Origin of the sequence: Geomonas edaphica, from assembly GCF_004917075.1 — a bacterium.
GTDB classification, from domain to species: Bacteria; Desulfobacterota; Desulfuromonadia; order Geobacterales; family Geobacteraceae; genus Geomonas; species Geomonas edaphica.
Genome location: NZ_SSYB01000004.1, coordinates 166,797 through 397,482, shown reverse-complemented (window position 1 = coordinate 397,482; position 230,686 = coordinate 166,797). Strand labels below are relative to the sequence as shown.

The 230,686-nt window shown below is 62.3% G+C and carries 191 protein-coding genes, 1 pseudogene and 3 riboswitches (2 of these 195 only partly in view); of the genes and pseudogenes, 116 read left to right on the top strand and 76 right to left on the bottom strand.

The window, feature by feature from the left end:
* Window positions 1–82, top strand: the 3' portion of a protein-coding gene (locus E8K79_RS12505; RefSeq protein ID WP_136515030.1) for a sigma 54-interacting transcriptional regulator. It extends 2,201 nt beyond the left edge of the window; the window shows 82 of its 2,283 coding nt (coding positions 2,202–2,283); the start codon falls outside the window, past its left edge; it ends in the stop codon at window positions 80–82.
* A 252-nt stretch (window positions 83–334) separates the two neighbouring features.
* A complete protein-coding gene (locus tag E8K79_RS12500; protein ID WP_135869231.1) occupies window positions 335–514 on the top strand; it encodes a ribbon-helix-helix protein, CopG family in 180 nt (59 codons plus the stop codon).
* Between the two features lie 98 nt (window positions 515–612).
* On the opposite strand, the gene cysS is transcribed toward E8K79_RS12500, so the two are convergent.
* From cysS to E8K79_RS12470, 6 genes are all read right to left on the bottom strand, one after another.
* Window positions 613–2,055 (bottom strand): cysteine--tRNA ligase, encoded by a 1,443-nt coding sequence (gene cysS / locus E8K79_RS12495; RefSeq protein ID WP_136515029.1) that lies wholly within the window; start codon window positions 2,053–2,055, stop codon window positions 613–615.
* Between the two features lie 209 nt (window positions 2,056–2,264).
* Entirely contained in the window at window positions 2,265–3,953 is a 1,689-nt protein-coding gene (locus tag E8K79_RS12490) for a glutamine--tRNA ligase/YqeY domain fusion protein (RefSeq protein ID WP_136515028.1), read from the bottom strand.
* A 55-nt stretch (window positions 3,954–4,008) separates the two neighbouring features.
* On the bottom strand, window positions 4,009–4,482 hold the full coding sequence (ispF, locus tag E8K79_RS12485; protein WP_136515548.1) for a 2-C-methyl-D-erythritol 2,4-cyclodiphosphate synthase: 474 nt from the start codon (window positions 4,480–4,482) through the stop codon (window positions 4,009–4,011).
* A gap of 4 nt (window positions 4,483–4,486) precedes the next feature.
* Window positions 4,487–5,182, bottom strand: a complete 696-nt coding sequence (ispD, locus tag E8K79_RS12480) for a 2-C-methyl-D-erythritol 4-phosphate cytidylyltransferase (protein ID WP_136515027.1) — start codon at window positions 5,180–5,182, stop codon at window positions 4,487–4,489.
* Window positions 5,183–5,407: 225 nt separating this feature from the next.
* A complete protein-coding gene (gene selA / locus E8K79_RS12475) occupies window positions 5,408–6,796 on the bottom strand; it encodes an L-seryl-tRNA(Sec) selenium transferase (protein ID WP_136515026.1) in 1,389 nt (462 codons plus the stop codon).
* Between the two features lie 222 nt (window positions 6,797–7,018).
* A complete protein-coding gene (locus E8K79_RS12470) occupies window positions 7,019–7,708 on the bottom strand; it encodes a GntR family transcriptional regulator (RefSeq protein WP_135869235.1) in 690 nt (229 codons plus the stop codon).
* A 145-nt stretch (window positions 7,709–7,853) separates the two neighbouring features.
* Between E8K79_RS12470 and E8K79_RS12465 the strand changes: the two genes are divergently transcribed.
* Together E8K79_RS12465 and E8K79_RS12460 are read left to right on the top strand one after the other, a co-directional pair.
* Complete coding sequence (locus E8K79_RS12465; protein ID WP_135869236.1) at window positions 7,854–8,906, top strand: potassium channel family protein; 1,053 nt, start codon at window positions 7,854–7,856, stop codon at window positions 8,904–8,906.
* Entirely contained in the window at window positions 8,899–9,669 is a 771-nt protein-coding gene (locus E8K79_RS12460; RefSeq protein WP_136515025.1) for a sugar phosphate isomerase/epimerase family protein, read from the top strand. Before E8K79_RS12465 ends, E8K79_RS12460 begins: the two co-directional genes overlap by 8 nt.
* Here E8K79_RS12460 and E8K79_RS12455 read toward each other — a convergent pair.
* Genes E8K79_RS12455 through E8K79_RS12445 form a run of 3 tightly spaced genes read right to left on the bottom strand, consistent with a single transcriptional unit; the run spans window position 9,666 to window position 10,810 of the window.
* Window positions 9,666–10,145: a DUF2127 domain-containing protein gene (locus E8K79_RS12455; protein ID WP_135869238.1), complete on the bottom strand. Its 480-nt coding sequence runs from the start codon at window positions 10,143–10,145 to the stop codon at window positions 9,666–9,668. The two genes, E8K79_RS12460 and E8K79_RS12455, sit on opposite strands and share 4 nt — an antisense overlap.
* Before the next feature lie 14 nt (window positions 10,146–10,159).
* Window positions 10,160–10,465 carry a putative quinol monooxygenase gene (locus E8K79_RS12450; RefSeq protein ID WP_136515024.1) on the bottom strand — a complete coding sequence of 102 codons (306 nt, stop codon included), beginning with the start codon at window positions 10,463–10,465 and terminating at the stop codon, window positions 10,160–10,162.
* 15 nt (window positions 10,466–10,480) lie between these two features.
* On the bottom strand, window positions 10,481–10,810 hold the full coding sequence (locus E8K79_RS12445) for a DMT family protein (protein WP_135869240.1): 330 nt from the start codon (window positions 10,808–10,810) through the stop codon (window positions 10,481–10,483).
* Window positions 10,811–11,242: 432 nt separating this feature from the next.
* On the opposite strand from E8K79_RS12445, the gene E8K79_RS12440 reads away from it, so the two are divergent.
* The 3 genes from E8K79_RS12440 (at window position 11,243) to E8K79_RS12430 (ending at window position 17,144) form a co-directional block, all read left to right on the top strand.
* On the top strand, window positions 11,243–12,688 hold the full coding sequence (locus E8K79_RS12440; RefSeq protein ID WP_136515023.1) for a glyceraldehyde-3-phosphate dehydrogenase: 1,446 nt from the start codon (window positions 11,243–11,245) through the stop codon (window positions 12,686–12,688).
* A gap of 186 nt (window positions 12,689–12,874) precedes the next feature.
* Window positions 12,875–16,432 carry an AsmA family protein gene (locus E8K79_RS12435; protein ID WP_136515022.1) on the top strand — a complete coding sequence of 1,186 codons (3,558 nt, stop codon included), beginning with the start codon at window positions 12,875–12,877 and terminating at the stop codon, window positions 16,430–16,432.
* Window positions 16,433–16,481: 49 nt separating this feature from the next.
* Window positions 16,482–17,144 carry a DUF1318 domain-containing protein gene (locus E8K79_RS12430; protein WP_136515021.1) on the top strand — a complete coding sequence of 221 codons (663 nt, stop codon included), beginning with the start codon at window positions 16,482–16,484 and terminating at the stop codon, window positions 17,142–17,144.
* Window positions 17,145–17,602: 458 nt separating this feature from the next.
* Here E8K79_RS12430 and E8K79_RS12425 read toward each other — a convergent pair whose 3' ends face one another.
* Genes E8K79_RS12425 through radC form a run of 3 tightly spaced genes read right to left on the bottom strand, consistent with a single transcriptional unit; the run spans window position 17,603 to window position 19,193 of the window.
* Window positions 17,603–18,073 (bottom strand): hypothetical protein, encoded by a 471-nt coding sequence (locus E8K79_RS12425; RefSeq protein WP_136515020.1) that lies wholly within the window; start codon window positions 18,071–18,073, stop codon window positions 17,603–17,605.
* 57 nt (window positions 18,074–18,130) lie between these two features.
* Entirely contained in the window at window positions 18,131–18,478 is a 348-nt protein-coding gene (locus tag E8K79_RS12420; protein WP_136515019.1) for a hypothetical protein, read from the bottom strand.
* A 13-nt stretch (window positions 18,479–18,491) separates the two neighbouring features.
* Window positions 18,492–19,193 carry a RadC family protein gene (gene radC / locus E8K79_RS12415; protein WP_136515018.1) on the bottom strand — a complete coding sequence of 234 codons (702 nt, stop codon included), beginning with the start codon at window positions 19,191–19,193 and terminating at the stop codon, window positions 18,492–18,494.
* A 217-nt stretch (window positions 19,194–19,410) separates the two neighbouring features.
* On the opposite strand from radC, the gene E8K79_RS12410 reads away from it, so the two are divergent.
* Window positions 19,411–20,028 (top strand): DUF47 domain-containing protein, encoded by a 618-nt coding sequence (locus E8K79_RS12410; RefSeq protein WP_129124801.1) that lies wholly within the window; start codon window positions 19,411–19,413, stop codon window positions 20,026–20,028.
* Entirely contained in the window at window positions 20,021–21,022 is a 1,002-nt protein-coding gene (locus tag E8K79_RS12405) for an inorganic phosphate transporter (RefSeq protein ID WP_136515017.1), read from the top strand. The genes E8K79_RS12410 and E8K79_RS12405 overlap by 8 nt, the downstream gene beginning before the upstream one ends.
* Window positions 21,023–21,085: 63 nt before the next feature.
* On the opposite strand, the gene E8K79_RS12400 is transcribed toward E8K79_RS12405, so the two are convergent.
* A complete protein-coding gene (locus tag E8K79_RS12400; RefSeq protein WP_135869247.1) occupies window positions 21,086–21,571 on the bottom strand; it encodes a DUF2062 domain-containing protein in 486 nt (161 codons plus the stop codon).
* A gap of 145 nt (window positions 21,572–21,716) precedes the next feature.
* Here E8K79_RS12400 and proB point away from each other — a divergent pair, with 145 nt between their 5' ends.
* From proB to E8K79_RS12355, 9 genes are all read left to right on the top strand, one after another.
* Window positions 21,717–22,838, top strand: coding sequence for a glutamate 5-kinase (gene proB / locus E8K79_RS12395; RefSeq protein ID WP_135869248.1), 1,122 nt, complete (start codon window positions 21,717–21,719; stop codon window positions 22,836–22,838).
* Between the two features lie 138 nt (window positions 22,839–22,976).
* The gene (locus E8K79_RS12390; protein WP_136515016.1) at window positions 22,977–24,233 is read left to right on the top strand and encodes a glutamate-5-semialdehyde dehydrogenase; all 1,257 of its coding nucleotides are present in this window, start codon (window positions 22,977–22,979) and stop codon (window positions 24,231–24,233) included.
* Window positions 24,234–24,368: 135 nt separating this feature from the next.
* Window positions 24,369–25,019 (top strand): nicotinate-nucleotide adenylyltransferase, encoded by a 651-nt coding sequence (nadD, locus tag E8K79_RS12385; protein ID WP_136515015.1) that lies wholly within the window; start codon window positions 24,369–24,371, stop codon window positions 25,017–25,019.
* Window positions 25,009–25,395, top strand: a complete 387-nt coding sequence (gene rsfS, locus E8K79_RS12380; protein ID WP_135869251.1) for a ribosome silencing factor — start codon at window positions 25,009–25,011, stop codon at window positions 25,393–25,395. The genes nadD and rsfS overlap by 11 nt, the downstream gene beginning before the upstream one ends.
* A complete protein-coding gene (locus E8K79_RS12375) occupies window positions 25,392–25,856 on the top strand; it encodes a 23S rRNA (pseudouridine(1915)-N(3))-methyltransferase RlmH (protein WP_135869252.1) in 465 nt (154 codons plus the stop codon). The genes rsfS and E8K79_RS12375 overlap by 4 nt, the downstream gene beginning before the upstream one ends.
* Window positions 25,857–25,938: 82 nt before the next feature.
* On the top strand, window positions 25,939–27,477 hold the full coding sequence (gene gpmI, locus E8K79_RS12370) for a 2,3-bisphosphoglycerate-independent phosphoglycerate mutase (RefSeq protein WP_136515014.1): 1,539 nt from the start codon (window positions 25,939–25,941) through the stop codon (window positions 27,475–27,477).
* Window positions 27,478–27,610: 133 nt separating this feature from the next.
* Window positions 27,611–28,273, top strand: coding sequence for a flavodoxin family protein (locus E8K79_RS12365; RefSeq protein ID WP_136515013.1), 663 nt, complete (start codon window positions 27,611–27,613; stop codon window positions 28,271–28,273).
* Window positions 28,274–28,370: 97 nt separating this feature from the next.
* Complete coding sequence (locus E8K79_RS12360; RefSeq protein WP_136515012.1) at window positions 28,371–29,024, top strand: lactate utilization protein; 654 nt, start codon at window positions 28,371–28,373, stop codon at window positions 29,022–29,024.
* A gap of 139 nt (window positions 29,025–29,163) precedes the next feature.
* On the top strand, window positions 29,164–29,901 hold the full coding sequence (locus E8K79_RS12355) for a ComF family protein (RefSeq protein WP_136515011.1): 738 nt from the start codon (window positions 29,164–29,166) through the stop codon (window positions 29,899–29,901).
* Between the two features lie 20 nt (window positions 29,902–29,921).
* Here the strand turns inward: E8K79_RS12355 and E8K79_RS12350 are convergent, their stop codons facing one another.
* Entirely contained in the window at window positions 29,922–30,521 is a 600-nt protein-coding gene (locus E8K79_RS12350; protein ID WP_136515010.1) for a DUF2845 domain-containing protein, read from the bottom strand.
* Window positions 30,522–31,111: 590 nt separating this feature from the next.
* On the opposite strand from E8K79_RS12350, the gene E8K79_RS12345 reads away from it, so the two are divergent.
* The 3 genes from E8K79_RS12345 to E8K79_RS12335 all read left to right on the top strand — a co-directional run bounded on the left by E8K79_RS12345 (window position 31,112) and on the right by E8K79_RS12335 (window position 34,663).
* The gene (locus E8K79_RS12345; protein WP_136515009.1) at window positions 31,112–32,605 is read left to right on the top strand and encodes a hypothetical protein; all 1,494 of its coding nucleotides are present in this window, start codon (window positions 31,112–31,114) and stop codon (window positions 32,603–32,605) included.
* A gap of 106 nt (window positions 32,606–32,711) precedes the next feature.
* Window positions 32,712–33,680 carry a prenyltransferase/squalene oxidase repeat-containing protein gene (locus E8K79_RS12340; protein WP_136515008.1) on the top strand — a complete coding sequence of 323 codons (969 nt, stop codon included), beginning with the start codon at window positions 32,712–32,714 and terminating at the stop codon, window positions 33,678–33,680.
* An 11-nt stretch (window positions 33,681–33,691) separates the two neighbouring features.
* Window positions 33,692–34,663 (top strand): peptidylprolyl isomerase, encoded by a 972-nt coding sequence (locus E8K79_RS12335; protein WP_136515007.1) that lies wholly within the window; start codon window positions 33,692–33,694, stop codon window positions 34,661–34,663.
* Between the two features lie 101 nt (window positions 34,664–34,764).
* Here the strand turns inward: E8K79_RS12335 and E8K79_RS12330 are convergent, their stop codons facing one another.
* Window positions 34,765–37,257 carry a helicase C-terminal domain-containing protein gene (locus tag E8K79_RS12330; protein ID WP_136515006.1) on the bottom strand — a complete coding sequence of 831 codons (2,493 nt, stop codon included), beginning with the start codon at window positions 37,255–37,257 and terminating at the stop codon, window positions 34,765–34,767.
* Window positions 37,258–37,512: 255 nt separating this feature from the next.
* Here E8K79_RS12330 and E8K79_RS12325 point away from each other — a divergent pair, with 255 nt between their 5' ends.
* Complete coding sequence (locus E8K79_RS12325; RefSeq protein ID WP_136515005.1) at window positions 37,513–38,451, top strand: TIGR01212 family radical SAM protein; 939 nt, start codon at window positions 37,513–37,515, stop codon at window positions 38,449–38,451.
* An 82-nt stretch (window positions 38,452–38,533) separates the two neighbouring features.
* On the opposite strand, the gene E8K79_RS12320 is transcribed toward E8K79_RS12325, so the two are convergent.
* Window positions 38,534–39,211, bottom strand: coding sequence for a hypothetical protein (locus E8K79_RS12320; protein ID WP_136515004.1), 678 nt, complete (start codon window positions 39,209–39,211; stop codon window positions 38,534–38,536).
* A gap of 191 nt (window positions 39,212–39,402) precedes the next feature.
* Between E8K79_RS12320 and pdxR the strand changes: the two genes are divergently transcribed.
* On the top strand, window positions 39,403–40,839 hold the full coding sequence (gene pdxR / locus E8K79_RS12315; protein ID WP_136515003.1) for a MocR-like pyridoxine biosynthesis transcription factor PdxR: 1,437 nt from the start codon (window positions 39,403–39,405) through the stop codon (window positions 40,837–40,839).
* Between the two features lie 69 nt (window positions 40,840–40,908).
* Complete coding sequence (locus tag E8K79_RS12310) at window positions 40,909–41,706, top strand: FRG domain-containing protein (protein ID WP_136515002.1); 798 nt, start codon at window positions 40,909–40,911, stop codon at window positions 41,704–41,706.
* 46 nt (window positions 41,707–41,752) lie between these two features.
* Here the strand turns inward: E8K79_RS12310 and E8K79_RS12305 are convergent, their stop codons facing one another.
* Complete coding sequence (locus E8K79_RS12305) at window positions 41,753–42,985, bottom strand: BamA/TamA family outer membrane protein (RefSeq protein WP_136515001.1); 1,233 nt, start codon at window positions 42,983–42,985, stop codon at window positions 41,753–41,755.
* Between the two features lie 403 nt (window positions 42,986–43,388).
* On the opposite strand from E8K79_RS12305, the gene flhA reads away from it, so the two are divergent.
* The 24 genes from flhA to flaF all read left to right on the top strand — a co-directional run bounded on the left by flhA (window position 43,389) and on the right by flaF (window position 69,596).
* Window positions 43,389–45,467 (top strand): flagellar biosynthesis protein FlhA, encoded by a 2,079-nt coding sequence (gene flhA, locus E8K79_RS12300; protein ID WP_136515000.1) that lies wholly within the window; start codon window positions 43,389–43,391, stop codon window positions 45,465–45,467.
* Entirely contained in the window at window positions 45,457–46,872 is a 1,416-nt protein-coding gene (locus E8K79_RS12295; protein WP_136514999.1) for a flagellar biosynthesis protein FlhF, read from the top strand. Before flhA ends, E8K79_RS12295 begins: the two co-directional genes overlap by 11 nt.
* Window positions 46,869–47,792, top strand: coding sequence for a MinD/ParA family protein (locus E8K79_RS12290; protein ID WP_136514998.1), 924 nt, complete (start codon window positions 46,869–46,871; stop codon window positions 47,790–47,792). Before E8K79_RS12295 ends, E8K79_RS12290 begins: the two co-directional genes overlap by 4 nt.
* Window positions 47,776–48,528 carry a FliA/WhiG family RNA polymerase sigma factor gene (locus tag E8K79_RS12285; protein ID WP_129124775.1) on the top strand — a complete coding sequence of 251 codons (753 nt, stop codon included), beginning with the start codon at window positions 47,776–47,778 and terminating at the stop codon, window positions 48,526–48,528. The genes E8K79_RS12290 and E8K79_RS12285 overlap by 17 nt, the downstream gene beginning before the upstream one ends.
* A 12-nt stretch (window positions 48,529–48,540) precedes the next feature.
* A complete protein-coding gene (flgF, locus tag E8K79_RS12280; RefSeq protein WP_135869270.1) occupies window positions 48,541–49,272 on the top strand; it encodes a flagellar basal-body rod protein FlgF in 732 nt (243 codons plus the stop codon).
* Between the two features lie 168 nt (window positions 49,273–49,440).
* Complete coding sequence (flgG, locus tag E8K79_RS12275; protein ID WP_135869271.1) at window positions 49,441–50,229, top strand: flagellar basal-body rod protein FlgG; 789 nt, start codon at window positions 49,441–49,443, stop codon at window positions 50,227–50,229.
* 6 nt (window positions 50,230–50,235) lie between these two features.
* Window positions 50,236–50,955, top strand: a complete 720-nt coding sequence (flgA, locus tag E8K79_RS12270; RefSeq protein WP_136514997.1) for a flagellar basal body P-ring formation chaperone FlgA — start codon at window positions 50,236–50,238, stop codon at window positions 50,953–50,955.
* The gene (locus E8K79_RS12265; protein ID WP_136514996.1) at window positions 50,955–51,656 is read left to right on the top strand and encodes a flagellar basal body L-ring protein FlgH; all 702 of its coding nucleotides are present in this window, start codon (window positions 50,955–50,957) and stop codon (window positions 51,654–51,656) included. Before flgA ends, E8K79_RS12265 begins: the two co-directional genes overlap by 1 nt.
* 83 nt (window positions 51,657–51,739) lie before the next feature.
* Window positions 51,740–52,840 (top strand): flagellar basal body P-ring protein FlgI, encoded by a 1,101-nt coding sequence (locus E8K79_RS12260; RefSeq protein ID WP_136515547.1) that lies wholly within the window; start codon window positions 51,740–51,742, stop codon window positions 52,838–52,840.
* A 9-nt stretch (window positions 52,841–52,849) separates the two neighbouring features.
* Complete coding sequence (locus tag E8K79_RS12255) at window positions 52,850–53,191, top strand: rod-binding protein (RefSeq protein WP_136514995.1); 342 nt, start codon at window positions 52,850–52,852, stop codon at window positions 53,189–53,191.
* Window positions 53,181–53,486 (top strand): flagellar biosynthesis anti-sigma factor FlgM, encoded by a 306-nt coding sequence (gene flgM, locus E8K79_RS12250; RefSeq protein WP_136514994.1) that lies wholly within the window; start codon window positions 53,181–53,183, stop codon window positions 53,484–53,486. The genes E8K79_RS12255 and flgM overlap by 11 nt, the downstream gene beginning before the upstream one ends.
* 10 nt (window positions 53,487–53,496) lie before the next feature.
* Complete coding sequence (locus E8K79_RS12245; RefSeq protein ID WP_136514993.1) at window positions 53,497–53,997, top strand: flagellar protein FlgN; 501 nt, start codon at window positions 53,497–53,499, stop codon at window positions 53,995–53,997.
* 1 nt (window position 53,998) lies between these two features.
* Window positions 53,999–55,444 carry a flagellar hook-associated protein FlgK gene (gene flgK, locus E8K79_RS12240; RefSeq protein ID WP_136514992.1) on the top strand — a complete coding sequence of 482 codons (1,446 nt, stop codon included), beginning with the start codon at window positions 53,999–54,001 and terminating at the stop codon, window positions 55,442–55,444.
* 9 nt (window positions 55,445–55,453) lie between these two features.
* The gene (gene flgL, locus E8K79_RS12235; protein ID WP_136514991.1) at window positions 55,454–56,374 is read left to right on the top strand and encodes a flagellar hook-associated protein FlgL; all 921 of its coding nucleotides are present in this window, start codon (window positions 55,454–55,456) and stop codon (window positions 56,372–56,374) included.
* Between the two features lie 166 nt (window positions 56,375–56,540).
* Window positions 56,541–56,798: a flagellar FlbD family protein gene (locus E8K79_RS12230; RefSeq protein WP_136514990.1), complete on the top strand. Its 258-nt coding sequence runs from the start codon at window positions 56,541–56,543 to the stop codon at window positions 56,796–56,798.
* A gap of 41 nt (window positions 56,799–56,839) precedes the next feature.
* On the top strand, window positions 56,840–57,604 hold the full coding sequence (locus E8K79_RS12225; protein ID WP_135869280.1) for a flagellar motor protein: 765 nt from the start codon (window positions 56,840–56,842) through the stop codon (window positions 57,602–57,604).
* Window positions 57,605–58,366 carry an OmpA/MotB family protein gene (locus E8K79_RS12220; protein WP_136514989.1) on the top strand — a complete coding sequence of 254 codons (762 nt, stop codon included), beginning with the start codon at window positions 57,605–57,607 and terminating at the stop codon, window positions 58,364–58,366.
* Between the two features lie 262 nt (window positions 58,367–58,628).
* The gene (locus E8K79_RS12215) at window positions 58,629–59,681 is read left to right on the top strand and encodes a glycosyltransferase family 4 protein (RefSeq protein WP_136514988.1); all 1,053 of its coding nucleotides are present in this window, start codon (window positions 58,629–58,631) and stop codon (window positions 59,679–59,681) included.
* Between the two features lie 4 nt (window positions 59,682–59,685).
* On the top strand, window positions 59,686–64,032 hold the full coding sequence (locus E8K79_RS12210; RefSeq protein WP_136514987.1) for a tetratricopeptide repeat protein: 4,347 nt from the start codon (window positions 59,686–59,688) through the stop codon (window positions 64,030–64,032).
* Window positions 64,029–66,986, top strand: coding sequence for a tetratricopeptide repeat protein (locus tag E8K79_RS12205; protein ID WP_136514986.1), 2,958 nt, complete (start codon window positions 64,029–64,031; stop codon window positions 66,984–66,986). The genes E8K79_RS12210 and E8K79_RS12205 overlap by 4 nt, the downstream gene beginning before the upstream one ends.
* A gap of 208 nt (window positions 66,987–67,194) precedes the next feature.
* Window positions 67,195–68,013, top strand: coding sequence for a flagellin N-terminal helical domain-containing protein (locus E8K79_RS12200; RefSeq protein ID WP_136514985.1), 819 nt, complete (start codon window positions 67,195–67,197; stop codon window positions 68,011–68,013).
* 59 nt (window positions 68,014–68,072) lie between these two features.
* A complete protein-coding gene (locus E8K79_RS12195) occupies window positions 68,073–68,822 on the top strand; it encodes a hypothetical protein (protein ID WP_136514984.1) in 750 nt (249 codons plus the stop codon).
* Window positions 68,823–68,827: 5 nt separating this feature from the next.
* A complete protein-coding gene (locus E8K79_RS12190; RefSeq protein ID WP_136514983.1) occupies window positions 68,828–69,217 on the top strand; it encodes a flagellar biosynthesis repressor FlbT in 390 nt (129 codons plus the stop codon).
* Window positions 69,207–69,596, top strand: coding sequence for a flagellar biosynthesis regulator FlaF (gene flaF / locus E8K79_RS12185; protein ID WP_136514982.1), 390 nt, complete (start codon window positions 69,207–69,209; stop codon window positions 69,594–69,596). Before E8K79_RS12190 ends, flaF begins: the two co-directional genes overlap by 11 nt.
* Window positions 69,597–69,761: 165 nt before the next feature.
* Here flaF and E8K79_RS12180 read toward each other — a convergent pair whose 3' ends face one another.
* The 17 genes from E8K79_RS12180 to E8K79_RS12100 form a co-directional block, all read right to left on the bottom strand.
* Complete coding sequence (locus tag E8K79_RS12180) at window positions 69,762–71,657, bottom strand: O-linked N-acetylglucosamine transferase, SPINDLY family protein (RefSeq protein WP_136514981.1); 1,896 nt, start codon at window positions 71,655–71,657, stop codon at window positions 69,762–69,764.
* Complete coding sequence (locus tag E8K79_RS12175) at window positions 71,654–80,770, bottom strand: glycosyltransferase (RefSeq protein ID WP_136514980.1); 9,117 nt, start codon at window positions 80,768–80,770, stop codon at window positions 71,654–71,656. The genes E8K79_RS12180 and E8K79_RS12175 overlap by 4 nt, the downstream gene beginning before the upstream one ends.
* A gap of 271 nt (window positions 80,771–81,041) precedes the next feature.
* Window positions 81,042–81,797, bottom strand: coding sequence for a DUF268 domain-containing protein (locus E8K79_RS12170; protein WP_136514979.1), 756 nt, complete (start codon window positions 81,795–81,797; stop codon window positions 81,042–81,044).
* Between the two features lie 162 nt (window positions 81,798–81,959).
* On the bottom strand, window positions 81,960–83,843 hold the full coding sequence (locus E8K79_RS21285) for a methyltransferase domain-containing protein (protein WP_136514978.1): 1,884 nt from the start codon (window positions 83,841–83,843) through the stop codon (window positions 81,960–81,962).
* A 30-nt stretch (window positions 83,844–83,873) separates the two neighbouring features.
* The gene (locus E8K79_RS12160; protein ID WP_136514977.1) at window positions 83,874–84,383 is read right to left on the bottom strand and encodes a dTDP-4-dehydrorhamnose 3,5-epimerase family protein; all 510 of its coding nucleotides are present in this window, start codon (window positions 84,381–84,383) and stop codon (window positions 83,874–83,876) included.
* Window positions 84,384–84,396: 13 nt separating this feature from the next.
* Entirely contained in the window at window positions 84,397–85,350 is a 954-nt protein-coding gene (locus E8K79_RS12155; RefSeq protein ID WP_162604656.1) for a class I SAM-dependent methyltransferase, read from the bottom strand.
* A gap of 79 nt (window positions 85,351–85,429) precedes the next feature.
* Window positions 85,430–86,401: an aldo/keto reductase gene (locus tag E8K79_RS12150; protein ID WP_136514975.1), complete on the bottom strand. Its 972-nt coding sequence runs from the start codon at window positions 86,399–86,401 to the stop codon at window positions 85,430–85,432.
* A 1-nt stretch (window position 86,402) separates the two neighbouring features.
* Window positions 86,403–87,392: an NAD-dependent epimerase/dehydratase family protein gene (locus tag E8K79_RS12145; RefSeq protein WP_136514974.1), complete on the bottom strand. Its 990-nt coding sequence runs from the start codon at window positions 87,390–87,392 to the stop codon at window positions 86,403–86,405.
* 5 nt (window positions 87,393–87,397) lie between these two features.
* Window positions 87,398–88,315 (bottom strand): transketolase family protein, encoded by a 918-nt coding sequence (locus E8K79_RS12140; protein WP_136514973.1) that lies wholly within the window; start codon window positions 88,313–88,315, stop codon window positions 87,398–87,400.
* Window positions 88,312–89,151, bottom strand: a complete 840-nt coding sequence (locus E8K79_RS12135) for a transketolase (protein ID WP_136514972.1) — start codon at window positions 89,149–89,151, stop codon at window positions 88,312–88,314. The genes E8K79_RS12140 and E8K79_RS12135 overlap by 4 nt, the downstream gene beginning before the upstream one ends.
* Complete coding sequence (locus E8K79_RS12130; RefSeq protein WP_136514971.1) at window positions 89,132–90,253, bottom strand: GHMP family kinase ATP-binding protein; 1,122 nt, start codon at window positions 90,251–90,253, stop codon at window positions 89,132–89,134. The genes E8K79_RS12135 and E8K79_RS12130 overlap by 20 nt, the downstream gene beginning before the upstream one ends.
* Window positions 90,250–90,963 (bottom strand): nucleotidyltransferase family protein, encoded by a 714-nt coding sequence (locus E8K79_RS12125; protein WP_136514970.1) that lies wholly within the window; start codon window positions 90,961–90,963, stop codon window positions 90,250–90,252. Before E8K79_RS12125 ends, E8K79_RS12130 begins: the two co-directional genes overlap by 4 nt.
* A 1-nt stretch (window position 90,964) precedes the next feature.
* The gene (locus E8K79_RS12120) at window positions 90,965–91,900 is read right to left on the bottom strand and encodes an NAD-dependent epimerase/dehydratase family protein (RefSeq protein ID WP_136514969.1); all 936 of its coding nucleotides are present in this window, start codon (window positions 91,898–91,900) and stop codon (window positions 90,965–90,967) included.
* Between the two features lie 300 nt (window positions 91,901–92,200).
* Window positions 92,201–94,249 (bottom strand): methyltransferase domain-containing protein, encoded by a 2,049-nt coding sequence (locus tag E8K79_RS12115; protein WP_162604655.1) that lies wholly within the window; start codon window positions 94,247–94,249, stop codon window positions 92,201–92,203.
* 255 nt (window positions 94,250–94,504) lie between these two features.
* Window positions 94,505–95,698: a tetratricopeptide repeat protein gene (locus tag E8K79_RS12110; protein ID WP_136514967.1), complete on the bottom strand. Its 1,194-nt coding sequence runs from the start codon at window positions 95,696–95,698 to the stop codon at window positions 94,505–94,507.
* A gap of 162 nt (window positions 95,699–95,860) precedes the next feature.
* A complete protein-coding gene (locus E8K79_RS12105; RefSeq protein WP_136515546.1) occupies window positions 95,861–97,654 on the bottom strand; it encodes a tetratricopeptide repeat protein in 1,794 nt (597 codons plus the stop codon).
* Between the two features lie 299 nt (window positions 97,655–97,953).
* Window positions 97,954–98,823, bottom strand: coding sequence for an EamA family transporter (locus tag E8K79_RS12100; RefSeq protein WP_246043816.1), 870 nt, complete (start codon window positions 98,821–98,823; stop codon window positions 97,954–97,956).
* 148 nt (window positions 98,824–98,971) lie between these two features.
* On the opposite strand from E8K79_RS12100, the gene E8K79_RS12095 reads away from it, so the two are divergent.
* From E8K79_RS12095 to recQ, 25 genes are all read left to right on the top strand, one after another.
* Window positions 98,972–99,682, top strand: coding sequence for a cytidylate kinase-like family protein (locus tag E8K79_RS12095; RefSeq protein WP_136514965.1), 711 nt, complete (start codon window positions 98,972–98,974; stop codon window positions 99,680–99,682).
* Window positions 99,683–99,847: 165 nt separating this feature from the next.
* Window positions 99,848–100,270 (top strand): peptide chain release factor family protein, encoded by a 423-nt coding sequence (locus E8K79_RS12090; protein ID WP_136514964.1) that lies wholly within the window; start codon window positions 99,848–99,850, stop codon window positions 100,268–100,270.
* Window positions 100,271–100,627: 357 nt separating this feature from the next.
* Window positions 100,628–101,875 carry a transcription termination factor Rho gene (gene rho / locus E8K79_RS12085; RefSeq protein WP_135869296.1) on the top strand — a complete coding sequence of 416 codons (1,248 nt, stop codon included), beginning with the start codon at window positions 100,628–100,630 and terminating at the stop codon, window positions 101,873–101,875.
* Between the two features lie 101 nt (window positions 101,876–101,976).
* On the top strand, window positions 101,977–102,180 hold the full coding sequence (gene rpmE / locus E8K79_RS12080) for a 50S ribosomal protein L31 (protein WP_136514963.1): 204 nt from the start codon (window positions 101,977–101,979) through the stop codon (window positions 102,178–102,180).
* 112 nt (window positions 102,181–102,292) lie between these two features.
* Window positions 102,293–102,982: an FAD-dependent thymidylate synthase gene (gene thyX / locus E8K79_RS12075; RefSeq protein ID WP_136514962.1), complete on the top strand. Its 690-nt coding sequence runs from the start codon at window positions 102,293–102,295 to the stop codon at window positions 102,980–102,982.
* A 31-nt stretch (window positions 102,983–103,013) separates the two neighbouring features.
* Window positions 103,014–103,919, top strand: coding sequence for a DUF1385 domain-containing protein (locus E8K79_RS12070; protein ID WP_136514961.1), 906 nt, complete (start codon window positions 103,014–103,016; stop codon window positions 103,917–103,919).
* A gap of 105 nt (window positions 103,920–104,024) precedes the next feature.
* Window positions 104,025–105,098 (top strand): peptide chain release factor 1, encoded by a 1,074-nt coding sequence (gene prfA / locus E8K79_RS12065; RefSeq protein WP_136515545.1) that lies wholly within the window; start codon window positions 104,025–104,027, stop codon window positions 105,096–105,098.
* A gap of 76 nt (window positions 105,099–105,174) precedes the next feature.
* Window positions 105,175–106,044 carry a peptide chain release factor N(5)-glutamine methyltransferase gene (prmC, locus tag E8K79_RS12060; RefSeq protein ID WP_136514960.1) on the top strand — a complete coding sequence of 290 codons (870 nt, stop codon included), beginning with the start codon at window positions 105,175–105,177 and terminating at the stop codon, window positions 106,042–106,044.
* Between the two features lie 27 nt (window positions 106,045–106,071).
* Entirely contained in the window at window positions 106,072–107,337 is a 1,266-nt protein-coding gene (gene murA / locus E8K79_RS12055) for a UDP-N-acetylglucosamine 1-carboxyvinyltransferase (protein WP_136514959.1), read from the top strand.
* A gap of 105 nt (window positions 107,338–107,442) precedes the next feature.
* Window positions 107,443–108,081: an ATP phosphoribosyltransferase gene (gene hisG / locus E8K79_RS12050; protein ID WP_136514958.1), complete on the top strand. Its 639-nt coding sequence runs from the start codon at window positions 107,443–107,445 to the stop codon at window positions 108,079–108,081.
* A 208-nt stretch (window positions 108,082–108,289) separates the two neighbouring features.
* Window positions 108,290–109,579 carry a histidinol dehydrogenase gene (gene hisD, locus E8K79_RS12045; RefSeq protein WP_136514957.1) on the top strand — a complete coding sequence of 430 codons (1,290 nt, stop codon included), beginning with the start codon at window positions 108,290–108,292 and terminating at the stop codon, window positions 109,577–109,579.
* Window positions 109,580–109,622: 43 nt separating this feature from the next.
* A complete protein-coding gene (gene hisB, locus E8K79_RS12040; protein ID WP_135869302.1) occupies window positions 109,623–110,210 on the top strand; it encodes an imidazoleglycerol-phosphate dehydratase HisB in 588 nt (195 codons plus the stop codon).
* Window positions 110,211–110,222: 12 nt separating this feature from the next.
* Window positions 110,223–110,846 carry an imidazole glycerol phosphate synthase subunit HisH gene (gene hisH, locus E8K79_RS12035; protein ID WP_136514956.1) on the top strand — a complete coding sequence of 208 codons (624 nt, stop codon included), beginning with the start codon at window positions 110,223–110,225 and terminating at the stop codon, window positions 110,844–110,846.
* Between the two features lie 52 nt (window positions 110,847–110,898).
* Window positions 110,899–111,627, top strand: coding sequence for a 1-(5-phosphoribosyl)-5-[(5-phosphoribosylamino)methylideneamino]imidazole-4-carboxamide isomerase (gene hisA / locus E8K79_RS12030; protein WP_136514955.1), 729 nt, complete (start codon window positions 110,899–110,901; stop codon window positions 111,625–111,627).
* Window positions 111,628–111,681: 54 nt separating this feature from the next.
* Window positions 111,682–112,440, top strand: coding sequence for an imidazole glycerol phosphate synthase subunit HisF (gene hisF / locus E8K79_RS12025; RefSeq protein WP_135869305.1), 759 nt, complete (start codon window positions 111,682–111,684; stop codon window positions 112,438–112,440).
* A 55-nt stretch (window positions 112,441–112,495) separates the two neighbouring features.
* The gene (locus E8K79_RS12020; protein ID WP_135869306.1) at window positions 112,496–112,822 is read left to right on the top strand and encodes a phosphoribosyl-ATP diphosphatase; all 327 of its coding nucleotides are present in this window, start codon (window positions 112,496–112,498) and stop codon (window positions 112,820–112,822) included.
* Window positions 112,823–112,952: 130 nt separating this feature from the next.
* Entirely contained in the window at window positions 112,953–113,150 is a 198-nt protein-coding gene (gene rpsU, locus E8K79_RS12015) for a 30S ribosomal protein S21 (protein WP_011940832.1), read from the top strand.
* 9 nt (window positions 113,151–113,159) lie between these two features.
* The gene (locus tag E8K79_RS12010; protein WP_129124734.1) at window positions 113,160–113,603 is read left to right on the top strand and encodes a GatB/YqeY domain-containing protein; all 444 of its coding nucleotides are present in this window, start codon (window positions 113,160–113,162) and stop codon (window positions 113,601–113,603) included.
* A gap of 117 nt (window positions 113,604–113,720) precedes the next feature.
* Complete coding sequence (locus tag E8K79_RS12005; protein WP_246043815.1) at window positions 113,721–114,281, top strand: CvpA family protein; 561 nt, start codon at window positions 113,721–113,723, stop codon at window positions 114,279–114,281.
* A 13-nt stretch (window positions 114,282–114,294) separates the two neighbouring features.
* Window positions 114,295–116,049: a DNA primase gene (gene dnaG, locus E8K79_RS12000; protein WP_136514954.1), complete on the top strand. Its 1,755-nt coding sequence runs from the start codon at window positions 114,295–114,297 to the stop codon at window positions 116,047–116,049.
* A 52-nt stretch (window positions 116,050–116,101) separates the two neighbouring features.
* Complete coding sequence (rpoD, locus tag E8K79_RS11995) at window positions 116,102–117,853, top strand: RNA polymerase sigma factor RpoD (RefSeq protein WP_136514953.1); 1,752 nt, start codon at window positions 116,102–116,104, stop codon at window positions 117,851–117,853.
* A 65-nt stretch (window positions 117,854–117,918) separates the two neighbouring features.
* A complete protein-coding gene (gene queC, locus E8K79_RS11990; RefSeq protein WP_135869309.1) occupies window positions 117,919–118,596 on the top strand; it encodes a 7-cyano-7-deazaguanine synthase QueC in 678 nt (225 codons plus the stop codon).
* Window positions 118,597–118,606: 10 nt separating this feature from the next.
* The gene (gene folE2, locus E8K79_RS11985; protein WP_135869310.1) at window positions 118,607–119,416 is read left to right on the top strand and encodes a GTP cyclohydrolase FolE2; all 810 of its coding nucleotides are present in this window, start codon (window positions 118,607–118,609) and stop codon (window positions 119,414–119,416) included.
* A 125-nt stretch (window positions 119,417–119,541) separates the two neighbouring features.
* Window positions 119,542–120,213 carry a TIGR04282 family arsenosugar biosynthesis glycosyltransferase gene (locus tag E8K79_RS11980; protein WP_136514952.1) on the top strand — a complete coding sequence of 224 codons (672 nt, stop codon included), beginning with the start codon at window positions 119,542–119,544 and terminating at the stop codon, window positions 120,211–120,213.
* 82 nt (window positions 120,214–120,295) lie between these two features.
* The gene (recQ, locus tag E8K79_RS11975; protein ID WP_136514951.1) at window positions 120,296–122,107 is read left to right on the top strand and encodes a DNA helicase RecQ; all 1,812 of its coding nucleotides are present in this window, start codon (window positions 120,296–120,298) and stop codon (window positions 122,105–122,107) included.
* A gap of 42 nt (window positions 122,108–122,149) precedes the next feature.
* On the opposite strand, the gene ilvA is transcribed toward recQ, so the two are convergent.
* The 3 genes from ilvA to E8K79_RS11960 are packed head-to-tail and all read right to left on the bottom strand — an operon-like array spanning window position 122,150 to window position 125,112.
* Complete coding sequence (ilvA, locus tag E8K79_RS11970) at window positions 122,150–123,358, bottom strand: threonine ammonia-lyase (RefSeq protein WP_136514950.1); 1,209 nt, start codon at window positions 123,356–123,358, stop codon at window positions 122,150–122,152.
* 16 nt (window positions 123,359–123,374) lie between these two features.
* A complete protein-coding gene (locus tag E8K79_RS11965; RefSeq protein ID WP_136514949.1) occupies window positions 123,375–124,376 on the bottom strand; it encodes a cation diffusion facilitator family transporter in 1,002 nt (333 codons plus the stop codon).
* A gap of 46 nt (window positions 124,377–124,422) precedes the next feature.
* On the bottom strand, window positions 124,423–125,112 hold the full coding sequence (locus E8K79_RS11960; protein WP_246037926.1) for a hypothetical protein: 690 nt from the start codon (window positions 125,110–125,112) through the stop codon (window positions 124,423–124,425).
* A gap of 208 nt (window positions 125,113–125,320) precedes the next feature.
* Here E8K79_RS11960 and trxB point away from each other — a divergent pair, with 208 nt between their 5' ends.
* The 5 genes from trxB to E8K79_RS11935 all read left to right on the top strand — a co-directional run bounded on the left by trxB (window position 125,321) and on the right by E8K79_RS11935 (window position 132,413).
* A complete protein-coding gene (trxB, locus tag E8K79_RS11955) occupies window positions 125,321–126,274 on the top strand; it encodes a thioredoxin-disulfide reductase (protein WP_136514947.1) in 954 nt (317 codons plus the stop codon).
* Window positions 126,275–126,397: 123 nt separating this feature from the next.
* Window positions 126,398–127,924, top strand: a complete 1,527-nt coding sequence (locus E8K79_RS11950; protein WP_136514946.1) for a YifB family Mg chelatase-like AAA ATPase — start codon at window positions 126,398–126,400, stop codon at window positions 127,922–127,924.
* Between the two features lie 273 nt (window positions 127,925–128,197).
* Window positions 128,198–129,478 carry a GGDEF domain-containing protein gene (locus tag E8K79_RS11945; protein WP_136514945.1) on the top strand — a complete coding sequence of 427 codons (1,281 nt, stop codon included), beginning with the start codon at window positions 128,198–128,200 and terminating at the stop codon, window positions 129,476–129,478.
* A gap of 205 nt (window positions 129,479–129,683) precedes the next feature.
* Complete coding sequence (locus E8K79_RS11940) at window positions 129,684–130,682, top strand: YhdH/YhfP family quinone oxidoreductase (protein ID WP_136514944.1); 999 nt, start codon at window positions 129,684–129,686, stop codon at window positions 130,680–130,682.
* Between the two features lie 102 nt (window positions 130,683–130,784).
* Complete coding sequence (locus tag E8K79_RS11935; RefSeq protein WP_136514943.1) at window positions 130,785–132,413, top strand: methyl-accepting chemotaxis protein; 1,629 nt, start codon at window positions 130,785–130,787, stop codon at window positions 132,411–132,413.
* A 94-nt stretch (window positions 132,414–132,507) separates the two neighbouring features.
* Here the strand turns inward: E8K79_RS11935 and E8K79_RS11930 are convergent, their stop codons facing one another.
* Both E8K79_RS11930 and E8K79_RS11925 read right to left on the bottom strand, forming a co-directional pair.
* Window positions 132,508–132,906: an Hsp20/alpha crystallin family protein gene (locus E8K79_RS11930; RefSeq protein WP_136514942.1), complete on the bottom strand. Its 399-nt coding sequence runs from the start codon at window positions 132,904–132,906 to the stop codon at window positions 132,508–132,510.
* Between the two features lie 31 nt (window positions 132,907–132,937).
* On the bottom strand, window positions 132,938–133,384 hold the full coding sequence (locus tag E8K79_RS11925; protein WP_136514941.1) for an Hsp20/alpha crystallin family protein: 447 nt from the start codon (window positions 133,382–133,384) through the stop codon (window positions 132,938–132,940).
* A gap of 177 nt (window positions 133,385–133,561) precedes the next feature.
* Here E8K79_RS11925 and E8K79_RS11920 point away from each other — a divergent pair, with 177 nt between their 5' ends.
* From E8K79_RS11920 to E8K79_RS11890, 7 genes are all read left to right on the top strand, one after another.
* A complete protein-coding gene (locus E8K79_RS11920; protein WP_136514940.1) occupies window positions 133,562–134,011 on the top strand; it encodes a DNA-processing protein DprA in 450 nt (149 codons plus the stop codon).
* A 262-nt stretch (window positions 134,012–134,273) separates the two neighbouring features.
* Window positions 134,274–134,723: a Fur family transcriptional regulator gene (locus E8K79_RS11915; RefSeq protein ID WP_136514939.1), complete on the top strand. Its 450-nt coding sequence runs from the start codon at window positions 134,274–134,276 to the stop codon at window positions 134,721–134,723.
* 264 nt (window positions 134,724–134,987) lie between these two features.
* On the top strand, window positions 134,988–136,421 hold the full coding sequence (locus E8K79_RS11910) for a carbohydrate porin (RefSeq protein WP_136514938.1): 1,434 nt from the start codon (window positions 134,988–134,990) through the stop codon (window positions 136,419–136,421).
* Between the two features lie 44 nt (window positions 136,422–136,465).
* The gene (locus E8K79_RS11905; protein ID WP_136514937.1) at window positions 136,466–136,714 is read left to right on the top strand and encodes a FeoA family protein; all 249 of its coding nucleotides are present in this window, start codon (window positions 136,466–136,468) and stop codon (window positions 136,712–136,714) included.
* Window positions 136,715–136,718: 4 nt separating this feature from the next.
* Window positions 136,719–136,946, top strand: a complete 228-nt coding sequence (locus E8K79_RS11900) for a FeoA family protein (RefSeq protein WP_136514936.1) — start codon at window positions 136,719–136,721, stop codon at window positions 136,944–136,946.
* The gene (gene feoB / locus E8K79_RS11895) at window positions 136,943–139,153 is read left to right on the top strand and encodes a ferrous iron transport protein B (RefSeq protein ID WP_136514935.1); all 2,211 of its coding nucleotides are present in this window, start codon (window positions 136,943–136,945) and stop codon (window positions 139,151–139,153) included. The genes E8K79_RS11900 and feoB overlap by 4 nt, the downstream gene beginning before the upstream one ends.
* Before the next feature lies 1 nt (window position 139,154).
* Complete coding sequence (locus E8K79_RS11890) at window positions 139,155–139,280, top strand: FeoB-associated Cys-rich membrane protein (protein ID WP_136514934.1); 126 nt, start codon at window positions 139,155–139,157, stop codon at window positions 139,278–139,280.
* 70 nt (window positions 139,281–139,350) lie between these two features.
* On the opposite strand, the gene E8K79_RS21280 is transcribed toward E8K79_RS11890, so the two are convergent.
* Together E8K79_RS21280 and E8K79_RS11885 are read right to left on the bottom strand one after the other, a co-directional pair.
* Window positions 139,351–139,527, bottom strand: coding sequence for a hypothetical protein (locus E8K79_RS21280; protein ID WP_198419388.1), 177 nt, complete (start codon window positions 139,525–139,527; stop codon window positions 139,351–139,353).
* A 115-nt stretch (window positions 139,528–139,642) separates the two neighbouring features.
* The gene (locus E8K79_RS11885) at window positions 139,643–140,872 is read right to left on the bottom strand and encodes a bifunctional alpha/beta hydrolase/OsmC family protein (protein WP_136514933.1); all 1,230 of its coding nucleotides are present in this window, start codon (window positions 140,870–140,872) and stop codon (window positions 139,643–139,645) included.
* A gap of 248 nt (window positions 140,873–141,120) precedes the next feature.
* Here E8K79_RS11885 and E8K79_RS11880 point away from each other — a divergent pair, with 248 nt between their 5' ends.
* The 3 genes from E8K79_RS11880 to E8K79_RS11870 all read left to right on the top strand — a co-directional run bounded on the left by E8K79_RS11880 (window position 141,121) and on the right by E8K79_RS11870 (window position 145,596).
* On the top strand, window positions 141,121–143,583 hold the full coding sequence (locus E8K79_RS11880; RefSeq protein WP_136514932.1) for a methyl-accepting chemotaxis protein: 2,463 nt from the start codon (window positions 141,121–141,123) through the stop codon (window positions 143,581–143,583).
* Window positions 143,584–144,378: 795 nt separating this feature from the next.
* Window positions 144,379–145,155, top strand: a complete 777-nt coding sequence (locus E8K79_RS11875; RefSeq protein ID WP_136514931.1) for an endonuclease/exonuclease/phosphatase family protein — start codon at window positions 144,379–144,381, stop codon at window positions 145,153–145,155.
* 99 nt (window positions 145,156–145,254) lie between these two features.
* Window positions 145,255–145,596, top strand: a complete 342-nt coding sequence (locus E8K79_RS11870; protein ID WP_136514930.1) for a hypothetical protein — start codon at window positions 145,255–145,257, stop codon at window positions 145,594–145,596.
* 101 nt (window positions 145,597–145,697) lie between these two features.
* On the opposite strand, the gene E8K79_RS11865 is transcribed toward E8K79_RS11870, so the two are convergent.
* Window positions 145,698–147,515, bottom strand: a complete 1,818-nt coding sequence (locus E8K79_RS11865) for a KUP/HAK/KT family potassium transporter (RefSeq protein ID WP_136514929.1) — start codon at window positions 147,513–147,515, stop codon at window positions 145,698–145,700.
* A 322-nt stretch (window positions 147,516–147,837) separates the two neighbouring features.
* On the opposite strand from E8K79_RS11865, the gene ileS reads away from it, so the two are divergent.
* Window positions 147,838–150,615, top strand: coding sequence for an isoleucine--tRNA ligase (ileS, locus tag E8K79_RS11860; RefSeq protein ID WP_136514928.1), 2,778 nt, complete (start codon window positions 147,838–147,840; stop codon window positions 150,613–150,615).
* 112 nt (window positions 150,616–150,727) lie between these two features.
* Window positions 150,728–151,228, top strand: coding sequence for a signal peptidase II (gene lspA, locus E8K79_RS11855; RefSeq protein ID WP_136514927.1), 501 nt, complete (start codon window positions 150,728–150,730; stop codon window positions 151,226–151,228).
* 349 nt (window positions 151,229–151,577) lie between these two features.
* On the opposite strand, the gene ybgC is transcribed toward lspA, so the two are convergent.
* The 26 genes and pseudogenes from ybgC to E8K79_RS11725 form a co-directional block, all read right to left on the bottom strand.
* Entirely contained in the window at window positions 151,578–151,988 is a 411-nt protein-coding gene (gene ybgC, locus E8K79_RS11850) for a tol-pal system-associated acyl-CoA thioesterase (RefSeq protein WP_136514926.1), read from the bottom strand.
* A 163-nt stretch (window positions 151,989–152,151) separates the two neighbouring features.
* Window positions 152,152–155,334 carry a bifunctional [glutamate--ammonia ligase]-adenylyl-L-tyrosine phosphorylase/[glutamate--ammonia-ligase] adenylyltransferase gene (gene glnE / locus E8K79_RS11845; protein WP_136514925.1) on the bottom strand — a complete coding sequence of 1,061 codons (3,183 nt, stop codon included), beginning with the start codon at window positions 155,332–155,334 and terminating at the stop codon, window positions 152,152–152,154.
* On the bottom strand, window positions 155,331–156,371 hold the full coding sequence (gene mtnA, locus E8K79_RS11840; protein WP_135869339.1) for an S-methyl-5-thioribose-1-phosphate isomerase: 1,041 nt from the start codon (window positions 156,369–156,371) through the stop codon (window positions 155,331–155,333). The genes glnE and mtnA overlap by 4 nt, the downstream gene beginning before the upstream one ends.
* A gap of 153 nt (window positions 156,372–156,524) precedes the next feature.
* Window positions 156,525–157,970 (bottom strand): annotated as a pseudogene (gene gatB / locus E8K79_RS11835) (Asp-tRNA(Asn)/Glu-tRNA(Gln) amidotransferase subunit GatB); the annotation flags it as partial.
* A 24-nt stretch (window positions 157,971–157,994) separates the two neighbouring features.
* On the bottom strand, window positions 157,995–159,452 hold the full coding sequence (gene gatA, locus E8K79_RS11830; RefSeq protein WP_136514923.1) for an Asp-tRNA(Asn)/Glu-tRNA(Gln) amidotransferase subunit GatA: 1,458 nt from the start codon (window positions 159,450–159,452) through the stop codon (window positions 157,995–157,997).
* A 68-nt stretch (window positions 159,453–159,520) separates the two neighbouring features.
* A complete protein-coding gene (gatC, locus tag E8K79_RS11825; RefSeq protein ID WP_136514922.1) occupies window positions 159,521–159,808 on the bottom strand; it encodes an Asp-tRNA(Asn)/Glu-tRNA(Gln) amidotransferase subunit GatC in 288 nt (95 codons plus the stop codon).
* Between the two features lie 89 nt (window positions 159,809–159,897).
* Entirely contained in the window at window positions 159,898–160,668 is a 771-nt protein-coding gene (gene lptM / locus E8K79_RS11820; RefSeq protein ID WP_136514921.1) for an LPS translocon maturation chaperone LptM, read from the bottom strand.
* Window positions 160,669–160,670: 2 nt separating this feature from the next.
* Window positions 160,671–162,047: an argininosuccinate lyase gene (argH, locus tag E8K79_RS11815; protein WP_136514920.1), complete on the bottom strand. Its 1,377-nt coding sequence runs from the start codon at window positions 162,045–162,047 to the stop codon at window positions 160,671–160,673.
* Window positions 162,048–162,352: 305 nt separating this feature from the next.
* Window positions 162,353–163,495, bottom strand: coding sequence for a hypothetical protein (locus tag E8K79_RS11810; protein WP_136514919.1), 1,143 nt, complete (start codon window positions 163,493–163,495; stop codon window positions 162,353–162,355).
* Window positions 163,496–163,642: 147 nt separating this feature from the next.
* Window positions 163,643–164,071 carry an NUDIX domain-containing protein gene (locus E8K79_RS11805; protein WP_136514918.1) on the bottom strand — a complete coding sequence of 143 codons (429 nt, stop codon included), beginning with the start codon at window positions 164,069–164,071 and terminating at the stop codon, window positions 163,643–163,645.
* Between the two features lie 61 nt (window positions 164,072–164,132).
* A complete protein-coding gene (locus tag E8K79_RS11800) occupies window positions 164,133–165,350 on the bottom strand; it encodes an argininosuccinate synthase (RefSeq protein ID WP_135869346.1) in 1,218 nt (405 codons plus the stop codon).
* A 57-nt stretch (window positions 165,351–165,407) separates the two neighbouring features.
* Window positions 165,408–166,319, bottom strand: coding sequence for an ornithine carbamoyltransferase (argF, locus tag E8K79_RS11795; RefSeq protein ID WP_136514917.1), 912 nt, complete (start codon window positions 166,317–166,319; stop codon window positions 165,408–165,410).
* A 255-nt stretch (window positions 166,320–166,574) separates the two neighbouring features.
* Entirely contained in the window at window positions 166,575–167,768 is a 1,194-nt protein-coding gene (locus E8K79_RS11790) for an acetylornithine transaminase (RefSeq protein ID WP_135869348.1), read from the bottom strand.
* A 233-nt stretch (window positions 167,769–168,001) separates the two neighbouring features.
* Entirely contained in the window at window positions 168,002–168,880 is an 879-nt protein-coding gene (gene argB, locus E8K79_RS11785; protein WP_136514916.1) for an acetylglutamate kinase, read from the bottom strand.
* A 97-nt stretch (window positions 168,881–168,977) separates the two neighbouring features.
* Complete coding sequence (locus tag E8K79_RS11780) at window positions 168,978–170,111, bottom strand: hybrid sensor histidine kinase/response regulator (protein ID WP_136515544.1); 1,134 nt, start codon at window positions 170,109–170,111, stop codon at window positions 168,978–168,980.
* A 116-nt stretch (window positions 170,112–170,227) separates the two neighbouring features.
* Window positions 170,228–172,855, bottom strand: coding sequence for an alanine--tRNA ligase (gene alaS / locus E8K79_RS11775; RefSeq protein ID WP_135869351.1), 2,628 nt, complete (start codon window positions 172,853–172,855; stop codon window positions 170,228–170,230).
* Between the two features lie 277 nt (window positions 172,856–173,132).
* Entirely contained in the window at window positions 173,133–173,594 is a 462-nt protein-coding gene (locus E8K79_RS11770) for a regulatory protein RecX (RefSeq protein WP_136514915.1), read from the bottom strand.
* Window positions 173,595–174,752: a type IV pilus twitching motility protein PilT gene (locus tag E8K79_RS11765; protein ID WP_136514914.1), complete on the bottom strand. Its 1,158-nt coding sequence runs from the start codon at window positions 174,750–174,752 to the stop codon at window positions 173,595–173,597.
* Between the two features lie 3 nt (window positions 174,753–174,755).
* The gene (gene recA, locus E8K79_RS11760; RefSeq protein WP_135869354.1) at window positions 174,756–175,769 is read right to left on the bottom strand and encodes a recombinase RecA; all 1,014 of its coding nucleotides are present in this window, start codon (window positions 175,767–175,769) and stop codon (window positions 174,756–174,758) included.
* Window positions 175,770–176,075: 306 nt separating this feature from the next.
* Entirely contained in the window at window positions 176,076–178,049 is a 1,974-nt protein-coding gene (locus E8K79_RS11755) for a sensor histidine kinase (protein WP_136514913.1), read from the bottom strand.
* Between the two features lie 58 nt (window positions 178,050–178,107).
* The gene (locus tag E8K79_RS11750; RefSeq protein WP_136514912.1) at window positions 178,108–179,334 is read right to left on the bottom strand and encodes a competence/damage-inducible protein A; all 1,227 of its coding nucleotides are present in this window, start codon (window positions 179,332–179,334) and stop codon (window positions 178,108–178,110) included.
* A complete protein-coding gene (locus E8K79_RS11745) occupies window positions 179,331–179,783 on the bottom strand; it encodes a phosphatidylglycerophosphatase A family protein (protein WP_136514911.1) in 453 nt (150 codons plus the stop codon). The genes E8K79_RS11750 and E8K79_RS11745 overlap by 4 nt, the downstream gene beginning before the upstream one ends.
* Window positions 179,780–180,937 (bottom strand): nickel pincer cofactor biosynthesis protein LarC, encoded by a 1,158-nt coding sequence (gene larC, locus E8K79_RS11740; protein WP_136514910.1) that lies wholly within the window; start codon window positions 180,935–180,937, stop codon window positions 179,780–179,782. Before larC ends, E8K79_RS11745 begins: the two co-directional genes overlap by 4 nt.
* Window positions 180,934–181,689 carry a nickel pincer cofactor biosynthesis protein LarB gene (gene larB / locus E8K79_RS11735; protein WP_136514909.1) on the bottom strand — a complete coding sequence of 252 codons (756 nt, stop codon included), beginning with the start codon at window positions 181,687–181,689 and terminating at the stop codon, window positions 180,934–180,936. Before larB ends, larC begins: the two co-directional genes overlap by 4 nt.
* A 196-nt stretch (window positions 181,690–181,885) precedes the next feature.
* Window positions 181,886–182,191, bottom strand: a complete 306-nt coding sequence (locus E8K79_RS11730; protein ID WP_246043814.1) for a BrnA antitoxin family protein — start codon at window positions 182,189–182,191, stop codon at window positions 181,886–181,888.
* The gene (locus E8K79_RS11725; protein WP_136514908.1) at window positions 182,139–182,432 is read right to left on the bottom strand and encodes a BrnT family toxin; all 294 of its coding nucleotides are present in this window, start codon (window positions 182,430–182,432) and stop codon (window positions 182,139–182,141) included. The genes E8K79_RS11730 and E8K79_RS11725 overlap by 53 nt, the downstream gene beginning before the upstream one ends.
* 143 nt (window positions 182,433–182,575) lie before the next feature.
* Between E8K79_RS11725 and E8K79_RS11720 the strand changes: the two genes are divergently transcribed.
* A complete protein-coding gene (locus E8K79_RS11720; protein ID WP_136514907.1) occupies window positions 182,576–183,328 on the top strand; it encodes a glucose 1-dehydrogenase in 753 nt (250 codons plus the stop codon).
* A 185-nt stretch (window positions 183,329–183,513) separates the two neighbouring features.
* On the opposite strand, the gene E8K79_RS11715 is transcribed toward E8K79_RS11720, so the two are convergent.
* The 6 genes from E8K79_RS11715 to E8K79_RS11690 form a co-directional block, all read right to left on the bottom strand.
* A complete protein-coding gene (locus E8K79_RS11715) occupies window positions 183,514–185,415 on the bottom strand; it encodes an LTA synthase family protein (protein WP_136514906.1) in 1,902 nt (633 codons plus the stop codon).
* Window positions 185,416–185,539: 124 nt separating this feature from the next.
* Window positions 185,540–187,762 carry a hybrid sensor histidine kinase/response regulator gene (locus E8K79_RS11710; RefSeq protein ID WP_136515542.1) on the bottom strand — a complete coding sequence of 741 codons (2,223 nt, stop codon included), beginning with the start codon at window positions 187,760–187,762 and terminating at the stop codon, window positions 185,540–185,542.
* Entirely contained in the window at window positions 187,762–189,219 is a 1,458-nt protein-coding gene (locus tag E8K79_RS11705; protein WP_136514905.1) for a heavy metal sensor histidine kinase, read from the bottom strand. Before E8K79_RS11705 ends, E8K79_RS11710 begins: the two co-directional genes overlap by 1 nt.
* Window positions 189,194–189,871, bottom strand: a complete 678-nt coding sequence (locus tag E8K79_RS11700; protein WP_136514904.1) for a heavy metal response regulator transcription factor — start codon at window positions 189,869–189,871, stop codon at window positions 189,194–189,196. Before E8K79_RS11700 ends, E8K79_RS11705 begins: the two co-directional genes overlap by 26 nt.
* A 69-nt stretch (window positions 189,872–189,940) precedes the next feature.
* A complete protein-coding gene (locus E8K79_RS11695) occupies window positions 189,941–192,391 on the bottom strand; it encodes a methyl-accepting chemotaxis protein (protein ID WP_136514903.1) in 2,451 nt (816 codons plus the stop codon).
* 46 nt (window positions 192,392–192,437) lie between these two features.
* Entirely contained in the window at window positions 192,438–193,196 is a 759-nt protein-coding gene (locus tag E8K79_RS11690) for a substrate-binding domain-containing protein (protein WP_136514902.1), read from the bottom strand.
* A gap of 533 nt (window positions 193,197–193,729) precedes the next feature.
* On the opposite strand from E8K79_RS11690, the gene E8K79_RS11685 reads away from it, so the two are divergent.
* Together E8K79_RS11685 and E8K79_RS11680 are read left to right on the top strand one after the other, a co-directional pair.
* On the top strand, window positions 193,730–194,128 hold the full coding sequence (locus tag E8K79_RS11685) for a hypothetical protein (RefSeq protein WP_136514901.1): 399 nt from the start codon (window positions 193,730–193,732) through the stop codon (window positions 194,126–194,128).
* A gap of 234 nt (window positions 194,129–194,362) precedes the next feature.
* Window positions 194,363–195,619, top strand: coding sequence for a glycerate kinase type-2 family protein (locus E8K79_RS11680; protein ID WP_136514900.1), 1,257 nt, complete (start codon window positions 194,363–194,365; stop codon window positions 195,617–195,619).
* A gap of 4 nt (window positions 195,620–195,623) precedes the next feature.
* On the opposite strand, the gene E8K79_RS11675 is transcribed toward E8K79_RS11680, so the two are convergent.
* Together E8K79_RS11675 and E8K79_RS11670 are read right to left on the bottom strand one after the other, a co-directional pair.
* Window positions 195,624–195,953, bottom strand: coding sequence for a hypothetical protein (locus E8K79_RS11675; protein WP_136514899.1), 330 nt, complete (start codon window positions 195,951–195,953; stop codon window positions 195,624–195,626).
* Between the two features lie 125 nt (window positions 195,954–196,078).
* A complete protein-coding gene (locus E8K79_RS11670; protein ID WP_129124663.1) occupies window positions 196,079–196,321 on the bottom strand; it encodes a hypothetical protein in 243 nt (80 codons plus the stop codon).
* A gap of 329 nt (window positions 196,322–196,650) precedes the next feature.
* On the opposite strand from E8K79_RS11670, the gene E8K79_RS11665 reads away from it, so the two are divergent.
* The 23 genes from E8K79_RS11665 to E8K79_RS11560 form a co-directional block, all read left to right on the top strand.
* Window positions 196,651–196,938: a hypothetical protein gene (locus tag E8K79_RS11665; RefSeq protein ID WP_136514897.1), complete on the top strand. Its 288-nt coding sequence runs from the start codon at window positions 196,651–196,653 to the stop codon at window positions 196,936–196,938.
* 107 nt (window positions 196,939–197,045) lie between these two features.
* Window positions 197,046–197,122: riboswitch (cyclic di-GMP riboswitch) on the top strand.
* Between the two features lie 117 nt (window positions 197,123–197,239).
* Window positions 197,240–197,659: a bacteriohemerythrin gene (locus E8K79_RS11660; RefSeq protein ID WP_162604653.1), complete on the top strand. Its 420-nt coding sequence runs from the start codon at window positions 197,240–197,242 to the stop codon at window positions 197,657–197,659.
* Window positions 197,660–197,801: 142 nt separating this feature from the next.
* Window positions 197,802–197,880: riboswitch (cyclic di-GMP riboswitch) on the top strand.
* 127 nt (window positions 197,881–198,007) lie between these two features.
* Window positions 198,008–198,085: riboswitch (cyclic di-GMP riboswitch) on the top strand.
* A 116-nt stretch (window positions 198,086–198,201) separates the two neighbouring features.
* Window positions 198,202–198,363, top strand: a complete 162-nt coding sequence (locus tag E8K79_RS21275) for a hypothetical protein (RefSeq protein WP_198419389.1) — start codon at window positions 198,202–198,204, stop codon at window positions 198,361–198,363.
* Between the two features lie 149 nt (window positions 198,364–198,512).
* Window positions 198,513–207,143, top strand: coding sequence for a DUF11 domain-containing protein (locus tag E8K79_RS11655; RefSeq protein WP_136514893.1), 8,631 nt, complete (start codon window positions 198,513–198,515; stop codon window positions 207,141–207,143).
* A 65-nt stretch (window positions 207,144–207,208) separates the two neighbouring features.
* Complete coding sequence (locus E8K79_RS11650; protein WP_136514892.1) at window positions 207,209–212,338, top strand: OmpA family protein; 5,130 nt, start codon at window positions 207,209–207,211, stop codon at window positions 212,336–212,338.
* Between the two features lie 29 nt (window positions 212,339–212,367).
* Entirely contained in the window at window positions 212,368–213,132 is a 765-nt protein-coding gene (locus E8K79_RS11645; RefSeq protein WP_246043813.1) for a hypothetical protein, read from the top strand.
* A 3-nt stretch (window positions 213,133–213,135) separates the two neighbouring features.
* Window positions 213,136–214,824, top strand: a complete 1,689-nt coding sequence (locus tag E8K79_RS11640) for a tetratricopeptide repeat protein (protein ID WP_136514890.1) — start codon at window positions 213,136–213,138, stop codon at window positions 214,822–214,824.
* Window positions 214,782–215,273: a hypothetical protein gene (locus E8K79_RS11635; RefSeq protein ID WP_246043812.1), complete on the top strand. Its 492-nt coding sequence runs from the start codon at window positions 214,782–214,784 to the stop codon at window positions 215,271–215,273. The genes E8K79_RS11640 and E8K79_RS11635 overlap by 43 nt, the downstream gene beginning before the upstream one ends.
* Entirely contained in the window at window positions 215,270–218,482 is a 3,213-nt protein-coding gene (locus E8K79_RS11630; RefSeq protein ID WP_136514889.1) for a tetratricopeptide repeat protein, read from the top strand. The genes E8K79_RS11635 and E8K79_RS11630 overlap by 4 nt, the downstream gene beginning before the upstream one ends.
* Entirely contained in the window at window positions 218,479–219,228 is a 750-nt protein-coding gene (locus E8K79_RS11625; RefSeq protein WP_136514887.1) for a tetratricopeptide repeat protein, read from the top strand. The genes E8K79_RS11630 and E8K79_RS11625 overlap by 4 nt, the downstream gene beginning before the upstream one ends.
* A gap of 2 nt (window positions 219,229–219,230) precedes the next feature.
* A complete protein-coding gene (locus tag E8K79_RS11620; protein WP_246043811.1) occupies window positions 219,231–219,752 on the top strand; it encodes a hypothetical protein in 522 nt (173 codons plus the stop codon).
* A 63-nt stretch (window positions 219,753–219,815) separates the two neighbouring features.
* Window positions 219,816–220,451 carry a MotA/TolQ/ExbB proton channel family protein gene (locus E8K79_RS11615; protein WP_136514886.1) on the top strand — a complete coding sequence of 212 codons (636 nt, stop codon included), beginning with the start codon at window positions 219,816–219,818 and terminating at the stop codon, window positions 220,449–220,451.
* A gap of 35 nt (window positions 220,452–220,486) precedes the next feature.
* Window positions 220,487–220,987, top strand: a complete 501-nt coding sequence (locus E8K79_RS11610; RefSeq protein ID WP_136514885.1) for an ExbD/TolR family protein — start codon at window positions 220,487–220,489, stop codon at window positions 220,985–220,987.
* Complete coding sequence (locus E8K79_RS11605) at window positions 220,984–221,478, top strand: ExbD/TolR family protein (RefSeq protein WP_136514884.1); 495 nt, start codon at window positions 220,984–220,986, stop codon at window positions 221,476–221,478. The genes E8K79_RS11610 and E8K79_RS11605 overlap by 4 nt, the downstream gene beginning before the upstream one ends.
* A 10-nt stretch (window positions 221,479–221,488) precedes the next feature.
* Window positions 221,489–222,964 (top strand): AgmX/PglI C-terminal domain-containing protein, encoded by a 1,476-nt coding sequence (locus tag E8K79_RS11600; RefSeq protein WP_246043810.1) that lies wholly within the window; start codon window positions 221,489–221,491, stop codon window positions 222,962–222,964.
* Between the two features lie 187 nt (window positions 222,965–223,151).
* Entirely contained in the window at window positions 223,152–223,442 is a 291-nt protein-coding gene (locus tag E8K79_RS11595; protein WP_135869382.1) for a hypothetical protein, read from the top strand.
* The gene (locus tag E8K79_RS11590) at window positions 223,439–223,702 is read left to right on the top strand and encodes a hypothetical protein (protein ID WP_135869383.1); all 264 of its coding nucleotides are present in this window, start codon (window positions 223,439–223,441) and stop codon (window positions 223,700–223,702) included. Before E8K79_RS11595 ends, E8K79_RS11590 begins: the two co-directional genes overlap by 4 nt.
* A 241-nt stretch (window positions 223,703–223,943) precedes the next feature.
* On the top strand, window positions 223,944–224,543 hold the full coding sequence (locus tag E8K79_RS11585) for a porin family protein (RefSeq protein WP_136515540.1): 600 nt from the start codon (window positions 223,944–223,946) through the stop codon (window positions 224,541–224,543).
* 94 nt (window positions 224,544–224,637) lie between these two features.
* The gene (locus E8K79_RS11580) at window positions 224,638–225,147 is read left to right on the top strand and encodes a hypothetical protein (protein ID WP_136514881.1); all 510 of its coding nucleotides are present in this window, start codon (window positions 224,638–224,640) and stop codon (window positions 225,145–225,147) included.
* A 54-nt stretch (window positions 225,148–225,201) separates the two neighbouring features.
* A complete protein-coding gene (locus E8K79_RS11575) occupies window positions 225,202–225,384 on the top strand; it encodes a hypothetical protein (protein ID WP_136524614.1) in 183 nt (60 codons plus the stop codon).
* 345 nt (window positions 225,385–225,729) lie between these two features.
* Window positions 225,730–226,551: a mechanosensitive ion channel family protein gene (locus E8K79_RS11570; protein WP_136514879.1), complete on the top strand. Its 822-nt coding sequence runs from the start codon at window positions 225,730–225,732 to the stop codon at window positions 226,549–226,551.
* A gap of 236 nt (window positions 226,552–226,787) precedes the next feature.
* Window positions 226,788–230,033 carry a formate dehydrogenase-N subunit alpha gene (gene fdnG, locus E8K79_RS11565; RefSeq protein ID WP_136514878.1) on the top strand — a complete coding sequence of 1,082 codons (3,246 nt, stop codon included), beginning with the start codon at window positions 226,788–226,790 and terminating at the stop codon, window positions 230,031–230,033.
* Window positions 230,033–230,686 carry the 5' portion of a 4Fe-4S dicluster domain-containing protein gene (locus E8K79_RS11560; RefSeq protein ID WP_136514877.1) on the top strand. Its footprint extends 168 nt past the window's final position, so the window shows 654 of its 822 coding nt (coding positions 1–654); it begins with the start codon at window positions 230,033–230,035; the stop codon falls past the right edge of the window. Before fdnG ends, E8K79_RS11560 begins: the two co-directional genes overlap by 1 nt.

The following is a 230,686-nucleotide window of genomic DNA, read 5'->3' as shown; positions in this document are numbered from 1 at the left end:
GAGACGCACCTTTTATCGTCTTTTGGCCAAGCATGGGTTGAAAGGACGCACCATTCGCGCCAGAGAGGGCGAAGAAGAGTGATTTCACGCAGGGGCGCCGTTGCGCCGGTAGTCAAAATGATACAAATGGGCACAATTACGCATCGTGTGCCAAAATTGGCGCACTTTGTATACACTGTAACGTAACAGGGCTCTAATCCTAAAAATTCGGTATACGTGAAAACAATGACTTAGGCTGGCTGAGTGCTTTTTTTCCGCATTGGCACGCATGTAGCAATAGTGTAGACATCGTGTCACCAAATTTGAGCACTAACCAGAACAAGGAGAATACAAGATGGGCAGAATGAGAGAGAACCCTAGGTACAACGTTATTTCCATGAGGATCAGCGACGCAGAGCGTGAGACCCTTGAGATGATCATGGACACCACCAAGAAGAGCGTTTCCGAAATCATGAGGGAAGCGATGGAACTGGTAAAGGCCAGAAGCGTTGAGATGGGCCAGAAGGCGGCTTAGGCCGCCTCGTACCCTACCCGTACCATAAAAAACGGCCGCGAAAGCGGCCTTTTTTTATTCCTGCGTCAGTGCCGCCGTAAGAGCGGCACCCCCGTCTCCTATTTCACCTTCCAAGTGGTCCCCTGCGGGCTGTCCAGAAGGACGATGTCCTTTTCCAGCAGCATGTCCCTGATTTCGTCGCTGCGCTTGAAGTTCTTAGCCTTCCTCGCCTCGGTGCGCTCTGCGATGAGCGCCTCGATCTCCTCGACCGGGATCTCCATCTCCGAGGTCTTGCGGTCCTTCATCCGCTGCATGAATTCCGCGGGAACCGAGTCGCACACGCCGAGCGTCACCGCTATCCGCCCTATCTCTTCCTTCACGGCCGCGAGGAGCGCGAGCGGTGCGACGGGGAGGGCGCGGTTCACGCTGCGTACCAGGTCGAAGATGTGGCCGAGCGCCATCGCGGTGTTGAAGTCGTCGTCCATCGCCTCGGTGAAGCGCGCCGCGATCGTGCCGCACTTCTCCTCGAGCTCGGCGCTCTCAGCCGTGGGGGCGTGATCGGTGTCTGCGGCGAGGCGTTCGTCGATGCCGGCCAGCGCCTTGTAGATCCTCTCCAGACCGAGTTCCGCCTCTTTCAGGTTCTGGTCCGAGAAGTCGATCGGCGAGCGGTAATGTGCGGAGAGGAGGAAGAAGCGGAGCACCTCGGCGTCGTAGCGCTCGAGCACCTGCTTGATGGTGAAGAAGTTACCAAGCGACTTCGACATCTTCTCCGAGTTGATGTTCACGAAGCCGTTGTGCAGCCAGTACTTCACGAAGGGCTTGCCGGAGGCGGCCTCCGACTGCGCGATCTCGTTCTCGTGGTGCGGGAAGACGAGGTCTTTGCCGCCGCCGTGGATGTCGAAGGTGTCACCTAGGAACTTGGAGCTCATGGCGGAACACTCGATGTGCCACCCCGGACGCCCCTGTCCCCACGGCGACTCCCAGTACGGCTCGCCCGGCTTCGCGCCCTTCCAGAGGGCGAAGTCCATCGGGTTTTCCTTCTTGTCGTCCACCTCGATCCTGGCACCGGCCTGCATGTCGTCGAGGTTCCTCTTGGAAAGCTTCAGGTATCCCGCAAAACGCTCGACGCGGAAGAAGACGTCGCCGCCGGACTGGTAGGCGTAACCTTTCTCGATGAGGCGCTCGACGAGCGAGATGATCTCGGGGATGTGCTCGGTGGCCTTCGGCTGGAAGGTCGGGAGCTGCAGCATGAGCCGCGCCATGTCCTTGTCGAACTCCTCGATGAAGCGCTCGGAGATCTCGTTGTAGGGGACGCCGTCGCGGTTGGCGCGGTTGATGATCTTGTCGTCAATGTCGGTGTAGTTACGGACGTAGGTGACCTCGAGCCCCTTTGCCTGCAGGTAGCGGTAGATCATGTCGAAGACTACGTTGGCGCGCGCGTGCCCGATGTGGCAGTGGTCGTAAACCGTTACGCCGCAGACATACATGCCGACCTTGCCGGGGTTGATCGGTACGAACTCTTCCTTGCTGCCGGTAAGGGTGTTGTAGACGCGTAAAGGCATGTGTCGGTTCCTCTTTGTAATAGTGATAAGGCCTCTGGGTGGCCATATTGGCAAATTTGCTAAAAAAGCGCTTTTAAGGGAGTCCTGAGAGCGTGGACCGCTCCCCACGCAGCGCTGCATGAGCTCAAGTGTTCCCCCCTTTGCAAAGGGGGAGGCGTTTGGCCGGGCTCACCGCTTCGTGGAAGCAGGCACCTGGTTTCACCGAATCGTTAACGCTTCTGCTCGCTCCAGGAGTCCCTTAAGGTGGCGGTCCTGTTGAAGACCGGCGCCTCGGGACGGGAGTCCTTCATGTCGGGGCAGAAGTATCCAAGCCGCTCGAACTGGAAGCGGTCTTCGATGGTGGCCGAGGCGAGGGACGGCTCGAGCTTGCAACCCTTCAGCACTTCGATGGACTTCGGGTTCAGCGAGGTGCGGTAGTCCGGCTCGTTCTTGCCGCCGGGGTTCGGCGTGCTGAACAGGCGGTCGTAGAGGCGGACTTCGGCGTCGACGGCGTGATCAGCACTCACCCAGTGGATGGTTCCCTTGATCTTTCTGCCGTCCGGCGCGCTCCCCCCGCGGGAGGCCGGGTCGTAGCTGCAGCGGACCTCGACGATCTCGCCGTTTTCGTCCTTCACCACCGACTCGCACTTCACGATGTAGGCGTAGCGCAGGCGTACTTCCTTGCCCGGCGCCATCCTGAAGAACCCTTTGACAGGCTCCTCCTGGAAATCGTCGCGCTCTATGTAGACCGTGCCGCTGAAGGGAACCATGCGGGTTCCCATCTCCGGGTTGTTCGGGTGGTTTGCCGCCTCGAATTCTTCGCTCTCACCCTCCGGGTACCCCTCGATGACCACCTTAAGGGGGCGCAGCACCGACATGGCGCGCGGGGCGCGGACGTTCAGGTCCTCGCGCACCGCGTCCTCGAGGATGCTCATGTCGATGAGGCTGTCGCTCTTGCCTACGCCGATGGTCTCGCAGAAGGCGCGGATCGACTCCGGGGTGAAGCCGCGGCGCCTGATCCCCACCAGGGTCGGCATGCGCGGGTCGTCCCAGCCGTCCACGAGTTTCTCCTGCACCAGTTCGAGGAGCTTTCTCTTGCTCATCACCGTGTAGTTCAGGTTCAGGCGGGAGAACTCGATCTGCTGCGGATGGCTCGGCACCGGGAGCTGGTCGAGCACCCAGTCGTAAAGCGGGCGGTGATCCTCGAACTCCAGGGTGCAGATGGAGTGCGTGATCCCCTCGATGGCGTCCGAGATGCAGTGCGCGTAGTCGTACATCGGGTAGATGCACCAGGCGTCGCCGGTCCTGTGGTGATCGACCTTCTTGATGCGGTAGATGACCGGGTCGCGCAGGTTGATGTTCGGGGAGGCCATGTCGATCTTCAGGCGGAGCACCTGGCTCCCGTCCTCGAATTCGCCTGCACGCATGCGGGCGAAGAGGTCGAGATTTTCGGCGACGCTGCGGCTGCGGTACGGGCTCTCCTTGCCCGGCTCGTTCAGGGTGCCGCGCATGGCGCGGATCTCGTCGGCGCTGCTGCTGTCCACGTAGGCGAGCCCCTTCTCGATGAGAACCTGCGCGTACTGGTAGAACTTCTCGAAGTAGTCCGAAGCGTAGTACATGTGCTCGCCCCAGTCGAAGCCGAGCCACTTCACGTTCTCCTTGATGGAGTCTTCGTACTCGATGTCCTCTTTGGCGGGGTTCGTGTCGTCGAAGCGCAGGTGGCAACGGCCGCCGAAATCGCGGGCGAGGCCGAAGTTGAGGCAGATGGACTTGGCGTGGCCGATGTGCAGGTAACCGTTTGGCTCCGGCGGGAAGCGTGTCACGATGCTCTTGTGCTTGCCGTTTTTGAGATCGTCGGTGACGATGTTGCGGATGAAGTTGGCCGCTTTTTCGACCACGGGTGTTTCTTCTGTTGTCATATGTGTTGTCCTGTCCGCTCCGGTTTCAACCGGCGTGCGTAGAGTTATATATTTATTATTTCTTTACCAATAACGCCACGGAATAAGCGGCAATCCCTTCGCCTCTCCCTGCGAAGCCGAGCTCCTCGGTGGTGGTCGCCTTGACGTTCACCCGGTCTTCCTCGGTGCCGAGCGTCGCCGCGATGTTGATTCTCATCTGCGCGATGAAGGGGGCCAATTTCGGGCGCTGCGCAACCACGGTGGCATCGACATTGCCGATCCTATATCCCTTGTTCTCCGCGAGATCCATGACATGGCGCAGGAGTTTCAGGCTATCCGCACCTTTGTAGGCCGGGTCGGTGTCAGGGAAGTGCTTGCCGATGTCCCCTTCGCCGATGGCGCCCAGGATCGCGTCGGAGATGGCATGCAGGAGCACGTCGGCGTCGGAATGCCCGAGGAGCCCCTTAACGTATGGGACGTCCACCCCCCCGAGGATCAGTTTGCGCCCCTCCACCAGTCTGTGTACGTCGTAGCCGTGTCCGATGCGCATCATTTCACTTCTTCTCCTTCAGAAAAGCCTCGGCGAGGATCATGTCCTCGGGAGTCGTGATCTTTATGTTCGTGTAGTCGCCTCTCACGACCTGAACCGGTTTTCCTTGGCGCTCCATAAGGGAGGCGTCGTCGGTTCCGAGAAAATCATCGGCGGCGGCCTCGTCGTGGGCGGCGCGGATCAGGCCATAGCGAAAGGCCTGCGGCGTCTGGGCAAGCCAGAGCTGCTCCCGCGCCGGCGTCTCGGCGATGACCCCATCGCGCACCACTTTTACCGTGTCCTTGACCGGGACCGCGACGATGGCGGCCCCTGAAGCTTGCGCTGCGGCAACGGACGCTTCGAGCATGGCGGCGGTGACGAAGGGGCGCACCCCGTCGTGGATCAGCACCAGATCGTCCGGGGCGATTCCCTCTATGGCGCGCAGGCCGTTATGGACCGAGTGCTGACGCTCAGCACCTCCCGCGACGATGGCGCGCACCTTCGTGAAGCCGTAGCGTTCGACCACCTCGCTGCGACAGAAGGGGATCTCCTGCTCGGGCGAGACGAGGTAGATGGCGTCGATGCAGGCGGCCTCCTGAAAGACCCGCACGGTGTGCGCGACGATCGGCATGCCGTCCAGCGCGAGGTACTGCTTGTTGTACCCCGCTCCCATCCTCTTTCCCATGCCCGCGGCGGGAATAAGCGCGAAAACCCTGGCCAAAAATAACCTCGATCGTGAGAGCAGCTTCCCCGGAGGGGAAAACGCCGAATTATTACAGTTTGGCTGTGAAAAAACCAGTTAAATATCACCAAAGTAAGCGTCGGTACGCTACTTGATAAGACCGCAAGTCTTCCCCCTCCCCGCCCCTCCCCCTCCGGGGGCGGGAGAGTTGGCAGCCCCCCCTGTGCAGATAGACTGGGAACGCCTTTGTGAGTCGGCTGCTGTTTAGCCGACCAAGGCGGTCAGGGCGGCGGCCAGATCCTGCAGGTCGTCGTCCTGAATGGTGCGCGGGTCTAGCAGGAAGGCGTTCTTGCTGATCCGGCCGATGACCGGAATCTCCATCCCCCTGAGCCTCGATTCGATGTCGTTCGGCGAAAGGCCCTCCACGGCGACCTCGATGAGCATGGTGGGGAGGTTCAGAAGCGGCAGGGTGCCGCCACCGGCCTGCGAGAACCCGTCGGTCAGCTTGAAGCTGACCGCGTCCGGCGTGCGGCGGCGCAGCTGCCCGGCGATCTTCCTGGCGCGGGCGGTGAGCTCGGGGAGGGTGGCCGTCAGCATGCGCAGCGTCGGCACCTCCTTGAAGGCCACCATCTCGTCGTGGTAAAGGGCGAGGGTCGCTTCGAGGCTCGCGAGCGTCAGCTTGTCCATCCTGAGCGCGCGCAAGAGCTGGTGCTTCTTCATCGCCTCGATGAAGTGCTTCTTGCCGACGATGATGCCGGCCTGCGGTCCGCCCAGGAGTTTATCGCCGCTGAAGGTGATGACGTCGACGCCGGCGCGCACGAAGTCCTGCACCGTCGGTTCGGGGCAGGGTAGTTTGCCGGAGAGGTCGACGAGGTTCCCGCTACCCATGTCGGCGAGGACCGGGACGCCGGCCTGCTTGCCGAGCTCCACCATCTCCTCCGCGGTCACCTCTTTGGTGAAGCCAAGAACCGCGAAGTTGCTGCAGTGTACTTTCAAAAAGACCGCGGTGTTCTCGTTCACCGCGTTCTGGTAGTCCTTCGGATGGGTCCGGTTCGTGGTGCCGACTTCCCTGAGTGTTACGCCGGAAAGCCGCATGACCTCCGGAATCCGGAACGAACCGCCGATCTCGACAAGCTCACCGCGGGAGACCACCGCCTCGCGTCCCGCCGCCATGGCGCTCAAGGTCAGCAGCACCGCCGCGGCGTTGTTGTTCACCACGATGGCGGCCTCGGCACCGGTTAGCTCGCACAAGAGGGCCTCAACGTGGCTGTAGCGGCTTCCCCGCACCCCCTCGTCGAGGTCGAACTCGAGGTTCGAGTAAGAAAAGGCGATGGTGTTGAGGGCGTCGCGGGCGGCCTCGGGGAGGATGGAGCGCCCGAGGTTCGTGTGGATGACGATGCCGGAGCCGTTGATGACCCGCCGCAGGCTCGGGCGGGTCAGAAGGCGCAGCTCGCGCGAAACCGCGGTGCAGACCGCTTGCTCGGCGAAGGCCGCATCGTCGAGGGAGCCGGCACGGGCTCCGGCACGAAGCAGATCCAGCACCTGGCGTACCGCCTTCAGCACGAGTCCCCTCGGCTGTTCGGAGAGAAGCCGGCGCACACCCTCCCATTCGAGAACCCGGTCCACTTTAGGGATCAATTTCAGCTGCTGCACAAAGCCCCTCCACTCATTGAAATGGCAACGGGCTAATTTAACCCAAAGCGATGAATGAGGCAAAGAAAATCCACTGGTTCGGGGGGGAATGAGCTAATTGACCGTGGGATTGAAGGATGAGGAGAGATATTGGCGGTGAGAGCGTGACGGCGGAGCCCTGGCCCCAGTACAGGCAAAAGAAAACCCGCGGGGCTTAAGGGCGCCGCGGGCTGGTAGGGTGGGTTAGAGGTCGAGTCCTTTGGTGGTCCACATCTCGGGGGAGTCTTCCTCCTCGATGAGGACCTTGCCGCCGTACTCGGCGTTTTTCTGCACGAGCATCTCGGCCATTACCGGATCGCGCTTGCGGAACGCCTCGATGATCTTCTCGTGCTCCTCCACCGAAAGCTGCATCCTCCCGGGCTTCATGAGCGACGCCATGCGCAGACGCTGAAACTTCTTCAGCAGCTGGGAGATCATGTCGTGCAGTTTGTCGTTGCCGGCCCCTTTGATGAAGAGCTCGTGAAAACTGTTGTGCACCTTGAAGAAGTGGCGCACGTCGCCTTCCTCGGCAATCTCCCGCAGCTTCTCGTTTATCGCCTCAAGCTTGTTTATCTCGCGCGTGCTGAGCTGCGCGCAGGCCTTGCGGGCGGCGTAACCTTCCAGAATGCTCTTTATGGCGTAAAACTCTTCGACGTCCTTGGCGGAGAAGCTGGCGACCAGCGCTCCCTTGCGTGGGATGACGGAAAGATATCCTTCGGATTCCAACTGACGGAAGGCTTCCCGGATCGGTGTGCGGCTGATTCCGAAGCGGGCGGCAAGTTCGGGTTCGGCGACCTTTTCTCCAGGCTTGAGAGCGCCCGACATGATGGCGTCGCGGATCGTCTCAAGTATGCGTTCTCTGAGGGTAAGGTGCTTTTCTACGCTCTTCTTCATGCGGCCCCCTTGAATGATCGCCGTATTGTATACAGTATCCAAAGATTGTCAAGAACTTCCCTCTGCAGTTTAGGGGGATGCACATGAAAATGCTTGAAATGTCATGTCGCGGTCTGTATGTTGCGACGCTGAGGGAGTTTCGGCTATGGATCCGGTCCGGCATTTCAAAATTTCCATAGGGGTGTTGCTGCTCCTCCTTACCGTTGGCACCTGCGGGTACATGACGCTGGAAGGGTGGAGTCTTTTGGACGCCCTGTACATGACGGTGATCACCCTCGGTACGGTCGGCTTCCGGGAGGTTCACGACCTGAGCCACGTGGGGAAGATGTTCACCATGATGCTGATTTTCTTCGGGGTCGGCGTCATCGGCTACATCGTGGGCAGTCTCGCCCAGATCATGTTCGAGGGGCAGTTCCAGAGGATCCTCGGGAGGAAAAAGGTGGAAAAGGCGATAGCGGCCCTCGACGGGCACTACATCATCTGCGGGTTCGGGCGCATCGGCTCCCTCATCTGCAAGGAATTCGCAGCCAAACCGCTTCCCTTCGTGGTGGTGGAAAAGGACATCGACATGATCGCCCAGATGGAGAAGGACGGCAACGGCTACCTCTTCCTGCCGGGCGACGCCACCATCGACGACGTGCTCCTGAAGGCGGGGATACGGAAGGCGAGGGGGCTCATCTCGGTGGTCACCTCCGATACCGAGAACGTGTACATCACGCTCACCGCGCGCGGCCTCAACCCGGATCTCTTCATCCTCGCCCGGGCCGGCGAAGAGGGGTCGGAGATCAAGCTGAAGCGCGCCGGGGCGAACAAGGTCGTTTCCCCCTACCTGATCGGCGGCTCAAGGATGGCGCAGGCGATCCTGCGGCCGACGGTGGTCGACTTCATCGAAATCGCCACCGGGCGCGAGCACATGGAGCTGCAGATGGAAGAGATCCTGATTCCGGCACAGTCAGGCTTCATCGGGGAAAGTCTTGCTAGCTCGGGGTTTCGCAAGGAGACCGGCGTAATCATCGTCGGGGTGAAGAAGCAAAGCGGCAAGATGGTCTTCAACCCCGAGTCGCACACGAAGATCGAGGCGCACGACACGCTCATCGTGCTGGGGGAGCCTGCGGCGATAGAAAAGCTCGACCAGTTGGTGCGCTGCGATGGCTGCGCCGAAGAAATGATCAAAAAGCACAGGAAAAAAGATGAATAAGAGAATCTTCGCCCACGTCCCGTTCGCCCAGATCCGTGAGCATCTCCCCTTTGTCATGGAGCGCCGTCTGAGTCCCGAGATTTATCTCTCGGCCGACGCGCTCGACGCGGCCACCCCCGCGCAGCTCGCGGAGACCGCGCGGACGCTTCAGGGTGAGGGGCTTTCCTGCACCATCCACGCGCCGTTCATGGACCTGAACCCGGGCTCGCTGGAGCGACTGCTGCGCGACGCCACCATGCACCGTTTCCGGCAGGTGCTCGATGCCGCCGAGATCCTGCGTCCCGAGGTCATGGTGTTCCACCCAGGCTTCGACCGATGGCGTTACGGCGAGGCAAGGGGGCAGTGGCTTGAGCTGAGCGTCGCGGCCTGGCAAAGCGTGCTGCAGCGGACGAAGGACATCGGGACGGCGGTCGCGGTGGAAAATATCTTCGAGGAGGAGCCTTCTACCCTGCAGGCGTTGTTCGAGGCTGTGGAGGATGAGTCTTTCGGGCATTGCTTCGACGTGGGGCACTGGAACCTTTTCAAGCAGGTTTCCATGGAGAGGTGGTTCGAGGCGCTGGGCGCTCGGATCAAGGAAGTGCACATCCATGACAATGGCGGGACGAAGGACGACCATGCACCTCCGGGAGAAGGGGCCGTCGATTTCGGATTGTTCTTTCAGCTGATGGAAAGGTACTCGCCGGAAGCCGCCTACACCATCGAGTCGCACAGCAAGCCGCACTTGGAGCGTTCTCTCGAGGTTTTACGCCCGTACTTAGCTTAGCCGCGGCGGGAGCTTCTCGAGCGTTTGAGGGCGGTGGCGAGGTAGCCGACGACGCCGAGGTTGACCAGGAATACGGCGACGCGCAGGCCGTCGGGCTTGCGGAAGATCTCGAACATCTCGACGGGAAGGTAAACCGCTCCGGAGAGAAAACCGAACCATTCCGCCCATCTCCTTTCGTGCCACAGCCCGTACGCCTCGATGAGGCGTACCGAGGAGTAGGCGAGCGCGGAGAGCGCGAGCATCCAGAGCTGAAAGTCGGTGACGCGGTTCGCGGCGTCGATGAAGATGCTGGGATAGTGCCGCGCCGGGTTCATGTGCAAAAGCTGCACGAGCCGCACCGCGATATGGTGCAGGTCCTTGTGGACCAGCGACAGTACCCCGCATCCCGCAAGAAGGACCGCCGCTCCCTTCAGGGCCTCGAAGACCGCCACCACGCGCAGTCCGCGCCCCTTCGCACTTCTCCCCTTTGCCGCCATACCCGATCCCTCTTCTAAACCGGCTGCAGCACCTTGAGCGTCACATCTTCCACGAGGTCCTGTACCCGTTCCTTGTAATCGAGCATGTGCGGCGAGGCAAGGTGCGCATGAAGCGCCTCCACGCTCTGCCACTTCTCGATGATGGTCACCACCCGCTCGTCGCGCACCTGCACGGGGAGGGCGGCGTCGATGTCGAGGGCAGGGAAATATTCGATGCATCCCGCCTCGCCCTTCACCTTGGGGACCTTCTCGTTGAAGATTTTGAGGAACGCCTCGCGCGCCCCCTCCTTGACTCGTATCGAAGCCAGTACGCAGATCATGGTTTGCTCCTTTTTTTACCCGCGGAAGATGAAGAAGACCGCCCCGGCCATGCAGAGCCCGGCCCAGAGGTAGTCAAGTTTGAGCGGCTGCCCCATGTAGAAGACGGCGAACGGGACGAAGACGGACAGGGTGATGACTTCCTGCATTATCTTTAATTGTCCCAGGCTAAAGGTCCCAAACCCGGCGCGGTTCGCGGGGACCTGCAGCATGTACTCGAAAAGGGCGATGCCCCAACTGGCGAGGATGGCGACGTAGACCGGCGCGCTGCGCAGGTCCTTTAGGTGGGCGTACCAGGCGAAGGTCATGAACACGTTGGAAAGGATCAGCAGTACGATGGTTCTCATTGCGTTTTCCGGGTCGATGAATTTGGGCGGATCGGCCGTGGCCGCCGCGGCGCCGAGCCTGCCGGCAATCAGATGAGCCGGGAGGGCACAAGGCGAAAGGATAGCACGACAGAGGCGGCAAGTGCAAAGATTAGCGTGGCGCGAAGGATGCCGATGGTCATAGCATGGTTAAAATGTGGCATGAATAATTAACAAAAACATTACTTAAATATCTCTTTGAACTTTCAATTGTTTACATCACGAAAATGCTGTAGTATGCGGGAGTTTTGGCCGTTCCAGCTCCTGTCGTTCTGTCAACCGCGAAGTGATTCAGTGTACTTAGGCGATGCCCTTGGTGGCAGTTGACAGTGGTGCGTCGGGCCTGTGACACTGAGTTTTGCGCCGGGAGCCTCTCGGTCTTCCCCGGCATTATCTTCCGCGAAGGGACGAACTATGAAGATTGAGAAACAGGAAGCTTATTTGAAGGAATGGCAGGGCCATGAGGAGCTTGCCGAGCGCATGCTCCCGATCATCGGTCATCTTTACCGCGACAACAACATCGTCACGACGGTGTACGGCCGCTCACTGGTGAACAGCCCGACCATCGAGATCCTCAAGGCGCATCGTTTCGCTCGTCAGATCCTCGACGGCGAGCTGACCGTTCAGGAGACGTTCCCCGTTCTCGAGGCCGCCAGCAGACTGGACCTCGCGCCGGCGCGCATCGACCTCGGTAGGCTGGCGGTCCGCTACCAGTCGCTGCAGGGCAAGGTCTCCGTCGACGATTTCGTCGCGAGCGAACTCGCCTCGGTCAACACCGGCCGCACCTCGATTCTGGACGAGCCGCAGGACATCGTGCTCTACGGCTTCGGCCGCATCGGCCGCCTGCTCGCCCGCATCCTCGTGGAGAAATCCGGTAGCGGCGAGAAGCTCCGCCTGCGCGCCGCCGTGGTGCGCAAGGGGGGGGCGGACGACCTCGTGAAGCGTGCGAGCCTGCTGCGCCGCGACTCCGTGCACGGCCAGTTCAACGGCATCATCACCATCGACGAGGAAGAGAACGCGATCATCGCCAACGGCAACATGATCCGCATCATCTACTCCGATGCCCCTGAAACCGTCGATTACACCCAGTACGGCATCCGCAACGCCATCGTCATCGACAACACCGGCAAGTGGCGCGACCGCGAAGGCCTCGGCCGTCACCTGAAGGCGCCGGGCGTCTCCCAGGTGCTCCTCACCGCGCCGGGCAAGGGGGACATCCCAAACGTGGTCTCCGGCATCAACAACGAGCTCATCGTGCCGGAAGAGACCATCTTCTCCGCGGCCAGCTGCACCACCAACGCCATCGTTCCCGTGCTGAAGGCGGTGAGCGACAAGTTCGGCATCGTGAGCGGCCACGTCGAAACCTGCCACTCCTACACCAACGACCAGAACCTGATCGACAACTACCACAAGGCGGACCGCCGCGGGCGGAGCGCCCCGCTCAACATGGTCATCACCGAGACCGGCGCAGCCAAGGCCGTCGCCAAGGTGCTTCCGGAGCTGACCGGCAAGCTGACCGGCAACGCGATCCGCGTCCCGACCCCGAATGTCTCGCTGGCGATCCTCAACCTGCAGTTGAAGCAGGAGACCGACGTGGAGACGCTGAACAGCTACCTGCGCGCCATCTCCCTCGACTCGCCGCTGCAAAACCAGATCGACTACACGAACTCCCCGGACGTCGTCTCCAGCGACTTCGTCGGTTCGCGTCACGCAGGCGTGGTCGACTCGCTCGCCACCATCGTGCAGGGTAACCGCTGCGTGCTCTACGTCTGGTACGACAACGAGTTCGGCTACAGCTGCCAGGTCGTGCGCATGGTCCAGAAGATGGCAGGCCTCGAGCTCCCCGCACTGCCGGCCTAAGTGCGTCAGAAATAGTTGGAAAAGGAAGGGGCGTCCGGAAAGCGGGCGCCCCTTTTTTTCGTCCGGAAAACCGGTTGCCGTGCGTCCTGCCATGGACTCTCTCGAAGCCTCCTCCCGCTCCTGAAGCCTCTCCTTGCCCATCTTGTCGATCCAAGGTAAAGTTCACCCTGCGAAGAAAGGGGTCACATGGGCAACGACGTCGGCAGAAAATTCACTTTAGAAGGGCCGGGAAGGCTCGTAGCTTTTTGCGCTGCCGCGCTAATCGCCCTTATTCTACTTATCTTCCTCGCACTGGAGATCTATCTCGCCACCCCGCTTCCCGCCCGTCAGTTGTCTCGGTTCATCACCTCCACGCTCCACCAGGAATTCACCGTGGCGAAGGTAGGGCTCTCGGGGCGCAGCGTCGTCCTGCGCGGGATCCGGTTGCACTCCCCGAAGGGGTTTGCCGGGCCCGACCTCGTCGCCGCCGAGTCGGTCACCGTGACGCCCAAATGGTTGGACCTCTTGCGTGGGCGCCGCAACTTCGAGCTCATCTCCATCGAGAAGGGTAGCGTCGACCTGCAGAAGAACCCGGCCGGCGCCTGGAACTTCTCGGAACTGCAGCGAATACTTGCCGCGCGAAAGCTGCCGGCGCGTCCCGCTCCCGAGACGGTAATCGGGAAGCTCGTGGTGGTGAACGGGGCGCTGTCGGTGCAGGGCGAGGGTGTGCAGGGGATGAACCTGAAGCTTTTCAACCTTGCCACTGGTGGCTCGCGTAGCGCGCAGCTCGACCTCGTCTTCCAGGACCCCGCCGGGAACACCTACCACTTGGGCGGAACGGCACGCCCGGGCGCCGAGGCCGCACTCGACCTATCCCTGAGCGCCCCCACTCTCTCACTGCAGCGGGCCGCAGCTCTCTTCAAGCTGAAGACCCCTGAACCGTTCCAGAAGGCGGGCGGCTCTCTTGCCGTTGCCGCGGTCCTCGCCAAAGGGGAACTCCGCTTCTCCGGGGCTTTCCGTTTCCGCGACATCCAGCTCCCTGCAGCCCGCGGCAGCTATCCCGTGGCCGGTTCCCTGAGTTTCACCGGGACCTATGGTCTGGAGGAGGACCGTGCCGATCTCGCCGACGCGACTCTCGAGATAAAAAACGTGGCGCAACTGCACGGCGAAGGGAGCGTATCCGGGGTAAGAAAGGAACGCGAGTTCGCCCTCCTTTTCGCCGTGGACCGCGTGGACCTCGCCCTTTTGAATGCCCTGGTGGTGGACAAAGCCCGTGGCGGACTTCTCTACAGCGGACAACTGCGCTGCGAGTCGCTACGCGTCGAGGGAAGTGCCCGTCGCGGGGTGGAAAGTGCTGCAGGTGTTCTTGTCCTCGAGGAGGGGAGCCTTGCCAGGGGAGGGGATACCTTGGTGGGCGGACTCTCAGGAAAGGCGAACATCGCCCGCAAGGAAGGGGGCGTCGCGCTGGCTGGGAGGCTCTCGGCGCCTCAGGCAACCGGCAAGGCCCTGGTCGACGCCCTCGACCTCCCCTTCGCTCTCGCCCTTTCCCCGAAGCTTAAGCCGGTGCACTTTGAAAGCAGCAAAGCGAGCGCGCGCCTGATGGGCGTCCCCGCAACGGGCGATCTTTCCTTTGATGCCGCGCGTCCGGAGCCCATCTCTGCGTCCCTGAAGATCGGCGCGGCAAAGGTTTCATCGCTCAACCCGCTGTTGAAGCGCTATGGCGTCGAGGCCGGTACCGGAGTCCTTTCCGGGACGCTCGCCGCAAGCGGCAAGGGAGGGAGTGACTTCACAGCCACCGCAAGACTGCTCCTCTCCGGCGTCTCCGCAAAAAGAGGGAAGACGTCGGCCGCCATCAGGGACGGCGCGGTTACCGCGCAGCTCGGCCGCCGCGCCGGACGGCTGGTAGCCTCCGGTGACGCACGTCTTACCGGTCTCACCCTGGACGGCAAGGGTGGAGATGCCCGCCTTGCCTATCGGGTTGACGGAGCCAAGCTCACCCTCGAGAGGGTGCAGGGACGGCTGGGGGACGCTCGTCTTGCCATCGCACGTCTGAGCGGGGAGCTCCCTCCCAAGGGGGCAACTGGACCCACCCCGTTGGCTTGGGATCTGGAGGGGGGGGCGCTGAGGCAGGGAGAGCTCGACCTTGCCGGTGTGGCGGGGCGCTTCAGGGGACAGATGGTGCGCTCCGGGGAGGAGCGCTGGCTGGAAGGAAAAGCCCAGGTCTCGACCCGGGCGGTAACACTCAAGGGGAATGGGATCGGCGCCCCAGCTTTGCAGGCAGTCTTCTCCAGGGAAGGGGGGAAAGCAGAGGTAAGCGGTTCGCTCCTGGGAGGAAAAGTCACGGGTCAGGCTAAGTTCCACCCCTTCATCCCGGACACGGTCCAGTTCTCTCTCTCCCTTGCCGGTGCTGCGGCAGTCCAGGCGGCCGGTTTTCTAAAGAAAGACGCGGCGACAAGGCCCAGCGGCGGCGAGCTCGACCTGCATGCAAGCGGCAGCTACGTGGGGAAAAAGGGACTCGACTGCCGCTTCGATGCCAAAGGACGCAACCTCTCGGCGTCCAAGGACGGCAAGCGCGCCCTTTCCGGGGGATCGCTTTTTCTCTCGGGGAGCTACGCGTCGGGGAAACTGTCCATAGGAGAGGGGCTCCTCTCTCCGGGTAAAGGGGTCGCCTTGCGGGTGCGGGGCGAGGTGGCGCGTGCAGCGTCGCCGGGTCGGGAGGGCACCCTCGCCTTTTCCCTTCCCGAGACCCCGGTCGATGCCATCGTCGACACCGCCATCAACCTGATGCCGCAAGCCATACAGGAGGCTACCCTTGAGGGAACGCTCTCGGGTGGCGGGAAGCTCGAGCTGCGGGGCGGACGGCAGCTCCTCGAGGGTCGGGTGGAGGTCCATGGCGGCGGCATTGATGCTCCCTCCCAGAAGCTCACTATTTCAGGCCTCGACGGAACCCTCCCGGTTTCCATGGATTTCTCGGCGAAGACCGCACCCAGGCCCCGCGACAGCAGGGAGTTCAGCCGTGGCAACTACCGGCGCGTCTTAGAGGAACTCAAAGGGATGTCCGCAGGAGGCAACGCGCTAAACATCGACCGCATCTCCTACGGAACGCTGCAGCTCGAAAAGCTCGCCCTGCAGTTGCGTGCGTCCAACGGAGTGATGGAAGTGCTCCCCCTGCGTGCGACGCTCTACAAGGGCGCCATCCTCGGGACCGGTTATCTTGCCATGGGGGCCAAGGCGGTTTACCGGGCCGACCTCTTGGTGAACGGGGTGAGCCTGAAACAGCTCTGCGGCAGCATCCCGAGTGTCCAGGGGTACATCTCGGGGAAGGTGGACGGCGTCATCAGCTTCCGCGGCACCGGGGGGGGCATCGACGGCACCGCGGGTTTTGTGGAACTGTGGGCCCGCGAAGGGAAGGACGAGAAGATGCTGGTCAGCAAGGAGTTCCTGCAGCGGCTGGCGAAGCAGAAACTGAGCGGGTTCTTTTTAAGCCGCGATCGCCCCTATGACGCGGCGGAGATCAAGGCGACCCTGCAGGACGGCGACCTCACCTTCAATACCTTGAGGATCGTCAACACCAACTTCGTCGGGGTGAAGGACCTGAACGTCAACATAGCGCCGACCCAGAACCGCATCGGCCTTGGCCATCTCCTGGAGTCGATCAGGGAGGCTGCGGTGCGCGGCAAGCCGGCGACCGGAGAGCCGGAGCAGAAGAAGGGCGCGGCAACGCCACCGCCGGAAGCAGCGCCTGAGTTCAAGTGGGAAGAGTGAAGACGCTGTGCTATATTCATGAACGACAATACTAACGCCGGAGGCTTATATGAAAACGAAACTGATCAAGCTGCTGTTCTCTGTCTCCTGTATTTTCCTTGCCGCCTGTGCGGTGATCACGGTGAACGTCTATTTCCCGGAGAAGGCGGCCAAGGAGGCGTACAAGTCTCTTGACGACATGCTGCTGAAAACCGGTGAGGCTCCCGGCGGCCAGAAGGTTCCTCCCGGTGGGGCGCCCGCCGCGCCGCAGGACAAGCCGCAGAGCCGGGTTTTTGATTTCTCCCTGGTCACCGCGGCGTATGCGGCCGACACCGATGCCGACGCCGATGCCCTGGCGGTGGAGCTCTCGAGCATGCCCGAGGTGCTGAAGGCCTACGACGACATGAGCAAGCGGCTCCCGCGGCTTAACACGCTTTTTGCCAGTGGCGCCGTCGGTCTCTCCAAGCAGGGTCTCGTTGTGATACCTCCTTCGGCCAAGGCGAAGCTCGCCCCGCAGGACGAGGCGCTGGTCTCTTCGGAAAACCAGAGCCGCAAGGTCGTCGTGACGAGCATGGCGAAGGCGATTCTCAAGCTGCAAAAGCAGAAGGAGAGCAAGGAGGCGATGAACCAGGTATTGGGGAAAGCGGCCACGACCTTCGCCGAGACGAAGCGTGAAGCGGCCCAACCTGGATGGTGGATGCAACTGCAAAACGACCGCTGGGTGCAGAAGTAGCGGCAAACTGTGCGAAAAAAGAGAAATCAGACTGAGGAGGCCACGTGCGATCACGTGGCCTCCTTTTATTTCTGCCTTCTAGGTGAGACGGGAAGCCGGTTTGTGGGGAGGGATCCAGGTGGCGCAACGTGGTGTGCAAGTTTTGAACGCCTGTTCAAAAGCTGCAAAACCTCAAAGTTACAAGGGCTTAGCGTGGATGGGCGGCGCTGCCCAACCTTTGCTGTGCAGAAGTTGAACTTTGTCTGTTGGCTGACCGTTCGATGCACGTTAGATTTTTTGCTTTATAAATCAGCAGCTTTCGAGAAAATTTGCCTGTCGGCATATTTGGCATCGCTCTTGTAATAAGAAAGGCAAGAGCGGACGAAACGAGCCGCTCGACCAAACAAAACCCAACTTTTGCGCCGACGGTGGAGTCCTCCTTTCGCTTCGGCGCTTTTTTTTTGTCCGGATTTCGCCTTTCAGGCGAAAAGCAGCCTTCCAAGCTTCGCTTTCGCCGTTCCTCCGGAAAGATCGGGGACGATTTCCAGCTCGAGCGCCGTCACCCCGGCCAGTTCCACCTGGTATTCCTCCTGTTCGACCGTGGTGCCGGGAGGGGCGAAGGTGAACTGCTGCCGCACGATCTCACGGAAGGTATCGCCTCCGTCCTGCGCGTAGCGCAACACGAACTCCTGGGTCCTGGCGGCCTCTTCATCGCTGATTAGCAGGTAGATCCGGGAAATCCTCTGGGGGTGGTCGAAAAGCACGCGGATCCGCTGGAGCCCTGGTGCGTCGGCACACCAACCTGGGGCGCCGATGGGCTGCAACGCCGACTCGATCGGCTGCAGCGGGTCCTCTGAAGTGATCTCGACCCGCGCGATGCTCTCGAGATCCAACCAGTCGATGCCCTTTCTGGCGTCCGGGCTTTCCTGCGTAACGATGGATTTGCGCATGTCTTCTCCTTTTAATGTTCAAATCAGCGCCTGGTTATTTGCTGCGGGCTCTACAGTCTACAGAAAAAGTGCAAAGTTCCACCAGACGATCAAGACGCCCTCCAGCACTGCGTCGAGCAGGTACACCGGTGCTATCACCTTTTTGACCGCGTAGATGATGTCGATGGCGGCAAGGGCGCCCGCGCCGCCGATGGCTAGAACTACCACCGGGAGTGTGACTTCTGAGCCTGCCCCGGCTATGAGCAGCACGAAGCCGATCACCGCCAGCACTAGGCCGACCGTCTTCACGAGCCAGAGGTCCGTCTTCGGGCCGGTGACCGCCATGAAGCTGCGGATGCTGAAGATGGGCCAGAGCCCAGTGATGAGGAAGTACCCGCCTTGAGACAGTGCGATCGTGTCCAGCATGGAGCCTCCCGTGTCACAACTGGAGCTGCCCGTGGTCGGCAAAACTGTAGAACTCGTTTTCCCCGATGATGATGTGGTCGAGCACGCGGATCCCCATGAGCTGTCCCGCCTCGCAGAGACGACGGGTAACCTCGAGATCCTCGGGGCTGGGCGTTGGGTCGCCGGTCGGGTGGTTGTGCAGAAGGATCATCGCCGCCGCGGACTGGCGCACTGCAGCGTTGAACACCTCGCGGGGGTGCACGATGCTTTGGTTCAGCGATCCCTCCGAGATCTGCGCACGGGTGATGATGCGGTTTTTGCCGTCGAGCAGAAGCACCATGAAATGTTCCGTGTGGCGGTCCCGGAACTCGTGGTTCAGCTGTTCGAAGACCTGGGAGGCGGAGGTGAAGCGGACGAAGGACTCGATGGGGCGCCCCTCCTTTTCGCGGATGCGCCTTGAGAGGTCGAGGGCGGCGAGGATGCAGGTGGCCTTGGCCGGACCGATCCCCTTCACCTGCTGGATCTCCCGACACGAGGCGTCAGCAAGGGCACGCAGCGATTTGAACTGGAGCATGAGCTCCCGGCCAAGGTCGAGGGCGCTGCGGCCACTGGCGGCGTCCCCGCTGCCGAGGATCAGCGCAAGCAGTTCGGCTTCGGACAGGGCCGAGGCACCTTTCCGCATCAGCTTTTCCCGGGGGCGTTCCGCCTCGGGCCACGATTTGATACCGCCGCTCATGTGTCCTCCGGGACCACGGTGTCAAAAAATTAAGGATAAATAATACACAGGCGTCGGCGTGGCGCCAGTCCCTCTGGGCGCCCAATGGTAAACGCCGAGTCGCTAATTAACGTGGTTGCATTACGTAATTCATTGTTTAATATTTGTCGCGGATGTGCTATATCTCCCCAGTTTGCAACTAGATTCGGCCTGGGGCCGACACCGATCGGAGGATTAAATGTTTGGGTTGATACCGAAAGATGAAAAGTTTTTCGCCATGTTCAGGGATATGTCTCACAACATCATCGAGGGGGCGCAACTCCTTAAGGACATGCTGGACAACTTTGACGATCCGGTGGCCAGCCAGCGCAAGATCAAAGAGGTCGAGCACAAGGGCGACACCATCACCCATGACATCATCAAGAAGCTGAACAAGAGCTTCATCACCCCCTTCGACCGCGAGGACATCTACGCTCTCTCCTCCGCCCTTGACGACATCCTCGACCTGATCGATGCCTCTGCGCAGCGCTTCGTCATGTACAACGTCACCAAGCCGACTCCCGAGTCGAAAGAACTCGCCTTCCTGATCCTCAAATCCTGCCAGACCATCGACAAGACTGTCGCCCTGCTTGGCGGCAAGCTCGAGCCGATCAGCGCTTACTGCATCGAGGTCAACGCCCTGGAGAACGAGGCGGACCGCGTCTGCCGTGAGGCTATCAGCCGCCTGTTCGCCGAGGAAAAGGATCCGATCCAGCTCATCAAGTGGAAGGAGATCTACGAGACCCTCGAGACCGCGACGGACAAGTGCGAGGATGCCGCGAACATCCTGGAAAGCGTGGTGGTAAAAAATGCCTGAGGTTACCCTGGTCCTGCTGGTCGCGGTCATCGGCGCGGCCTTGTTGTTCGACTACATCAACGGCTTCCACGATACCGCCAACGCCATCGCGACCTGCGTCTCCACGCGGGCCCTCACCGTAAGGACCGCCATCTTCATGGCCGCGGGGTTGAACTTCGTCGGGGCGATGATCTCGACCAAGGTGGCCGCGACCATCGGCAAGGGGATAGTGGACGCCAACAACATCACCCAGGTGGTGGTCTTGGCCGGCATCTTCGGGGCGATCGTCTGGAACCTGATCACCTGGTACTACGGCCTTCCCTCCTCTTCCTCCCACGCCATCATCGGCGGACTGGCGGGGTCGGTGGTGGCCCATGCGGGGACTTCCGCGCTGCACTGGGCGGGACTCAAGAAGATCATCACCGTCCTCATCGCATCCCCGATCGTCGGCGCCTTCTTCGGCTTCATGTTCATGGTGGGGATGATGTGGGTCTTCAGGAACAAGGCTCCCTACAACCTGAACAAGGTGTTCCGCAAACTGCAGATCTTCTCCGCCGCGGTGATGGCCTTCTCGCACGGCACCGCCGACGCCCAGAAGTCCATGGGGGTCATCACCATGGCCCTCGTGAGCTACGGCTCCCTCGCCACCTTCGAGGTCCCCAACTGGGTCAAGATCTCCTGCGCCGTGGCCATGGGCCTTGGCACCGCCGCGGGCGGCTGGAGGATCATCAAGACGGTAGGACACGACTTCGTGAAGCTGCAGCCCGTGCACGGCTTCTGCGTGGAGACCGCTTCCGCCGGGGTCATCCTGGGCGCCTCCGCCATGGGGCTTCCCACCTCGACCACGCACGTCATCACCTCTTCAATTCTCGGCGTGGGGCTCTCGAAAAGGATCTCCGCGGTGAACTGGGCGGTCGCCTACCGCATCGTCCTGGCATGGATCATCACCATACCAGCATCGGCCTCGGTCGGCTTTGTCAGCTACACCGTTTTCTCGCCGTTTCTGGGTAAGTAAAGCAGGAAGGAAATCGGGATGTGAATCGGGGGTGGCTGCGAGGCTGCTCCCGATTTTTTTTGGCTATTCCAGCTCTTCGCCGACCTTGTCCATCTCTTCGGCCTGCTCGGCCTGGGTGGCGTCCTTGGCGCGGAATCGGAGCACCAGGTAATAGCAGAGGAAGTAGGCAACGACGGCGGCGACGAAACCGAGGATGGAGGAGCCGAGGACCAGCGACTTCGCGTAGCGCTCCAGGTTGTGCCACTCGAGCGCGCCGGAAACGGGTAGTTCCTTGATGGGGCGGCCACGCAGGAAGGCCCCCAGCTTGTAACTGACGCCGAGAACGGGAACCATCGTGATGGGGGTGTTGACCCAGGCGCCGGTGATGCAAGTGAGCTTGTTAAGTCGGAAGAGAAAGGCGGCGGCTACGGCGAGTGCGGTGTGGAGGCCGAAGAACGGGGTGAAGCTGATGAAGACGCCGACAGCGAACCCGGCGGCGATGTGCCCCGGATGGTTGTCTAGCGAAAGAATGCTGTAAATTCGTTTTTTCCACAGCTCTTTGTTCAGCAACAGTCACCTCGAGAATGTCGCACAGTCTAAAGACCGCCCCGGTCTTTGTCAATGAGTTTGAACCGTGGCTTTCCTTAAGAAAATTGCCACGGAGTATGAATCGTGTTAGTATCCTGGCCTTTACTAAACATTATCGGAACCCGGAATGCGTAAAGAACTGCTCAAAAAAGTTAAGAGAATAGTAGTGAAGATCGGCTCCGGTGTCTTGACCTGTGAGGATAACGGGGTCGATCCCGTATTCCTGAACGGTCTCGCCTCACAGATCGCGGGGCTGCGCGCGAAGGGGATCGAGGTAGTCGTGGTCTCCTCCGGTGCGGTGGCGGCAGGGCGTCCCGCCCTCGGGCTGCCGGATCGGCCGCGCACCCTTCCGCAGAAGCAGGCCGCAGCAGCCGTCGGGCAGTCCCGCCTGATGCGTGCCTACGAGGAGGCCTTCTCTGGCTACGACCTGAAGGTCGCCCAGATCCTCTTGACCCGGGACGACCTGGCCAACCGGCGCCGCTTCCAGAATGCGCGCGGCACGCTCGACACGCTGCTTTCCTGCGGCATCATCCCGGTCATCAACGAGAACGACACGGTCGTCGTCGATGAGCTGAAGTTCGGCGACAACGACAACCTCTCCGCCCTCGTCACGAACCTCGTGGAGGCGCAGCTCCTCCTGATCATGACCGACATCGACGGTCTCTACACCGCCGACCCGCGTACCGACCCGGCGGCGACCCTCATCCACCAGGTGGGGGCGGTGACCCGGGAAATGGAGCGCGGCGCGGGGGGGAGCGGCACGAGCGTCGGGACCGGCGGCATGGCCACCAAACTCGCGGCGGCCAAGAAGGTGGTGAAGTCGGGCGTCGCCGCCATCATCTTCGCGGGGAAGGGTGAGGGGAACCTCGCCCGCGTCATGAGCGGGGAGCTTGTCGGTACGCTGTTTCTGCCGGCAGGAGAAGCGCTGAACCGCCGCAAGCACTGGATCGCCTTCACCATCAAGCCCGCGGGTAACCTCGTCGTCGACGCCGGCGCCAAGGGGGCCCTCGCTACCCACGGCAGGAGCCTACTCCCGTCCGGGATCGTGAAGGTCGAGGGGCGCTTCGCCCGTGGGGCCTGCGTCAGGGTCCTCGACGTAGAGGGGAATGAGTTCGCCCGCGGCATCGTTGATTACTCGAGCCAGGAGATCGAAAAGATCTGCCGGCACAAGAGCGGCGAGATCGAGGAGATCCTGGGCTTCCGGTACGGGGACGACGTCATCCACCGGGACAACCTGGTCATTCTTTAGAAAACGTTCTACGTTCTAGGTTCTACGTTCTGGGTTGGAAGCTGAGCCACGTCGTCCTCTCCACCGAATGACTTCGGGCCGCGGGAAAAGGGCGGGGTGAGAGGTTGGGTTTCAGCCTTACAAAAGTTGGAGGTACACATGTCAGTCGCCGAACAGATCCGCACCATCGCCGCCAAGGCCAGGCAGGCTTCCTTCGCCATGGCGAAACTCTCTTCCGCCGTCAAAAACGAGCTCCTGCTCGACATGGCGCACGGTCTGGTGAATAACTGCGAGCAGATCATCGCCGAAAACAAGAAGGACCTTGAAGCCGGCAAGGAGCGCGGTCTTTCCACTGCCATGTTGGACCGCCTCATGCTGAACGAGGTGCGCATCAAGGGTATGGCGGACGCCATCCGCGAGGTCGCCGCTCTCCCCGACCCGGTGGGGGAGGTGACCGGCATGTGGAAGCGCCCCAACGACCTCATGGTCGGCAAGATGCGCATCCCGCTCGGGGTAATCGGCATCATCTACGAGTCCCGGCCGAACGTTACTTCCGACGCCGCGGTGCTCTGCCTTAAAAGCGGCAACGCCGTGGTGCTGCGCGGCGGTTCCGAGGCGATCCATTCGAACCTCGCCATAGCTGAGATCCTGAAGGCCGAACTCGCCAAGTGCAATATCCCCGCGGCAGCCCTGTCGCTCATCCCTTTCACCGAGCGCGAGGGGGTGACCGAGATGCTCAAACAGGAGGAATTCATCGATGTGATCATCCCGAGGGGGGGCGAGAGCCTGATCCGCTTCGTGGTCGAGAACTCGAAGATCCCGGTAATCAAGCACTACAAGGGGGTCTGCCACATCTTCGTCGACGCCACCGCCGACTTCGACATGGCGCGCGACATCATCATCAACGCGAAGGTACAGCGCCCCGGTGTCTGCAACGCCCTGGAGACCCTGCTCATCCACAAGGACGTCGCGGAGCGCTTCGTCCCCTTCATTTTCCAGGCGCTTTCCGAACAGAAGGTGGAAGTAAGGGGAGACGAGGAATTCCGCAGGTTTGCGCCGCAGGCTGGGGCGGCAACCGAGGATGACTGGTACGCCGAATACCTGGAGCTGATCCTGGCGGCGCGGGTGGTGGACGATATGGATGCCGCCATCGACCACATCAACCGTTATTGCTCGCTGCACACCGAGTCCATCATCACCGGCGACTACGGGAACGCCCAGCGCTTCATCCGCGAGGTGAACTCGGGGGTGGTCATGGTGAACGCATCGACCCGCTTCTCGGACGGCAACCAGCTTGGCCTGGGGGCGGAGATCGGCATCTCAACTACGAAGCTTCATTCCTTCGGCCCGATGGGGCTCACCGACCTCACCACCACGAAGTTCATCGTGTACGGCTCGGGGCAGGTGCGACCGTAAAAGCCTCAACGCAAAGACGCAGAGCCGCAAAGACGCAAAGTTGAAAAGCAACAAGAAGTTGTTTTCTTAGCGACTCCGCGCCTTGGCGCCTTTGCGTTAAAGCCTTGGTCTTCCTCCACTACTGGAGCCATGACAATGAAAATTGGGATACTGGGCGGCACGTTCAACCCGATCCATAACGCGCACCTGCGCATCGCCGAGGAGGTGCGCGACCTGTTCCAACTGGATCGGGTCGTCTTCATCCCGGCGGGCACCCCGCCGCATAAGCCACAGGTGGGGGAGCTTTCCTTCGCCAGCCGCCTCGAGATGGTGCGCCTGGCGGTCGCCGACAACCCGAGCTTCGAGGTGTCGGACATGGAGGCGGTGCGCGGCGGTCGCTCCTACTCGGTGGACACCCTGCGCCAGTTGCACACCGAGCGCCCGGAGGACGAGCTCTTCTTCATCATCGGTGCCGACTCTTTCAACGATATCGCCACATGGCACAAATACGACGAGATCTTCACGCTTTGCAACGTGGTGAGCGTACAGCGTCCCGGCTCCACCATCACAAGTCTCGCCAAGGCCCTCCCTGTTGCCATAGCTGGTGAGTTCTGCTATGATTCGGCGGCTAAACGCCTGAATCACAGCTCAGGGCACTGTGTTTATGCATTGGATGGCGTACTGCTGGACATCTCTTCAAGTCACATCCGCCAGCTAGTCAAGGCGGGCCGCTCGATCAGGTACCTCCTTCCGGAGGCCGTCGAGCACTACATAAAGGAACAAGGGTTATATGTTGATGCAAGATAAAGTGGTAATTCCGGCCGTAGAACGCGCCGTGAAATGTGCGGCATTCGCGCTGGACAAGAAGGCGCTCAACGTCAAGGTACTAGAGATCAAGAACATCTCCAGCATCGCTGACTACCTGGTGCTCGCCACCGGGCGCTCGGACCGCCAGGTGCAGGCCATGGCCGAATCGGTCAAGCAGGGGCTCAAGCCGATCGACCGGGCGATCGACACCGAAGGGTACGACGAAGGGCGCTGGATCATCGTCGATTTCGGGGACGTCATCGTGCACCTCTTCCAGGAGGAAGTGCGCGCCATCTACAACCTGGACGAACTCTGGTCGAGGGCGCCCAAGGTAGAGATCCCCGAGGAGTACCTCTGGGAGCACAAGGAAAAATGAGACTTAAGCTCCTTTGGGTCGGCAAGACCCAGGAGAGCTGGGTCCGCACCGGCATCGATGAGTACGCGGGAAGGGTGAGGCGTTACGCGCCCCTGGAGATCCTGGAAGCACGCGAGGAAAAGGGGGCACAGGCTGCCGCCATGCGCGAGCGCGAATGCGAGCGTCTCACCAAGCTCCTCCCTAAGGGGGGGAGGCTGGTGCTCCTCGACGAGCGGGGCGAGCAGATGAGCTCCCCCGAGTTCGCCTCCTTTCTCTCCAAAAACCGCGACCAGGGGACCCAGGACCTCGTCTTTGCCATCGGTGGCGCCTACGGCTTCACCGAAGGCTTCCGCAAGGAGGCCTTCAAGTCGATCTCGCTCTCCAGGATGACCTTTACGCACCAGATGGTCCGGGTGTTCCTGCTGGAGCAGATCTACCGCGGCTTCACCATAATGAACGGTGAGCCGTACCATCATGAGTAATGCAAGCTGTTGATCAAAGGTGAAGACGTTCTGCTTCACCTTTTTTAATTGTATCTAATATTCCTAATGAGGGAGAAATGCCATGCCGAAGAAGCCTCTGCTCTTGATGATCCTTGACGGCTGGGGGATCAACGCCGAAACGGAAGCCAACGCCGTCGCCCAGGCCGCTACCCCCAACATGAACCGCCTGGCCGCGGAGTATCCCTCCGGCCAGATCGACGGCTCCGGCCTCGCGGTCGGGCTTCCCGCCGGGCAGATGGGGAACTCCGAGGTTGGCCACACCAACATCGGTGCCGGCCGCGTCGTGTACCAGGATCTGACCAGGATCAGCAAGTCGATCATCGACGGCGACTTCTTCACCAACCCGGCTCTCATCGCCTGCATGGAAAAGGCGAAAGCGGGAACCGGTCGGCTGCACCTAGCCGGTCTTCTCTCCGACGGCGGCGTGCACTCCCACGACACTCATCTTTACGCACTCATCGAGATGGCGAAGCGCCATGGCGTTTCCGAGGTCTTCGTGCACTGCCTGCTGGACGGGCGCGATACCCCGCCTCAAAGCGGCGCCGATTACCTGCGTAACCTGGAGAACGAGATCGCGCGCCTTGGCTGCGGCAGAATCGCCACGGTGATCGGCCGTTATTACGCCATGGACCGCGACAACCGCTGGGACCGCGTCGAGAAGGCGTACCGCGCCATGGTCTCCGGGGAGGGGAATCCTTTCCCCAGTGCCGAGGCCGCCATCAGGCAGAGCTACGCCGACGGGGTCACCGACGAGTTCGTGTTGCCCAGCGTGATCATGAACGGGGGCATTCCGGTGGGCAGGATGCAGGACGGCGACGGCTTCATCTTCTTCAACTTCCGCTCCGACCGTGCCCGCGAGATCACCCGCGCCTTCACCGATCCCGCTTTCAGCGGCTTTACCCGCGATGTCTGGCCGAGGCTTGCCTCCTACGTCTGCATGACCAGCTATGACGAGACCTTCGACCTTCCCGTAGCCTTCGGGCCGGAGGAACTGGTCAACATCTTCCCGGAGGTGATCAGCAACGCCGGGCTAACCCAGCTGAGGATCGCGGAGACCGAGAAGTACGCCCACGTCACCTTCTTCTTCAACGGCGGCAGGGAGGAGGCGTTTCCCGGTGAGGACCGCGCCCTGATTCCTTCCCCGAAAGAGGTAGCGACCTACGACCAGAAGCCGGAGATGAGCGCGTATCTTGTGGCCGATGAGCTCATGAAACGGCTTGACGAGGACAAGTACGACGTCATCATCCTGAACTTCGCGAATGCAGACATGGTCGGGCACACCGGCATCTTCGCCGCGGCGGTGAAGGCCGTCGAGGCGGTCGACGGGTGCGTCGGCAAGCTGGTGCAGAAGGTGCGTGAGAAGGGTGGCATCACCATAATCACCGCCGACCACGGCAACGCGGAGATGATGCAGGACGAGCAGGGGGGACCGCACACCGCCCACACCTGCGACATGGCGCCGGTAGTGCTGATCGACGACGCAAGGAAGGACGTGAAGCTGCGTACCGGCGTGCTCGCCGACCTCGCGCCCACCATGCTGGAACTTCTCGGCCTGCCGCAGCCCAAGGAGATGACCGGGAAGAGTTTGCTCGCGCACTAGACGAGTTGGACCGGTCGGACCAGTCGGACGGGTCAGACCAGTCGGACAGGCCGGACTAGCTGGACTGGCTGGACTAGCTGGACTGGCTGGACTGGCTGGGAAAATGCTGCAAAAGCTTGAAAGGAGAAACCGCATGAAGATCGTTGCCATTAACGGCAGCCCCCGGGGGATGAACGGCACCACCGGCAGGCTTTTGGAAGAGGTGCTGGCGGGCGCGGCCCAGGCCGGCGCCGACATCGAGGTGGTCTCGCTTTCTGAGACCCCGATCAAGCCGTGTGTCGCCTGCGACGCCTGCCACAAGGTCGGCATCTGCCCGGTGAAGGACGACTACGAAATCGTCAAGGACAAACTCATAGCGGCGGACGCCTTCATCCTTGCGACGCCTAACTACCTCCTGAGCATCACGGCCCAGTTGAAGGCGTTTCTGGACCGCTGCAACGGCCTCATCCACCTGACCGCCCTGGAAGGGAAGTACTCGGCGCTGGTGGAGACTTCCGGCGGCGGAGGGGACGAGGAGCCACTCGAGTACATGCAGCGTATCGTCAACGCCATGGGTGCCCAGAACGTCGGGAGCATCGGCTCCCCCGGCATGGGGCCGCGTATGTTCCCCGACCAGGAAGCGCTGTTCCTGAAGGCACGTGCCCTCGGCAAGGAGCTCTGCGACAGCGTGCGCGAGAAACGCTCCTTCCCCGAGCAGGACGGCTTCCGCCTCGGCTTCAAGGAGCGCATGAGCCACCTCATCGGTTTCATGGGGGAATGCTGGCCCTACGAGAAGGAATACCTGGCGAAGAGATAGGTCACTCATAGGGGCCCGGCCCCTGAACGTACATCTCCTCCCCCTCCGGGGGAGGGGACTTGGCGTGTTCAATTATCCATTGCTATTGGAGAAAAACATGAGCAATACCGAAGAACTGAACAACTGGGCCTACGCGCAGAAGTGCAAGAAGGCGGTGGAGAACCTGAAGAAAAACGGCTTCGACGCGCTCTACTGCCATAACGGCGAAGAGGTCTTCCATTACATCGTGAACGAGTCCGAGCAGGCCAAAAGCGTGGGCTTCGGCGGCTCCCTCTCCATCGCGGACTTGAAGCTTGCCGACAAGCTGAAGGGGATGGGGAAGGAGATCCTGAACCACGGTGCGCCCGGTCTCTCTCCGGAGGAGAAGCTCGCCATCACCAGGCGGCAGCTTACCTGCGACCTTTTCCTGACCGGGAGTAACGCGGTCACCCTTTCCGGCGTGTTGGTGAACATCGACGGCAACGGCAACCGTGCTGCCGCCATGTTCTTCGGGCCGCAGAAAGTGATCGTCGTGGTGGGGCGCAACAAGCTGGTGGACGGCAGCATAGAGGATGCGGTGCAGCGGGTGAGGACCTACGCTTCGCCCCCCAACGCGAAGCGGCTGAATCTCTCCACCCCCTGCACCACCACCGGCTTCTGCTCGGACTGCAACTCACCGCAGCGCATCTGCCGCGTGACCACCATCATCGAAAAAAAGCCGCGCAACACCGACATCAAGGTGCTCGTGGTGAACGAGGACATGGGGCTCTAAACTAAAAGACGTTCTACGTTCTGCGTTCTACGTTCTACGTAAAACCCACAACAGACTCCATGGCCGCTTTCCTACGGGTTTTGCCTTTGAACGTAGAACGTAGAACCTAGAACGTAGAACCTGTTCTTTGGGGGGTTCCATGTTCTTGCGCCCTCTGCTGGACCTCTTTTTCCCGCCGCTGTGCCATGTGTGCAGGGCGTACCTTCCACCGGGCGGTGAGGAGCATGATCTCCCCCGCCCGTTCATCTGCCAAGACTGCCTCGCCAAGATCGACTTCCTCGAAGCACCCATATGCACCACCTGCGGCATCCCCTTCGCCACTGAAGGCGGTGCATCCCATACCTGCGGTGCCTGCCTGCAACACCCCCCTTTTCATACCTGCCGTTCGGCTGCGGCCCTGGACGGGCCGGTCCGCGAACTGATCCATCGTTTCAAGTACCACGACAGGCCGCACCTTAGCGAACCGCTCGGTCTCCTCGCCTTCCCCAGACTGGAGGTATTCCTGAAGGATTTCGCACCGGAGTGCGTGGTGCCGGTGCCGCTGCACCGCAAAAGACTCAGGCAGCGCGGCTACAACCAGTCGCAGTTGATCGCTGAGGTGCTAGCGAGGACGCTTGGCGCGCCGCAGCAGGTGGGGAATTTGTGCCGATGGCGCTGGACGGAACCACAGACGGGGCTTGATGCAATGGACAGGGTGACTAACGTGAGGGGGGCCTTCGGCGTGCGCGACCCCGAGAACCTGGCTGGGAAGAGGGTGCTGCTGGTGGACGACGTCCTTACCACCGGCAGCACCATGCGTGCCTGTGTGGATGCGCTGCGGGAAGCGGAAGTCGCGGCGGTCGCCGCGGTGACCGTGGCGCGAGGACTTCAACCCTAGCGCCATCCGCTTTGCCCTTGCTATTTGCCGAACTCGCGCTGGCGGATATCGGTGACCCGGCCGTCTTCGAAGCGTATCGTGTAGCCGGGGAGATCCCGCCCATAGCGGTAGGTCCAATCCGTCACGGCTACGGAAGTACGCCGGGTGATCTCGCCGTCGGTACTCTCCACCACCTTGTCCGCCTGCTTCTCACGTGCAAGCGGCTCCCCACATTTCAGATAGGCATCCACCATGGTGTCGCCCACGGCAAATCCCTCGCCGTTGCGGCAGTTGGGCATCATCGGGTCGCGCATGCTGCCGTACCCCAAAAGGCGCGTTTCGGCCACTTTCCCGTTGAGAAAGGTGATGCTCTGCATGAACTCCTGCGCGCCGGTGTCGAAGATCCATTCCTCGTAGGTCGTCGTCTTCCGCTTCTTAGTTTTGCCGTCGGACTCCTCTTCCCAAAGATCACGCTTGTCCTTGAGGGTAGGGACCTGACACAGGGCCGCCACCTCGTCCATCGGCTGTCCCACCAGGATTTCCTGGTTGCATGGAGCTGCCTCCCCACCAGCGGGGAAGGTCAGAACCGCCGCGACTGCCGCGGCGATTACCACAGTGCACCACGTACTACGACTCCTCATGTTCGCACCTCTTTTCGTAGTCAGCCGCAGGGCGCGGCCACTTGTCCGCCACCTAATAGCACAACAAAATCGAAAGCGCCATCAACAATGTACAAACAACGGCTGTGCAAGCCTGCCCTTTGGGCGGTAGTGAGGCGACCGCCCAAAGTGGGAAGTCCTGAGCCGGTCCGTTTTGCGAACACACTCCTATCGTGCTGATTTGCCGTGGAATACTGTGATCTGGATCACAAGGGCGAGTGGCTCAATGGACCAGTCATTTTAGTACGTTAGGGCGATGTACCTATGCTGCTGGGGCCTTCCCCTCTGCGTAAAATAACCCCGGTTGGGTGTCGGTATTTGTCTTATGGGGATTTTGCCCCTCATTAATAGAGAAAACCCTATGTTTTTGGTCGCCTTCTTTTAATGAGTTAGTGGCTTTTAGACCACTGGCATGTTCCCTGCTATTAGAAGCCCCGTCCGCATACCGGGTGCGGACAGAAGCAGTAGCCGGTTCCGTCGGGTGAGGTACCCACCCTAGGCGGACCGAAGGGGTCTCCCCCCCCTGCCAAAGGGGAGAATGGTTCCACATCAAAAAGGAGGTAACACAAGGCATGAAATTGAAGAAACTCGTACCTGCGCTGGCCTTGACCGCAGCGGCCCTGACCGCCGTTGCCGCTCCGGCTCTTGCCGGCAGAACCACCACCCCCAGCTCCTACAAGGTGGTGGCTTGGAATGACCTTGGTATGCATTGCGCCTGCCCGACCTTCGCTGGGTTCCTGCTCCTTCCCCCGTTCAACACGGTCAGGGCTCAGGTCCTGGGATACGGCAGCAACGACCCCGTCATCATCGATTCGACCAATGCCGGCACCTACGGCGTATCCGTCAGCTATGCAATGGCCGACAACACCGAAGCCACCCTGCAGGCTGACCCCTACTTCCAGCAGTGGATCACCTACGCTCCGAAACTCTTCCCGGGCTTTGCACCGGTTTCCGGCGGCAAGGTCCAGGGCCTGGCCGGCAACGGCATCTCCGGCAACATGACCTACGACAGCACCCTGAAGGACTGGACCGCCGTAGGCATCCCGGCGTACCCGCTGGTTGACGCGAACTCCTCGAAGAACGTCATGACCGATCCGCTGGGCGGCGCGAACCGCAACCCGTACCCGATGACCAACGTGTACGTGAAAAACGCCTCCGGCACCATCCTGGCACAGACCAGCACCGTGACTCCGGTCGCCTTCGGCGGCTGCTGCTCCTGCCACCTTTCGCTCGCCGCAGCCAACGGCTATCCGGCGACCGCTTCCGGCTCCTTCGCCTACCTCGGCAAGATGCACGGGATGAACTCCAGCAAGATCGACTTCAACTACCTCGATCCGACCGGCGACGGCACTTCCGGCCCGATCCGCTGCTCCTGGTGTCACTGGGATCCGGCGATGGGCGAGACCGCAGCCCCGGGCCTTGCCAACGTCTGGCCGAACTACGTGATCATGGCCGGCGCAGGCTTCACCAAGGCTGACATCAAGGTTTCCCAGTACTCCTTCTCCGACGTGCTGCACCGCTTCCACAGCCAGAGCACCAAGGTCCTCACCCAGTACGACGCCAACGTTGCCACCAACTGCTACGACTGCCACCCGGGCAACAACGTCAACTGCTACCGTGGTTCCCACAAGGCTAAGACCGCCCTCTGGTGCGTCGACTGCCACGGCAACCTGAACCAGCGCACCGCTGCCGGCCAGCTGGCACAGCCGTGGAAAGCTTCCACCCTGCCGTCCTGCACCGCGGCCAGCGCAGGCGCCAACCCGGCCTTCGCCTGCCACGCCACCAACATCGTGGGCGGCACCGTGTACCCGACGAACCCGAGCCTGTTCGGCAAGTTCATCAACGGCCGCGGTCACAAGGGGAGCATCAAGTGCCAGACCTGCCACGGCTCCGCACACGCCGAGGCTCCGTCGACCATGACCCTTGACAACACCCAGCTGTCCAACCTGCAGGGTAGCACCAGCTACAGCTTCCCGGCCGGTAAGGACAAAACCTACGCTCTCGGCGTCTGCGTCTTCTGCCACCCGACCAAGACCTCGACCTGGGGCGTTCCGCCGCACCTCTAATTTCATGTAATGCAGTGCTGCCGGGGGGGAGGATTTTCTCCCCCCCTTCTAAACCCATTCAAAAGTCCGCTGCACACGGAGTGATGTCATGTTTATGAAAAGCCGCATGTTTCAAGTGATTGCCACCGTTGTCCTCATAGCCTCCCTGGCCGCCCCCGCGCTCGCCAAGGAGAAGGCGAAAGGGAAAGCCAACGGCGGAGAGTTCGATTTCAAGAAGACCAGCCAGTTCATTCGCGAGATGGAAGGCCGCCCCGATTTCCCGGTGGCCACCGTGATCGCCAACGACTACGTCTACACGCTCCTCGCCATGGGGGAAAAGATAGATGCCGGGAGGCAGAACGCCATCATCGTCAACGTGAAGCTCGGCCAGCAGAAAAACGGCGGGTTCACCCCGGATAAGACCAACAAGAACGCCTCCATCCTCTATACCGATATCGCGCTGGAGACCCTGTCGCTCCTCGATGCCGGCAACGCCATCGATCGCACCAAGGTGAAGAGCTTCGCCGCTTCCCTTAAAAACGCCGACGGCGGGTTTGGCTTCAGCCAGCAGGCCAAAAAGTCCTCGCTCGCCACCACCTACTACGCGGTGCATGTGCTGAAGGCGGTGAATGGTATCGATGCCGTGGAAAAGGCGAAGACCGTCGAGTACGTGAAAGCCTTTGCCAAGAAGGACGGAGGTTTCGGTCCGGAAAAAGGGACGGGCGTCGCGAACGCACGCAGCACCTACATGGCGGCCTATGTCCTGAACGCCCTCGGAGCACTCGATGAGGCGACCGCCAAAAAAGCGGTGCAGTTCCTGGAAAAGACCCCTTATCTCGACAAGAAGAGCAAGGAGCGTCCCGACCTCGACGAGCAGCTATACGCCATCCGCGCCCTCAGGGAAGTCGGTGCCGGCAACCGGGTCGACAAGACCATCGCCCTCAATTTCATGAAGCGGCTGTACATCAAGGTGAACGGCGGCTTCGGCCCCCTCGAGGGGTACGGTTCCACCCCGGACTCCACCACCACTGCGCTGCGCATCCTGAGCGAAATCGGGAAGGCGAAAGGTGCGGTTCCGCTGGTGGCTAAAAGGTAAAGGAGATGCAGATGTTTTCGTTCAACAAGATGACACGATCGGCTGCCGCCGTTTCCCTCTTGGCACTGACGGCCTGCGCGGCTGGGCCGGCTAAAGATTCCCCCCAGGCGACGGTGGAGAAGGTGAACGGCGCCCCCATCACCCGAGCCCAGCTCGACCGGACCATAAAGGCCCTTGTCGGGCAGCGCGATCTGAAGCAGTTGCCGCCGGACATGCTCAAGAAGGCGACCGACGCGGCGCTCAACCAGTTGACCGCGGCGGAGCTCCTCTACCAGGACGGCATGAAGCTTGGTGTGAAGGACCTGGACAAGCAGGTGACCGAGCGCATCACGCAGAGCAAGTACCAGTACCCCTCCCAGGCGGAGTTCGACAAGGCTTTGAAGTCGGTCGACATGACCCAGAAAGACCTGGAGGAGGCGGCGCGCAAGGATATCGTGATTAACAACCTGATCGTGCAGCGTTTCGCCGACAAGGCCGATGTCTCAGAGGCGGAGGTGCGTAAGTACTATGAGGAGAACAAGCTGAAGCAGTTCACCCAGGGGGAAAGGCTCAAGGTGAGCCACATCCTGATCGGCGTGGCCAAGGATGCGTCCATCGATGCCAAGCGGCAGGCAATGGAGAAGGCCCTCGCCGTGCTTAAGCGGGTCAAGGGTGGGGAGCCCTTCGCCGACGTGGCGAAGAAAGAGTCGACATCGCCGACCAAGAATCAGGGCGGGAGCATAGGCATCATCGGCAAGGGGCAGACCATGCCGCCCTTCGAGAAGGCGGCCTTCGCCCTCAAGCCGGGTGAGATCAGCAACGTCGTGGAGACCGCGCTCGGTTACCACATCATCAAGGTCGAGCAGAAGCTGCCGCCGGCGACCGAGCGTTATGAGGACGTGAAGAACCAGATCGCCGGGAACATCAAGCGCGAGAAGATCCGCCAGCTGCTCGCCACATACGTGGAACAGCTGCGCGGCAAGGCGAAGATAGAAAAGGTTTAGTTTCCGCCGCAGCGGAAATGCAATGCGGGACGAGCTGAATGGGTCGGCGTCCCGCCCATGAAATGGAAAGGGCCAACTGTGCAGTTGGCCCTATTTTTTGATCAGCGCAAAGCGAAGAAGGCGTCCAGCCTGCGGCAGATCTCCTCTTCCGGCGCCTTCATGACCGAGACGCCGTGCAGCGCGGTCAAAAATATCTTCCCGTAGTTCTTGGTGAGCACGCGGGAGTCGAGGATCAGGACGGCGCCCCGGTCTTCCTTGCTTCGTATCAGCCTTCCGAATCCCTGCTTGAACTTGATCACCGCCTGCGGGACGGTGTACCCCATGAAGGGGTCGCCTCCCTTGGCGGTGATGTGCTCGCTGCGCGCCTCCAGGATCGGCTCGGTGGGAACCCGGAAGGGGAGCCGGGTGATCACGACGAGTTCCAGTCCGCGCCCCTGCACGTCCACACCCTCCCAGAAAGAGTCGGTACCGAAGAGAACCGGGTTAGTCGCGCTGCGGAACCTGGACAGGAGCATGTGCCGGTTAGTCTCCCCCTGGCGCATCGGGGTGAGCCCCGACGATTTGAGCGCCTCGGAAAGCCGGTTGTAGACCCGGACCAGGAGATCGTACGAGGTGAAGAGCACGAAGGCCCGCCCCTGCGAGATCCTGAGTGCGTCCAGGAGGTGGCTGCAAAGGCGCGCCTCGAACATGGGGGAGGTCGGTTCCGGCATGTCGGAGGGGACGGCGACCAGCGCCTGGTGCTCGTAGTCGAAGGGGGAGGGTAAAAGGAGCTCGCTCACCCGCTCCTTGGCGAGGAGCTCGATGCCGGTGCGGTGCTTCAGGAAGTCGAACTTCTCCCCGATGGCAAGGGTCGCCGAGGTGAGCACCACGGTCTTGAAGCGATCGAGGATCGCCTTCTTGATGGACTCGGCCACCTCAAGTGGCGAGCAGCAGAGCTTCACCAGGGGGCCTTTCCTTAGTTCGAACCAGCGGCAGAACTCCTCCTCCTGAGCCATGAAGAACCTGAGCGCATCCACCGTGCATTCGATCCTTCCCTTTACGCCGCGCAGGTCGGTGAGCGGCCCGGCGAGCTTGTCCAGCACCTTGTCGGAGAGTTTCTCGCACCCCTTCAAAAAGCTCTGCATGGCGAGGGCGTACTCGGAGAGTTCCTTGCACATCGCCTCTATCTGCGGTGTGACCTCCTGCCAAAGCGGCGTCTGGTAGAGAGCCGGCGTCACCCTGAGCTTCTGCTCGGCGCCGTTTTTGTTCAGCTTCTGGAAAAGCGCCTCGCCGATGGCGTCCATGCCGCGCGTGCAGGCGTCGAGGACGGCGACCCGGCGCGGGATGAGTTTCCCTTCCAGGACCTCGGCGATCTCGAGGTAAAGGTCGTCCTGCGACTCAGGGACCGCGGCGGAGAGCTGGGTCGAGAGTTGCGGGAGGACACCCCGGTGCGCCTTTCTCGGGTGCTGCAGCTTCCCCATCAGCTTCACGAGCCCGAGCCGTGAGACCTGGCTGGAGAGGAAGTTCGTGGCCACGTCCTCCAGGTGGTGCCCCTCGTCGAAGACGAGCCGGGTGAAGGGGGGGAGGATTGCGGTGGCGTCATAACCGGTTTCCTGGCGCACCGACAGATCGGCCAGGAGCAGGGCGTGGTTCACCACGAGGAGGTCGGCGCCGGCCGCCTCGCGTCTTGCCTTGTAGAAGAAGCAGCGCGGGTAGTCCGGGCACTTGACCCGGCCGCACTGGTCCGACTCGCAGCAGAGCTCCTCCCAAACCTCGTCCTTCGGGATAAAGGCCAGGTCGCCACGGCAGCCGTCATCGGTCTTCTTGCTCCAGGCGACGATGGCGTCGAGTTCCCGGGCGGTGTCGTCCTTGAAGAGCGAGCCGTCCGCCGCGTTCACCTGCAGCTTTCTGAGGCAGAGGTAATTGCTCCGTCCCTTGACCAGCACGGCCCGGAACTGCACACCGGCGTGCTTTTGCAGGAAGGGGATGTCCTTCTGTATCAGCTGCTCCTGGAGGTTGATGGTGTTCGTCGAGATCACCACCCGCTCCTTGTTGCGCACCGACCAGAGCGCGGAAGGGAGGAGGTAAGCGAGCGACTTCCCCGTGCCGGTCCCCGCCTCGACGATGGCGACCTTCTCCTCGTTAAAGGCCTCCGCGAGGTTCAGGGCCATCCTGGTCTGCTCGGGGCGGTGCTCGTAGCCGGAAAGCGCCTGGGCCAAAACGCCGTCCGGGGCGTAGAAGTGCTCGACCTCTGGGTAGGAGATGCGCTCGACCACCTTCCTCGCGAAGGGTGCTACCACCTGGTTCGCGCGGGAGGCGTCGTTGTTGACGATGTAGAAGCCGACCCCCTGGTTCCCCAGGAGGGACGCGATCTCGATGTCGGGCTGCGAGGGGGTGAGGTTGCCGGAGGGGTGGTTGTGGATCACGACGTCGCCGAAGGAACAGGCGATCATGATAGCGGGAACGGCGTCCTTGTTGCCGCGGGCGAGCGGTTCGACCTGGACGACGATGCGTGCCTCGTCGGTGCGGCCGAGGAAGAAGACCTCGTTGCCGCCTGCTTCCTGTATGGCGTTTCTGAGCTGCTCGCTGGCGAGCGAGGAAAAGTACTTTTGCATGGCCCGGTTGAAGATACAGGGTTTGGGTGGGGGAGGCAACTGAAAAGCAGGCGGGATTTTCTACCCCCTCCCTTGACGGGAGGGGCAGGGGTGGGTGACGTCGCAATCATGGTAGAAGGTGGCGCCTTCCCCCACCCCCCAACCCCCTCCCGCAAGGGGAGGGGGAGGCATCAGTTGGCTGAGTGACCGAAGCGGAGAGCACCGCCGTTGATCCGGTGCCGCCATATATGTTAGAAGAGAGGCCGAGGAGATTTCATGCAGCGCTACAACGCATTTTCGGAAGAGCTGAAGCGGGTGTTCGGCTGCAAGGTGCAGCGCCTCTCGGTGGACGCGGGCTTCACCTGCCCGAACCGCGACGGCGCCGTCGGGACGGACGGTTGCATCTTCTGCGGCGGCAAGGGGTCGGGCTCCTACGGCATCCTGCAGGGGGTGGGGGTCGTGGAGCAGCTCGAGCACGCCAAGGAGGTCATGGTCAGAAAGTACAAGGCCTCCCGCTTCATCGCCTACTTCCAGTCCTACTCAAACACCTACGCTCCGGTGGAACAGCTGCGCCGGCTCTACGATGAGGCGCTTTCCGTGCCGGACGTCGTCGGGCTCATCGTCGGCACCCGGCCCGACTGCCTTCCGGCCGAAACCCTGGACCTCCTCGCCGAGTACGCCCGGCGCTGCTATTTCTGGCTCGAACTCGGCCTGCAGTCGCCGCTGGAGCGGACCCTCGCCGCGATCAACCGCGGTCACGATCTCGCCTCTTTCAGTACCGCCGTAGCAGAGTGTCAAAAACGCGGCATCCGCGTCTGCGCCCACATCATCCTGGGGCTCCCCGGCGAAAGCCGCGAAGAGATGCTCTCCGGCGCGGAGTTTCTGAACCGCTGCGGCGTCGACGGTGTAAAGATCCACCTCTTGCACGTGATGCGCGGCACCCGGCTCGCCGAGATGTACCGGGAAGGGCAAGTGCCGCTACTGGACCGGGACAGCTATGTCGGGCTTGTCTGCGATTTCCTGGAGCGGCTCGACCCCAGGATCGTGGTGCAGCGCCTGACCGGCGACGGCAACCGCAAAGACCTCATCGCGCCGCTTTGGTCACTGGCAAAGTTTGAGGTGCTAAACTGCATCGATCACGAGCTGGAGCGGAGAAAGACCAGGCAGGGTGTGCGCTTTGTCGGCCCCGGCGTCGCCCTGCCTGACCTGGATTAGTTGATGCTTGGTCCCCCCTCCCGTCAAGGGAGGGGGAGGTGTGAGTCTCATTCTCACTTGTCGAAGGAACTGGGTCCTTCATCTAATTCCACGCATGAAGCTTGGTCGCTTGGCGGCGGCCGCCTTCGTTCCGCGCCAGCATCTTCGGAGCTTCCATCCTTTTCGCAAAGGCCGGGCGCCAGAAATAGGAGTCGGCCGCTTCTGCGCCGCCATCCTTTTTGATCCTCAGCAGCACGCCGGTTTCAGCCTCGGGTGCATAACAGAACTTGGTCAGCAGCCGCGCCGGTCTTTTCACCTCGAGGCTGTAGCTGCCGTTTCCTTCCTCAGTCAGGCGGTCCTTCGTCCCCAGTTCGCCCACGCCCCGGTTCCGCTCGATGCCCTGTCCGTCGCGGCGTTTCTCCAGGTAACTAAGCCAGATTTTGTTCGGCTGGCCGACCACCGTTCTCAGCCCTACCTCGTCCTCGTAACCGTATCGCCCGAAGGAAACCGCCGCTATGTCGTCCCGGGTCAGACCGGTGACCGGCTTGCCGTTGCCGTCCTGCGCGGTGAAGTCGATGTGCAGGGAGCCGTCGTTGGCGACGGCCACCCACCCTATTTTCAGTTCGATCCGTTCAGCCTGTTCTTTTGCCGTGGTTTTATGGGTAACCTTTCCTGCCGCGCCGGCACGTTCTCCTGCCGCGGCGGTCATGGGAGACGCCACCAGCAGCGCGGTGGCGATGATGGTCATGACGGTGAGGAAGTTCAGTTTTGCAGCTTTCATAGTGTCCTCCTGGGGTGGGGCGGCCCCGGTTCGGCCGGAGATATCGCCCCGCGATATTTACAACGCTGTAAATCTGGTGTAAGGATAGGGCGCAAACAGTATCCCTGTGAAGGGCCACATTTCATAAATTTTATGGATACACTTCGTTTACGGTTAGCGGCAGTGCCGACAGCGAAGCGGGAGAACGCGCGATGATCTACCTGAACCCGGAGTCGAAAAAGCCTTTGTATCAGCAGCTTTACGAACAGCTGAAGCAGAACATCGTCACCGGGGAATACGAGAAGGGGAGCCGGCTGATCTCGACCAGGGATCTCGCCAAAAATCTGTCCATCGCGCGCAACACGGTGGAGGCGGCTTACGACCAGCTCTGCATCGAGGGGTACGTGGAGGGAAGGCACGGGTCGGGATACGTGGTGCAGGACCTTCAGGAAGACCTGCTGCATTTTCCCGGCATGACGTCAGACGAGGATGAGGCGCCGCACCTCCCGGCGGGGGGCGCGGAACCGGATGAGTCGGTGCCCGCACAGTCCCGGCCGGTGAAGTACAACTTCTCCTACGGGGACTTCGACCCGCACTCCTTCCCGCACGCGCTCTGGCGCCGCCTTAACAACGAGGTGCTGACCTCGATGAAGGTCGACTCCATCGCCTATTACGGGGACAAGCAGGGGGAGCTGCAACTGCGGCGGGAGCTGGCGAAGTACCTGCGCCAGTCGCGCGGTGTCAAATGTTCGCCGGAGCAGATCGTGGTCGGCGCGGGGCTCCAGGACCTGGCCATGATGATCTGCCTGCTGTTTCCGCTTAAGGAGCGGATCCTCGGCATGGAGGAACCCGGGTACGACTTCACAAGGGTCATTTTCGGGAACCACGGCTACCAGGTGCTTCCCATTCCGGTCGGCGAATCGGGCATCGACCCTGCTGCGTTGAAAACGAGCGGGGCTCGGCTCGCCTACGTGACCCCTTCGCACCAGCTTCCCACCGGGGTGGTAATGCCGATCCAGCACCGCATGAGGTTGCTGCAATGGGCCGAGCAAACCGGCGGGGTCATCATCGAGGACGACTACGACAGCGAGTTCCGCTACCGCACCCGGCCGATCCCGGCCCTGCAGTCGATCGATCGCCAGGAGCGCGTCATCTACCTCGGCACCTTTTCCAAGGCGTTCGCGCCGGGGCTGCGCATGGGGTACATGGTGCTGCCGCAATGGCTTTTGTCGAGGTACCACACCGTCTTCGAGCGCTACAAGTGCACCGTGCCGAGGCTGCAGCAGTACGTGGCGGCAAGCCTGTTGTCGGGGGGGCACTGGGACCGGCACCTGAGGAAGGTCTGTCTGGTCAACAAAAAGAAGCACGAAGTGCTGGTGCAGTCGATTCAGCGGGAGATGGGGGACCGGGTGCGGATATACGGGCAGAACGCGGGGTTGCACGTGCTGCTCGAGCATTTCACCGGAGAGAGCCAGGAGGCGATGGTGGAGCGGGCGGCGGCGTACCGGGTTAAGGTGTCGCCGACGCGCCAGTTCTGGCAGAACCCGGAGTCCGCCCCGGAGAACCTGATCATGATAGGGTTTGGCGGCCTCTCCGCGGAAGAGATCGCCGAAGGGATCAAGCTCTTAAGCCGGGCCTGGTTCGGCTGAGGCTGCCGGAAAGATTATTTATGGTTAACTCTTGTGGTGCCGCGCGGCAGCACAGTCAGGGAGGGCGCCATGGACATCTCAGGGGAGATCACATCGTTCGAGGACTTCCGCAAGCTCATCATCAAGACAGCCCCGGGCTCCTGGAACTTCTTCCGAGGCGAGAGCCGCGATTTTTACACGCTGATACCAAAGATAGGGCGTTTGACATCGGACCCCGGTGCTGCGGGTGGGCGTCCAGCCGGCGAGGTGATGCCGGCCGACATTTACGGTGAGTTTCAGGCGCTGCAGGAGTTCAAGAAGTCAGGACGTCACCTGGTCGAAGTGCAGCCGGCGACGGAATGGGAGTGGCTCGCGCTGGCGCAGCACCACGGGCTTCCGACGCGTCTTCTGGACTGGTCGGTCAACCCGCTGATCGCCCTCTACTTCGCCGTCGCCGAGCCCTACGTCGAACTGAACCTGCGCCGGGACCGGCTGAACAACCCCTGCTACAGCGGCGGTGCCGCCTTCTACATCGCGCACACCATGTACGGCCTTTCCGAGATCGACGAGAAGGCGAACCCGTTCGAGGCGGAGACCTGTTTCTTCATGGCGCCGGTAATCGCCTCCCGGATCAAGGCCCAAAGCGGCGTCTTCTCATTGCTGCGCAACCCGTGGCGGGCGTTGGAGGAGCAGCTAACGCCGCGCGAGCACATCAGGAAGTACCGCATCCCCTTTGAGAACCGCGCTTTTCTGGCCCAGGAGCTGAAGCTTCTCGGCATCAACCACGCCTTCGTCTTCGCCGATCTGGACGGTCTTGCCCGTTACATCCAGGAGAAGGTCTCCGACCGGATCGACACCCAGCAGTCCCTCGCCCACCGGCATACCTAAACATTAATCACTTAAGTAACGTAGAACGTTGAACGTTGAACGGCCGTCAGAACGGGTACCCAAGTCCCACGAAGACCGCGGCGCCGTCCTTGCCGAAGCCTACGTCGATGCGCCCGAGAATGTTGGGGCGGACCACGGCGCGGAAGCCGATCCCCGGGTTCACCTCAAGGTTCCCGAGGTGCAGGTCGCTGAAGGAATCCATCACCCCCCCGATGTCGACAAAAGGCGCCAATTCCCAGTCCGCCCGCACGTCGAAGACCTCCCACCTGAAGAGCCGGATGCGCTCCTCCACGTTGCAAAGAACGTAGGAGTTGTCGATGAAGCGGTTCTTGCCGAACCCCCTGAGGGTGTTCTCCCCACCCAGGATGCTCCGCTCCAGAAACGGTATCGAGCCACCGCGCGTCTGGCCGAAGGCGACACGCCCGGCGCTTATGAAACGGGAGTCAGGCACCGGGAAGAACCCCTTTACCTCCCCCTCGTACCTGCCGAAGCGGGCGGTGCTCCCGAGCCCAGCGAGGCTTCCCTCCAGCGAGAGGCGCGCGCGGACTCCCGAGGCCGCCATGGCCGGTGCGTCCAGGGTGCTGTAGACCACGGAGACGGACTGGGCGTGGGTGGTGAAGCCGTCGCTGCCGGGGATCTCGTCTATGGTGAAACGGTCGCGCATGTAAGGAAGCTTCTTAACCGCTCCTTCGTCGACGGTCAGTTTTCTCACGCGATCACCTAGGAAGAGAACGGTATTGGGAAGAATGGGATAGCCGGCTGATGCGGTGAAGCCGTATTCAATGTCGGCGAAGTTGGTCTCGGCGTCGGCCTTGCTGTCCGGGCCGAAGCCGAAGAAGCGGGCAGAGCCGTCGGTGAAGCTGAACAAAAAGGCGTTCAGCTCGAGCTTTTGCTCCATGAGGTGCTGGTCGCGGATACGGACCTCGTAGTCCTCGTTCACCTTGGTCGACTTGGAGATGTTGAACTCGATGCTGCGCAAAGGCGATGGATACATCGCGCCGTAGAGGGTGCCGGTGGTGCCGAAGTTCTCGTTCTGATTCACCTGAGGGGCGAACAGTGCCGAGACCTCGTCCTTCTCGTTGTGCAGCAACAATGCGGTCAGCGCTCCGTAGGTGACTCCCTCATTAGGGCTCGTGGCGATAACCGGCAGCGGTATGGTGACCATCTTCGTGTAGGGTTGCGCCGGTGAGGAGGTTGGCAGGACCGTGGAGGGAATATAGCTGGTGCACCCAGCAAGGAGCGAGAAAAGGATCAGAAGTGCAATGGATAACGCGCGCATAAGGGTCCGTTTGGCGTGGCTCTCGGGTGAGCATCTTTATTGGCTTTTGGGGAAGCTCCCCTCCCGCCTGCGTGAACCGGAGCACTGCGGCAGGCCGGTCAAGGGGAGCGTGGGTCCCGAAAAGGCTCGGAAACCTTAACGGCTACGGCGGATTTTGACAAGAAAAAAAGAGAACGTTAACCGGGAGGCGGGGGTAATGGTCAAAAAGTTGACCGGCTGCTCTCTTTAAAAATGACGTTCCTTGCTCCCCCCGGCAGCCCCGCTTTTACCATGAAAAAGCTTCCCGCCTCCCGGATTCATTCCTGTTTTTGCTCCCTAATGGGCGTCGCCTGGAAATGGCATGACGGTTGCACAAACTGCGTGGGCACGGTGCCCCCACCGATAAAAACAGAGGAAATGACGCATGGCAAACCCCTCGACGGACGCCCTGGCGCTCCCGGGACCAAAAAGCAATTCGGACATCTACATGGCGGTCGCCCTGATCGGCGTGCTCGCCCTCATGGTGATCCCGCTGCCGGCGTTCATGCTCGACATCTTCCTGGCGACCAACATCACCGTCGCCCTGGTCATCTTGCTCGTCTGCCTCTACACGGTGCAACCCCTCGACTTCTCAGTCTTCCCCTCCATCCTGCTGGTCACGACGCTCTTCCGACTCGCCCTGAACATCGCCTCCACCCGACTCATCCTCCTGCACGGCAGCGAAGGGGTCGAGGCCGCGGGTGGGGTGATCAAGGCATTCGGGCAGTTCGTGGTCGGCGGCAATTACGTGGTAGGGGCGGTCATCTTCCTGATCCTCGTCATCATCAACTTCGTTGTCATCACCAAGGGCGCCGGGCGCGTCGCCGAGGTGGCGGCGAGGTTCACCCTAGACGCCATGCCGGGCAAGCAGATGGCCATCGATGCCGACCTCTCGAACGGCATCCTGACCGACAAAGAGGCGAAGGCCAGGCGCAGGAAGATCGCCCGCGAGGCTGACTTCTACGGTTCCATGGACGGTGCCTCCAAGTTTGTGCGCGGGGACGCCGTGGCCGGCATCATGATCGTCCTCGTCAACATCTGCGGCGGCTTCGTCATCGGCGTCTGGCAAAAGGGGATGCCGCTCGACGTGGCGCTGCAGAACTACACCCTGCTCACCATCGGCGAGGGGCTCGTGGCCCAGATCCCCGCCCTTATCATCTCCACCGCGGCGGGCGTCATCGTGACCCGCTCCGCCGACGAGAACAACTTCGGACATGAGATCGCGGGCCAGCTCCTCAACTACCCGAAGGCCTTCCAGGTCTCCTCCGGCGTGCTCTTCCTCTTCGCGATGATCCCGGGGCTGCCGCACTTCGCCTTCTTCCTCCTTTCCGGCGTCGCCTACCTGGTGAGCAAGATGGCGGTGGAGAAGAAGGCCGAGGTCGAGGACGTGGTGGAAACCCAGACCTCCGCCGAAGAGAGCGACCAGATCAGTAGCATCCGCCCGCTCGACATGCTGGAGCTCGAGGTGGGATACGGCCTCGTTCCGATGGTTGACGCGAGCCAGCAGGGAGAGCTCCTCGACCGCATCCGCTCCATCAGGAAGCAGGTGGCGGACCGCATGGGCTTCATCGTCCCTCCGATCCATATTCACGACAACCTGCAGTTGAAACCCTACGAGTACAACATCCTCATCAACGGCGCCAAGGTTGGCGGCGGCGAGCTCTCCGGGCAGTACCTCGCCATGGACTCCGGCGGCGCCATGGGCGGCCTTGACGGGATCAAGACCACTGAGCCGGTCTTCGGCCTTCCCGCAGTCTGGATCAAAGGGAAGGAGCGGGAGAAGGCGCAGGTCTCCGGCTACACCGTGGTGGACAACACCACTATCCTCGCAACCCACATCAGCGAAACCATCAAGAAGCACGCCCACGAACTGGTGGGACGCCAGGAGCTGCAGCAGCTACTCGATTCCATCGCGGCGACGCTTCCCAAGGTGGTCGAGGAACTGGTGCCGTCGCTCCTCTCCCTGGGGACCGTGCTGCGCGTCGTGAAGAACCTTTTGAAGGAGAACGTCTCGATCCGCGACCTGCGCTCCATCCTGGAAACCCTCGCCGACTACGGCGGGATGACCAAGGACCCGGAGATGCTCACCGAGTTCGTGCGGCAGAGCCTCGGGCGCTACATCGTGGAGCAGTACAAGCGAGACGACGACACCCTCTGCGTGATCACCCTCGATCACGACATCGAGGAGGCGATCGTCGACTCGGTGCAGCTCTCCGAGCAGGGGAGCTACCTCGCCATCGACCCGCATCTTGCGCAGCGCATTCTGGCCGCGATCAGGAGAAACGCGGAGCAGTTCGATGCCATAGGCGCGCTGCCGGTGCTCATGGCCTCGCCGACCATCCGCCGTCACGTGAAGAAACTGACCGAGCGGTTCATGCCCAATCTGGCGGTCATCTCGCACAACGAGATCCCGCCCAATATAAAAATCCAATCCTTAGGGGTGGTGGTGACCAATGCTAGTTAAAACTTTCCAAGCAGGCGAGATGTCGGAAGCTCTCAGGATGGTTAAGGCCGAGATGGGTCTGGACGCGATGATCCTTTCCTCGAAGAAGGAGCGCAAGAAGGGGATCTTCGGCTTCTTCTCCAAGCCCTATTACGAGGTGACCGCGGCCCTGGACCCGAGGCCGGCGCCGAAGGCGAACCCGTACCGCGAAGAGCCCCCGGCGCCCCCGGAGCGCGAGCTTTCCACCCGTGAGGAGTTCCAGAACTCCATGCTGGGCCCCCTGGCCCGCGAGGTGCGCGAGCTGAAGCAGCGCATTGAGGCGCTCACCAAAAAAGAGGCGCAGCAGGCGGCCCCGCCGGCTCCCCAGGCGGCGGAAGCGCTGGCGGAGGCCCCCGCGGCACCGAGGACCTTCGGCAAGGAGGAGCTCGAGGAGATCAAGCAGCTTCTCTACAACGCCGTCTCCGGCGGAAAAGAGAAGGGGGCGAAGCCGGTGACCTTCCCGCTCGCGGGGATGAACCTCGAGCAGGTGGTGAAGAGCGCAGTGCAGCCCGAGGCCGTGGCCGAGGCACCGGCACCGGCCGAGGAGAGGCCCCGTCCGACCCTCGAACTGGTCAGGGAAAGGGTTTCCGTAAGCGAAGAGGACGAGCTCCTGCATCGCCTGGCCGAGGAATTAAGGGGAGAGGACGTGGGTGCGGCAGCGGTCCAGCGTCTCACGGAATCGGTGCGCGGCGCGGCCGAGGATGGGGCGTCCCTCGAGGAGCTGAGAGGCCTCATGGCCGACAACCTGGCCGGCATGGTGAAGTGCTCCGGCTCGCTGCGCATCAAGAAGAACGGACCGCGCATCGTCGCCGTGGTCGGCCCGACCGGCGTCGGCAAGACCACCACCATCGCGAAGATCGCCGCCATGTACGCCCTTAACCGCCGCGTCTCCGTCGCCATGGTCACCATGGACAACTTCAGGGTGGGCGCGGTCGAGCAACTGAAGACCTACGCGAAGATCATGGACCTGCCGCTCGAGGTGGCGGGGAACTCCCAGGAACTCTCCAAGGCGCTCGCAAGGCACTCGGACAAGGACCTGATCCTGATCGACACCGCCGGCAGAAGCCCGAAAGACGTCGATCGCCTCGACGAACTGAAGGGTTTCCTGGAGACCCAGACCGGCATCGACGTTTACCTTTGCCTCTCGGCAACGACGAGGAGCCGCGAGATCGACGAGATCATCGCCACCTTCGGGACGCTCCCGCTTACGAAGCTCCTCTTCACCAAGCTCGACGAAAGCCGGACCTTCGGCAGCATCGTCGACACCTGTTTGAAACACAAGATCCCTCTTTCCTATTTCAGCACCGGCCAGAAGGTGCCCGAGGACATCGAGGTTGCCACCTCGAGAAAGCTCGTCGCCATGGTGGTGCAGGAGTCCAACAGATGACTATGTCTTGCCTAGCAACAACAGACCAGGCCGAGTCCCTCAGAAGGCTTGCGGGACGGACAAAAAGCGAGGCGCCGGCGCCGGACCTCTTGCAGGTGCGTGAGGGGCTCCGGGTGATCTCGGTGACCAGCGGCAAGGGGGGGGTCGGCAAGACCTCCGTGGTGGTGAACCTGGCCGCTTCCCTCGCCGCGGCAGGGGAGCGGGTGCTCATCGTCGATTCCAACCCGGGGGTGGGCGACATCTGCCTGCGCCTCGGCAAGGATGCGCCGTACCGGATGGGGCAGGTCCTAGCCGGGGAGATCACCCTGAAGGATACCGTGGTCGACATCGGGGGGGGCATCAGCGTGCTCCCCGCAGGAATGGACGTGCAGCAGTACAGCTCGCTTTCGCCGCGTGAGCGCAGCGCCCTTTTGCAGGCGATGCTCAGGCTGCAAAACGACTACGACTACTTCCTGATCGACACCGGGGCCGGCATCGCCGCGAACCTGACTGGCTTCGCCTCCCTCGCCCGCGAAATCATGCTGGTGGTGACCCCAGAGCCGACCTCGATCACCGACGCCTACGCCCTCATCAAGATGCTCTCCGGGCGTGACAGCTCCTTCCGTTTCCGGCTCCTGATAAACATGTGCCGCGACAATCAGGAGGGGGATACGCTCTTTTCAAAATTATCCGCAATTACGGGCCGCTTTTTGCAAGTACAGTTTGACCACGCGGGATCGATCCTGCACGACGAGCTCCTGGTGGAAAGTGTGAGGCGGCGCGGGGCTTTATGCCGCCTCTTCCCGGAAGCCAAGGCGTCGACAGGTTTCAAAATTTTGGCACAGAAAATCAATAAGGAGACGCCGGCGGTCACAGAGGCCATGTCGGCGGCTTCTATGGCATCCAGCACGATGTGGAGGAACCATGAACTGTCTTCTTAAGGCGTACGAGCATGAGGCGCAACGCGGGGTCCCGATGAGCCGGGACGAGCTGGTGGTGAACCACCTCCCGCTGGTGAAGTTCATTGTTGACCGGATCGCCTCGTCACTCCCCCCGCACCTCGACCGTGACGATCTGAGGAGCGCGGCGGTGATAGGGCTGATCTCGGCCGCCGAGCGCTTCGACCCAAGCCGTGGGGTACAGTTCAAGACCTTCGCGGAGCAGCGCATCCGTGGCACCATCATGGACGAACTGCGGGCCCAGGACTGGCTCACCAGGAGCCTCAGGGACAAGTTCAAGAAGCTGGAGAAGGAGTTCTCCCAGCTCGAGCAGCGCCTGGGGAGGAACCCTTCCAGCGACGAGGTGGCCACTGCCATGGGGCTCGAGCTGAAGGACTACTTCCGGCTCCTTGAGGAGATCCACCTTCTCTCCTTCGTGTCGCTCGACGACGCGTGGCACGACGAGGACGGCGCACCGTTTGGCCTGCTTGACGTCCTGGAGGACAAGGGGACCGAAAGCCCGCAGAGTCAGCTCATCGCGCGTCAGACCGTGGAGCGCCTCGCCGAGGCGATCGACGCCCTCCCCGAGAAGGAGCGTATCGTGATCACGCTCTACTACTACGAGGAACTGAACCTGAAGGAGATCGGCGCGGTGCTCGATCTTACTGAGTCGCGCATCTCCCAGCTGCACAGCCAGGCCATCATCAGGCTGCGCGGCAAGATGAAGCGGATGGGCTAGGGGAGAGACAAGATGAACAGCGGCATGTACGCAGCCCTCACCGGCAACCTTTCCGCCCAGCGCAGGCTTGACGTGGTCTCCAACAACCTCGCCAACGCGAACACCACCGGTTTCAAGGCAGACCGCATCCAGTTCGAGAGTGTCCTCGCCAATGTCAAAAATTCGACAGACGGGCCGATCTTCAGTAACGACCGCTACTCCACAGACTTCTCCTCCGGTAGCCTGCAGCAGACCGGCAACGCGCTCGACGTGGCGCTCGAGGGTGACGGCTTCTTCGTGGTGAATACGCCGCAGGGGACCGCCTACACGAGGCAGGGGAGTTTCCACCGCAGCGCGACGGGGCGGCTCGTCACCGCGGACGGCTACGAGGTGCAGGGGGCGGGCGGTCCCATCACGGTGAACGGCGGCAAGGTCCAGATCGGGGACGACGGCACGGTATCGGTACAGCAGCCGGGGCAGACCACGGCCGACACGGTCGGCACCATCGCCACGGTCGACTTCCCGAAGCCTTACGCCATGGAGAAGCTCGGCAACGGCCTGTTCCGGCCGAGCGACCCGCAGGCCGCGACCGTCGCCTCGACCGCCGGGGTCAAGCAGGGGTACCTGGAGACCTCCAACGTGAAGGCGGTGGTGGAGATGTCGCGTCTCATCGAGGCGAGCCGCTACTTCGAGATCTGCGCCAAGGCGGTGAAGACCTACGACGACATGAACAACCGCGCGGCTAACGATCTCGGGAAGGTCTAAAACCCGTTCAACGTTCGACGTTCAGCGTTCGACGCGGGCACGGCTTCGCCCCGCTTCAGCACGGCGGCAAGATCTCACAAGTCACGATAAGGATGGAAGGAAGGTTCAGTGGTCGAACGTTGAACGCTGAACGTTGAACGGCCGTTAAAGCCGTTAAGGAGATTCATCATGATAAGAGCACTTTGGACCGCCGCATCAGGGATGCAGGCTCAGCAGCTGAACATAGACGTGGTGGCCAACAACCTGGCCAACTCCAGTACCACCGGCTTCAAGAAAAGCCGCGCCGACTTCCAGGACCTCATGTACCAGACCGAGAAGACCACCGGCGCACCGGCCACCAACACCACCACCATCCCGACCGGCATCCAGGTTGGCCTCGGTGTCCGCCCCGGCTCGGTCTCCAAGATCTTCACCACCGGGACCATCGTCCACACCGGCAACGAACTTGACGTCGCCATCGAGGGGGACGGCTTCATCCAGGTGCAGCAGTCGGACGGCACCACCGCCTATACCCGCGCCGGTTCCCTCAAGAAGGACGGCCAGGGACGCGTGGTCACCTCGGACGGACAGCCGATCGTCCCGGAGATCGTCATCCCCAGTAACGCCACCAGCATCAACATAGGGAACGACGGCACCGTCTCGGTGCAGCAGGCGGGACAGACCGCGGCGACCACGGTCGGCACCATCCAGCTCGCTTCCTTCACCAACCCCGCGGGCCTGAACGCCATCGGCAAGAACCTCTTCCTCCCCACCGACTCCTCGGGTAACGCGACCACCGGCACCGCCGGGCAGAACGGCCTCGGCACCCTAGACCAGGGGTACATCGAGCAGAGCAACGTGAGCGTCATGGAGGAGATGGTGAGCATGATCGTCTCCCAGCGCGCCTACGAGATCAACTCGAAGGCGATTCAGGCCTCTGACGACATGCTGCAGCAGGCCGCAGCACTCAAGAGGTAACCTCTGATGCGCGCGTTCCTGTTCGCACTCGCGCTCCTCGCACTCCCCATTTCGGGGATCGCCCGCGCCGCTGTACCGGCCCCCGTGAACCTCGTCACCGAGGCGACGGTGAAAGGGGCGATCACCGACTACCTGATGCAGAAAGCCGCCCCGCTGAACGCCCAGGTCACCGTGAAGAAGATCAACTACCAGGGGAACCTGAAGCTCCCCGCCGGAAAGGTGACCTTCGACGTGGTGGCCCCGGAGCGCTGGGAAGGGTACGGAACGGCCTCGGTGGCCCTCGTGGTGCGGGTCGACGACCAGGTGAAGCGGAACCAGACTGTGCTCGTCGACGTCGAGGCGCTGGCCGACATGGTGGTAGCATCGCGCACCCTGGAGCGGGGCGAGGTGCTTGCCTTCTCCGACCTCGCCGTCGCAAAGCGTGACCTGGCCCAGGTGCAGGGGCGTTATTTCAACAACATCGACGAGGCGGTAGGTCTCAGGGTGAAGAGCACCATGAGGGCCAATGCCCCGGTAAGAAAGGACAACCTAGAGAAGGTGCCCGTCGTCAAAAGCGGTCAGGTGGTGACCATCGTGGCCGAGAACGACGTGGTGCGCATCACCGCGACGGGACGGGCCAAGGGGCCGGGCGCCCCGGGCGACCTGATTACGGTGCAGAACCTCTCCTCGCAGAAGGAGATCGCGGCGCGGGTGGTTGACGCGACCACGGTGAAGGTGGATTTCTGATGGACCGCAAGAAGAGCACAGGCTCTCAAATATTTAAGGCGGCGGCACTGTGCCTGCCGCTTTTGTGGCTTGCCGGGTGCGCCCACGAGAGCGCTGAGGTGACCACACCGAGCTTCGACCAGCAGATCCCGGCGCCGCAGATGAACTACGCCTCCGGATCGCTCTGGCAGGCCTCCTCTACGGGGCTCGCCGAGGACGTGAAGGCGAGAAGGCGCGGCGACATCGTCACCGTGGTCATCTCGGAAAACGCGAGCGCCAGCAAGAAGGCGGCCACCGGCACCTCGCGTGACTCCTCGATCAGCGCCGGCATCCCGAAGCTCTTGGGCCTCGAGAAGACGCCGATCAAGTCCTGGGCCGACCTCGCGAACCTTCTGAGCGCTAGTAACAGCTCCAAGTTCGACGGCGCGGGCTCCACCTCGCGCCAGGAGACCCTGCAGGCGACCATCTCGGCCAAAGTGGTCGACGTGATCCCCAACGGCAACCTCCTCATCGAGGGGAGGCGTAACGTCAAGGTGAACAACGAGGACCAGGTGATCGTGCTGAGCGGCACGGTGCGCGGGCGCGACATCAGCGCCGACAACACGGTGAATTCGGCCCTGATCGCCGATGCCAGGATTTCCTACTCCGGCAAGGGGGTCATCTCGGACCGGCAGAAACCGGGGTGGCTCATGAACGTGCTGGATAAGGTGTGGCCGTTCTAGGGGGGCGGCGTGCGCGGGAATTGACGTTTTGTGTCAAGTTTCCGACACGGCGCACCGAAAAGGGTTAGGTGAACCGCTTGAAAATTAACCTTTTATCAAAATACTGCTTAGCGCTCCTCGTCTTTTTGCTCCTTCCCGGGGTCGCCCTCGGGGCGCGCATCAAGGACATCGCCGCCTTCGACGGCGTGCGTCAGAACCAGCTCATCGGCTACGGCCTGGTGGTCGGCCTGAACGGCTCCGGCGACTCGGACCAGACCAAGTTCCCGGTGCAGTCGCTGGTGGGCGCCCTGGAGCGGTTGGGGCTCACGGTGAACCGCGGCGACATCACGGTGAAAAACGTGGCGGCCGTCATGGTGACCGCCGATCTCCCCCCCTTCGCCAAGCAGGGAAACCGGCTCGACGTGCTGGTCTCCTCGATGGGTGACGCGAAAAGCCTCGCCGGCGGCACGCTCATGATGGCGCCCCTGAAGGGGGCCGACGGGCAGGTCTACGCGGTCGCCCAGGGACCGGTGCTCACCAACTCGTTCTCCTACGGCGGCCAGGCGGCCAGCGCGGTGAAGAACCATCCCACCGCCGGCACGGTCCCAGAAGGGGCCCTCGTGGAGCGCGAACTCCCGAACGTGCTCGCCAACCGTTCGGTGCTGAAGCTGAACCTGCACCAGTCCGATTTCACCACGGCAAGCCGCATCGCCTCCGCCATCAACGGTCGCTTCCAGGGGGCGGCCTCGCTCACCGATCCCGGCAGCGTCCAGGTCGCGATCCCCGCAGACTACCAAAACCGCGTCGTCGAGTTCGTGGCCGACCTCGAGCGCCTTGACGTGAACCCCGACGTGACCGCGAAGGTGGTCATGAACGAGCGGACCGGCACCATCGTCATGGGCGAGAACGTCCGCATCTCGACGGTGGCGGTCTCCCACGGCAACCTGACCGTCGTGGTGAAGGAGACCCCGAAGGTCTCCCAGCCCGCACCCTTGTCGAAGGGGGGCACCACCGTCGTGGTGCCGAGGACCGACCTGAAGGTGGCCGAGGAGAAGGTGAACCTCTCCCTCGTCAGGGAGGGGGCGAACCTGGGCGATGTGGTACGGGGCTTGAATACCCTGGGGGTCACCCCGCGTGATCTCTTGGGGATCATGCAGGCGATCAAGGCGGCCGGCGCCCTCAACGCCGAGCTGAGCGTGATGTAGGAGAGCGGCATGGAGCTTAAGTCGATACCGGACAACACGCTGCCGGTCGCAGACCTGAGGGCGCAAAAGGGGAAGCAGGAGCAAAACCCCGAGCAGATCCGCAAGGTGGCGCGCGACTTCGAGGCGATGTTCGTCTCCATGATGCTCAAATCGATGCGGGAAACGGTGGGGAAAGACACCCTTACCGGCGGCGGCAAGGGGGAAGAGACCTTCCGCTCCCTGCTCGACCAGGAGTACGCCAATGCCGCGGTGCAGGGAGGCGGCATAGGACTGGCAAAGACCATAGAGAGGGAACTCTCTCGCGCTTACGGCGCACCGGCTCCGGCTAAGGGGGTGCACGATGCGGATTGAAGGCTCTGCCTACATAGTCGACCTTAACCGCTCCCAGCAGGTCCGAAACGACAACCAGCAGGCCCAGGCGGTCCAAGGCTCCCGTCCCGCCGGGCGGGTCATCAGCATCGACCGTGTTGAGATCTCCCAGAAGGCGAGGGAGCTGCAGACGCTCAAGGAAGAGGTGGCGGCCATGCCGGACGTGAGGCTCGACCGGGTGGCGCTCGCCAAACAGAACCTGCAAAACGGAGGGTACCGCGTGGACCCCTCCGTTTTGGCGCAGAAGATGATGGACGCGTACGGAAAGTCGCGTTAAGGGGGAAGTGATGGATCGCAGCATAGCGGAACTGATAGCGGCCCTGTGCGAGAAGGGGATACTCCTGGACCAACTGCAGGCCCTCCTCAAGGAGGAGGAGAACTGCATGATCTCGCTGGACCTCGCTAGGATGGAGGAGAACCAGCAGGAGATCGCGGCGGGGATGGAGCGCCTGGCGAAGCTCTCGGAGCAGTGCCGGCTCATGATCACCTCGATCGGCGCCGAGCTCGGCATGCCGGGGAACCAGACGCTCTCGCCGATCATCGAGCGCCTGGGGGCCGCGCAGAAGCGGGCGCTTACCGAGGCGCAGCAGTCGGTTTCCGGCAACGCACGCGCACTGCAGGGGGCGCTTGCCCTGCACCGGCGCCTCATCGAGGACTCCCTGAACGTGGTGGGGAATTCGGTGAACTTCTTCAACCGCATCTTCAACCCCGGCCACACGTACGGCGTCGCGGGCGCCTTCGTGAACGGCGGACGCGGCACCTCCGGATTCGTCAGCAAGGAGATCTAGCATGGGCCTCAACACCATCTTCGACATAGCCTCCTCCGGGATTACGGCGCAGCGTCTCGCCCTGGAGGTCACCGGCGAGAACATCGCCAACGTCAACACCGAGGGGTACTCCAGGCAGCGGGTGATCATGGAAAACAAGCCGGTCACCACGGCGAACGGCTTCCCGCTCGGGACCGGGGTAGAGGTCGCGTCGGTGCAGCGCTCCTACGACAGCATGCTCCAGTTGCAGCTTGTGAACGCGAACAGCGGCTATCAGGAGAGCCTCGCCCAGCAGTCGTCCCTCGAGCAGATCGAGGCGAGCTTCAACTCGCTCACCTCCGACGGGCTCGGCGCCGCGGTGACCAACTTATTCGGCGCCTTCCAGGACCTCTCGGTGAACCCCTCCGGGGCGGCCGAAAGGCAGGCGGTGCTGACCCGGGGCCAGATCATGGTGGACAGCTTCCACCAGGCCGACACGAGCCTCACCTCTATCGCCTCCACCGCGGACCAGAACCTGGTCGGCATCACCGCCGAGGTGACCGACAACGCGAGGAACCTCTCCCTGGTGAACCAGCAGATCCTCGCCACCAACGCGGTAGGGGGGAACGCCAACGAGCTCTTCGACCAGCGCGACCTCCTGCTCAGAAAGCTCTCCGAGCAGACCGGTATCACGTCGAGCATCGGCAACGACGGCACCGCCTCGGTCACCCTGGCCGGGGGCGCCCAGTTGGTCGCCGGCACCAAATACGCCACCCTCTACACCAACGCGACCGGTACGCCCGCCGCGAACGACATCATGATCTCGGGGCTTGGCAATCCGCCTCCCGCCAACGCGCCGGGGACCGACACCGTCGTCGCAACGGTCGGTGACGGCGCAGCGATCGGCGGAAAGCTCGGCGGCACCATGCAGGTCAGGGACAGCATCGTTCCCAAGTACCGCTCCATGCTCGACGAGATGGCGAACCAGGTGGTCACCCAGGTGAACACGCTGCACGCAGCGGGTTACGCCCTGGACGGGACAACCGGCAACAACTTCTTTGACCCCGCCGGGGTGACCGCAGCCGGGATCGGGCTCGCCTCCGGGATCTCCGCGGTGAAGATCGCCGCCGCGCTGCCGACCACGAGCGATCCGGTCCCGACCAGCAGCGGCAACAACGTGAACGCCCTCAAGCTCGCCAACCTCTCGAGCACGAGCTTAGCCTTCAGCACCGGCAACGCGACCTTCGGCAACTTCTACAACTCCATGGTCTCCCAGGTGGGGGTGGATACCGAGGGGGTGCAGAACGTGACTACGCAGAACGCCGCCTTTTTGAAACAGCTGAACGCCCTGCGCGCTTCGAACTCGGAGGTCTCGCTCGACGAGGAACTTCTGAACCTCACCAAGTACCAGCGCGCCTTCCAGGGGGCCGCCAAGGTGGTCAACGCGGGAAGCGACATGCTCGACACCATCCTCGGCATGGTGCGATAGGAGACCGTCATGAGAATCACGCCCGGCATGAGCGCCGATAACGCGATCTACAACCTGCAGCAGGGGCGCACCACCATCGACCAGCTTCAGGAACAGCTCGCCTCCGGCTACAACATCAACCGCCCAAGCGACGATCCGCTCTCGACGCGGCAACTGCTCGACCTGCAGGAACAGATCGACGCCGGCAGCCAGTACAGCTCCAACATCACGAAGACCGAGACCCTGCTGAACGTCTCCAACACCGCCCTCTCCAGCATGGCGGACCTGATGCAGCAGGTGAAGAAGATCTCCGGTGACATGGTGACCGGGACCCTCGACGCGACCAGCACGGCGAGCGCGATCACCAACCTCACCCAGTTGAAGAGCCAGTTGATCGACATGGGGAACACGAGCCTCGGGAACCAGTACGTCTTTGGCGGCTACTCGACCAGCCAGCCTTTCAGCGCCACGGGCGCCTTCAGCGGCACCACCGATATCCTGAAGGTCGAGGTCGCGCCGAACAGCTACGTGGGGGCCACCGTGGACGGTGCGGCCCTCTTGCGCGGCGGCAATCCGCCGGCGACGGTTGGGAGCGGTGCAACCGCGGGGCAGGGGCCGATCGACATCCTGGGCTCCATTGACGCCCTCATCACCGCGATCGGCAACAAGGACAGTGCAGGGATCCTCGACGGAGTTAAGAACCTGAAGGCGGGGGCGGACCAGGTCAACGTGGCGCTTTCCGACGTGGGGGGAAGGCTCGTGCGCCTGGACAACATGAAGAACATGATCACCAACAACCAGAACACGTTGAAGACCGTCTTCGGCGACATCCAAAACGTGGACTACGCGAAGGCCGGAGTGCTTTTGTCGCAGCAGACCACCGCCTTCAACGCGGCGCTTTCCGCAACGGCAAAGCTTAGCCAGCTTTCGCTTCTGGACTATATGAGCTAGGGGTGGGACGCACCCCTGCGCCGTCATGGGCCGGGCGAGCAGAGGGCTCGCCCGGCCCTTTTCGTTCCTTTTTTCGACGTGGCGGCGGTTAGCGCTAAAGCTTTCCGCGGCACGTCCGAATAAAACACTATCGGCTGTATTAGGAACTTCGCCCGTGGGGGAGCGCATGATCAAGGTGACAACACGCGACGGCACCGAGATGTACCTGAACCCGGACCTGATCGAGATCATCACAGAGACCCCGGACACGCACATCACCCTTTCCAACGGCAACCGCTACCTCGTGCTGGAACCGGCACGAGTGGTGATCGACCGGATCGTGGCCTTCAAGGCGCACGTGTTCCGGCAGGCTTCGTCGAGCGTTGCCCGCCGCTACCTGCGCAGAAGGGACGCGGAGCGCTACCACCCGAACTGCAAGATCTAACCTCCCGGATGACGGGAGCGCAAGGTTGATCCGGAACCACTATGGATTTATCGACCATAATCGGAATCACGCTGGGGCTTTTCGCGGTCTTCGGCGGTGCGGCCCTTGAGGGTCTGCACATGTCGGCTCTCATACAGCCGACCGCGGCCATCATCGTGCTCGGCGGCACCGCGGCGGCGACCATCGTCAGCTTCCCGCTACCGATCCTGCTCGCCGCGGTGAAGGACCTGAAGAAGGTCTTCATGCCCCCGAAAGAAGACCCCGAAGGTGTGATCAAGAACATCATCAACTACGCCGCCAAGGCGCGCAGAAACGGCCTCATCTCCCTGGAACAGGAAGCCCAGACGGTGAAGGATTCCTTCACCAAGAAGGGGATCTCGCTCGTCGTCGACGGCATCGACCCGCAGAAGCTCAGGGAGACCATGGAGATCGAGCTAGGCTCCTTCGAGTCGCACGGCAAGCACAGCGCTGAGGTCTTCGAGGCGGCGGGGGGCTTCGCCCCGACCATCGGCATCATCGGCGCCGTGCTCGGCTTGATCCACGTCATGAGCAACCTCTCCGACCCCTCCAAACTCGGCGGCGGTATCGCCGTTGCCTTCGTGGCCACCATCTACGGTCTCATGACCGCCAACATCTTCTGCATCCCCTTCGGCACCAAGCTGAAGATCCGCCTGAAGGAGGAGCTGTTGCAGAAAGAGATGGTCATCGAGGGGCTCATCGCCATCCAAAACGGTGAGAACCCCCACTTCATCGAGCAGAAGCTCAGGGCCTACCTGCACGAGGGGCCCGAGAAGAAGGGGAAGTAGATGGCTAAGAAGAAGGAACACGAAAAGGAACCGAACCACGAGCGGTGGCTCGTTTCCTATGCCGACTTCATCACCCTGCTCTTCGCGGTGTTCGTGACGCTCTACGCCATGAGCCAGACCGACAAGAAAAAGGCGGAAGAGGTGCTCGCCTCGATGCGGGAATCCTTCGGTTACAGCACCACCAGTGCCGGCGCAAAGCCGACCGTGATCGACACCGGCTCCATGAGCGTTATCCCCTCGATGCACAAGATGACCCAGGCCCCCAAGCGCGGCAAGAGCCGCGGCAGCGAGCAGGATTTCCGGGCCACCAAGGCCTCGATCGAGGCCTATCTGATGAAGGTGGGGGCGCAGAACAAGGTCTCCGTGTCGGTGACCCAGCGCGGGCTCGTAGTGAGTCTCAAGGAGGCGGGATTCTTCGATTCCGGGAGTGCCACCCTGAAGTCCGGTTCCTACGCCCTCTTAAACGACGTGGTTGCCTCGCTCGCCAGTTATTCCAACGGTGTGCGGGTCGAGGGGCACACCGACAACGTTCCCATCAGTTCCGCCGCTTTCCCGTCGAACTGGGAGCTTTCCACGGCGCGCGCCACCAACGTGCTGCGCTACCTGGTGAAGCAGGAGGATTTCGATCCCGCCAACATATCCGCCGCGGGGTATGGTGAGTACCGCCCGGTAGCCGAAAACAGCGATGAAGACGGGCGGGCTAAGAACCGCCGCGTCGACATTGTCCTTCTCAACGAGCAAAGCGAACGCAACGAACCGTAGCCCCCCTGCGTCCAGCAAACCGCCCCCTCCGCCATCCTCTACCCCCCTCCGCCATCCTCTACCCCCATCCGCCATCCTCTACCCCCGTCCGACTGGTCCGACTGGCGGCGCCACCCTTGACTTCCACTGTCAAAGAAATGACCCGCGTTCCCGCTCTTGGAATTAAACCTGCATTTTCAGACTCTTACCCTTGTGCCGCGCCCTCTGGTACGGTAGTTGCTGCCGTCTTGTGGCAGTCCTATCACCACCGAGAGGTCCATTCATGAAAGTATCGATGCCCAGCGGCTCCATGCACGGCTGGGGAGTTGCCGGAACCTACCTGGAACGAGAAATCGCCAAGCTCCCCCCGGTCCCCGGGGTCACACTGCACTGCATGTCGAGGTCTCTGGCTCCCCGCACGCCGGAGGACTGGAACGCCATCAACATCGGCTACTGCTTCTTCGAGGACAGCATTGAGATCCTGAACTTCACGCGCGAGGCGGCTAGGCGGTGGGACTACATCGTCGCTGGCTCCAAATGGTGCGAGTACCAGCTGAGGATCGGCGGCGTGAAGAACTGCTGCACTATTCTCCAGGGGGTCGACCCGGAACACTTCTTCCCGGTGCCCTTCCCCCCTGATGACCGCTTCGTCGTCTTCTCCGGCGGCAAGTTCGAACTGAGAAAGGGACAGGACATCGTCATCGCGGCCATGAAGGTCATGATGCAGCGGCACCCCGACGTCTACCTTTCCTGCAGTTGGACCAACCAGTGGCCCTTTTCTCTTGCTACCATGGCGGCATCGCGACTGATCAACTACCGTCACGACGAGGTTGATTTCCTCAACCTGCCGGGGCGCTGCGCCCTCGAGAACGGCCTCGATCCTGCGCGCACCCTGGTGCACCCCCTGGTGGACAACAGGATGATGCGCCGTCTCTTCGCCGAAAGCCACGTCGGGCTTTTCCCGAACCGCTGCGAGGGTGGGAACAACATGGTGATGTGCGAATACATGGCGTGTGGCCGGAGCGTCATCGCCTCGGATTCATCAGGTCATGCCGACGTGATCAACCCTTTCATTGCCTATCCCCTCACCCGTTACCTTCCGATGGTGGTGGGGAATGGCGGCGTGCAGAGCGCGGTGTGGGAAGAACCGGTCCTGGAAGAGGTAATTGAGACGCTAGAGCGGGTCTACCGCAACCGAAGCGAGCTACCCGGGAAGGGGGTGCTGGCGGCAGAGGACATGAAGCGGCTTACCTGGGACGGCGCCGCGCGCCAGTTCCACTACATCGCGACCAAGCTCGCCAACCGCGCCGAGCTCGCCCGCATGCAGGGGGCCTGATCCCATGGCCGGTGCTACCGACCCCGCAAGGGACTTCGCTCGCGCCATGGAACTGCAGCGCGCCGGCCGCCTGGCCGAGGCGGAGGAGATCTATCGCCCGCTTATCGCCGCAGGAGGGGCGCTCGCCGTGGACGCGCGCATCAACCTGGGCGTGATCCTCGACGAAACGGGTCGCCCGGAAGAGGCGCTTCAGGAGTACCGCTTAGCGCTCGCTGCTCGGGAAGGAGACCCGATCGCCCTGAACAACATGGGTTCGACCCTCTTTAGGCTTGGGCGCTTCGCCGATGCGGCGGGGCAATTCCGCCTGGCGCTTCAACGGATGCCGGACGCGCCGGAGGTTACCATCGCGCTTGGTGGAGCCCTGCAGCGCTCGGGCGACCTCGCAGGTGCGCTCGCCTGTTTCCGCAATCTGGTGCGGCGCCACCCAGACGACGCCGACGCGCACTGGAATCTGGCCCTCGCCCTGCTGCTTGCCGGCGCCTTCAAAGAGGGGTGGTCCGAGTACCAGTGGCGCTGGAAGCGCGACAGCTTCACCTCCCCCACGCGTGCTTTCGACGCACCCGCCTGGGACGGTGCACCGCTCCATGGAAAGCGGATCCTGGTGCATGGCGAACAGGGGTACGGTGACACAATCCAGTTCGCTCGTTATCTCCCCATGGTGGCGCAGCGTGGTGGCGTCGTCATCGCCGAGTGCCAGTCCGCCGCCCTCATACCCCTCATGGAGACCATCCCCGGCGTGAGCGAGGTCTGCGTTATGGGGGCGGAGCTTCCCCCCTTTGACCTCGAGGCGCCGCTTCTCTCGCTCCCCCACCTCTTCGGCACCGAGCTTGATACCGTTCCGGACCGTGTCCCTTACCTCGCCCCCCCTCAGGATCGGCTCGTACACTGGCGCCAAAAGCTCGCAGGGGATCCAGGCTTCAAGGTCGGGCTCGTCTGGGCGGGCAAGCCACTTCCCGACCCCTTCCGCAGCTGCCCCATTGCAGACCTCACCCCCCTGATTGAGGTTCCCGGGGTGACGCTCTACTCCCTGCAGGTGGGGGATGAGGGGGCAAAAGCCCATGAGTGCCCGGGGCTCGTCGACTTGACTGCAGGCATCCGCGACTTCGGGGACACCGCCGCGCTCATCGCCGGGCTTGACCTCGTCATCTCCGTCGACACCTCTGTGGCACACCTGGCTGGGGCACTCGCCAAACCGGTCTGGCTTCTCCTCCCGATGGCCGGGGACTACCGCTGGCTCGTGGCGCGCGAGGACTCTCCGTGGTACCCGACCATGCGTCTTTTCCGACAGAAGCGCCAGGGTGAGTGGGGCGAAGTGGTGCAAAGGGTGCGCGCGGCGCTTGGCGACGCGGCGCTCTCCTTCTGGGAAATGGGCCTCGCCAGGCGTCCACTCGACGGGACCGCCCACTACTTCTGCGGCGCCCTTCTCGCCGCTACCGGAAAGCCGCGCGAGGCAACGGTGCGCCTCACCAAGGCGGCCGAGCTTCTGCCCGGGCGCTGGGAGCCGCATTACGCCCTTGCCAGTGCGCTGCAACAGATGGGGAGGATGACCGAGACGCGCGAGGCGTTGGAGGCGGCTCTTAACTTCGGGAAGGAAGTCCCCCTGCTGCACGAGGCCATAGGGATCGCGCGGCAGATGGTGGGAGATCTCTTGGGCGCCGCGGAGAGCTACCGGGAGGCGCTGCGCCTCGATCCCTCCCTCGTGAAGGCACGCTACAACCTCGCCACCGCGTGCAAGGAGCTGGGTCGCTTTGAGGAGGCGCTGGAAGAGTTACGGGAGATGGTGCGCCGCGCCCCGGAGCATGGCGATGCCCACTGGAACCTGGCGGTGCTTCTGCTCCTGTGCGGCGACCTCGCCGACGGGTGGCGCGAGTTCCCCTGGCGCTTCAAAAAAAGCAGCGGCGCGCCGGTGCGGCGCTTCGAGGATGTTCTTGCCTGGGACGGTGCTCCCCTTGCTGGACGGACCATTCTTTTGTGGGGCGAGCAGGGGGCGGGGGACACGCTGCAGTTTCTGCGCTACGCGCCGCTTGCCGCCGGGCACGGCGGACGTGTGCTCGTCGAGGTGCAGTCACCAGCGCTCGTCGAGATCGCTCGCGGCGTGGCCGGGGTGGCGGGAGCCTTTGCCTGCGGTGACGAACTGCCACCCTTCGACCTGCAGGCCTCGCTCATGGACCTCCCAGGCATCTTCGGCACTAAGCTCGGCAACATCCCGAATTGGGTGCCTTACCTGCAGGTGGACCCGGTACGCCTTGAGCACTGCCGCTCCCTGGTCCGGGAGGACGGGACGCTCAGGGTCGGCCTCGTCTGGCGCGGCAACCCGGCCCACAATAACGACCTGAACCGCTCGCTCCCATCGTCTGCGCTCGCAGCACTCGCCGCTCTTTCCCGCGTGAGCTTCTATTCCTTGCAGGTGGGGGGGGACGGGGACCTCCCTCTTCAGGTGACCGACCTCACCCCGGCCATCCGTGACTATGCCGACACCGCAGCGCTTTTGAGCCTACTTGACCTCGTCATCTCCGTCGACACCTCTGTCGCCCACCTGGCCGGCGCGCTCGGCGTCCCGGTCTGGCTCCTGGTCCCCTTCGTACCCGACTGGCGTTGGATGGTCGGCCGTGAGGACTCCCCCTGGTACCCGACCATGCGTCTCTTCCGGCAGGAGCGGGCCGGCGACTGGGATGGGGTACTCTCGCGCTTACGTGCGGAGCTAGCCGCGCTCGCGGCGGGAACCGGTCCCGAGGCTCCCACTGTCCACCTCCCCAAAGCGACGGCCGCCCAAAGCTCCCAAGCGGAGCTCCTCAACAACGAAGGGTGCGCGCTCGACGAGGCGGGGAGGCCGGAGGAGGCGGTTGAACGTTATCGGGAGGCGATTCGGCTCGCCCCGGAGTTCATCGCATCCCACTACAACATGGGGAACAGCCTCTACACGCTCGGGCGTAACGGCGAGGCGATCGACTGCTACCAGCGCGCCCTCGCCCTCGACCCGGCGTTGCCCCAGGCCTGGCACAACCTAGCGCTTGCCCTGAAGGCGCAAGGGAAGCTAGAAGAGGCGCTGCACGCACTCAAAAGGGCGATCGCGGCGGCCCCGGATTACCTCGCTGCCCGACACAACCTGGGTGAGCTGTACCACGAGACGGGGGCTTTGGAGCGCGCCGAGGAGACCTTCCGCGCCATCCTGGCGGGTGACCCCGGTTATCTCCCCTCATGGAACGCGCTCGGTATCACCCTGCAGGTCCAGGGACGCCTGGAGGAGGCCGTGGAATGCTACCGCACCGCGCTCTCCCGCGACCCCGATTATCTGCACGCCCTCAACAACTTAGGCTCGGCGAGCCGCGCCCTTGGCTGCGTGGATGAGGCTATCGCTTGTTACCACAGGGTGCTGGAGCTCGATCCCTCCTACGCCGATGCCCGCTGGAACCTCTCTCTGGTCGAACTGCAGCTCGGGCGCTACCGCGAAGGGTGGCTGGGCTACGAGGCACGCTTTGAGAAGGTCGATCCCATCCCGCGCCTAGAGTTCCCGGCACCCGCGTGGGACGGCTCCCCCCTTGCGGGGCGGACCATACTGCTTCATGCCGAGCAGGGCTTCGGGGACACCTTCCAGTTCGTGCGCTACGCGCCGCTTCTCGCGGCACAGGGGGGGCGCGTGCTGGTGCAGTGCCAGGGGGCGCCAATCGCGGCGGTGCTTGCCACCGTCCCCGGTGTGGAGCGGGTGCTCCTGCGCGAAGACCCCTTACCCCGCTTCGACTGCCACGCCTCGCTCATGAGCCTTCCTTTCCTGTGTGGCACCGAGCTCGCCACGGTGCCGGCGCACATACCCTACCTCTTCGCGGATCCGCTCCTCGTCGAGCGCTGGCGTCCCCGCATCCCGGACGGCGGCTTCCGCGTCGGGCTTGTCTGGGCAGGGAGGAAGAGCTACAAGGACGACCTGAAGCGCTCGCTGTCGCTGCAGCTCTTCGCGCCGCTCGCCACAGTTTCCGGCTTGAGCCTTTGCGCGCTACAGGTGGGGGACGGCGCCGAACAAGCGGCCCACCCGCCGCCGGGGATGGAGATTGCCGACCTCGGAGGCGCCATCAAAAGCTTCGCCGACACCGCCGCCATCGTGTCCCAACTCGACCTGGTCATCTCCGCCGATACCGCGGTGGCGCACCTGGCGGGGGGAATGGGGGTGCCGGTCTGGGTGCTTTTACCCTTGGCCTGCGACTGGCGCTGGCTCATGGAGCGGGAGGACTCACCCTGGTACCCGACGGCGCGCCTTTTCCGGCAGAGGCGGCGCAGCGACTGGGGGGAGGTGCTCGAGCAGGTGGCGCGTGAGCTGGCAACCTTCACCGGTAAAGGCGATAAGGAGGGCGTTCGGTGACCGACCGTTTTACCGAATTGAACCAGGCGCTGTCGGAAAACCGCGTCGAGCGTGCGGGCGAACTTTGCGCCGCGCTTTTGCGTGAGGAGCCCAACAACGTCGAGCTTTTAACCCTCTCCGGCGCCCTCGCCCGACAGCGGGGGGACCTGGGGGAAGCCTGCGAGCTCTTCTCCCGCGCCGCCTTGCTCGCTCCGGGCCTACCCGAGGCGCATAACAACCTGGGGGTGATCCTGGAGGAGATGGGGCGACCGGATGAGGCGGCCGCATCGTACCGGCGCGCGCTCGGGTTGCGCCCGGAGTACCCGGAGGCGCAGGGGAACCTGGGCAACGCACTCCTGAAGCTTGGCCACATCGACGAGGCGGTTGAGCGTTACTGTGACGCCATAGCGCTCGATTCGAACTACGTCGATGCCTACTATCACCTGGGGCACGCCCTGCGCCGCAAGGCGGAGTGGGAGGGGGCGGTGCAGTGCTATCGCAAGGTCGTGGAGCTGCAACCGGGCCACGTGAAGGGATGGGTGAACCTGGGGGGCGCGCTCCTCGCGCTGAACCGCTTCGAGGAGGCGATCGACGCGCAGCGCGCGGCGCTTTCTATCGATCCGCAAAACGTGGATGCACACTGGAATCTGGCCCTCGTCCTCCTGGTTACCGGCGACTACCCCGAGGGGTGGCGCGAGTATGAATGGCGCCTGAAGGACCCGCGCGCCGGACTGGCCGAAGGAGGGTGGGACGGCTCACCGCTTGCCGGGCGCATCCTCCTGGTGCGCGCCGAGCAGGGGTTCGGCGACGCCATCCAGTTCTTCCGCTACGCCCAGCTCCTCGCCCGGCGCGGCGAGCGGGTACTGCTCGAGTGCCGCCGCGAGCTCCTGCCGCTCTTCGCCGCACAAGGTGACGGCATCACTCTCGTCGCCGCGGGTGACGAACCCCCACGCTTTGACACCTGGTGCTATCTGATGAGCCTGCCGCATCTCATGGGGACGACGCTTTCGAGCATCCCAGCGCAGTCCCCTCCCATCTCAGCGGACCGGGAGCGCGTCGCATCCTGGCGCGACAGGATCGCGCCCGAGGAGGGGTTCAGGATCGGCCTCGTGTGGGCCGGGAGCGCCGGCTACAAAAACGACCGTTTCCGGTCGCTGCAGGTGCGGGAGCTCCTCCCGCTCGCCCGCATCCCGGGGGTGACGCTCTACAACCTGCAGTTGGGCGCCTCTCCCGAAGACCTCGCCCTGCTTTGCTCCTGCGGGGCGCTGCGCGATTATAGCGCCGACCTGAAGGACTTCGCCGACACCGCCGCCCTCATCGACCAGCTCGATGCCGTAGTTTCGGTGGACACGGCGGTAGCGCATCTGGCTGCGGCGATGGGTAAACCCGTGCACCTCATGCTCCCCTTCTCCTGCGACTGGCGCTGGCTCGTCGGACGCGCCGACTCACCCTGGTACCCGAGCGTGACCCTCTATCGGCAGGAGGCACCGGGGGAGTGGGGGGCGGTGCTTGCAGCGCTGACCGAACAGCTTTTGCTCGCCCCCCGTCCGGATCTCGACCCGAACCTCATCTTCCAGGAGGCGAACCGCCTGCGGGGTGCAGGCAACCTCGACGGCGCCGTGCGCGCCTACCGCGCGCTGCTTGCTCGGTGCCCCGACCTGGCCGAGGTGCACAACAACCTGGGGCTCGCTCTGCAGGACCAGGGGGCCGGCGCCGAGGCGGAGGCGAGCTATCGGCGCGCCCTGGAACTGAACCCCGGGCTTGCCGATGCCTACAACAACCTCGGGGCGCTATTTGTGCTGCGCGACGCGCACCAGGCCGCCCTCCCGCTGTTTCGGCGCGCCCTGGAGCTTAACCCGGGATACCTTCCCGCCTACGTGAATCTGGGCTCTTGCCTCCAGGTCCTCGAGGAGCCGGGGCAGGCGGTTGCACTGTACCGCGAGGCGATCGCCCGGGACCCCCATTATCTGGAGGCACGCATCAACCTTGGGACCGCCTACCAGGACCTGATGCAGCCCCACGATGCCATCGCCACCTACGAGGAGCTCCTCGCCATGGTGCCGGGACATCCGGAAGGGCACTGGAACCTGGCGCTTAGCCTCCTCTCCACAGGTGCATTCGAACGTGGCTGGCGCGAGTACGAGTGGCGCCTCGCGGGGAAAGATCCCGAGCTTTCGCTCCCCGTCTGGCGCGGCGAGGAGCTTCGCGGGCTCACCATCCTATTGCAGTGCGAGCAGGGGCTTGGCGATACGCTCCAGTTCGTGCGCTACGCCCCGCTCGTGGCGGAGCGTGGGGGGAGGGTGGTGGTGCGCTGCCAGCTTCCATCTCTTAAGCCGCTTATCGCCCGTGTTCCTGGGGTGAGCGCCGTCTGCGCCAAGGGTGAGGCGATCCCTGTCTGCGACCTCCAGGCGCAGCTTGCGAGCCTCCCCCACCTCTTCGGCACCACGCTCGAGACGATGCCGCCGTGGCGCCCCTATCTCATCCCGCACCCCCGGCGCGCGGCGCTCTGGGACCTCGTCCTCGAAGATGAGGGGCGCCTCAGGGTCGGCCTCGTCTGGCGCGGCGGTCCCCTGCCGAGAAACCGCGCCTGCCCCTTTAAGGAGTTTGCCCTTCTCGCCGATATGGTGGGGGTGACCTTCTACTCGCTGCAGCTTGGCGAGGCGCCCGACCCGGCGGTGCTCCCTGCCGCCGACCTCTCGCCCCGGATCGCGGACTTCGACGACAGCGCGGCGATCGTCGCCGGCCTCGACATCCTGGTAACCGTCGACACTGCGGCGGCCCACCTGGCGGGGGGGATGGGGGCGCCGGTATGGCTCATGCTCCCTTACTCCTGCGATTGGCGTTGGTTCGCCGACCGGGACGACTCCCCCTGGTACCCGTCCATGCGCATCTTCCGGCAGGAGCGTCCGGGCGACTGGCAGGGGGTGCTGCGCCGTATCCGCGCGGCTTTGGAGGAAAAACTGAGACGTCGATAATTTGACAAAAATAATCGCAACGGGGCGATTTTTCGTTAAAGTTCCCGCCTACGAGTGTCGATATTTCTTACAAAAGCGCAGGACGCGCCGGCGAGTTTCGCCGCAGGGCAGGATGCCCCGGAAATCAGACCTCGTCGGAAAACAACCATCAACCAGGTTTCACAAGCCGGCAAGAATGCCGGTAAAAACCCAGAAAAGGAGAAACACCATGAGCACCAGCGACATCTCTCTCACCGCAGGCATGAGGACCAACCTTCTTAACCTCCAACAGACCAGCAAGCTGCTGAACAGGACCCAGGAAAGGCTTTCCTCCGGCAAGCAGGTCAACAGCGCGCTCGACAACCCGACCAACTACTTCGCGGCTCAGAACGCGACCCAGCGCGCCAGCGACCTCGCCGACCGTAAGGACGGTATGGCAGAAGCGGTACAGACCGTTTCCGCAGCCAACGCCGGCATCACCGCCATCACCGGCCTGATCAACGCGGCAAAAGGTATCGCACAATCCGCCCTCTCCACCAGCGACACCACGACCAGGTCCACCTTGGGGGCACAGTACAGCACCATCCAGTCCCAGATCGACAACATCTCTTCGGACTCCGGGTACCGCGGCCTCAACCTGCTGAGCTCCACCAACACCCTGACCGTTAACTTCAACGAGAACGCAAGTTCCAGCCTCAACGTTGTGGGCTTCCTCGCCAACTCCACCGGCTTGAGCCTCGGCGGCGTCTCCAGCAACTGGCAGACCAACGCCAACATCACTACCGACACGGCGAAGATGGATACCGCGATCTCGACCCTCAGGACCAACACCCAGACCCTGGCTGCGAACCTGAACGTCATCACCATCCGTCAGAACTTCACGGACTCGATGATCAATACCCTGCAGACCGGTGCTGACAACCTGACCCTGGCGGATATGAACCAGGAAGGCGCCAACATGCTGATGCTGCAGACCCGTCAGAGCTTGGGCACCACCTCGCTCTCGATGTCTTCCCAGGCAGCTCAGGCCGTCCTCAGGCTGTTCTAACCCTAGCTTTGCGGAGCGGGGAAACCCGCTCCGCAATCCCTCTTCACCGGGGGTAGCATATGTTAATCGACCGGCTGCAACCAGAGAGCGTTCCACTCGCTTCCGCTTCTCTTCCCGCCTCACCCACTTCACCCTCCAGCTACGCCCAGACTCCCCAGACCGAAAAACAAAAGCCGTCTGACCCAGTAATCGCCGACCAGGTGCTCGTTTCCGAGCAAAGCGACCCCCGTATCGGCGACATCATCAGGGAAAACGAACGGAAAAACTCCGCGGCGGCCGCTATCCATAAGACGGACCAGGCGGCGCGGGAGCTGGGTCAAGGGATTGACAAGCTGAAGGAACCTCTCGCAACGATAGTGAAGAATTTCCCTCCCTTCGCACCGCAAGACAAGGAAAGGGTAAAGCTGCTGAGAACCTACAACGCGATCCGTAAAGAGATCGACCAGCTCACCATCCCTCCGCCACCTGCTGTCGTCGAGGCTCGCAAGCTGACGGAGCTTCCCGAGCCGCTCTCCATGAATGCGGACGACAGTCAAATTGCTGACCACGTGGACAAACTTGACGCAGCGGCCAGTTCGCTGCAGGCGATGCGCGGCGATATCGCCGCCGGCACCGCGTCTCTTTTACGCGACGGGCGCTTTGCGGACATGTTCTCTGCGCCTAAGGGGTCGGAATCCTTGGATTTCGTTCCGATCGTCTCTGACGCAGGTGCCGCGCAAAAAAGTGTCGAGGTTGGCCAGCAATTTGCAGATTCGGTTACTCAGGGGGTGACGCTACAACGCCCTCAATTCCTGAAAGGGTTGAGCTAACCGACATGTCCCTGAAAATCACTCTGAAGAGCAACGAACGGCTGATTGTGGGCGGCGCAGTGGTCAGAAATGGCGGCAAGGGTACCGTCTTGTTCATCGAGAACACGGTTCCCATCCTGCGCGAAAAGGACATCCTGGGCGAGAAGGACATCACCACGCCCTGCAGGCGCGTCTATTTCACCATCCAGCTCATGTACATCGACGAGCCGAACGTTCCGTCCTACGTAAAAACGTATGCGGAACTGGCCGGCGAGATACTGAAGGCGGCGCCGAGCACGCAGCCACTCATCGAGCAGTTGAACGAACGGATCGAGGCTGGCAGCTACTACCAGGCCCTCAAAATTGCGAAGAATCTCATCGAGTACGAAGAGGAGCTACTGAAAAATGCAAACTAACAACGCGATCAAGGAGTACGTCGGTATCCAGAAGGAGAGCATGTCGGGACGCGAACTCGAGGCCTCCGTGCTGACCAAGGCTGGGCTGATGCTGAAGGCCGTCCAGGATAACTGGGATGCCCCGGACCGCGAGGCGAAGATGCTCGAGGCGATTAAGTACAACCAGAAGGTCTGGAGTTTCTTTCAGGCCGAGCTCACCGAGCCGAACCACCCGATGCCTAAAAAGCTGAGGGAAGATATCCTCAACCTGAGCCTGTTTGTGGACAAGAGGTTGTTCGAGGTGATGGCCTACCCAACCCCGGACAAACTCTCCATCGTCGTCGACATCAACTTCAACATCGCCGCCGGCCTGAGGACCACTCCCGCGACCGAAGGTTAGCTGCACGGCTGCGCTTCGGGGGGAGGAAGGACGAGGTTCCTTTCTCCCCTGCGAGGGGCCTCGCATCGCTCCCGCCTGAACCCCTTTTCACGCCCGATAATCTCATCGTCATCATGGCTGCTGCCTGCCTGCACCGGCCTATACTCCCCCGGCAGTGCCTTCTCCTTACGCGCGCTCTCCGCGACACCACTTATCCCACGCTGATACCAGAGCCTGTTCGAGGGTACGGGTGAAACCGGCCCCGTCGGTGAGAGGGGAGGCGGCCATCCGGTCGCGGAGCGTCTTTCTGATAGAGGCGAGTCGCGGCAGGTCCGAGGCCAGCGTCCGGGTGATTTCCACAAAGCGGCAGGCGTCACCGGCCACCAGTTCAGGGAGCCCCACCGCGGTAAGGAGCGAGGCCCCGACCCGAGCGCGGTGTACCCCCCCAGAGAGGGTAACTACGGGCACCCCCATCCAGAGCGCTTCACAGGTGGTCGTGGTGCCGTTGTAGGGGAAGGTGTCTAGTGCGATGTCGACCTCCCCGTAAAGGGCCAGGTGATCGCGGTAGGAGGGGGTGTTACCGGTGAGAGTCACCCTGCCCCTGTCGATCCCGTGCGCGGCGAAGGCGTCCATGAAGCGCCGGCTCGTTTCGGCGCAGGCGAGGGAATAACCCTTCAGCAAAAGGCGCGCGTCCGGGACGGCGCGCAGCACCTCCGACCAGAGCGCCACCGTTTCCGGGGTGATCTTCGCCGGGTTGTTGAAGGAGCCGAAGGTGACGTGCCGTGCCGCAAGCGCCGGCAGTTCGGCGACCTCGGGTGCCTCCTTGGGTGGGGTGAAGCAGGAGAAAGGACCGGGAAGTCGCAGCAGTTCCTCGGTGTGAAAGCGTTCGGTCGCCCCGGGTGGATCACAGATGGCGTCGGTGATGCGGTAATCGATGGCGGCAAGTCCGGTGGAAAAGGGGTAGCCGATCCAGGTCATCTGCACCGGAGCGGGCTTGTGCGCGAAGAGGGTCAGGCGGTTTCCCGCCGAGTGCCCTGAGAGGTCGATGAGGATGTCGATCCCGTCTCGGCGTATAAGCTCGAAGGCCTGCGCGTCGGAAAGCCCCGCGATGCTGACGAAGCGGTCGCACAGGGTGGCGATCCGAGCGCTCCTGCCGTCCGGAACGGTGACGTTCGCATAGCAAAAGACCTGGAAACGCGTCCGGTCGTGGTTTTTCAACACCGGCTCGATGAAGCGCGCTACGGCGTGTTCCCTGAAATCGGCAGAAACGTACCCAAGCTTCAGGATCCGACCGTTTGTCGGGGCGTTTTCGTGTGGCGGGGGCGCAAAGCGGTGTGCGGCGCCGAAGGTTGCATGTTCGGCGAAAATGGCCTCTTCCCTGATGTGTGCTGGGTAAAGCAGGGTGAACAGGAGGCTGCTTAGTGCATCTTCATAACCCGGCCTCAAGCGGAGCGCTTCGCGGTGCTGGGCTATCGCCTCCGCGTGCCTTCCCTGCGCCTTGAGCGCCGTACCAAGGTTGTGGTGCGCCTCGGGTAAATCCGGTTGCAGCCTGAGCGCCTCCAGGCAGGAGCGGATGGCGGCCGCGACGTGGCCGAAACGCTCCAGCAGCACGGCGATGTTCGTGTGTGGGCCGGGGGATAGCGGGTCGAGGCGGATCGCCTCCTTGAAGGCGGCATGGGCCTCTTCGCCGTGTCCGAGGGCGTTCAGCGCGAGACCGAGGTCGTTTTGGTAGTCAGCCCGGTCCGGCGCAAGTGCACTTGCCCTTCGCAGTTCCTCGGCTGCTTCGGCCATGCGTCCCGACCGCGCGAGGGCCAAACCGTACATGCCGTGCGCGTCGCTCCACTCAGGCTCAAGCCTCGCCGCGCACTCGAAATGCGGTAAGGCATCAGCCGGCCCCGAGAGCCGTTGCAAGGCGCACCCGAGGTTGTAGTGCGCCGGCGCGAGGTCAGAGGTTAGCCGCAGGGCGGCACGGTAGCATGCGACGGCGCCTTGCACATCTCCGGCGGTGTAACGTTCGTTTCCCCAGTCTAGGTAAGCCTTTGCGTCGATGGCGGCGGAAGTTGTCTTAGTGGCGTCCGTCATATCGCCGAAGTCCTTTTCTCCAACCGCTCCGCCAGTTCCTGCACCGGGACGGCAAGATCCCCGCGCTCACCCCGGGCAAGCCCCACCGCGTATTCTGTCAGAAAGTCGACGCAGTCATACCCCATTTGTGCCAGCCTGCGCGCGATCGCCTCCGACTCGCCCGTCTCGCCAGCTAGGAGCCGGCAGACGCAGAGCAGGGAGAGTGCAGGAGGATACTCGGGCCATCTGAGCAGCATGTCGTCGGAGAGTGCTGACGCGCGCTCCGTATTCCCAAGGAAGAGCTCGCTCTTGGCGAGGTTGAACGCGGCTTCCTTCATGTCGGGTGCGAGCTGCACCCCCTTCAGGGCGTAGTCGCGGGCCTTCCCGTAATTGGCGAGGCGTAGGTGCAGGTATCCGAGGTTGAAGTACGGCTCCGCCGCTTCCGGGGTGAGTTCGAGCACCCTGCGCCAAAGTTCCTCCGCCTCGACAAAACGCTCGAGCTCGGTGGCCTGGATCGCCAGTTCGGTGAGCGCCTCGACGGTGGCGCCCCCCTCGGACAGTTTCTTCATCCCCAGGAGGTAATAGTGCTCCTGCTTCTCGGCGCACTTGACGTTGTCGAGCTTTCCGTAATGGTGCACCGGGATAGCACAGGATAAGACCGGGATGCCGCAGCGGGCGAGCGAGCCTTCCACCAGCTCGTGCACGGCCCCCTGGAAACGGACCCGTGCGTCGTTGGGGAAGAGCCGCACCTTGCGGCTCGGGGTCCAGCCGAGCCCCCGCTCCTCTGCCGGGTATTCCCCTGCGTTCGCCGTCCAGTTCTTCCGGGTCACTTCGGTGGTGTAGTTTCTGGTGGTGACCGAGAAGGCGGCAGAACCCGCACGGGAGAGTAGCTCCTTCAGTAGTGGCAGGTCGCGTGCCGCCAATACCTCGTCCGCGTCCAGCACCAGGACCCAATCCCCGCTCGCCTTGGAGAGTGAGAAGTTGCGCGCCTCGGAGAAGTCGCCGGTCCATGGGAAGGAGAAAACGCGTGCCCCGAACAGACGAGCCAGATCGTCGCTTCGATCGGTGGAACCGGTGTCGACGACAACCAGTTCGGCGGCGAGCGGCTTTACTGAAGCCAGGGCCGCGGCGAGATGCCGCCTCTCATCCTTCACGATGATGCAGACGGAAACGGCGGCGCGGCAGGGTGACTCGGAAAAGGCCGGTCCTGCGAGCCTTCTGATTTCTAGCGCCGCGTCGAGCCCCGCGTCGTCGAGGCCGAAACCGACCGCCGCACGCTCGATCTCGTCCATCGCCTGCAGGTAGTGTCCCTGCCGGATCAGCACCTCGACCAGTCCGAAAGAGAGACCCTTGTGTTCAGGGTAGATAAGGCACGCCTCGCGCACCCTTTCTTCCTCGCGCGGCAGGGCTTCCATTTCCTCGGCCAGGCTGTGGAACAGAGCAAGGGTTGAGAGCTGCAGCGGAGCAAGGACAAAACCCTTTTCGGCAAGATCGAGCGCCTCGCGACGCTCACCCCGTTCCCGATGCATGATGGCGAGATCAACCCAAGGGGGGGCGAAACCCGGGTCCGCCTGGCAGGAGCTACGAAACAGCGCCTCCGCGTTTTTTGCGTCTCCCCTGGCGGCCGCCGCTTTTCCCTGCAGGTAAAGGGAGACCGCGCTCTTAGGTGCAAGCCCCGCGACCTCGTTGGCCAGTGCCAGAGCCTCCCGCTCCTGTCCCAGCGCCATGCGGCAGCGCCAACTGAGGTACAGGCGCTGCAACTCCTGACCTTTTGGGACCTGCCCCAGCACATCGAGGGCGTTTTGGAAACTCCCCGCGTCGAGGAGCGCCTCGGCGAGAAAGAGGTACGGCACCGGTTCGCCCGGTGCTAGGGCGATCCCCTGCTGCAAGAAGAGATCGACCGCTTCCTGAAGCCTCCCCTGCCTGGCGAGCTCCTGCGCCCGATAGAGCGCCTGGCGGCAGGCCACTCGCTTTGCCAGTGCTTCGTCCAACCCGCCAAGCGTCCATTTCTCGCGCAAGGAGAGTTGCCCGGTTTCAGGAGTTTTAGCCACCGTGCAAGGCGTGTGGTGGAGGAAGACATCTCCTGCGATCACGCAGCCGAAGCCGGCCAGGGCGGCGCGCAGGCAGAGGTCCTCGCCTCGGTCGCCACGCTTCAGCCGGGCGTCCAGTTCTCCCACGGCCTCGAGCGTCTTGCGGGTCAAGAGGAAACAGAATGGGTCGACGGCCTGGGCCGACATGCGGCGCCGGGCGTGTCGTGCCGCGAAGGAACGGGCGAATTCTTCCAGCGCTGCCTCGATCTCGTCCCCGGGACCCTGGGCTTTTTGCAGACCTGTCGCGCCGTCTCCCATTGGCCCGACGATGCCGGCGCCGTCTTCCAGGTCCAGGCAGGCGAGCATGTAGGCAAGCCACCCGGGAGTCACCAGCACGCTTTGCTCCATCAGCACGATCACGTCGCCACGCGACTGCGCAAGGCCTGCGTTGTACAGGTCGGAGTCACCGGTCCGGGAGCTGCCGTCCACCAGGCGGCCGCCTCCGTGCCTGGCGAGCTGCTCTAGGTGGGCGAGATCCTGTGTGCCGTCATGGACCAGGAGCACCTCGTGCGCTTGCGGCGTGTGCCACGCGATGCTATCGAGGCAGCGCTCCAAACCTTCCAGGGTTCCGGCTGCCGCGATGACGATGGAGCAGAGGGGCTCCTCCGCGTGCACCGGGACCTCCTCGTGGCAAGGCAGCTTTTCTGCGCTTTCTTCGCTTAGGGCCGCCAGCCGCGCACGTACGTAAGCGGCTGCCTTCTCCCAGGTGAAGTTCCGGGCGATGTGCTGGGCCGCCGCCCTTCCTCTTTGCCGCGCCTCATCTGGATGCTTTGCCACGTGCCGCATGAGGTCGGTGAGGGCTGTGGCATCGGGCTCTGCGAGCCAGGGATAATCCACCGTTTCCAGTTCCCCCACCTGTTTCATTGGCAGCTTTACTTCGTGCGCCGGTATCAGGTACGCCGTCTCATCGGAGCAGAAATCGAGGGCGGCGCCATAACCGGTCACGATCGCGGGGAGGCCGCAGGCCATCGCCTCAGCCATGGGGAGCCCGAACCCCTCGCCGCGGTACGGGTGGACCAGGCAGTCGCAGGCGGTGTAAAGCCCGGCAAGCTCGCGGTCCGGGAGGAACCGGTCCAGGTACTCGACCTCGGGGAGCTCCGGGTTTTGCCGGTAGCGCGCTATCAGCTCCTGCGCGGTGCGCCCCTGGTAGAAGGACCCCCCTCCCATGTCCTTGATGACCAGGCAGACGTCGTCGCTGCTGGTGAAGGCGGCGGAGTAAGCCTGGAGCAGGATGTCGATCCCCTTGCGCGCGATGGTCCCGCCGACGAAGAGGAACTTGAACCTCTTACGCGTCTTGAGGGGGATTGGGGTAACTTCCGGGTTGAAAAGCGCGGTGTTGACGCCGTTAGGTACGGTGAAGACCCGCTCCGGCCGAATGCCGCTGCGCAGGTAACAGTCGCGCACGTAGGAGGAGGGAACCCACACCTCGTCGACCTTCTCGTTCATCACCTCTACCCACCGGACCGGAAGGCTGCCGAACTCCCACGGCTGAATCATGACCCAGCGGCCCTTGGGAGGCGGGGTGAAATCGGGTGGCCACTGATGCCGCACGTGCACCGCCGGTGCCGTGGGGAGCGGGCGCCTAGTGGCTTCGGCGAGCAGATGAAAGCGTGGATCGGCCTCGGCCCCGAACTCGTCCTCCTCGTATGGGATGATGCTCAGCGGGTAGCCGTCCCCGATCAGCTGCAGGCAGAGCTCCCGGTTCACCAGCGCGAGGGAGTGCCCGACGAATTGCGACCCCTCCCACACCACGGCGGGAAGGGGGGCGGGGGCCTGCTTTGCTCCGAGCCGGACGCGAAGCTCCAGCTCCGGCAAAAGGAGCGGCTTTTGTTCCCGCAACAAGCGGTAGATCTCCTGGAGGTGCTCCACGTAGCGGTTGAATGAGTGGGGGGAGGCGAGCCGTCCCCGCATTTCGGCAATCAGGGTGGGGTCGGCGGCGCAGCGCTTAAGACATGCGACGAGCTCCGCCAGAGAGTCGTACCGGTACAAAAAGCCGTTCACCCCTTCTTCGACGAAATCAGGTATGCCGCCGATCTTCGCCCCGATGATCGGGAGCCTGAGAGCCATGAGTTCCAGAAGGACGAGAGGCGCGCAGTCCTCCCAAACGCTCGGCACCACGGCGACGTCGATTCCGGCGGCGATGGCGGGGAGATCCGCTTCACCGTATGCGCCGTGAAAGACGACCATGCCGCGCCGGTCGAGCGCCTGTAGCTCCTCCAGGTACCCCTGGGAGACGAAGCCGTACACGTGGAATTCCGCCTCGCCGGGTTGGAAGAGCTGAGCCGCCCCGACCAGCATGTGCACCCCTTTGTGCGGCATGACCCCGCCGATGAAGCCAAAGCGCAGCGGCTTTTCGAGCATTCTCGCGCCGAGGGGGGCGAGCGACGGGTCCTGCCACAGGAGATCGGTGGAGCGGCTTGCCTGGTGCACCACCGCGATTCTTTCGGGCGAGGCACCGAAGTCGACGAGTAGCTCCTTCTGACGCGTCGATACCGCCAGGGTGACGTCGACCCACTCGTTGAGCAGGCGCCGCGCGGTCTCACTCCGCAAACGGTATTGCGGTGCCTTTTCCGGGTTGCGCGCCACAGCCTCAGAGTTCGCGATCAGGTCGGTCCCGTTCCAGAGCGAGAGGTCGCTGTTGAAAAGGTAGAGGTCGGGATCGATCATGTGGTAGTTGTGCGGTGTGTAGGCGCTCGGGATGCCGGCGCGGCGCGTCTCCTGCGCCATCGCGAGAGTGAGGCCGTGGAAGTTGTGGAAATGCACCACGTCTGGAGCGCTCTCCTTGAGCACCTGGCGGAAGGCCTGGAGCACCCCCTCGTCGAGCATCTCGCGCTCCGGGTGGTCGGGGTCGGTGAAGCGCGCCGGCCGGTTGTAAAGGGCGAAGAGACGGACCCCTTCCTCCATGGAACTCTCCAGCGCGTATTCCGGCCGGGTGGGGTCGGTGGCAAGGGAAGCGTAGAAGACGGTGACGCGGTGCCCCTGCCGGGCCAGCTCCAGCGCCACCGATCTCGGGAAGGTCGTGCCGCCGCCGGTCTCGTTCCAGCCGTACATGGTGAAAAGGATGCTGAGACCGTGGGCGGCAGGGGGGACGGGGGCGCGCTCGCCCGCTCCGGCTAGCACGCCGCCATCGATCTGCAGCTTTTCCCGCCACCGATCCAGGAAGCGCCGCCTGCCGCGCCCCTCCTCGTTGTCGACACCTTTCTCGTAGTGGAACTGTTCCAGGCCGATGAGCCGCTTGGTGCGGGACTCGAGGTGCGTGACCACGCTGGACGGGCAGTACATCACCTTGGCGCCCGCCTCTCTCGCCTTCATGCAGAGATCCAGATCCTCGTGGCCGTTCACGTAGGCCTCGTCGAACCCGCCCAACCGCCGAAAGAGCCCGCTTCTGATCATGAGGCACGCGCCGGTGACCATCTGGTATTCGCGCGGGACGTTGACGAGCGGGCTGTCAGACGGCTCGCACAGGTGCACATGGTAGGGGTAGGGCTCACCGTCGCGCAGCCCGACCACCACACCGGCATGCTGGACGCTGTCGTCGGGGTAAAGGAGCTTGCTGCCGACGATGCCGATTGTCGCTTCCGCCCGTGCCATCGCGACAAGCTGCTCAAGCCATCCGGGGTGCGGCAGCGTGTCGTTGTTGAGAAAGAGGATGAACTCGCCCCCGGCCGCCTGAGCCCCCTGGTTGCATGCCTTCGCAAACCCGAGGTTCTCGGCGTTGCTGATCACGGTGATCTCCGGCGCGCGGAGTCTCTTTAGCAGCGCCGCCGTCCCGTCCTTTGAGCCGTTGTCGACGATTACCACCTGGTACATGCCTTTGGGCGTGTTCGCAGTGATGGCGCGCAGGCAGTTTTCGGTGAGCTCGGCGCCGTTGAACACCGGGATCACGATGGTCACCTCAGGCGGCGCCACGGCGGGTTGGCCCGGGACTTCGGGACGGGCCGCCTTTCCCTTCAGCACCATGCTCCATTTCTCCACGAATTTCTCTCTGTCGACTGAGCACGGCTTATCCGCTCCGTTCACCGGGTTGAACCCGGCGCTTGCCTGCTCGTGGTGGATCACTTCGGACTGCGGTGAGTAGACCACGTAGTAGCCGAGTTTGGCGATTGCCAAGCAGAGGTCGGCAGCATCGTAGCAGGTAGCGGCGTAGCGCTCGTCGAAACCGCCGGCTTCCCTGAATAGGTCGCGGCGGACCATGAGGCAGGCATCAGTGCAGTAGTCGACCACGCTAGGGGAGTTAAACCTTGGATCCTTGGGGTCCTCGCCTTTGCCGATGGAACGGATGCTGCCGTCGCTGAAAATGAGCCCCCCCGCCTCGTCAAGTCGGCCGTCGGAGGAGAGGAGCTTCGGACCGACGGCGCCGATACGCAGGTCGTGCCCGGCCATAAGTACCAGGTGGTGCAGCCATCCTTTTCCAGGTTCGGCGCCGTTAAGAAATACCAGAAACTCTCCTCTTGCCTCGGCCGCGCCTTGGTTGCACGCGGCTGTGTACCCTACGTTCCGGTGGTTGGAGATTATTTTCACCTTGGGCCCTTTCAGGGTCGCCAGGTATTCAGCGGTGCCGTCCTCCGAGGCGTCGTCGATTATGATCAGCTCGAAGACCTCGTGTGGGGTGTTTGCGTAGAGAGTCTCTATGCACAGCCTGGTGCATTCCACCTTGTTGCACACGGGCATGATGATGGAGCAGAGCACGTCGGGATGGAAGCCCTGCAGGTCGTAGCGCCTGATTCTCAGCTGCGTCTCCTGCCTGTTGATGATCTGCTGGGGGAGTTCCATGCTCCGCCTGGTCTTTTCATAAAGCAGCCTCGCCGTGCGATAGTAGTCGTCCTGCTTGCTGCTGGTCGCGGTGCTGCCGTCTTCCCGCCACCGGTACTCGCTGGTGACCTTGGCGATGTGGTCCATACGGCAGCGCCGCGAGATGCGGACCCAGAGGTCCCAGTCCTCATGGGAGGTGAGCTCCTCGTCGAAGAACCCCACCTCGTCCATTATGGAGCGCTCGTGCATGAAGCAGAGTACCGGGATGAAGTTCCTCACAAGGATCAGGTCGTAGTCGAAGTCTTGGGAATAGACGAGGTCCCTCTTGACCACACGGTAAGACCCGTCGATCAGTTCCTGTGTCGCCTGCAGGGAATCGCTGTAGGCGATCCGGCAGTCGCTAGCTTCCAGGTGGGATAAGAGGGTCTCCAGGTGGTCGGGGTAGAAGATGTCGTCGTCGTCGAGATAAGCGATGTACTTGCCGCGGGCGGCCTTGATCCCTGTGTTACGCGCAGCAGCGAGCCCTCGGTTCCTGTCGTGGGTGAGGCAAGTGATGCGCGGGGAGCCGAACCCGGCGACGAGGTGCGAGACGTCTTCTCCCGCGTCGTTCACGACGATCACCTCGAAGTCCTTCATGGTCTGGTCGAGTATGCTCTGGATTGCCTCCTTGAGCATATCCGGCCGGTTGTGCGTCGGTACGATGACCGAGACCAAGGGTGATTTCGCGCGCTTAGAACGGAGCTCGCCTTCAGCCCATTTCCTCTCGTTCTCGCTATAGAGACGCGGGTGGTTCATTACGATCTGCGCCTTGAGTTCGGCGTCGTGCTCCAGCGCTTGTGTGAACATGCTGCTCTCTTTCACTCGGTAGCGGAGTAGCGGTTCGGGAAGGTGGCGGCCGTAGAACCCCCTCTCTCCGCAGCCAATCCAGAAATCCCAGTCTTCGTACCCCCATGTCATGTTGGTGTTGTATCCACCCACCGCCTCCCAGACGGTGCGGCGGTAGAGGGAACAGTAATTGAGCTGGTTCCAGTAGCGTAGGTTCGCGAAGTCGTATTCACCCGCTTCCACCAATTTGTTGACGGCCCCGAAGTGGACGAGATCGGTGTAGACGATCGAGGTCTCCGGGTGCTCTTCCAGAAAATCGACCGTCTTGGAGAGCATATCCGGGTGCAGGAGGTCGTCCGAGTCAAGCGGCAGTATATACATCCCCTTGGCGTTGGCGATCCCGTGGTTTCTGGCACTGGCGAGACCGCCGTTTTCTTTCTCGAGAAGGTAAATACGCCGCCCGGGATTCTTTGCGATTAGAGCACGCGCCACCTCCGAGGTGTTGTCGGGGCTACCGTCGTTTACGATCAGGCACTCCCAGTTCGAATAGGACTGGGCCAGCACGCTCGCCACCGCCTCCTCCAGAAAGTGCGCCTGTTTGTAGCACGGGATAATGACCGAAACCAGCGGACGCTCGACCGGAAGCTCCTTTTGCACGAACGTAAGCTCCTTTTCCTGGTGGCAGGCGTTCGGGACGAAACCGTGGAAGCATTCGCTGTCGATGCGGTAGCCGGTCAGGAAGCGTTGCGCCAGTTGCTCGGCAGACAACTCGTCTTTGCTGCCGGCGCGGTTGTCGGCGCAGATCGATTGGACCTTATTCACGGGATTGCAGAATGTGACTGACCTCTTGAAGCAGAAGAGGTGAGGGTGGCTGGCGCGGAAATGGGCGGTCCGCTCGGCCATGCGGGACTCGAGCGCGTTCGGGCCGGAAAAAGGGAATGACCGGAGGAACGGGAGGATGTCGCTGGTCCGGTAGACGGAGCTCGAAACCTCCAGTGGGTAGCCGAAATCATGCTCGGCTTCCCTCCAGTCGTAGAGGCAGATCCCCTCCTGCGGCTCAGAAAACTCCGGAAGTCGCTGTGCTTTGTCGAGTGAGTAGCAGTAGGTGGTGTTTTCTCCAAGCCGGAGCGAGAAGCCTAGGGCCGAAGGGGTGGAGGCGAGAGCGGCAACGATTGGCTCAATGGAGAAGTCCCGGACGAAGATATTGTCGTCCACCAGCCAGAGGACGTACTCTCCCTGCTCGAGTAAAGAGATGACCTCGCCGCGGAAGTCCCTCTCCGCTATCCAGGCGACGTTCCGGAACCCTCCTTGCTGCAGCACCCGATACCCGGCATCGAAAAGCTCCGAGGTAGACTTGAAAATTACTCGCACGTCCAGCCGGTCGAACTCCCTGCAGCGGGCGGAAAGGGAGCGCAGCGTTGCCTCGAGCTGCAGGGGACGGTCTTTGCTGAAGATGATTACTAACATATTGCTCCTTGACGAGGTCACCGGGCGGCCGTTGGTTTTTTGAACTTATAGTCCTCGGGCCTGGGCAGATGCCGTCCGGCCTTGCCTCCTTTAGCTTTTCGTGCAGGTCTAGAGCAGGCTTGACCAGCACCGCAGCATCCGGATTGTTCGATCAGGCGGTTTCGTTCAGACGGCTCGCGTGATCGGCCCTTATGTCGAGGTAGCCCGGCCTGGTCATTACAAGCCGGGCTACCAGATGCCGGATGATTTCTGAGGGGGAGGCGATGGGCTGCTATGACATTGAAGAATAGTCGCCATCTCGCAAGGGTTTACGGAACCAGAAGCAGCCGCAGGCGTATTCTTGGCGGTCCGCCATGGCCGGCGAGCACTGGCGGATCAGCCCCTTCCCCAGGAAGTCGTCCGGGATCAGGCTGAAGTCGCGCAGCTCAAGCCCGGAAAACATCTCTAGCACGTGCCGCGTGCTGTAGATGCGGTGGGCGTTGAACTTGATGCGCGGCCGCCCCACCGGGACCGCAATCAGCAGGTCCCCTCCATGCGCCAGCACCCGTTTAAGTTCGCTGGCCGCTTTCAGGTCGCCGTCATAGTCCAGTTCATCGCCGTAGCGGCCGAGGCCTATGTGCTCAATGGTGTGCATGCAGGAAAGGCTGGCCACCGAGTTGGAGGGGATGTCCAGTCGCTTGAGATCGGCGGCTCCGGAGCGGTAGTTCTCGAGACCCTTGAGCTCCATCGGGCGGTAGTCGAGGAAGGTGGTCGGTACGAAGCCTGACAGCACCAGCGAGAAGTAATGGTAAGAGCCTATGTCGACATGATGGGCCGGGCGCTGCTTGCCGAGCACCTCGGCGGCCCATGCGATATGGTAGACGTAGTGCCCGTCAAATTCTAAGCTCGCTGTGCGGTCCTCCAGCATCGGCTGGATGTCCTGCGGCAAGAGCGGCAGTCGCGGGTGCTCCCCGGACTGTTCCCCAAGCTGCCTGAACTGATATTCGAACTCCTCCGTGGAGATGGGCCCTTGCGAAACGTTGCTCATTATTGACTCCCTTGCGGGCGGACTCTGCCTGCCCCATCTCGGCCTCAAGAGGGAAAGTAGCAGAGTTGATGTGTCGGGGCTGTCATTTCTTTGACTTGGCGCCACCGCCGGCGGCCTGCCGGCATTTTTTATCGCAATAACTGTACCGAGGCGCCGTTCGCGTCAGCGGGCGCTTACCTCCGCATCTTTGACCAGCTCCACGTGGTATCCCACGGTGAACTGGTCGATGAAGTGCCTGTCTTCATAGCCAAACAGCAGGCGCGGCAGCTCCTCCACGAGCAGTTGGATCAAGTTGCCCGGAATCTCAGCCGCCGGGAATTGCTGGGAGATGAAGTGTCCGGCCCGCACGCACTCTTGGGCTAACAGGCGGTAGAACCCGCCGTTGGGGGTAATCTCGACGACCCTTAGCCCGAACTTTTCGGCGTAATACTGATACCAGGCCGGGGAGAAGCCGCCGTAGTAGTGGTAGGGGAGCTGGTGGAGCCCCGAGCCGAGCGGAGCGGTCAGCAACAACCTTCCTCCTGGCTTTAGCACCCGCTGCATCTCCCTGAGCGCACCTGCGGGGTCGGGGACGTGCTCCAGGACCTCCGTGCAGAGCAACACGTCGAAAGTCTGGTCCGCAATCGGCAGCTCGGTGATCTCGGAGACGTAGTCGATCTGGCCGTACTCGCAGGTGCCTCCGAGCTTCTCCCCCGTGTACCCCTTGAAGTCATGAGTCTTATAACTGCAGTGTGAGAAAAGGGGACGGTAGGGGCAGGTGCCGGCCCCGACGTCGAGCACCAGGGAGCCGGCCGGGACTGAAGTGGCCTTCTCGCTCACCCACCGGTCGCGGCTGCGCTGGTTGAAGTCGTGAATTTCTTCGAGCGGAAGGTGGGCGCTCCCCCCCGGCCGCTGCGACGGGGTGGCCGTCTCGCTTCCTGGTCGGACCTGCGGTCGGGTGGCGGCGGGTGCTCCTTTCGTCCACTTTAGCACCTGGGAGACCAGTTCCTCGGTCGTGTGCCGCTCCCGGATGCGCCGTCTGGCCGCCTCCGCCACCGCCTCGCCGAAACCAGGTTCCCGCCTGAGGCGCATGAGGATTTCGGCCAGTTCCTCGGGGGAGTCCCTGTCGTAAAGCAGAATCTCCCGCTCCGGCTCGAAAAGAGCCATGGTTCTTGGGCGGTCGGGCATCCGGTAGGTCACCACCGGCCGTCCTGCCGCCATCCCCTCTATGACCCGGCTTGCGTACGCCTTGCCGAACTGCGGCAGGTTGACCACCGCGATGCCGTCACGGAGCCCCTCGAGCCAGAGGTCGAACCCACGCCGGCGGAGTTCCCTGATCTGCCTCATGTAGTTGTCGTATATCTTCCCGGGCTGCTCCCCACGTTCGACCATGGTCAGCGTCACCAGGTGCAGTTCGTCCCAAAGACGCGGGATGTCCGTGCCGTACTCGAGCGAGGTCTCTGGGCGCAGCAGCAGTCCCCGCAGCCGGGGGTGCTCGAGCCACTGCTTCCTCTCGCCGTAGAGGGCACCGTAGAAGAGCGCTTCGGGGCGGATCGGCTTCGAAGGGGCGGGACCACTCGCGAAGCGGCCCGGTATGAACCCCGCATCCCATATCCACTTCGCCTGCACCCTGCCGGCCGCGTTGTAGTGCTCCTCGTCCTTCTCGTCGACCACCAGCAGGTGGGTGAGACATTCCATGTTGCGGGCGATATTGCGCTCGCGGTTTCGCGCCCCTTCGGGATTGCCGATGAGTTCTAGGGGATCCATCGCGCAGCTTTCCCACATGATGCCGATCCTGACCGGAGCGACCTCCCTCAGCCACTCAAGCACGTCATCAGGATAGCTGGTGTGGACGGCCTCCAGCCAGATCTGATCGAAGCTCAATCTGGCGCAGAGGGACCGGGCGTGGTCAAGCCAGAGCGCGGGGGTCTTGAAGCAGGCGGGGATGGTGACGAATTCGAGGTCATTGGCGGCGAATCCCTCCTCGAAGGCGAGGTTGCTCGAGTAGGGGAAGTGGCTCGCGTCACGCCAGGTCATGAACTCGAGTGGAATGTGGAGGATGCGCATTTGGTCTCCTATGGTGCCGCGGCGCCGGTGCTACTCGAGCCCCAGGTCGCGCCGTGAGAGGATGGGGTCCTGGACGGGCCACCAGAGGCCGAGCTCGGGTGCGTTCCAGAGCAGGGTGAACTGGCCGGGACGGTCGTAGTAAGTCGATTGCTTGTAGTGGAAGATGGCCTGATCGCTCAAAACCAAGTGGCCAAGGCCGTGTTTGGGGGGGATCAGCACCTGCTTCCTGTTGTGCTCGGAGAGGACGAACGAGTCCCACTGGCGATACTGAGGGGAAGCCTCGTCCCAGTTGATTACCACCATGTAGAACTTGCCGATCAGGCAGGAGATGAGCTTCCAGGTCACAGCGTCGCCGTGGATCCCACGCAGCACATGCCTGGTTGAGACCGAGATGTCATCCTGGACGAAATCTGCAGTGATGCCGTGCGCCTTGTAGAGGTCCCTGTTGTAGGTCTCGACGTAATGGCCGCGGAAGTCCTCGAAGATGGTGGGGGGGGTTATCTGAAGCACCCCTTCTAGCTTGCTGGCCTGTATCTGCATAAATCCTCCGGTGTTAGAGCGGTCGCCAGACGACGTAGGAGTTGGAGTCGTCGTACATGTTCCCGAAGCGCTGGTGGTGACTGGCGAGGATCTCGATCCGTCCCCGAGCTTCCAGCTCCTTGAGCCTTGTCAGGTATCCGTCCAGGTACTTCTTTCTTCTGTGGTAGCGCAGGGCGAGGTAATCAGAAAGCCTGGATGCGTCGTAGTACTCGCAGAGGCACTCGACGTTGACGCAGATGGCCGGCTTCTCCCTGAGCAGAAAGTCGAGGAACTCACCGTGCCGCCCCCCTACCTGTTCGAGTGCCCCGAAGGTGTAAACGGCGCTTCGGGGCGCGAGCCTTAGCGTCGGGTCGGGATGGAAGAAGTCAAAGTGCCTCCCCTCGATGTCCCAGCCGCGGTGCTGCGCCAAAAGTGAGATGATCTCTTGGGAAGGGCGGGCCCAGTCCAGCCCCACGAGCTTCTTGCCAGGGTAGTTTTGCGCGAGAAAGGCCAGGTGGGTGGCGGGACCGCAGCCGAACTCGTAGATGGTGTCGTACGGCGCGAGGTAACGGCCGAAGATCCAGCGGCGGAACATCCTGGTGCAGACAAGCACGAACTGGGGATCGATCGGGAGGATGTACTCCCCCATGAAGCGTGCCGGCACGTTCTTCTTGAAGTACTTGGGTACCAGCTTCTCGATGTCATACCCCGACCGGACGAACTCGTCGAGGTTTTCCCCCCACCCCCGTTCCCAATCGGGGAGGCGGCTCGTGCCGGACTCCGGGGTTCCCGGGTCGTCAATCTTGGCAAGCACCTGCAGGAGTACCTGGTCACGCTCGTCCCCCGCGAGGACGCGGTAGTGCGGGTCGAGGCTGGCAAGTTCTTCGCTGCAGCATTCAAGCACCTCCGAGGAGGACGTGCCGAAGAGTTTCGCGAAGTCATCGACGTTCATGATGCTAAACGTCTCCGGGGGGGATGTTTTCTCCATTGCTATGCTCCGTTTGCGGCTGTTCCCGAAAGATGACCCGGATTTGTGGCGCCTGGCTCTCTGCCGGGACCTGTGGTGGCTACAGCCCCTCTTTTGCTTTGGGATCGTAAAAACTCGTGCTGTTGTAGACCGTGCGCACCCGTTCCATTTCATCTTCGCTCAGCGGGGGAAGCTCCGTCGCGGCGATGTTCTCGTCGATCTCGCCCCGGCTCATCATCCCCGGGATGACCGTGGAGACCTCGGGATGATCCAGGCAGTAGCGAAGGGCGGCTTGGGCCGGGGTGCGTCCCGTTCCTTCGGTCAGGAAGGAGAAGAGCCCCGGGGCCGATGCCCAACGCTTCAACTGCCCTTTCGGCCAGTTGGCGCGGTGGTCGATGCCGGCAAAAGACTCTTCACCGGTCAACTTGCCAGTAAGATACCCGAAGCAAAAAGGGGTACGCGCGACGAGGCCGATCCCTTCTTCCCCGGCCAATGAGAGCAGGCCATCATCAATCACCCGCTGGTCGATCAGGTTGAAGTTGACCTGCATGGCCCGAAGCCCGAATTCCTTGTAGGAGAGATAGGCATCGGCAGGCGAGCGGGCCGAGATGCCATAGGCTCTTATCTGGCCCTGCCTCTTCAACTCCTCCATGGTCTCGACAATCCTTCCGTCGTCTCTGAGTGCCTGCAAAGTGGGGCTGTGCAGCAGGTAGAGGTCGAGGTAGTCGGTCTGCAACCTCCTGAGGCTCGCGGCGAGCCCCGTCCGGATGTGCTCAGGAGAGAAGTCGCACGGCATCTCAAATCCGCTGTGCGGGAGAAGCCCCACCTTCGAGCAGATCACGACTTTGTCGCGCACCCTTTTGAGAGCGCACCCGAGGATGTCCTCGCTGTGCCCGTTTCCGTAGAGGTCGGAGGTGTCGAAGAAAGTGATGCCCCGTTCGTAAGCGTAGCGTAGAGCATCGACGGAGACCGCGTCGTCCACCGGTCCATAGGAGTTACCCCCCAGCCCCCAGGTGCCAAAGCCGATCTCGGAGACTTCTAGTCCGGTCCTCCCGAGTTGCCGGTACCTCATGCTACCCTCGGGGGGCGCCCTTGAGGGCGGTGGACTTGGCGGCGGTCCGGATCAGGTGGGGAGCCGACTCCATGGTTTCTCTGAACCAGCGGACCGTTTCCCTGAGCCCATCCTTGAAAGGGGTATAGCGGAAGCCAGAGAGGGAGACAAACCGGGAGTTGTCACTGTTCTTGCGGTAAATGCCGTTGGACTTACTGGTGTCGAAGACGATCCTGGAACTATCCACGCCGGTAAACTCGGCGATCAAAAGCGCCATGTCTTTGACTGAGAGTTCCTCTGTGGTGCCGGTGTGGAGGATACTGTCCTCGTCGTAGTTGTCGAGGCACCACATGAACGCGCGGGCGACATCCTTGGCGTAGGTGTACTCACGCAACGGTGAGCCGTCGCCCCAGAGCGTGATAGGCGCGTCCGTATCGCGGTTCTCGTAGAAGCGGCGGATCAGGGTCGGAACCATGGGCGCGTCGTCCTCGTTGAAATTGTCGTTTTCCCCGAAGATGCCGTTGGGCACCAGGCCGATGACGTTCATGCCGTACTCCTCCCGGTATGCCCTGACCATCGGCTCCACCAGTCTTTTCGCGAACGAGGAGCCGTAGTTGGAGCCGTGGGGAGGGCCGTCATGGATGCAGGATTCCTTCAGCGGGAGCGGCGCATCGGGGGGGTACATGCCGGTAGTGAGGGTCATCACCGTCTTTTTCACCCCGTACAGCCGGGCTGCCTCAATAACGTTGAAGTTCAACAACACGTTGTCGCGCAATATGCTGGCCGGGTGCTTTATGCTGAGCCCAATGCCGCCGCTGATGGCGGCAAAGTGGATTATGGCGTCCGGTTTGACCTGTCTGATGAAATCAAGCGTCGCCCCGCTGTCGAGCAGGTTGCAATCTCTCGACCCGATGAAGACGAAATCTCGGTCGGGATACTCAGAGGTATGTATGGATTTGAGGGCGCTGCCGGCTACGGCGGTGCCGCCTGTTACCAGTATTTTTCTGTACATCGTGGTCATCTCCTCCAAGCGGTACGGCATGCGTCGGCGATGGCCGTTGCATCGAATTTCCAGCGCTTGCGCAGTTCGTTCTGTTTAAGGTTTCCGAGGGCGAAGCTGTCGGGTGGGCCAAGCCGCAAAAGCCGGCACGGGAGTCCCTCCCGCACGCCCCAGTCGGCCACCGCGGACCACATCCCCCCGTAGGGCACGTGCTCCTCGACGACGATGAGTGTCTCCACCTTCTGCGAGAGCTCGCCGAGCGTGGCGGTGTCCAGTGGCTTCACCGTGTGCATCTGATAGACAAAGGGGGTGATCCCTTCGGCGGTGAGGACATCATAGGCCTTCAGGATCTCGTTCGCGATCTCGCCGGTACCGATTATCGCCACCTTTTCCCCTTTTCTCAGGAGCCTCGCCTTACCGAGGACGGCCGGTTCTTCTGCCAGGTACGACGGCTCTCCGAACCGCCCGACTGTGCAGTAGGCGGGGCCGTTCAAGGCGAAAAGTTGCGGCAGAAGCTGCTCTATCTCGCATGGGTCGCCGGGGGCGACCACGGTCATGTTGGGGAGTGCGCTCATAAGCGCCAGGTCGTCGGCTGCGTGATGGGAGACCCCGCTGGTGGAGTAGAGGTAACCGCGTCCCGCACCCACCAGGATCACCGGCAGGTTTGGGTAGGCGACGCAGTAGCGTATCTGCTCGAACGGGCGGGCCGTTGCGAAGGAGGCGATGGAATAGGCCACCGTCTTCCACCCCTCGCTTGCCATGCCTGCGGCGGTGTATATCATCTGTGCTTCGGCGACGCCTGCGTTTATATAACGTCCCGGGAAGCTGTTTTCGAACTCGTCGAAGACCTGAAAACCGAGGTCGCCGGTCACAAAGGCGATGCGCGGGTCGGCTGCCGCCAGGCGGGTCAGGGTCTCTGAAAATGCCTTTCTCACGGGTTGCTCCTTTTGTGCAGAGGGGTTGCCCCCAGTTCCTGGAGTGCCCTTTGAAGGTCGTCATCGGAGGGGACGCGGTAGTGCCAGAGTACCTGGTCCTGCATGAAGCTCACTCCGGCGCCCGCGGTGGTCTTTGCGACGATCACCGATGGTTTCCCCTTTACAAAGGGAACCTCGGAGAGCGCCATTTTCACTGCTGCAGTGGTGTTCCCCTCGACCGTGCGTGCTGCCCAGCCGAAGGAGGTGAACTTTTCTTCCAGGGAGGTGCCCCCCATGAGATCATCCGAGCGCCCAACCGACTGCACGCCGTTGTTGTCTACGATCAGAAGCAGGTTGTCCAACTTGTGGCTCGCGGCAAACGTCGCCGACTCCCAGGTGCTCCCTTCGTTGCATTCCCCGTCGCTGATTAGGGCGACGGTCCTTGAACTGTTGCCGTCCAGGCGCAGCCCGTACGCCTTGCCGGTGGCCATGCCGAGCCCATGTCCCAGGCTCCCGGCGGAGCAGTCAAGCAGGGGGAGGGCGTGTATGCAGGGGTGGCTCGGCAGCGGCGAGTCATCTGTCGCGTACCGATCGAGCCAGGAAACCGGGAAGTATCCCCTTTCCGCCAGCACCGCGTAGAGTGACGCACAGGCATGCCCCTTGCTGAAAATGAAACGGTCCCGCTCCGGCGCTTTCTCCTGTTCCCGCGGTATCCTGAGCCAGCCGTCAAATAGGCATAGAAGCAGCTCGACGCAGCTAAGAGCGCCGTTTAAGTGCCCCTCCCTCCCGTCGTGGGCCATCTGGATGGTGGTGGCCCTTATCGTTCTGGCCCTTTCATCAAGCGCAGTCGCGTACATATGTTGGCGTGTCCTTTTTTTTGCTGGTCGTTTTGCTGATGGGGGTGAGGCTGCTCAACTCCCTGGCGGTATCGATGACCTGCTTCTCTCGTTCCTGTTCGATGCCCGAGTAGTCCTCTTCTAGTTGATAGTAGATGATCTGGCTCCCGGTGAAGTCGAATTTGAACGGGACGTTGATCATGTTGCCCAGTGCGCTCTTGATCTTCTGGTGGCGCTCGGGGGGCGCGAACAGCAGCATGAATCCGCCGCCTCCCGCTCCGGCTATCTTCCCGCCGATGGCACCTGCTTTGCGCGCCTTCTCATAGATGAGATCGACATGCTCGTTGGAGATGCTTGCACTGAGGCTCCGTTTTGCCTGCCACGACTCATGCAGCAGATCGCCGAAGCCCTTGATGTCCTGCGAGCTATTAAGCAGTGAGATTCCCTCGTCCACGAGGTCTTTCATTATGCGGAGCTGCCTCTTCTTGTCATCCAGGTCGTTCACGTACGTGCTGGCGACGTCCGCCGCTGTCCTTTTGATCCCGGAATAGAACAGCATCAGGTGGGAGTTCAGCTCCTGCACCCTGTCCGAGGTTAGCACCACGGGACGGACGGAGATCTCTCCATTTCTGTGGAAGATCAGCTGGTTGAATCCGCCGTATGCGGCTAAAACCTGGTCCTGCGACCCAACGGTTTCCTTGATCAACTCCTGCTCTATTTCGATGCTTTCCATCGCGAGCTGGTGCTTGGTCGGCATGTACCCTCGTAGTGCGTAGAGCGCGTGCAACAGCCCCACGGTGAAAGTGGAGCTCGACCCCATACCGCTGCGGGCGGGAAGATCTCCGACGTGATGAATCTCGACGCCACGGCTCATTTTCATAAAGCGGAGGATCTCGCGGATCGCCGGGTGCTCGATCTCAGCAATCTGCTGGCAGTTCTCGATCTTCGACCAGACGGCCCGGTATTTATGCTCGAAGAAGGGGGGAAGATAGCGGCAGGTGAGGTAACAGTATTTATCAATAGCCGTAGCCAGGACCGTTCCCCCATGTTTCAGATACCAGGCGGGGTAATCGGTACCTCCTCCAAAAAAAGAGATGCGATAGGGCGTCCTGCTGATTATCATAACTCTCCTTTCATGCGGTCCCCCAGGAGAGTCTGGCTGCGCACCAGATCCTCTGGTATTCCAATGTCGATAAATGGACCAGTACAACGGTAGCCGTATAAGCCTTGGGCTACGATTCGGGGAAATATCTCTCTTTCTAGTGAGACACTGTGCCCCCGAGGGATCACGTCCAGCACTGTTCTCGGGAGAAGGTAGATCCCGGCGTTGATCCACCCAGGGCCGCCATCCCCACCCTTCTCTGTGAAGCTTTTTACCAAGAAGTCGGAGCCGGTGATGACGGCACCGTAGCGTCCGACATCTTCAACGCGAGCAAGCGCCATCCCGGCTGGGGCCTTACTTTGTTTCTGTCGCATAGCGAATTCTTCGATAGGGCAGTGGCAGTAGGAATCACCGTTGAGGACCAAGAGCATATCTCCGGATAGAAGGGGTGCTGCGTTGGCCAGGGCTCCGCCGGTCCCGAGCGGCGACGTTTCGACTGAATACGTGAGCGATATGCCGCGGTAGCGGTCGCCGAACTCGTCGCTGATCATTCCCGCCATATAGCCGGTGCAAAGGACTGCCCTTGTCACGCCGGCTTCATAGAGTTGGTCGAGTAGGTGTGCCAGGAATGGTTGCCCTGCCACCTGGGCTAACACCTTGGGGCGGTCGCTTACCACTGAGCGCAGCCGCGTCCCGAGTCCCCCTGCCAGTATTGCCGCGCAAAGGTCCACGCTAGATGTTCCTGCCCTGCATGCGTCCAATGAGGCGGAAGCCTTTTATCAGCTCAGTGATACCGTCGTCCAGGGAGCGCTTTGCTTCAAAACCAGCCTCGCGCAGGCGCTGGCTAGAAACCACATAGTTCCTCTTGTCGGGATCGCTTCCCACTTCTGAGAAGTGGATGTAGAACTGGGGGAGGTATTCCTTGATCTTGAGTGCCAATTCCTCTTTGGAGAGGTTAGCGGCGTCCAGTCCTACGTTGTAGGGCCCGGTCATCTTGTCTGAGTTGCGCATGCAATGGATGAAGCAATCGGCGACGTCGCGGATGTGGATATAGTTGCGTTTGAAGTCTTTTTCGAAGATGACGATGTAGCCGTCGAAGAAGGCGGTGTAGGTGAAGTGGTTAACCAGGAGGTCGAGTCTCGGACGGGGAGACATGCCGAAAACGGTGGCGAGTCGCAAGGTGATAGAGTTTCCCGCAGAAAGTACTAACTCCTCAGCTTCAACCTTGGTGCGGCCGTAGAGAGAGATCGGATCGAGGGAAGACTCCTCAGTGCAGAAGACGTCGCCGGTTTTTGTGCCGTAGCCACTGTTAGTGGTGGGGTACACGATGAATTGCTCCTTCCCCCGCAGCTCTAGAAGAAGCGAAACCGCATCGCGGTTGGTCGAGGTGGCGAGGGAAGGGTCGCGGTCACATGCCGGAGCCCCCACGATTGCTGCCAGCGGGATGATGACATCGGCATTTTTAACTAGCGGCTTAAGCACATCTTTACTACGTGCATCACCCCTGATGAAATCAAAGTCTGGATTGGCGCAAAGATGGTTAAGGTTCTGTTCGCCGTAGATGAGTGAATCGAGTGCGGTAACGCGGTAATCGGCGTCAAGCAAGTGTTCGCAGATGATGGAGCCGAGGTACCCGGCGGCGCCGGTCACTAGGACGTTTTGTTTCATGAAGTTGCTCCAGAAAAAATTTTAATTCTGCTACATTTTGCAAAGGGCATGCCGAGGGTCGTGGCTCGTCTTGAAGCGAAAAAACTAAATAATACGCGCTGTTGTGTTGAGTCAAAGTTTTGATTCGATGGATCGGGTGCCTGGATCTTTGACGCACATGAATGAGAAGGGCGGGATAAGCGGTGCCGGCTTGGTGCTGGCCATCCTGGTGACATTGAAGTGTCTGGCTTCAAGTTTCTGTGCAGCAGGAGGTTAAAGCGGCGTCTGTGCCGCCCCGTCGTGCGGGCCCACAATTCCAAGTCAGCTGCCAGAGAAAAGGTTCTGCCGATGTCTGTGCTGCTGCGCTCCCAAAGTGCGCTGCATCCCTTCGACTCGCGTTGCGTCGTTCGATGCCCAAGGTATTGTCGGGGTGGTTTCAGCAACGGTGATGACCTCGATAGGTTGTCCGTCAACTATGTCCCCCAACCCCCGCCAGGCTGGCTCATTGGAGAGCGGAAGCCACATGCTCCGGTCCTGGCAGAACATTCTGATCGTTTCCGTGGTCTCCGTGAGGGCCGATTTGATCGCCGCGGTGAGCACCGCCGGGTTTAGGCTCTTGACGCAGTGGGCTTTGGTATAGGGGCAGCGCCAGTTGCAGCGGTAGCAGGCAAGCGGCAGGCAGGCAACCGTGGTGAGCGTTGTGTACGGGACGAAGCGGCCGAAATGCCCCCCTCCTAGGAGAATCACGTTTGGTGTGCCTACTGCGCAGGCGATGTGGGCGGTCCCCGTTTCCGCTCCGACGGCAAGGCGGCAGCGGCCGATAATCGCGGCGACCTGGCGCAGGGTTAGTTTCCCGCACATGTTTATTCCTGCCGCCCCGCTCTCGTCGAGGTTTCGTCGTCCCAACTCATGTTCGGAGGCAGAGCCGACGGCGATGAGGGAAAGGCCTTCCTCGCGGCAGACGGGGGCAAGCGCCTTCCCAAAATGTTCGTAGTTGCGCTGTGGGGACTGGGCGCCGGAGAAAAGCGTGACGCAGTTTCGCGGCTCTAGCCCGTGCTCCGTGAAGAAGTCGTCCGCGAAGCGGTGGTCCTCCTCGGTAAGCCACACGGTCGCCCGGAGTGGACCGGGATCGATGCCAAGAGCGAACAGGAAGTCGCGGTGCCTATCTAACTCCGGCTTCCACTCCCCATCGGACTCGACCAACTGCGTGAAGTGCGGGTTGTTCTCATCCCTTATCTCGCGAGGCATGTTGCAGAGGTTGCCATGCATTGCGATCCTCTCTGTTGCGCCGCTGCAGATTGCGAAGAAGTCGTGCAGCAGGTCCCGCGAGTAAACGGAGTAGAGGGCGACATCCGCGCGTAGCGCGGCTATCCGCTGCACCAAGAGATTGCGGTACTGTTCGTTGAAGATGGCCCTCCCCCTGTCGAACCCGATCACCGCGTCGACGTGGGGGGAAGATTCGTACAATTCGGCCACATGAGAGAGGCAGAGGACGGTGAGGCGCGCATCAGGGTAGCGTGTCTTTATATGTGGCAGCATAGAGGAGGCGAGGACGCTGTCACCGATGGAGTCAGGCCGCACGAACAGCACTTGCTTTACCTTAGGGGCCTTGCGACCGATGACGAACATGTCGTCCTTGAAGAAGCCGGGCATGACCTGTGTTATGGAAAGCCCGCAGAGATCGAAGAGGCGCTTCACGCTCCGCTCGTTGTAAAGGAACAGGTGTTCCTTCGGCTTGAACTGGGCCCAGGTGGAAGACTCTCCCCTGTAGCAGGGGGTCTGGAAGACGAAGATCCCGTCATCGGTTAGGTGATCGGCTACCGCTCGGAGCCCCTTAAGTGGGTCCCTGAAATGTTCGATTACATCGAACCCGGTAATGGCGTCGAACTTCTGGAAGGGGAGCTCGACATCCGGAAATAGTCCGCTCACGACGTGCGGCAGATTGAATCTGCTTCGTGCGAAGGAACAAGTATTCTCGTCTACCTCGACACCCACGACCTCCTTCGCGCCATGGTCTCGACAGTAGGAGAGAAACCCGCCATGCGCGCAGCCGATCTCCAGGAGTCGCTCTGGGGCGGCCTTGATTCCCGAGAGTATCTGGTGCCACACCGGTATGCGGTCATGGAAATCGTTAAAAGAGCGCTGTTCTATGCTTGGGAAGTTCACGACTTCGCTCATGTACTCGTGCCAGTAACCTCCCATGGTGTAGAACCGCTGCAGATCCTCCTCGGTGAGCATTTCCCTGACAACATGGGTGCCGCAGGAAGTACATTCCGCGTAGAGAGGGTGCACCGAACGCCGTAGCGTCCCCCCGCACCAGCATGATGAGGCGGTGACGACCACATCCGCAGTGCAGGTGGAGTTAGTCATGCCTGAGTCGTTCCTATAAGGTTCTTGCATCTGATTTTCATCCTTTCGTGCACCCGAATTCTTCGACGCTCCCGTGGGCACTGCCATATCCCTACATAGTAGAGCAATGCATGTGCCAGTTTCTGGAGTGGTTTTTTTTATGAGTATGTCAAAAAAATGAATCGGTACGGCAAGAGGGGCTTAATGGTGGGTGGGCGGCAAGTGACTGGCCACTCCAGTCACTTATCACGGATGAGTGGATGTGTTGAATCTGTTTTAGAAGGGGGTTTGTGCTGCGCCGTCGAACTCGTCTGCTGTCGGATCCATGATCTTACCGCGGGAGTCGGTACCGGAGAACTTGAAGACCATGTGGGACGGGTCGATGGTCGCGTTATTGGTGGAGTTCTGGCTCAGCAGGAAGGTGATGGTGGCGGATTGCTTCTCCTGGTCGTAGACCACGCTAATCGGGTTCTGCGGGATGTACGCCTCGGTCGGGAGCACTGGCAGAAGGTTGTTGTAATAACCGGCGGCGCCGCCGCTCGCCTTCGTGATAGTCCAGTTGCTCGTGTCCTGCACCGATTTCGGGTCCATCGCCGAATCGAAATAAAAGGTGAGACTGAAGGCCTTGGACTGGAGCGGCTGTCCAGTGGTGCTGTCGACCCCGAGAAGGCCGACGAGCGCCGTTCCGGACTCGAGTGCCGGAAAGAAGGTGTCGGTATCGCCGCCGCCGGCCGCCACCATCTGCGGCTGGGCGATGGTCGCCTTCAAAAGCGCCCCCTGCGACGCGTCCAGTATGGTCAGTTTGTTCACTTCCTGCTGGGCGTTGGTGCTGTCGCCGAGTTCGGAGTAGGCAACGCCCAGTTCGAAGTGGGCCGCTGCCATCTTCGGCCGGATCTTCACAGCCTTGGTCAGCTCCTTCACCGCCTCCTCGTACTTCCCCTGTTTGTTGTAGGTGACACCTAAGCTGTAGTAGGGGTTCGGGTCGTTGGGGGCCATCTTGGCGACCTTCTTAAACTGCGCCTCCGCTTCGCTCAGGCGGTCGGTCTGCAGGTATAGCTGTCCGAGTGTGTAGGGCGCGAGGGTGTCGCTGGGGTTAAGACGCGCGGCCTCTTTGAACTCCTTCTCCGCCAGGTTGTACTTCTTCTGTTGCAGGTAGATGTTCCCGAGGTTGGTGTGCACCGAGTCCTGGGTGGGGTCGAGGGCGAGGGAGCTTTTGTAGGTCTTGATGGCCTCATCGGTCTTGTTCTGCGCGAGATATGCGTTGGCGAGGAGGTTGTACGGCTGCGCGGTGGTGGGATCGAGCGAAATGGCGCGTTTGAACTCGTTGGCCGCGCGGGTGTAGTCCTTCTTCTGGAAGAAGGTCGCACCCGAGGCCATGGCGCCGGTCGCTGCCTGTGCCCTCATGGTGTCCTGCGACGTAAGCGTATCGAACATGTCGCTCACGTAATCCCATGCTGTTTTCATTGCCATAACGTCCTCCGCCTCGGGCTTGCCACCCGCTGTACGTATCGGCGCAAGCCGGGCGAAACTTTAATAAAAAGTTGCCCCGTCCCCAGTAAGACGGGGCACGACCAGTAGGTGTTGGTTGTTAACGTAGAACCTAGAACCTAGAACGTAGAACCCGTTTTTCAGTTACCCGTTCACCGCCTGCTTTAGCGAGTTCAGGCTTTCGCGGGCTTCACGGTTCCAGGGCTCCAGGTTGATCACCTTGCCATAGAAGCTTTCCGCCTCCGCAGGGCGGTCCAAAAGGGCGCAGATCTTACCCAGACCCATAAGCGTCTCGATGTTCTTCGGTTCCTTTTCGAGCTCTTCCAGGTAGATGTTGATGGCACCGTCCACGTCGTACCCCTCCACGAAGTAGAAGTCGGCGAGGTTCTTCCTGAAGGTGCCGTTACCCGGCCTCAACTGCGCCGCTTTTTCGTAGTGGATGCGGGCGGTCTCCGTGTCCCCGTGCTCGTAGGCGAGTACGGCCAGATCGTTGTGTGCCGGGGCGAAGTCGGGGTAAATCTCGATAAGTTTGTGCAGTTTGGTCTCGGCGCCTGAGCGGTCGCCGCTTTGCACCATCTGCTGCGAGACCTCGTAGAGCTCCTCCGCGGTCAGTTCGTCATCCTCGCAAGCCGGGACGGGTGCCGCTGACGTGATGCTTGCTTGTGCCGGGGTGGCCGCTGCCTCTCTAAGTGCTTTCAGGCGCTCGCGCGCCGCCTGGTTCCAAGGCTCGATCTCGAGCACCCTCTGGAGGAACGATTCCGCCTCGGCCGGCTGCCCAACCCCCTCGCAGATGATGCCCAGGTTCAGCAGGGTCTCCACGTCGCGCGGGGACTTCTCGTGGAGCTTCAGGTAGATGGAGATCGCTTCTTCGGTCCCGTCCGTCTCGACGTAGAGGAGGTCGGCCAGATTCTTCAGGTAGACATCCTCGTCCGGCTGCAGGCGGACCGCCTCGCGGTAGTGCTTCAGAGCCTGCTCGCAATTGCCGAGCTGGTAGCTCACCGCGGCCAGATCGTTGTGCGCCACGGCGTGGTTCGGGTAGCGCAGCAGATGCTCCTTGAGCGCCCTTTCCACCTTGTCCATGTCGCCCCCGGAAAGGATCGGTTTGAGGTCCGTGTAGGCCTCGTCCGGGCCGAGCGTGGCGGGGGCAGGTCGTGCTGTCTGCGCCGGGGCGGCTTGCTCGAAGCTCTGCAGCGGCTGCGAAGAAAACTGTTCCTGTACCGGTGCCGCCGCGTGGGGCTCGGACCTGACAGTCTGGCTGCTCGCGGCGATCAGCTTGAGCCCGGTGAACTCTTCGATGTGCTGGATACGGAAGCGCTCCACCGTCTTCAGCAGGAACTCGCGCATGCCGTGGTTCGGGTACCCCTCCGGGATGAAACCGATGCTGTCATGCAGCTCCCTGCGCCAGAGCGGGTGCGGTGCCACCTCGGAGAGCTGGGAGAGCTGCTGTACCGTGTAGTCGGGCCAGATCACCTTGCCGTAGCTGGTATGGTTTGCGAAGTTTTCGTGGGGGATGGCGGTAAAGCAGGTGTCGCCGTAGGCGAGCATCGCGGTCGGGTTGGTTTCCAGCGCCGCGGCCAACTGCTCGTAGGCGTCGCGCCTCATGCGGTCGGTGGCGTCGAGTATGGTGAGGTACCTGCCCGACGCCATCTTGAGCGCCATGTTCACCGCTTTAACCGCGGATGCGGCGGGGACCTTAAGCGTGATGAGGTTTCCGTACCGCCTTTGCAGGTCAGCCGCCACGGCCCATTCGCATTCGTCGGAGCCCTGGTCCACCAGGATGACCTCCATCCTGTCGGCGATGCTCTGCTCCATAAGTCCGCTAAGGCACTCCCTGAGGTGGGATTCGCGGTTGCGGGTGACGACGATGGCTGAAACGAGCGTGCCGTTCTCAACCACGGCGACCGGGCCGCCGTTCGGGCGGGTAACTAGCTGGCTCATGAGTATCTCCATTACGATTTGGTCGAAAGCGTGCCCGCTTCGGGTCTCCGCCAGGGTGCGGGCGATGCTGATCAGGTTGATCGAAAGCAACTGCCATGCCAGAGGCCGGAGCGCTCGGCGGTCGGGCTGATAATCCTTCGGGGTGGGAAAGGCGGAGCGCGGCTTCACGCGCCCGACAGAAGTAAGGTGTGTAAGAGCGGTGGGTCCCGGTGACATCCCCGTCAACATTTTGAAAAGATCATATGCTGCGGTTTTGTCAATTTCCCGACGGCTCGCGGCGTGCCGTTGCGGGCGACCGATCATCCGCCGAGCACGATGAGGAAGACGCCCGCCAGCATGATGAGGGTGGGGACGATGCCGCCGCGTTCCTTGAAAAGGTAATGGCCGTACAGGACGCCGAAGAGAAGGCTCAGGCGTTTCACCGCGATCATGTAGGCCACGTTGGTCAGGTTGACCGCGTAGACGTGGGTGAGCGCCTGCAGCGCGTAGCAGACGCCGGGGAGCAGGGCTGACTTCACCGTGCCGTTGCGCGCGGCATGTCCCAGTTCGCCGCGCCCCTTGTAGAGGGTGATCGGGGTGACGGCGAGAACCAGGAGCGGCAGGTAGACCGCGGCGAAGAAAAGGGGAGAGGAGGCGGCGATGGCGCGCTTGCCGAGCGTCGAGGTGACGCTGTAGATCGCCGCGACGCCGAGCATGCAGAGGGCGCCCTTTTCCCGCACGATCGCTTTCAGAGGGGCGAGGAACCCGCTCTCCCCCTGGCCCGATTTCAGCTGGTAGCCACCAAGCGCGATGAGGAGGATCCCGGCCCCCCCCATGGGGGAGATCCGTTCGCCCAAGAGCAGAAACGGCACCACCAAAAGGAGTAGCGGTGTAAGCGACAGAAGCGGCAGGGTGAGCGACAGTGGCGAGAGCTTGAGCGCCTTTGTGTAGAGGATGATGGCGATGGTTTCCAAGGGCAGCGCGGTGAAGACGCAAAAATAGAAGTCGTCACCGATTTCCGGCACCGGGATGAAGGGGAGCGGAATCAGAAAGAGCGGCAAGGTGGGGACGATGCGCAGCCAGGTAACGAGGTATTCGTTGCGCCCCTCGAGGGCGCGCTTCGTCGTCGCGTCGCTGGTGGCGAGGAAGAAAGCGGAGATCACGGTGAGAGGAAACCATAGGGGCATCATGTCGGAAATGATAACGGAAAAAAGCGGCGCCGCAGCAGTAACCTCGCGTATGCGCTTGAAAGAATGGCGCCGGGCGGTTGACTGTCGCGCAAAAAGGGGCCTAATTAGACGTGTGGGGCCAGGGAATTAACCTGTACAGGAGGGTGCCATGTCCAAGAGCATTTTGATCCCTTCCATCGAGCAGAGGCTGCGCGGGCTGATGGAGGTGGGCCGGAGGAACCTGCATGAGCACGGCTTCGTGAACGTGGAGCGGGGCAACCCGACGGTCACCATCACCCGCGAGTTCGGCTGCGAGGGGTATCCGGTGGCGGAAAGGCTGCAAGCGCTTTTGGAGAGCCGCAGCGGCAAGCCCTGGCTGGTGATGGACCGCGCCCTGCTCGATGCGGTAGCGAAGGACCATAACCTCAACCAGGAGATCCTGGAGAACCTGGGGATGAAGAACCGCTTCCTCGACGACATGCTCTCGACCTTCTCGCCGCGCTGGAAGAGCGACAAGGACTATTACCGCCTGCTCTGCCGCCAGATCTTGGCGCTTGCCACCGAAGGAAACGTGATCCTGGTGGGGCGGGGTGCCTCGATCCTCACCCAGAACACCGGCAACTGTTACCACTTCCGGATCGTCGCGCCGATGAGCTACAAGGTGAAATCGGTCGCCGCCCGCTGCGGCATTTCCGCGGACGAGGCCCAGGACAAGGTCCGGGATAAACAGCGCCAGCGCGATGCCTTCCTAAAGGATTTCCTCGGGCGGGACATTACCGATCCGACCCTCTATCACCTTATCTTCAACAACAACCGGTTCACGGCGACGCAGATCGCCACCCTGATGGCCGACGTGGTGCTGCCGTCATCCGGCCGCTAAAGTTCGCCCACCCCCTACAACGTGACCCTGTGTCCATCCCCCTCTCCTGGAAGGAGAGGGGATAGGCGTCGCGACCTGCGCATCCTTCCCATAAGACACCATAAGTCATCTTTGACTTCCCCATTGTCGGACGCTATCATGGCCGGCGACTCAAAGGGGGGCAATATGGCCGATTTTGCGGTGAGCGAGGAGAAAAACCGCTGGCTCAAGGAAAAGATGGAGCAGTTCGGGGTCGCCGAGAAGGATCTGGAAGAGCGCTTCGTGCACGCTTCCGGGCGTGGCGGGCAGCACGTGAACAAGAGCTCCTCGTGCGTGTATATAAAGCATCTCCCCACCGGGATCGAGGTCAAATGCATGGAGTCGCGCAGCCAGTCGCTGAACCGCTTCCTGGCCCGGCGTCTGCTTTTGGAGAAGCTGGAAGGGGCCGGTGGCGGCAAGACTAGGAAGGAGATGGCGGCGGAAAAGCTGAAACGGCAGAAGTCGCGCAGAAAACGTCGAGGCACCGTAAAATATGGCACCGTTGCTGCAGATGGGGAGGAGATGGAGCCGGAAAGCGGGGAAGATGCGGCAACCGGTCAGGATCTGTGACAATATATTGACCGCTTAAGGTGACAGAACACGCTGTTGTTTCTTGCCACGTGCGTCTGATTTACTCCGTAAAGCTTCTAAAAATAAAGTTGACAAGGTTATGAGGACAAGGGTATAAATTTCCATTATCCTCAATAAGACCTTTAGCAGACACCTTAAATACCCCAAACTTTCTCATACCGAACCGGCTCGACACCTCTAGAGTAAACCAGGGTTAATAATTCACAGATCCTTTACACGTTAGCGCTCATCAGGCACACCTCGCATGTACATCCATGCCGTTCGGTGCGACATCCCCGTGCTTTCCATTCAGGCGAACGCCGTTAGCTCTACATTTGCGTCATATCAGGAGAACAGATGAACCTACAGGAACTTAAAGAAAAGAAAATCAACGATCTCACGGCCATTGCCAAGGCGTTGAACATCGAGGGGGCTTCGAGTCTCAGGAAGCAGGACCTGATCTTCGCCATCCTCAACGCCCAGACCGAGAAGAACGGCATGATCTTCGGCGAGGGGGTCCTCGAGACCCTGCCTGACGGGTTCGGTTTCCTGAGGGCGCCGGATTACAACTACCTGCCGGGGCCGGACGACATCTACGTTTCGCCGTCCCAGATCCGTCGTTTCAACCTGCACACCGGCGACACCGTTGCCGGCCAGATCAGGCCGCCGAAAGAAGGCGAGCGCTACTTCGCGCTCCTCAAGGTCGAGACCGTCAACCACGAGTCTCCCGAGGTCGCCCGCGACAAGATCCTCTTCGACAACCTGACCCCGCTCTACCCGGAAGAGAAGCTCATCCTCGAGACCACCCCGGACAACATGTCGAGCCGCGTCATGGAACTGGTCGCGCCGATCGGCAAGGGGCAGAGGGGCCTCATCGTCGCTCCGCCGCGCACCGGCAAGACGATGCTCATCCAGAACATCGCAAACTCCATCGCGCTGAACCACCCCGAGGTGTTCCTGATCGTCCTCTTGATCGACGAGCGCCCGGAAGAGGTCACCGACATGCAGCGCTCCGTTAAGGGCGAGGTCATCTCCTCCACCTTCGACGAGCCGGCCTCCCGTCACATCCAGGTTGCCGAGATGGTCATCGAGAAGGCGAAGCGTCTCGTCGAGCACAAGCGCGACGTCGTCATCCTGCTCGACTCGATCACCCGTCTGGCACGCGCCTACAACACCGTGATCCCGCCGTCCGGCAAGATCCTCTCCGGTGGTGTCGACTCGAACGCACTGCATAAGCCGAAGCGCTTCTTCGGCGCCGCCCGCAACATCGAGGAAGGTGGCTCGCTCACCATCATCGCGACGGCCCTGGTCGATACCGGCTCCAAGATGGACGAGGTCATTTTCGAGGAGTTCAAGGGCACCGGCAACATGGAACTCCACCTGGACAGAAAGCTCGTCGAGAAGAGGACCTTCCCCGCCATCGATATCAACAAATCGGGGACCAGGAAGGAAGAACTCCTCATCCCGCAGGCATCCCTGAACCGGATCTGGATCCTCAGGAAGGTGCTCCACCCGATGAACGTGGTCGACTCCATGGAGTTCCTGATCTCGAAGCTGCAGGGGACCAAGACGAACCAGGCCTTCCTCGATTCCATGAGCAAGTAAAAAACTGTTGAAATTTTGCGGGGGAGGTGCTATTTATGGCTACTTTCCGGCAATACCTATCAAGTTAGATAACGGGGTGCGTCCCCGCGAGGAGGAAGATAATGAAAGAAGGGATCCACCCCAAGTACGAAGAAATTACCGTGAAGTGCCTGTGCGGTAACGAGTTCCAGACCCGTTCCACCAAGGCGGAGATCAGCACCGAGATTTGCTCGCAGTGCCATCCGTTCTACACCGGCAAGCAGAAGCTGATCGACACCGCCGGCCGCGTCGAGCGCTTCCGCAGGAGATACAACCTGGAGAAGTAGCTGCTTTCGCGTTTGCGAATCCGTTCGGAGGGGATTTTGTCACATGGCGAAATCCCCTTGTTTCGTTTTCTATGACACGATCGCACAACATGTTGTCTTTTGAAGGATCTTCATGAAGGTTGCCCTTCTGCAACACACCCCCGAGCCCGAGTTGACCATCGCCTTGGCGGCCCGACTCTGCTATTCGTCGGCAGATATCGAGGCGCTCAAGGAGAAGCTTTCCGGCGCCGACGTTAAAAAATTCCTGGACAAGATCATGTCGCTTGGGCACCAGTCGGTGCTTGAGCACGCCTCGTTCACCTTCGGCGTGGACGGGATCTCGCGCGTCACCAGCCATCAGCTGGTGCGGCACCGGGTAGCCTCCTTTTCCCAGCAGTCCCAGCGCTACGTCTCCCACAAGGAGCGTTTCGCGGTCGTGACCCCCGATTCCATCGCCGGCAACCCCGAGCACCTGAGGCTTTTCGAAGCGCAGGTGGCGGCTGTGCATGCTGCCTATGCCGCGCTGGTAGAGGCGGGTGTCCCGGCTGAGGATGCGCGTTACCTGCTCCCGAACGCGACCGAGACCAAGATCATCATCACCATGAACGCAAGGGAGCTTCTGCACTTCTTCGCGGTGCGCTGCTGCGAAAGGGCGCAGTGGGAGATCCGCGCCATGGCGATCGAGATGCTCCGGCTGGTGAAGTCGGTGGCGCCTACCGTCTTCGAGAAGGCCGGTCCCGGCTGCCTTGGTGGCCCCTGCCCCGAAGGCGCCATGTGCTGTGGGAAGATGGTGCAAGTCAGAGATTTTTTCCGCGAAATGTAGTTTCCCTTCGTTTCAACACACGAGGTAACACGTGTCAAAGATCAACATTGGCGGTCAGGCGGTTTTGGAAGGTGTCATGATGCGGGCTCCGCGCTCGCTGGCCATTGCGGTACGGCGCCCCGACGGCGACATATCCGTTAAGAGCGAAACGGTGATCCCGCTCTCCGAGCGGTACCCCATCACCAAGCTCCCCATCGTGCGCGGCGCGGTGGCGCTCTTCTCGTCGCTGGCTACCGGTATCAAGGCGCTCAACTTCTCTGCGAACGAGGCGCTTGCCGAGGGCGAGGAGAAGGAAGAGATCAACAACTGGGCCATCGCCGGCACCATGGGTGCGGCCTTCGGCTTCGGCATCCTGCTTTTCTTCATCCTCCCGCTCTACCTCACCAAGCTGCTCGTTCCGGTCATCGGCGACTCGAACATCGTCTTCAACCTGGTTGACGGCGTGATCCGCGTTGCTGTGTTCCTCATCTACATCGTCGGTATCTCGAGGATGAAGGACATCCAGCGGGTGTTCCAGTACCACGGCGCCGAGCACAAATCGATCTTCACCTTCGAGGCGGGCGAGGAACTCATCGTCGAGAACGTGCGCAAGTACAGCTGCCTCCACCCGCGTTGCGGCACGAGTTTTCTTCTCATCGTCATGCTGGTCAGCATCGTAGTGTTCTCCCTGATCCCGAAGCTCTGGCCGTTTTATTTCAAGGCCGGTTCGAGGATCGTCCTGCTGCCGATGATCGCCGGGCTTTCCTACGAGGTCCTCAGGTGGACCGCGAAGCACGATAACCACCCGCTGGTGAAGATGATCATCGCGCCGGGGCTTGCCCTGCAGCGCCTGACCACCCGCGAGCCGGACGACAGCCAGATCGAGGTTGCCATCAAGTCCATGCAGGTGGCGCTCGAGCTGAACGGCGGCCACAAGGACGACCGGCTGGTGGTGTAACTAAAAACACGTTCAACGTTCCGCGTTAAGAGACTTTGGGCCTGCCCTGTTTGCTTTTAACGTTGAACGTTGAACGTTGAACGTATTGAGGTGTTTTAGATGTCCATCTTTGACAAAATCGCAGATCTTGAAGTCCGTTTCGAGGAGCTCGAGTCGCTCCTTTCCGACCCTGAGGTGCTGGCGAACCAGACCGAGTTCCGCAAGCTCTCCAAGGAGCACTCCGGCCTCGCCGAGCTGATCACCGCCTACCGCGAGTACAAGAAGGTGCTTGCCGACATCGAGGGGAACAAGGAACTCCTTAAGGAGCCGGACCAGGAGATGCGCGAGATGGCTCAGGCCGAACTGGAGAGCCTCGAAGAGCGCCGCGAGCAACTGGAAAGCGAGATCAAGGTCCTGCTGCTTCCGAAAGACCCCAACGACGACAAGAGTGTCGTTCTCGAGATCCGTGCCGGTACCGGCGGTGACGAGTCCGCCCTCTTTGCCGGCGACCTCTTCCGCATGTACAGCCGCTTCGCCGAAACCAACCGCTGGAAAGTCGAGATCATCTCCGCCTCCGAGTCCGAGCGTGGGGGCTTCAAAGAGGTCATCGCGCTCGTCGAGGGGGATGGCGTCTTCGCAAAACTGAAATACGAGTCCGGCACCCACCGCGTACAGCGCGTTCCCGAGACCGAGGCGCAGGGGCGCATCCACACGAGCGCCTGCACCGTCGCGGTCATGCCCGAGGCCGAGGACATCGATATCGACATCAACCCCACCGATCTGAAGATCGACGTGTACCGCTCCTCCGGAGCCGGTGGGCAGCACGTCAACACGACGGACTCTGCGGTCAGGATCACCCACCTCCCGACCGGCACCGTGGTTGCCTGCCAGGAAGAGCGCAGCCAGATCAAGAACCGCGCGAAGGCCATGAAGGTATTGAAGTCCAGGATACTGGACAACATCGTGATGGAGCAAAACGCGAAGCTTGCCGCCGACAGGAAGAGCCAGGTAGGCAGCGGCGACCGCAGCGAACGTATCAGGACCTACAACTTCCCGCAGGGGCGCATGACCGATCATCGCATCGGACTCACCCTTTACCGTCTCGACTCCATCATGGCTGGTGACATCACCGAGATCGCCAATGCCCTGCGTGCCCATTACCAGATGGAAGCCCTGCAAGCGCAGAGCGAAGGGATGTAACTAAGCCGTTCGCGGCCCCCTTGAGTCCGCCGGCCTCACCGGCCCACCAGGTCCACAACGTCCAAAGCAGGTTGCCATGACCACCAACCCCGAAAAATGGGATGTCCTCAAGGTTCTCAACTGGACCAAGGGGTACCTTGCCGAAAAAGGCGTTGAGAACCCGCGCCTTGAAGCGGAGTGGATGCTCTGCGACGCACTTTCCCTGGACCGGGTCGGCCTCTACCTCAACTTCGACAAGCCCCTGTCCGATGCCGAGCTCACCGCCTACCGCGGCATGGTGGCGCGGCGCGGCAAGCGCGAGCCCCTGCAGTACATCCTCGGGACCCAGGAGTTCATGGGCCTCGAGTTCCGCGTCACCCCGGCAGTACTGATCCCGCGCCACGACACCGAAGTCCTGGTGACCGAGGCGATCGCGAGGGGAGGAGCCGCTGCAAGCATCCTCGACATCGGCACCGGGAGCGGCTGCGTTGCCGTCGCGCTCGCGAAAGCGCTGCCGCAATGCGAGGTGAACAGCGTCGACGTCTCCGGCGAGGCCCTTACCGTCGCTCGTGGCAACGCCGAGGCCAACGGCGCCGCAGTGCAATTTTTTCACGGTTCCCTGTTTGAACCGTTTGCCGGACGCCGCTTCGACATGGTAGTATCCAACCCGCCTTACATCCCCAACCATGAAATGGCGACTTTGCAGCCCGAGGTGCGCGGCTTCGAACCGGCCGGAGCACTCGACGGAGGGGCCGACGGCCTCGACTTCTACCGCAGCATCGTCGATGCGGCTCCCGAGCACTTGAACGCCGGCGGCTGGCTCATCTTCGAGGTGGGTGCCGGTCAGGCTCCCCAGGTTCTTGGCCTTTTGAAGGCAGCAGGCTTCACCGAGGAGACTTTCACGCAGACCGATCCCGCCGGAATCGAGCGGGTTGTCGGCGGCAGGCTGACAGGCCGCACCGCCTAATAAACGAAGAAACAGACAGAGGTAACAGTGGAAAAACTGGTAATCAAAGGTGGCAACAAACTCTCCGGAGAAGTGACCGTCAGCGGGTCGAAGAACGCCGCCCTCCCCATATTCATCTCGACCATCCTGGCACCCGGGTGCCACACCATCAGCAACGTCCCCTTCCTGAGGGATATCAACACCACCATCAAGGTGCTCGAGAAACTGGGTGCCAAGGTCGACGGCCGCGGCAACGTCGTGAAGATCGACACCACCGACCTGAACAGCTGGGAGGCCACCTACGACCTGGTGCGCACCATGCGCGCCTCCGTCCTGGTGCTCGGACCGCTCCTCGCCCGTTTCGGCCAGGCCCGCGTGTCGCTCCCCGGCGGCTGCGCCATCGGCGCCCGCCCGATCAACCTGCACCTGAAAGGGCTCGCCGCGCTTGGTGCCGAGATCACCCTTGAGCACGGCTACGTCGAGGCGAAGGCCAAGAAGCTCAAAGGTGCCCGCATCAACTTCGACATCTCCACCGTCGGCGGCACCGAGCAGCTCTTGATGGCCGCCGCCACCGCGCAGGGTGAGACCATCCTCGAGAACGCCGCGCGCGAGCCGGAGATCGTCGATCTCGCCGAAATTCTCACCAAGATGGGCGCCAACATCGAGGGTGCCGGCACCGACACGATCAGGATCAAGGGTGTCGAGCAGTTGACCGCGGCCGAGCATGCCGTGATGCCGGACCGCATCGAGGCCGGGACCTTCATGATCGCCTCGGCCATCACCGGCGGCGACATCAAGATCAAGAACATGCGTCTGGAGCATCTGGACGCCCTGACCTTCAAGCTGCAGGACGCCGGCGTCGAGATCACCAACAAGGACAACGTGGTTCGCGTCAAAGGGCCCAAGAAGATCAGGAACGTCAACATCAAGACCCGTCCGTACCCGGGCTTCCCGACCGACATGCAGGCCCAGTTCATGGCCCTCATGTGTATCGCCGAAGGCGCCAGCGTGATCTCGGAGAACATCTTCGAGAACCGCTTCATGCACGTCTCCGAGCTGCTGCGTTTCGGCGCCGATATCATCTGCGAGGGGAACAGCGCCACCGTGAAAGGCGTCAAGAAGCTTTCCGGCGCGCCCGTCATGGCGACCGACCTGAGGGCATCCGCCTCGTTGATCCTGGCCGCCCTTGCCGCCGACAACACCAGCGAGATCTCGAGGATCTACCATCTGGATCGCGGTTACGAGAACATCGAGAAGAAGCTCGCCGCCCTCGGCGCCGACATCGTCCGCGTCCCGGACACCGAAGGTCCCTAGTTCGGAAGGGGGCCTCCGCCCCCAAGCCTCAAGGCCCCCGTGCCGCCGGTTCAAGGTTCACCAGGTCCACAGTTTTAAATGCCATGCTCCACCGGAGTTTTTAAAATGACCGATTACGTCACCATAGCCATCCCCAAAGGCCGCATCCTTCAGGACTCCGTTGCCCTCTTCAAGAAGATCGGCATCGACTGCGAAGAGCTTCTCTCCGACACCCGCAAACTCGTCTTCGTGAACCACGAGCAGAAGATGCGTTACATGATCGTCCGCGCGACCGACGTTCCCACCTACGTCGAGTACGGCTGCGCCGATCTCGGCATCGTCGGCAAGGACACCCTGATGGAGGCTGAAAAGGATCTGTACGAACCGCTCGACCTGAAGTTCGGCTACTGCCGCCTGATGGTCGCCGAGCCGGTGGAACTCTCCAGCAAGGACGATCCGGCCGCCTGGAACAACATCAGGATCGCCACCAAGTACCCGAACGTCACCGAGAAGTATTTCGCGGCGAAGGGTGTGCAGGTCGAGCTGATCAAGCTCTACGGCTCCATCGAGCTGGCCCCGCTCGTCGGGCTTTCCGAGCGCATCGTCGACCTCGTTTCCACCGGAGAGACGCTGAAGCAAAACGGCCTGGCTGAGATCGAGACCATCGCCGAGATCACCTGCCGTCTCATCGTCAACCGGGCGAGCCTCAAGACCAAGCACGACAGGATCTCCAAGATCATCGAAGGGCTCGAACAGCACATATAAGAGAATAGGTGCGGAGGGTTCGCCAACCTTTTTCAGGCCCAATCCAGCTTCCCCCTTTTGCAAAGGGGGATACAGGGGGATTTGACATTAGTTGCAAGCCAGGATGCTGCGGCTACGTCGGCTAAATCCCCCCTTGCCCCCCTTCGCAAAGGGGGGTAAATGCGAGTCTATACAGAGTTTATTGCCACCATTCGCGAGGTTTAAACAGATGCAGTTCCTCGACATTAGGGAAGCAGGTTTTCAGGCGAAGTTCGACGCCATCGTCGAGCGCGGCGAGGAGTCGGGCCGCGAGGTGGAAGAGGTGGTGCTCGGCATCATCTCGGACGTGCGCAAGCGCGGCGACGAGGCGCTCCTTGAGTACACGCATCGCTTCGACCGCCTGGAGTGCGACGCCGCCGGTCTCGAGATCACCGATGCCGAGTTCGAAAAGGCCTTCGCCCAGGTCGACGAGCGAGACCTCGCGGCGCTGAAGGTCGCTGTCGAGCGGGTCGCCCGCTTCCACGAGAAGCAGAAGCAGCAGACCTGGCTTTCCACCGAGGAAACCGACATCATGCTCGGGCAGAAGGTGACCCCGCTCGCCAAGGTCGGCATCTACGTGCCGGGCGGCAAGGCCTGCTACCCCTCCAGCGTCATCATGAATGCGGTTCCCGCGAAGGTCGCCGGTGTCGGCGAGATCGTCATGGTCGTCCCGACTCCGGGGGGCGAAACGAACCCGCACGTCCTGGTGGCTGCCAAACTCGCCGGCGTCGACCGCGTCTTCCGCATCGGCGGCGCACAGGCCGTCGCGGCTCTCGCCTACGGCACCGCCACCGTCCCCAGGGTCGACAAGATCACCGGTCCGGGCAACATCTACGTCGCCACCGCCAAGAAGCTCGTCTTCGGGCAGGTCGGCATCGACATGATCGCGGGCCCGAGCGAGATCCTCGTCATCAACGACGGCAGCGGCAACCCGGTCCACATTGCCGCCGACCTCCTTTCCCAGGCCGAGCACGACGAGCTCGCCTCATCGGTGCTCATCACCACGGACCGCTCCTTCGGTGAGAAGGTGGCCGCCGAGGTGGAGCGCCAGTTGAAGGAACTCTCACGCGAGGCGATCGCCCGCAAGTCTTGGGAGTCCTTCGGCGTCATCATCGTGGCCGGCAACCTCGAGGAGGCCGTCGCCTTCTCCAACCGCATCGCGCCCGAGCACCTGGAACTCGCCGTGGAGAACCCCTTCGAGGTGATGCCGCTCATCACCAACGCGGGCGCCATCTTCATGGGGCACTACACCCCTGAGGCCTCGGGCGATTACCTTGCCGGACCGAACCACACCCTCCCCACCGGCGGCACCGCGCGCTTCTTCTCGCCCCTTTCCGTGGACGACTTCGTGAAGAAAAGCTCCCTCATCTACTTCACCAAGGGTGGCTTGAAACGGGTCGGCGAGGACGTGGTCAGGATCGCCAAGCTGGAAGGGCTCGACGCCCACGGCAGGTCGGTCAGCTTCAGGCTCGAAGACTGATTTTCAATTCATTGCAGCTTTGACATTCATGCAAGGAGGCGGCATGGCTAGATCGGCAAGTATCGAACGGATCACCAGGGAGACACAGATCAAGCTCTCCCTCGAAATCGACGGCAAGGGCGAGGCGCAGGTCTGCACTTCGGTCCCCTTCCTGGATCACATGCTGGACCTCTTCGCCAGGCACGGCCTCTTCAACCTGAAGGTCGAAGCCCACGGCGACATCGACATCGACTTCCACCACACCGTCGAGGATATCGGCATCGTGCTCGGCAGCGCCTTCAAGGAGGCGCTCGGCGACAAGTGCGGCATCCGCCGTTACGGCCAGGCCACCGTTCCGATGGACGAGACCCTTGCGAGCGTCGCCACCGACCTCTCCGGCCGTCCCTACCTGGTCTACAACGTCGACCTTCCCAAGGTGAAGATCGGCGACTTCGACGTCGAGCTGGTACGCGAGTTCTTCCAGGCCTTCGTGAACCACTGCGGCGCGAACCTCCACTTGAACGTGATGTACGGCGACAACGTGCACCACATCGTCGAGGCCTGCTTCAAGGCCGCCGCCCGCGCCCTCGATATGGCCACCCAGATGGACTCCCGTATTGAAGGGGTCATGTCCACCAAGGGCAAGCTTTAAGGAAGGAACGAGATGATCGCGATCATAGATTACGGCATGGGGAATCTCCGCTCCGTGCAGAAGGGGTTCGAGAAGGTCGGCTGCGAGGCCATCGTCACCTCCGACCCCAAAGTGCTCCTGGACGCCGAGCGCGTCGTGCTACCGGGTGTGGGCGCATTCCGCGACTGCATCAGGAACCTCGAGGAGGGGGGCTTCGTCGAGCCGATCCTCAAGGTCATCAAGGAAGGAAAGCCCTTCCTCGGCATCTGCCTTGGGCTGCAGCTTCTCTTCACCGAGAGCGAGGAGTTCGGCATCCACAGGGGGCTGAACGTCATCCCCGGCAAGGTGCTCCGCTTCCCGGAAGGGATGCAGGAGGCCGGCGAGGAGTTGAAGGTCCCGCACATGGGGTGGAACCAGCTCGACGTCAAGCGTCCCTCCCCGCTCTTCAACGGGATCGACAGCGGCTCCAACGTCTACTTCGTGCACTCTTACTACGTAAAGCCCGAGGATGAGAGCGTCGTCGCGGCGACCACAAATTACGGCATCGACTTCTGCGCCGCCATCTGGCGCGACAACGTCGTCGCCGCCCAGTTCCACCCCGAGAAGTCGCAGGATAAGGGGCTCGCGATGTTGAAGAACTTCGCGGCGATGAAGTAGGTCCCGGAGCGTGGATGGCGAGTGAATATTGAAATATCGATGAGGAATTGAAATGATCATTATTCCGGCAATAGATCTGAAAAACGGCTGCTGCGTGCGCCTTGAGCAGGGGCTGATGGAGAAGGACACCGTTTTCAACGACGATCCGGGTGCGCAGGCGGCCGAGTGGCAGCGCCAGGGCGGCGAGATCCTCCACATCGTCGACCTGGACGGCGCCTTCGCCGGCGAGCCGAAGAACCGCACCGCCATCGAGTCCATCGTCAAATCCGTCACCATCCCGACCCAACTGGGCGGCGGCATCCGCGACATAGCCACCATCGAAGCCTATCTTTCCCTCGGCATCGGCCGGGTCATCATCGGCACCGCGGCGCAGCGCAATCCCGCCTTCGTAAAAGAGGCGTGCGCCAAGTTCCCCGGCAAGATCGTGGTCGGCATCGACGCCAAGAACGGCATGGTAGCGGTGCAGGGGTGGGCCGAGGTAACCGGCATCACCGCAACCGAGCTCGCGAGGCAGTTCGAGGGTGACGGCGTCTCCGCCATCATCTACACCGACATCAGCCGCGACGGCATGATGCAGGGACCGAACATCGAGGCGACCAAGGCACTGGCCGAGTCGATCAACATCCCGGTGATCGCGTCCGGCGGCCTTTCCTCGCTTAAGGACATCGAGAACCTCATCGCCATCGAGTCCTCCGGCGTCACCGGCGTCATCACCGGCAAGGCCATCTATTCCGGCGCCATCAACCTCGCGGAAGCCATCGCGCTGACCAAGAGGCGGTAACCACCCCTACCCCCGCCCGCAAGGGGAGGGGGAATAAGTTATCCGGAGTTCCAGATGCTGACTAAGAGAATCATCCCCTGCCTTGACGTGAAGGGTGGGCGGGTAGTGAAAGGGGTCCAGTTCCTCGGCCTGCGCGACGCGGGGGATCCGGTCGAGATCGCCGAGCTTTACGACCAGCAGGGCGCCGACGAACTCACCTTCCTCGACATCACCGCTTCCTCGGACGAGCGCGACATCATCATCGACGTTGTGCGCCGCACCGCGGAGCGCGTCTTCATGCCGCTCACCGTCGGCGGCGGGGTGCGCACCGTGGACGACATCCGGCGCCTTCTGAACGCCGGGGCGGACAAGGTCTCCATCAACACGGCGGCGGTACACCGTCCCGAGTTCGTGAACGAGGCGGCGGAGAAGTTCGGTTCGCAGTGCACCGTGGTCGCCATCGACGCGCGCTCCAAGGCCAACGGCGGCTGGGAAGTCTACACCCACGGAGGCCGCAACCCGACCGGTATCGACGCGGTCGAGTGGGCGCAGCGCATGGAAGAGCTCGGTGCCGGAGAGATCCTCCTCACCAGCATGGATCGCGACGGCACGAAGGACGGCTACGACCTGCCGCTCACCCGCGCCGTGGTCGATGCGGTCAGCATCCCGGTGATCGCATCCGGCGGTGTCGGCGGGCTTTCGCATCTCTACGACGGCTTCACCGAAGCGGGTGCTAGCGCCTGCCTCGCCGCCTCCATCTTCCACTACCGCGAGTACACCATCGAAGAGGCGAAGACCTACCTCCGCGGCCGCGGCGTCCCGGTAAGGCTCTAGATTCTCTCTCCCCCTCCCGCAAGGGGCGGGGGGGCTGTTACCATAGGAGTAAATGATGCAAGATCCTAAAGACGACATCATCGCCGCGGTCTACCGCGTCATCCAGGAGAGGAAGGCTAACCCGAGCGAGAACTCCTACACGGCGAGCCTCATGGCCAAGGGAATCGACAAGATCCTCAAGAAGCTGGGCGAGGAAGCGACCGAGGTGGTCATCGCAGGCAAGGGGGGCAAGCGCGAGGAGATCGTCTATGAGACCGCCGACCTTATCTTCCACAGCCTCGTTCTGCTCGGCTTCTATGACATAGATCCGGAAGAGGTGTACTCAGAGCTGAGGCGTCGCTTCGGCATGTCCGGCATAGAAGAGAAAAACTCCCGCGGATAACTGTTCCACCCTGGCACAATTGCCTTGACAAAAAAGACGGCAATGGTATATTGCTGGTTCCTTGAATATTGTCTGCCGGCCCGTACCCACAAAGTTTGTAAATCTTGCTAGAGAAGGGGGGGGAATATGAATGCCGGGAGTAAAGGTAAAAGAAGCTGAACCGTTTGAGCTTGCACTGAAGAAATTCAAAAAGCAGTGTGAAAAAGCCGGGATCCTTTCTGAGGTCCGTAAAAGAGAGCACTACGAGAAGCCGAGCATCAAGAAGAAGAAAAAGGCTATCGCTGCTCGCAAACGCGCTCTGAAAAAACAGCGCAAGATGGTCGACTAAGAGGGTTTCATGCAACTGAGGGAGAGACTTAACGCGGAACTGAAGGAGGCGATGAAAAGTCGCGACACCCTGCGTTTATCAACGATCCGCATGGTACTCTCCTCGGTGAAAAACCGCGACATCGAACTCAGGCGTGAACTGAACGATAGCGAGATCACCGAAACCATCGTTACCCTCTGCAAGCAGCGCAGGGAATCCATCCGACTCTTTAAGGAAGCAGGCAGGCAGGAGTTGGTGGATAAAGAGGAAGCGGAGCTCGCGCTCCTTATGGGCTACCTCCCCCAGCAGCTGACACGGGAAGAGCTGGAAGCCCTGGTGATGAAAGTCATCGCGGAAGTCGGCGCTACCGGCGGCAAGGATATGGGCAAGGTCATGAAGACCATCCAGCCCCAGGTCGCCGGCCGTGCAGATGGTAAATTGGTGAGCGAAGTTGTGAAGGAAAAACTCGCGTGAAAAGAATCCCCGGGACTCGTTCCCGGGGGAACTTCAGCGGGTTCGGATGTCATGAGTAGGGGCGAATCGCAGCGATTCCCCCTTCTTTTGCTTTGTGGCTGCTGACCAGGTGTTTGCATGATCCTTCTCGACATCCTTATCTGGGTCGTACTGATTTTCTTCGTGGCAAAGGGATTCTCTAAGGGGCTGGTCCGCGAGGCCTGTTCCCTGTTGGGGCTCGTCACGGGCGGCTGGGCCGCCTTCCGATACTATTCCTCTCTCAGTCTGGGGATCAGGCATTTCATCAACCTCCCCCCGCAGGTGGCGCAGCCGCTGGCGTTCCTCCTCATCTTCATGCTGCTCGGCATGCTCTTCTATTTCCTCGGGCATCTGCTAACCGTCGTCCTCAAGGTCATGCTCCTGGGCGGGATCAACCGGGCCGGCGGCATCGTGTTCGGCTTCCTGCAGGGAGGCTTCATCCTCTGCGTGATCCTGTACCTCGCCACGACGAAGCCGATGCCGGAGAAGGTGAAGGTGTGGATCGGAAGTTCGAAGACCGCGGCCGCCTTCGCCACGACGGGAGCGGACATAGCGGCAGGCTGGGAAGGTGCCGTGGCGAGAAGTGCCGCGGATAAGGCTAAAGAAAACGGGAGCGCGACACCCGGAGCGCAGGCCTCGCACGGAGCGCATAAGAAATAAAGGATCCGCAGCAGTGTCGATGATACCGGACGACAAGGTCAGGGAGGTACGCGAGAGGGCTCCCATCCTCCAGGTAATCTCCGACTACATGAGCCTCAAGAAGTCCGGGGCGAACTATCAGGGGATGTGTCCCTTCCATGGCGAGAAGACTGCGTCGTTCAACGTGAACCCGGCGCGCGGCATCTTCCATTGCTTTGGTTGCGGCGTGGGCGGAAATGCCTTCGACTTCGTCATGCGCATCGAGGGACTTTCCTTCCCGCAGGCGGTCAAGTTCCTCGCCAAGAGGGTCGGCGTCGAGATTCCGGAACGCCCCCTGACGAGGGAAGAGAAGCGCAAGGTCGACGAGCAGGAACAGGCCTACCGGATCAACGAGCTGGCCTGCGAGTTTTACCGCGGCGTGCTGGAATCGGACGAGGCGGGGGCTGCCGGAAGGGCTTACCTGGAGAAACGCGGGGTGAGCCCGGAGATTGCCGCCGTCTACCGCATGGGGTTCGCCCCCGCAGGGTGGGACAGCCTCACGCGCTATCTGCAGAGAAAGGGAATAGCCGCGGCGGATGCGGAGAAGTTGGGACTACTGAGGAAGCGGGAAGGGAAGGACGGCTACTACGACACCTTCCGAAACCGTCTCCTCTTCACCATAGCCGATCTGCACGGACGCCCGATCGGTTTCGGGGGGAGGGTCATGGACGACGCGCTCCCCAAGTACATCAACTCGCCCGAATCCATCATCTACCGCAAAAGCGAGGTCCTCTTCGGGGTCGACCTGGCCAAGAAGGGGATGCGGGAAAAGGGAAGCGCCATCGTCGTCGAGGGGTATTTCGACCACCTGGCGCTGTACAAGGCGGGGTTCACCAACGTGGTCGCCACCTGCGGCACCGCGCTGACCCAGCCGCACGTAAAGCTTTTGCGCCGCTACGCCGACCGCACCTTCATGCTCTTTGACGGCGACGAGGCCGGGCGCAAGGCGACGGTCCGCTCCATGGAACTCTTCCTGGAGGAGGCGTTCCCGGCACGGGTGGTCGAGGTTCCCTCGGGAGACGACCCTGACACCTTCATCAACCGCGAGGGGGGCGAGGCGTTCCAGCCGCTTCTGGACAAGGCGCTTCCCATCTTCGAGTCGTTCTACAAGGGGCTTTTAAAGCGCCTGGACGTGAGAAGCGTGGAGGGGAAGGTCGCCTTCGTGAACGAGGTCTCCCCGAGGCTGCAAAAGATCGTTGATCCGGTGGAGCGCGGGCTTTACGAGAAGGAGATCTGCCGGGCCCTCGGCATAGACCGGGCCATGCTGCTCAAGAAGGTCGGCATCCCCGCGCGGCAGGCCCCGCGTCCCCCGCAGAAGGGGGCGCCGCAGAAAATCGGCACCGAAGAGGTGCTTTTGACCCTGATGGTGAAGTACCCCGAAGTAGTGTCAAAAGTTCGGGAGCACGGCGCCGATAAGCTCTTCAGCGCCAGCCACCTAAAGCTCGCCGAGTCCATCCTGGCGCAGCCTGAGGACGGGGAACTCGATCTCCCCCTGTTGTTGGAACAGATCGAATCGCACGAGGAAAGAAGCCGTCTCTACTCACTGTTCGTGGAGGACGCGCACCTCGAGGACCTTGACCCGGTCAAGGCCTTCGAGCAGTGCCGCCAGGCTCTGGAACGGAGGGCGCTCAAGGGGGACGGCAAGGCCCTGGCGAGGGAGCTTGCCACGGTCGATCCGGATTCTCCGCGCTACCTGGAGATCCTGGCTGAACTTGAGCGGTTGCGTAATAAAAAATCGAAATTACTATAGTAGGATTCAAGCGGTAGCGGAGCTGGATTCAAGCTGTAGCGGAGCGTGGTAAATGGCCAAGAAAAGCATGGACGAAGTGAAACAGCTCATCGACCTGGGCAAGGAAAAAGGCTTCCTCACCTATGAGGAAGTGAACGACCTGCTTCCGCCCGACATCGTCTCTTCCGACCAGATCGACGACGTGATGAGCATGTTCGGCGATATGGACATCGAGATCGTGGACTCCGCCCAGAAGGTGAAGATCCCGAAGATCAAGATGGACCTCGAGGAAGAGGAAGAGCACGAAGGTAACGAAGAGGAAGTCGAGTTCGAGCCCGGCACCCTCGGCCGCACCAGCGATCCCGTGCGCATGTACCTGCGCGAGATGGGTTCCGTTTCCCTGCTTACCCGCGAGGGCGAAGTCGAGATCGCCAAGAGGATCGAGGTGGGCGAGCGCGACGTCGCCAGCGTCATCCTGAACACCCCCATCACCGTGCGCGAGGTCATCAACCTGGGCGAGCGTCTGCGCAAGCTGCAGATCGGCGCCATCGAGATCTCCAAGGACGTCGAGGAAGAGGTCCTCGAAGAGGGTGAAGAGGATCTTCAGGCCCTGCGCGTGCTCGGCATCATCGACGAGATCAGCGAGATGTCCCAGCGCATGGAGCAGATCCAGACCACGCTCGAAGGGAAGGTTTCCGCCAAGGAGAGCGAGGCGCTCAACGCAGAGCACGGCGAGCTGAAGGTGAAGATGGCCGAGACCCTCAAGTCGCTGCGCCTGAAAGACCGCCACATCGAGAAGATCGCCCAGCGTCTGAAGGAGCTTTCCTGCAAGGTCGACACCGTGATGCAGGAGATCGCCGAGCTCGAGAAGGAAACAAGCACCGTCAAGGACGTCTTCCTCCCCGCGTTCGAGAGCCTCAAGGGGGCTTCCGAGGCCGACTTCTCCAAGAAGATGAACATGACCCTCGAGGAGGGGCAGAAGCTCGAGAAGCGCTACCGCTCCAGCGAGGCGAAGCTCAAGAAGATCGAGCAGGAGTCGGGCTTCAAGGCGAGCGAACTCGCCAACGCCCTCCTCGCCATCGAGGAAGGGGAGCACAAGGCGAAGCTTGCGAAGAGCGAGCTCGTCGAGGCGAACCTCCGCCTGGTCGTTTCCATCGCCAAGAAGTACACGAACCGCGGTCTGCAGTTCCTCGACCTGATCCAGGAAGGGAACATCGGCCTCATGAAGGCGGTGGACAAGTTCGAGTACCAGCGCGGCTACAAGTTCTCCACCTACGCCACCTGGTGGATCCGTCAGGCCATCACCCGCGCCATCGCGGACCAGGCCCGCACCATCCGTATCCCGGTGCACATGATCGAGACCATCAACAAGCTGATCCGCACCAGCCGCCAGTTGGTCCAGGAGATCGGCCGCGAGCCCTCCCCGGAGGAGATCGCCGAGCGCATGGCGCTGCCGCTGGACAAGGTGAGAAAGGTCCTGAAGATCGCCAAGGAGCCGATCTCCCTGGAGACCCCGATCGGCGAGGAGGAGGATTCCCATCTTGGCGACTTCATCGAGGACAAGGGTGTCGTATCCCCCCTCGAGGCGGTCATCAAGGCGAACCTCTCCGAGCAGACCTCCCGCGTGCTCTCAACCCTGACGCCGCGTGAGGAGAAGGTCCTCAGGATGCGTTTCGGGATCGGCGAGAAGAGCGACCACACCCTGGAAGAGGTGGGTCAGGACTTCGAAGTCACCCGCGAGAGGATCCGGCAGATCGAGGCCAAGGCGCTCAGGAAGCTCAGGCACCCGAGCCGGGCGAAGAAGCTGAAGAGCTTCGTGGAGTAGTCGACAAGGCCGCACCGGAATCGCCGGCGCGGCCTTTCTTTTTGAAAAGAACACAGAGGTACGTGATGAAGAAAAAAGCAGTAATCCTTTACAGCGGCGGACTTGATTCAACGACCTGCATGGCCATCGCCAGGCACCAGGGCTTCGAGCCCTACGCCATGAGCTTCAGCTACGGCCAGCGCCACCAGCACGAACTGGCGGTATGCAAGCAGAACGCGCGCCCCATGGGGGCCGTGGACCACATGCTGGTCGAGTTCGACCTGAGGATGATGGGCGGCAGCGCCCTCACCTCCGACATCGCGGTCCCGAAGGAAGGGGTGGGTGAAGAGATCCCGGTCACCTACGTACCGGCGAGGAACACCATCTTCCTCTCCTTCGCACTCGGCTGGGCTGAGACGTTGGGTGCCTTCGACATCTTCATCGGCGTGAATGCGCTCGACTACTCGGGCTACCCCGACTGCCGCCCGGAATACATCGCGGCGTACGAGACGATGGCGAACCTCGCCACCAAGGCGGGCGTGGAAGGAAAGAAGATGACCATCCACACCCCTCTCATCAGTTTAAGCAAGGCCGAGATCATCAGGACCGGGCTCACCCTGGGCGTCGATTACGGCAAGACCCATTCCTGCTACGATCCGACCGAGGACGGCGCCTCCTGCGGCCTGTGCGACTCCTGCCGCCTGCGCCTGAAAGGGTTCGCGGAATTGGGCGTGACCGACCCGGTCCGCTACGCGAAGCGCTGAGGAAAAAGGCATGAGCAAAGTGACCGATCAGAATAAAGAAGCGCAACCACTCACCGACGTGCAGCTGACCCGCGACACCCGCAACATCCCGATCAGCAAGGTTGGCGTGAAGGACGTCTCCTATCCCATCGTGGTGATGGACAAGAACAAGAAGTTCCAGAACACCATCGCCCGCATCAACATGTACGTCGACCTGCCGCACCACTTCAAGGGCACCCACATGAGCCGTTTCGTGGAGATCCTGAACAAGTACCGGGAGGAGATCGCCCTCGACAAGCTCGAACTGATCCTCGCCACCATGAAGGAGAAGCTCGGCGCATCGAACGCGCACCTGGAGATGGAGTTCCCCTATTTCGTAGAGAAAAAGGCACCGGTGTCCAAGGCGAAGAGCCTCATGGAGTACACCTGCACCTTCAGCGCGTCCCTTTCCGACACGTTCGACTTCGTGCTCGGGATCAAGGTGCCGGTCACCTCGCTTTGCCCCTGCAGCAAGGAACTCTCGAGCTACGGCGCCCACAACCAGCGCTCCATCATGACGGTGCAGGTGCGCTACAGCGAGTTCATCTGGATCGAGGACCTGATCGAGGTGATCGAGGAGTGCGGTTCCTCGCCGGTTTACTCCCTGTTGAAAAGGGAGGACGAGAAGTTCGTCACCGAGCGGGCCTACGAGAATCCGCGTTTCGTCGAGGATATGGTGCGCGAGGCGACGGTGCGGTTGCTATCTATGGAAAACATCACGTGGTTTTCCATAGAGGCAGAAAACTTCGAGTCGATCCACAAGCACTCCGCCTACGCCGCCATCGAACGCGACAAGCGATAATCCTCGGCGGGCAAGTCAACGACTTGACTTGCCATGCTGTGGATAACTTTGTTGATAAGCCGGAAAACTGTGGACAACCCTAGCTTTTAATCCTTCATTTAACCTGCTTAAGGTTTACGCATCTAATGAAACGCGCGCTCGCCATCTTCGCCAAAACTCCACTCCCCGGAAAGGTCAAGACACGTCTGTCTCCGTCCCTGTCGCCACAGCAGGCCGCCGACCTTTACCGCTGCATGCTCCTGGACACCCTGGAGCGGGTGGCGGCGCTTGACGCCGAAAAGATCCTCTTTCACGACGGGGAATCCGCATTCTTCAGGGAGACGGCGCCGGGAGTGACGTTGGTTGCCCAGGCAGCCGGCGGTCTCGGCACGAGGCTTGAGCATGCCTGCGATACGCTCAGGTCGATGGGTTACGGGCCTTGCGTGGTGATCGGCACCGATGCCCCGGACCTTCCCGTCTCTTACATCGAGGAGGCCTTCAGGGCGCTGGAGCAGGGGAGTGATGCGGTGTTCGGCCCGGCGGGGGACGGCGGTTACTACCTGGTCGGCTTGCGGGGAGGGTACAGTTCCCTGTTTCGGGACATCCCCTGGTCCACCGAGAAGGTGCTTGAGAAGAGCCTCGTGCAGGCGAAGTCCTCCGGGTTCTCCGCCCCGCTGCTTCCCCCCTGGCATGACCTGGACTGCTACGAGGACCTGCTGCGCCCGGACCTCATGGACCCGGCCAACGGGGCCGTCAGGACTCAGGCCTTTATCGCCGGACTCGACCTCGCCCCTCCGACGGCGGCCGGCGCCCTCTGACCGGCCACGGCTTGACAAGGTCCCCATACCTGTTTTCATCTATGCGGCCGGCAAAACTTCCCCGCCTGCAAAAGGCTTGACCATGCCACTCTCCCCCATACAGATCCTGAACGATATCTTCGGCTACAAGGCCTTTCGTCCCCGGCAGCAGGAGATCGTGGATACGGTGATCTCCGGCAGGGACGCCTTCGTGCTCATGCCGACCGGCGGTGGCAAGTCGCTTTGCTTCCAGGTCCCCGCCCTCTGCCTTCCCGGCACGGCCATCGTGGTATCCCCCCTGATCTCGCTGATGAAGGACCAGGTCGACGCGCTGCGGGAAAACGGCATCGCCGCCGCCTGCTACAACTCCTCACTTGGCGAGGCCGAGGCGCGCCGCGTCCTGGCCGAGCTGCACGCGGGCGAGCTGAAGCTCCTCTACGTGGCACCCGAGCGGCTTCTTTCCGACGGTTTCATCGAGCGGATCAAGAGCCTCGACATCTCCCTCTTCGCCATAGACGAGGCGCACTGCGTCTCCCAGTGGGGGCACGACTTCCGGCCCGAGTACGCCCAGCTCGGCATCCTGCGCGAGATCTTCCCGCAGATCCCGATGGTTGCACTCACCGCGACCGCCGACGCGCAGACCCGCGGCGACATCCTCTCGCGCCTGGGGCTGAAGGACGCCACCTGTTTCTTCACTGGCTTTGATCGCCCGAACATCCGCTACACCGTCGTGGAAAAGAACAAGCCCTTCAGCCAGTTGATGGGTTTTCTCGCCAGCCGCAAGGACGAGGCGGGAATCGTCTACGCCCTCTCGAGGAAAAGGGTCGAGGAGGTGGCGAGGAAACTCTGCGAGGCCGGCGTCAAGGCAGCGGCGTACCATGCGGGGCTGCCGGACCGCGAGCGCCACGAGGTCCAGGAGGCCTTCCTGCGCGACGACGTCAAGGTCGTGGTGGCGACCGTCGCATTCGGGATGGGGATCGACAAGTCCAATGTCCGCTTCGTCGTGCACTACGACATGCCGAAGAGCATCGAGAGTTACTACCAGGAGACCGGCCGTGCCGGACGCGACGGACTTCCCGCCGACGCGCTCCTGCTCTTTGGCTACGGCGACATCGCGGTCGCCCGCGGGCTGATCGGCAACGGCGGCAACGAGGAGCAGAACCGAATCGAGCTGCACAAGCTGAACTGCATGGTGGGGTTCGCCGAGGCGCAGACCTGCCGTCGCCGCGTTCTGCTAGGCTACTTCGGGGACAAGCTGGAGCACGACTGCGGCAACTGCGACATTTGCGAGAGTCCCCCCCAGCGCTTCGACGCCACCGAGGACGCGCAAAAGGCGCTTTCCTGCGTCTACCGGGTGGGGCAGCGCTTCGGCATGGGGCACGTCATCGACGTGCTGCGCGGCTCGCAGAACCAGAGGATCCTGGAGCTGAAGCACGACCACCTTTCCACCTTCGGAATAGGGAAGCACCATGCACAGGATGTCTGGGGGAGCCTTCTGCGCCAGCTGATACACCTTGGCTACCTGGAGCAGGACATGGCGAATTTTTCGGTGCTGAAGCTGACGGAATCGGCGCGTCCCCTGTTGCGGGGTGAGGTCAGGCTTGAGCTCGCGAAGCCCAGGGACACGAGGGTGGTCGAGAAGAAGAGCGCGGCGAAGAAGCCGAGCTACGATGGCGCGCTCTTCCAGGAGCTGCGGGAGCTGCGCAAGCATATCGCGGACGAGCAGCAGGTGCCCCCATACGTCGTCTTCCCCGATGCGACCCTTGCCGAGATGGCGGCGCAGATGCCCAGGGACAAGTGGGAGCTCTTGAAGATAACCGGCGTGGGGCAGCACAAGCTGGCGCGCTACGGCGATGCGTTTTTACGGGTGGTAAAGGAACACGGACAGGCGGGGGAGTCGCAGGGCGACGATTGAGTAAACGGCCGCCGCAACTGGCATTGCGGCAGCCGGAGCAGGTTACCTCATGACCTCGATCTGGTATCCGCACTTGCCCAGGTGACGGGTCACCTCCTGGATGTGCTCGGCACCGCGCGTTTCCAGTTCAACCAGCACCTCGGTCTTTCCGATCGGTAACGATTCGGAGCGCCGGTCATGGGTGATGATGGAGATGTTGGCCCGCGCCTCGGCGATCTCCGAGGCGAGCCGCGCCAGGGCGCCCGGCACGTCGTCCAGTTCTACCTTCAGCTTCAGGTAGCGCCCCGCCGCCAATAGACCGCGCTCGACCACCACCGCGATGGTCTTCACGTCGATGTTCCCTCCCGAAAGAAGCGCCACCGTCTTCCCGGAAAGCTTCTTCACCTTACCGTTCAGAAGTGCCGCAAGGCCCACCGCACCGGCCCCCTCCACCATCAGCTTGTTCCGCTCCATGAGCGAGACGATGGCAAGGGCGATCTCCTCCTCGTCCACCAGCACGATCTCGTCGACGTACTCCTTCACAACGGGAAAGGCATCGCTCCCTGCCGTCTTCACCGCGATGCCGTCGGCAAGGCTCGCCCTGATCGGGATGGTGACGACTTCGCCCGCCTTCACGGCATGACGCATCGAAGGGGCCGCTGCCGATTCCACGCCGATCACCCTGACATGGGGATGCGTCTCCTTGATGGCACGCGCGACCCCCGCGATCAAACCGCCCCCACCGATCGGTACCAGCACGTTCGCCACGTCCGGTATATCCTCGAGGATCTCGAGAGCGATGGTCCCCTGACCCGCCATGACCAGGGGATCGTTGAAGGGGTGCACGAAGAGGGCCCCGGTCTTTTCCGCCTGCCTTAGCGCTGCGGCACACGCGTCGTCGAAATTCTTCCCCTCCAGCACGACTTCCGCGCCGTAATCGCGGGTGGCGAAGACCTTCTGGGGCGGCGTGCTCTCCGGCATGTAGACCACCGCCTTCACGCCGAGCAGATCGGCGGAGAAGGCGACACCCTGGGCGTGGTTACCTGCCGAGGCGGTGATCACGCCGCCGGCTAAAGCCTCGCGCGGCTGTGCCGTCATGAAGTTGAGCGCGCCGCGTATCTTGAAGGCGCCGGTGCGCTGCAGGTTTTCGCATTTGAAATAGAGGGGGAAGCCGAGCCGCTCGCTGAAGTGGTGGGCGTGGATCAGTTCCGTGCGACGCACCCTTTTCTTGAGCCGCTGGGCCGCGTCGAGGATCAATTCGTAATCAAGCATCTAGTCTACCGTCCAATCAATGTGTATGGTCGTGATGGTGCCCCGAGCAGCTACCGTGCGGGTGCTGGTGCGGGTGAGCATGGGCGTGCGCTACCGCGGAGGCGCGCGGCCGGTGCCGGAACTGTTTCGCACCCTGCACCTCGGTGCAGCGGGTCTTTTCCAGTTGCAGCGTCGTGTGGGAGATGTGGAAGTGCTGGAAGAGCTTCTCCTCGATCTTGCCGATGATCTTGTCGTGTTCGTCCTGGTACTGCTCCGGAACCACCACGTGCGCGGAGAGCGCGATGATGTGGGAGCAGATGGTCCAGATGTTCAGGTGATGCACCTCTTCGACCCCATCCACCTCGCTGATGGCGACAGCCACCTGGTTCACGTCTATCCCGCGCGGCACCCCTTCCAGCAGGATGTGCACCGATTCCCGCATGACGCGCCACGAGCCCCAAAAGATGATGAAGCCGATGCCCATGGAGATGATGGCGTCGAGAAGGTACCAGTTGGTGAAGTACATGACGATGCCGCCGACGATGACGCCGACTGAGGCCGCCGCGTCCCCGATCACGTGCAAAAATGCGCTGTGCACGTTGAGGTCGTCGTGGGAATGCGAGTGAAGGGCGCTGGCGGCGAGCAGATTCGCAACCAGGCCCACTGCCGCGATGATCAGCATCTCCAGGCTCTTCACCGCCTCGGGATGCATGAAACGGCCGACCGCCTCGTAGCAGATGATGCCGGCGATGATGAAGACGGTGCTGCCGTTGATGAAGGAGGCGAAGACCTCGGTGCGGTGCCAGCCGAAGGTGCGGGTGTCGCTGACCGGGTAGGAGGCGAGTTTGATGGCACCCAAGGAGAGGAGCAGGGCGAAGAGATCGAGGAACACGTGCGCCGCGTCGGAGAGGAGTGCGAGCGAGTTGGTCCAGATGCCTCCGACCAGTTCCGCCACCAGGGTCAGCGAGGTGAGGACTATGGCGTACTTGAAGCGTCCGGTGATGCTCTGGTCGAGATGGGTGTCGGCGTGGGCGTGCATGGTGTACCCCGGCGGGAGGGGCTAAAGCCCCCCCCTGGTGCAGTAGTTAGAAGCTAATGGCTCCCTTCAGCGAGTAGATGGGGCGCTCCTGGTATTCGACCTCGGCGGTAATGCCGAGAAGCGGGAACGGAGTGATCTTTACGCCGCCGAAGATGCGCGGCTGGAACACATTTTCCGTGTCGAGCGGGGCACCCGCGGCGGCCGCCATGGCCTTCAGGTCACCCTTTGCCTCGCTGTTCACCCATACCCCGCCCACGCCGGCGTACGGCGTGAGGAACAGGAACCCTTTGCTGATGGAGGCGTCGATCCCCGTGGTCTGCAGGTCGAGATCGCTGACGCCGGAGAGCCTGGTGTAGGTGGCGCGTACGCCGAGCGCCGGCGTCGCAGCGGTCCCTTCCAGAATCGCCTTGCTCACCTCGATGCCCCAGAGCTTGATGTTGGAGTCGGGAACATAAGAGTACATGGCGCCGACATCGATGCCGAAGGGAAGCCCCTTCCTTGCGCGCAGTTTCGGAATAACGAGGTACGACGGTGCATCGTTGCCGAAGGCTGCTTCCCAGTAGCCGCTGCCGCTGATGTCGATTGCCGAAACCTCTATCCCGGCGTCGAAACCGGTGATGCCGAGCGGCTCCGCGGGTGCGGTATTACGGTAGGAGAGGGCGGCACCCGCCTCCCTGGTAAGGTCCTTGAAGGCTTTCTGGGAGATGGCGCTGGAGAAGTTTATATCTCTGGCCATGGCCTGGGTGCCCCCAAAAATGGACAGGGATAATGCAAGTAAAGCTACGATTTTTTTCACAATTCGCCTCCTTTTCATTATACGGAACAATGCCCTGAATCTTAACAGAGCTGACTATGCGGGTCAATGCGTTAGCGGTGTGGTACCTTGCAATTTTGAATATATACTGCTATCTTTCGGGCTAAATTTCAGTCGGAGGTTTTTACAAATGGAACCGATGCACCATCGTCTCATCATCTTAGGATCAGGTCCCGCGGGCTACACCGCAGCGATCTACGCGGCGCGTGCGAACCTGAACCCCGTCCTCATTACCGGGCTGCAGGCGGGGGGGCAGTTGATGACGACGACTGATGTGGATAACTGGCCGGGCGATGCTGCAGGGGTCATGGGCCCCGATCTCATGGAGCGGATGCGCCAGCACGCCGAGCGCTTCGGTACCCAGTTCATCTTCGACCACATCAACAAGGCACAGGTGATGAAGCCTCCCTTCGTCCTCGAAGGGGACAGCGGCGTGTACACCTGCGACGCCCTGATCATCGCCACGGGCGCCTCGGCGAAATACCTGGGGCTTCCGACTGAACACGCCTTTAAAGGTAAGGGCGTTTCCGCCTGCGCCACTTGTGACGGCTTCTTTTACCGCAATAAGCCGGTCGCCGTAATCGGCGGCGGCAGCACCGCGGTCGAGGAGGCGCTCTACCTCTCCAACATCGCAAGCCATGTGACCGTTGTGCACAGAAGGGACAAGTTCCGCGCCGAGAAGATCCTCGCCGACCGGCTGATCGAGAAGACCAAGAACGGCGGCAACGTCACCATCGAGTGGAACCATCAGCTGGAAGAGGTGCTGGGGGACGCGTCCGGCGTGACCGGAGTTCGCCTGCGCCACAAGAGCGGTTCGGACAAGGTGATTGACGTGCATGGCTGCTTCATCGCCATCGGACACCAGCCGAACACCCATCTTTTCGAGGGGCAGCTCGACATGGACGAGGGTTACATCCGCACCGCCTGCGGTTACGAAGGTAACTCCACCGCGACCAGCACCCCGGGGGTCTTCGCCGCCGGTGACGTGCAGGACAGAAACTACAAGCAGGCGATCACCTCGGCCGGCACAGGCTGCATGGCAGCTCTCGACGCCGACCGCTACCTCGAAATGCTGAAAGCCTAATTACCCTTCCTTTTCCCTCCCCTTCCGGGGGGAGGGAGAAGGCAAGAGGGTCGCCGAACCAGAAGCAGCGCACCACCGCAGCCACCGCAGGAACTCACCCTTCACCTTCAGTTGGGGGTTCTCATGCTTGCCAAGGTCTTTTCCAGCGCGCTTGTGGGTATAGATGCCATTCTCGTCGACGTCGAGGTGGACATCGCCCAGGGGCTTCCCCAACTCTCCACCGTCGGCCTACCCGACGGCGCGGTCAAAGAAAGCAAGGACCGCGTCAAGGCCGCCCTCAAGAACTCCGGCTACGATTTCCCCAACCGCAAGATCACCGTCAACCTCGCCCCCGCAGACGTAAGGAAGGAGGGAGCCTCCTTCGACCTCCCCATTTCCATCGGCATCCTCGCCGCCACCGGCGTCATCAAGGAAGGGCTTTTGAAGCGCTACATCCTCTTGGGCGAGCTGTCGCTAGACGGCGGCGTGAAGCCGGTCCGGGGCTGTCTATCCGTCGCCGTCGCCGCACGTGAGGCGGGGCTCGCCGGGATCATCATCCCCGCCGAGAACGTTGCCGAGGGAGGTGTCGTCGAGGGGGTCGATGTGATCGGCGTGACGGAACTCGCCGAGGTGGTGGAGTTTCTGAACGGCAACCGGGACATCGTCCCTTACCGCGCCGACATCGACGCCCTCTTCGGCCAGGGAGGTGACCCCGGCGACGATTTCAGCGAAGTGCGCGGTCAGGAGCACGCGAAGCGCGCCCTCGAGGTGGCCGCGGCCGGAAGTCATAACCTCCTGATGATCGGCCCGCCCGGCTCCGGCAAGACCATGCTGGCGCGGCGCATCCCCTCCATCCTCCCCCCCATGCTTTTCGAGGAGGCGATCGAGACGACCAAGGTCTACAGCGTCATGGGGCTTTTGGAGCGGGACCACGCGCTCATTTCCACCCGTCCCTTCCGCTCCCCGCACCACACCATCTCCGACGTGGGGCTGATCGGCGGCAGCAACACCCCGAAGCCCGGCGAGGTGTCGCTTTCCCACAACGGGGTGCTCTTTCTGGATGAGCTCCCCGAGTTTAAGCAGCACGTCCTCGAGGTGCTGCGCCAGCCCATGGAGGACGGCCGGGTCACCATCTCCCGCGCGCTCTCCTCGGTCACCTATCCCTCCCGCATCATGCTTGTCGCCGCCATGAACCCATGCCCCTGCGGCTACCTCTCCGACCCTGTGCATCAGTGTTCGTGCACGCCGCTCATGATCCACCGTTATCGTTCCAGGGTTTCCGGGCCGCTCCTGGACCGGATCGACATCCACATCGAGGTGCCCGCCGTCAAGTACCGCGACCTGGCGGACCGTGGCGAGACCGAGAGTTCGGCGGCGATCGCCCTGCGCGTGTTGAGGTCGCGGGAAGTCCAGAAGGAGCGCTTCAAAGGAACACGCGTCAGGAGCAATGCGCAGATGACCGCCAGGATGATCCGCAAGTTCTGCGAGCCGGATGAGGCGGGAAACCGCATGCTGGAAGTGGTTACCGATCGCCTCGGCCTTAGTGCCAGGAGCTACACGAGGATCCTCAAGGTGGCAAGGACGATAGCCGACCTCGAGGGCGTCGAGAATATCCAGGAGCACCACATCTCCGAGGCGATCCAGTACCGCAGCCTGGACCGGAAGACCTGAACGCTGACTGCCGTGAGACGGAAAAGGGGGACTGGCACCTACGGAGCCAGTCCCCTTCTGCGATCGGGCGTGAAAATCTTTGGGATGGGAAAATGCCCCAAAGAGCTCTTTAGGTCGTGTATTTGCTGATTTCACGTATTTATGTGACTGAACTCACACGATGTGAATGCATCAATGGTTGCGTATGGGGGGCGGCTGGTATACTGTTAGCTGTCGTTTATGACAGTTCATTGCAATTTTGGTACTTTCCTAAGCTGCGCCTGTGAGTGAGCTATGCATAACATAGACATAAACGTGCACATGGTCGAACCGAATCCTGAAATGGAGATGGTTGCCGCAGCGAAGAAAGCGCTGGGAGAGGGGGGACTCCGCTCCGCGCGCTTCCCGGAACCGCTGGAGTCCACCTTCGACAGGTACTACTGCGAAAAAACACTGAAGCACGTGCGGGTCGCCCTCCTCACGGGCCTCATGCTCTACGCGGTGTTCGGGGTCGTCGACCTTATGCTTTTGCCCGCCGACCGGGCGCACATGTGGACCATCAGGTACGCCATCGTCTGCCCCACTGTCCTTGCCGGTCTCGCCTTCACCTATTCTGCCCACCTGAGACGCTTCACCCAGCCGGTCCTCTGGCTGGTGATGCTGGTGGGAAGCCTCGGCATCGTCGGGATGGTCTACTTCGACCCGACCCCCGCCAAGAACTACTACTACTCCGGCCTCTTGCTCCTCATCATGGGCGCCTTCACCTTCGTGAGTCTCAGGCTCCGCTACGCTGTCAGCTGGGCGGTGGCGACCACGCTCGCTTACGAGGCGGTGGCGATCTTCATCAACAAGACCGATGAAACCATCCTGATCCAGAACAGCTTCAGCATCGTGGCAACCATCATCATCGGCGCCTTCTCGAACTCCCTCATGGAGAACTACCTGCGCCGCGACTTCCTGAACGCCAACCTCTTGGAGCACGAAAACCGCCAGCTCCAGAAGGCGACCCTCGAGCTGCGACGCCTGTCGATTTCCGATGCCCTGACGAACCTCGGCAACCGCAGGCACTTCGAGGTCATGCTCGACCAGGAGTGGGCGCGCGCTATGCGTACCGAGATGCCGATCTCACTCATCCTCCTCGACATCGACTTCTTCAAGAACTTCAACGACAACTACGGACATCAGGCCGGAGACAACTGTCTGAAGGCGGTGGCCGACGCCATCGGCGCCCATGCCCGGCGCTCGGCCGATACCGCTGCACGTTACGGCGGTGAGGAGTTCGTGCTGCTTCTGCCTGGGCTCGCACTGGAGGAGGCGGCAGCCGTCGCCGAAGATTGCCGGCGCGCGGTCGAGGCGCTCAACACCACCCACGGCCATTCCGAGGCCGCGGAGGTGGTGACCATCAGCGCAGGAGTGGCGTCCATGGCGCCGCTGCGGGAAGCCAACAGGCTGGATCTTGTCGAGGCGGCGGACAAGGCACTGTACCGTGCCAAAACGAAGGGTAGAAACCGTGTCGTCTGCTGGGAGGGTGAAGAGCATTGCTCCCCCAAGGCCTATTCCCATGCTGCCGTATAAAGACAATTAGCCTTCCTTCCTCCTTCTGGGTGCGTCCTTGTCGCCCCTGCTTTTTCCCTTCCCAGCTTCTTTCCCACTCGCTTGACCTTGCCGCCTGAACCATTATCATTCATGAGTCTAAAAGGGGACGACAATTCATCTTCGCAGACGAGCGCTCAGTCGTTACCAACCGGCAGGCGGAGCGGCGGTCGGATAGGAGGCAGGCATGGATTCGGAGGTACGGTTCAAGGCGCTGGTGGTCGAGAAGGCGCCGGACGGCTCTTTTACCAGGAGCATCGCGCAACGCCGTGTGGACGATCTCCCCGAGGGGGAACTCCTCGTGCGGGTGCGCTACTCCTCGCTCAACTACAAGGACGCCCTGTCGGCCACGGGGCATCCGGGGGTGACCAGGCAGTTCCCGCACACCCCTGGGATCGATGCCGTGGGGGAGGTTGTTTCCTGCAGCGATGACGCCTTCGCGCCGGGAGACGAGGTGATCGTTACCGGGTACGACCTCGGGATGGAGACCGATGGCGGCTGGGGGGAGTACATAAGGGTTCCGTCGAAGTGGGCGGTGCACCTCCCGCAGGGGCTTTCCCTGCGCCGGAGCATGATGCTTGGGACTGCGGGGTTCACCGCGGGACTCTCGGTATTGAAGCTCGAGTGGGCGGGGGTGAGGCCGGAAAGCGGCGAGATCCTCGTCACCGGGGCGACCGGCGGCGTCGGGAGCATCGCGGTCAGCATCCTCGCCAAGGCGGGTTACCGGGTGGTGGCGGCTACCGGCAAGGCGGCTGACGAGGCGTTTCTCAAGGAGTTGGGTGCGGCACAGGTCATTTCCCGCGAGGAGGTGACCGCGGGAGTGGAGCGCGCCCTGATGAAGGAGCGCTGGGCCGGGGCGGTGGACGTGGTGGGGGGAGAGACCCTCTCCGCGGTGCTTAAGTCGACGCGCTACGGGGGGACCGTCACCTGCTGCGGCCTGGTAGGCTCGGCCGAGCTCCCGGTGAACGTTCATCCCTTCATCCTTCGCGCCGTGACACTCATCGGCATCGACTCTTCGCATTGCCCTTCGGTCCCGAGGCAGGAGGTGTGGCGCCGCTTGGCCGGGCCCTGGGAGCCGCAAATGCTCGATAGCATGGCGACCGAGGTGACGCTGGACGGACTAGAGGAGAAGATCGGGCTGATCCTGCAAGGAGGTGTCAGGGGGAGGGTCGTGGTGAGGTTGTGAACGGATTTTCCTCTCAAGCAGCTCCGGAGTCTGTCGATAAATCAGGCATCTAGTCAAGACTTGGTCCCGGGCGACGCCGCGGTGACGCAAAAGTGAGGCCGTATGCAGTGGTTCAGAGATTCCTCCATTCGCACGAAGCTTGTTTTATCGTTCCTCATCCTCCTGTTTCTCACCGCCATCCTGGGGGGATTCACCATCTTCAGGCTCGGGTCCATCGGCAACTACGCCGGCAATCTCGCACAGCGTCAGATGCCGAGCCTGCTTTCGATCTCGAAGATCAAGGACTACTTCGGGAGCTATCGGCGCGGTGAACTGCTCCAGATCGTGTCGGATGACGCGAAGGATGTGCAGAAGTACGTCAAGAGAAACGCCGAAATGCAGGAGAAACTGAAAGGCGAGATGGTGAGCTTCGGCAAGCTCATGGACAGCGCCGATGAAAAGCGGCTCTTTGACAAGTTTTCCGAGGAGTTGACGCTTTACCTCGCGGAGGATCCGAAGATCAGCGCACTGGCCCAGGCGAACAAGGACGTCGAGGCCGGCACCCTGATCCGCGGCGCCTCAAGCACCCATTTCAATGCCGCGCTGAAGGCGCTCGACGAGCTCATGGAGGTGCAGGTCAAGCAGACCGTTGCTGAGACCGCGACCATGGACCAAAGCAGTTCCGGGGCGCGCAAATGGGTGATCGTTGCCCTGGCGGCCTGCCTCGTGATCGGCATGGGCATGGCGTACGTCATCGCCTACCTGATGAGCACGCCTCTGCGCGATCTCGCGGTGAAGGCTGAGCAGATCGCACAGGGTGATCTGAACGTCGACGTCGAGTGCTCCTCCGACGACGAGATCGGTCATCTGGGCGGGGCTTTCGCCACTATGACGAAGAGTCTCAAGGGGGTGATCGGGCGCCTGTCCGAAACGGCGCAGCGCCTCTTCGATGCCTCAAACGTGCTGAGGGGGAGCGCGGAACGGATCTCCGTGGGGACGGAAGAGGTCGCAGCCCAGGCGACCACCGTCTCCGTGGCCAGCGAGCAGATGGCTGCGACGTCTGCGGACATAGCTCACAACTGCCACCTTGCCGCCACCAGCGCCCGCGACGCGGCGGCAACCACCGAGGAAGGTTTCCAGGTGGTGCAGCGTACCGTTCAGGGGATCCGGCAGCGTGGTGAAGAGGCGCGGGCGAACTCGAAGAACATCGAGTCGCTTGCCGAGCGTTCCGACCAGATCGGCGCCATCGTGGCGACAATCGAGGATATCGCCGATCAGACCAACCTCCTCGCCCTCAATGCCGCCATCGAAGCGGCGCGGGCCGGCGAGCAGGGTAGGGGCTTCGCCGTCGTGGCCGACGAGGTGCGCGCGCTTGCCGAGCGGACCACCCGCGCCACCAAGGAGATCGGCGACATGATCAAGGCGATACAGAACGAGACCAAGACCGCCATCGTGCTCATGGAAAACGGCGTGCGCGGCGCCGAGCAGGAAGCAACGGCGGCGGCCCAGCTCGAGGCGTCGCTGCAGATGATCCTCGCCCAGGTGGACGCCGTGAGCACCCAGGTGAGCCACATCGCCACCGCGGCAGAGGAGCAGATGGCGACCACCGGGGAGATCTCGAGCAACATCCAGCAGATCACCACAGTAGTGAACGAGACCTCGCGGGGCGCGCAGGAATCGGTTTCCGCGGCTTCCGGCCTGGCGCAGCAGGCGGAGGAACTGCTCGGCCTGATGCGGCAGTTCCGCACCTGAGGCACCTGCAGCGGGCCTTCGCATCAAGGGAAAACTCGAAACGAAAAGGGCCGCGTGAGCGGCCCTCTTTGCATCTTTTGTCTCCTACCTTTTCTCAGCTCACCTGCACCTCGATGCGCCGCGGCTTCGCGATCTCGGCCTTCGGTATGCGCAGGGTCAGGATGCCATTAACGAAATCGGCCTTCGCCTTGCCGTGGTCGAGGGTTTCCGGGATGGTGAACTGCCGGAAGTAGCTGCCCAGCTCGAACTCGCGGTAGGCCGGGGTCCCTGGCATGGAGGCTTCCGCGGGTGCGCTGATGGTGAGCACCCCTTTCTCCACGTTCACGTCGATGCTGTCCTTCGCCGCACCGGGGAGGTCGGCGGTGACGAAAAGGCCTTCCTCCGTTTCGATGATGTTGACTGCGGGGCGTATGAACCTCTCGTTGGACCTCGTCTCCTCACGGGGCTGTACGTTCATTGCGTCGTTTCTTTCCGTCAAGCTGTTGGGTGCCATAGTCATGACCTCCTTCGTCATTGATTTATCGTTACGATAGCTTGATCTCGATTTTCTTTGGTTTCGCGTGTTCCGCCTTGGCCATGGTGACGGTCATGATGCCGTCCTTGCACTGAGCGGTGATCCTGTTCGGGTCGATGTCGACCGGGAGCTCGAGCGTGCGGCTGAACTTGCCGGAGCCTAGCTCGGTGCGGTGGATGATCCCCTTCACTTCCGCGAAGGGCTGGCGCTCGCCGCTGATGGTCAACGTGTTCCTGAGCACGGAGAGATCGACGTCTTTCGGGTCGACGCCCGGGATCAACGCCTGCACGTACACGCTCCCCTCATCCTCGCTGAAATTCACCATAGGGAAGCGACGGGCGGTCGTCGGGGAAAGGAACGTCGGTCCAAACGGCCGGCTGAAGCCTACGCCACGGAACGCTTCGTCAATCTCTCTCCTAAGGTTGTCCAGCTCTCTGAAAACATCCCAACTTGCCATGTGGAATACCTCCTTTCGTGATCGGTGTGATCCGTTTCTGCGCCTAAAATAATCATCAATTTTGCGGTGTCAAGGGGGTGCCCGGCACGGAAAATGACGCTCGTCCGGCTGCTTGCGGAGGGGCGCGCCCATGCGGGGTGCGGTATACTCACCGCATCAAGCCAAAGGGGGTGGCACATGCACTCGGTGGGTAACGCGGAATTACTGAAACTGCACAAGATCGCTTTTCTGTGTTCACGGCGCTTTCCCCGGGAGGCGGCGGAGAGGGCTTATCGGTGGGCGGACGAGCAGCGCGAGGCGGGGACCTGCGTAATCTCGGGGTATCACTCCCCGGTGGAGAAGGAGGTGCTCTGCAGGCTGTTGCAGGGCGCCCAGCCCGTCATCATCGCGATGGCGCGGGGGCTTAACAGGCTGGCCCCGGAATGGGAGGGGGCGATCGACGCCGGACGCCTGCTGGTCATCTCCCGCTACGCGCAGAGCGTCAGCCATTCCTGCGAGTCGAAATGCTATCAGCGCAACCTGTTGATGGCTGACCTGGCCGACTCTATTGTCATAGCGCATGTCGCGTCCGGCGGGAGCCTGGAGCGGCTGTGTATGGATTATCCCGACAAGATCGTCCTGCTCTAGCAGCGCACCCTCTGAGAATTCTAAAAATAAAAATATTGACAACTCTGACTCCCTCCTTTATAAACGAATTCAATTTTCAAAACCAACGCATGATCCCACCCGAGCATCGCATCAAATAACCGATTTACAGTCAGGTTTTGCCTGTAGCTGAGCGGTCGTGATGGAAGACGTTCCAGCTCTGTGAGCTTTTGCGTCTTCAATGAAAGTGGATGTCATTGTATTTGAATGCCGGGAGGGAAGCCTCCTTTAAACCGAGGCGGTAGTGACGCAGAAAAAACAGAAGGTGAAAGAGCAGTTCCACCTTTTTCTCACCAAGAAAAGGCTCAAGGCGACCCTGCAACGCAACCTGATCTTGGATGCGTTCGTGGACCTTGATCGCCCCACTCATATGGACGAGCTGTACCTTATCTTGCGCAGCAAGCACTCCCACATAGGGCATGCGACCGTTTACCGGGCGCTGCGGCTCTTCGCCGCCGCGGGGATCGCCCGGGAATTCAGCCTGGGCGACGGGCTCACCCGCTACGAACTCGCGGGGCACGGCAAACGGCATGACTACCTGGTCTGCAGCGACTGCGGCACTGTCACCGAATTCGACAACAGCTCCATCGAGGAGCGTCAGTTGGCGGTCGCCCGCAGCATGGGCTTTACGGTGGAGGCGCTGAAGATCGAACTGCGCGGTGTGTGCAGCCGCTGCCTGACACAGTCGGGCTGAAAGTCCGGCCATACGGTCATAGCATAACCGTCATCCCTGTTTCACCGCACATATGCAGTGTCACGGTCTCTTCTTTTGGAAGACCGTGACAGTGATAAAGGGACAACTGTTTTTTTATTTCACTAATGAAATTGGCATTCAGTTTTAGAAACTGTGTCCGATAACTGAAAAATGGCATACGTCACAAGCTGATCCAGTAATTATCGTGCTTGCTCTATGTTTGATGCAGCAGCGTGAGTAACAAAGAGAAAGAGGAGGGAATCTATGTTTCAGATGAAGAAGATGAGTGTCGCCGCCGCGTTCCTTTTGGGGAACCTGTTCCTAAGCTCCGGGGCTGCCTTCGCCCTGCACCCGGACCTCGTCGTTCCGGAAAAGGTGGAGTGCAAACATAAGGCATGCCAGGAGATCCTGCGTCTCGGGAACAAGTACCAGGTCGAGGGTCTCTTCTCCAAGGAGTTCCAGGAGGGGAAGGCGGAATGCAGCCGCATGGATGTGGCGCTCGCTGTGCATCTTCTGACTGAGAAAATGGCGGAGAAGGTGCTGAAGGAAGGGAACCAGGCGGTGGACAAGGAGGACCTGGTGCTGCTTAGTGACCTCAAGGAAGAGCTGCGCGCCGAGATGCTGCTGGTCAACACGAGAACCTTCCAGAACCGCCACGAGGATCTCGGCACCAAGTTCACCGCCCTCACCAGGAACATAGCCCTTTCCGGCGGCATGGTCGGTGTGCTGCAGGGCTCCATCGGCAACAGGCCCAAGGACAGCACCGATGTCGTGGGGCGTGCCGACCTCGTCTTCAACTTCAAGGTGGGGGACAACACGATCGCCGTGATCGACGTGGAAGCCACCGGCGGCGACGGCATCGATGCCAAGGTCCCCTCCTTCTCGGGGCTGAACGGCGTTGCCGGTTCCACCGGAGACCGGGTCCGCTTCCGCGAGGCCTGGATCGAGCACTCCGCGCTGAACGACCACCTGCTGCTGACCGCCGGTAAGGTGGACCTCTCCAACTATTTCGACTCGAACGCGGTGGCCAACGACGAGAACAGCCAGTTCCTCTCTCCCGCCTTCGTCCACTCCGCCGTGCTACCGTTCCCGGCCAATGGCCCCGGCGCGAGAATCCTGGCGAAGCTCGCCGAGCCGCTCACCCTCGGGATAGGCTACGGCAGCGGAGACGCAGACAGTGCGGACAACTCAGACAGCGCCAACATCTTCGACCACGGCTTCGGCATTGCCGAGCTTTCCTACAAGCACAAGGTGGGGGAGCTCGAGGGGAACTACCGCGTCTATGCCGCAGTGGACGGCGCCGAGCCGGACGGTGCAAGCAAGCTGACCAAAAAGAACGCCTACAGCTTCGGCGTGAGCTTCGATCAGCAGGTTACCGACAAGCTGACCCTGTTCGCCCGCTACGGCGAGCGTGACCGGGACGTCTACGCCGTCAACCAGACATGGAGCGTGGGTGGACAGTACCAGGGGGCGATTCCCGGACGCAAGGACGACATACTCGGCTTCGCCTACGGACAGGTGAAGGGGGCAAGAGCGGTGGCGGACACCCAGGAAAGGCTCGCCGAGCTTTACTACAACTACAAGGTGAGCGAGCAGATCCAGATCTCGCCGGTGGTGCAGTACCTGGCGAACCCTGCGGGGATCAGGGCAAACGACGATGTGGTGGCGCTGGCCCTTCGCACGAAGATCAGCTTCTAAAAGAGACCGGTTACCGGCTCAAGCATAAAGGAAAAGGAGCAGTCATGATTCCACTGGGACTTTTGAGCGCAGGAGAAAACGGCGAGATCGTCGAGATCATGCTCGGCAAGGGAGAAGGCGTGAGCGGCGCCGGGCAGGATAAGACCTCGGTCCGCGTGGAGGAAATGGGGCTGCGCATAGGCAAGAACGTGGAAATGCTGACCAACGGGGGCAACACCATCCTGCTCAGGGTGGACGAGGCGCGGATCGCCCTGGCCCGCCGCATGGCGATGAAAATCATGGTGAGGAGATAATGCGATGAATCTGGCAAAGCTTAAGCCGGGACAGAAGGGGAGAATCACCTCGATCGGGTCGATAGGCCCCCTGAAGCGGCGGCTCATGGACATGGGCGTGTTGGTCGGGGAAGACGTGAAGGTACTGAAGGTCGCCCCCATGGGGGACCCTATCGAGGTCAGCATCAAGAGCTACAACCTTTCCCTCAGGAAAAAAGAGGCGGAAGGGATCGCGGTGGAGGTGGCAGGGTGAGTACGCAGCTCAAGTACAAGGAAGAAGAGGAAACGGCAGGCAGCGCCCCGGCGACGGCACGTACCATCACGGTGGCGGTGGCCGGAAACCCCAACTCCGGGAAGTCAACCCTCATCAACGCCATAGCGGGGACAAGGCTTCACGTCGGCAACTGGGCGGGCGTGACCGTCGAGAAAAAGGAGGCACTCTTCGAGTTCGGCGGCAGGAAGATCCGTCTCGTCGACCTCCCCGGCACCTATTCGCTCTCTCCCTACTCCCAGGAGGAGATCGTCGCACGGGATTACCTGGTGCACGAGCGTCCCGACCTGATCGTGAACGTGGTTGACGCCACCAACCTGGAGCGCAACCTCTACCTCACCGTGCAGATCATGGAACTCGGCATCCCGGTGGTGATGGCGCTCAACATCTACGACGAGGCGCAGGAAAAGGGGTACCGGATCGACGTAAAGGGGATCGAGGAGATGCTAGGGATCGCCGTGGTTCCCACCTCTGCCACCAAGAAGACCGGCCTGGACGAGCTCCTCAGCAGGGCGCTTGCCGTGGCGGACTCCCCGACCGGCAGCGCACCGAGAAAGCTCAATTACGGCGAGGACGTCGAGACCGCCGTCGATTACGTCGCCGAGGCGCTCGAGCGGAACTACCCATCTCTTCTGGAGCGTTACCCGAAGCGCTGGCTCCTTTTGAAGATCATGGAGCAGGACAGCCAGGTGCTGGAAAAGGTGAACCTTGCCGACCAGGGCTTCCTGGACGAGGCGCTGCACCACTTAAAGCGCGCCCACGGCGAGGACATCGAGTCCATCATGGCCGACGTCCGCTACTCGCTCGCCTCCGGGCTCACGCGGGAGATCCTGGAGAAACCGGAGCTGCGCCAGACCGAACTCACCGAGAAGATCGACCGCATCGTGCTGAACCGCTTCCTCGGCATCCCGATCTTCATGCTCGCCATGTGGCTGTTGTTCAAGCTCACCTTCGACCTCTCCGCCCCCTATGGGGACTGGCTCCGCGCGATGACGGAGGGGCCCTTCAAGCGCTGGGCCTCCGCCATCCTCACGCCGCTGGGCGCGCCGGACTGGACCGTGTCGCTCGTGAACGACGGCGTCATCGCCGGGGTCGGCTCCGTCATCGTCTTCGTGCCGGTGATCTTCGCGATGATGTTCTTCATCACCTTCCTGGAAGGAAGCGGCTACATGGCGCGCGCCGCCTTCGTGATGGACCGCACCATGCACTCCATCGGCCTGCACGGCAAGTCCTTCATCCCGATGCTGCTCGGGTTCGGGTGCAACGTGCCGGGGATCTACGCGACGCGCACCCTGGAGAACCCGAAGGACAAGGTGCTGACCGCGCTTCTCGTGCCGCTCATGTCCTGCGGGGCGCGCCTGCCGGTGTACGTGCTCTTCGTCGGGATCTTCTTCCCGAACAACTCGGGCACGGTGATCTGGTCCCTGTATATCATAGGGATCCTGCTCGCCGTGTTCATGGGGCTCATCTTCAAGAGGACCCTGTTTCGCGGCGAGGCGCCCATGTTCATCATGGAGCTCCCCCCGTACCGCATGCCGTCCTTCAGCAGCCTGTGCGTACACACCTGGGAGAAGGGGAAACACTTCCTTTTCAAGGCCGGTACCTACATATTCGCCGTCTCGGTCCTCGTCTGGTTCCTTTTGAACCTCCCCTGGGGGGTCGAGCACAAGCGCGACTCCTACCTCGGGCAGGCGGGTGCGGCGGTGGCTCCCATCTTCCAGCCGGTCGGCTTCGGCACCTGGGAGGCGGCGTCCTCCCTCATCACCGGCGTCATCGCGAAGGAGATCGTCGTCGGTACCATGGGCGAGATCTACGCGCCCAAGCACGGCGAGGAAAAGAAGGAGATCCCCACTCTGAAGGAGGATCTCAAGGAGATAGTTACCTCCTTCGGGGAGGCTTCGGTTAAGGCAATGAAGACGCTTCTCTATCTCCCGCAGCCGGAAGAGAAGGAGGAGGATCAAGGTGGGTTGAAGCTCGCCATCGGCGGGGCCTTCACGCCGCTCACCGCCTATGCCTTCATGGTGTTCGTTCTCCTCTACATGCCGTGCGTGGTAGCCATCGCGGCGATGCGGCAGGAGTTCGGTACCTGGAAATGGGCTGCGGTGGGGCTTTTATACCAAACGGCGCTCGCCTGGGGTGCGGCGCTCATCGTCTACCAGGGGGGACGTCTCCTGGGATTGGGAGGTTGATATGGGAGTTGCCGACGTTGTCATCGCGGCCGTCATCGTGGCCGGGGCATGCTACATCCTTTACGCGACGCTTTGGAAGAAGAAGGGGTGCTGCGGTTGCGAGGGTGGAAGCTGCTGCAAGAAATGATCAGGTGAAAAGGCTACGGGCCGGAGGGGTTTCCCTTCGGCCCGTGCTGTTTCGGGTGGCTGCTGCGGGATTAGGCGTAGGTGGAAAAGCCTTCCTGCGGGTTCACCGTCGCCGCCTGCTGGGCGAGTATGTTGGCCATCTGCATCTGTGCTGCGGCTGCGTTTTTGACCAGTTCCATGGAAATTGACTGCTGCATGAGTGATGCGGCGCCTGCTACCTGGGCGGCTGCTATGGTACTGACATCCATGATTCTTACCTCCTGCCTCGTCTACCTCGGCCGTTGCAACACTTATCGGCCCGGCATGCCGAAACTTTAGGGGAACATGGTCCTCCGTGGCTCTCCGCGTCCCTCTCCCCCCTTGCTATTCCTTCAACGTGGTATCGACGCGGATTTCGCCGGTCAGGGTGCGGTGCACCGGGCACTTCTCCGCGATCTCCAGGAGCTTTTGCCGCTGATCCTGGTCCAGGTCGCCGATGAGCTCGAGCTCGCGGGTGAACTTGTCGATGCGCGCGTCCTGCGATTCGCAGTCGCGGCAGTCCTCGGCGTGGATCTTGTGATGGGACAGGCGCACAGTGGCGTAAGTGAGCGGCCACCCCTTGCGCCGGGCGTACATTTGCACCGTCATGGTGGTGCACGCCCCGAGGGCGGACATGAGGAATTCGTACGGGGACGGTCCCTCGTTGGTGCCGCCGTAACTCACCGGTTCGTCCGCCACCAGGCTGAACCCGTTGGCGGAGAGCTCGGTGCGGAACCCTTCTTCACCGGTGCGGGCGGTTACCCGGTTGTCGGCGGCCTGGAATTCGGGCTGGGCCAAGGGGGCCTTGTCGACGACGTCTAGATAGCGCGCGGCCCAACTGGCGATGACCTCGCCCGCGTACCGCGAGTCCGCGGCGTCGGACAAAAGATGGTCGGCCTCGCCGAGGGAGATGAAGCTCTTCGGGTGTCGCGCGGCCTGGAAGATCTGCGTGGCGTTTTCAATCTGCACGATGCTGTCGGCAGGCGAGTGCATGACGAGGAGCGCTCCCTGGAGCTGGGCCAGCGTTTCCGCCGGGCGTTGCGTCTCCAGGTCTTCCAGGAGCTCCTTCCTGATGGTGAAGTAGTTCTCGCCAAGGTGCACGGTTGCCTCGCCATGGCGCTCGATCTGGTGGGCCGAGTCTCCGAGCAGCCTGCGCAGATGGGCCGGGTTGTAAGGGGCGGCGATGGTGACGATAGCGACCGCCGAAGGTATCTCCGCTGCTGCAACAAGAACGGCGGAGCCTCCCAGGGAGTGCCCCACCAGAAGGCTCGGTGCCTGGTACTCGCGCTCCAGGAACTGCGCCGCCGCGACCAGGTCGCTCACCTGCGTTGTGAACGTGGTGCTGGAAAAATCGCCCTCGCTCTCCCCAAGGCCGGTGAAGTCGAAACGTAGCACGGCGATGCGCCGGCTGCTCATGGCGCGGCTTATGTTCACTGCCGCTTTTATGTTCTTTGAGCAGGTGAAGCAGTGGGCGAATATGGCATATGCGACAGGCGGCTCCCCATCCGGCAGTTCCAGACGCGCGGCAAGCTGTAGTCCGCTGCTGTTGGTAAAAGTAACCTTCCTGGTATCCATGCTGAACTCCTTTCGTTGGTTGTGACCCATAGGTAACAATCATAGTATCCGCCGGTGACACGTCAACAAATGCGATCCGCTGTGAAGGCATTTGGCCGCGGTGTCTGCTTGAGTGTTTACAAATACAGATAAAGGAATTTAAATCACAAATGCTTGTGCTTTACCTCTTTTCTCTTTCCGGTGAATAGGATATATAACAGGTTCTTGTAGGAATATTATGAAATGCAATGCCATCCTGGGAGTTATAGATGTTTGCCATGTGGTCCATCAAGAAGCGTGTTGTAGTATCCGTCCTCACTCTCTGTCTCGCCAGTATCACCATCCTCGGAATCTTCGCCTACCAATATCAGATGCACCAGATGCGTGAGGGGCTAAAAGATGAGGCCAGCAACAACGGCCGCCTCTTTGAAGCGATCCTCAAGGGGGACGCCGAGGGGCTTGCAAGGGCCCATACGGGACTGGACCGGCTTGACATCCTGCTCGCCCCGTTCGCCGCGGGCAAGAAGGACGCACTGCTCGCCGTCGCGAAGCCCATCTTCGGCGAGATCAAGCAGAACAACAACATAACGCACATGTACTTCATACAGCCCGACGGCAAGGTGCTTTTGCGGGCGCACAAGCCCGAACAGGACGGTGACATCCTGAAGCGAGAGACCTTTCTGAAGGCGCAGGCGACCAAGCAGATGGCGTGGGGCTTGGAGATGGGCAAAAACTTCTTCTCCTTGCGCTGCGTGAAACCCGTCTCCTACCAGGGGAGGGCGCTTGGTTACATGGAGGTCGCAGAAGAGATCGACCACGTCTTCCAGCAGATGAAGCAGATCACCGGGAAAGAGATGAGCCTCTTTCTCACCAACGATTTCCTGAAGAGCAAGGGGACCGACGTCAAGACCGAGCAGGCAGGGAACTTCCGCATCCTTTACCCGACGCAGAAGGCGGTGGCCTTGGGGCTCGCCGCAGGGCTCGCCTCAGAAATGAACCAGGCACTCAAGGAACCGCAGCTCGCCATCGTTTCCTTCAAGGGGGGCAAGTACCTGGTAGGCATCGGGCCGGTCAAGGACGCGTCCGGTGAAACTGTGGGGGTTCTCTTCTCCCACAAGGAGATCGGGCCCCTGTTCGCCACCATGTGGAAAGGGGTGGCGGCCCAGATGGGCATCTTCATCGCCATCCTCCTGGCCGGTGTCACCTTGCTTTACCTGTCGCTCAAGCCGAGCCTCGCTCTCTTCGAGACCCTCAAGAAGCACATCGTTTCCGTCACTACGGACTGGGATCTCAACAAGCGCCTTCAGGTGGACACCCGGGATGAGATCGGCGAGCTTGCCGCAGACTTCAATACCATGACCGAGAAGCTTGCGCTTATGGTGCGGCAGGTGAACGTCTCCAGCGACGAGCTTGGATCCGTCTCCGGAAACCTGGTGCAGGTCTCCAGCACGGTCATGGGAGCGGCAGAGCAGCAGTCTTCCTCGGTGCACGAGGCCTCGAGCGCCATGACCCAGATTACCGGCTCTATCAAGGGGGTGGCGAAGGCCGTCGAGGGGCTGTCCCAGTCGGCCTCGGAGAGCTCATCGTCGATCCTCGAGATGGCCTCGAGTGTCGAGGAAGTGGCCCTGAACGCCGAGGCGCTCGCCCACCAGGTGGACGAGGTGGGTTCGGCCATCATCGAAATGGCTGCTTCCATAAAGCAGGTTGGGAGAAACGCGGATCTCCTGCTCCAAGAGGCGAGCATCAACTCCTCCTCCATCGTCGAGATGGACAGCACCATCAAAGAGGTGGAGAAGAACGCACTGAACACGGTGAAGATCTCCGAGTCGGTGAAGCAGGACGCCGAGTTCGGCAAGGGAGCGGTGGAATCGACCATTCTGGGCATCAACGCGATCAGGCAATCATCGCGCATCACCTCCGAGGTGATAGCGAACCTCTCCCAGCGCGCAGGCGACATCGGGGCGATCCTCTCCGTCATCGACGACGTCGCGGAGCAGACCAACCTTCTGGCGCTGAACGCAGCTATTATCGCTGCCCAGGCCGGGGAGCACGGCAAGGGCTTTGCGGTCGTGGCAGGGGAGATCAAGCAACTCGCCGAACGGACCAGCGCCTCGACCCGTAAGATAGCCGACGTCGTGAACGGGGTTCTCTCGGAGACCGACCGCGCGGTGGTCGCGATTTCACAGGCGGAACAGAACATCGCCCAAGGGGAAGAGCTGTCCAGGAAATCCGGCGAGGCGCTCGAGAAGATCGTGAGCGGGGTGCAGATGGCGACCGAGCAGGTGAACGGCATCGCCCGCGCCACCGCCGAGCAGGCGCGCGGCAGCATGATGATCCGGGACACGACGGAAAAGGTTACCACCATGGTGCGTCAGATCGCCACCGCCACGCGCGAGCAGGGAGAGGGAAGCAGTCTGGTTCTTTCCGCGGTGGAGAAGATGAGGACCCTGACCGAACAGGTGAAGAATTCGACGCGCGAACAGAGCAACGTGGGGAACTTCATCGCGAATTCAACGGAGAACATCACCGGCATGATCCGCCACATCCAGAAGGCTTGCGACGAGCAGAGCAGGGGGGCGGACTTGGTGCTGCCCGCAGTGGAGAACATCAAGAGCGCCACCGAGAGCAACCTCGGGGCGGTCAAGGTGCTGGGCGAGAGCATGTCGGCGCTGGCGGCCCAGATCGAGGTCCTGCAACAGGAGATCGACCGCTTCGACGTTTCATCCTCTTAAGGTGGTTCATCCGGAACCTGGGATCCTGGTGCGTGTTCCCACGAAGCGCCGCAGGTGACCTCGCGCTCCCCCCTTTGCGAAGGGGGGGACGGGGGGGATTTGCTTTTGTTCCCGGTACTCACCAGGGATCTCGCCTATGATCACGCTGCGTGTATGATGGACTCTTCAGTTGGTGTTTGTTTGGAATGACAAGGCTAAATCCCCCCTAGCCCCCCTTCGCAAAGGGGGGGACCTGATGCCATGAGCATTCTTCGAAACTCACACACACATGCTTCCCCGGTATTTCCTGAAGAACCTTAACGGTGAACGCCCCCTCGCGGGGCGTGTCCCTCTTGCACACTGCAGAAGACCCTTTGCACACTGCGGAAGACCTCTTGCACACTGCGGAAGACCTCTTGCACACTGCGGAAGACCCCTTGCACACTGCGGAAGACCTCTTGCACACTGCGGAAGACCCCTTGCACACTGCGGAAGACCTCTTGCACACTGTGGAAGACCCCTTGCACACTGCGGAAGACCCCTTGCACACTGCGGAAGACCCCTTGCACACTGCGGAAGACCCCTTGCGCACTGCGGGAGACCCCTTGCGCACTGCGGAAGACCTCTTGCGCACTGCGCGAGACCCTTTCAGCACTGCAGCCACTCTTTCATAGGCTTGCCCCTCTCGTCTGCCGCTGCTTTTTCCAAAGCGAAAAGTTCCCGCCCCTCTTGCCTGCACCTCCCGGAAAACCGGGTATAATTCCTGTCGTTGTTTTTCCTATGGCTCCCTCGTGGCTAGAAAGGGCGGCAGTCCGTATGACCCAAAACAATGACACCTTCACCGTCATGACCTACAACGTGCACCGGCTGACCGGCAATGATCGCCACACTTCAGCCGCGCGTATCGCACAGGTCATCGAAATGTACCAGCCCGACATAGTCGCTCTTCAGGAACTCCCCGGGGCGCGTTTCCGCCCTGAAATCGGTGGTGCTTGCCAGGATTTGGCGCACGAATTGGCGCTGGTGGTAAGAAGGGACGTCCACTACAACCTTGAGCGTGAGCGCTGGGGTAACGTGGTCTTCAGCCGGTTTCCCATGCGGCTGGTTCGGGCGGGGGGGCTGCACCCGGAGAACCGGTACCGGACCATGGTGCCGCGGGGCGCGATGTGGGTGGAGATCGACGTCAACGGGCAGAAGCTGCAGTTGGTGAACACCCACCTCGGGCTCACCCCGCAGGAGCGCAGCTACCAGGCGAAGGTGCTTACCGGGGCGGACTGGCTCGCCCATCCCGATTGCCGTCCGCCGGTGGTCTTGTGCGGCGACTTCAACGCCATGCCGAGCTGGAGCATCCACAAGCGCCTCAGGAACGCGCTGCAGGATGAGCAGGAGCGGCTGAAGTTTGGGCACACCCAGTTCACTTTCCCGAGCAACATGCCCATCGTCAGGTTCGACCACATCTTCATCTCGCCGGACCTGAGCGTGGAAAACGAACTGATCCCTCGCACCAAGCTGACTGCAGTCGCTTCAGACCACCTGCCCCTGATTGTGACGCTTCGCTTTGGCGCCAATGGGAAAAACGGCGGTGGGAGATAATTGCGTCGAGGGGGGCAAAAGACCTAAAGTCGGAACCGTGATCGACCGATGAGGAGTAAGAATAGGAACAACGTCGAACACTGGGAATGGAGAGGTGCCATGAGCGAATACACCGAGATGCCGGAAGATATGGAAGTACAGGAAATGATCATCGATCGGGTCCTGCAGAACACGGGGGCTTTGCTGGAAATCTGCCTGGTCAAACACGGCAAACAGTATGAAGCGGCCATTTTCGTAGACAAGAAGTACAAACCGGGCCCCCCGCTGCCCCGTCCGCTGGAGTCCCCCTCCGGCCAGGCCACCCACTGGATGGGGGTCCGTCCCAAGGTTGGGCTCTCGCAGGAGGAGACCGAGAAAATCATCTACGAGGTCCAGGGTGTGAACGCTCTGCACCGCATCACGATGAAGGATACCTGGGGAAGTCTGCTGGACGCCGTCTAGTCAGGCATCGAATCCCCAACTGACGTGAAAAGGGCCGCTCCCGTGAGGGAAGCGGCCCTTTTTGTGTTTCCTGATGGACGGCTGGGTGAGGGGGGGGACAGTTACATCTCTACCCGGGTCAGGACGCCCTGCAGTTTGCTTGCGGGAAGCTGGTTGAACTGCACGAAGTTCGGGCTCAGCTTCTTGATGGCGTTGAAGATCTTCCAGATCGGGTTGGGGGTCGTGATGTCCTCCACACCGTAGAAGATGACCTTTTCATTGATGTTGTTCTTCTTGAGCAGCGCCTCGATGTCGATCACCTCCATATAACCCGCGAAGATCTCGAAGGAATCAAGACCGCTGCCGCGTTTTTCGGTCAGCTTGTGGGAAACTCCGAACGGCTCATCGGTCCTGATGATGGAGATGAAGACGTTGCGCTCGTAGATGATGTTGCTCCGGATGATGCAGTGCACTACGTATGGGGGGACCACCGCCCACTCACGGGTGAAAAAGAGCCCGGTGCCGGGGATGGTGCGCCCCTTGGAGAAGATCTGCTCGTAGGAGAGGAGGAAGGTCTCCACGTCCAGCGGCTTGAGCGCCTTGTAAAGCGCCCGCTGTCCCTTGGTCCAGATCAGAATGGTCACGAAGGGAACCGAGGCGAGGATGAGGGACCAGTAACCGCCGTGGGGCAACTTGTTCAGGTTCGCGATCAGGAAGACGGCGTCGATGAGGGTGACCGCAAGGGCGATGGGCGCCTTCCACTTCTTGGTGGTGTTGGCGAAGATCCAGGTCATCATGATGCCGGTGATGGTCATGGTCCCGGTGACGGCAAGGCCGTATGCGGCTGCCAAGTTCTCCGACTTGCCGAACAGCAGCATGATGAAGATGACCAGCACCATGAGCGACCAGTTCACCGAGCTGATGTAGATCTGTGACTTGAGATGGCTCGAGGTGTAATCGACCTTCATGAGCGGCATGATGCGCGTGGTGATTCCCTGATAAACGATCGAGAACACCCCGCTGATGAGGGCCTGTGACGCGATGACGGTCGCGAGGATGGTGAGGATCAGGAACGGGATGTAGAGGAACTGCGATTCCCCCTGCACCATCCCGAAAAGGGTGTTCTTCTCATGCGGGTGCTCCAGCAGGAACGCGCCCTGGCCAAGGTAGTTGATCACCAATGCCACGAAGACGAAGTACCAGGCCCTGACGATCGGCTTTCTGCCCAGATGTCCCATGTCGGCGTAAAGAGCTTCACCGCCGGTGGCACACAGGATGACTTCCGAGAGGACGAAGAAACCTGAGAGGCCGTTGTCCAGGAAGAACTTTATGGCATACCAGGGGGAGATCGCCTTGACGACCTCCGGGTGCCCGGCGATGGCGATGAGACCTGTTATGGTGAGTGATGCGAACCAGAGCACCATGAGCGGACCGAACGCACCCGCCACCTTGTCCGTTCCCAGTGATTGGAAGATGAAAAGGGTGATGGCAATGACCGCGGCGATGAAGATCAGGACGCCCTGCGACAGGCCGGAGAACGTCGGGATCAGCACGAGACCTTCAACTGCGGAGAGTATCGAGATGGCCGGGGTGATGACGCCGTCGCCCAGGAGCAGCGAAACGCCGATGAAGGAGAGCAGGCCGATGAAGCCCATGGCTCGCCCCCCCCTGAGCAGACGGACCAGGATCTCCTTCAAAACGATGGTGCCGCCTTCCCCCTTTCTCCCGAGGCTCATGGCAAGCCAGGCGTACTCGACGGTGACCAGGATGATCAGGGTCCAGACGATAAGAGACAGGATGCCGAAGATGTTCTCAGGCTTCGGAGGGGTGATGGCGAAGATGACGGTGAGGGTATAGATGGGGCTCGTGCCGATGTCGCCAAAGACGAGGCCCATCGATTTGACTATCCCGCCCCAGTATGATTGTTCGTGCTTTTGCATGGAGAGGCCTCCAGTTATTCTAGCGGCGCAACTTATAGCACCGCTCTCAGCCTGACACAAGAAAAACCGAAAAAATTGCCGTTGTATCTACACGTCTAGGAGTGTCCCACTCGCCCCCATGTGTGTAGAACACATTTTCTTTGAGCGGGTTCGGAGCGGTCGGCCCCCTGGGCTGGATGAAACGCTGGACATCGCCGGATAAAGAGTGCGCAGCGCTGTCTAAACAGCGGAAATCCCTGTTTGCGCTTGACATTACTCGTTATAGCTTGTAGCTTAAGTCGTTTCTCTCATGGCTTAATCAGACAGCTTGGAGGCCGTTTACATGGATTACAAGGATACTCTCAATCTCCCCAGTACCAATTTCCCTATGAAGGGCAATCTTCCCCAGCGCGAGCCCGAGATGCTCAAGCACTGGAACGAGATCGACATAAACCAGAAGATCGAAGAGGCGGGAGCGAACCGCCCGCGTTACATTCTGCACGACGGTCCTCCGTACGCCAACGGTCACATTCATATCGGCCACGCGCTGAACAAGATTCTCAAGGACATCGTCCTCAAGAGCAAGCGTATGGAAGGCTTCGCCGCTCCTTACGTGCCGGGGTGGGATTGCCACGGCCTCCCCATCGAGTTGCAGGTCGAGAAGAACCTGGGCTCGAAGAAGCACGAGATCTCCAAGCTCGAGATGCGCAAGCTCTGCCGCGAGTACGCCGCCAAGTTCGTCGGCATCCAGCGCGAGGAGTTCGAGCGGCTCGGGATCTTCGGCGACTGGGACGAGCCCTACCTGACCATGAACGCGAGCTACGAAGGGGCAACCGCCCGCGAACTGGCGCGCTTCGCCGAGAACGGCGGTCTCTACAAGGGGAAGAAGCCGGTACACTGGTGTTCCTCCTGCGGCACGGCACTCGCCGAGGCAGAGGTCGAGTACGCCGACCACAAGTCCCCCTCCGTGTTCGTCAAGTTCGCCTTAAAGGAAGACCTGGGGAACGCGGTGCCCGCGCTTTCCGGCAAAAAGGCCTCCATGGTGATCTGGACCACCACCCCCTGGACCCTTCCCGCGAACCTCGCCATCGCGCTGCACCCGGAACTCGACTACGTGGCGCTTGCGCTTAACAGCGGTGACGTGGTCATCGTGGCCGACGGCCTGAAGGAGAGCTTCCTGAAGGAGATCGGCGCGGAAGGCGAGGTGCTGGCCAAGTTCCCCTCCAAGATCCTGGAGAAAAAGCTGGCCCGCCACCCGTTCTACGACCAGGACTCCATCATCCTGCTGGGTGAGCACGTTACTCTCGAAGCCGGTACCGGCTGCGTCCACACCGCGCCGGGCCACGGCCAGGAAGACTACGAACTCGGCCTGCAGGCGGGGCTCGACATCTACAACCCGGTCGACAACCGCGGCCGTTTCTACGAGAACATAGAGTTCTTCGCTGGCCAGTTTGTCTTCGACGCCAACAAGAACGTGATCGAGAAGCTGATCGAGGTCGGCGCGCTCCTGGGCTCCAAGGAGATTTCCCACTCCTACCCGCACTGCTGGCGCTGCAAGAAGCCGGTCATCTTCCGCGCTACCGAGCAGTGGTTCATCTCCATGGAGAAGAACGATCTGCGCGGCAAGGCGCTCTCCGAGATCAACAACGTGAACTGGATCCCGAAATGGGGCCGTGAGCGTATCTACGGCATGATCGAGAACCGTCCCGACTGGTGCGTTTCCCGCCAGCGCTCCTGGGGCGTCCCCATCGCCGCCTTCTACTGCAAGAGCTGCGGCAACGTGATGGCCGACGGCAAGGTCATGCACCACGTGGCGGACCTCTTCGCCGAGCACACCTCCGACATCTGGTACGACTGGGATGCCGCGAAATTCCTGCCGGAAGGGACCACCTGCCCCTCCTGCGGCAAGGACGAGTTCGAGAAGGAAGGCGATATCCTCGACGTCTGGTTCGACTCCGGCACCTCGCACGCCGCCGTCCTTGAGCTGCGCGAGAACCTGGGCTCCCCGGCCGACATGTACCTTGAAGGTAGCGACCAGCACCGCGGCTGGTTCCACTCCTCGCTGCTTGCGAGCGTCGGCACCCGCGGCCGCGCCCCCTACAAGAACGTACTCACCCACGGCTTCGTCATGGACGGCGCCGGTCGCAAGATGAGCAAGTCGGTGGGCAACGTCGTCGCCCCCGAGGACGTCATCAAGAAGTTCGGCGGCGACGTGCTCCGCCTCTGGGTGGCGGCACAGGACTACCGCGACGACCTGCGCATCTCCCAGGAGATCCTGACCCGTCTCTCCGAGAGCTACCGCCGCATCAGGAACACCTGCCGCTACATCCTGGGCAGCATCAACGACTTCAACCCGGAAACGGATTGCGTGGCGTACGTCGACATGCCGGAGCTCGATCGTTGGGCCATGCACCAGTTGGAGCTTCTGAAGGAGAAGGTGCTCGCCTCCTACAACGACAGCGAGTTCCACATCCTCTACCACGCGGTGAACGGCTTCTGCACCGTCGAGATGAGCGCCTTCTACCTCGACATCCTGAAGGACCGTGTCTACACCTCGAAGAAGGATTCGGTGGCAAGGAGAAGCGGCCAGACCGTGATGTACAAGGTGCTCGACGCCCTGGTGCGCATGGTGGCACCGGTGCTCTCCTTCACCGCCGAAGAGGTCTGGGCGGAGATGCCCGGCAATCGCGAGTCGAGCGTGCACCTGGCGCTCTTCCCGGCTCTCACCCCCGAGGTCAAGGACGATGCGCTTGCCGTCCGCTGGGAGAAGATCATCAAGATCCGCTCCGAGGTCTCCAAGGCGCTTGAGCTTGCCCGCGTGAAGAAGGTAATCGGGCATTCGCTCGACGCCGCCGTCTCGCTGAAGGCAAGCGGCGACACCGAGGCGTTCCTCAAGGAGTACGCGGCGCAGCTTCCCGAGATCTTCATCGTCTCGAAGGCTGAGCTTTGCGACGGGCTTTCCGGCGAGGTGTACCAGGCGGAGGGGATCGAAGGGCTCGAGGTGGCGGTTTCCGCCGCCCCCGGCGAGAAGTGCGAGCGCTGCTGGTGCTACAGCGAAGAGCTGGGCAAGGACGCCGAGCATGCGGCCATATGCCCGAAGTGCCTTGCGGCGGTGAAATAAATTGGGCGGGTGAGGGGGCTACTCCCTCACCCTGTCCCTCTTCCCACCTGCGGACTGAAGCCTTGGCGAAGGTCCGGAAGTCGAAGAGGGGATATCAGACCTAAAGGACCCTATGAAACTCAAATACATCATCCTCGCGGCGATCTCTGCGCTGGTGCTGGTGCTGGACCAGGTGAGCAAGGTCTACATCGACAAGTCCATGACCCTGCACAGCTCCTTCCCCGTCATCGAGGGGCTCTTCAACATCACCTATCTGCGCAACAAGGGGGCGGCCTTCGGCATACTCTCCTCGTCGGCCTACCGGCTTCCCTTCTTCCTGCTGGTGTCCACCGTTGCCGTCGTGGTCATCCTGGTGGCGGTCAGCAAGCTGCGCGAGGACCAGAAGCTGAACGTGGCCTCGTTGTCGCTCATCTTCTCCGGCGCGCTCGGCAACATGATCGACCGCGTCCGTCTGGGTGAGGTGATCGACTTCCTCGACGTGCACTGGAAGGGGCACCACTGGCCCGCCTTCAATATCGCCGATTCCGCCATCTGCGTCGGCGTTTTCATCCTTGCCATCGACATGCTCCTCGAGGAGCGCCGGGAAAAACAGAAGACGCCCCCCGCCAACTAACGCACACTCACTCCCTTCTAAGCGCAGCTGTCCGTAAATACATGCCTGACCACGAAGTACCATAGTCGGCCTTGCGTCCCCCCCTTTGCGAAGGGGGGATTTGCCTTGGTTGGTAAATGGCGGTCCAGGATCATATCGTTAGATTCGAGACAGACAGGGAGCTGGACGAGGCTGCGGTTTGAAGAGATAGTTTGATGTGTCGAGGAAAAGCAAATCCCCCCCGTCCCCCCTTCGCAAAGGGGGGAGCATGAAGGCTTCTTTTTCCAGAAAGAGGGGCTGAGTCGCTAGCTTCCCCTGAATTACTGCTGTACATTCCGCAGAGGGTGAGTGCACGGCTGTCATCGATGCCTCAACCTTCCTGCGGGTTCTCCTCCAGAAGCCTCGTGAACAGCTCCCTGATCTCGTTCGGCAGACGCTTTGCCTTCATCTCGGGACTGACACACGCAAGCGTCACCTTCGCCTCCACGAGCAGTTTTTCGTCATCCTTCCGAACCACCTGCTGCGCCACCGTGAAAGAGCTGTTCTTCAATACCGCGATCTGGGTGCGCACCACGAGCAGGTCGTCCAGTCGCGCCGGTGCACGGAAATTGGCGTCGATGTGCACCACGGGGAAGATGATCCCCTTGTCGTGCATCTCTCTCACCGAAAGCCCGTGCGTCCTGAGAAATTCGGTCCTCGCCCGCTCCATGTAGCTTATGTAATTGGAGTGATACACCACCCCGCCCGCATCGGTATCCTCATAATAGATCCTTACTTCCATGTTGCCTCCTAAAAAAAAAAGTCCCGATGAGGGGACGCGTTTCGTCAATGTCTAACGGTAGGTGCGATAATCATTCGCCCTGAATGCAACAACAGCAACGGTCCAGCCTGCCGTTCAGCACCTTGGCAGGTCGCGGCTTTATTGGGCGAATAATTATTCGCCCCTACGGGTCCGGCTGCGCCACTCCTTCGCCGCCTAAAATCCTGCCGTACACCTCGCGCACCGCCTCGGTGACCCGTTCGTAATCGGCCATGAGCGCTTGTCCCGGATTCTTGAGCATCGGATCGTAACCAAGGCGTCTCGCCAGTTTGTTCAGGTACTTGAGCGGTCCGCCCAGATCGTTCATCGAGTAGTCGTGGATGATCCTCAGCCGGTTCTCCAGGCGACGCAGGAAACGGTACCCCTCGGCAAGGGCCTGGTAATCCGGCTCGGAGAGAAGCCCTTGCATGCGCATCGCGTCCATCGCTTCAAGCGTGTTGGGACAGCGGATCTCACCGTGCTTGCAGCCGTATTTGAGCTGCATGAATTGGATGATGAACTCAACGTCCACCATGCCGCCGCGCCCGGTCTTGATGTTGTAGCTGCCGGTCGACTCCTTGGCGAGCTCGTTCTCCATGCGCATCCTGAGCCGGTGGATCTCCGCGCGCACCCCGTCGTCGGCGCTGGCACCGTAGACCGTCTGCTCGATGACCCGCTCGATGGCAGCCTTGAGACGCGGATCGCCGTAGGTCACCCGCGCCTTGGTGAGCGCCTGGCGCTCCCATATCTGCGCCTCGGTGGCATGGTAGCTCTGGAAGGACTCCAACGAGGTGACGAGAGGTCCTGCGTTGCCGGACGGGCGCAACCGCGTGTCGATCTTGTAGGCGTACCCCTCGCGGGTCTGCGTGGTGAGTACCAGGATGATCTTCTGCCCGAGTTTGGCGAAGTACTCGCGGTTGGTGATGCTCTTCTCGCCGTCGGTGAACCCCTGCCCGTCGTAGATATAGATGATATCGAGGTCGGAGTGGTAGTTGAGCTCGAAGCCCCCAAGTTTCCCCATGGCGACGATGGCGAAGGAGGCTTCATGCTTCGTGCCGTCCTCCTCGACCACCATCGGACGCCCGAAACGGGCGAGCTCTCCGGTCGCCATGCAGCAGGCGGCGGCGAGGGTCACGTCGGCAAGATCGGTCAGCTGCTGCGCCACTTCCGGCTGTTTCATCTTGCCGTAGATGTCGTTCATGCCGATGCGCAGGAACTCCTCGTGACGGTAGCTTCGCATGGCGTCCAACTGCTCCTCGAAACCGTCCGCCTGGGTGAGGAAGGTATCCAGCTCCTTCGCCATGGCGGCGCGTTCCTTTTGCAGGTAGGCGTACTCGTGCGAGGCCATGCTGTCGAGCAGTTCCGGGTGCCCGATGAAGATCTTCGAGAGGAACTCGGACATCCCGAAAAGCGAGGTGAGGAGCTTCAGGATGTCCCGGTTCTCGGCCAGCAGGGCGTAGATGGAAGACCTGGTCCGCTGCGAGGAGAGGAAACGCTCCAGATTGGTGAGGGCGAGGTCGGGGTCGGGAGCCGAGAAGACCTCCTGCAAAAAGAGGGGCGCGATCTTCTCCAGGGTGCGGCGCCCCTGTTCGGTGAGGTTCACCTTGGCCGGGCCGTCGCGCAGCACGAGGAGGTTCTCGTAGCCGGCGTCTGGGTGCTCGAAGCGGCGCTCTTCCAGCATGTCCTTGATGAGGTCGGGGTCGGCGTTGTGGTCGAAGAAGAAGTGTACCTCGGGGAGTACCTCCTCCTTGATCTTCTCGTCGCGCGACAGGAAGAGGTCGCCGTAGATGGCGGAGACGGCGCGACGGTGCCGCTCCAGCGTCTCGCTGAAACGCTGCTGCCCGTCCTTTCTGAGGTAGCCGCAGCGCCGCGCCAGGGCCGAGAGCTCCTCGTCCTTGCGGGGCAGGGCGTGGGTCTGGCGCTCCTGCACTACCTGGATGCGGTGCTCGACGGTGCGCAGGAAGCGGTAGGCGTCGGAGAGCGAGGCGCAATCGATCTCCTTGATGAGGCGTGCCTGGTACAGGGTCTTCAGGGCCTTGAGCGAGTTGCGCTCCCTCAACTGCGGGTTCTTCCCGGCGTAGACCAGTTGCAGGGCCTGGATGAAGAACTCGATCTCGCGGATGCCGCCGCGCCCGAGCTTGATGTTGACCTCACCCTCCTGCTTCCTGGCGAGCGAGGCGTCGATCTTCTTCTTCATCGCCATCATGTCCTCGATCAGGTTGTAATCGAGGTAGCGGCGGTAGACGAAGGGGGTGAGCGCGGCGAGCAGGCGCTCCCCGAGATCGATGGAACCGGCCACGGGACGCGCCTTCATCATGGCGGCGCGCTCCCACGACTGTCCCCAAGCCTCGTAGTAGACCTCGGCGGAGCGCATCGAGGTGGCGAGGTCTCCCCCCTTTCCGTCGGGTCTCAAACCCATGTCGACACGGAAGACGAAGCCGTCCTCGGTGACCTGGGAGATGGCGCGGCTCACCATCTCGGAGAGTTTCACGAAGAAGGCGTGCAGGGACAGCTTGTTCCTGAAGCCGCCGCGTCCGTCGGGGACGCCGGTGCATTCCCCCTTGTCGGACGAGTAGAAGTAGATGAGATCGATGTCCGAGGAGAAGTTGAGTTCCCGCCCGCCGAACTTCCCCATGCCGATGATGGTGAACTCCGCCGGCACCGGTCCGTCGGGCCCCTCTTCCATCGGGGTGCCGTGTTCGCGCACGAGCTCGCGGTAGGCGGTCTCGTAGGCGATCTGCAGCGCCGCGGCGGCAAGGGAGGAAAGTTCCGCGGTGACTTCCTCCAGCGGGGCGAGGCCGTTCAGGTCGCGGGCGGCGATGCGCAGCATCTCGGTGTACTTGAAACGGCGCAGGTGGGAGAAGATCTCGGCGTACCCGGTCCCTTCCGGGATGCGCTGGCGCAGGGCCTCCAGCATCTCCTCTTCGCTGCGCCGGATCATGATCTCGCGGTCCATGAAGAGGCGCTGCAGTGCCGAGGGGTCGCGGCAGATAATTGTGGTGAGGAAGGGGGAGGAACCGCAGATGTTCATGAGCTGCGCGGTGAGCGCGCGGCGTGAGCAGAGGTTGACGAGCATGTCACGCGGAACGATGGTGCTGATGCGCTCGAGGCCGTTCAGCGCCATGTCCGGCATGGGAGCGGCGAGCGAGGCGATGGCCACCTCGACCAGCCGCTCGCCCGGCAGCACTTCGGAAAGAAGCCTCAGGTTCTCGACCGTGCGTGCACCGTAGCTGAAGCCCCCCTGCTCCAGGAGATGGGGGAGGTCACCCTTGTCCGGCTGCGACAGGGCGGACAGCAGCAGTGCGGCGAGGTCGGAAAGGCGGCTCATAGTCCGACCAGTGCTCTCAGTTCCTTCTCGTAATCGCCGCGCACCACACCTTTTTCGGTGATGATGCCGGTGATGTAGCGGGCGGGGGTGACGTCGAAAGCGGGATTCCTGACCTTGACCCCTTCCGGCGCGATGGATACCCCCTGCACCTTGGTCACCTCTTCCGGGGCGCGCTCCTCGATGGGGATCTGGTCGCCGTTGGAAAGCTTCAGGTCAAGGGTGGAGATGGGGGCCGCCACGTAGAAGGGGATCCGGTTCTCCTTGGCGAGGACGGCGACGCTGTAGGTGCCGATCTTGTTTGCCGTGTCGCCGTTGGCGGCGATGCGGTCGGCGCCGACGACGCAGAAGTCGATCTGCCCGCTCTTCATGAGCCAGCCGGCCATGTTGTCCGAGATGAGGGTGACAGGAATGGAGTCCTTCATCAGCTCCCAGGCGGTGAGGCGCGCACCCTGGAGCCAGGGGCGGGTTTCGTCGGCGAAGACGCGGATGTTCTTGCCCGCCTCATGTGCGCCGCGGATCACGCCGAGCGCGGTACCGTAGCCCGCGGTGGCAAGCCCTCCGGCGTTGCAGTGGGTGAGAATGGAAGCCCCCTCCTTGACGAGGGCGGCGCCGTGGCGGCCGATCTCCTTGCAGATGGCGAGGTCCTCCGCCTCAATGCTGATCGCCTCGGCCTTCAGAAGCTCGCGGATCGAGTGCAGGTCCAGTTCCTTGTGCTGCAGCGCCACGCGCTTCATGCGCTCCAGTCCCCAGAAGAGGTTGACCGCGGTGGGGCGGGTGCGGCCTAACACGTCGCAGACGTTTTCGAGCTGGCGGTAGAAGGTGTCGAAGCCGTCGGCGATGATCTCGCGGGCGCCGAGGGCGACCCCCATGGCGGCTGCGATGCCGATGGCCGGGGCTCCACGAACCACCATGCCGCGGATCGCTTCGGCGACCCCCTGGAAGTCGGTGTACTCGTTGTAGACCTCCTCGGCGGGGAGCCTCGTCTGGTCTATCATGATCACCTTGTTGTCGCGCCACTCTATGGTTCTGAAGGACATCGTCCACCTCGTTTTAAAGCTTTAACGCAAAGACGCAAAGCCGCAGAGACGCAAAGGGTAAACCGGAAAACGGGTTTAAGGCCTTGACCCCGAATAGCTTTTCTCCGCGTCTTCGCGCCTTGGCGTCTTTGCGTTAATTGCCTTGTCTGGTCTTTATGCTTTCAGTTTCTTAAGCAGCAGCTCGTTCACCACCGCCGGGTTCGCCTTCCCTTTGGAGGCGCGCATCACCTGGCCTACGAAGAAGCCGAAGACAGTTTCCTTGCCGCCACGGTACTGCTCGACCTGGCCGGGGTTGTTGTTCAGCACCTCGTCGACCATCGCCTCGATGGCCCCGGTGTCGGAGACCTGCACCAGCCCCTTCTCCTCGACGATTCTCTCCGGCGCCTTGCCGGTCTTGTACATCTCGTCGAAGACGGTCTTCGCGATCTTGCCGGAGATGGTCCCCTTCTCCATGAGCTTTAAGAGGTCGGCGAGGAGCGCCGGAGTGACCGGGCAGTCGGTGATGGAGCGGTTGTTGTCGTCGTTCAGGGCGCGTGCCACCTCGCCCATGACCCAGTTGGAAACGATCTTAGCCTGCGGGAAGAGGGCGACGGTCTCCTCGTAGTACTGGGCGAGTTCGCGGCTCGATGCAAGCACCTCGGCGTCGTACTCGGGAAGCCCCAGTTCGGTGACGTAGCGGGCGCGCTTCGCCTCCGGAAGCTCGGGGAGCTCGGCGCGCACGTCCTCGATCCACTGGTCCGCGATCAGCACCGGGACGAGGTCCGGGTCCGGGAAGTAGCGGTAGTCGTGGGCCTCCTCTTTGCCGCGCATGGAGCGGGTGGTGCCGGTGTTCGGGTCGAAGAGGCGGGTCTCCTGGATCACCTTGCCGCCGTCGTCGAGGATCTCGGCCTGACGCTCGATCTCGTACTCGATCGCCTGCTTGATGAACTTGAAGGAGTTGATGTTCTTCAGTTCCGCGCGGGTGCCGAAGACGGTGGAGCCTACCGGCATGAGCGAGACGTTCGCGTCGCAGCGGAAGCTTCCCTCCTCGAGGTTGCCGTCGCAGATGCCGAGGTACATGACGATCTGGTGCAGCTTCTTGAGATACGCGATCGCCTCGTCCGGGGAGCGCATGTCCGGCTCGGAGACGATCTCGAGAAGCGGAGTGCAGGCGCGGTTCAGGTCGACGCAGGAATCGTCCCCCACCTCGGAGATGTCGGCGTGCACCAGCTTGCCGGCGTCCTCCTCCATGTGGATGCGGGTGATGCCGATCCGCTTCGTTTCCCCCTCCACCTCGATGTCGAGGTGCCCGTGCTGGCAGATGGGGAGGTCGAACTGGCTGATCTGGTACCCCTTGGGGAGGTCCGGGTAGAAGTAGTTCTTCCTGGCGAAGACGTTTCTCTGGGTGATGGAGCAGTTGGTGGCAAGCCCCGCGCGGATGGCGTATTCCACCACCTGCCGGTTCAGGACCGGAAGCGCGCCGGGGAAGCCTAAGCAAACCGGGCAGGTCTGGGAGTTCGGCTCAGAGCCGAACTTCGTAGAGCAGCCGCAGAAGATCTTGGTGTTGGTGGTGAGCTGGGTGTGTACCTCAAGCCCGATGACGACCTGATATTTCATAGTGGCTCCGAAAAGCTTTTTTAGATGTTAGAGCGGCGCCTTCTTCAGGTGCCACTGGGTCTCCTGCTCGAACGCGTACGCGGTGGAGAGGATGGTCGCTTCGCCGAACGGTTTTCCGATCAGCTGCAGCCCGATGGGCAGTCCCGCCGCACTGAAGCCGGCGGGGATGCTGATGCCGCAGGTCCCGGCCAGGTTCACCGGAATGGTGAAGATGTCGGAAAGGTACATCTGCAGCGGGTCGGCCAGCTTCTCGCCGATCTTGAAGGGCGGGGTCGGCGCGATCGGGGTTAGCAGCACGTCCACCTCGTTGAAGGCGTTCAGGAAGTCCTGCATGATCAGCGTCCTGACCTTCTGGGCCTTGACGTAGTAGGCGTCGTAGTAGCCGGAGGAAAGCGCGTACGTGCCGAGCATGATCCTGCGCTTCACCTCGGAGCCGAACCCTTCGGCGCGGGTCTTCGCGTACATCTCCTTCAGGCCCCGGATCTCATCGGCGCGGTGGCCGAAGCGGACGCCGTCGTAGCGGGCGAGGTTCGAGGATGCCTCGGCGGTGGCGATCAGGTAGTAGGTGGCGACGGCGTACTCGGTGTGCGGCAGGCTCACCTCGCGCAGCTCCGCGCCCAGGCTCTTGTAGAGGGCGATCGCCTCTTCCATGGCCCGCTTCACGTCCGGATCGAGTCCCTCGATGAAGTACTGCTTGGGCAGGCCGATCTTCAGCCCCTTGACGCCGGTCTTAAGCCCCGCGAGGTAATCCGGCACCGGGGTGTTGACCGAGGTGGAGTCCTTGGGATCGTAGCCGGCTATCGCACCCAGAAGGATGGCGGCATCGGTCACGTCGCGGGTGAGCGGGCCGACCTGGTCGAGCGAGGAGGCGTAGGCGATGACGCCGTAGCGGGAGACGCGGCCGTAGGTCGGCTTTACGCCGACGCAGGAGCAATGCGAGGCGGGCTGGCGGATGGAGCCGCCGGTGTCGGTGCCGAGCGTCGCGGTCGCGGTGCGCGCGGCGATGGCAGCGGCGGAGCCGCCGGAGGAGCCGCCCGGGGTGCACTCGAGGTTCCAGGGGTTCTTCACCGGGCCGAAGTAGGAGGACTCGTTGGAGCTCCCCATGGCGAATTCATCCTGGTTCAGCTTCCCAACGATGACCGCGCCCTGTTCCTTAAGCTTTGCGACCGCCGTGCCGTCGTAGGGGGGGACGAAGTTCTCCAGGATGCGGGAGCCGCAGGTGGTGCGGACCCCCTTGGTGATGAAGATGTCCTTGAGCCCCATCGGGATGCCGGTGAGAGGTGCGATGTCGCCCGCAGCGATGCGGCGGTCCGCGGCTTCCGCCTCGACGAGCGCCTGCTCCGGGGTCACCGTGATGTAGGCGTTCACCTGGCTATCCACCGCCTCGATGCGGTCCAGCATGGCGCGGGTGGCCTCCACCGAGGAGACCTCCTTCGCCTTAAGCTTGTCGTGCAGCTCGTGTATGGTAAGGTCGAAAATTTCCATTAAACACTCCAGTTTCTGAGATCGTCAGACCGGTCTGACTAGTCCGACCAGTCTGACTGGTCTGACAGCTATTCGATGACCTTCGGCACCCTGAAGAAGCTCTCGGCGCGCTGCGGCGCGTTGGCGAGGGCGTTCTCCACGCCGATCGAGCCGGTCGGCTCGTCGGCCCTGAAGGCGTTCTCCATGGGGACCGCGTGCGAGGTGGGAACGATGCCGTCGGTGTCCAGTGCGTTCAGCTTCTCGACGTAGGCGAGGATGCCGTCCATCTGGCCGGTGAAGGTATCCAGCTCCGCGTCGGTAAGCTCCAGTCGGGCGAGCCTTGCTACGTGCTCGACCTCTGCTCTTGTAATCTTCATGCCTGCTCCAAATACGCCCCGCGAAGGGCGTCTTCATGTTATTTAGCGTTCCCGGTTATTATCATGAACCACCTGAAAAGGCAACGTGCCTACTCCGGCAGCACGAGCCCCGCTTCTACGACATTGGAGGGGGCGCTCTCGACGGTGTCGGCGCCGACCTTGGCAACGCTCGTCACCGTGTAGCGGTAGGTCAACCCGAGCACCAGCTCCTGGTCCCGGTAGGTGGTACCGGCAAGCGGCTCCTTGTTGACCGGAGCGAGCGGCGCCGGTTCGTCCTTCTTGCTCTTGTAGATGTTGTAGCCGACGAAGGTTCCCTCCTCCGGGGGGAGGGCGACGTAGTTCAGCTCCACCTCGTTGGGAGAGCCGTGCGCCTCGAGCACCGGAGGAAGCGGGGGCGTGACCGCGGAGCGCCGCACCTTGTTGGAGTCCTTGCTCTGCGCCCCGTCCGTGCTGTAGGAACGCACCTTGTACTGGTAGGTCCGCCCCTTCTGCAGGTCGAAGTCGTCGTAGATCCAGAGCCCGCCGGCCCTACGCACTTTTTCGGGAAGCTCCAGGTCCACCTTGGCGAGCTGGCTGTAAGCGCCGGGGCACTCCTCGCAGTCCTCGCCGGGTGGGAGCACGTTACGCCGAAACAGGAGAAAGCCGGCCAGGTTCTCGAGCTTACCGCCCCCCTCCTGCTTGCCGGGACCGCTCCAGCTCACCTGGAGTTCGCCTCCCTTTTGCGCCACGGCGAGCGAGGCGATCGGTGCCGGGACCAGCGCCTCGGGGGGGACAAGCGGGCCTTTCTTGCCGCACCCGGCAAGGAGGACAAGCGACGCCGCAACTGCGACGGCGGGAAGGAGTCGACGCGATGCCGCCACGGCTAGCGTCCTTCCTTCGCCCGGGCGATCTCGGCCTTCACCCGCTCGAGCGCGGTGCCTCCGGTCGCCTTGCGCGCGTTGACCGATGCTTCGAGGGTGATGGCGCCGAAGATGTCGTCCTCGATGCGCCCGGAGAAGATCTGCCATTCAGCGAGGGAGAGTTCCGGGATATCCATCTCGTTCTCGATGCAGTAACGCACCGCCTTGCCAACGATCTCGTGCGCATCGCGGAACGGGATTCCCTTTCTTACCAGGTAGTCCGCCACGTCGGTCGCGGTAGAGAAGCCGGCAGCCGCCGCGACCTTCATACGGTCCGCGTTCACCTTCATCTCGCGCACCATGTCCGCGAAGATTTTCAGCGACCCTTTCACGGTGTCGATGGTGTCGAAGAGGGGCTCCTTGTCTTCCTGCATGTCCTTGTTGTATGCAAGCGGGAGCGACTTCATCAGCGTGAGCAGGGACATGAGGTTGCCGTAGACACGGCCGGTCTTGCCGCGCACGAGCTCCGGGACGTCCGGGTTTTTCTTCTGCGGCATGATGGAGGAGCCGGTGCAGAAGGAATCGGAGAGGTCAACGAACTTGAACTCGCTCGTGGACCAGAGGATGAGTTCCTCGGCGAAGCGGGAGAGGTGCATCATCAGGATCGAGGCGGCGGCGCAGAACTCGAGGGCGAAGTCGCGGTCGGAGACCGAGTCGAGGGAGTTTCTGCTCACCTCGGGGAACTCCAGAAGCTCCGCCACGTGTTCGCGGTCGATCGGGAAGGTGGTCCCGGCCAGGGCGCCCGCGCCGAGCGGCAGCACGTTGGTGCGCTTCAGGCAGTCTTCCATGCGCCCCTTGTCGCGCTTGAGCATCTCGTGGTAGGCCATCATGTGGTGCGAGAAGAGGATCGGCTGCGCGGTCTGCAGGTGGGTGAAGCCGGGCATGATAACGCCCAGGTTCTCTTCCGCCTGGTAGATGAGAGAGTCGATCAGGAGGTCGATGTAGGCAGAGATTTCCACCAGCTCGTCGCGCATGTAGAGGCGGATGTCGAGGGCCACCTGGTCGTTTCTGGAGCGGCCAGTGTGGAGCCTCTTGCCCGCGTCGCCGATCTTCTCGGAGAGGCGCGCCTCGATGTTCATGTGGATGTCTTCCAGGGAGACCGAGAAGTCGAAATCGCCCGCCTCGATTTTGTCCAGGATCTCCCTGAGGCCGTGCACGATTGCCTCGACGTCCGCAACCGGGATGATCCCCTGCTTGCCGAGCATGGTGGCGTGGGCGATGGAGCCGCGGATGTCCTGGTGGTACAGGCGCTTGTCGAAGTTGATGGAGGCGGTGAACTCTTCTACGAACTTGTCGGTGGGCTGGGTGAAACGTCCGCCCCACAGTTTGTCTTTGGACATGTCTTTCGGTCTCCTGCTGCTGATTTTTGTTGAACTGCAACTTCTTTAACGCAAAGACGCCAAGCCGCTAAGGCGCAAAGAAAAGGCTGTAGTGTCTTACCCTGTCACAGATTTTTACTTTGCGTCTCCGCGCCTCTGCGTCTTTGCGATGAAGCCTTTGCCTTTGAATCCGGTAAAACCTTAACGGCCTAACGCAAAGGCGCAAAGCCGCCAAGACGCTAGGAAAACCACAAACCGACAAAGGTTTTAACCCTTAAAGACTTTCTCTGCGTCTTCGCGCCTCTGCGTCTTTGCGTTGAACGCTTTTACAAAACCTGCCCCTCGCCGTCCCCCACCTTCACCCATCCTGCGTCGTCGGTCCAGCGCAGCACCGAGTGCACCTTCAGGGGGACCCGCGAGCTTCTCGGGTCGAGTTCGTGGTAGAGCGGCAGGTTGAAGTAGTAAAGCCTCGTTCCCGTGCCGAAGCGCAGGCGGCAGACCGGTGCGCCCTCGAAATCGTCGCTGGCGAACTCACGGTCCTGGAAGGGGGACATCTTGTGGCGCGCGCTGATCGCCACGAAGGAAACCCCGTAACAGCTCTGGCAACGCACCCCTTCGATCTCGCTCTCGTCCGAGCAGTTGCCGAAGACGGTCACCGTCTCGCGCACGCCGGGGGTGTCCTCCAGGAACTCGCCGTAAAAGCCGGAGAGCACCTCGCGGTAGGAGCGGTGCTCGGGCTTCGGGTTGCACTGGATCACGAAGAGGGCGTCGAGCGACTGCCTCATGGTGAAGAAGAGCCGGTCCGCGTGATCGATGATCTGCTTGATGTTGGAGGAGTAGAGGTCCCGGTAAAGGTAATCAAGGCAGATGACCGTCATGAAATTGAAGCAGGCCGGCTGGGCGCGGAACAGGTAGAAGTGCCGCCCCCGGTACAGGTCGTGGTCCTTGTCCAGGAACTCCTCGCCCCGGAAAGGGTGCGTCTTCGCCTCCAGAAAGACCCTGAGCCGCCCGTCACGCTCCTTGATGGCGATGCAGCACCAGTTGACCGGCATGCCCAGGATGTCGCCGGAGTCGATGTCGCGCTCCACGCAGTCAAGCGCCTCCTCGTTGTCCTCCCTGAATCGGGTGAGGAGCGCCCGGTACTGCTCCAGGCGGATCTGTTCAAGCCCGAACATGGTCACCGTGTTGGGGCGGAAGCGCTCTTCTATGACCCCCAGCAGATCGTCGAAGCGGGAGAGCGGCACCGATGTCTCGGGGAACAGCAGGAAGTGCAGCCGCTTCAGGTTTCCGGAGCCTTCGGCAACCAGGTCGAGGACGCTTTGCACCAGGCGCCACTGCTCCTCGGCGTCGACGAGCGTGAACAGGTGATCGCGGCGCTGCAACCGGTTCGGTATCTGCGCGATGAGACAGTGCAGGTGATGCCCGAGGGGGAAATCAAGCTGGACCTGTTTCTCGACGATCTTGACCATGAACGTATCCAATTGACGATGGCGATTTGACAATTGACAATGAAGTCCCGAAGACACTGCCAACTGCCAACGTGCGCGGTCTGGTTAACGCAATGACTGTCAAACCGCAGGGGGGCTTCCCCGTTGTCAATTGTCAATTATCAACTGTCAATTGGGTGCAAAGATTTTCGTAAGGATGAAGCGTGCGCCGGCGGGGATCTTGTACTGCTCCAGTTCGCCCGGCTCGACCCAGCGGGCCTCGGCCACTTCGTCCTTGTTGTGGTTCACGTCGCAGTAAAGCGGCGTGCACCGGTAATAGATGATGATGAAGTGGTAGTTGTCCTCTCCCGGCGTCACGTGTTCGAAGACGTCGATCAGGTCTCCCACTTCCACCTCGAGGCCGACCTCTTCCCAGACCTCGCGCTTGAGGGCCGCCACGATCGGTTCACCGAGGTCGATCTTGCCGCCGGGCATCACCCATTCCCCCTGGAAAGGGGGGACGTTCCTCTTGGTGAGGAGCACCCTGCCATCGCTGTCGATGATGACCGCGACCACCGAAGTGACGATGTGACTCGCCTTGAAACCGTTTTGCTCCATATACACGGATAGGGGCACGAGTGTCTCGTGCCCCTATGAGCCTCCAGATACTTCCCTTTACCTACTTCTTGTTGGCCAGCATCAGGGAGCGGATCCTTAGCCTGAGCGAGTTCAGCTTGATGAAGCCCTCGGCATCCGCCTGGTTGTAAACCTGGTCTTTCTCGAAGGTCGCGAAGTCGAGGTTGAAGAGGGAGTCGGACTCCGACTTCCTGCCCACAGTGCGCACGTGGCCCTTGTAGAGCTTGAGGCGTGCCACGCCGTTCACGGTCTTCTGCGAGTCATCGATCATGCACTGCATCATCTCGCGCTCCGGCGAGAACCAGTAGCCGTTGTAGATCATCTCGGCGTAGCGCGGGATCAGGGAATCCCTCAGGTGCATGACCTCGCGGTCCATGGTGATCTGCTCGACCGCCATGTGGGCTTCGCGCAGGATGGTGCCGCCCGGGGTCTCGTAGACGCCGCGGGACTTCATGCCGACCGAGCGGTTCTCGAGGAGGTCGACACGGCCGATGCCGTGCTCGCCGCCGATGGTGTTCAGGTGGGCCAAAAGCTCGGCCGGGGACATGCGCACGCCGTCGACGGCGACCGCGTTACCCTTCTCGAACTCGATCTCGATGTACTGCGGCTTGTTGGGGGCCTTCTCCGGCGACTTGGTGAGCACGTACATGTTCTCGGGCGGCTCCAGCCAGGTGTCTTCCAGGATGCCGCCCTCGAAGGAGATGTGCAGGAGGTTCCTGTCGGAAGACCAGGGACGCTTCTTGGTGATCGGGATCGGGATGTCGTTTCTCTTCGCGTAGTTGATCAGCGCCTGGCGGGAGTTGAGCTTCCACTCCCTCCACGGTGCAACCACGGTGATGGCCGGGTTGAAGTGATAGTAGGCAAGCTCGAAGCGCACCTGGTCGTTCCCTTTGCCGGTCGCGCCGTGGGAAACGGCGTCGCAACCCTCGATCTGCGCGATTTCCATCTGGCGCTTCGCGATGAGCGGGCGGGCGATGGAGGTGCCGAGCAGGTAGGAACCCTCGTAGATCGCGTTGGCGCGGAACATCGGGAACACGAAGTCGCGCACGAACTCCTCGCGCAGGTCGTCGATGTACACCTTGTCGGCGCCGGTCTTGAAGGCCTTCTCGCGTACCGGCTCGAGCTCGTCGCCCTGGCCGAGGTCTGCGGAGAACGTCACCACCTCGCAGCCGTACTCGTTCTTGAGCCACTTGAGGATGATGGAGGTGTCAAGCCCGCCCGAGTAGGCGAGGACGATCTTTTTCACTTCTTTCTTTGCCATGGGTTCTCCTTTGGTCGTTGATCGGCGGGCCGCCCCTTTCGGGGGTGCCGTCTGTTCTTATTTCATCAAGGTGGCCATGATGGCCTTTTGCACGTGCAGGCGGTTCTCGGCTTCATCCCAGACGACGGAGTTGGGGCCTTCGATCACGCCGTCGCTGATCTCCTCGCCGCGGTGCGCGGGGAGGCAGTGCAGCACGAGGGCGTCCTTCTTCGCGAGGGCGAGCAGCGCTTCGTCCAGTTGGTAGCCTGCGAAAGCCTTCTCGCGGATCTTCTGCTCCTCTTCCTGTCCCATGCTGGCCCATACGTCGGTGTTCAGTACGTCGGCGTCTTTCGCGGCCTCTTTGGGATCGCGGACGACCACGATCTTCGAGGTGCCGTTATTCTTCGCCCACTCGAGCACCTGCGGGTTCGGGTCATAGCCTTCCGGGCAGGCAAGCGTCAGGTCGAAGCCGAAGATGGCGGCCGCCTCGATCCAGGAGTTCGCCATGTTGTTGCCGTCGCCGATCCAGGCGAACTTGAGCCCGTCGTAGCTCCCCTTGTGCTCGATCACGGTGAAGACGTCTGCCATGATCTGGCAGGGGTGGTGCAAGTCGGTCAAGCCGTTGATGACCGGGATGGAGGCGTACTTGGCGAACTCCTCGACGGTCTCCTGGGCGAAGGTGCGGATCATGACGCCGTCGCAATAGCGTGCCATGACGCGGGCGGTGTCCTTGATCGGCTCGCCGCGACCCATCTGGGAGTCCTTGCTGGAGATGAAGAGCGGGTGCCCGCCCAGCTGGTACATGCCGACCTCGAAGGAGATCCTGGTGCGGGTCGAGGACTTCTCGAAGATCATGGCGAGCGACTTGCCCTTCAAGAGGTGGTGCTCGACGCCGCTCTTGGTCTTGGCTTTGAGGTCCTTGCAGAGGACGAACATGGCGTCCAGCTCGGCTTTGGTGAACTGGCTCAGGGCCAGGAAGTCTTTTTTCATGGTTTGCGGTTCTCGCTTCTTTGTTTTGATAGTGCCTGATTCGGGCACCTTGCAACGTCATTTCCCTCTTCCGCAAACTCTCCCTCTCCCGGAGGGGGAGGGTAGGGGAGGGGGACGGGGGCTGGCGAAATGGGCCCCCCCCCCCCCCCCCCCCCCCCNTGGGGGGGGGGCACGGGGGCTGGCGAAATCCCCCCTCCCTGCCTCCCCCCTCCAGGGGGAGGAGAGTGGACAGGAATAGGGAGAAATTGCAACTCTTTACAGCGCGGCCAGGATCTCGGTCAGCCCGGCGATCATCTCGTCCACTTCCTTCTTGCCGACGATGAGCGGCGGGACGAAGCGGAGCACCTTCTCCTGGGCGCAGTTCAAAAGCAGCCCGCGCGAGAGTGCGGTCTTCACGATGTCGCCGCCGGGAATGGTGAGCTCGACGCCGATCATGAGGCCGATGCCGCGCACATCTTTGATGAGGCTCGGAAACTTCTTGTGCAGCGCCTCCAGTTCGCCCATCAGGTACTCGCCCATCTCCTCGGTCCGGTTCAGGATCCCTTCCTCCTGGATGGCGCGGATCGTGGCGACTGCCGCGGCGGTCACGAGCGGGTTGCCGCCGAAGGTGGAGCCGTGGGTGCCCGGGGTGAAGGATTCGGCGAGCCGGTCGGTGGCGAGCATGGCGCCGATCGGGGCGCCGCCTGCCAGCGCCTTGGCGAGCGTCATGATGTCAGGGGTGATGCCGAAGTGTTCGTGGGCGAACATCTTGCCGGTACGCCCCATGCCGACCTGTACCTCGTCGAAGATGAGGATCAGGTTGTTCTCGTCGCAGATCTTGCGCACTTCCTGGAAGTAGGCTGCGTCGGGGACCACCACGCCGCCTTCGCCCTGGATCGGCTCCAGCATCACGGCGCAGGTGCAGGGGCCGATGGCCTCCCTGAGTGCCTGGGCGTCGTTGAAGGGGATGTGACGGAAGCCATGCAGGAGCGGATCGAAGAATTTCTGCACCTTCTCCTGGCCGGTGGCCGATACGGTCGCCATGGTGCGGCCGTGGAAGGAGGAGATGGCGGTGATGATCTCGTAGCGGTCGAGGCCGTACTTCTCGCGGCTGTACTTCCTGGCGAGCTTGATGGCCGCCTCGTTCGCCTCAGCGCCCGAGTTGCAGAAGAAGGCCTTGTTGGCGAAGGAGAGGTTGCAAAGGAGCTCGGCGAGCTCTATCTGGGTCGGGATGTTGTAGTAGTTGGAGCAGTGGATCAGCTCCGCGGCCTGTTTGGCGAGCGCCGCCGTCACCTTCGGGTGGCAGTGCCCCAGGTTGTTGACGGCCACCCCGGCCAGGAAGTCGAGGTAGCGTTTGCCGTCCGCGTCCCAGAGGTAGCACCCTTCGCCCTTCATCGGGACCAGCGGGTACCGGCCGTACGTCTTCATGATATATTTGTCGCCCTTCTCGATCCATGCGGCTGAATTCATAAAACCTCCTGAAACCCCGTTCAACGTTCAGCGTTCAACGTTCGATGGAAGACCTCCGTAAGAAGCGTCTCCACCTTGGCTGCGCCGTACCGGTTAAAGGCCATAGGCGCGGCAGTTGTTGAACATCGACTTTTGAATCTTGAACGGCAGTCCCGTGCCGTACCGGTCAGATGACCATCGGCACAACACTTGTTGAACGTCGAACGTTGAACGTTGAACGGCCGTTGAGGCGGTTAAGCCTGTATCTCCGTCCCTATTCCGACGTTGGTGAAGATCTCCAAAAGGATGGCGTGCTCGATCCGGCCGTCGACGATGTGGGCCTTCTTCACACCTGCGGCGAGCGCGTCGGTGCAGCAGGTGACCTTCGGGATCATGCCCCCGGTCACGGTGCCGTTTTCGATCAGCGCGGGGACGTCGGCAAGCGGGATGCTGGAAAGCAACTCCCCTTTCTTGTCCTTCACGCCGGAGACGTCGGTCAAAAGGATCAACTTCTCCGCCCCGAGCGCCGCGGCAACCTTGCCGGCCACCACGTCCGCGTTGATGTTGTAACTTTGCCCGTCGCGCCCCACACCTACCGGTGCGATCACCGGAATGAAACCACCCTTCTCCAATGCCTGCAAAATGGCGGGATTCACTTCGACGACATCGCCCACGAAGCCGATGTCGACCATCTCGACCCCGCCGCCTTCTCGTCGGATTTCCTGGAGCAGTTTTTCGCAAACAAGGAGGCTGCCGTCCTTGCCGGAAAGACCGGCGGCACGACCGCCGTGCTGGTTGATGTAGCCGACCACCTCGCGGTTTACCTGGCCGGTCAGCACCATCTCGACGACACCCATGGTCTCCGCGTCGGTCACACGCATCCCCTGGACGAACTCTGACACTATGCCGTAGCGCTTCAGTGTCTCGTTGATCTGGGGACCGCCGCCGTGCACTACCACGGTGTTGATGCCGATGTATTTGAGCAGGATTATGTCTAGGGCAAAAGACTTTCTGAGCTTCTCTTCTGCCATGGCGTGACCGCCATACTTGATGACGATGGTCTTTCCGGAAAAGCGTCTGATGTAGGGGAGCGCCTCCATGAGAGTGCTCGCCTTTTCTATGAGATGCTGCATAGGTGCCTCTTCCAGCGTTAATTAGTGCACAGAAAGACGTTAATATAGCAGATAGAGGGAAATAATCAACTTGAAACAGGGCTAAGACTGAAGGTTATCAGGGGCTTTGGCTGGCTGTGTTGGGAAGGGTGATCAGGACGCGGGTCCCCTGGTTCTCTTCGCTTTCGATGCTGATGCTGCCGCCGTGCATGCGAATGAACTCACGGGCGTAGAAGAGGCCGAGCCCGAAGCCGCGCACCTGGCCGGTCCGGTCGGCGTCGACCTGGTAGAACTTCTCGAAGAGCTTGGGGAGCTGGTCCTTGGAGATGCCGATGCCGTTGTCCTCGATGCTGATCTCGCACTGCCCCTCGGCGTTTCTCATGTTGACGCATACCACGCCGTCTTCTCTGGAAAACTTGATGGCATTGTCGATCACCTGGCGCAGGGCGAAGCTGATCTTGTCGCGGTCCAGCATAAGTTCCGGGATCGTCTGCTGCGTGATGTGCGTCGTAACACCGGGGCGGGCGGCGATGATGTGGGCCTCGCTCAGGATCTTAGGGAGGAGCAGGTTCAGGGTACACGGCTCCAGGTGCAGCCCGCCGCCGCTGTCCATGACCGAGGAGAAGGTGAGGAGGTCGGTGACGAGGTTTCCCAGGTAGCAAGCCTCGTTGTAGATTAGCTTGATGTGTTCCTTAGCGCCGTCGTCGGAGGGATCGATGATGCCCGCGGCCAAGTTCTGCAGGAAAAGCGAGATCGAGGTGATCGGCGTGCGGAACTTGTGGGAGATGAGCGAGAGAAAGACCGTCTTAAAGCGGTCGAGGTTTCTCAGGTTGGCGATCTCTTCCTTGAGCGCCTTCTTGACGAGGGCCTTCTCGATGGCGCTTTTGAGCTGCAGGAGGTTGAGCGGCTTGGTGATGAAGTCGTCCGCGTCCGCCTTGAGCGCCTTCAGGATGAGGTCTTTATCGGCGAAGCCGGTCATGATGATCACCACCATGGTCGGCTCGCGCTCCTTGAGTTTCTTCAGCAGTTCGATGCCGTCCAGCCTCGGCATCATCACGTCGGTCAGGATCACGTCGATGCCGCCGCGCAGGAAGATCTCGTAAGCCTCCTGGCCGTCCGCCGCCTCTACGATGTCGTAGCCGTTCAGGACCCTCTTGCACAGGTCGCGGATCACCGCTTCATCGTCCACGAGGAGAACGGTTTTCCTTTCCTGAACGGTTTCGAGACTTTGGTTGGAGGTGAGTTCGAGCATCGGCATGTCCCGGTTTTACTGGATTTATCGACCTGCGTGCGTAATTGCTAACTTCTTCCTGCTCCTCCCCCTGGAGGGGGGAGGCTGGGGGGGGGGAAGGCGCCGCCTTGGCAGCTCTACCCTACGATGTTGTACACGGCCTCGAGCGCCTCGGCGAGGTTCTCGGGCTTGGAGCCGCCGGCCTGGGCGAGCTCGGGCTTGCCGCCGCCGTTGCCGCCGACGATCGGTGCGATCGCCCTGATGATGTCGCCCGCTTTCCAGCGCGCGGTGAGGTCGGCGGTGACGGCGACCAGGAGGTTCGCCTTAACGCCGTCGGCGGTCCCGAGCACGATGATGCCGGAGCCGATCCTGTCCTTCAGGGTGTCGGAGAGCTCGCGCATCGCCTTGGCGTCGCCGTCCACCTTCACAGAGAGGATCTTTACGCCGTTTTGCTCGCGCACCTGCTGAACGAGGTCGGCGGACTTGGAGGCGTTCATCTTCGCCTGCAGCCCCTCGAGTTCCTTTTGCAGCTCGCGCTGTGCCGCGATGAGCTTCTCGACGCGGTCGAGCACGCTAACGCCCTCGGCCTTCAGGAGCGCGGCGACGCTTCTCTGCTCGTCTTCCATCTGGTGCACCACGGCGAGCGCGCCGTTGCCGGTCTGCGCCTCAATCCTCCTCACCCCGGCGGCGATCCCCGCCTCGGAGATGATCTTGAAGAAGCCGATCTCGCCCGCGCCGTGCACGTGCGTGCCGCCGCAAAGTTCCATCGACACGTCGCCCACACGCACCACGCGCACTACGTCGCCGTACTTCTCGCCGAAGAGGGCGGTGGCCCCGCCGGCAAGCGCCTCGGCTGCCGGCATCTCGCGGGCGTCGACGGTCGCGTTACCCATGATGTTACCGTTCACGATGGTTTCGACCCTGCGGATCTCCTCGGCGGTCATCGGGCTGAAGTGGGTGAAGTCGAAGCGGAGGCGGTCCGGGGTCACCAGGGAGCCTGCCTGCTTCACGTGGTCGCCCAGCACTTCCCTTAAGGCTGCCTGCAGAAGGTGCGTCGCGGTGTGGTTGCGCGCGGTGGCGGCGCGCCCTGCGGTGGCGACCTTCAGGTCGACCGCCTCGCCGTTACGGACGTTGCCGGAGACCACCTTGCCGCGGTGCACGATGAGGTCGGTGAAGGGGCGGCTGGAGCTCTCCACCTCGATGTGCGCGGCGCCGGTGGAGATGACGCCGGTGTCGCCTGCCTGGCCGCCGGACTCTCCGTAGAAGGGGGTCTTCGCGGTGATGATCTCAACCTCGTCGCCGGCGTTTGCCTCCTCGACAAGGACGCCACCCTTTACGATGGCGCTGATGGTGGAGTAGGCGGTCTGTTCGGTGTAGCCCACGAAGTCGCTCGCGATGCCGGAGCCGTGCAGTTCCTTGTAGATGGAGGCAAGGCCCTGCTCGCCGGACCCCTTCCAGTTCTCCCTCGCCTTGACGCGCTGCTTCTCCATGCAGAGGGCGAAGCCGTCCTCGTCTAGGGTGAGACCTTCCGCCTCGACGATGTCGGCGGTGAGGTCGACCGGGAAGCCGAAGGTGTCGTACAGCTTGAAGATCACCTCGCCGGAGAGGACCTTGTCCCCCTTGGCCTTGAGCGCCGCGGTCTCCTCGTTCAGGATGGCGAGGCCGCGGTCGAGGGTCTCAATGAAGCGCTCCTCCTCAGCCTTGATCACCTTCTTGACGTAATTCTCGCGCTCGAGCAACTCCGGGTACGCATCGCCCATCATCATGTTGACGGCGTCGACCACGCGGTAGAGCATCGGCTCGGAGACCCCCAGCATCTTCGCGTGGCGGGCGGCGCGGCGCATGATGCGGCGCAGCACGTAGCCGCGCCCCTCGTTGGAGGGAAGCACGCCGTCGCAGATGAGGAAGGTGGTGGCGCGGGAGTGATCGGCGATGACGCGCATGGAGACGTCGTCCTTCTCGTCGTCGCGGTACTTCTTGCCGCAGATGGTCTCGATGTGGCGGATGATCCCCTGCAGCAGGTCGGTGTCGTAGTTGGAGGTGACCCCCTGCATGACCGCGGAGATGCGCTCAAGGCCCATGCCGGTATCGACCGAGGGCTTGGGGAGCGGCGTCATGGTGCCGTCTTTGTCGCGGTTGAACTGCATGAAGACGTTGTTCCAGATCTCCATGTAGCGGTCGCAGTCGCAGCCGACGGCGCAGTCCGGGGAGCCGCAACCGGTGCCGGGGCCGTTGTCCCAGAAGATCTCGGAACAGGGGCCGCAGGGGCCGGTGTCGCCCATGGACCAGAAGTTGTCCTTCTCGCCGAAACGGTAGATGCGCTCGCGCGGCACCCCTTCCTGGTTGTGCCAGATGTCCGCCGCCTCGTCGTCGTCGTTGTACACCGTCACGTAGAGGCGATCCTTCGAGAGGCCGAGTTCAACGGTGAGGAATTCCCAGGCGTAGGCGATGGCGTCCTTCTTGAAATAATCGCCGAAGGAGAAGTTACCGAGCATCTCGAAGAAGGTGTGGTGGCGCGCGGTGCGGCCGACGTTCTCGAGGTCGTTATGCTTCCCGCCGGCGCGGACGCATTTCTGCGAGGATACGGCGCGGATGTAGTCGCGTTTTTCAAGGCCCAGGAAGACGTCCTTGAACTGGTTCATCCCCGCGTTGGTGAAAAGCAGGGTGGGATCGTTTTTGGGGATGAGGTTCGAGCTCTCCACCAGGGTGTGACCCTTTTTCTGAAAGAAGTTGAAGAACTGCGCCCGGATCTCTTTGCCTGTCATAAAAAACCTCAACTGAAATGGGATATCTAAACCATGTTTGTTCAAGCAGCCTTCTCTCGCCTTGGGAAGGGAAGGTTAAAGTCCCCCTTTGCGAAGGGGGATTTAGGGGGATTTTTGCGGGGACGGCAGAGGCAAATCCCCCCTGTCCCCCCTTCGCAAAGGGGGGGACGCCTGGGCTCGTGAAACGCTTAGTTTGCAACTTACTCAGCGTCTTAACGCACTGGACTCAAAATCCAGCGGTGAATCCTCGGAATTCCCTGAAGAACCTTCCCGCCTTTCAATCCTCCTGCGCCTTAAGCTCCCTAAAGATCGCGGAGAGCGAGAACCCTTTCCTCTGCAGGTAGCCGACGATGCGCCGCTTTTCCTTGTCGCTTGCGGTTGCCGGGTCGAAGCCGGGATAGCGCCGCGCGATGGTCTGCGCGAGGAGCTCCCGCTCGCTGTACTCCCCGGAAAGCTCGTCGAGCACCTGGCTCACGATGGGACCTGCCACGCCGCGCTTTGCTAGTTCCAATTTGAGCCTCGGGCCGACTCCCTTGCCGTTTCGAAGCGCCGACGAGGCGAAGGCGCGCGCGAAGCGGAGGTCATCCTGGTAGCCGAGCTCCTTCATCCGGGCAACAGCCGCCTCGCTCTCTCCTTCCTCGTAACCCTTGCTGGAAAGCTTCTTTCTAAGCTCCGCCTCGGAGTGGTCGCGCAGGGTGAGAAGCCGCAGACAGCAGTCGAGTGCCGTACCGCGCTGCACCTAGTACTTCTCGATGACCAGCTCCTTGTCACCACCTTCCGCCGGCGGTTCTTCGTCGGTGAAGGTGTCCCAGCTGGAGTCCGAGGTGGACGATATGCCGGAGACCTTGAGAGCGAAGTCGTCGGGATTGCTCGACTGGCGCATGGCCTCTTCGTAGGTGATGAGCTTTCTGGTCAAAAGCTGCATGAGCGACTGGTCGAAGGTCTGCATGCCGTAGCTTGTGTGCCCTTGGGCAATGGCGTCCGGGATCTGCTTCGTCTTCTCCTTGTCGTCGATGCAGTCCCTGATGCGGGCGGTGCCGATCATGACCTCGACCGCGGGGACGCGCCCCTTGCCGTCCATGCGCGGCACCAGGCGCTGCGAGATGACGCCTCTCAGGATCCCGGCGAGCTGCATCCTCACCTGCCTCTGGTGGAAGGGGGGGAAGACGGAGATGATGCGGTTGACGGTCTCGGCGGCGTCCAGGGTGTGCAGGGTGGAGAGCACCAGGTGTCCGGTCTCGGCTGCGGTGAGTGCCGTCTCGATGGTCTCGTAATCGCGCATCTCGCCGACCAGGATGACGTCCGGGTCCTGCCTCAAGGCCGAGGTGAGCGCCTTGCCGAAGGTGAGCGTGTCGAAGCCTACCTCGCGCTGGCTGATGAGGCTCTTCTTGTCCTTGTGCAGGTACTCGACCGGGTCCTCGATGGTGATGATGTTGCAGGTCCGGTGCTCGTTTATGTAGTCGATCATGGAGGCGAGCGTCGTGGACTTGCCGGAACCGGTGGTGCCGGTGACGAGGATCAGGCCGCGCTGCTCGAGAGAGAGCTTTTTGAGGACCGGCGGCAGGTTCAGCGTTTCCAGCGTGGGGATGGCGATCGGGATGGCGCGCAGCACCATAGCGACCGTGCCGCGCTGGGCGAAGGCGTTGACGCGGAAACGCCCGAGCCCGGGGACCCCGTAAGAGAGGTCGACCTCGTAGTTCTCCTCGAAGATCCGCTTTTGCCGATCGTTCATGATGGAGAACGCCATGTTCCTGACCGCATCGCTGGAGAGGCGTTCCGCGTTGGGGATGGCGCGCAGGGATCCGTCGATCCTGACGATGGGGGGAAGCCCAGCCTTCAGGTGGATGTCGGACCCCTTGGCCTTCATGCCTATGCCGAGGATCTCGTTGAGGGTCATGGCCTAGGCTGCGCCGGAAGCGGCGTCTTGTTGCGGTGCGGTGAGTTTTTCCCTGATCTCGGCAAGGATCTCCGGGTGCTCCTTGAGGAACAGTCGGGAATTCTCGCGACCCTGGCCGATGCGCTCCTTGCCGTAGGAGAACCAGGCGCCGCTCTTTTCGACCACGTTGCGCTCGACGGCCAGGTCGAGGACGTCGCCTTCCTTGGAGATCCCCTCGCCGTAGAGGATGTCGAATTCGACCTCCTTGAAGGGGGGTGCCACCTTGTTCTTCACCACCTTCACGCGGGTCCTCGAGCCGATCATGTCGTTGCCCTGTTTGAGCGCCGCGATCTTCCTGATGTCCATGCGCACGGAGGCGTAGAACTTGAGGGCGTTGCCGCCGGTGGTGGTCTCGGGGTTGCCGAACATGACGCCGATCTTCATCCTGATCTGGTTGATGAAGATGACGCAGCAGTTGGACTTGGAGATGATGCCGGTGAGTTTTCTGAGCGCCTGGGACATGAGGCGTGCCTGCAGGCCCATGTGCGAGTCGCCCATATCGCCCTCGATCTCCGCCTTCGGAACCAGCGCGGCGACGGAGTCGACGACGAGGACGTCGATGGCGCCGGAACGTACCAGGGTCTCGGCGATCTCGAGTGCCTGCTCACCGGTGTCCGGCTGCGAGACGAGGAGGTCGTCGGTCTTGACGCCGAGCTTTCTCGCGTAGCCGATGTCGAGGGCGTGCTCCGCGTCGACGAAGGCTGCGATGCCGCCCAGTTTCTGGGCCTCGGCGATGATGTGCAGAGCGAGGGTGGTTTTACCGGAGGATTCCGGTCCGAAGATCTCGATGACGCGGCCGCGGGGGACGCCTCCCACCCCAAGCGCCAGGTCCAGAGAGAGGGAGCCGGTCGGGATCGACGCCACGTCCGGGAGCGCCTCCTCGTTGCCCAGCCTCATGATGGCCCCTTTGCCGAACTGTTTCTCAATCTGGCTCATCGCCAGGTCCAGGGCCTTTTCCGCTTTTTCCTTATCGAGCATCGTTTTATATCTCCTTCGCCTTTCCAGGCGGTTTTTGGGTCTGGGTTTTCAGCCCATCACACATAGCACAACCTTGAACGGGTTTTCAACGGGTAAAAGCCCCCGTTGACCGTTCAATGTTCAACGTTCGACGTTATAGCTTGTTGTTGCCAACTTTTTGCATCGCCTCGGCGGCTTCTTTATTCGTGAAGCCTTCAAGGTTCCGGTTACCGGTTGTCGGTGCCGATGTTTCATGCGGGCCGTCACGACTGCGTTGTTTTGGGCTGGGACGGTGACGAACGTTGAACGTTGAACCCCGAACGGGTTCTAAAACAAAGCAGGCTGGATAAGTTCCTGCTCGAGCGGGAGCACGAGGAAGAAGGAACTCCCGTCACCGCTCTCCACCCAGACCATGCCGCCGTGCGCCTCGACCATCCCCTTGACGATGGCAAGCCCCAGCCCGGCCCCGCGTCCCTGACGCCGCCTGCTCGAGTGGTGCCGGATCTCGCCTACCTCGTAGAAGATCTCGAAGACGCGCTGCTGCTCGTCCATGGGAATGCCGATGCCGCCGTCGCGCACCTCGACCTCCAGGTAGCAGCGCTCGCCGCAGCGCCTCAGGAACTCGGGGTTGAAACGGGTGAGCGTTCCGGAGCGTACCGAGAGGGCCTCGTGGTCGACGACGCGGCCGGTCACCACGATCTCGCCCCCCTCGGGGCTGAAGCGGATAGCGTTCAGCAAAAGCTCGTAGAAGACCCGCTCCAGGTAGGTGCAGTCCCCCTGGAAGAAGGGGAGATGATCGAGGTCGCGCAGGGTGATCGCCTGCCCGCGCTCCTCGAAGAGCGGTTGGAGCTGGTCCAGGAGGGTTTCGAGCAACATGCGCAGGTGGATGGCGCTCGTCTCGAGCCCCTCCCGGCGCGCCTCCAGTCGGATCAGCTTCAAAAGATCGGCGACCAGGGCCTTCAGGCGCAGGCTCCCGTCGCGCACCATCTCGAGCACCTGGCAGGCGTCTTCCTGGGAGACCCATTCCTGCTGCAGCAGGTGGTCGACGCCGGCGACGATGCTCGTGAGCGGCGTGTTGAACTCGTGGGAAACCATCCCGAGAAACTGGTTCTTCATGCGGTCCAGGCGGGTCTGCTCCTGGTGCGCCTGCTCGATGAGGGCGAGGTTTTGCTTGAGTTTAGTCTCAGAGAGGGAAAGGCTGTGGCTGCTCCTCTCCAAAAGCCGGTGCGAGCGGAGCAGTTCCTCGCTCTTCCACTTGAGCTCCTCGAAGAGCCGCACCTGCTCGATGATGTTCCCCATCTGTCGGCCGACGCTCTCGAGGAAGCGGAGCTCCTTCGGGCCGTAGTTGTGTGGTACGCGGTGGATGAGATGGATGAAGCCCAAAAGGCGCTCCTGCGAGCGGATCGGGATCGAGGTGAGGCTCCCCCAGCCGTTGCAGGCGTCCTGAAGCGGCGCGACGCGGACTTCGCTCAACCGTTCCGTGCCACCCTCCACGCTTTCCATGATCACACGTTCCAGCTCGGCTGGGGCCTGGCGCGAGGCGCAAAGGGCGGGGGAGGGGGCCTCCGGCGTGGAGAGATGCAGCGTCCCCCCTTCTGCCTGGAAGCGCTCCATCAGCTCGAGGAGGGTCTCCTCCTGCATCGTTTTCAGGTCGGTCCCCTGGCTCATGCTGGCAAGCATGTTGTTGAGGATGGATAGCTCGCGGTTTCTCTGCCAGATCTCGTGCTCGGTGCGCCGCTTTTCCGTGATGTCGCGCAATAGACAGTGCGCCACCTGCTCGTCGCCGAGATCGATGAGGCGGGCGTTTATCTCGCCCATGAAGAGGGAGCCGTCCTTTCTCTTCATCTGGGCGCAGTCCCAGTCCGCCTCCCCCTGGCGCACGAGCTGATAGATGAAGGTGCGCAGCCGGTCGTGTTCGGAAGGGGCGAAGATGTCGCGCACCTCCATGGAGGCGAGCTCCTCCTTGCTGAACCCGATGAGCTCACGCCCAAGGCGGTTTTCTTCCTGCAGCAGCGCCGTCTTCACGTTGAAGATGAAGATCGCGTTGCCTGCCCCCTCTAGAAGGCTCTTGTAGCGCCGGGCGCTCTTGTGCGCCTCCTGCTGCATCTCGTCGATCTCGCGGCGCAGCCCGTCCACCATGCTCGCCTGGCGCTGCCTGAATAGCGCCACGAAGCAAAGGAGCACCGTCGCCAGCGACACGGAGACGGCAAAATGGAGCCGTCCGGGCAGCGGCGTGTACTGCTCGATCAAAAGGAGCAGCAGTTCGCAGGCGACAATCACGAGGAGCGGTGCAAAGTGCACGGCATTTTCCCCTGTACGAGCGTGGATTAAGGGCCATCTTCGTTGACGGCCCGGTTGATCAGTGGAGGGCGAGGAGGTATTTGCGCAGCCAGTCCAGTGCGGTAAAGGTGGTAATGGAGCGGACGCGGGTCCGGTCTCCCTGGAAATTGAAACGTTCGGCGCGGCAGCCGGCGGCGTCGGCAATGCCGATGTACACGGTGCCGACCGGTTTTTCCGTCGTGCCACCGTCGGGGCCGGCGATGCCGGTCACCGAAACGGCGAGGTCACTGCCCGCGGCCTTTCTCGCACCTTCGGCCATGGCGCGCGCCACTTCCGCGCTCACCGCGCCGTGCTTTTCGATGAGCTCTGCCGGCACGCCGAGCATGCGTGTCTTCGCCTCGTTGCTGTAGGTTACGTTCCCCTCGAGGAAGTACGCGGAGCTTCCCGCCATGGCGGTAATCCGGGAGGCGATCATCCCGCCGGTGCAGGATTCGGCGAGGGAGAGCGTCACCTTCTTCTCCTGGAAAAGCCGTGCGAGTACACAGTTCATGGTGTCGCCGTCCTCGGCGAAAAGAAATGCCGCGAGGCGCTCCCGCACCGCAGCCGCCGTCTTCTCGAGAAGCGCCGCGTCGGCTGCTGCGGCCCGCAGGATCACGTGGATCTCCGGGTACTTGACGCAGTAGGCGAGCTGCACCGGGTCGTCGTCGGATAGGGCCCCTTCCAGGCGCTCCGCAATGGCCGCCTCGGGAATCCCGAACACCTTCAGGGTCACCCGCCGCCACGGCGCCGGAAGCCTTTTCCCCAGCTCCGGGAGGACCGTATCGGCAAGCATCCGCTCCATCTCGAAGGGGACACCGGGGAGAAAGGAGACTTCAGCCCCCCCGATCCCGACCGTGAAGCCGCAGGCAGTGCCGAGCGGGTTCGGGATCAGGCGGCACCCGCGCGGCACCAGCGCTTGGCGCCGGTTGGACGGGTGCAGCGGCCGGGCGATCCTCTCCTCGAAGCGGGCAAGATGGTCGAGGGCCTCCTGCGAGAGCTCGAGCGGCACCCCTGCGGCCCGTGCCGCAGCCTGCGCAGTGTAGTCGTCGGGGGTGGGGCCTAGCCCGCCGGTGGCGATCACCTCGTCACTTGACCCGGCAAGTTCGAGGATCACCTCGACGATGGCATCCTCGTCGTCCGGGACGGTGACATGCCGGAAAACACGCGCGCCGGTTTCGTAGAGCCGGTCCGCGATGTGGGCCGCGTTCGTGTCCACCACCTCGCCGGAGAGGAGTTCGTCGCCTATGGAGAGGACGGAGACCCTCACGGCAGGAACCTCAGTACGAGGTGCGTCGCGGCGCAGGCGTAAATCCCGGCCACGATGTCGTCCATCACGACACCGTAGCCGTTTTTGAGCGACCGGTCGAACCAGCGTGCCGGCTGCGGCTTGACGATGTCGAAGATGCGGAACATGACGAAGCCGGTAAGCACCCCGAGCCAGGTGGCGGGGACCGCGATCATGGTGACGAGATACCCCGCCACCTCGTCGATGACGATCTTTCCGGAGTCGTGCTCGCCCCAAAGCTCCTCGCCGAAACCGGCACTCCAGCAGGCGAAAACGGTGAAGGCCACCGTAGTCAGAAGGTAGAGCGACAGCGGCATACGCGACAGGAGCAGGAAGAAAGGGATTGCCCCCGCGGTGCCGACCGTCCCCGAGGCGAAGGGTGCGAAGCCGGTGCCGAACCAGGTGGCGGAAACGATTACGAATTTTTTCATCCCTTGCTGCTCTCCCTTTCCACGATGCGGTACACGTCGATGAGCGGCATCCCCTTTTCCAGCGCGACGGCGCGGCACGAGTCGTATTCCGGCGTCACCCGCCCGTCCCCCAGCACCTTGACGGAGACGCGCCCGACGGAGGTCTCGCGGGTTTCCACGTGGCGCTGCGCCACGATGCGGTTTGCCGGATAGTAGCGAAGGCCGATGGCGCTCGACTCGGAGAGCACGATTGCTGAGAGGCGCTCGAGGTCGGCGGGGTTCGCGATCACGGTGAGCCGGGTCCCCGGGCGGTTCTTCTTCATCTGCAGGGGTGAGAAGGCGACGTCGAGGGCGCCGGCCTCCATGAGCCGCTCCATCAGAAAACCGAAGATCTCGGCGGGCATGTCATCGATGTGGGTCTCGAGGACCAGCACCTCCTGCGCCGCGCCGGGCGTTGCCTCCTCACCGAGCACCAGGCGAAGCAGGTTCGGCAGTTCTGGAAAATCTTTCTCCCCGGCGCCGTAGCCGGTCCCTTGCACGGTCATCGCCGGTGGGGCGCCGAAGCGGTCGGCGAGTGCCGCGACGATGGCAGCGCCGGTCGGCGTCACCCGCTCGCCTTCGCCGATGTCCGGGCCTACGGGAATCCCCTCCATGAGCCTCGCGGTGGCAGGTGCCGGGACCGGGAGAAGGCCGTGCGCCGTCTTCACGAAGCCGCGCCCATAGGGGAGCGCCGAGGCGCAGACCCGTTCGATCCCGAGGTAGTCGAGGCCGATGGCGGTGCCGACGATGTCTACGATGGAATCGATAGCACCCACCTCGTGGAAGTGCACCCGTTCGAGCGGCACCCCATGCACGGCGGACTCGGCCTGGGCGAGTTTGAGGAAGATGCGCCCGGCAAGCTCCTTCACCCGGGGCTTAAGCCCGGACTTTTCGATCATCGCGGCGATGCCGCTGTAGTGGCGGTGCGGTTGATCCGCCTCGATGCAGGTCACCTTGAAGGAGGTGCCGGCGACGCCGTGGCGTTCCGTTTTGTGCGACTCCAGGGTGTAACCCGAGAGCGGGAGCGCGGAGAGCTCACGTTGCAGCGTCTCGAGGGGAAGCCCGAGCTCGATCATGGCGGCCACGGTCATGTCGCCCGCGATACCGGCGAAACAGTCGAAATACAGAACCCTCATCCGTGCACCCTGTTCATGAGGCTCGCGGCGTAGGCCGCCCCGAAGCCGTTGTCTATGTTCACCACGGTCACCCCGGCGGCGCAGGAGTTCAACATGCCTAGGAGAGCGGCGACCCCGCCGAAGGAGGCGCCGTAGCCCACCGACGTCGGGACGGCAATTACCGGCTTGTCGACGAGTCCACCCACCACCGAGGGGAGCGCCCCCTCCATGCCGGCGACCACGATGATCACCGCGGCCTCGGTGAGCGTTCCCCGGCGCGCCAGCAGCCGGTGCAGGCCGGCCACCCCCACGTCGTAGACCTTCTCCACCTCGTTCCCCATGAGCTCTGCGGTAAGAACCGCCTCAGCCGCCACGGGGATGTCCGAGGTGCCGGCGCAGACGACGAGTACCTTGCCCTTCCCGCGCCGCTCCACCGGGTGCTGTTCGATGGTGAGCGCGCGCGCGTCGGCGTGGTAGATCGCCTGGGGGAAGAACTCCATGAGCTTCGCCCCTTTGGCGCGGTTTACCCGCGTAGCGAGAACGTTGCCGCCTTTTTCGAGCAGCGCAGCGATGATGGTGCGCATCTGTGGGATGCTCTTGCCCTGTCCGAAGATGACTTCAGGGAAGCCCTGGCGCAGCGTGCGGTGGTGGTCCACCGTGGCGCAACCCAGGTCCTCGAAGGGGAGGTGCTTCAGTTGCTCCAGGGCGTTCGCGACGTCTACCGATCTCGCTCGCACGTCCTGGAGTATCTTTTCGATTGCCTTACTTTGCATGAATCAGGGACTGCCTCCGCAGGTGGAAAAATAGCATTAAGGCTAGCATAGAAACCGCTGCTGCGCTGCTAAAAAAGTGTGATTTTGGAACGGGGGAAGGTTTTTTCTGTCAGAGCTGGGCCTTTATGCGGGGGTGATGTGACAAATCGCCGTGTTAAAAGGGAAAATGCCTATGGGGATGGGGCGGGTGCCAGAGTCATGAAGGCCCTGCTCCTTTCTTTGAAGACGCACTCACTCCGTCTCTCTTTCTCTGTGCTTCCATTACGCTGCGCAGGATCCGATTCGCCCGCGTCTGATACCCTTTGCCCCCTTCCTTGAGCCATGTCACCACGTCGGAATCAAGCCGTATCGTGATGGCCTGCTTGGCGGGGGTCAAGGTAGCTTTCTCGAAGAAATCGTCTCCCAGTTCGGGAATGTCCGAGTAGTCGATTTCCTCTTCCCTGATAGCATCAACCCTTGCCCAGTCTGTTTGCGACGGCATTTTCGAATCTCTCTTTTTCACGTATGTTCGCCTTTCTCCGTGAAATTATCCGTATGGTGTCGGTGCCTCTGCAAGTGTACATGGCAACCATTACGCGGTTTTTGATATAGCCCATGACAATGAAGCGGCGTTCTCCATAGTCTCTGCGTTCATCCCTGGTCTCGAGGTGGTTTCCCAGAAAGATCTCAGCTGCGTCGGCAAAGTCGCAGCCATGCTTCACCAGGTTTAGCGCGCCTTTTCTCTCATCCCAATCGAGCTTCATCCCCTGCCTCATTGTATGTACATGTGTAATTACAGTCAAGTGGCGGCTACCATGGGAATGGACTATATCGCATTTATGTTTGCGAACCGGCTCCCCCTGTTGTAGCTTTTGAGCCTGTTTGAGCCGGGAAAAGGAGGATGGATATGGGAGACAAGGAAAACGGGATGAAGGTGGCGCTCGTGACCGGTGCGGGGCGCGGTATCGGTTACGGGATCGCTAAAAAGCTCTTTTCGGAGGGGTATGCGGTGGTGCTGGCGGATATCGACGGGGCATCGGCAGATGCTGCCGCGGCAGGTCTCGGCACGCCGGAGCGTCTGCTTGCCCTGCAGGCGGACGTCTCGGACGAGCAGTCGGTGCTCTCGATGGTAGAGCGGAGCGTCGCCCGCTTTGCTCGCCTCGATCTGCTGGTGAACAACGCAGCGCTCGCTGGCGCCCACGCCGCTCCCGTGCACGAGCTGCCGCTTGAGCAGTGGAGCCGGGTCATCGCCACCAACCTGACCGGCGTCTTCCTCTGTGCGAAACACGCGGTCCCACATTTGAAGAAAAGCCGCGGCAGCATGGTCAACATCTCTTCGACACGTGCCCTGCAGTCCGAGGCGGACACCGAGGCGTACTCGGCAAGCAAAGGGGGCGTCGTCGCACTTACCCATGCCCTCGCCATGAGCCTCGGGCCGGAGGTGCGGGTCAACTGCGTGAGCCCGGGGTGGATCCACAACGGCGCGGAGTCGGATCTAAGCCCCGCCGATCATGCCCAGCACCCTGTCGGGCGGGTGGGACACGCCAACGACATCGCGGAGCTGGTCATCTACCTCGCCTCGCCCCGTGCGGGCTTCATCACCGGGCAGAACTTCGTCGTCGACGGCGGCATGACCCGCAAGATGATCTACGCCGAATAGTACCTCTTCACTCCCCCTCGAAGGCTTCCGCGATCACAGGTTGTGTCGCGACGGGAAGGGGAGCTTCAGCTTGTGGTGCGGACACTGGATACCTGTACGGCAGGTACAGGGGCAGCGGTGAGAAAAAGAAAAAAGGGTACGGCTAGGTGCCGTACCCAGAACTTCCAATCAAGTTTTGAATGCATCTAGCGTAGCCGGTTCAGCCTGTGCTGGTAGATGTAATCCGCTCCCTGGTAGTAGGCGAGCATGTCGGTCAACATGGTGTCGGAAACCGGCTCAGCTTGTGCCTTGCCGCTTTTTCTGTCCACCTTGTACTGAGCTGCGTACTGTTGGGGGCCGAGTACGAGGAGTCTGTCCTCGGTGAGGTAGCCAAGCTTCTGGTAGGTCGACACGAAGGCGCGCGGTGGTTGGTTGGAATCCTTCAGAACGTCCCGTCCAAGGAAGTCGCTCTTGTAGCTCATGTTCATAAGGCCGAGAACGGTAGGTGCCACGTCGATCTGGCTCATCATCTTTTCGACGCGCGCAGGCTTCACGTGGGCCGGGGAGTAGACGATGAGCGGGATCTCGTACTTCTTGATCGGGATGTCAGTTTTCCCGGCGCTGCTCGCGCAGTGGTCCGCCACGATAACGAAGATGGTGTCCTTGAACCACGGCTTGCTGCTAGCTTCCGCCACCAGCCTGCCTATCGCGTAGTCGGCGTACTTCACCCCGCCCTTCCTACCCTTCTTGGAGGGGATGTCGATGCGGCCACCGGGGTAGGTGAAGGGGCGGTGGTTCGAGGTGGTCATCACCATGGAGAAGAAGGGTTTCTTGTCGGCGAAGGACTTGTCGGCCTCGCGGATCACCTTGCGGAAGAGGTCCTCGTCGCACACCCCCCAGACGTTGGAGAAGGTCACCTCGTCCTTGGTGAAATCCTGGCGATCCACTATTGAGTAGCCGTTGCCGGCGAAAAAGGCGTTCATGTTGTCGAAGTAGCCGTGTCCCGCGTAGATGTATTTGGACTGGTAACCCTTTTCGTTCAGGATCTCACCCCAGGAGCGGAAGCCGCCGTTGTTAGGACGTTTGACGATCGACGTCCCTGGCAGGGGGGGGATTGAGAGGGTGAGTGCCTCCAGGCCGCGGATGGTGCGGGTGCCGTTGGCGTAGAGGTTGGTGAAGAACAGCGACTGGGAGGCGAGGCGGTCCAGGTTCGGCGTCAGGTGGTCCTTGTTGCCGAAGACGCCGAGGTACTCGCCCGAGAGGCTCTCCTCGGTGATCACCACCAGGTTTAACCGCTTTTCCGGACCTTCGCCACGGATCTCCCTGGTGAACCGCTCCGACTTAGGATTGGCGAAGCTGTTGTTTCTCTCGGCCACCAGGGTCCTCAAACGCGCGTTCACCTTGTCCTGCGGCAGGGTACGGTAGAACCTCGTGAAGGAAAGCTCGTTGTTCACGAAGGCCGCGAAGAGGTTGTAGACCCCGTTGCCGGCGATTTCGTTGGCGAAGTTGTTCTGGGAGATAGCCGATTGCGAGACGTTCACCACGCCGTAGGAGAGAAGCGGAGCGATGAGCAGCATCGCGCCGATTCTGTGGTAGGCGCCGTTGAAGGTGATCTCGGTGCCACGGGCGATGGCCTTGCGCAAAAACCAGGAAGCCGCGATGGCGATCGTAGCTATGCCAGAGAAGATCACTGGAAGGGGATACGACTCCTTGATGTTGCCGATGACTTCGGTGGTGTAGATCAGGTAGTCGACGGCTATGAAGTTGAAGCGTGTACCGAATTCATCGAAGAAGAGGTACTCGGCGCAGACGTCGAAGACGAGCACGCCCACGACCAGCGCGAAAAGTACCCGCATGGCCCAAACGTGCCAGCGATGCGTGGTCACCCGGCGCGGCATGACGATGAGGTAGAGCGCCAGCGGTATGAGGGCGTAGGCCAACGTCGCTAGGTCGAAGTAGAACCCGGTTGCGGCTGCTTTGAGGATCAGGGAGAGCTTGAGGCCGGCTCCCTTGGGGGCCATGCCCAGGAGCATGATGCGGATAGCGGCATTTACTGCTAGGAAGGTGCAGGAGACAAGGGCGACCAGGCCCAGTCGGCGTTGCGGCATTTATTAACCTCACAAATATCGTATGGTACGGCGCCAACAAACATACGACAAGGCGCCTTGCCGAAAGATTGCAGGGAAATGACATTTTTGTCATCTGTGCGGTCCCTTGCTGCCGTCCACTTCGTTAATCTTGCGTCGGGCCTTCCCCCGACGAAGGGGGGGCGCCGGCTGGGGTGGGTGGGGACGCGTCGATTACCTCGCGCACCTTTACGGCGAGGTCAGTCATGGAGAAAGGCTTGGAGATGAAGTTCACCCCCTTCTCCAGTACGCCGTGGTGGGCAATCACGTTAGCGGTGTAGCCGGACATGAAGAGGCACCTCGCCTTCGGGCAGTGCGGCTGTAGCCTGCGCGCCAGTTCCCGTCCGTTCATCTCGGGCATGACCACGTCGGTCACGATGAGGTCGATGTGCCGCCCACTCTCCAAAACGAGCTCCAGCGCCTGAGAGGGGGTTTGGGCGGAAATGACCTGGTACCCCTGCAGGGCGAGGAACGATACCGCCACGTCGCGGATGCTCGGCTCGTCCTCAACGAGCAGGATGGTCTCGTTCCCCCGGATCTCCTTGGCGGCACTTGTCACCGCGGGCGGTTCCGCCTCGTCCCCCCTGTGCCGCGGGATATAGATCTTAAAAGTGGTTCCCTTGCCCGGCTCGCTGTAGGTGTTGATGAAGCCGCTGTTTTGCCTGATGATGCCGTACACGGTGGCGAGGCCCAGACCGGTCCCGCGTCCCACGTCCTTGGTGGAGAAAAACGGTTCGAAGATATGGGCGAGGGTCTCTTGGTCCATGCCGCAGCCGTCGTCGCTCACGGCGAGCATGACGTAGTCGCCGGGGACGAAGCCGAAGTGGGCGTTGCAGTAGTCGCTGTCGAAGACGACGTTGCGGGTTTCGATGGTGATCTTGCCGACGTCGGCTATGGCGTCGCGGGCGTTGACGCAGAGGTTGGCGACGACCTGGTCCAGTTGGGAAGGGTCCATGCAGACGCGCCACAATCCAGCCCCGGGCCCCCAGGCGAGGTCGATGTCCTCACCTACCAGACGCTTCAGCATCTTGAGCATCTGCTCCACGGCCCCGTTTAGGTCCAGAACCCTCGGCGCGATGGTCTGCCTGCGGGCGAAGCCGAGGAGCTGGCTGGTAAGAGCCGCCGATTTGTCTGCGGCCTGGCGGATGCCTTCGAAGCGGACCCGCGCCGGATGCTCTGGCAGCAACTCCCGTGCCCCCAACTGGGCGAGCCCCATGATAACGGTAAGGAGGTTGTTGAAGTCGTGGGCCACCCCGCCGGCCAATCTTCCCACCGACTCCATCTTCTGGGCCTGTTGCAACTGCGACTCCAGGGCGGCCTTCTCCTTCTCGGCACGTTTCAACTCGGTAAGGTCCGAGATCAAGACGTAGAAGCCACGGACGCTCCCATGCACGATTTCGGGAATGTAATGGGCCCAGTGGTAGTAGGTCACCTCTCCACGGACGATGGTCCTCTGGAAGTGCTGCGGCTCCCCTGCAAGGACAGCCCGCGTGTGTGGCTCGTTCTGCCCGGCGAGCTCCGGCCCGAGGACCTCGGTCATACCCTTGCCGATGATATCCTCGGCTTCTTTACCGACCCACTGCCGGTACTCGCGGTTCGCGAAGCGGCAGGTGAGATCGCTGTCCCAGTAGCAGACCATGCCCGGCAACTGCTCCGTCATAAGCCGCAGGAAGCGCTCGTTCGCGCTCAGGGTGTTTTCAAAGCGTTTTCTCTCGGTGATGTCCTCGGTGAAGATGAGGATCCCGCCCACCTCTCCGGCCGCGTCGTACCATGGGCGGATCTCCCACCTCACGTACTGCACAGACCCGTCCCCCCGGACGAATTCGTCAGCCTCCTCGGAGAGGATCTCGCCGGCAAGCCCGCGGCGGTGGAACTCCTTCCAGCGTTCAGTGATTTCCGGGAACACCTCATAGTGCGACCGCCCGAGGATGTCGCCGTCACCCAGGCCGTACATGGCGAGCCAGCGGCGGCTCACCTCAAGGTAGCGCATCTCGCGGTCGAACATCGCCAGTGATGCCGGTGCGTACTCGAAGAACAGGCGCAGGTGGGCGTTTGTCTCGTTCAGGCTTTCCAGGCTTTGCAGGCGGGCGCCGTCGGCGGCGGCCATGGCGGTGAGATACCGGTCGATCAAGACGTAAAGCAGGGTCGCGGTGCAGAGGATAAAGAGAAAGCCCTTCGCTACTGCGATCCTCATCAACGTCTGCCGGTCGTCGAAGAGCCAGTCGAGGACCGTGTCTGACCCGTAGATCCAGGCGAGGCCGAAGACGGCGTAGATGGCAACGATCCTCACCGTTTCCCTTCGATTTTGGTGCAGGCGCGTGAACATCATCATCTATCCTGTGTTGCCGACGGTGCGCAGTCATGCGCGTGGCACCCAGGGCGGGGAGGAGGAAAGCCTAGGGTCACCGCCGTTCCCTTGCCGGGAGTGCTCGACATCGAGGCGGTGCCGCCGTGCAGGCTCATGATGGAGCGGACGATGGCGAGCCCCAGCCCGCTACCCTGGTTGTAGACCTGGCGTGCCTGGGGCGAGCGGTAGAAGCGGTCAAAGACACGCGGGAGCTCGGCTGGGTCGACTCCCATGCCGTCGTCCTCCACGATCAGCTCGAGCCCTCCGTCGGAGAGGGGTCTTAGCTTAACCCTGATCTCGCCGAAGCGCTTGGTGTAATGCAGGGCGTTTGAAATCAGGTTCCCAACGGCGCGCTGGAACAGGTGCGGATCGACGCAGGCCTCCCCCTCCCCCTCGATGGCGATGGCGGTATTATCCTCCTCCGCTACGTTGCCGTAGTAGTCTGCCAGCCGTTCCACCTCGGCGCGGACGTCGATCAGCTCTGGCTGATAGGAGCGGTCCGGGCGTGCAAGGAAGAGGATGTCCACCACCATGCGGGAGAGCCGTTCGTACTCCTCAATGGCGGACTCGATGATGCGGCGGTACTCGTCCTCGGAGCGGGCACGGGAGAGGGCCACCTCTGCCTCGCCGCGCAGGTTGTTGATCGGGGTGCGCAGCTCATGGGCGAGGTTGGCGGAAAATTCGGAGAGGCGGCCGAAGGATTCTTCGAGCCGTTCCAGCATCGCGTCCAGGGCGACCGCAAGTTCTTCCAGCTCGCGCGGTGAACCCTCTATGCGGGTGCGCTGGTGCAGGTCGGCCTCGGTGATGCCGGAGAGCTTGTCCGCCATCTCCTTAAGGGGCCTGAGCCCGCGGTGCGCGATGATGATCCCGAGCACGGCGGCGAGCACCAGCCCGATCACCACCGACGACGCGGTCCGGATCAGGTACTTCGACATGAGGGCATCGTCTTCGGTTATATCCAGGGCGACCTGTACTAGCCGATAATGGGGGTCGCCATCGCGCCCGGCCCAGGCGGCATTCAGCAGGTAGTGCTTCTTTTTCCCTGCGCGATACTTGACGCCGCGGCCGATCTTCTCGCTGCTGGTCACCGCAGGCGGGAAGAGGTCTACCGGAATGGTCTCTATCCCGGAGGACTGCAGCAGGGTGCGCCCTTCCGCGTCCTGGATGCGCACCAGGTGGTGGCTTTGCTGGCCAGGCTTGTTGGCGGGCATCTGGTCCTTAAGGGCGTCGGGATGACGGGCGATGATGTCCCTCAAGTTGACGATGCGTTCGATCAGGAAGTCGTTGTCCTCGTAATCGAGGTCCTTGGAGAGCCGCTTGAACTGGAACCAGTTCGTGCACAAAAGGATCAAAAGCGTCGCGACGAAGTAGAAGCCGACCAGGCGGGCGGTAAGCGAGATGGCGCGGGGGCGGTCAGGACGCTTCTTCGTCGATGACATAGCCGACCCCCCTGATGGTGTGGATGAGCTTCAGCGTGAAGGGGTCATCCACCTTCTTCCTGAGCCTTCTGATGGCGACGTCGACCACGTTGGTGTCGCTGTCGAAATTGATCCCCCAGACCTGCTCCGATATCGTGGTGCGCGATAGTACCTCGCTGCGGCGCCGCAGCATAAGGGTAAGCAGTTGGAACTCCTTTGCGGTGAGGTCGAGCGATTGACCAGCCCGACGTGCCTTGTGGCGTACCATGTCGAGTTCGAGGTCCGCCATCCTCAAAAGTTCGGACTGTTGCAGCGGGTGGCGGCGCAGGATGATCCTGATGCGGGCTAGGAGCTCCGAGAAGGCGTACGGTTTCACCAGGTAGTCGTCCGCCCCGAGCTCCAGGCCGTGCACCCGGTCATGCACCGCGTCGCGCGCGGAAAGGAAGATGACCGGGACGTCGTTGCCCGCCGCGCGCAGCTCCTCGATGATGGCCCAGCCACCCTTTACCGGGAGCATGACGTCCAGGATGATGAGGTCGTAGTTCTCCGTCAGGGCGAGGTGCAGCCCGTCCTCGCCGTCGTTGGCGATGTCGACGCTGAAGCCGTTTTCGGTAAGACCTTTCTTGAGGTAATTGGCGGCCTTTTGCTCGTCTTCGATGATGAGGATGCGCATCCTACTCCCAGCCTTTCATGAGTTTGCCGGTCGAGTATATATCATCGGCGCGCGGAGAGCGATAACTTCTTACACCCTGAACCACCCCACCATGCCGTTCAGCTCCGTGGCGAGCTGTGACAGCCCACCCGACGAATGGCTTATGTCGGTGAAGGAGCTCCTGAGCTCCCTGGCGATGGTGTGGATGCCGTCCATGTTTTTCGATACCTCCTCGCTGGTCGAGGACTGCTCCTCGGCGGCCACGGCGATCCTCTGCACCATGTCGGCCACCTGCTCGACGTAGTTCACGATCTCGCCTATGGCGACCAGGGTCTGTTGCACCTGCCCCTGCACCGTCTCCACCGACTCCCGCTCTTCGTGCATGAACGCGACGGAGTCCCTGACGCTGGTCTGCATGGTCTTGACGGTCTGCGATATCTCCTGCGTCGCCGTCGCGGTCCGTTCGGCGAGTTCGCGGACGTTATCGGCCACCACCGCGAAGCCGCGCCCCTGTTCGCCCGCGCGCGCCGCCTCGATCGCCGCGTTGAGCGCAAGGAGGTTCGTCTGGTTTGCGATGTCGTTTATGAGGGTCACCACGTCGCTGATTTCCTCGGACTGTTTGCCGAGAGATTCCACCTTCTGGGCCGCCTCCTTCACCGATTCGGCGAACCGGTCGAGCTCCCGCGCCGTTGTCTGCATCGCCACCTTGCCCCGGTCGGCGATTCCCTTCATCTGCAGCGCGGCGTCGGAGGTGTCCGTCGAATTCTTCGCCACCTCCACCGTGGTCTGCGTCATCTCGGTCATGGCGGTCGCGGACTGGTCGATGCGTGTGGTCTGCTCTTCGGCGCCCCGCTCGAGGGCAACGGCCGTTGCGGAGAGCTCCTCGGAGCTGCTGGCAAGGCTCTGGGTCGCATCCTTTATCTTCCCGACCATACCGCGCAGGTTGTTCACCATCTCCCCCATGGCGAGCTGGACCTTGCCCACCTCGTCGCTGTTGTTGGTGTCGATGCGGACCGACAGGTCGCCCTTGGCCACCGCCTGCGACACCCCGAGCAGTTGGGCGAGCGGCTTCGATATGGAGCGGTAGACCCAGACACCGAAGACGATCCCGAAGAAGATGGCCCCGAGGCTGATAGCGCCGATCAGCAGGGTCGAGAAGTGGACCATCCTGTTCACCGTCGTGATCGCCTTTTCCTGGTCCACCTGGGCCACGCTCACCGTTTTTTGCCCGCTTTCCGCCTGTTTCTGGACGATCTCGCGCAGCTTGCCCATGGCGGCCGTCGCCTTTACCTCCATGTCCAGGCGGTTGCGGATCTTCGAAAGCACCCCGTCCTTGACGAAGAGGAGCCCCTTCACCGTGCCGATGGCCCCCTCCGCCTGACGCAGCAGCGCGGTCTCGTTGCGCGCGTTCAGTTTTACGAGCGACTTGGAGAGCTGGGCGTCCACCTGGCTTATGCGGCCGAACAACCCGTTCATTTCGCCTTCGATCGCGTCGACGTCCTTGGCGCTCGTCGCTGTGAAAAGGCGCGAGGTGAGGCCGTCCACTTTGAGCCCTAGGGAAAGGAGTTCCGAGTTGTTCGCCATCACCCCGGTGGCGACGGTGGAGTTACCGAAATAGGAGGCCTGCTTGCGTGTCTCCGAGCCGAGGGTATCGGTGGCCATGGCGGACTCCTGCTCGAGCACCAGGTTCACCGCGTTCATCTTCTGGGTAATCTCGGAGAAGAGCTGGTCCCGCGCCGAGGTGTCGGTGACGCCGGGGTCGAGGGTCGCGCCTTGGGCCTTGCCGAACGGGACGATCCTCGCGTTCAGGTACTTGAGGTCGGTCGAGATGCCGCTGGAACTCTTGGCGGCTTCGTTTTGCAGCGCCTTGCTTATGGCGGTGTTGCACTTCGCCTGGGAGATGAGGACGCCTTTTTTGGTGGACGCCTTGCTGACCTCCAAAAGCCCGAGGTGGAAGTCCTTCAGGGTGAGTTTCAGCGCCTCCACGCTGCGGGCGCGGTCCGAGACGCTCTTTGTTTCCGTCACCGATCTGCTGTAGGAACTGGAGCTCGTCGACTGTAGCCCCTTGATCTTGGCATCGAGCTCCTTGAGGCGGGTAGTCGCCTCAAGGAGCCGATCGTTTATCGCCTTGTTGGCCGTGGTGGCGTCCTCTTCGGCCTTCAATTTTCCCGAGGTAACCGTGAAGAGTTCCGTGGCTATGCCGGCCAAGGCCTCGTGAGCCTCCAGCTTCACGTCGCCGGAGAGGGCCTGCAGCGCCTCCTGCCCGGTCGCCACCTGCGCGAGCGTCTTCTCCGCCTCTGCCTTCGCGCTCTGGAACTCGCTTCGGTTTCTGGATGCGCTGACCTTGATGAGGTCCGCCGTCGCTTCCTGGATCTGGCGCTGGAACTCCACGGTTCTCATCTGGAACGGGGTGCTGCGCTGGGTGAGGTCCTTCAGTTTGCTGTCGACGAAGCGCATGCCGACGATGCTGGCGATGGCGACCCCGGCGACGATCAGGATCACGATGATTACGTTGAGGGTAAGTTTGGTCTTGATGGTCATCATTCACTCCGTCCTTGCGCTGAAGTCCTCTCCCGGGTGCGTCACCCTACTGCCTGATGTACTTCTGCCCCTCGCCGTTTATGAAGGCGATGAGCTTGCGGACCTTCGGGGTCGGTTCCCCCTTGGTGACCAGGATGACCGGGCGCGCCACGTCCGGGGTCTTGACCGTCTTGATGGTGGCGTCCACCATGGTGACCGGGCCGAAGGCTATGGCCTCGGGGTTCGCGGCAACCTTCTCGCGCACGTCCTCGAAGCGGCCAGCATCAACCACGTCCGCGGCGAACGGGGCGTCTGCAAGGGCGATCTTTTTGAACGCGGCGTTGGTGGCGGGGTTGATCGAGGAAAGTACGATGAGCACCGGGGCGTCGTTGCCACCCACCTCTTTCCAGTTGGTGATCTTGCCGGTGAAGATCCCCTTCAGTTGCTCCATGGAAAGGGCGGCGACCGGGTTGTCCTTGTGGGTGACCGTGTAGATCTTGCTGGCGCCGATCACGCTCGCGACGTACGCGGAGGGCTGGGGAACCTGGATGTTCTCCTTCGCGGCTGTCTTCACTAGATCTTCGTAGGCGAGCCCGGCTGCGGAAGCGTCCAGTTCGCCGGCCATCAACTGCTTCAAGGCGAGGGTCGCGCTGCTGAAGTTGAGGTTGATGTTGATGCCGGTGCTCTTCTCGAAGGCCTCCTTCACCGGCTTCAGATAGCCGTCGATCGGGGCGCCCCCTCCGCCCACCTTGATTTCCTCGCCGAAGGCGGCTCCGCAAAAGACCATCGATGCTGCGACAGTGAGACTGATCAACCTTTTCTTCATCGCTTCCTCCTCATGGTGTTGTATTGCAGGTGTGTGCTGCTCCTCTAGCCGCCGGATCTTGTCCGATGGCCTTACTTTGATGATCAGGAGAGGTCGGCCGGCATGGAAGGCAACACGACTGCCGGCTTGGGCATTGTTCTCATAGCTGCTCCTCTCTCTTGATGATTTGGTGCGGTGTGTGATTAAGGCTGCCAGCGGGATGACTAAAAGCTATTCGTCATTGGTATAGTGAGACTTTAGGAATATTAATATCACCTGATTGTGTATACGGTGATGCGACAAAGCCGGGAGGGGTGACTTCTTTATTCAGAAGATAAAACCGAAATCGCTGCAGCACTTTATCTCGAACTGCAGGCGTCCATCGCGTAACTGGGACAGGGCGGAATAAGCGACGATTCCTGCGCGCCTTGGCAGACAGGGGCGAGTCGAGTTCAGCTTTTGATGCTGCCGATGCAGGCGTCGATTGCATTTAACTGTTTTTGTGTAAGGATTCTAATGTTGTGGCGAATGCCCTTTAGGACAGGAGGAGAGCCATGAGCCGTTCGATTATGAGTTGGATCTACCCGGCGGGATGTTTCTCCTTACCGGAGATCAAGGAGAACCGCTGCCCTCTGTGCGGTAACTTCCGGGCCGACTGCACCTGTACCGATTGCCCGCATCCCGTTCTGGTCGATGGCAAAGAGGGGATATGCGGCGTGCACGGCTGTCTCGAACACCTGCTGGACCGCGAACTGGCCACGAGGATCGAGACGCTCGAGGGGCAGCTTGCCGGGCTAAGGGAAGAGGCGAAAAGGAGGGCGCGGACCACTCCCCCCTGCCCGGTCTGCGGCGAGGTGCAGGTGCTGGAGATTTACGACGACGGGCCGTGCTCCTGCCACGGTCATTTCTACGCCGGCGAGAAGTACGGCTGGATCAGGAAGGAGAGTTACTGACGCGGTCGCTCCCTTTTGTGCGTGGCCTGCCGTAGCCGCGGCAGGCCTTCTCTTTGCCCCAGCACTCTGCCCCCGCATCCCCTACCACCCACCCCGCAACCGGTCCACCGTCCACAAGGTCCACAAGCAGAGACTGCCGGTTGGCTGGCGGCAACGCGCCCCGGCAGCGCGTTAGCAGTTGCACAGCGCCCCCAGCTGTTGTATCTATGCTCAATCCGACCCTAGGAGGAGACGATGGAGCCGCGTCAACTGCTTGAGAAGATGTTCCAAGCCGCCGTCCGTTCCGCCCTGCCGGAGCATTGCCTGAAGGCCCATCTCCCCGAGCTCCCCTGCGGGAGAGTGGTCGTGATCGGTGCCGGCAAGGCTTCCGCCGCCATGGCGTGCGCGTTCGAGGAGGCCTGGACCGGCGAGATCTCCGCCGGACTCGTGGTCACGCGCTACGGCTACGAGGTCCCCTGCCGCCGCATCGATATCGTGAGCGCCGCACACCCGGTTCCGGACGAGGCCGGCCGGCACGCCGCAAGGCGCATGCTCGAACTCGTCGACGGCCTTACCCCCGACGACCTAGTCGTCTGCCTCATCTCCGGCGGCGGCTCCGCGCTCCTGCCGCTCCCCCTCCCGGGCGTGACGCTCGAGGAGAAACAGGAGTTGAGCCGCGCCCTGCTCGCCTGCGGCGCAAGCATCTCCGAGATCAACTGCGTCCGGCGTCACCTCTCCGCCATCAAGGGGGGACGGCTCGCCGCCGCCTGTCATCCGGCCCGTGTCGTCACCCTTGCCATCTCCGACGTGCCCGGCGACGGCCCGACCGACATCGCCTCCGGCCCCACCGTTGCCGATCCGACCACCTGCGCCGATGCGCTCGCCGTCATCGACCGTTACGGCATCAAGCTGCCTGACCACCTACGTCAATGCCTGGGCTCCGGCGAATCGGTGAAGCCGGGGGACCCGCGCCTTGCGCGCGCGGAATTCCGGCTCGTCGCCACGCCGCAGGGCGCCTTGGAAGCGGCAGCGGAAACGGCGCGCCGGGAGGGGGTCGCCGCGTACATCCTAAGCGACAGGATAGAGGGGGAGGCGCGCGAGGTCGGCAAGGTCATGGCCGGGCTTGCCCTGCAGGTCGCGCGTCGCGCTGAACCTTTTCAAGCCCCCTGCGTGCTCCTCTCCGGAGGCGAAACAACGGTGACGGTGAAGGGTAAAGGGCGCGGCGGGCGCAACGTGGAGTTCCTGCTCGCCCTGGCGGTGGCACTTGATGGCGCGAAAGGGATCTACGCCCTCGCCGGTGACACCGATGGTGTGGACGGGCAGGAGGAGGTCGCGGGGGGAATCGTGACGCCGGAACTGCTTAAAAGGGCATGGAGTTTGGGGATCAACCCGAGGGCGCGCCTGGACGACAACGACGGACACGGTTTCTTCGAGGCTCTGGGGGAAAGTCTGGTCACCGGCCCCACCCTCACCAACGTGAACGACTTCAGGGCGATACTGGTGACCGGGTAGCAGGTCAGCGCTGCGGTTCGGTCATCATCTTTTTCATCACGAGAACGAGGAAGGCGACCGCGGCGATGAGGGCCATGTCCTCGAGGGAGTTCCATGGCTTGAAGGTGAGTGCGGAATGGCTGTAGTAGTCAGAGAGGTAGCGGGCAAGGCCGGACAACAGGGAAACGAGGACGGCGCCGCGTGCGCCGTTAAGCCAGGAAACCATGGCGACCGGTCCGAGGTAGAAAAGAAGCAGCGAGTAGTCCCCCGTCACGTAATCGACGTAGCCAAGGACGATCACCAGCAGATACCCGCAGGTAACCAGCCCATCCCAGCTGTAAGCGACTTTGCGCATCAGCCCCCCGTTGTTACGATTGCACTCCCGCCCGAGCGGGCTCAGGTTTACGGCACGGCATCAACTGAAAAAGCCGCCCGATGGTCATCCAAGGGGCGGCTTTAACGTTACAGGTTAAGACCTGATTACTTCGCAGCCGGAGCAGCTTCAGCAGCCGGAGCTTTCTCGTCTTTCTTCTCAGCTTTCTTTGCTTTCTTTGCTTTCTTAGCAGCTTTCTTCTTGGCAACTTTCTTAGCCGGAGCTTTTTCTTCTTTCTTAGCTTCCGGAGCGGCCGGAGCAGCAGCCGGAGCAGCGTCAGCAGCGAAAACAACACCAGCGAAAGCAACAGCAACGAGAGCAGCGACTACGGAGGAAACGATCTTTTTCATTGTGGATCTCCTAAAGTTTGTTTGGTTTGAACTTCTGTCTTCCCTTATAGCATTCCCCGTGCCAAGTCTTTCAGCTGTGATGCAAGTTGCAGAAATTGCTGCAGTTGATCTCGTCCAGGGCGAGAAGGGGGCGCGCTTAGCGGTGCCGGGAGCCTTGGACTATACCTCAAATGAGGCATAGAGTCTCCCAAATGAGTCAATCGCTCCTTGCCTGGACTGTGCCGTGGCGGCAGCCCGGAGGGCACCGGCAGGGGGCACGTTTGACTTGAGGCGGCAAGGTGCTATCAATAAGGCGTTTGTCAGTCAAAAGAACTCAAGGAGGTAACAGGATGAAACTCATAGCACACAAAAACGTTGTCTTAACCATGCGCGTTGCAGCATTCGCCCTCGTTTTTGCCGGGGGGTATCTGTGCGGTTCGGTAACCGAGCACAGGGCCGACGCGCAGATGGGCGACCTCGGTTCGGAACTGCTGCAAAAGGCCGCCGGCAGTGGCGGTGTGATCGGCAGCGTCGCGCAACTTGGTACCACCATCTCCGACATGGAGAAGAACGTGAGCGGTCTGCAGAAGAACATCGACACCCTGAAAAAGGTGAAGGCGGCGTTGGGGGGCAAATAGGAGCGGCGCGCCTCCCTGTTCGCCGGACGTGTCGACATATGCAGGAAATCTCATTGACATGCTTTTCGACGTGCGATATGTTTTTGCTCGCAATACCAGAGAAGGATAGACGACAATACTAAACCATCCGCGAGGATGGGACGGAAAGCCTACAGGGTCTCACCGAGACAGCCGGGTCGCCGAAATATCACTTAAAGATATCGAGGCCCCGGCTTTTTTGCGTTCATGGGGCGTGCGAAACGTATCAAGCTTGCAGCGTTAACATTCCGGTGACTGGCATGACGCCATGTGCGGAGGGCTTATGTTTAACACGAAATGGACCCCGGATCTGGTGACCGGCATCGATGACGTCGACCAGTGTCATCGGTACATCGTCAGGATGATAAACGACGCGTACGACGGCTTCGTGGTCGGCATCAACCCCGAGAGTTACATCCTCGATGAGATCCTCGTCTGCATGTCACAGTGCTTCGACTACGAGCAGATGCTGATGATGGAGACCTGTTATCCCGATTTCCTCGCGCACCGGGACGAGCACGAGCTTTTCAGGCAGAGGATGATAGACGTGCACAGCCGCCGCAACAAAGAGGGGAACCTGACCATCGACCTGCTGGTCATCCTGGACCACTGGGTCAACCGCCATATAAGGGAGTGCGACGCGAAACTCGGGGCGTATGTTGGGGAGCTCTCGGCGCCGGAAGGGTTGTGCCGTACGGCGTGAAACGGGGAGATGGGCCATGCGGGCGGTGCTGCGTAGGCAATCGAGGGGATGGTAAAAAAGTAAAGGTATGTAAAAAAAATGTTGCAATCGATAAAGTCATCTGCTAAAAGGTGACCCGTCATTACAAAGCATTAAGTAAAGTTCTCCGAACGGGCAAAACCAGAGTGATCTGGTGACGCAAAGCCACGGGTCCTGACATAAAGGATAGCCGGGTTGCCGAAGAGATGAGTATCCATCTTGGCATCCGGGCAATATTACCGATACAAGGGGCGCTCTCATCTTTTGGCAGATGAGAGCGCCCTTTTTTTATTCCGGCGGCCGATTGCGCCCTCGAAAAAGTGAATACGTTCTCCGAACGGGCAAAACCAGAGTGATCTGGTGACGCAAAGCCACGGGTCCTGACATTAGGATAGCCGGGTTGCCGAAGAGATGAGTTACCATCTTGGCATCCGGGCATATACCGATACAAGGGGCGCTCTCATCTTTTGGCAGATGAGAGCGCCCTTTTTTATTGCCCACAATCAAAACCTGCGAGGCATGCAATGAAAGAGATGACGATACGGACCCTCGATCCAGAGTGGAAGAAGAAGCTCACCGAGTGCATGAAGGAGATAGGTCTTCTCTCCGCGCCGCACCTGCAGGTCACGGTGAACATCGCCGACTACCGCGTCTGCGACGCGGTGCGAAACGAACGGATGAAGTAACAGCGGCCTGCGGGCCGCCGTAAAATCGAACAGCGGTAAGTCTCATCCCTACGGGGCAAGTGAAACCCGCGTCAACAGCCGAAGCACCGGCTGTGGCGCGGGTTTTTTATTTTTACGTGTGTGGTGCAATTTCTTCGTCGAGGGCTGAAGTGAGAAATCTTATCCGGATAAAGCTGACGGTATCGATGGTCGCAGGGCTGCTGCTTCGGACTTCCTCCCGTCTCCGCCTGACTCTAACCGCGCTCCTCCTCTTTGCCGCACTCGGCACGGGTTCGACCGCGTTCGCCGCGGGGATCTTCTGCTCCCAGTTCGGCGGCGTGGTTGACGGCAACAACCCCGCCACCCTGGCGGCGGTGCGCAGTGCCTCCACCTTCGGGATCGACACGAACTGCACCATCAAGAACTTCCCCGATTCCATCGGCGGCTTCCCGATCACCAACATAAACTTCAACTTCCCGCAGCAGCAGTCCTACTACATCGCCTTCCTGGACGTCTTCTACTACGGCAACATGTCGTGCAACGACCCGACCCAGTCCGATTTCTGGATCTACTGGGCGCCGGGCGGGTACAACAACATAAGCCCCTCCTGCCAGGCCTTCATGGTGCCGGTGGACGCGGTCTCCAAGAAGAACCCGCCGGCGCAGACCACCGCCGCGGTGGGCGCCCCCTTCACCTACACCATCAGCGTGCCGCTCCTCGGGAAACTCGACGCCTCCGGCACCTTCCAGTACATCTCCAACGCCGACGACGCGACGGTCACCAACGTGGTGATCCCGGACGACCTCACCGCGACCGGGGCGGCACTCAGCTACGTGACCAACACCGCGTATCTCGTGAACCCGTCGACCGGCGCCAGGACCCCGCTAAACGGCGGCGCGCCCCTTAACCTTGGTGCCAGCGCCTCCTGGCTTTCCAACCACCCCGGCATCCTCTCCGACGGCACGAAGCACCTGGTCTTCTCCTATGAGAACAACGCGGCCCTCGCGTCGCTTCCGGCGGGTTACAACCTGGAGATCCAGGTCACCGTCGTCCTCGACAACGCCCCCGCGAGCGTGAACCTCGCCGGGACCCAGTTCTCCAACACCGCGAAGATGTGGTTCAACAAGCCGATCAACACGACGAGCATGGTCGACCTTCAGGCCTGGCCCGGCACCACCCCGCCGATGACCGTGGTTGAGCCGTTGCTCACCCTCGAGAAGACCGGCTCGGCCGCCACGGTGAACATGGACTCGCAGGTGCAATACACCCTGAACGTGCAGAACACCGGCGGCGGGGACGCCTGGAACGCGACCGTCACCGACCGCATCCCGGCGGGCATGGCGGGGGCGTCCCCCGTGGGCACCCTCTCCGCCCGGATCTACGCCTCCGACGGGATCACCCCGGTTACCGCACCGCTTGTAAGCGGCACCGACTACACCCTCACCTGGAGCGGCGGAAGCGGCACACCGGGGCTTCTCACCCTCACCCTGCTCGACACGGTGAAGATCGCCCCCACCCAGCGCCTCATCATCAACTACCAGGCCCAGGTCGACTCCACCGGCGTCGCCTCGGGGGCTAGCTTCACCAACATCGCGGGCGCGACCAGGTGGTACAGCGCGGGGAGCGGCTTCGCCGGGCGGCGCGAGTACGACCGCGCCATCACCGACGGCACCCCGGGCACCCTCGACTTCCAGGACGCCTACACGGTGACCGCGGCGCTTGCCGGTTACTACTTCCAGAAGACGGTGCGCGACGCCACCACCGGGACCAACCCGGCCGCCGCCGCCTTCCCGGGAGATCGGCTGCACTATACGCTTCTTCTGCAGAACTTCACCTGGCCCCCGCTCTCCAACGTGAGCATAAGTGACGTACTCCCCGTCGGGCTCGGCTCCATCGCGAACGTAACCGTCACCCCCGCCGGAGGGAGCACCAGGGTGCTACAGCCTTCAGGCACCTCGCAGGGCGCGATCACCGTGACCGGGCTCACCCTCCCGGGCGGGGCCACCACCAACGCGCAGCTCATGATCGAGTTCGACGCCACGGTGGATGCTGCGCTTCCCAACGGCGCGGTCCTCTCCAACCAGGCGAGCATGACCGGTATCGACAACAGCACCGTCCCGGCGACCAGGTGGGCAGGCGTCTCGGACGACCCCTACGTGAACGGCACCGTGCTCCTTGGTTCCGGGGGGGACCCGACCAGGGTGACGGTCCAGGCGCCGGGGGCGCTCTCCAAGGCGAACCCCGCCCAGGCCACTGCCACCATCGGCCAGCAGTTCAGCTATCTCGTGAAGGTCCCCGCCGTCCCGGCCGAGGTGCCGCTTTACGACGTGCGGATCCTGGACAACCTGGGACTCTCCGCCGCCGGGATGAGCTTCGTGAACGCCGAGGTGATCTCCGGAGGGGCCTGGAACCTCACCAACACGGGAACGGCCGGCAACGTCATCCTCCAGGACTTGGCCACCGGGGTGGACATACCGGCAGGGGGACAGGTGGTGGTCCAGGTGACGGTCGCGCTGCAAAACGCCGCCGCCAACAAAAACGGGCTTAACTTCGCGAACACCGCGTCTTACACCTACAACAAGATTAACGGCGACAGCCTGAGCCAGGCGGCGGGAGGGGCCGCGACCACGGCCGCCATGACCGTCGTCGAACCGCATCTCACCGCGACCAAGGCGGCGACCTACGCCTCCCCGGCCGGGAAGGACGCCTCGGCGCCCGCGGTGCCGGGCGACGTGGTGCGCTACACGGTCACCGTCAAGAACGACGGCACCTCTAGGGCCTACGACGCCGACGTGATGGACTTCCTCCCCGCGAACCTCTCGCTCGTCCCCGGCTCCGCCTCGGCCCAGATCGACGGCGCCACCGTGAGCGGCTTTGTCACCACGCCAGCGGCCCGCGCCGGTGGAGAGGTGGTATGGGGTGCGCAAAACGGCGACGCGAGCCTCGACATCCCCGCCGGCGGCACCCTGGTAATAAGCTACCTGGCCACCGTGCTCGCGACCGACGGCGCCCCCATCGTGAACCGCGTCTACGCCGACTGGACCTCCCTTTCCGGTGCCGTCGCGGGAGAGCGCACCGGCGCCGGGTGCCCGAACGTCACCGCGCCCAACAACTACTGCACCGGCCCGGTCACCACGGAGCTCGCCTCGTTCGACCCCACCACCCTGGTAAAGAGCGTCGTTTCCGACTCCTGGAGCGGTGCGGGTGCGAGCGCCACCGACGCGACCCTGCGCGTGGGGGACACCGTGGTCTACAACCTGGCGCTTAACCTGCGCGAGGGGACGACCGGAAACGTGGTGCTCACCGACCTGCTCCCGCCGGGGCTCGCCTTCGACTCGCTGGTGAGCGTGGCCCCCGCCTCGGGGGGGAACTTCGGCTATACGCTCATCTCCCAGCCCGCGCCGGGTACCACCGGCAGCGTCACCTGGAACCTGGGTAACGTGACCAACCTGGCCGACAACAACGCGGCCAATAACACCCTGACCATCCAGTACCGTGCGCGCGTCCTGAAGAACACGCTGGCGCAGTCCCCGACGGCGCAGCAGCTCGTGAACGGGGCGACCCTCTCCTACGCCGTCAACGGCGTTGCCGCGACACCGAGGAAATCGGAGGCAACGCTTAACCTCTGGCAGCCGCTTTTGAGCGTCTCGAAGAGCGCCGCGACGGCAAGCGGCGGCACGGTGATCGCCGCCGGAGAAAACGTCACCTACACGGTCAAGCTGGTGAACGCCGGCACCGCCCCGGCCTACAACGCGGTGCTTGCCGACACGCTCCCCTTAGGTCTGCGCCAGGGGGGTGTCAGCACGACTTCGGTGACGCTTGTCGACAGCGCCACGGGTGCGGTGAGCGCTACGCTCCCGATCCTCCCCCCGAGCTACAACCAGGCCACCGGCGTCGCGACCTGGAACTTCGACGTCGCGGGCTCCGCCTCGCTCTACGCAATCCCGGCCGGCAAGACGCTGCAGGTGGTCTACACCCTGAAGGCTGACGCGGGGCTTGGCGCAGGGGTGACACTAAACAACCAGGCGCAGGTCACCACCTACTATTCCTTCGACAGCCAGGACGTCCCCGCGGGAAGCGTTCTCGACCAGCGCCAGGCCTACCCGGCCACTCCCCCGGCCACGGTGCAGCTCACCACGGCGGCGGCGACCGCCCTCGGTAAGAGCGCACTCGTCGACAAGGCGGCCATCGGCCAGCCCTTAACCTACCGGATCACCGTCCCCGCCGTGCCGCAGCCGACCGCCATGTACGACGTGCGCGTCCTCGACGAGCTCGGTTCCGCGGCGACCGGCGTCGATCTCCGCTTCGTAAGCGTGCAGCGGGTCTCCGGCCCCGCCTTCACCCCGGTGAACACGGGGAGCGCCACGAGCCTCGTCATCGAGGATGCCGCCGCAGGCATCGACATCCCCGCCGGTCAGCAGGCGGTCCTCGACGTCACCCTCGTGCTCACCAACGCGGCGATGAACGCGCCGGGCAAACAGTTCCAAAACACGGCGAGCTACACCTACAACGGTGTGAACGCCACCCCGGCGACCAGGGCCAACGGCGCCCCGGGTGCCAGCGGCGCGGTGACCATCGTCGCCCCCGCACTCACGCTGCAAAAAAGCGGGCCCGCCACCATCAACGCGCTCGCCCCGGGTCTTTTCACCCTGGATATAAAGAATACGGGCGCGAGCACGGCCTGGCAGGCCGTCATCTCCGACCTCCTCCCCAACGTCACCACCCCGGCACCGGGGAGCATGTGCGGCTCGGCCCCCACGAACGTGACCGCGCGTATCTACCAGGCGGACGGGGTCACCCCGGTCTCGGGGACGCTTGTGAACGGGACCGACTTCACGGTGAGCTTCGCGCCCGCGCCCGCCTGCACCATGACCGTCACCATGAAGTCAGCCCAGGCGGCGCTCGCGCCGAACCAGCGCCTGATCGTCACCTACGCCGCAGCACTCGACCCGTACACCGCGGGTGGCATCACCCTCACCAACGTAGCCGGCGCCGCGAGCTGGCAGAGCGCCGACCCCGCGGTCACCGCACCGGGGAACATCCAGACCTTGACCGGAGCGCTCACCAACGGCACCCCCGGGGTCGTCGACACCCAGGACGCCTTCACCGTGACCACCCAGGCGCCGCTTTTAACCTTCACGAAGACGGTGGCGAACGCGACCACCGGCGGGACGGGCGCCACCGCGAAGCCGGGCGACATACTTAAATACACGCTGACCGTGAAGAACGTGGGTGCCTTGGGATCGGCGAACTTCACCCTGACCGACGAGCTCGACAGGCTGAACGGAAGCGCCATGTTCGCGCCGGGGAGCCTGAAGCTCCTCACCGTCCCGGCCGGTGCGACAACCTCCACGACCTCTGCGACCGGCGGCCTCAAGGGAACCGGCGTGGTGAGCATCGGCAACCTGAACATAGCACCGCAGGGGGAGGCGGGCGACACGGTGGTGGTTGAGTTCCAGGCGACCCTCGCACCGGTCCTCGACAACGGCTCGCTCGTCGCGAACCAGGCGCAGATCGCCTCGCCGCTTCTTCCTGCGCAGCTAAGCGACGACCCGTCCCTTTCCGGCAGCACCGATCCGACCCGGACCGTGATCGCCTCCGCCCCCTCCTTCACCTTCCAGAAGACGGTGCGGGACGTGACCTCCGGGACCGGCATCGTGAAGGCGGGTGACACGCTCAGCTACACCCTCACCCTGAAAAACGACGGCACCGAGAACGCGACCGGGGTGACGCTGCGCGACCAGGTCCCGGCGAACACCACCTATCTCCCGAACTCCACCACGTTGAACGGCAAGGCGGTCGCCGATCCCTCCGCTGGGGTGAGCCCGCTGCAGGGGGGGATCGCGGTCAACTCCCCGGCGAACCTCACCCCCGGTGCGATGCCAGCGGCAGCCGGAACGGCGACCAACGTCGCTACCGTCACCTTCCAGGTGCAGGTGAACAAGAGCGTCGTCGCGGGAACCCTGATCTCGAACCAGGGTGTCGTAGACGGAACCGGCGCTGCGAGCGGTGCCTTCAAAGAGGAGGTCTCCGACGACCCAGCGACCCCGGCCGTGGACGACCCGACCACCGTGGTGGTGGGGAGCCTGCCGCTCGTCTACGCACTGAAGACGGTGCGGCTTGCAACGGACGGCAACGGTAACGGCCTCCTCGATCCGGGTGACGAGCTGCAGTACACCATCAGCATGACCAACTCCGGCGGCGTCGACGCGACCGGGGTGGTCTTAACCGATGCGATCCCCGCCAACACGACTTACGTTGCGGGTTCCACGCGGCTGAACGGCCAGACACTGGCGGATCCCCCCGCCGGCCGTTCACCGCTTACCGACGGCGTCGGTGTCTACTCCGCGGGGCTCTCCGTGTCCTCCTCCCCCGGTGGCACCCTCGCGGCTGGAGGCACCGGCGTCGTCACCTTCAAAGTCCTGGTCGATCCCGGCGTCGCATCCGGGACCGTGATCAGCAACCAGGGGAGCGTAGCCTCGGCCCAGCTCCCCGCGGTGAAGACGGACGCCGATGGCAATCCGGGCAACGGCTACCAGCCGACCGTGATCGTGGTGGGGAACGCGCAGCGGCTTACGCTCACCAAGTCGGTCGCGGTGGTGGGTGGGGGCGCCGCCCTTGCCGGAAGCGTCCTCGAGTACACCATCCGCGCCGCGAACGTCGGGCTCATCCCGGCGACCGCGGTGGTCTTAAGTGACGACCTGACGCAGCTCTCTGGGAAAGGAAGCTACGTGGCGGGGAGTGCGCTCATGAACGGCTCCGTCAACGGGGTGAGCTTCACCGCCCCGGTCCTCCTCGCCGACTACGGTACCGCCTACGGGGCGCTCGCCCCCGGCGCCGCCGTCGTGCTTCGCTTCCAGGTGAAACTGAACGCGACCGTCGCAAGCGGAAGTGTCGTCGCCAACACCGCCCAGGCCTCCTGGGACACCCCGTCCCAACTGGCCAACGCGGGGACCTCGGTCACCGTCGGCGGGACGCCGGGAAGCGCCACCCTTGCCGGCACGATCTGGCAGGACGCAAACCACGACAAGACGATGAACGGCGGCGAGACCCCCGCTGCCGGCTGGTCCGTCGACCTCTATCAGGACGGCCGCGTGGTCGGGACGGTGCAAAGCGCCGCCGACGGCTCCTACCGCTTCAGCGGCGTCGCCCCCAACCCGGGAGGGGTCCCCGCCTATGAACTGCGCTTCACCGCGCCCGGTGCCACCGCTTCCACGGCCATGCTCGGCTGGTGCAACTCCCCCTTCACAAACGCGATGCAGCGCATCTCGGCCATCATGGCGGACGGCGGCACGCTCCTAGGCGGGCTCGACCTCCCGCTCACCCCCAACGGCGTGGTCTACAACTCCGTCGTGCGCACACCGGTTACGGGCGCGACGCTCGTCATGGTGGAGGCGAAAGGGATGACCGCCGTCTCGAGCGCCTGCTTCAACGATCCCGCCCAGCAGGGGCAGGTCACCACGGCGGGCGGCTTCTACAAGTTCGACCTGAACTTCTCCGATCCCTCCTGCCCCTCCGGCGGCGAATACCTGATCCGGGTGACCCCCCCCGCCTCCGGGTACATGACCGGCGAGTCGCGGCTCGTTCCTCCCGCCTCGGGCGAGGCCACGGTGACCTTCTCGGTCCCTGCCTGCCCCGGGAGCGGCCTGGATGCGGTTTCGACGCCCCCCGGCTACTGCGAGGCTCAGGCCTCCGAGCTCGCGCCGGGTGTCACGGTGCTCCCGGGGCCGGCAACCGCCTACTACCTGCGCCTCACCCTGAACAACCAGCAGCCCGGTTACGGCCAGATCTACAACAACCACATCGCCGTCGACCCGACCCTGGACACCGCCATCACCATCAAGAAGAGCGTCTCGGTGACCAACGTGACGCGCGGCCAGCTGGTCCCCTACACCATCACCCTGAGCAACACGCTCGGCGCGGCACTCAGGGGACTGACCGTGGTGGACACCTTCCCGCTCGGCTTCAAATACGTCGCCGGATCGGCACGCATGGACGGCGTGAAGGCAGAGCCCGCGCTCAACGCGCGGCAGATGGTCTGGACCGTGGGCGAGCTCGCGACGAAAACAAGCCACAGCATCACCTTCCTCATGATAGTCGGCTCCGGCGTCTCGGAAGGGGAGTACGTGAACCGGGCCCAGGTGCTCAGCACGGTCACCGACAGCGTCGCCTCGCTGGTCGATTCCGCCACGGTGCGCGTCGTCCCGGATGCCGACCTCGACTGCACCGACGTCATCGGCAAGGTCTTCGACGACGGTAACGGCAACGGCTACCAGGACGAGGGGGAGAAGGGGCTTGCCGGCGTGCGTGTCGTGACGGCGCGGGGGCTCATCGCCGGCACCGACCAGTTCGGGCGCTTCCACATCACCTGCGCCGTCGTCCCGGACGAGGAGCGCGGCAGCAACTTCATCCTGAAACTCGACGAGCGCACCCTCCCCACCGGCTACCGGGTCACCACGGAGAACCCGCAGGTGGAGCGCGCCACCCGCGGCAAGATGCTCCGCTTCAACTTCGGCGCCGCCATCCACCGGGTCATCTCCATGGACGTTGCCGACGGCGCCTTCGAGCCGGGCAAGACCGAGCTGCGCCGTCAGTGGCGGCCGCGCATAGAGCTTCTCATGAAGGAACTGGAGAAGTCTCCGGCCGTCCTGCGCCTCTCCTACCTGGCTGAGATCGAGAAGGATTCGCTGGTGCAGGGCCGCCTGAAGGCGCTCAAGAAGGAGATCACGGAACGCTGGGGCGACGGCTATCCCCTCACCGTGGAAACCGAGATCTTCTGGCGCCGGGGGGCACCGCCGTGATGCCTGCCGACTGGAAGAGAAGTGAACAAGGCAACCCGACCCTTTGGACCGGATGGATGGGAGAAATGGTGAAGCAAAGTATCGCCCTTACATGCTTGTTCCTGGTTTGCATGGCAGGCTCCGCCGCCGCGCAAGAGACCGTTGCGACCGCCGCGACCAAGGCGCCGACTCCGGCCGCGTCCGCCCTGGCGGGTGCCGCCCCCGGCGTCCGCGAGGCAGCCGGCCCCGGCGAGACCACCGAGGGACACCTCCCGAAGGACGTGAGCTATACGCCGTGGCTCCTCGACCCCGCCATCTTCGGTGAGGACCAGGGGGACCGTACCGAGAAGCGCCAGGTCCCCGAGAAGGATGTGAAGACGGTCAAGGTGGCGAACCTCGTCCCGCCGATCCACTTCCGCACCGGCGACGCGGAGATCACCAGGGAATACCTCGACCTTTTGCGCGGCGTGCTGGAGAAGATGCGCGGGCGCCAGAACGTCCGGCTCCACTTCGTGGGACATGCGGACAGCCAGCGGCTGAGCCCCACCCTCCAGGGGAAATTCACCGACAACACCGGGCTCTCCCGCGAGCGCGCCGGGACCACGGCCGAATACTGCCAGCGCGCACTGGGGCTTCCCCCCGAGGCGATCTCCTACGAGGGGCTAGGGGACACCCGTCCGGTCGCCTCGAACCTGACCGAAGAGGGGCGGGCCCAGAACCGCCGCGTCGAGGTGGAGGTCTGGTACGACGAGATCGGCGAGAAGATGGTGGAGAAAGAGATCATCGTTCCCGCCACGGTTAATCGCGTCAAGGTCTGCCGCACCGAAACGGTCTGTAAGATGCGCTACAATGAGGGGCTCGCGCACCGGGTGAGGCTCAAGCACCTCGTGGCCCCGATGCACTACGACGCGGCGCTCGTCACCGTCCCGGAGGAGTTTCTAAGGCAGGTGCGCCAGGCGCTAGACAACCTGAAGGACAAGCAAAACGTCGCGGTCCGCTTCACCGCCTACAGCGACACGGCACCCTTGGAGGCGCGCGACGAGCGCATCTACGGCGACCAGATCGGCCTCTCGCGGGCGGTGGCGCGGCGCGTCGCCCTCGCGGTCCAGGACACCCTGAAGGAAAAGAAGACGGTCTTCGAGAGCGACGGCAAGGGGAGCGTGCAGCCGGTCGCCACCAACGACACCCAGCAGGGGAGGGGGCTCAACCGGCGCGTGGAGGTCGAGTTCCTGCACGACGACCCCCTGCAGGAACTCCCCGACGAGCCCCAACTCTGTCCCGAGGACGCAGGAAGCGAGACGGTGACGCGGGTCTACGATCCCCCCTCCGGCCCGGTTGCCCCGATCCTCTTTGCGGACGGCAACCCCGTCCTCCCGGCGGGTTACACCGAGCGCCTGACCGAACTGATGGCGCAGATCCGCGAGCGGGCCAACGTACGGCTTCGTTTTACCGGTTACATCGTGAACGAGCGGCTCGACCGGCGTAACGCCGCCATCTACGGCGACGACGTCGGCTGGGCCACGGCGCGCGCCCGCCGCAGCATGCTCTCGGTGAGCGAGAAGATGGGACTCCCCCCGGCAAGGGCGGAGTTCGAGGGGCGCGGCTACGTCCAGTCCGACGACGTGGTCGCCACCGGCTTCACCGGTACCGGCGCCTCCCGCGTCGAGGTGCAGGTGATCTACGACGAGAAGGTCCCGGTGAACGACTACGAGGGGGTGGACATCCTGCGCATGACCCGCGAGGTGAACACCGTCGATCCGCTCGCCTTGAACCTCATGCGCATCTCGGTGGACGGAAAACCGGTCGACGACCTGAACAAGAGCGTCCCCGACCTGCAGCGCTGCACCGACCTGGCGCTTGACCGCGCCGAGATCCAGTTCCGCTACGACGACCTGAAGGCGGAGCCGAGGCTGAACGTCACCGCCTGGCCGCGCAGCATCGCCTACCGGGAAGAGGGAGTGGAGGGCGACGGGAACCTGGTCCGCTTCCGCCTCTACACGAACTACCACAGCTTCATCAAGCGGGGCGAGGTGCGCATCTTCGACGCGGCCGTCTCGGAGCGCGACCTGCCGCTCGCCGTGGTTCCTCTGGACGGCGAAGGGGTGGGGGGGTGGCGCGCATCGTTTGACACCCTTGCCGCACCGGTGAGGGAACTGAAGTACCTGGTCCGGGTCTACGACGCCGAGGAGAACTTCGACGAGACGGTCCCCCAGCCGCTCTGGGTGATCGACCATGCCGACCCGGCGGTCGCGAAGGCGGACCCGGAGCGCGAGCTTCTGGCCGGATACGGGGGAAGCCGCATCGCGGCTAAGAACATCCCGGTCGCCGGCGGCAGCGTCCTCGCCCACGGCAGCGCGATTCCCACGGGGCACCGTGTCTGGCTTGCCGGCTACCCGGCACCGGTGGACGCCAAGGGGCGCTTCATCGCCGAGGAGATCCTTCCCAAGGGGACGCACACCGTCGAGGTGGCGGTGCTCGACCAGGCGGGGAACGGCCAGCTCTACCTGCGCGACCTCGCCATGAAGAAAAACGACTGGTTCACCGTGGGGATCGCCGACCTGACCCTCTCCGCCAACAAGACGAGCGGCCCGGCCGAACTCGTGGCACCGGACCGGCCGCAGTACGGCCGCACCCTCGAAGCCGAGGGGCGCCTGGCCTTCTACACCAAGGGGAGCTTCGGCGACGGCTGGGGGCTCACCGCCAGCGCTGACACCCGCGAGGGTCCGCTGAACGAGATCTTCTCCAACTTCCTGGAGAAGTCCCCCGAGGCGCTTTTCCGGCGCATGGACCAGGACTACCACTTCCCGACCTACGGCGACGACGGCACGGTGACCGAGGACGCGCCGACCAGCGGCAAGTTCTACGCGAAGCTCGCCAAGAACCAGAACTACGGTCTGTGGGGGAACTTCAGGGTCGGCTACACCGACAACGACCTCGCCCACGTGGACCGCGGCCTCTACGGCGGAAACCTCCATTACCAGCTCCCGGGCGTGACCGGCTTCGGCGAGAAGCGCTTCGTGGTGGACGGCTTCGCCGCCGAGCCGGGGACCATGGCTGGACGCGACGAGTTCCGCGGCACCGGGGGGTCGCTCTACTACCTGCGCCGCCAGGACGTCCTGCAGGGCTCGGAGCGGGTGCGCGTCGAGGTGCGTGACAAGGACAGCGGCATGGTGCTCGCGACGAAGGATTTGACGGCGGTGCAGGACTACGACGTCGACTACCTGCAGGGGCGCCTGGTGCTCAGGGAGCCCCTCGAGTCGACCGCCTCGGACAACCTCCTCGTCCATAGTGACGCCATCGGGGGTAACCCGGTCTACCTGGTCGCCCGCTACGAGTACACCCCGGGGGTGGCCGAGCTCGACTCCGTCACCTTCGGCGGGCACGCCCACTACTGGTTCGGGGACTACGTGAAGCTCGGCGTCACCGGCAGCAAGGGAGACGACGGCGACGCCGGGGAGAGCCTCGTCGGTGCGGACCTCACCCTGCGCAAGTCCGCCGCCACCTGGCTGAAACTCGAGACCGGGCGCAGCAAGGGGACCGGGCTCTTCACCTCGACCTCGCAGGACGGCGGCTTCAAGTACGGCACGGTGCAGACGCCGGATGATGCGGCGGTCAGCGCGGGTGCCTACCGGGTGGATGCGAGCCTGGGGCTTGCCGACCTCGGCAAGGATTGGCGCGGGCGGATCACCCTGTACAGCCAGTTCCTCGAGGCGGGTTACACCGCACCCGGCCAGATCGCTGAGAGGGAGACACTTCAGGTGGGAGGTACCGCGGAAATCCCCGTTACCGACCGCGTGAAACTCACCTTCAAGGGGGATCATCGGAAGGTGGACCAGGGGCTTCAGACCACGGCCGCCGAGGCGGACGCCCAGTACCAGGTGGACGAGCACTGGACCGCCTCGGTCGGCGGGCGCGTCGATCACCGAAGGGACGAGTCCCTCGTGGTTCCCCTCACCCAGGAAACCGGCACCCGCACCGACCTCGTCGGAAAGGTCGCCTACGACTCGAAGGCGAGATGGATGGGGTACCTCTTCACCCAGCAGTCGGTGCAGACCTCTGGGAACCGCGAAGACAACGCCCGGACCGGCGCGGGGGGCACCTACCGGGTGACCGACCGCTTCAAGGTGAACGGCGAGCTCTCCGCCGGCGACCAGGGCGCTGCCGGGCGCTTCGGCGCCGAGTACCTCTACAGCGACCGGACCACCCTCTACATGAATTACGCCCTCGAGAATGAGAGGAGCGACAACGGCGTGCAGGCGAGAAAGGGGACCATGACCTCCGGGTTCCGCTCCCGCTACTCCGACACGACGAGCGTCTACGGCGAGGAGCGCTACACCCACGGCGACGCCCCGAGCGGTCTCCTGCACTCCTACGGCGTCGACCTCACCCCGACGGACCGCCTGAACCTGGGTGCCAAGGGTGAAGTCGGGACGCTCACCGACAACCTGACCGGCGCGGAGCTGAAAAGGACCGCGGTCGGTGTGAACGCGGGGTACGGTTTCGACAAGGTGAAGCTCGCAAGCGCCGTGGAATACCGGGAGGACGACGCCCAGCAGATCGATTTGAGCCGCGAGAAGCGCACCACCTGGCTTTTCAAGAACAGCCTGAAGTACCAGATGACCCCGGACTGGCGCCTGATCGGCAAGTTCAACTACTCGAAGAGCACGAGCTCCGAGGGGGACTTGCGCGACGGTGGATACACCGAGGCGGTGGTCGGTTACGCCTATCGTCCGGTCATGAACGACCGGCTGAACGCCCTCGTCAAGTACACCTACTTCTACAACATGCCGTCGGCGGACCAGATCGCCGGCACGACGACGGGGGCGAGCTTCATGCAGCGCAGCCACATCGCCTCCATCGACGCCATGTACGACCTGACCCCGCGCTGGACCGTCGGGGGCAAGTACGCCTACCGGCTCGGGCAGGTGAGCATGGACCGGGTGAACCCGGAGTACTTCGACAGCCGTGCCCATCTCGTGGTGGCGCGGGTGGACTGGCGCTTCCTGCACAAGTGGGATGCCCTCGTCGAGGGGCGGTGGCTCGATCTCCCGGACGCCCAGGACAGCCGCACCGGCGTGCTCCTCGGGGTCTACCGTCACCTCGGGAACCACTTCAAGATCGGCGCCGGCTATAACTTCAGCGATTTCTCCGACGATCTGACCGACCTGAGCTACCGGCGCCAGGGGGTGTTCGTCAACATGGTGGGGATGATCTAGATATGGAAAACCAAGGAGAGGTGGGGGGTATGGGGAAATTACTTAAGGCAGTCATCGCAGGGATCGCGCTCTTTTTGATGACCGGCGCGGCGTTCGGGGTGGAAGCGGCCCCGGTGCAGACGGAAACGGAGGCTTCACGGCAGGCGACTGGTGCGGAGGAGACGGCCTGCGTCGACGGCGCGGACTGCCGTTTCGCGCAAGCGTCGGATGAGGTTGACGCGGCGGAACCGGCGGATGCCGTTGACGCGGCGGAGCCGGTCGAAGCGGTGCAAGCGGCCAAACCGGTCGAAGCGGCGGCAGCGGCGAAGCCGGAGACGGCAGTAGCCAAACCGGAGACGGCGGCGGCCCGGCAGACTGCGGAGCAGGTGAAGGGGCTTGACGAGCAGGTCCAGGAGATCAAGGCGGACGTCCTCTCCATCGCGGCGCAGTTGAGCCGTCTCGAGGAGAAGCTCCTGTACCCGTCCGACACCCAGGTTGCCCTCTTCGTCTCGCTCGCGGGCGAGGAGAAGTTCCGCCTCGACTCGGTCTCCGTGGAACTCGACGGCAAGGAGGTCGCGCATCACCTCTATACCTACAACGAGATCGAGGCGCTCAGAAAGGGTGGCGTGCAACGCATCCACGTCGGCAACGCGATGACCGGAGAACACCCGCTGCACGTCACCGTCACCGGCAAGACCGAGGGGGGAACCGATTTCCGCAAGGATGAGAGCTTCAAGGTAGCCAAGGGGGTAGGGCCGAAACTCGTCGGCGTCGTCCTTTCCGGCAGCAAGAGCATCACCGTCAAGGACTGGTAAGCCATGTTAAGGCCCCTTCTCATACTGCTCTGCCTGTTGATGGCGACGCAGGCCCCGGCCGCCGAGAGATCCGGCGGGGGCGGTCCCGCAGCCTCTTCCCCGACGGACGTCTACTTCGGCGAGGCGCTCTACCACGCCTACCAGGGGGAGTGGTTCGAGGCGGTGGCGCGGCTCGACACGGAGCTCGGCCAGCACCGTCGACTCGACGAGCCCGTACTCGACCCGCTCTACCCGTACGTGGGTCAGGCTGAGTTCAACGTCGGCGACTTCGAACTCGGTTACCGCATGCACCTGCGCGCCGGGCGCTCCATCAAGGCGGTGATCGACGGGAAGGTCGACGAGCCGCAGCGCAACGCCGCGATCTACCGGCTCGCGCGGCTTTACTTCCGCAAGGACCAGCCCCAGGAGGCCCTGAAGGCCCTGGAGCGCATCAGCGGGAAGCTCCCCGGGACGCTCAGCGTCGACGTCGAGTTCCTGCGTGCGCAGCTCCTCATGACCCTCGGCCGCTTCGAGGAGGCCTCGGCCGTGCTGAAGGAGATCCGGGACGAGAAGGGTGTGGAAGGATTCGCCGGCTACAACCTGGGGGTGTCGCTCATGCAGCAGGGCAAAGTGCAGGACGGACGCGCATACCTGGAGCGCACCGGGCAGATGCCGGGAACCGCCGCCGAGATCATGGCCATCAGGGACAAGGCGAACCTCGTTCTGGGGTACCGGCTTCTGGACGACAACGCGGCAGACCAGGCGAAGCTCGCCCTCGACCGTGTGCGCCTCGCCGGCCCCTTCTCGAACCGGGCCCTGCTCGGTTCCGGCTGGGCTGACGCGAACCAGGGGAGCTTCGAACGCGCCCTCGTTCCCTGGAGCATCCTCGCCGGACGGGAGGTGACCGACCCCGCGGTGCAGGAGGCGATGCTCGCGCTCCCCTTTGCCTACGGCAAGCTCAAGGCCTACGGCAAAGCCGCACTCTTGTACGGCAGCGCCCTGGAGTCCTTCGGCAAGGAGATTGAGAAGCTTTCCGGCTCCATCGAGTCGGTGAAGGAGGGGAGGCTTCTGAAGGCGCTGGAACAAGAGGAACTGAAGCAGGACGCCGAGTGGGTGGTGAAGCTGCGCAACCTCCCCAAGGCGCCCGAGACCTACTACCTTATGGACCTGATGGCCTCGCACGACTTTCAGGAGGCGCTGAAAAACTACCTCGACCTCAGGGATCTCGCGCAGAAGCTCGCCACCTGGGAGGGGGACCTGAACGCCTTCGAGGAGATGATCGGGCTGCGTCGCGCCTACTACGAGCCGCTGCTCCCCGGGGTCGACGCCTCCTTCAAGGAGCTCGACTCCCAGATACGTCTGCGCAGCGAGCAGCGCGACCGCATCGGAAAAAGGCTTCACGCCATGCTGACCTCGCCGCGCCCCGAGCACCTCGCCACTGCGGACGAGCGCCTCGCCAAGGAGGAACTCGCGCGCCTGGAAAAACTCGTTCCCGTCGCTACCAACGTCCCCTCCCCCCCGGCGGGGGAGGGGCAGGGTGGGGGGGACGTTGCCATGGGCGAAACTGTTGGCAGCGGCGGCGGGGGGGGGGNCTGGAAAAACTCGTTCCCGTCGCTACCAACGTCCCCTCCCCCCCGGCGGGGGAGGGGCAGGGTGGGGGGGACGTTGCCATGGGCGAAACTGTTGGCAGCGGCGGCTTCACCCACCCCCTAACCCCCTCCCGTCAAGGGAGGGGGGAGACTGCTGCCGGCGAAATCGCCCGGCGCATCGCCCGCCTGAAGGGTGTCATCGCCTGGAACATCGCCACCGGCTACCACCAGCGCCTCACCGACACCTTCGACGACCTCGATCGCCTGAACGAGGAGATGCGGCGCATGAAAGAGGAATACGACTCCTTCGTCCGCACGAGACAGGCGGCGACGCAGAGCTACCAGGGTTACGACGAGGCGATCCGCGCCCGCCGCGCCGAGATCGCTGCGGCACGGGAAAAGGTGGCGGCCCTCATGCCGCGCCAGGGAAAGGTACTCGAGGCCATGGCGGTGGATGAGCTGTCGAAGCGCCGGACGCGCCTCGAAGGTTTCCAGGTCACCGCGCGCTTCGCTATCGCGGACAGCTACGACCGGGCCAACAAGGCCCAGGCACAGAAGAAGGTGGGAGAATGAAACGGACCCGATTCCTGCTCATGGCGCTTTTCGCGCTCCTCGCCGCGTGCCAGTCCGGCGGCGGCAGGGAGACCATCGCGCAGCTTAAAGACGTGAAGGTCGAGATCAAGGAAGTGCCGATCGAAGGCGGCCTCGAGAAGGCGATGGAAGGGTACCAGCACTTCCTCGACGAGACGCCGGAGTCGTCGCTCACCCCGGCCGCGATCCGTCGTCTGGCCGACTTGAAGATCGAAAAGGAATACGGCTATGTCGCCGCCACCCCCCGTGTGCCGGGGGGCGAGGCGGTGCTTCCCGCTCCGGAGCGCGCCGAGGTCGCCTCGTCTGCCGCCGCGGCTGTCCCGAGCCGCGCGCCGGGCGAGTCCGATGCCGATTTCGAGAAGAGGACCCTGAAGGCGAAAGAGGGACATGACGGAGAGGAGCGGGCCGGGGCACGCGAGGCGATCGCCCTTTACCGCAAGCTCCTGGACAAGTACCCGCACTACCAGGGTAACGACCAGGTGCTCTACCAGATGTCGCGCGCCTACGAGGAACTGGGCGAGACCGAGGAGGCGATGGCGGTCATGCAGCGCATGGTCAAGGACTACCCCGGATCGCGCTACATGAACGAGGTCCAGTTCCGCCGCGCCGAGTACTTCTTCACGCACCGCCAGTACATCGAGGCGGAAGGGGTGTACAAGGGGCTCGTCGAAGCCGGCCCTGAGACCTCCTTCTACGAGCTCGCCCTCTACAAACTCGGCTGGACCTTCTACAAGCAGGAGCTTTACGAGGAAGGTCTCGACCGCTTCATCGCACTCCTGGACCACAAGGTGGCGGCCGGGTACGACTTCGCCGCCACCGGTGACGACCTGGAGAGAAAGCGGGTGGACGACACCTTCCGGGTCATCAGCCAGAGCTTCTCCTACCTGCACGGCGCCGCCTCGGCCGTCGAGTACTTCGAGAAGAACGGCAAGCGCGGCTACGAGGACCGCGTCTACTCGAACTTGGGCGAGTTCTACTACGAGAAGCGCCGCTACAGCGACGCCGCGGCGGCCTACAACGCCTTCGTGACCCGCAACCCGTTCCACCGCGCCTCCCCGCAGTTCAGCATGCGCGTGATCGAGATCCACATCGCCGGCGGCTTCCCGACCCTCGTCATCGAGGCGAAGAAGGAGTTCGCCAGGAACTACGGGCTCAAGTCCGAGTACTGGAAGCACTTCGAACCCGCCTCCCGTCCCGAGGTGCTCGGTTTCCTGAAGACCAACTTGACCGACCTCGCCCACCACTACCACGCCCTGTACCAGGCGCCGGAGCACGTGAAGGAGAAGGAGGAGAACTTCAAGGAGGCGCTGCAGTGGTACGGCGACTTCCTGGATTCCTTCCCGAAAGAGGCGGAGTCGGCGAGCATCAACTACCAGATGGCCGACCTCCTCATGGAGAACCGCTCCTTTGCGCGGGCGGCGAAAGAGTACGAGCGGACCGCCTACGAATACCCGCGTTACGAGAAGTCCTCCGCCGCAGGCTACGCCGCCGTATTCGCCTACCGCGAACAGTTGCGCGAGGCAAAGGCGGAGGAGAAGGACCCGGTGAAGCGCGAGGCGGTTAGAAGCTCGCTCAAGTTCGCCGAGACCTTCCCTGAACACGAGAAGGCGGCGGTCGTCATGGGAGCGGCGGCCGACGACCTCTACGAGCTGAAGGATTACGAACAGGGGCTCACCGTGGCCCGCAAGCTGATCGCGACCTTCCCCGCCGCCGACAAGGAGGTGCTCAAGTCGGCCTGGATCGTGGTCGGGCACTCCTGCTACGAGTTGAAGCGCTACCCGGAGGCGGAAGCGGGATACGCGCAGGTGTTGGCCCTCATCCCGGAAGGGGACGCAAGCCGCACCGGGTTCACCGACAACCTGGCGGCCTCGATCTACAAGCAGGGGGAGGAGGCGAACGCCGCGGCCAACTACCGCGCCGCCGCCGATCACTTCCTGCGCGTCGGCCGGGTCGCCGCAGGCTCGAAGATCCGGGTGAACGCCGAGTACGACGCGAGCGTCGCGCTCATCCAGCTCAAGGCGTGGAAGGAAGCGACCGCCGTGCTTGCCTCCTTCCGCGAACTCTTCCCCGGTCACGAGCTGCAGCCCGAGGTAACGAGGAAGCTCGCCTTCGTCTACCGCGAGGACGGCCGCCTGGCCGAGGCCGCCGGCGAGTACGAGCGGGTGGAGAGCGAGTTCAAGGACGAGGATGTGAGGCGCGAAGCCCTCATGCTGGCGGCCGAGCTGCACCAGCAAAGCGGCAACAAAAAGCAGGCCCTCGCCGTGTACCGCCGCTACGTCGGTTACTTCCCCGATCCGGTGGAGGTGAACCTCGAGATGCGCGACAAGATCTGCACCTTCGTGAAGGACGAGGACCGTGCCGCCTATCTGAACGAGCTGAAGGAGATCATCGCCATCGACGCCGCCGCAGGCGACAAGCGCACCCCGCGCACCCGCTACCTCGCGGGCAAGGGGGCCCTGGTGTTCGCCGAAGGGGACTACGAGCGCTTCGCCGAGGTCAAGCTGGTGCAGCCGTTCGAGGAGAAGCTGCGCCGGAAAAAGGAGCTCATGAAGGTCGCCATGCAGTCCTTCGGCAAGCTCCCCGAGTACGAGGTGGGCGAGGTAACCGCCGCCGCCACCTTCTATCTCGCCGAAATCTACGGCGAGTTCAGCAAGTCGCTCACCGGCTCTCAGCGCCCAAGCGACCTGAACCCCCAGGAGCTGCAGGAGTACGAAATGGCCCTGGAAGAGCAGGCCTTCCCCTTCGAGGAAAAGGCGATCTCGGTGCACGAGAAGAACATGGAGCTCGTCTCCGTCGGCATCTACAACGACTGGGTCGACAAGAGCCTCGGGCGGCTCGCGAAGCTCCTCCCCGCGCGCTACGACAAGCCGGAGGCCGCAACCGACATCGTCGCCTCGATGGACAGCTTCGGCTACGAGATAGCGACCCCGGTGGCGGCGCCGCCCGCCCCGGCTCCTACCCCGGTCGTAAGCGATGCAGTGGCGCAGCCGGGCGAAGGGACCCCCGCGCCACAGGCGGAAAAGTCGGAGAAGGTAGAAGGCGCTCCGGCCGAGGCAGACGCGGCGGTCAAGGCACCTGCTCCTGAGGAGAAACCGGCGCCGGAGGCGGCACCCGCTCCGACCAAAAAGAAAACGACCAGTACCTCAAAGGGTAAAAAAGCGAAACGCCGTGCGAAAGGAGAGAAGAAATGAAGCGACAGCCTGAAACGTGTTCACGCGTAGCGAGCAACACCGGTCGGTTCGTTCTGGCCGCAGCCCTTCTGGCCCTTGCCGGTTGCGCGACGGGAGGGGGAATGAAGAACGCGGGAGCGGAGAAGCCCGTCGCTGCGGCCGCCTCCCCGGCCCCGGCCCCGGCGCCGGCGGCCGTACCGGCCGGCCCGTCGGTCACGCGCCTCTCCGGTGAGAAAACCGGCTTCATCATCAGCGAGCCCGCCCAGGTCGGCTCCGATGCGCGCCGCGATTTCGAGAAGGGGACCGCCCTGCTAAAGGATGGGGAATACCAGAAGAGCGCGGAGCTCTTCGAAAAGGTGATCGCCGCGGCCCCCTCGCTCACCGCCCCGCGCATCAACGCGGCCAAGGCGTACGCTGCCTTGAAAAAGCCCGAACTGGCCGAGCCGCATCTGAAGGCGGCGCTCAAGGCCGTTCCCGGCCATCCGGCGGTTAGCAATGAGTACGCCCTCCAGCTGCGCAAGGCGGGGCGCTTCGCCGAAGCCCGCGAGGTCTACGAAAAATCGCTCGCCCTGTTCCCCGAGTACCACCCGCTGGAGCGCAACCTTGCCATTCTCTGCGACCTGTACCTGAAGGACCTCTCCTGCGCCCAGGCCCATTACGAGGCCTACAGCAAGGCGATCCCCGAGGACAAGCAGGTGAAACTCTGGATCGCCGACCTGCAGGGGCGCACCGGTCACTTAGCGATGCACAAGGAGGCAGGGCAGTAGCCATGAAGTTCGACTACACCGACATTGCCGTTCCGGAAGAAAGAAGGGAGCGGCTTTCCATGCAGGAGGCGGGTACCCCCTCTCCGGCATGGAGGCACCACCGTTACCGGCAGATCACGTTTTGCCTGAGGCATCGCCGTCACAAGGAGGAGCGCATGTGGCCCAAACTGGTTTTCTTCATCTTTCTAGTCCTTTTTCCCGTCGCCATCGTTCTAGGGCAGGACGATAAACCGGCGGCGCCCGACGACCCGAACGCGAACGTGGCGGCTGCCAAACCCGCCGATCCGGGCGATGCCGAGCCGAAGATGGTCTCGGGGATGTCGGTACTTGGCAACAAGGAAGCGCCCATGTCCCTCTTCATCGTCCCGTGGAAGGTCTCGGAGCTCGGGGCGGAGACTAGTCTCACGAGGACCCTGAACGAGCGCCCGGCTCCGGTGGACCGGGAGGTCTTCCGGCGCGAGGTCGCCTTCTACGAGGTGAGCACCGGCAAGTCGGACGTCCCGGCGGGTTCCGGCACGCCGTAAGTGAATCAAATACCGCGATAGCGGATCAATCGACCTTAAGGTCTACAGGCAAGGAGGCAAGTGATGCACACAATCGTAAGGTTTTTCCAGATGGGTGGGTTCTTCATGTTCCCGATTCTCATGGTGCTGGCGGCTGGGCTCGCCATTTCGGTGGAGCGCTGGCTCCATCTGACCCGGGTTAAGAAGGACAACAGCCAGACCTGGGATCAACTGCAGCCGGTGCTGGCGGCGGGGGATTTCGACCGGGCGCGCGACATGGTCAACGAGGACGGCTCAACCATCGCGCAGATGCTCTCCATGGGGCTTGCGCGCCAGGGTGCGGTGAGAAGGCGTGAGGACATCGAGATCGCCATGGAGGAGAGCCTCATGGAGATCATCCCGCAGTTGGAGAAGCGCACCCCGTACCTCGCGCTTCTCTCGAACATCGCCACCCTCTTCGGACTTCTGGGCACCATCATGGGCCTCATCGCGGCCTTCACCGCGGTAGCCACCGCGAGCCCGGCCGAGAAGGCTGCGCTCCTTGCCGCGAGCATCTCCGAGGCGATGAACTGCACCGCCTTCGGCCTCATGTCCGCCATTCCGCTTCTTTTGATCCACGCCCGCCTCACCTCGACCACGGGGCAGATCGTCGGGAGCCTGGAGATGGTTTCGGTGAAGGCGCTGAACAACATCTCCACCTTCGCCAAGCGCGCGTACTGAGATCCCGAACACGAGAAAACTGACAGGAGCCGGTTATGGCAAGACGTAGAAGAAGGCAGAAGGAAGAACTGGACATGGACATCATGGAGGTCCTGAACCTCACCCCGATGATGGACGTGTTCACGGTTCTCGTCGTCTTTCTGCTCATCACCGCGGTCTTCACGAGCATCACCATCATGGAACTTAGCGTCCCGACCGGGGCGGGAGCGGCCGCCGCCGGCAAGCCGAACTTCGCCATCGAGGTGATCGTCCGCAAGGCGGGGCTCGAGATCGCCAATGGCAAGTCGGTGGAGGCCGTCATCCCGAAAAAGGGGGACAAGTACGATCTTGAGAAGCTCTCCGAGGTGATGCGAGGCATCAAGGCCCAGTACCCGGACAAGGAGGACGCCACCGTCCTCATGGAGCCAAAGGTCGAATACGACTACCTGGTCCAGGTGATGGACGTGGTGCGCAGCGCCGTGGTCAAGACGCCGGGGAGCACGCTGGGGGCGAGGGTGACCCTCTTCCCGAAGATATCGATAGGAGACGCACCATGAGACAGAGCAGGCGCATGAAGCGGCTGGAGCGCAACAACCATCGCCGTCAGGCATATCTGAACCTCATACCGATGCTGGACGTACTTTCGGTCCTGGTGTTCTTCCTCCTTTTCCACTCGTTCAACGGCGACATGCCCGAACAGCGCCTCACCCTCCCGAACTCCGTCGTTGAGACGAAGCCGAGGGGGACCGTGGTGGTTTCGGTCACCCCGGAGGCGATCGTGGTGCAGGGGCAGCCGGTGGCGAGGACCGCCGAGCTCTACGACGACCAGGTAGCCACGGTGCGCGAAGTGACGGACCGGCTGAACGAGATCCAGAGCCGGATCGCCGCAAGCGGAGGGACGGTCGCGGAGAGCGAGTCGAGGGAGGTCACCCTGCTCGCGGACAAGAACATACCGTTCAAGGTGCTTAAAAAAATAATGACGAGCTGCACGGCTTCCGGCTACGGCAGGATCTCTCTCGCCGTCATCCAGAAGGCCTCGCATGCCTAGCGGGTGCACTGTGAATACATCGTTACTGGAACAGGAGCTGGCGCCGCTTAACGCCAGGGTCAAAGAGGTCAAGACGGCCATCAACGACCTCGATATGCAGATGAGCGTGGCGCAGTCGGAGCTCGACATGTTCTCCACGGACCAGCTCCGCTTCGATGCCTTGAGGGACGCGTGCAACGCCCTCGACCGGCTCGCCCAGCTCGAGGTCGGCGGTCTCTTCTGGGAGGTAATGCCCGAGGTCGGCGACCCGGAGGCGCGCCTTACGAAGATCAGGGAGAGCGTCGACAGGTTCGACGAGGAGATCCGCGGGTCCCTCGAGAAAAGGGCGGGGCTCAAGGCGCAGCTAGACCGGCGCCACGATGATCTTGAGTCGCTCTACGAAGCGATCCACGACGCGCATGCGCGTGAAGAGCGGCGCGAGGAGGAATTCCTCGTCGAGCGGGAACTTTGCGTGCCGGAGCACGTCCCGGTGATGCCTTGGAGCAACGAGCCCGAGGTGGAGCGACGCTACCGCCGCACCATGTCCACCGCCATGCTCCTGAGTCTTCTGCTTTTCATCATCACCAGGCTGGTGACCCTCCCGCCGCCGGTGCATCCGGTCATTGCCGAGGTGCCGGATAGGCTTGCGATGATGGTGCGTAAGGAGATCCCGAAGCCGGTACCCCCGAAGAAAGCGCGGGAAGAGAAGAAAGAGGCCGAGAAGGAGCAGGCGAAGAAGGAAAACGCCGTCGAGAAGACGGAGAAAAAGCAGGCCGTGGCGCAGCAGGAGCGCGCGCAGGAACATCCGGCCCAGACGTCGTCGGAACAGGCCGCGGCACCTACGCGTTCCCGCAACACCGGGGTGCTTGCCTTCAAGGACAGCTTCAAGGACCTGATCGACGAGACGCCGGTTCCCAAACTCGGCGCCGAGGCGCGCCTCAGCAACGCGAACGCTGCCGGGCAGGCAGTCGCCAGCCGCTCGCTGGTGGCGATGCAGGGTGGCGCGGGAGGCGGCGGTTACGGTGCCGTGAGTCGCAACGTCGGTAACGGCGGCAGCGGCGGGATCGGCGGCGCCGCAGTCGGCCGTGGTGTCGGCGGCGGCAAGGAGGGTAGGCTCGGGCGAGGCAGCGCAGGCTTCTCTAAAGTGCAAAGCGGCATCGCCGGGGCGGGAGGGGCCAAAGAGGGAAGGCCGCTCAGCTCGAACGCACGCGCTTCCCGCACCGACGAGGAGATCCAGATCCTCTTCGACCGCTACAAGGCGGCGCTCTACCGCATCTACAACACCCAGTTGCGCAAGGACCCGACCCTGCGCGGCAAGATGGTGCTGAAGATCGCCATCGAGCCGAACGGCGCGGTCTCTGCCTGCTCCGTGGACTCGACCAACATCAACGCAAACGAGTTCTGCGAGCAGATCGTGGACCGGGTCCGGAAGTTCAACTTCGGCCCCAAAGACGGGGTACCGAAGACGACTATCCTGTACCCGATAGACTTCCTTCCCGCACGCTGAGAGCGTGACCGTGGGCTCTCCCCCTCCCTTGACGGGAGGGGGCAGGGGGGGGGTGAACTTGCCATGAGCGCAAAGGTGGCACCTGCCCCCACCCCCTCCCCCCTCCCGCAAGGGGAGGGGGCTTTGCGGCCACTGCGACATCCTCGCGGTGCAAGGGCCATAATAAATTTAAATGGAGGATCACCGAATGGGCGTAATCATCGACACCCTGATAATCGGCCTGGGCGAACCGACCATATTGACGAGGGCCTTTCCGGCCTGCGAGATCACGCGGCTGACGAGGGGGGATGCCATGCTCCAGCGGTACCGGGTCACCCTCAAAAGCGAGGATGAGGAGCGGTACTTCGATTTCCTCCAGGACCACTGCATCGCGATGACGTCGAACAGGTTCTATTTCAGGATGAAGAACGACCAGATTTTTGCGGAAAGGATGAAGGCGAGACTCGCCGGCGTCAGAAGCGGCGGGAGGATACGATGAAGCTTACCGATGTGCTGATCCTGGGGCCCGAAGAGCTCCGGATCGTGCGCGAAGAATACCCCGATTGCAAGGTGGATCGGCTCAGCAACTCGGACACCTTGATCCAGCAGTACCGGATTACCTTGGAGTTGGAAGAGGAGAACACCTATTACAACTTCCTGTTGGAGAACTGCATGGCGATGTCTTCGCACAACTTCTACTACAGAGTGAAAGTCGACAAGATCTTTTCGGAAAGGATCAGGAAGCGAAAGCTCGTCTGAGCCACGAGGCACAGCACGAGCCCAAGCGTTCCCCCCTTTGCGAAGGTTCTTCAGGGAATTCCGGGGAAGCACGTGTGCGTTCGTCTCGAAGCAGTGAGCATGGCATCACGTTCCCCCCTTTGCGAAGGGGGGACAGCGGGGATTTGCTTCTCGGTTGAGAACCAAAGTCCCCCCGCACCTACGCGGCCTTTGAAGCCGCGAATTACCGAAACAACTAAGGAGGAAAGAAAAACAGATGAAAATGAAGCAGATCATAGTTGGCGGAGTCCTCACAGCGGCCATAGCGCTCGCATCGGGCACCGCCATGGCGGAAAGCATCAAGGGACGGGTAGGCGTCACCGGCAGGGTCGGTTTCCAGATTCCCGCGGACAACGAAGCCGAATTCGGCTGGGGGAACAACAAGACCGACACCGGTTTCGTGGGCGGTGCCGGGCTCATCTACGGCATCGACAACAACTGGGCGATGGAGTTCGACGTCACCCACTCAAGCTTCGACTCTGACACCGGCGATTTCAACGTCACCGACATCTCGCTGGGCGCACAGTACCGCTTCAGGGTTCCGGAAAGCCGCAAGGCTGTCCCCTACATCGGCGCCGGTCTGGACATCCTCGTAGCAGACTACGATCCCTATGACGGGGCCTCCCTCGACGTCGACACCACCCTCGGCGCCCACGTGAAAGGTGGCGTCGACTACTTCGTAACCAGGAACCTGGCCCTCAACGCGGAGGCGAAGTTCGTGTTCGCCCCCGATACCGACATCACCTACCAGGGGATCCACACCGGCGATTTCGATCCCTCGAGCTTTTCCGGGACCGTCGGCGTACGTTATTTCTTCAACTGATTGAGCCGCGTCACTTGCAGCACCGATGATCTTCCGCCGGTTCCCTCTCCCGGCGGGAGATTATCCTGACCAGAAATCAAAACGGAGGCATTTTATGAAACGCATCTTGTCGATACTCGCGGTAGTGGCCCTTCTTGTTCCCGCTGCCGCCTTTGCCGGCGGACTAGACGTCTTCCTCTCCAACGTGAACGTACAGGCCCGGGCCGACATGCCCGGCTTTTCCGTCGGGTTAAGCACCCAGTTCGGCGTCCCGGTGACCCAGGTCCAGGCGGTGCTTCGGACCGTTCACGAACCCGCCGACGCTTTCATGGTCCTGCAACTCGGCCAGATGTCACACCGCCCGCCCGAGTCCGTCCTTGCCGTGTACCAGCCCAACCGGAAGAAGGGATGGGGCGCCATTGCCAAGGACCTGGGGATAAAGCCTGGTTCCGCCGAATTCCACGCCCTCAAGAACGGGGACCTGCACTTCACCGGACGTAACGCCGGTCGCGGCGGAGATCGCGGCGAGGTTGGCGGCAGCGACCACGGCAATGGCGGCGGGAAGGGACATGGCGGCGGTAACGGCCATGGCGGTGGACACGGCAAAGGGCACAACAAGTCCTGAAGCTGACGGCGGGCGGCGCTTCCCGTTCGCTAAAGGAGATGCCGGAGGATGAATATGAGCAAAGGTATCGTTGCAGTGGTGGTGTTCGGCAGCCTTGCCGGCATCTGCGGCTGTCGCAAGGAAGGGCCCGCGGAGCGAGCCGGCAGGGATGTCGACCGTGCGGTCGAGCGGGTCGGCATCGAGCTTGGAAAAGCCGGCGACCGCATGGGAGAGGTGGTCAAGAAGCTGGACCGGTGACCACGAAGTAAAGCGCCAAGGGGCGCCGCAAAAGCGGCGCCCCTTTTACGTTGTACGTCCGGTATTACGGGAGCCAGGCGTCTTTTCCCGCGAAGCGCTGCATTGGCCTTACGTTCCCCCCTTTGCGAAGGGGGGGCAGGGGGGATTTGCCTTGGTCCGACAGTTGGGGCCTGTTCCCCCGTAGCCTTGGCGAAGGGGGAAAGCTCCTCTATGACAGTATCCCTACCTGATCTATGAGTGTGGTCCGCTGGCACTATGTAAGAATAGTTGTAAAGTTTTGAAATGTCGAAACGACAGAGCCATTAACTCAACGTTGTGCAACCAGTCTTAACCGGGAGGGAAAGCATGGACAACATGGCGGAGTTCAACAAGCTCGCGGTCGCTTATGCAACGGAGTACGGAACCAAGCTCCTGGCGGTGATTCTTTTCTGGTTGGTGGGGCGCTGGCTCATCGGGCTGGTCGGCCGCATGCTGCATGGGGTGCTCGAGAGGCAGAAGGTCGATCCCACCCTCATGCGCTACATCGGCAACTTCCTCTCCGTTACCCTCAACATAATCCTCGTCGTCGCCATCCTCGGTTACTGCGGCATCCAGACCACGACCTTCGCGGCCCTCGTTGCAGGCATCGGCATAGCGATAGGCGCGGCATGGGGGGGACTCCTCTCCAACCTGGCGGCAGGGGTCTTCCTCGTGGTGCTGCACCCGTTCAAGGTGGGGGACTTCATAAGCGCAGGCGGCGTGACCGGTACGGTCAAGGAGATCGGCCTTTTCATCACCACCATCGACACCCCCGATAACGTGCTGGCCATGGTCGGCAACAGCAAGATCTTCGGTGACACCATCCAAAACTATTCCGCCAACGCCTTTCGCAGGGTCGAGCTCAAGTGCCAGTTGGCCGCCGGTGCGGACCACGTGGAGGCGATGCAACTGTTAAGGGAGAAGATTGCCGAGGTCCCCAACGTTCTTGCCGAGCCGGCCGTGCAGGTGGAGATCCTCGAGTTCGTCCCGGCAGGGCCTGTCCTCGCGGTGCGCCCATTCTGCCACAACGATCACTACTGGCAGGTCTACTTCGACGGCAACAAGGTGATACGGGAGAGCCTGGCGGAAGCCGGTTTCCCTGCGCCGATGCCGGCCCAGATGGTATTCGTGCAGAAAACCTTCCCCTGAAGCCTCTCCCCCTTCGTGTACCCGTAACCCAAGCGCCGCACCGAAAGCCCCCGGTCCCGGGGGCTTTCTTGTATGCATGAGCCTTAGGCTCCCCCTTTTGCCACCCACCTCCCTGTCACAAGATCACTATGAGTAAATTTATGACAGTGGCTGGAAAATCTCCTACGAGCTTGTACAGTTATTGGCACAGTTTAAGCCAAAAAATGCATCGCTGTAAGAGAACAGGAGGTCGCTATATGGGAATCAGCCGGCGCAAGTTCCTGAAGGTCACTTCCGGCATCGTTGGCGGCGGGGTCGCCGCGGAACTCGGCATCTTGAACGTGGACACGGCCGCTGCCGCGGCAAAAGCGGGCAAGGTGCCGATAAAAAGCGGCAGGCAGATACCCAGCATCTGTCCCTACTGCGCGGTCGGCTGCGGCCAGATCGTCACCGTGGACGATGCCGGCGTCATCGTCGACATCCAGGGCAATCCCGACTCCCCGATCAACCAGGGGACCCTATGTCCCAAAGGAGCCGCGACGCTCCAGCTCGTAAAGAACGAGCAGCGCTGGAGCACGGTGAAATACCGCGCTCCGGGGAGCGACCGCTGGGAGGAGAAGCCTCTCGACTGGGCGATGAGCCGGATCGCGGAGCTGACTAAGAAAACCCGCGACGCGAACTTCAACGAGTTCCAGGACATGCCCGACGGAAAGGGAGGCACCATCCGGAAGCGGGTGATGAACACCTACGCCATTGCCTCCCTGGGCGGCGCGACCATGGACAACGAGTGGAACTATCTGCACCAAAAGCTCATGCACGCGCTCGGGGTCGTCTACCTGGAAAACCAGGCCCGCATCTGACACTCCTCGACGGTCCCCGGTCTGGGGACCACGTTCGGCCGCGGCGGCTCCACCACCTTCCCGCGCGACCTGGAGCGCTCCAACGCCGTCCTCATCATGGGCTCGAACATGGCGGAGTGCCACCCCGTCGCCTTCCGCTGGCCGCTCAAGGCGAAGACTGACCATGGCGCCGTCCTCATGCACGTCGATCCCCGCTTCACCCGCACCTCGGCCGCCTGCGATGTCCACGTCCCGATCCGTGCCGGGAGCGACATCGTCTTCCTGGGCGCCATCATAAACCACGTGATCAACAGCAGGCGCTGGAACGAGGATCCCTTTTACCGCGAGTTCGTGGTGAACTACACCAACGCCGCCACCCTGGTCAACCCGGATTTCAAGGGGACCGAGGAACTGGACGGCGTCTTCTCCGGTCTCGCCCCGGACGGTAAATCCTACGCCAACGCGACCTGGTCCTATCAGCGAAACCCTGCCCCCGGCAAGGGAAAGGGGGGCTTGGGACCCTTCAGCGACCTTTTGCTGCAGCAACTCCCCGGACGCCCCAAAACGGACCCCACCATGCAGGACCCGCACTGCGTGCTGCAGATCATCAAAAGGCACTACGCACGCTACACCCCCGCGCTGGTGGAAAAGGTCTGCGGCTGCAGCGCCGAGCAGTTCACCAAGGTGGCGCAGACCATGCTGGAGAACTCCGGGCGCGAGAAGACCGCCAACATCACCTACGCCGTGGGGTGGACCCAGCACACCGTCGGGGTGCAGATCATCCGCGCGGCGGCCATGTTGCAGGCGCTTTTAGGCAACATCGGCCGACCGGGTGGCGGGGTGCTCGCCCTGCGCGGTCACGCCACCATCCAGGGCTCCACGGACATCGCCACCCTGTACCACTCGCTTCCCGCGTACCTCAACATGCCGGACGGTCGCAAGAAGCACGATTCCCTCAAGGACTTCATCCTGACCGAGGCGGGGCCGCTCGCCACGAGCTACTGGGGGAACTATCCGAAGTTCGCGGTCTCCTATTTCAAGGCCCAGTTCGGCGCCGCGGCCACCGCTGAAAACGACTACGGCTACGACTACCACCCCAAGATCACCGGCGACCATTCCCACATGCCGATGATGCTAGATATGGGTGCCGGCAAGATAAAGGGGTTCTTCGTCATGGGGCAAAACCCGGCGGTGGGGGGGCAGAACGCCCGCCTGCAGCGCAAGGCCCTGGCAAAGCTCGACTGGATGGTGGTGCGGGACTACTTCGAAACAGAGACCGCCTCCTTCTGGCGTAACTCCCCGGAGATCCTCTCCGGTGAGCTGAAGCCCGCCGACATAAAGACCGAGGTCTTCTTCCTCCCGGCCGCCGCCGTCGCCGAGATGGAGGGTTCCTTCACGAACACGCAGCGGCTGTTGCAGCAGCACGACAAGGCTGCCGATCCCCCCGGGGACGCGCGCAGCGACAGCTGGTTCACCTATCACCTGGGCAAGAGGCTCCAGGCGATGTACCGCGACTCGGCGAACCCCCTCGACTGGGGCATCAAAAATCTCGCCTGGGATTACGAACCGGAGGCGAAGGAGGTCGCCCCCTGGCGCATCAAGGACGAGCCCTCGGCCTACCGGGTGCTGAAGGAGATCAACGGCTACACGGTAGCCGACGGTAAGCCCCTCGCCACCTTCGCGAACCTGAAGGAGGACGGCACCACGGTATGCGGTGCCTGGATCTACACGGGCGTCGTCCCGGAGGAGGGGAAGAACAACGCGGCGCGCAGAAAGCCCGACGAGTGGATATCCCCCAACTGGGGCTTCGCCTGGCCGGCGAACCGGCACATCATGTACAACCGCGCCTCGGCGGACAGCCAGGGCAGGCCGTGGTCCGAGGCGAAGAAGCTCATCCTGTGGGACCCGGACGCCGACAGCGGCACCAAGGATCTTTCCGGGAACCCGGTGCGCGGCAAGTGGGTCGCCCCCTCCGGCGAGGGAATCGACTTCCAGCCTACCAAGGCTCCCGCCATGGTCGGCAAGGACGCGGCGCTCGGCTTCGACTGGCTGAGCGGCAACGACGCGTTCATCATGCGCGCCGACGGCAAGGCCTGGCTCTTCGCGCCGGCAGGGCTTGTGGACGGCCCGCTTCCCGCCCACTACGAGCCGTACGAGTCCCCGGTGGCGAACCGGGTCTACCGGCAGCAGTCAAACCCGGTGGCGAAGGTCTGGCGCACCGAAGGCAACGTCTACCACGGCGTCGCCGATCCCAAGTACCCGATCGTCGTCTCCACTTATCGGGTGACCGAACACCACCTAAGTGGCACCATGAGCCGCTGGCTCCCCTGGCTCGCCGAGCTGATGCCGGAGCTTTTCTGCGAGGTCTCCCCTGAGCTTGCCGCCGAGAAGGGAATCAGGAACGCGGGGTACGTGACCATAGTCACCGCGCGCGGCGAGATCGAGGCGCGCGCCCTGGTGACCCGGCGCATCAAGCCCTTCGTCCTCGACGGAAAGAAGGTGCACGAGATCGGCCTCCCCTGGCACTGGGGGTGGCAGGGGAACGCGAAGGGAGACGTCGTCAACGACCTGAGCGCCATGGTGGGGGATCCCAACGTCTCCATCCACGAGGGAAAGGTGTTCACCTGCGACATCAGGGCGGGCAGGAAAGGAGGGCGGAGCTGATGGCAAAGGGCATGTTCGTGGATACGACCATCTGCACCGGTTGCAAGGCGTGCCAGGTGGCCTGCAAGCAGTGGAACGGACTCTCCGCCGAGCCGGCGCACTTCGGGAAGAGGTCCGGAGTTCCCTACCCGGTGGCCGACAACTTTACCGGCGATTCCTACGACAACACCGGGACCCTGAGTGCTACCGACTGGCGCCACGTCCGCTTCATTGAGCAGATCGACGAGTCGCGCCGCGAGAAGCGCTGGCTTTTCTCGAGCGACTCCTGCAAGCACTGCAGCGACGCCGGCTGCCTCAACGCCTGCCCCACCAAGGCGATCGTACGCACCGACCTCGGCAACGTGGTGGTGCAGCAGGAAACCTGCATCGGTTGCAAGTTCTGCATCCCTTCCTGCCCATACGGGGTCATCTCATTCAGCGAGGAGACCGGGACGGCGCACAAGTGCACCCTTTGTAACGACCGCATCCACAACGGCCTCGGCACCGCATGCGCCAAGGCGTGCCCTACCGGGTCGATCCGGTTCGGTGAGCTCGCTGACCTGAAAAAGAGGGCCGACGCGCGCCTGGCCCAGTTGAAGGGGAAAGGGGAGCAGGCGCGCATCTACGGGTACGAGGAGGCGGACGGCCTCAAGGTCTTCTACCTCTTTGCGGAC

Bases quoted from the DNA above. Each gene is read 5' to 3' on its own strand.
- E8K79_RS12265 (WP_136514996.1), top strand. From the start codon at position 50,955: ATGGACCGCAAGAAGAGCACAGGCTCTCAAATATTTAAGGCGGCGGCA.
- E8K79_RS12110 (WP_136514967.1), bottom strand. From the start codon at position 95,698: ATGGCAATGAAAACAGCATGGGATTACGTGAGCGACATGTTCGATACG.
- E8K79_RS11930 (WP_136514942.1), bottom strand. From the start codon at position 132,906: ATGGCACCCAACAGCTTGACGGAAAGAAACGACGCAATGAACGTACAG.
- E8K79_RS12410 (WP_129124801.1), top strand. From the start codon at position 19,411: ATGTTTGGGTTGATACCGAAAGATGAAAAGTTTTTCGCCATGTTCAGG.
- E8K79_RS11605 (WP_136514884.1), top strand. From the start codon at position 220,984: ATGAGACAGAGCAGGCGCATGAAGCGGCTGGAGCGCAACAACCATCGC.
- E8K79_RS11720 (WP_136514907.1), top strand. From the start codon at position 182,576: ATGGGAGACAAGGAAAACGGGATGAAGGTGGCGCTCGTGACCGGTGCG.
- ilvA (WP_136514950.1), bottom strand. From the start codon at position 123,358: ATGCTTGATTACGAATTGATCCTCGACGCGGCCCAGCGGCTCAAGAAA.
- E8K79_RS11960 (WP_246037926.1), bottom strand. From the start codon at position 125,112: ATGGCCAGAGATATAAACTTCTCCAGCGCCATCTCCCAGAAAGCCTTC.
- E8K79_RS12360 (WP_136515012.1), top strand. From the start codon at position 28,371: ATGAGCAATACCGAAGAACTGAACAACTGGGCCTACGCGCAGAAGTGC.
- E8K79_RS12095 (WP_136514965.1), top strand. From the start codon at position 98,972: ATGTCCAAGAGCATTTTGATCCCTTCCATCGAGCAGAGGCTGCGCGGG.
- E8K79_RS12160 (WP_136514977.1), bottom strand. From the start codon at position 84,383: ATGCAGATACAGGCCAGCAAGCTAGAAGGGGTGCTTCAGATAACCCCC.
- E8K79_RS11575 (WP_136524614.1), top strand. From the start codon at position 225,202: ATGAGCAAAGGTATCGTTGCAGTGGTGGTGTTCGGCAGCCTTGCCGGC.
- recA (WP_135869354.1), bottom strand. From the start codon at position 175,769: ATGCTCGATAAGGAAAAAGCGGAAAAGGCCCTGGACCTGGCGATGAGC.
- E8K79_RS11705 (WP_136514905.1), bottom strand. From the start codon at position 189,219: ATGTCATCGACGAAGAAGCGTCCTGACCGCCCCCGCGCCATCTCGCTT.
- E8K79_RS11875 (WP_136514931.1), top strand. From the start codon at position 144,379: ATGACCCAAAACAATGACACCTTCACCGTCATGACCTACAACGTGCAC.
- ileS (WP_136514928.1), top strand. From the start codon at position 147,838: ATGGATTACAAGGATACTCTCAATCTCCCCAGTACCAATTTCCCTATG.
- E8K79_RS11945 (WP_136514945.1), top strand. From the start codon at position 128,198: ATGCATAACATAGACATAAACGTGCACATGGTCGAACCGAATCCTGAA.
- E8K79_RS12180 (WP_136514981.1), bottom strand. From the start codon at position 71,657: ATGACGGACGCCACTAAGACAACTTCCGCCGCCATCGACGCAAAGGCT.
- E8K79_RS11935 (WP_136514943.1), top strand. From the start codon at position 130,785: ATGCAGTGGTTCAGAGATTCCTCCATTCGCACGAAGCTTGTTTTATCG.
- E8K79_RS12310 (WP_136515002.1), top strand. From the start codon at position 40,909: ATGGACATCTCAGGGGAGATCACATCGTTCGAGGACTTCCGCAAGCTC.
- E8K79_RS12335 (WP_136515007.1), top strand. From the start codon at position 33,692: ATGTTTTCGTTCAACAAGATGACACGATCGGCTGCCGCCGTTTCCCTC.
- ispF (WP_136515548.1), bottom strand. From the start codon at position 4,482: ATGCGCATCGGACACGGCTACGACGTACACAGACTGGTGGAGGGGCGC.
- gatA (WP_136514923.1), bottom strand. From the start codon at position 159,452: ATGGAAATTTTCGACCTTACCATACACGAGCTGCACGACAAGCTTAAG.
- hisF (WP_135869305.1), top strand. From the start codon at position 111,682: ATGCTGACTAAGAGAATCATCCCCTGCCTTGACGTGAAGGGTGGGCGG.
- nadD (WP_136515015.1), top strand. From the start codon at position 24,369: ATGAAAATTGGGATACTGGGCGGCACGTTCAACCCGATCCATAACGCG.
- larC (WP_136514910.1), bottom strand. From the start codon at position 180,937: ATGAGGGTTCTGTATTTCGACTGTTTCGCCGGTATCGCGGGCGACATG.
- hisA (WP_136514955.1), top strand. From the start codon at position 110,899: ATGATCATTATTCCGGCAATAGATCTGAAAAACGGCTGCTGCGTGCGC.
- E8K79_RS11905 (WP_136514937.1), top strand. From the start codon at position 136,466: ATGATTCCACTGGGACTTTTGAGCGCAGGAGAAAACGGCGAGATCGTC.
- E8K79_RS12455 (WP_135869238.1), bottom strand. From the start codon at position 10,145: ATGGCGGCAAAGGGGAGAAGTGCGAAGGGGCGCGGACTGCGCGTGGTG.
- hisH (WP_136514956.1), top strand. From the start codon at position 110,223: ATGATCGCGATCATAGATTACGGCATGGGGAATCTCCGCTCCGTGCAG.
- E8K79_RS11805 (WP_136514918.1), bottom strand. From the start codon at position 164,071: ATGGAGCAAAACGGTTTCAAGGCGAGTCACATCGTCACTTCGGTGGTC.
- E8K79_RS11660 (WP_162604653.1), top strand. From the start codon at position 197,240: ATGTTTAACACGAAATGGACCCCGGATCTGGTGACCGGCATCGATGAC.
- E8K79_RS11695 (WP_136514903.1), bottom strand. From the start codon at position 192,391: ATGACCATCAAGACCAAACTTACCCTCAACGTAATCATCGTGATCCTG.
- E8K79_RS12460 (WP_136515025.1), top strand. From the start codon at position 8,899: ATGAATAAGAGAATCTTCGCCCACGTCCCGTTCGCCCAGATCCGTGAG.
- flgF (WP_135869270.1), top strand. From the start codon at position 48,541: ATGAACAGCGGCATGTACGCAGCCCTCACCGGCAACCTTTCCGCCCAG.
- E8K79_RS11745 (WP_136514911.1), bottom strand. From the start codon at position 179,783: ATGAAAAAATTCGTAATCGTTTCCGCCACCTGGTTCGGCACCGGCTTC.
- E8K79_RS11790 (WP_135869348.1), bottom strand. From the start codon at position 167,768: ATGAATTCAGCCGCATGGATCGAGAAGGGCGACAAATATATCATGAAG.
- argH (WP_136514920.1), bottom strand. From the start codon at position 162,047: ATGTCCAAAGACAAACTGTGGGGCGGACGTTTCACCCAGCCCACCGAC.
- ybgC (WP_136514926.1), bottom strand. From the start codon at position 151,988: ATGGAAGTAAGGATCTATTATGAGGATACCGATGCGGGCGGGGTGGTG.
- E8K79_RS12130 (WP_136514971.1), bottom strand. From the start codon at position 90,253: ATGATAATCAGCAGGACGCCCTATCGCATCTCTTTTTTTGGAGGAGGT.
- flgM (WP_136514994.1), top strand. From the start codon at position 53,181: ATGCGGATTGAAGGCTCTGCCTACATAGTCGACCTTAACCGCTCCCAG.
- E8K79_RS11625 (WP_136514887.1), top strand. From the start codon at position 218,479: ATGAAGCGACAGCCTGAAACGTGTTCACGCGTAGCGAGCAACACCGGT.
- E8K79_RS11965 (WP_136514949.1), bottom strand. From the start codon at position 124,376: ATGCACGCCCACGCCGACACCCATCTCGACCAGAGCATCACCGGACGC.
- flaF (WP_136514982.1), top strand. From the start codon at position 69,207: ATGCAAACTAACAACGCGATCAAGGAGTACGTCGGTATCCAGAAGGAG.
- E8K79_RS12150 (WP_136514975.1), bottom strand. From the start codon at position 86,401: ATGAGGTACCGGCAACTCGGGAGGACCGGACTAGAAGTCTCCGAGATC.
- E8K79_RS12100 (WP_246043816.1), bottom strand. From the start codon at position 98,823: ATGATGCCCCTATGGTTTCCTCTCACCGTGATCTCCGCTTTCTTCCTC.
- recQ (WP_136514951.1), top strand. From the start codon at position 120,296: ATGCCACTCTCCCCCATACAGATCCTGAACGATATCTTCGGCTACAAG.
- E8K79_RS12120 (WP_136514969.1), bottom strand. From the start codon at position 91,900: ATGAAACAAAACGTCCTAGTGACCGGCGCCGCCGGGTACCTCGGCTCC.
- E8K79_RS12230 (WP_136514990.1), top strand. From the start codon at position 56,541: ATGATCAAGGTGACAACACGCGACGGCACCGAGATGTACCTGAACCCG.
- thyX (WP_136514962.1), top strand. From the start codon at position 102,293: ATGAAGGTTGCCCTTCTGCAACACACCCCCGAGCCCGAGTTGACCATC.
- E8K79_RS11670 (WP_129124663.1), bottom strand. From the start codon at position 196,321: ATGAAAAAGATCGTTTCCTCCGTAGTCGCTGCTCTCGTTGCTGTTGCT.
- E8K79_RS12090 (WP_136514964.1), top strand. From the start codon at position 99,848: ATGGCCGATTTTGCGGTGAGCGAGGAGAAAAACCGCTGGCTCAAGGAA.
- prmC (WP_136514960.1), top strand. From the start codon at position 105,175: ATGACCACCAACCCCGAAAAATGGGATGTCCTCAAGGTTCTCAACTGG.
- E8K79_RS12445 (WP_135869240.1), bottom strand. From the start codon at position 10,810: ATGAGAACCATCGTACTGCTGATCCTTTCCAACGTGTTCATGACCTTC.
- hisG (WP_136514958.1), top strand. From the start codon at position 107,443: ATGACCGATTACGTCACCATAGCCATCCCCAAAGGCCGCATCCTTCAG.
- E8K79_RS11925 (WP_136514941.1), bottom strand. From the start codon at position 133,384: ATGGCAAGTTGGGATGTTTTCAGAGAGCTGGACAACCTTAGGAGAGAG.
- E8K79_RS21280 (WP_198419388.1), bottom strand. From the start codon at position 139,527: ATGGATGTCAGTACCATAGCAGCCGCCCAGGTAGCAGGCGCCGCATCA.
- E8K79_RS12390 (WP_136515016.1), top strand. From the start codon at position 22,977: ATGTCAGTCGCCGAACAGATCCGCACCATCGCCGCCAAGGCCAGGCAG.
- E8K79_RS11690 (WP_136514902.1), bottom strand. From the start codon at position 193,196: ATGAAGAAAAGGTTGATCAGTCTCACTGTCGCAGCATCGATGGTCTTT.
- E8K79_RS12420 (WP_136515019.1), bottom strand. From the start codon at position 18,478: ATGCTGGACACGATCGCACTGTCTCAAGGCGGGTACTTCCTCATCACT.
- E8K79_RS11590 (WP_135869383.1), top strand. From the start codon at position 223,439: ATGAAGCTTACCGATGTGCTGATCCTGGGGCCCGAAGAGCTCCGGATC.
- hisB (WP_135869302.1), top strand. From the start codon at position 109,623: ATGGCTAGATCGGCAAGTATCGAACGGATCACCAGGGAGACACAGATC.
- E8K79_RS11620 (WP_246043811.1), top strand. From the start codon at position 219,231: ATGAAGTTCGACTACACCGACATTGCCGTTCCGGAAGAAAGAAGGGAG.
- E8K79_RS12500 (WP_135869231.1), top strand. From the start codon at position 335: ATGGGCAGAATGAGAGAGAACCCTAGGTACAACGTTATTTCCATGAGG.
- E8K79_RS12010 (WP_129124734.1), top strand. From the start codon at position 113,160: ATGCAACTGAGGGAGAGACTTAACGCGGAACTGAAGGAGGCGATGAAA.
- E8K79_RS12285 (WP_129124775.1), top strand. From the start codon at position 47,776: ATGAACTGTCTTCTTAAGGCGTACGAGCATGAGGCGCAACGCGGGGTC.
- E8K79_RS12195 (WP_136514984.1), top strand. From the start codon at position 68,073: ATGTTAATCGACCGGCTGCAACCAGAGAGCGTTCCACTCGCTTCCGCT.
- E8K79_RS11635 (WP_246043812.1), top strand. From the start codon at position 214,782: ATGGGCGAAACTGTTGGCAGCGGCGGCTTCACCCACCCCCTAACCCCC.
- E8K79_RS12325 (WP_136515005.1), top strand. From the start codon at position 37,513: ATGCAGCGCTACAACGCATTTTCGGAAGAGCTGAAGCGGGTGTTCGGC.
- E8K79_RS11630 (WP_136514889.1), top strand. From the start codon at position 215,270: ATGAAACGGACCCGATTCCTGCTCATGGCGCTTTTCGCGCTCCTCGCC.
- E8K79_RS12355 (WP_136515011.1), top strand. From the start codon at position 29,164: ATGTTCTTGCGCCCTCTGCTGGACCTCTTTTTCCCGCCGCTGTGCCAT.
- argF (WP_136514917.1), bottom strand. From the start codon at position 166,319: ATGAAAAAAGACTTCCTGGCCCTGAGCCAGTTCACCAAAGCCGAGCTG.
- E8K79_RS12255 (WP_136514995.1), top strand. From the start codon at position 52,850: ATGGAGCTTAAGTCGATACCGGACAACACGCTGCCGGTCGCAGACCTG.
- E8K79_RS12020 (WP_135869306.1), top strand. From the start codon at position 112,496: ATGCAAGATCCTAAAGACGACATCATCGCCGCGGTCTACCGCGTCATC.
- E8K79_RS11675 (WP_136514899.1), bottom strand. From the start codon at position 195,953: ATGCGCAAAGTCGCTTACAGCTGGGATGGGCTGGTTACCTGCGGGTAT.
- flgG (WP_135869271.1), top strand. From the start codon at position 49,441: ATGATAAGAGCACTTTGGACCGCCGCATCAGGGATGCAGGCTCAGCAG.
- E8K79_RS12465 (WP_135869236.1), top strand. From the start codon at position 7,854: ATGGATCCGGTCCGGCATTTCAAAATTTCCATAGGGGTGTTGCTGCTC.
- E8K79_RS12290 (WP_136514998.1), top strand. From the start codon at position 46,869: ATGACTATGTCTTGCCTAGCAACAACAGACCAGGCCGAGTCCCTCAGA.
- rpoD (WP_136514953.1), top strand. From the start codon at position 116,102: ATGGCCAAGAAAAGCATGGACGAAGTGAAACAGCTCATCGACCTGGGC.
- E8K79_RS11940 (WP_136514944.1), top strand. From the start codon at position 129,684: ATGGATTCGGAGGTACGGTTCAAGGCGCTGGTGGTCGAGAAGGCGCCG.
- lspA (WP_136514927.1), top strand. From the start codon at position 150,728: ATGAAACTCAAATACATCATCCTCGCGGCGATCTCTGCGCTGGTGCTG.
- E8K79_RS11910 (WP_136514938.1), top strand. From the start codon at position 134,988: ATGTTTCAGATGAAGAAGATGAGTGTCGCCGCCGCGTTCCTTTTGGGG.
- E8K79_RS11870 (WP_136514930.1), top strand. From the start codon at position 145,255: ATGAGCGAATACACCGAGATGCCGGAAGATATGGAAGTACAGGAAATG.
- argB (WP_136514916.1), bottom strand. From the start codon at position 168,880: ATGCAGCATCTCATAGAAAAGGCGAGCACTCTCATGGAGGCGCTCCCC.
- pdxR (WP_136515003.1), top strand. From the start codon at position 39,403: ATGATCTACCTGAACCCGGAGTCGAAAAAGCCTTTGTATCAGCAGCTT.
- flgA (WP_136514997.1), top strand. From the start codon at position 50,236: ATGCGCGCGTTCCTGTTCGCACTCGCGCTCCTCGCACTCCCCATTTCG.
- flgL (WP_136514991.1), top strand. From the start codon at position 55,454: ATGAGAATCACGCCCGGCATGAGCGCCGATAACGCGATCTACAACCTG.
- gatC (WP_136514922.1), bottom strand. From the start codon at position 159,808: ATGAAGATTACAAGAGCAGAGGTCGAGCACGTAGCAAGGCTCGCCCGA.
- mtnA (WP_135869339.1), bottom strand. From the start codon at position 156,371: ATGTCCTTCAGAACCATAGAGTGGCGCGACAACAAGGTGATCATGATA.
- E8K79_RS11645 (WP_246043813.1), top strand. From the start codon at position 212,368: ATGGGGAAATTACTTAAGGCAGTCATCGCAGGGATCGCGCTCTTTTTG.
- rsfS (WP_135869251.1), top strand. From the start codon at position 25,009: ATGCAAGATAAAGTGGTAATTCCGGCCGTAGAACGCGCCGTGAAATGT.
- trxB (WP_136514947.1), top strand. From the start codon at position 125,321: ATGGAACCGATGCACCATCGTCTCATCATCTTAGGATCAGGTCCCGCG.
- E8K79_RS12405 (WP_136515017.1), top strand. From the start codon at position 20,021: ATGCCTGAGGTTACCCTGGTCCTGCTGGTCGCGGTCATCGGCGCGGCC.
- queC (WP_135869309.1), top strand. From the start codon at position 117,919: ATGAAGAAAAAAGCAGTAATCCTTTACAGCGGCGGACTTGATTCAACG.
- E8K79_RS12210 (WP_136514987.1), top strand. From the start codon at position 59,686: ATGGCCGGTGCTACCGACCCCGCAAGGGACTTCGCTCGCGCCATGGAA.
- E8K79_RS11800 (WP_135869346.1), bottom strand. From the start codon at position 165,350: ATGGCAAAGAAAGAAGTGAAAAAGATCGTCCTCGCCTACTCGGGCGGG.
- E8K79_RS11585 (WP_136515540.1), top strand. From the start codon at position 223,944: ATGAAGCAGATCATAGTTGGCGGAGTCCTCACAGCGGCCATAGCGCTC.
- E8K79_RS11920 (WP_136514940.1), top strand. From the start codon at position 133,562: ATGCACTCGGTGGGTAACGCGGAATTACTGAAACTGCACAAGATCGCT.
- E8K79_RS12450 (WP_136515024.1), bottom strand. From the start codon at position 10,465: ATGATCTGCGTACTGGCTTCGATACGAGTCAAGGAGGGGGCGCGCGAG.
- E8K79_RS11900 (WP_136514936.1), top strand. From the start codon at position 136,719: ATGAATCTGGCAAAGCTTAAGCCGGGACAGAAGGGGAGAATCACCTCG.
- E8K79_RS12220 (WP_136514989.1), top strand. From the start codon at position 57,605: ATGGCTAAGAAGAAGGAACACGAAAAGGAACCGAACCACGAGCGGTGG.
- E8K79_RS11880 (WP_136514932.1), top strand. From the start codon at position 141,121: ATGTTTGCCATGTGGTCCATCAAGAAGCGTGTTGTAGTATCCGTCCTC.
- E8K79_RS12425 (WP_136515020.1), bottom strand. From the start codon at position 18,073: ATGCGCAAATCCATCGTTACGCAGGAAAGCCCGGACGCCAGAAAGGGC.
- E8K79_RS11650 (WP_136514892.1), top strand. From the start codon at position 207,209: ATGGTGAAGCAAAGTATCGCCCTTACATGCTTGTTCCTGGTTTGCATG.
- E8K79_RS12440 (WP_136515023.1), top strand. From the start codon at position 11,243: ATGAAGATTGAGAAACAGGAAGCTTATTTGAAGGAATGGCAGGGCCAT.
- E8K79_RS11665 (WP_136514897.1), top strand. From the start codon at position 196,651: ATGAAACTCATAGCACACAAAAACGTTGTCTTAACCATGCGCGTTGCA.
- E8K79_RS11725 (WP_136514908.1), bottom strand. From the start codon at position 182,432: ATGAAGCTCGATTGGGATGAGAGAAAAGGCGCGCTAAACCTGGTGAAG.
- E8K79_RS12155 (WP_162604656.1), bottom strand. From the start codon at position 85,350: ATGGAGAAAACATCCCCCCCGGAGACGTTTAGCATCATGAACGTCGAT.
- E8K79_RS12135 (WP_136514972.1), bottom strand. From the start codon at position 89,151: ATGTACGCGACTGCGCTTGATGAAAGGGCCAGAACGATAAGGGCCACC.
- E8K79_RS12375 (WP_135869252.1), top strand. From the start codon at position 25,392: ATGAGACTTAAGCTCCTTTGGGTCGGCAAGACCCAGGAGAGCTGGGTC.
- E8K79_RS11700 (WP_136514904.1), bottom strand. From the start codon at position 189,871: ATGCGCATCCTCATCATCGAAGACGAGCAAAAGGCCGCCAATTACCTC.
- cysS (WP_136515029.1), bottom strand. From the start codon at position 2,055: ATGCCTTTACGCGTCTACAACACCCTTACCGGCAGCAAGGAAGAGTTC.
- rpmE (WP_136514963.1), top strand. From the start codon at position 101,977: ATGAAAGAAGGGATCCACCCCAAGTACGAAGAAATTACCGTGAAGTGC.
- E8K79_RS11595 (WP_135869382.1), top strand. From the start codon at position 223,152: ATGGGCGTAATCATCGACACCCTGATAATCGGCCTGGGCGAACCGACC.
- E8K79_RS11765 (WP_136514914.1), bottom strand. From the start codon at position 174,752: ATGACCCTCAACGAGATCCTCGGCATAGGCATGAAGGCCAAGGGGTCC.
- alaS (WP_135869351.1), bottom strand. From the start codon at position 172,855: ATGACAGGCAAAGAGATCCGGGCGCAGTTCTTCAACTTCTTTCAGAAA.
- rho (WP_135869296.1), top strand. From the start codon at position 100,628: ATGAACCTACAGGAACTTAAAGAAAAGAAAATCAACGATCTCACGGCC.
- E8K79_RS12190 (WP_136514983.1), top strand. From the start codon at position 68,828: ATGTCCCTGAAAATCACTCTGAAGAGCAACGAACGGCTGATTGTGGGC.
- E8K79_RS12245 (WP_136514993.1), top strand. From the start codon at position 53,497: ATGGATCGCAGCATAGCGGAACTGATAGCGGCCCTGTGCGAGAAGGGG.
- E8K79_RS11885 (WP_136514933.1), bottom strand. From the start codon at position 140,872: ATGGATACCAGGAAGGTTACTTTTACCAACAGCAGCGGACTACAGCTT.
- E8K79_RS12005 (WP_246043815.1), top strand. From the start codon at position 113,721: ATGATCCTTCTCGACATCCTTATCTGGGTCGTACTGATTTTCTTCGTG.
- E8K79_RS12305 (WP_136515001.1), bottom strand. From the start codon at position 42,985: ATGCGCGCGTTATCCATTGCACTTCTGATCCTTTTCTCGCTCCTTGCT.
- radC (WP_136515018.1), bottom strand. From the start codon at position 19,193: ATGAGCGGCGGTATCAAATCGTGGCCCGAGGCGGAACGCCCCCGGGAA.
- E8K79_RS12330 (WP_136515006.1), bottom strand. From the start codon at position 37,257: ATGCAAAAGTACTTTTCCTCGCTCGCCAGCGAGCAGCTCAGAAACGCC.
- rpsU (WP_011940832.1), top strand. From the start codon at position 112,953: ATGCCGGGAGTAAAGGTAAAAGAAGCTGAACCGTTTGAGCTTGCACTG.
- E8K79_RS12435 (WP_136515022.1), top strand. From the start codon at position 12,875: ATGGGCAACGACGTCGGCAGAAAATTCACTTTAGAAGGGCCGGGAAGG.
- E8K79_RS11950 (WP_136514946.1), top strand. From the start codon at position 126,398: ATGCTTGCCAAGGTCTTTTCCAGCGCGCTTGTGGGTATAGATGCCATT.
- E8K79_RS11680 (WP_136514900.1), top strand. From the start codon at position 194,363: ATGGAGCCGCGTCAACTGCTTGAGAAGATGTTCCAAGCCGCCGTCCGT.
- E8K79_RS11980 (WP_136514952.1), top strand. From the start codon at position 119,542: ATGAAACGCGCGCTCGCCATCTTCGCCAAAACTCCACTCCCCGGAAAG.
- E8K79_RS11890 (WP_136514934.1), top strand. From the start codon at position 139,155: ATGGGAGTTGCCGACGTTGTCATCGCGGCCGTCATCGTGGCCGGGGCA.
- E8K79_RS11570 (WP_136514879.1), top strand. From the start codon at position 225,730: ATGGACAACATGGCGGAGTTCAACAAGCTCGCGGTCGCTTATGCAACG.
- E8K79_RS11865 (WP_136514929.1), bottom strand. From the start codon at position 147,515: ATGCAAAAGCACGAACAATCATACTGGGGCGGGATAGTCAAATCGATG.
- E8K79_RS11610 (WP_136514885.1), top strand. From the start codon at position 220,487: ATGGCAAGACGTAGAAGAAGGCAGAAGGAAGAACTGGACATGGACATC.
- E8K79_RS12345 (WP_136515009.1), top strand. From the start codon at position 31,112: ATGAAATTGAAGAAACTCGTACCTGCGCTGGCCTTGACCGCAGCGGCC.
- E8K79_RS12350 (WP_136515010.1), bottom strand. From the start codon at position 30,521: ATGAGGAGTCGTAGTACGTGGTGCACTGTGGTAATCGCCGCGGCAGTC.
- E8K79_RS21275 (WP_198419389.1), top strand. From the start codon at position 198,202: ATGAAAGAGATGACGATACGGACCCTCGATCCAGAGTGGAAGAAGAAG.
- E8K79_RS21285 (WP_136514978.1), bottom strand. From the start codon at position 83,843: ATGCGCATCCTCCACATTCCACTCGAGTTCATGACCTGGCGTGACGCG.
- larB (WP_136514909.1), bottom strand. From the start codon at position 181,689: ATGCAAAGTAAGGCAATCGAAAAGATACTCCAGGACGTGCGAGCGAGA.
- E8K79_RS12320 (WP_136515004.1), bottom strand. From the start codon at position 39,211: ATGAAAGCTGCAAAACTGAACTTCCTCACCGTCATGACCATCATCGCC.
- E8K79_RS11710 (WP_136515542.1), bottom strand. From the start codon at position 187,762: ATGATGTTCACGCGCCTGCACCAAAATCGAAGGGAAACGGTGAGGATC.
- folE2 (WP_135869310.1), top strand. From the start codon at position 118,607: ATGAGCAAAGTGACCGATCAGAATAAAGAAGCGCAACCACTCACCGAC.
- E8K79_RS12490 (WP_136515028.1), bottom strand. From the start codon at position 3,953: ATGACAACAGAAGAAACACCCGTGGTCGAAAAAGCGGCCAACTTCATC.
- E8K79_RS12115 (WP_162604655.1), bottom strand. From the start codon at position 94,249: ATGACTAACTCCACCTGCACTGCGGATGTGGTCGTCACCGCCTCATCA.
- flgK (WP_136514992.1), top strand. From the start codon at position 53,999: ATGGGCCTCAACACCATCTTCGACATAGCCTCCTCCGGGATTACGGCG.
- flhA (WP_136515000.1), top strand. From the start codon at position 43,389: ATGGCAAACCCCTCGACGGACGCCCTGGCGCTCCCGGGACCAAAAAGC.
- E8K79_RS12175 (WP_136514980.1), bottom strand. From the start codon at position 80,770: ATGTTAGTAATCATCTTCAGCAAAGACCGTCCCCTGCAGCTCGAGGCA.
- E8K79_RS12105 (WP_136515546.1), bottom strand. From the start codon at position 97,654: ATGAGCCAGCTAGTTACCCGCCCGAACGGCGGCCCGGTCGCCGTGGTT.
- E8K79_RS12215 (WP_136514988.1), top strand. From the start codon at position 58,629: ATGAAAGTATCGATGCCCAGCGGCTCCATGCACGGCTGGGGAGTTGCC.
- E8K79_RS11685 (WP_136514901.1), top strand. From the start codon at position 193,730: ATGAGCCGTTCGATTATGAGTTGGATCTACCCGGCGGGATGTTTCTCC.
- E8K79_RS11580 (WP_136514881.1), top strand. From the start codon at position 224,638: ATGAAACGCATCTTGTCGATACTCGCGGTAGTGGCCCTTCTTGTTCCC.
- E8K79_RS12145 (WP_136514974.1), bottom strand. From the start codon at position 87,392: ATGTACAGAAAAATACTGGTAACAGGCGGCACCGCCGTAGCCGGCAGC.
- E8K79_RS12365 (WP_136515013.1), top strand. From the start codon at position 27,611: ATGAAGATCGTTGCCATTAACGGCAGCCCCCGGGGGATGAACGGCACC.
- E8K79_RS12200 (WP_136514985.1), top strand. From the start codon at position 67,195: ATGAGCACCAGCGACATCTCTCTCACCGCAGGCATGAGGACCAACCTT.
- E8K79_RS12170 (WP_136514979.1), bottom strand. From the start codon at position 81,797: ATGAGCAACGTTTCGCAAGGGCCCATCTCCACGGAGGAGTTCGAATAT.
- E8K79_RS12470 (WP_135869235.1), bottom strand. From the start codon at position 7,708: ATGAAGAAGAGCGTAGAAAAGCACCTTACCCTCAGAGAACGCATACTT.
- E8K79_RS11810 (WP_136514919.1), bottom strand. From the start codon at position 163,495: ATGGTCAAGATCGTCGAGAAACAGGTCCAGCTTGATTTCCCCCTCGGG.
- E8K79_RS11615 (WP_136514886.1), top strand. From the start codon at position 219,816: ATGCACACAATCGTAAGGTTTTTCCAGATGGGTGGGTTCTTCATGTTC.
- E8K79_RS11780 (WP_136515544.1), bottom strand. From the start codon at position 170,111: ATGCTCGAACTCACCTCCAACCAAAGTCTCGAAACCGTTCAGGAAAGG.
- hisD (WP_136514957.1), top strand. From the start codon at position 108,290: ATGCAGTTCCTCGACATTAGGGAAGCAGGTTTTCAGGCGAAGTTCGAC.
- proB (WP_135869248.1), top strand. From the start codon at position 21,717: ATGCGTAAAGAACTGCTCAAAAAAGTTAAGAGAATAGTAGTGAAGATC.
- E8K79_RS12295 (WP_136514999.1), top strand. From the start codon at position 45,457: ATGCTAGTTAAAACTTTCCAAGCAGGCGAGATGTCGGAAGCTCTCAGG.
- glnE (WP_136514925.1), bottom strand. From the start codon at position 155,334: ATGAGCCGCCTTTCCGACCTCGCCGCACTGCTGCTGTCCGCCCTGTCG.
- E8K79_RS12430 (WP_136515021.1), top strand. From the start codon at position 16,482: ATGAAAACGAAACTGATCAAGCTGCTGTTCTCTGTCTCCTGTATTTTC.
- gpmI (WP_136515014.1), top strand. From the start codon at position 25,939: ATGCCGAAGAAGCCTCTGCTCTTGATGATCCTTGACGGCTGGGGGATC.
- E8K79_RS11715 (WP_136514906.1), bottom strand. From the start codon at position 185,415: ATGCCGCAACGCCGACTGGGCCTGGTCGCCCTTGTCTCCTGCACCTTC.
- E8K79_RS12340 (WP_136515008.1), top strand. From the start codon at position 32,712: ATGTTTCAAGTGATTGCCACCGTTGTCCTCATAGCCTCCCTGGCCGCC.
- E8K79_RS12225 (WP_135869280.1), top strand. From the start codon at position 56,840: ATGGATTTATCGACCATAATCGGAATCACGCTGGGGCTTTTCGCGGTC.